Annotated in this window: 220 protein-coding genes, 1 tRNA gene and 1 other RNA gene (2 of these 222 cut by a window edge); 117 read left to right on the plus strand and 105 right to left on the minus strand. The window is 53.5% G+C overall.

The annotated features are described in order from the left end of the window. From B9Z46_RS01260 to B9Z46_RS01275, 4 genes are all read right to left on the minus strand, one after another. On the minus strand, positions 1 to 199 hold the beginning of the coding sequence (locus B9Z46_RS01260; protein ID WP_108254254.1) for an Ldh family oxidoreductase. Its footprint begins 860 nt before the window's first position; 199 of the gene's 1,059 nt are visible here — the first part of the coding sequence; the start codon lies at positions 197 to 199; its stop codon lies off the left edge, out of view. Beyond that, positions 192 to 884 carry an arylsulfatase gene (locus B9Z46_RS01265; protein ID WP_108254255.1) on the minus strand — a complete coding sequence of 231 codons (693 nt, stop codon included), beginning with the start codon at positions 882 to 884 and terminating at the stop codon, positions 192 to 194. The genes B9Z46_RS01260 and B9Z46_RS01265 overlap by 8 nt, the downstream gene beginning before the upstream one ends. Continuing rightward, a complete protein-coding gene (locus tag B9Z46_RS01270; RefSeq protein WP_108254256.1) occupies positions 884 to 1,882 on the minus strand; it encodes a tripartite tricarboxylate transporter substrate binding protein in 999 nt (332 codons plus the stop codon). Before B9Z46_RS01270 ends, B9Z46_RS01265 begins: the two co-directional genes overlap by 1 nt. An 88-nt stretch (positions 1,883 to 1,970) precedes the next feature. Next, positions 1,971 to 2,459 (minus strand): heme-binding protein, encoded by a 489-nt coding sequence (locus B9Z46_RS01275; protein ID WP_055360639.1) that lies wholly within the window; start codon positions 2,457 to 2,459, stop codon positions 1,971 to 1,973. Between the two features lie 170 nt (positions 2,460 to 2,629). On the opposite strand from B9Z46_RS01275, the gene B9Z46_RS01280 reads away from it, so the two are divergent. From B9Z46_RS01280 to B9Z46_RS01300, 5 genes are all read left to right on the plus strand, one after another. Beyond that, complete coding sequence (locus B9Z46_RS01280) at positions 2,630 to 3,703, plus strand: ABC transporter ATP-binding protein (RefSeq protein WP_055360637.1); 1,074 nt, start codon at positions 2,630 to 2,632, stop codon at positions 3,701 to 3,703. 65 nt (positions 3,704 to 3,768) lie between these two features. Beyond that, on the plus strand, positions 3,769 to 5,100 hold the full coding sequence (locus tag B9Z46_RS01285; RefSeq protein ID WP_108254257.1) for an ABC transporter substrate-binding protein: 1,332 nt from the start codon (positions 3,769 to 3,771) through the stop codon (positions 5,098 to 5,100). A gap of 35 nt (positions 5,101 to 5,135) precedes the next feature. Further along, complete coding sequence (locus tag B9Z46_RS01290; RefSeq protein WP_055361943.1) at positions 5,136 to 6,038, plus strand: carbohydrate ABC transporter permease; 903 nt, start codon at positions 5,136 to 5,138, stop codon at positions 6,036 to 6,038. A gap of 26 nt (positions 6,039 to 6,064) precedes the next feature. After that, entirely contained in the window at positions 6,065 to 6,907 is an 843-nt protein-coding gene (locus B9Z46_RS01295; RefSeq protein ID WP_369907412.1) for a carbohydrate ABC transporter permease, read from the plus strand. A gap of 58 nt (positions 6,908 to 6,965) precedes the next feature. Continuing rightward, positions 6,966 to 7,943 carry a tripartite tricarboxylate transporter substrate binding protein gene (locus B9Z46_RS01300; RefSeq protein WP_108254259.1) on the plus strand — a complete coding sequence of 326 codons (978 nt, stop codon included), beginning with the start codon at positions 6,966 to 6,968 and terminating at the stop codon, positions 7,941 to 7,943. Positions 7,944 to 7,986: 43 nt separating this feature from the next. Here B9Z46_RS01300 and B9Z46_RS01305 read toward each other — a convergent pair whose 3' ends face one another. Further along, positions 7,987 to 8,778, minus strand: a complete 792-nt coding sequence (locus B9Z46_RS01305; protein WP_108254260.1) for an SDR family NAD(P)-dependent oxidoreductase — start codon at positions 8,776 to 8,778, stop codon at positions 7,987 to 7,989. Positions 8,779 to 8,868: 90 nt separating this feature from the next. Between B9Z46_RS01305 and B9Z46_RS01310 the strand changes: the two genes are divergently transcribed. Together B9Z46_RS01310 and B9Z46_RS01315 are read left to right on the plus strand one after the other, a co-directional pair. Next, positions 8,869 to 9,297 carry a universal stress protein gene (locus B9Z46_RS01310; protein ID WP_108254261.1) on the plus strand — a complete coding sequence of 143 codons (429 nt, stop codon included), beginning with the start codon at positions 8,869 to 8,871 and terminating at the stop codon, positions 9,295 to 9,297. Between the two features lie 79 nt (positions 9,298 to 9,376). Beyond that, the gene (locus tag B9Z46_RS01315) at positions 9,377 to 9,574 is read left to right on the plus strand and encodes a hypothetical protein (RefSeq protein ID WP_055360625.1); all 198 of its coding nucleotides are present in this window, start codon (positions 9,377 to 9,379) and stop codon (positions 9,572 to 9,574) included. Here the strand turns inward: B9Z46_RS01315 and ylqF are convergent. Together ylqF and B9Z46_RS01325 are read right to left on the minus strand one after the other, a co-directional pair. Continuing rightward, positions 9,564 to 10,499: a ribosome biogenesis GTPase YlqF gene (gene ylqF / locus B9Z46_RS01320; protein ID WP_108254262.1), complete on the minus strand. Its 936-nt coding sequence runs from the start codon at positions 10,497 to 10,499 to the stop codon at positions 9,564 to 9,566. The two genes, B9Z46_RS01315 and ylqF, sit on opposite strands and share 11 nt — an antisense overlap. Before the next feature lie 66 nt (positions 10,500 to 10,565). Then, positions 10,566 to 11,384: an endonuclease gene (locus B9Z46_RS01325; RefSeq protein ID WP_199220518.1), complete on the minus strand. Its 819-nt coding sequence runs from the start codon at positions 11,382 to 11,384 to the stop codon at positions 10,566 to 10,568. Between the two features lie 218 nt (positions 11,385 to 11,602). On the opposite strand from B9Z46_RS01325, the gene B9Z46_RS01330 reads away from it, so the two are divergent. The 6 genes from B9Z46_RS01330 to B9Z46_RS01355 all read left to right on the plus strand — a co-directional run bounded on the left by B9Z46_RS01330 (position 11,603) and on the right by B9Z46_RS01355 (position 16,289). Further along, positions 11,603 to 12,376: an extracellular solute-binding protein gene (locus B9Z46_RS01330; RefSeq protein WP_108254264.1), complete on the plus strand. Its 774-nt coding sequence runs from the start codon at positions 11,603 to 11,605 to the stop codon at positions 12,374 to 12,376. Positions 12,377 to 12,443: 67 nt separating this feature from the next. Then, positions 12,444 to 13,337 carry an alpha/beta hydrolase gene (locus B9Z46_RS01335; RefSeq protein WP_158268379.1) on the plus strand — a complete coding sequence of 298 codons (894 nt, stop codon included), beginning with the start codon at positions 12,444 to 12,446 and terminating at the stop codon, positions 13,335 to 13,337. A 25-nt stretch (positions 13,338 to 13,362) separates the two neighbouring features. After that, complete coding sequence (locus tag B9Z46_RS01340; RefSeq protein ID WP_055360615.1) at positions 13,363 to 14,277, plus strand: alpha/beta hydrolase; 915 nt, start codon at positions 13,363 to 13,365, stop codon at positions 14,275 to 14,277. A gap of 3 nt (positions 14,278 to 14,280) precedes the next feature. Further along, a complete protein-coding gene (locus tag B9Z46_RS01345) occupies positions 14,281 to 15,249 on the plus strand; it encodes a tripartite tricarboxylate transporter substrate binding protein (protein ID WP_108254266.1) in 969 nt (322 codons plus the stop codon). Positions 15,250 to 15,263: 14 nt separating this feature from the next. Beyond that, on the plus strand, positions 15,264 to 15,866 hold the full coding sequence (locus tag B9Z46_RS01350) for an LON peptidase substrate-binding domain-containing protein (RefSeq protein ID WP_255416902.1): 603 nt from the start codon (positions 15,264 to 15,266) through the stop codon (positions 15,864 to 15,866). A gap of 45 nt (positions 15,867 to 15,911) precedes the next feature. Then, positions 15,912 to 16,289, plus strand: coding sequence for a hypothetical protein (locus B9Z46_RS01355; protein WP_108254268.1), 378 nt, complete (start codon positions 15,912 to 15,914; stop codon positions 16,287 to 16,289). Here the strand turns inward: B9Z46_RS01355 and B9Z46_RS01360 are convergent. Together B9Z46_RS01360 and B9Z46_RS15175 are read right to left on the minus strand one after the other, a co-directional pair. Then, entirely contained in the window at positions 16,279 to 16,674 is a 396-nt protein-coding gene (locus B9Z46_RS01360) for a DUF2076 family protein (RefSeq protein WP_108254269.1), read from the minus strand. The two genes, B9Z46_RS01355 and B9Z46_RS01360, sit on opposite strands and share 11 nt — an antisense overlap. Before the next feature lie 271 nt (positions 16,675 to 16,945). Then, a complete protein-coding gene (locus B9Z46_RS15175) occupies positions 16,946 to 17,095 on the minus strand; it encodes a hypothetical protein (protein WP_199220521.1) in 150 nt (49 codons plus the stop codon). 61 nt (positions 17,096 to 17,156) lie between these two features. Here B9Z46_RS15175 and B9Z46_RS01365 point away from each other — a divergent pair, with 61 nt between their 5' ends. From B9Z46_RS01365 to B9Z46_RS01385, 5 genes are all read left to right on the plus strand, one after another. Next, positions 17,157 to 17,567: a BLUF domain-containing protein gene (locus B9Z46_RS01365; protein ID WP_233245872.1), complete on the plus strand. Its 411-nt coding sequence runs from the start codon at positions 17,157 to 17,159 to the stop codon at positions 17,565 to 17,567. A 146-nt stretch (positions 17,568 to 17,713) separates the two neighbouring features. Next, positions 17,714 to 18,691 carry a tripartite tricarboxylate transporter substrate binding protein gene (locus tag B9Z46_RS01370; RefSeq protein WP_108254271.1) on the plus strand — a complete coding sequence of 326 codons (978 nt, stop codon included), beginning with the start codon at positions 17,714 to 17,716 and terminating at the stop codon, positions 18,689 to 18,691. A 131-nt stretch (positions 18,692 to 18,822) separates the two neighbouring features. Then, a complete protein-coding gene (locus B9Z46_RS01375; RefSeq protein ID WP_108254272.1) occupies positions 18,823 to 19,188 on the plus strand; it encodes a hypothetical protein in 366 nt (121 codons plus the stop codon). Between the two features lie 69 nt (positions 19,189 to 19,257). Next, the gene (locus tag B9Z46_RS01380; protein WP_108254273.1) at positions 19,258 to 20,250 is read left to right on the plus strand and encodes a Bug family tripartite tricarboxylate transporter substrate binding protein; all 993 of its coding nucleotides are present in this window, start codon (positions 19,258 to 19,260) and stop codon (positions 20,248 to 20,250) included. A 99-nt stretch (positions 20,251 to 20,349) separates the two neighbouring features. Further along, positions 20,350 to 20,721: a PAS domain-containing protein gene (locus B9Z46_RS01385; RefSeq protein ID WP_108254274.1), complete on the plus strand. Its 372-nt coding sequence runs from the start codon at positions 20,350 to 20,352 to the stop codon at positions 20,719 to 20,721. An 84-nt stretch (positions 20,722 to 20,805) separates the two neighbouring features. On the opposite strand, the gene B9Z46_RS01390 is transcribed toward B9Z46_RS01385, so the two are convergent. Both B9Z46_RS01390 and B9Z46_RS01395 read right to left on the minus strand, forming a co-directional pair. Further along, positions 20,806 to 22,887, minus strand: a complete 2,082-nt coding sequence (locus B9Z46_RS01390; RefSeq protein WP_199220522.1) for a S9 family peptidase — start codon at positions 22,885 to 22,887, stop codon at positions 20,806 to 20,808. Between the two features lie 107 nt (positions 22,888 to 22,994). Then, entirely contained in the window at positions 22,995 to 23,375 is a 381-nt protein-coding gene (locus tag B9Z46_RS01395) for a nuclear transport factor 2 family protein (protein WP_158268380.1), read from the minus strand. Between the two features lie 146 nt (positions 23,376 to 23,521). Between B9Z46_RS01395 and B9Z46_RS01400 the strand changes: the two genes are divergently transcribed. Next, positions 23,522 to 23,962 carry a PACE efflux transporter gene (locus B9Z46_RS01400; protein ID WP_108254276.1) on the plus strand — a complete coding sequence of 147 codons (441 nt, stop codon included), beginning with the start codon at positions 23,522 to 23,524 and terminating at the stop codon, positions 23,960 to 23,962. A gap of 101 nt (positions 23,963 to 24,063) precedes the next feature. Here the strand turns inward: B9Z46_RS01400 and B9Z46_RS01405 are convergent. The 10 genes from B9Z46_RS01405 to uvrB form a co-directional block, all read right to left on the minus strand. Further along, positions 24,064 to 24,138, minus strand: a tRNA-Val gene (locus tag B9Z46_RS01405). Positions 24,139 to 24,206: 68 nt separating this feature from the next. Then, complete coding sequence (dnaQ, locus tag B9Z46_RS01410) at positions 24,207 to 24,929, minus strand: DNA polymerase III subunit epsilon (protein ID WP_055360546.1); 723 nt, start codon at positions 24,927 to 24,929, stop codon at positions 24,207 to 24,209. A gap of 37 nt (positions 24,930 to 24,966) precedes the next feature. Then, the gene (fdx, locus tag B9Z46_RS01415) at positions 24,967 to 25,305 is read right to left on the minus strand and encodes an ISC system 2Fe-2S type ferredoxin (protein ID WP_108254277.1); all 339 of its coding nucleotides are present in this window, start codon (positions 25,303 to 25,305) and stop codon (positions 24,967 to 24,969) included. Positions 25,306 to 25,316: 11 nt separating this feature from the next. Continuing rightward, the gene (gene hscA, locus B9Z46_RS01420) at positions 25,317 to 27,203 is read right to left on the minus strand and encodes a Fe-S protein assembly chaperone HscA (RefSeq protein ID WP_108254278.1); all 1,887 of its coding nucleotides are present in this window, start codon (positions 27,201 to 27,203) and stop codon (positions 25,317 to 25,319) included. 19 nt (positions 27,204 to 27,222) lie between these two features. Further along, positions 27,223 to 27,759 (minus strand): Fe-S protein assembly co-chaperone HscB, encoded by a 537-nt coding sequence (hscB, locus tag B9Z46_RS01425; protein WP_199220547.1) that lies wholly within the window; start codon positions 27,757 to 27,759, stop codon positions 27,223 to 27,225. Next, the gene (iscA, locus tag B9Z46_RS01430) at positions 27,759 to 28,082 is read right to left on the minus strand and encodes an iron-sulfur cluster assembly protein IscA (RefSeq protein ID WP_055360539.1); all 324 of its coding nucleotides are present in this window, start codon (positions 28,080 to 28,082) and stop codon (positions 27,759 to 27,761) included. The genes hscB and iscA overlap by 1 nt, the downstream gene beginning before the upstream one ends. A gap of 23 nt (positions 28,083 to 28,105) precedes the next feature. Then, on the minus strand, positions 28,106 to 28,495 hold the full coding sequence (iscU, locus tag B9Z46_RS01435; RefSeq protein WP_055360537.1) for a Fe-S cluster assembly scaffold IscU: 390 nt from the start codon (positions 28,493 to 28,495) through the stop codon (positions 28,106 to 28,108). A gap of 39 nt (positions 28,496 to 28,534) precedes the next feature. Next, positions 28,535 to 29,755: an IscS subfamily cysteine desulfurase gene (locus tag B9Z46_RS01440; RefSeq protein WP_055360534.1), complete on the minus strand. Its 1,221-nt coding sequence runs from the start codon at positions 29,753 to 29,755 to the stop codon at positions 28,535 to 28,537. 13 nt (positions 29,756 to 29,768) lie between these two features. Next, positions 29,769 to 30,305 (minus strand): Fe-S cluster assembly transcriptional regulator IscR, encoded by a 537-nt coding sequence (gene iscR / locus B9Z46_RS01445; RefSeq protein WP_055360532.1) that lies wholly within the window; start codon positions 30,303 to 30,305, stop codon positions 29,769 to 29,771. Between the two features lie 127 nt (positions 30,306 to 30,432). Beyond that, positions 30,433 to 32,556, minus strand: coding sequence for an excinuclease ABC subunit UvrB (uvrB, locus tag B9Z46_RS01450; protein ID WP_108254280.1), 2,124 nt, complete (start codon positions 32,554 to 32,556; stop codon positions 30,433 to 30,435). Positions 32,557 to 32,688: 132 nt separating this feature from the next. Between uvrB and B9Z46_RS01455 the strand changes: the two genes are divergently transcribed. The 3 genes from B9Z46_RS01455 (at position 32,689) to rsxB (ending at position 36,091) form a co-directional block, all read left to right on the plus strand. After that, positions 32,689 to 33,885, plus strand: a complete 1,197-nt coding sequence (locus B9Z46_RS01455) for an amino acid aminotransferase (RefSeq protein ID WP_108254281.1) — start codon at positions 32,689 to 32,691, stop codon at positions 33,883 to 33,885. Between the two features lie 119 nt (positions 33,886 to 34,004). Then, positions 34,005 to 35,405 (plus strand): polyhydroxyalkanoate depolymerase, encoded by a 1,401-nt coding sequence (locus B9Z46_RS01460; protein WP_108254282.1) that lies wholly within the window; start codon positions 34,005 to 34,007, stop codon positions 35,403 to 35,405. Then, positions 35,402 to 36,091, plus strand: a complete 690-nt coding sequence (rsxB, locus tag B9Z46_RS01465; protein WP_108254283.1) for an electron transport complex subunit RsxB — start codon at positions 35,402 to 35,404, stop codon at positions 36,089 to 36,091. The genes B9Z46_RS01460 and rsxB overlap by 4 nt, the downstream gene beginning before the upstream one ends. Before the next feature lie 4 nt (positions 36,092 to 36,095). Here rsxB and B9Z46_RS01470 read toward each other — a convergent pair whose 3' ends face one another. From B9Z46_RS01470 to scpA, 5 genes are read right to left on the minus strand one after another with little or no spacing between them, the layout of a single operon-like run. After that, entirely contained in the window at positions 36,096 to 36,587 is a 492-nt protein-coding gene (locus B9Z46_RS01470) for a VOC family protein (RefSeq protein WP_108254284.1), read from the minus strand. Further along, positions 36,584 to 38,635, minus strand: a complete 2,052-nt coding sequence (locus B9Z46_RS01475; protein ID WP_108254285.1) for an acetyl/propionyl/methylcrotonyl-CoA carboxylase subunit alpha — start codon at positions 38,633 to 38,635, stop codon at positions 36,584 to 36,586. Before B9Z46_RS01475 ends, B9Z46_RS01470 begins: the two co-directional genes overlap by 4 nt. Before the next feature lie 50 nt (positions 38,636 to 38,685). Next, positions 38,686 to 40,218: an acyl-CoA carboxylase subunit beta gene (locus tag B9Z46_RS01480; RefSeq protein WP_108254286.1), complete on the minus strand. Its 1,533-nt coding sequence runs from the start codon at positions 40,216 to 40,218 to the stop codon at positions 38,686 to 38,688. 32 nt (positions 40,219 to 40,250) lie between these two features. Continuing rightward, positions 40,251 to 41,258 carry a methylmalonyl Co-A mutase-associated GTPase MeaB gene (meaB, locus tag B9Z46_RS01485; RefSeq protein ID WP_108254806.1) on the minus strand — a complete coding sequence of 336 codons (1,008 nt, stop codon included), beginning with the start codon at positions 41,256 to 41,258 and terminating at the stop codon, positions 40,251 to 40,253. A gap of 14 nt (positions 41,259 to 41,272) precedes the next feature. Further along, positions 41,273 to 43,429 carry a methylmalonyl-CoA mutase gene (gene scpA, locus B9Z46_RS01490; protein WP_108254287.1) on the minus strand — a complete coding sequence of 719 codons (2,157 nt, stop codon included), beginning with the start codon at positions 43,427 to 43,429 and terminating at the stop codon, positions 41,273 to 41,275. Positions 43,430 to 43,545: 116 nt separating this feature from the next. Here scpA and B9Z46_RS01495 point away from each other — a divergent pair, with 116 nt between their 5' ends. After that, a complete protein-coding gene (locus tag B9Z46_RS01495) occupies positions 43,546 to 44,208 on the plus strand; it encodes a GntR family transcriptional regulator (RefSeq protein ID WP_108254807.1) in 663 nt (220 codons plus the stop codon). A gap of 32 nt (positions 44,209 to 44,240) precedes the next feature. Here the strand turns inward: B9Z46_RS01495 and dusA are convergent, their stop codons facing one another. The 4 genes from dusA to B9Z46_RS01515 form a co-directional block, all read right to left on the minus strand. After that, positions 44,241 to 45,248, minus strand: coding sequence for a tRNA dihydrouridine(20/20a) synthase DusA (dusA, locus tag B9Z46_RS01500; protein ID WP_108254808.1), 1,008 nt, complete (start codon positions 45,246 to 45,248; stop codon positions 44,241 to 44,243). Positions 45,249 to 45,340: 92 nt separating this feature from the next. After that, complete coding sequence (gene phbB, locus B9Z46_RS01505) at positions 45,341 to 46,078, minus strand: acetoacetyl-CoA reductase (RefSeq protein ID WP_108254288.1); 738 nt, start codon at positions 46,076 to 46,078, stop codon at positions 45,341 to 45,343. Between the two features lie 39 nt (positions 46,079 to 46,117). Next, the gene (locus B9Z46_RS01510) at positions 46,118 to 47,296 is read right to left on the minus strand and encodes an acetyl-CoA C-acetyltransferase (protein WP_108254289.1); all 1,179 of its coding nucleotides are present in this window, start codon (positions 47,294 to 47,296) and stop codon (positions 46,118 to 46,120) included. Between the two features lie 39 nt (positions 47,297 to 47,335). Next, a complete protein-coding gene (locus B9Z46_RS01515; RefSeq protein WP_108254290.1) occupies positions 47,336 to 49,054 on the minus strand; it encodes an alpha/beta hydrolase in 1,719 nt (572 codons plus the stop codon). A 33-nt stretch (positions 49,055 to 49,087) separates the two neighbouring features. Between B9Z46_RS01515 and B9Z46_RS01520 the strand changes: the two genes are divergently transcribed. After that, on the plus strand, positions 49,088 to 49,333 hold the full coding sequence (locus B9Z46_RS01520) for a hypothetical protein (protein ID WP_199220524.1): 246 nt from the start codon (positions 49,088 to 49,090) through the stop codon (positions 49,331 to 49,333). On the opposite strand, the gene pgeF is transcribed toward B9Z46_RS01520, so the two are convergent. Both pgeF and maiA read right to left on the minus strand, forming a co-directional pair. After that, positions 49,323 to 50,054 (minus strand): peptidoglycan editing factor PgeF, encoded by a 732-nt coding sequence (pgeF, locus tag B9Z46_RS01525; protein WP_233245875.1) that lies wholly within the window; start codon positions 50,052 to 50,054, stop codon positions 49,323 to 49,325. The two genes, B9Z46_RS01520 and pgeF, sit on opposite strands and share 11 nt — an antisense overlap. Before the next feature lie 55 nt (positions 50,055 to 50,109). Further along, positions 50,110 to 50,745, minus strand: coding sequence for a maleylacetoacetate isomerase (gene maiA, locus B9Z46_RS01530; RefSeq protein WP_108254292.1), 636 nt, complete (start codon positions 50,743 to 50,745; stop codon positions 50,110 to 50,112). 23 nt (positions 50,746 to 50,768) lie between these two features. Between maiA and aat the strand changes: the two genes are divergently transcribed. The 3 genes from aat (at position 50,769) to B9Z46_RS01545 (ending at position 53,156) form a co-directional block, all read left to right on the plus strand. After that, positions 50,769 to 51,533 carry a leucyl/phenylalanyl-tRNA--protein transferase gene (gene aat, locus B9Z46_RS01535; protein ID WP_108254293.1) on the plus strand — a complete coding sequence of 255 codons (765 nt, stop codon included), beginning with the start codon at positions 50,769 to 50,771 and terminating at the stop codon, positions 51,531 to 51,533. Continuing rightward, positions 51,530 to 52,282, plus strand: a complete 753-nt coding sequence (locus tag B9Z46_RS01540) for an arginyltransferase (RefSeq protein ID WP_108254294.1) — start codon at positions 51,530 to 51,532, stop codon at positions 52,280 to 52,282. The genes aat and B9Z46_RS01540 overlap by 4 nt, the downstream gene beginning before the upstream one ends. A 97-nt stretch (positions 52,283 to 52,379) precedes the next feature. Then, a complete protein-coding gene (locus B9Z46_RS01545) occupies positions 52,380 to 53,156 on the plus strand; it encodes an IclR family transcriptional regulator (RefSeq protein ID WP_108254295.1) in 777 nt (258 codons plus the stop codon). Positions 53,157 to 53,218: 62 nt separating this feature from the next. Here the strand turns inward: B9Z46_RS01545 and pbpG are convergent, their stop codons facing one another. The 6 genes from pbpG to B9Z46_RS01575 form a co-directional block, all read right to left on the minus strand. Beyond that, complete coding sequence (gene pbpG, locus B9Z46_RS01550; protein ID WP_369907404.1) at positions 53,219 to 54,241, minus strand: D-alanyl-D-alanine endopeptidase; 1,023 nt, start codon at positions 54,239 to 54,241, stop codon at positions 53,219 to 53,221. A gap of 148 nt (positions 54,242 to 54,389) precedes the next feature. Continuing rightward, entirely contained in the window at positions 54,390 to 55,928 is a 1,539-nt protein-coding gene (locus B9Z46_RS01555; protein WP_055360507.1) for a 2-isopropylmalate synthase, read from the minus strand. Between the two features lie 187 nt (positions 55,929 to 56,115). After that, positions 56,116 to 56,931, minus strand: coding sequence for a CDP-diacylglycerol--serine O-phosphatidyltransferase (gene pssA / locus B9Z46_RS01560; RefSeq protein ID WP_108254296.1), 816 nt, complete (start codon positions 56,929 to 56,931; stop codon positions 56,116 to 56,118). Between the two features lie 33 nt (positions 56,932 to 56,964). Further along, positions 56,965 to 57,981, minus strand: coding sequence for a ketol-acid reductoisomerase (gene ilvC / locus B9Z46_RS01565; RefSeq protein ID WP_055360505.1), 1,017 nt, complete (start codon positions 57,979 to 57,981; stop codon positions 56,965 to 56,967). A gap of 63 nt (positions 57,982 to 58,044) precedes the next feature. Then, positions 58,045 to 58,536, minus strand: coding sequence for an acetolactate synthase small subunit (gene ilvN / locus B9Z46_RS01570; protein WP_055360504.1), 492 nt, complete (start codon positions 58,534 to 58,536; stop codon positions 58,045 to 58,047). Between the two features lie 99 nt (positions 58,537 to 58,635). Beyond that, positions 58,636 to 60,423 (minus strand): acetolactate synthase 3 catalytic subunit, encoded by a 1,788-nt coding sequence (locus tag B9Z46_RS01575; RefSeq protein ID WP_055360503.1) that lies wholly within the window; start codon positions 60,421 to 60,423, stop codon positions 58,636 to 58,638. A gap of 212 nt (positions 60,424 to 60,635) precedes the next feature. Here B9Z46_RS01575 and B9Z46_RS01580 point away from each other — a divergent pair, with 212 nt between their 5' ends. From B9Z46_RS01580 to B9Z46_RS01605, 6 genes are read left to right on the plus strand one after another with little or no spacing between them, the layout of a single operon-like run. Then, entirely contained in the window at positions 60,636 to 61,202 is a 567-nt protein-coding gene (locus tag B9Z46_RS01580; RefSeq protein WP_108254810.1) for an RNA polymerase sigma factor, read from the plus strand. Continuing rightward, a complete protein-coding gene (locus B9Z46_RS01585; RefSeq protein WP_108254297.1) occupies positions 61,199 to 61,642 on the plus strand; it encodes a DUF3619 family protein in 444 nt (147 codons plus the stop codon). Before B9Z46_RS01580 ends, B9Z46_RS01585 begins: the two co-directional genes overlap by 4 nt. Further along, positions 61,639 to 62,250 carry a DUF3106 domain-containing protein gene (locus B9Z46_RS01590; protein WP_233245876.1) on the plus strand — a complete coding sequence of 204 codons (612 nt, stop codon included), beginning with the start codon at positions 61,639 to 61,641 and terminating at the stop codon, positions 62,248 to 62,250. Before B9Z46_RS01585 ends, B9Z46_RS01590 begins: the two co-directional genes overlap by 4 nt. A gap of 1 nt (position 62,251) precedes the next feature. Then, positions 62,252 to 62,824 carry an RDD family protein gene (locus B9Z46_RS01595; RefSeq protein ID WP_108254298.1) on the plus strand — a complete coding sequence of 191 codons (573 nt, stop codon included), beginning with the start codon at positions 62,252 to 62,254 and terminating at the stop codon, positions 62,822 to 62,824. Further along, positions 62,821 to 63,210, plus strand: a complete 390-nt coding sequence (locus tag B9Z46_RS01600; protein WP_055360500.1) for a diacylglycerol kinase — start codon at positions 62,821 to 62,823, stop codon at positions 63,208 to 63,210. The genes B9Z46_RS01595 and B9Z46_RS01600 overlap by 4 nt, the downstream gene beginning before the upstream one ends. Beyond that, complete coding sequence (locus tag B9Z46_RS01605) at positions 63,203 to 63,790, plus strand: TIGR00730 family Rossman fold protein (RefSeq protein WP_108254299.1); 588 nt, start codon at positions 63,203 to 63,205, stop codon at positions 63,788 to 63,790. Before B9Z46_RS01600 ends, B9Z46_RS01605 begins: the two co-directional genes overlap by 8 nt. 94 nt (positions 63,791 to 63,884) lie before the next feature. On the opposite strand, the gene B9Z46_RS01610 is transcribed toward B9Z46_RS01605, so the two are convergent. Together B9Z46_RS01610 and B9Z46_RS01615 are read right to left on the minus strand one after the other, a co-directional pair. Then, positions 63,885 to 64,223, minus strand: a complete 339-nt coding sequence (locus B9Z46_RS01610) for a P-II family nitrogen regulator (protein ID WP_055360498.1) — start codon at positions 64,221 to 64,223, stop codon at positions 63,885 to 63,887. Between the two features lie 22 nt (positions 64,224 to 64,245). Then, positions 64,246 to 65,919 (minus strand): NAD+ synthase, encoded by a 1,674-nt coding sequence (locus B9Z46_RS01615; RefSeq protein WP_108254300.1) that lies wholly within the window; start codon positions 65,917 to 65,919, stop codon positions 64,246 to 64,248. A 52-nt stretch (positions 65,920 to 65,971) separates the two neighbouring features. Here B9Z46_RS01615 and B9Z46_RS01620 point away from each other — a divergent pair, with 52 nt between their 5' ends. Then, a complete protein-coding gene (locus B9Z46_RS01620) occupies positions 65,972 to 67,093 on the plus strand; it encodes a GNAT family N-acetyltransferase (RefSeq protein ID WP_108254812.1) in 1,122 nt (373 codons plus the stop codon). Positions 67,094 to 67,141: 48 nt separating this feature from the next. Here B9Z46_RS01620 and ppa read toward each other — a convergent pair whose 3' ends face one another. Then, a complete protein-coding gene (ppa, locus tag B9Z46_RS01625) occupies positions 67,142 to 67,678 on the minus strand; it encodes an inorganic diphosphatase (RefSeq protein ID WP_055360495.1) in 537 nt (178 codons plus the stop codon). A 209-nt stretch (positions 67,679 to 67,887) separates the two neighbouring features. On the opposite strand from ppa, the gene B9Z46_RS01630 reads away from it, so the two are divergent. The 6 genes from B9Z46_RS01630 (at position 67,888) to glp (ending at position 75,371) form a co-directional block, all read left to right on the plus strand. Continuing rightward, positions 67,888 to 69,954 carry a sodium-translocating pyrophosphatase gene (locus B9Z46_RS01630; protein WP_055360494.1) on the plus strand — a complete coding sequence of 689 codons (2,067 nt, stop codon included), beginning with the start codon at positions 67,888 to 67,890 and terminating at the stop codon, positions 69,952 to 69,954. A 101-nt stretch (positions 69,955 to 70,055) separates the two neighbouring features. Beyond that, the gene (locus tag B9Z46_RS01635) at positions 70,056 to 71,489 is read left to right on the plus strand and encodes an aldehyde dehydrogenase family protein (RefSeq protein ID WP_108254301.1); all 1,434 of its coding nucleotides are present in this window, start codon (positions 70,056 to 70,058) and stop codon (positions 71,487 to 71,489) included. A gap of 42 nt (positions 71,490 to 71,531) precedes the next feature. Continuing rightward, on the plus strand, positions 71,532 to 72,293 hold the full coding sequence (locus B9Z46_RS01640; protein WP_108254302.1) for an SDR family oxidoreductase: 762 nt from the start codon (positions 71,532 to 71,534) through the stop codon (positions 72,291 to 72,293). Next, positions 72,286 to 73,449: a GTP 3',8-cyclase MoaA gene (moaA, locus tag B9Z46_RS01645; protein WP_108254813.1), complete on the plus strand. Its 1,164-nt coding sequence runs from the start codon at positions 72,286 to 72,288 to the stop codon at positions 73,447 to 73,449. The genes B9Z46_RS01640 and moaA overlap by 8 nt, the downstream gene beginning before the upstream one ends. A gap of 42 nt (positions 73,450 to 73,491) precedes the next feature. Continuing rightward, complete coding sequence (gene mobA, locus B9Z46_RS01650) at positions 73,492 to 74,100, plus strand: molybdenum cofactor guanylyltransferase MobA (protein ID WP_233245877.1); 609 nt, start codon at positions 73,492 to 73,494, stop codon at positions 74,098 to 74,100. Beyond that, positions 74,097 to 75,371, plus strand: coding sequence for a gephyrin-like molybdotransferase Glp (glp, locus tag B9Z46_RS01655; RefSeq protein WP_108254304.1), 1,275 nt, complete (start codon positions 74,097 to 74,099; stop codon positions 75,369 to 75,371). The genes mobA and glp overlap by 4 nt, the downstream gene beginning before the upstream one ends. 1 nt (position 75,372) lies before the next feature. On the opposite strand, the gene B9Z46_RS01660 is transcribed toward glp, so the two are convergent. The 4 genes from B9Z46_RS01660 to B9Z46_RS01675 form a co-directional block, all read right to left on the minus strand. Further along, complete coding sequence (locus B9Z46_RS01660; RefSeq protein WP_108254305.1) at positions 75,373 to 78,462, minus strand: efflux RND transporter permease subunit; 3,090 nt, start codon at positions 78,460 to 78,462, stop codon at positions 75,373 to 75,375. Continuing rightward, positions 78,449 to 79,822, minus strand: a complete 1,374-nt coding sequence (locus tag B9Z46_RS01665) for an efflux RND transporter periplasmic adaptor subunit (RefSeq protein ID WP_108254306.1) — start codon at positions 79,820 to 79,822, stop codon at positions 78,449 to 78,451. Before B9Z46_RS01665 ends, B9Z46_RS01660 begins: the two co-directional genes overlap by 14 nt. A 154-nt stretch (positions 79,823 to 79,976) precedes the next feature. Continuing rightward, positions 79,977 to 80,423, minus strand: coding sequence for a ribonuclease HI (gene rnhA / locus B9Z46_RS01670; RefSeq protein WP_055361933.1), 447 nt, complete (start codon positions 80,421 to 80,423; stop codon positions 79,977 to 79,979). Next, entirely contained in the window at positions 80,410 to 81,210 is an 801-nt protein-coding gene (locus B9Z46_RS01675) for a class I SAM-dependent methyltransferase (protein WP_108254307.1), read from the minus strand. The genes rnhA and B9Z46_RS01675 overlap by 14 nt, the downstream gene beginning before the upstream one ends. Before the next feature lie 28 nt (positions 81,211 to 81,238). Here B9Z46_RS01675 and gloB point away from each other — a divergent pair, with 28 nt between their 5' ends. Together gloB and B9Z46_RS01685 are read left to right on the plus strand one after the other, a co-directional pair. Further along, on the plus strand, positions 81,239 to 82,012 hold the full coding sequence (gene gloB, locus B9Z46_RS01680; RefSeq protein WP_108254308.1) for a hydroxyacylglutathione hydrolase: 774 nt from the start codon (positions 81,239 to 81,241) through the stop codon (positions 82,010 to 82,012). Beyond that, the gene (locus tag B9Z46_RS01685) at positions 82,009 to 83,541 is read left to right on the plus strand and encodes a transglycosylase SLT domain-containing protein (protein WP_108254309.1); all 1,533 of its coding nucleotides are present in this window, start codon (positions 82,009 to 82,011) and stop codon (positions 83,539 to 83,541) included. Before gloB ends, B9Z46_RS01685 begins: the two co-directional genes overlap by 4 nt. A gap of 9 nt (positions 83,542 to 83,550) precedes the next feature. On the opposite strand, the gene B9Z46_RS01690 is transcribed toward B9Z46_RS01685, so the two are convergent. The 4 genes from B9Z46_RS01690 to dnaX all read right to left on the minus strand — a co-directional run bounded on the left by B9Z46_RS01690 (position 83,551) and on the right by dnaX (position 87,447). Beyond that, the gene (locus tag B9Z46_RS01690; protein ID WP_158268381.1) at positions 83,551 to 84,588 is read right to left on the minus strand and encodes an ABC transporter substrate-binding protein; all 1,038 of its coding nucleotides are present in this window, start codon (positions 84,586 to 84,588) and stop codon (positions 83,551 to 83,553) included. A 126-nt stretch (positions 84,589 to 84,714) separates the two neighbouring features. Then, entirely contained in the window at positions 84,715 to 85,311 is a 597-nt protein-coding gene (gene recR, locus B9Z46_RS01695) for a recombination mediator RecR (RefSeq protein WP_055360484.1), read from the minus strand. A gap of 36 nt (positions 85,312 to 85,347) precedes the next feature. Beyond that, positions 85,348 to 85,671 carry a YbaB/EbfC family nucleoid-associated protein gene (locus tag B9Z46_RS01700; RefSeq protein WP_055360483.1) on the minus strand — a complete coding sequence of 108 codons (324 nt, stop codon included), beginning with the start codon at positions 85,669 to 85,671 and terminating at the stop codon, positions 85,348 to 85,350. Positions 85,672 to 85,689: 18 nt separating this feature from the next. After that, complete coding sequence (dnaX, locus tag B9Z46_RS01705; RefSeq protein ID WP_108254311.1) at positions 85,690 to 87,447, minus strand: DNA polymerase III subunit gamma/tau; 1,758 nt, start codon at positions 87,445 to 87,447, stop codon at positions 85,690 to 85,692. A gap of 34 nt (positions 87,448 to 87,481) precedes the next feature. Here dnaX and ffs point away from each other — a divergent pair. Next, positions 87,482 to 87,578, plus strand: an RNA gene (gene ffs / locus B9Z46_RS01710) — signal recognition particle sRNA small type. Here ffs and B9Z46_RS01715 read toward each other — a convergent pair. Continuing rightward, positions 87,564 to 88,898, minus strand: coding sequence for a TIGR03862 family flavoprotein (locus B9Z46_RS01715; RefSeq protein WP_108254814.1), 1,335 nt, complete (start codon positions 88,896 to 88,898; stop codon positions 87,564 to 87,566). The two genes, ffs and B9Z46_RS01715, sit on opposite strands and share 15 nt — an antisense overlap. 127 nt (positions 88,899 to 89,025) lie before the next feature. Here B9Z46_RS01715 and trxA point away from each other — a divergent pair, with 127 nt between their 5' ends. From trxA to B9Z46_RS01745, 6 genes are all read left to right on the plus strand, one after another. Beyond that, positions 89,026 to 89,358, plus strand: a complete 333-nt coding sequence (gene trxA / locus B9Z46_RS01720) for a thioredoxin TrxA (RefSeq protein ID WP_055360481.1) — start codon at positions 89,026 to 89,028, stop codon at positions 89,356 to 89,358. Positions 89,359 to 89,673: 315 nt separating this feature from the next. Continuing rightward, positions 89,674 to 90,936 carry a transcription termination factor Rho gene (rho, locus tag B9Z46_RS01725; protein ID WP_055360480.1) on the plus strand — a complete coding sequence of 421 codons (1,263 nt, stop codon included), beginning with the start codon at positions 89,674 to 89,676 and terminating at the stop codon, positions 90,934 to 90,936. Positions 90,937 to 91,063: 127 nt separating this feature from the next. Further along, positions 91,064 to 91,324, plus strand: coding sequence for a type B 50S ribosomal protein L31 (locus B9Z46_RS01730; protein WP_055360479.1), 261 nt, complete (start codon positions 91,064 to 91,066; stop codon positions 91,322 to 91,324). Positions 91,325 to 91,467: 143 nt separating this feature from the next. After that, on the plus strand, positions 91,468 to 93,228 hold the full coding sequence (locus B9Z46_RS01735; protein WP_108254312.1) for a hypothetical protein: 1,761 nt from the start codon (positions 91,468 to 91,470) through the stop codon (positions 93,226 to 93,228). 14 nt (positions 93,229 to 93,242) lie between these two features. After that, positions 93,243 to 94,583: an MATE family efflux transporter gene (locus tag B9Z46_RS01740; RefSeq protein ID WP_108254313.1), complete on the plus strand. Its 1,341-nt coding sequence runs from the start codon at positions 93,243 to 93,245 to the stop codon at positions 94,581 to 94,583. A gap of 50 nt (positions 94,584 to 94,633) precedes the next feature. Further along, complete coding sequence (locus tag B9Z46_RS01745; RefSeq protein WP_055360476.1) at positions 94,634 to 94,933, plus strand: antibiotic biosynthesis monooxygenase; 300 nt, start codon at positions 94,634 to 94,636, stop codon at positions 94,931 to 94,933. Between the two features lie 50 nt (positions 94,934 to 94,983). Here the strand turns inward: B9Z46_RS01745 and B9Z46_RS01750 are convergent, their stop codons facing one another. Next, positions 94,984 to 95,430: a MarR family winged helix-turn-helix transcriptional regulator gene (locus B9Z46_RS01750; RefSeq protein ID WP_108254314.1), complete on the minus strand. Its 447-nt coding sequence runs from the start codon at positions 95,428 to 95,430 to the stop codon at positions 94,984 to 94,986. Positions 95,431 to 95,530: 100 nt separating this feature from the next. On the opposite strand from B9Z46_RS01750, the gene B9Z46_RS01755 reads away from it, so the two are divergent. From B9Z46_RS01755 to rpoD, 8 genes are all read left to right on the plus strand, one after another. Further along, complete coding sequence (locus tag B9Z46_RS01755; protein WP_108254315.1) at positions 95,531 to 96,235, plus strand: fumarylacetoacetate hydrolase family protein; 705 nt, start codon at positions 95,531 to 95,533, stop codon at positions 96,233 to 96,235. Between the two features lie 49 nt (positions 96,236 to 96,284). Next, positions 96,285 to 96,773: a TRAP transporter small permease gene (locus B9Z46_RS01760; protein ID WP_108254815.1), complete on the plus strand. Its 489-nt coding sequence runs from the start codon at positions 96,285 to 96,287 to the stop codon at positions 96,771 to 96,773. Further along, positions 96,770 to 98,089, plus strand: coding sequence for a TRAP transporter large permease (locus B9Z46_RS01765; protein WP_108254316.1), 1,320 nt, complete (start codon positions 96,770 to 96,772; stop codon positions 98,087 to 98,089). Before B9Z46_RS01760 ends, B9Z46_RS01765 begins: the two co-directional genes overlap by 4 nt. 64 nt (positions 98,090 to 98,153) lie before the next feature. Next, on the plus strand, positions 98,154 to 99,227 hold the full coding sequence (locus B9Z46_RS01770) for a TRAP transporter substrate-binding protein (protein WP_108254317.1): 1,074 nt from the start codon (positions 98,154 to 98,156) through the stop codon (positions 99,225 to 99,227). After that, complete coding sequence (locus B9Z46_RS01775; protein WP_055360471.1) at positions 99,224 to 99,775, plus strand: NUDIX hydrolase; 552 nt, start codon at positions 99,224 to 99,226, stop codon at positions 99,773 to 99,775. The genes B9Z46_RS01770 and B9Z46_RS01775 overlap by 4 nt, the downstream gene beginning before the upstream one ends. A gap of 67 nt (positions 99,776 to 99,842) precedes the next feature. Then, on the plus strand, positions 99,843 to 100,076 hold the full coding sequence (locus tag B9Z46_RS15085; RefSeq protein ID WP_158268382.1) for a hypothetical protein: 234 nt from the start codon (positions 99,843 to 99,845) through the stop codon (positions 100,074 to 100,076). Positions 100,077 to 100,159: 83 nt separating this feature from the next. Further along, on the plus strand, positions 100,160 to 102,181 hold the full coding sequence (gene dnaG / locus B9Z46_RS01780) for a DNA primase (RefSeq protein WP_108254318.1): 2,022 nt from the start codon (positions 100,160 to 100,162) through the stop codon (positions 102,179 to 102,181). Between the two features lie 269 nt (positions 102,182 to 102,450). Then, positions 102,451 to 105,099 (plus strand): RNA polymerase sigma factor RpoD, encoded by a 2,649-nt coding sequence (gene rpoD / locus B9Z46_RS01785; protein WP_233245879.1) that lies wholly within the window; start codon positions 102,451 to 102,453, stop codon positions 105,097 to 105,099. An 89-nt stretch (positions 105,100 to 105,188) separates the two neighbouring features. On the opposite strand, the gene B9Z46_RS01790 is transcribed toward rpoD, so the two are convergent. The 5 genes from B9Z46_RS01790 to B9Z46_RS01810 all read right to left on the minus strand — a co-directional run bounded on the left by B9Z46_RS01790 (position 105,189) and on the right by B9Z46_RS01810 (position 110,092). Next, positions 105,189 to 105,644: a hypothetical protein gene (locus B9Z46_RS01790; RefSeq protein ID WP_108254319.1), complete on the minus strand. Its 456-nt coding sequence runs from the start codon at positions 105,642 to 105,644 to the stop codon at positions 105,189 to 105,191. 25 nt (positions 105,645 to 105,669) lie between these two features. Then, positions 105,670 to 106,377 carry a TerC family protein gene (locus tag B9Z46_RS01795; RefSeq protein WP_055360468.1) on the minus strand — a complete coding sequence of 236 codons (708 nt, stop codon included), beginning with the start codon at positions 106,375 to 106,377 and terminating at the stop codon, positions 105,670 to 105,672. 310 nt (positions 106,378 to 106,687) lie between these two features. Beyond that, entirely contained in the window at positions 106,688 to 108,733 is a 2,046-nt protein-coding gene (gene paaZ, locus B9Z46_RS01800; protein ID WP_108254320.1) for a phenylacetic acid degradation bifunctional protein PaaZ, read from the minus strand. Between the two features lie 152 nt (positions 108,734 to 108,885). Further along, positions 108,886 to 109,731, minus strand: a complete 846-nt coding sequence (locus B9Z46_RS01805) for a class III extradiol dioxygenase family protein (protein WP_108254321.1) — start codon at positions 109,729 to 109,731, stop codon at positions 108,886 to 108,888. 25 nt (positions 109,732 to 109,756) lie between these two features. Continuing rightward, complete coding sequence (locus B9Z46_RS01810) at positions 109,757 to 110,092, minus strand: protocatechuate 4,5-dioxygenase subunit alpha (RefSeq protein ID WP_108254322.1); 336 nt, start codon at positions 110,090 to 110,092, stop codon at positions 109,757 to 109,759. A gap of 172 nt (positions 110,093 to 110,264) precedes the next feature. On the opposite strand from B9Z46_RS01810, the gene soxX reads away from it, so the two are divergent. The 4 genes from soxX to soxA are packed head-to-tail and all read left to right on the plus strand — an operon-like array spanning position 110,265 to position 112,185. Next, on the plus strand, positions 110,265 to 110,636 hold the full coding sequence (gene soxX, locus B9Z46_RS01815) for a sulfur oxidation c-type cytochrome SoxX (RefSeq protein ID WP_108254323.1): 372 nt from the start codon (positions 110,265 to 110,267) through the stop codon (positions 110,634 to 110,636). Between the two features lie 47 nt (positions 110,637 to 110,683). Continuing rightward, on the plus strand, positions 110,684 to 111,067 hold the full coding sequence (locus tag B9Z46_RS01820; RefSeq protein WP_055360463.1) for a thiosulfate oxidation carrier protein SoxY: 384 nt from the start codon (positions 110,684 to 110,686) through the stop codon (positions 111,065 to 111,067). Next, complete coding sequence (locus tag B9Z46_RS01825) at positions 111,067 to 111,396, plus strand: thiosulfate oxidation carrier complex protein SoxZ (protein ID WP_158268383.1); 330 nt, start codon at positions 111,067 to 111,069, stop codon at positions 111,394 to 111,396. The genes B9Z46_RS01820 and B9Z46_RS01825 overlap by 1 nt, the downstream gene beginning before the upstream one ends. 30 nt (positions 111,397 to 111,426) lie before the next feature. After that, positions 111,427 to 112,185: a sulfur oxidation c-type cytochrome SoxA gene (soxA, locus tag B9Z46_RS01830; RefSeq protein WP_158268384.1), complete on the plus strand. Its 759-nt coding sequence runs from the start codon at positions 111,427 to 111,429 to the stop codon at positions 112,183 to 112,185. A gap of 37 nt (positions 112,186 to 112,222) precedes the next feature. Here the strand turns inward: soxA and B9Z46_RS01835 are convergent, their stop codons facing one another. The 19 genes from B9Z46_RS01835 to B9Z46_RS01925 form a co-directional block, all read right to left on the minus strand. Continuing rightward, complete coding sequence (locus B9Z46_RS01835) at positions 112,223 to 114,427, minus strand: xanthine dehydrogenase family protein molybdopterin-binding subunit (protein WP_199220528.1); 2,205 nt, start codon at positions 114,425 to 114,427, stop codon at positions 112,223 to 112,225. Between the two features lie 10 nt (positions 114,428 to 114,437). Continuing rightward, on the minus strand, positions 114,438 to 114,944 hold the full coding sequence (locus B9Z46_RS01840; protein ID WP_108254818.1) for a (2Fe-2S)-binding protein: 507 nt from the start codon (positions 114,942 to 114,944) through the stop codon (positions 114,438 to 114,440). 164 nt (positions 114,945 to 115,108) lie between these two features. Beyond that, the gene (locus B9Z46_RS01845) at positions 115,109 to 116,110 is read right to left on the minus strand and encodes an aldo/keto reductase (RefSeq protein ID WP_108254327.1); all 1,002 of its coding nucleotides are present in this window, start codon (positions 116,108 to 116,110) and stop codon (positions 115,109 to 115,111) included. Continuing rightward, entirely contained in the window at positions 116,107 to 117,000 is an 894-nt protein-coding gene (locus tag B9Z46_RS01850) for a sugar phosphate isomerase/epimerase (RefSeq protein WP_108254328.1), read from the minus strand. The genes B9Z46_RS01845 and B9Z46_RS01850 overlap by 4 nt, the downstream gene beginning before the upstream one ends. A gap of 9 nt (positions 117,001 to 117,009) precedes the next feature. Beyond that, entirely contained in the window at positions 117,010 to 117,891 is an 882-nt protein-coding gene (locus tag B9Z46_RS01855; protein WP_108254329.1) for a 4-hydroxyphenylpyruvate dioxygenase, read from the minus strand. A gap of 19 nt (positions 117,892 to 117,910) precedes the next feature. Further along, positions 117,911 to 118,744 carry a shikimate dehydrogenase gene (locus B9Z46_RS01860; RefSeq protein ID WP_108254330.1) on the minus strand — a complete coding sequence of 278 codons (834 nt, stop codon included), beginning with the start codon at positions 118,742 to 118,744 and terminating at the stop codon, positions 117,911 to 117,913. 95 nt (positions 118,745 to 118,839) lie between these two features. Further along, positions 118,840 to 119,835 carry a TRAP transporter substrate-binding protein gene (locus B9Z46_RS01865; protein ID WP_108254331.1) on the minus strand — a complete coding sequence of 332 codons (996 nt, stop codon included), beginning with the start codon at positions 119,833 to 119,835 and terminating at the stop codon, positions 118,840 to 118,842. An 88-nt stretch (positions 119,836 to 119,923) separates the two neighbouring features. Next, a complete protein-coding gene (locus B9Z46_RS01870) occupies positions 119,924 to 121,201 on the minus strand; it encodes a TRAP transporter large permease subunit (RefSeq protein WP_108254332.1) in 1,278 nt (425 codons plus the stop codon). Positions 121,202 to 121,231: 30 nt separating this feature from the next. Continuing rightward, positions 121,232 to 121,759: a TRAP transporter small permease gene (locus B9Z46_RS01875; protein WP_108254333.1), complete on the minus strand. Its 528-nt coding sequence runs from the start codon at positions 121,757 to 121,759 to the stop codon at positions 121,232 to 121,234. A gap of 132 nt (positions 121,760 to 121,891) precedes the next feature. Further along, positions 121,892 to 122,551 carry a TetR/AcrR family transcriptional regulator gene (locus B9Z46_RS01880; protein ID WP_199220529.1) on the minus strand — a complete coding sequence of 220 codons (660 nt, stop codon included), beginning with the start codon at positions 122,549 to 122,551 and terminating at the stop codon, positions 121,892 to 121,894. Between the two features lie 102 nt (positions 122,552 to 122,653). After that, positions 122,654 to 123,610 carry a Gfo/Idh/MocA family oxidoreductase gene (locus B9Z46_RS01885; protein ID WP_108254334.1) on the minus strand — a complete coding sequence of 319 codons (957 nt, stop codon included), beginning with the start codon at positions 123,608 to 123,610 and terminating at the stop codon, positions 122,654 to 122,656. Positions 123,611 to 123,626: 16 nt separating this feature from the next. Beyond that, a complete protein-coding gene (locus B9Z46_RS01890; RefSeq protein ID WP_055360450.1) occupies positions 123,627 to 124,496 on the minus strand; it encodes a class III extradiol dioxygenase subunit beta in 870 nt (289 codons plus the stop codon). 2 nt (positions 124,497 to 124,498) lie between these two features. Beyond that, on the minus strand, positions 124,499 to 124,939 hold the full coding sequence (gene ligA / locus B9Z46_RS01895; protein ID WP_055360449.1) for a protocatechuate 4,5-dioxygenase subunit alpha: 441 nt from the start codon (positions 124,937 to 124,939) through the stop codon (positions 124,499 to 124,501). Then, on the minus strand, positions 124,939 to 125,856 hold the full coding sequence (locus tag B9Z46_RS01900; protein WP_108254335.1) for an amidohydrolase family protein: 918 nt from the start codon (positions 125,854 to 125,856) through the stop codon (positions 124,939 to 124,941). The genes ligA and B9Z46_RS01900 overlap by 1 nt, the downstream gene beginning before the upstream one ends. Before the next feature lie 24 nt (positions 125,857 to 125,880). Then, the gene (locus B9Z46_RS01905) at positions 125,881 to 126,864 is read right to left on the minus strand and encodes a tripartite tricarboxylate transporter substrate binding protein (RefSeq protein WP_108254336.1); all 984 of its coding nucleotides are present in this window, start codon (positions 126,862 to 126,864) and stop codon (positions 125,881 to 125,883) included. Between the two features lie 22 nt (positions 126,865 to 126,886). Further along, complete coding sequence (locus tag B9Z46_RS01910) at positions 126,887 to 127,741, minus strand: transporter substrate-binding domain-containing protein (RefSeq protein WP_108254337.1); 855 nt, start codon at positions 127,739 to 127,741, stop codon at positions 126,887 to 126,889. Positions 127,742 to 127,788: 47 nt separating this feature from the next. Next, positions 127,789 to 128,472 (minus strand): 4-carboxy-4-hydroxy-2-oxoadipate aldolase/oxaloacetate decarboxylase, encoded by a 684-nt coding sequence (gene ligK, locus B9Z46_RS01915; RefSeq protein ID WP_304597963.1) that lies wholly within the window; start codon positions 128,470 to 128,472, stop codon positions 127,789 to 127,791. A gap of 45 nt (positions 128,473 to 128,517) precedes the next feature. Continuing rightward, positions 128,518 to 129,546: an amidohydrolase family protein gene (locus B9Z46_RS01920; protein WP_055361927.1), complete on the minus strand. Its 1,029-nt coding sequence runs from the start codon at positions 129,544 to 129,546 to the stop codon at positions 128,518 to 128,520. Between the two features lie 51 nt (positions 129,547 to 129,597). Beyond that, positions 129,598 to 130,740, minus strand: coding sequence for a 4-oxalomesaconate tautomerase (locus tag B9Z46_RS01925; RefSeq protein ID WP_108254339.1), 1,143 nt, complete (start codon positions 130,738 to 130,740; stop codon positions 129,598 to 129,600). A 140-nt stretch (positions 130,741 to 130,880) separates the two neighbouring features. Here B9Z46_RS01925 and B9Z46_RS01930 point away from each other — a divergent pair, with 140 nt between their 5' ends. Together B9Z46_RS01930 and B9Z46_RS01935 are read left to right on the plus strand one after the other, a co-directional pair. Continuing rightward, positions 130,881 to 131,783, plus strand: a complete 903-nt coding sequence (locus tag B9Z46_RS01930) for a LysR substrate-binding domain-containing protein (protein ID WP_055360443.1) — start codon at positions 130,881 to 130,883, stop codon at positions 131,781 to 131,783. Between the two features lie 27 nt (positions 131,784 to 131,810). Further along, positions 131,811 to 132,800, plus strand: coding sequence for a tripartite tricarboxylate transporter substrate binding protein (locus tag B9Z46_RS01935; protein ID WP_108254820.1), 990 nt, complete (start codon positions 131,811 to 131,813; stop codon positions 132,798 to 132,800). On the opposite strand, the gene B9Z46_RS01940 is transcribed toward B9Z46_RS01935, so the two are convergent. The 4 genes from B9Z46_RS01940 to B9Z46_RS01955 are packed head-to-tail and all read right to left on the minus strand — an operon-like array spanning position 132,787 to position 136,710. Further along, positions 132,787 to 133,740, minus strand: a complete 954-nt coding sequence (locus B9Z46_RS01940) for an AEC family transporter (RefSeq protein ID WP_108254340.1) — start codon at positions 133,738 to 133,740, stop codon at positions 132,787 to 132,789. The two genes, B9Z46_RS01935 and B9Z46_RS01940, sit on opposite strands and share 14 nt — an antisense overlap. Then, on the minus strand, positions 133,740 to 134,654 hold the full coding sequence (locus B9Z46_RS01945; protein ID WP_108254341.1) for an NAD(P)-dependent oxidoreductase: 915 nt from the start codon (positions 134,652 to 134,654) through the stop codon (positions 133,740 to 133,742). The genes B9Z46_RS01940 and B9Z46_RS01945 overlap by 1 nt, the downstream gene beginning before the upstream one ends. A 45-nt stretch (positions 134,655 to 134,699) precedes the next feature. Further along, a complete protein-coding gene (locus B9Z46_RS01950) occupies positions 134,700 to 135,677 on the minus strand; it encodes a tripartite tricarboxylate transporter substrate binding protein (RefSeq protein ID WP_108254342.1) in 978 nt (325 codons plus the stop codon). A gap of 1 nt (position 135,678) precedes the next feature. Beyond that, the gene (locus B9Z46_RS01955) at positions 135,679 to 136,710 is read right to left on the minus strand and encodes an aromatic ring-hydroxylating dioxygenase subunit alpha (protein WP_108254343.1); all 1,032 of its coding nucleotides are present in this window, start codon (positions 136,708 to 136,710) and stop codon (positions 135,679 to 135,681) included. A 248-nt stretch (positions 136,711 to 136,958) separates the two neighbouring features. On the opposite strand from B9Z46_RS01955, the gene B9Z46_RS01960 reads away from it, so the two are divergent. After that, complete coding sequence (locus tag B9Z46_RS01960) at positions 136,959 to 137,813, plus strand: fumarylacetoacetate hydrolase family protein (protein ID WP_055360437.1); 855 nt, start codon at positions 136,959 to 136,961, stop codon at positions 137,811 to 137,813. Between the two features lie 24 nt (positions 137,814 to 137,837). On the opposite strand, the gene B9Z46_RS01965 is transcribed toward B9Z46_RS01960, so the two are convergent. Together B9Z46_RS01965 and B9Z46_RS01970 are read right to left on the minus strand one after the other, a co-directional pair. Continuing rightward, the gene (locus B9Z46_RS01965; RefSeq protein WP_197274847.1) at positions 137,838 to 138,779 is read right to left on the minus strand and encodes a nitronate monooxygenase family protein; all 942 of its coding nucleotides are present in this window, start codon (positions 138,777 to 138,779) and stop codon (positions 137,838 to 137,840) included. 36 nt (positions 138,780 to 138,815) lie between these two features. After that, positions 138,816 to 140,495: an AMP-binding protein gene (locus tag B9Z46_RS01970; RefSeq protein ID WP_108254344.1), complete on the minus strand. Its 1,680-nt coding sequence runs from the start codon at positions 140,493 to 140,495 to the stop codon at positions 138,816 to 138,818. Between the two features lie 218 nt (positions 140,496 to 140,713). On the opposite strand from B9Z46_RS01970, the gene B9Z46_RS01975 reads away from it, so the two are divergent. From B9Z46_RS01975 to B9Z46_RS01985, 3 genes are all read left to right on the plus strand, one after another. After that, positions 140,714 to 141,538, plus strand: a complete 825-nt coding sequence (locus B9Z46_RS01975; protein ID WP_108254345.1) for a metal-dependent hydrolase — start codon at positions 140,714 to 140,716, stop codon at positions 141,536 to 141,538. 14 nt (positions 141,539 to 141,552) lie between these two features. Continuing rightward, positions 141,553 to 142,170, plus strand: a complete 618-nt coding sequence (locus B9Z46_RS01980; protein WP_108254346.1) for a hypothetical protein — start codon at positions 141,553 to 141,555, stop codon at positions 142,168 to 142,170. Between the two features lie 77 nt (positions 142,171 to 142,247). Next, a complete protein-coding gene (locus B9Z46_RS01985; protein WP_108254821.1) occupies positions 142,248 to 143,963 on the plus strand; it encodes a M14 family metallopeptidase in 1,716 nt (571 codons plus the stop codon). A gap of 1 nt (position 143,964) precedes the next feature. On the opposite strand, the gene B9Z46_RS01990 is transcribed toward B9Z46_RS01985, so the two are convergent. Then, complete coding sequence (locus B9Z46_RS01990) at positions 143,965 to 144,828, minus strand: amidohydrolase family protein (protein ID WP_055360432.1); 864 nt, start codon at positions 144,826 to 144,828, stop codon at positions 143,965 to 143,967. 187 nt (positions 144,829 to 145,015) lie between these two features. Here B9Z46_RS01990 and B9Z46_RS01995 point away from each other — a divergent pair, with 187 nt between their 5' ends. From B9Z46_RS01995 to B9Z46_RS02080, 18 genes are all read left to right on the plus strand, one after another. Next, positions 145,016 to 145,762, plus strand: a complete 747-nt coding sequence (locus B9Z46_RS01995; protein ID WP_233245921.1) for a crotonase/enoyl-CoA hydratase family protein — start codon at positions 145,016 to 145,018, stop codon at positions 145,760 to 145,762. 42 nt (positions 145,763 to 145,804) lie between these two features. After that, positions 145,805 to 147,658, plus strand: coding sequence for a feruloyl-CoA synthase (locus tag B9Z46_RS02000; protein WP_108254348.1), 1,854 nt, complete (start codon positions 145,805 to 145,807; stop codon positions 147,656 to 147,658). A 31-nt stretch (positions 147,659 to 147,689) separates the two neighbouring features. Next, the gene (locus B9Z46_RS02005; RefSeq protein ID WP_108254349.1) at positions 147,690 to 148,937 is read left to right on the plus strand and encodes a thiolase family protein; all 1,248 of its coding nucleotides are present in this window, start codon (positions 147,690 to 147,692) and stop codon (positions 148,935 to 148,937) included. Positions 148,938 to 148,978: 41 nt separating this feature from the next. Next, entirely contained in the window at positions 148,979 to 149,743 is a 765-nt protein-coding gene (locus tag B9Z46_RS02010) for an SDR family NAD(P)-dependent oxidoreductase (protein WP_108254350.1), read from the plus strand. A gap of 17 nt (positions 149,744 to 149,760) precedes the next feature. After that, positions 149,761 to 150,180, plus strand: a complete 420-nt coding sequence (locus tag B9Z46_RS02015; protein WP_108254351.1) for a thioesterase family protein — start codon at positions 149,761 to 149,763, stop codon at positions 150,178 to 150,180. A gap of 66 nt (positions 150,181 to 150,246) precedes the next feature. After that, complete coding sequence (locus B9Z46_RS02020; RefSeq protein ID WP_108254352.1) at positions 150,247 to 151,380, plus strand: ABC transporter substrate-binding protein; 1,134 nt, start codon at positions 150,247 to 150,249, stop codon at positions 151,378 to 151,380. Positions 151,381 to 151,461: 81 nt separating this feature from the next. After that, positions 151,462 to 152,502: a branched-chain amino acid ABC transporter permease gene (locus tag B9Z46_RS02025; RefSeq protein WP_108254353.1), complete on the plus strand. Its 1,041-nt coding sequence runs from the start codon at positions 151,462 to 151,464 to the stop codon at positions 152,500 to 152,502. 1 nt (position 152,503) lies between these two features. After that, a complete protein-coding gene (locus B9Z46_RS02030) occupies positions 152,504 to 154,270 on the plus strand; it encodes an ATP-binding cassette domain-containing protein (RefSeq protein ID WP_108254354.1) in 1,767 nt (588 codons plus the stop codon). Position 154,271: 1 nt separating this feature from the next. After that, positions 154,272 to 155,000, plus strand: a complete 729-nt coding sequence (locus B9Z46_RS02035) for an ABC transporter ATP-binding protein (protein WP_108254355.1) — start codon at positions 154,272 to 154,274, stop codon at positions 154,998 to 155,000. 12 nt (positions 155,001 to 155,012) lie between these two features. Then, a complete protein-coding gene (locus B9Z46_RS02040; RefSeq protein ID WP_108254356.1) occupies positions 155,013 to 156,716 on the plus strand; it encodes an acyl-CoA dehydrogenase family protein in 1,704 nt (567 codons plus the stop codon). Further along, the gene (locus tag B9Z46_RS02045; RefSeq protein ID WP_055360421.1) at positions 156,701 to 157,162 is read left to right on the plus strand and encodes a MarR family winged helix-turn-helix transcriptional regulator; all 462 of its coding nucleotides are present in this window, start codon (positions 156,701 to 156,703) and stop codon (positions 157,160 to 157,162) included. The genes B9Z46_RS02040 and B9Z46_RS02045 overlap by 16 nt, the downstream gene beginning before the upstream one ends. A gap of 50 nt (positions 157,163 to 157,212) precedes the next feature. Next, complete coding sequence (locus B9Z46_RS02050) at positions 157,213 to 158,388, plus strand: fumarylacetoacetate hydrolase family protein (protein ID WP_108254822.1); 1,176 nt, start codon at positions 157,213 to 157,215, stop codon at positions 158,386 to 158,388. A gap of 94 nt (positions 158,389 to 158,482) precedes the next feature. Then, positions 158,483 to 158,833, plus strand: coding sequence for an FKBP-type peptidyl-prolyl cis-trans isomerase (locus B9Z46_RS02055; RefSeq protein WP_055360420.1), 351 nt, complete (start codon positions 158,483 to 158,485; stop codon positions 158,831 to 158,833). 97 nt (positions 158,834 to 158,930) lie between these two features. Continuing rightward, positions 158,931 to 159,536, plus strand: a complete 606-nt coding sequence (gene grpE, locus B9Z46_RS02060) for a nucleotide exchange factor GrpE (RefSeq protein WP_255416905.1) — start codon at positions 158,931 to 158,933, stop codon at positions 159,534 to 159,536. 93 nt (positions 159,537 to 159,629) lie between these two features. Then, entirely contained in the window at positions 159,630 to 161,561 is a 1,932-nt protein-coding gene (dnaK, locus tag B9Z46_RS02065; RefSeq protein ID WP_055360419.1) for a molecular chaperone DnaK, read from the plus strand. A 97-nt stretch (positions 161,562 to 161,658) separates the two neighbouring features. After that, on the plus strand, positions 161,659 to 162,795 hold the full coding sequence (dnaJ, locus tag B9Z46_RS02070; protein ID WP_108254357.1) for a molecular chaperone DnaJ: 1,137 nt from the start codon (positions 161,659 to 161,661) through the stop codon (positions 162,793 to 162,795). Between the two features lie 49 nt (positions 162,796 to 162,844). Continuing rightward, a complete protein-coding gene (locus tag B9Z46_RS02075; RefSeq protein ID WP_108254358.1) occupies positions 162,845 to 164,209 on the plus strand; it encodes an MBL fold metallo-hydrolase in 1,365 nt (454 codons plus the stop codon). A gap of 44 nt (positions 164,210 to 164,253) precedes the next feature. Then, entirely contained in the window at positions 164,254 to 165,915 is a 1,662-nt protein-coding gene (locus B9Z46_RS02080) for a phosphoethanolamine transferase (RefSeq protein WP_108254359.1), read from the plus strand. Here the strand turns inward: B9Z46_RS02080 and B9Z46_RS02085 are convergent. Continuing rightward, entirely contained in the window at positions 165,910 to 166,386 is a 477-nt protein-coding gene (locus B9Z46_RS02085; protein ID WP_335337945.1) for a DUF1854 domain-containing protein, read from the minus strand. The two genes, B9Z46_RS02080 and B9Z46_RS02085, sit on opposite strands and share 6 nt — an antisense overlap. Next, positions 166,383 to 168,710 (minus strand): ABC transporter ATP-binding protein, encoded by a 2,328-nt coding sequence (locus tag B9Z46_RS02090; protein WP_108254360.1) that lies wholly within the window; start codon positions 168,708 to 168,710, stop codon positions 166,383 to 166,385. Before B9Z46_RS02090 ends, B9Z46_RS02085 begins: the two co-directional genes overlap by 4 nt. Positions 168,711 to 168,896: 186 nt before the next feature. Here B9Z46_RS02090 and cphA (B9Z46_RS02095) point away from each other — a divergent pair, with 186 nt between their 5' ends. After that, on the plus strand, positions 168,897 to 171,074 hold the full coding sequence (gene cphA, locus B9Z46_RS02095) for a cyanophycin synthetase (RefSeq protein ID WP_108254361.1): 2,178 nt from the start codon (positions 168,897 to 168,899) through the stop codon (positions 171,072 to 171,074). A gap of 59 nt (positions 171,075 to 171,133) precedes the next feature. After that, positions 171,134 to 173,716: a cyanophycin synthetase gene (gene cphA / locus B9Z46_RS02100; protein WP_108254362.1), complete on the plus strand. Its 2,583-nt coding sequence runs from the start codon at positions 171,134 to 171,136 to the stop codon at positions 173,714 to 173,716. On the opposite strand, the gene B9Z46_RS02105 is transcribed toward cphA (B9Z46_RS02100), so the two are convergent. The 5 genes from B9Z46_RS02105 to B9Z46_RS02125 all read right to left on the minus strand — a co-directional run bounded on the left by B9Z46_RS02105 (position 173,713) and on the right by B9Z46_RS02125 (position 179,391). Then, a complete protein-coding gene (locus B9Z46_RS02105; protein WP_158268385.1) occupies positions 173,713 to 174,828 on the minus strand; it encodes an acyltransferase in 1,116 nt (371 codons plus the stop codon). The genes cphA (B9Z46_RS02100) and B9Z46_RS02105 overlap by 4 nt on opposite strands. Positions 174,829 to 174,845: 17 nt before the next feature. Further along, positions 174,846 to 175,799 (minus strand): nitronate monooxygenase family protein, encoded by a 954-nt coding sequence (locus tag B9Z46_RS02110; RefSeq protein ID WP_108254364.1) that lies wholly within the window; start codon positions 175,797 to 175,799, stop codon positions 174,846 to 174,848. Positions 175,800 to 175,840: 41 nt separating this feature from the next. Next, on the minus strand, positions 175,841 to 177,631 hold the full coding sequence (locus tag B9Z46_RS02115; protein WP_108254365.1) for an acyl-CoA dehydrogenase: 1,791 nt from the start codon (positions 177,629 to 177,631) through the stop codon (positions 175,841 to 175,843). A gap of 69 nt (positions 177,632 to 177,700) precedes the next feature. After that, positions 177,701 to 178,633 (minus strand): electron transfer flavoprotein subunit alpha/FixB family protein, encoded by a 933-nt coding sequence (locus B9Z46_RS02120; protein ID WP_108254366.1) that lies wholly within the window; start codon positions 178,631 to 178,633, stop codon positions 177,701 to 177,703. 2 nt (positions 178,634 to 178,635) lie between these two features. Continuing rightward, positions 178,636 to 179,391, minus strand: coding sequence for an electron transfer flavoprotein subunit beta/FixA family protein (locus tag B9Z46_RS02125; RefSeq protein ID WP_055360409.1), 756 nt, complete (start codon positions 179,389 to 179,391; stop codon positions 178,636 to 178,638). Positions 179,392 to 179,656: 265 nt separating this feature from the next. On the opposite strand from B9Z46_RS02125, the gene B9Z46_RS02130 reads away from it, so the two are divergent. The 4 genes from B9Z46_RS02130 (at position 179,657) to B9Z46_RS02145 (ending at position 183,501) form a co-directional block, all read left to right on the plus strand. Continuing rightward, entirely contained in the window at positions 179,657 to 180,679 is a 1,023-nt protein-coding gene (locus B9Z46_RS02130; protein WP_055360408.1) for a TRAP transporter substrate-binding protein, read from the plus strand. A gap of 151 nt (positions 180,680 to 180,830) precedes the next feature. Next, entirely contained in the window at positions 180,831 to 181,253 is a 423-nt protein-coding gene (locus B9Z46_RS02135; RefSeq protein ID WP_108254824.1) for a TRAP transporter small permease, read from the plus strand. Then, complete coding sequence (locus B9Z46_RS02140; protein WP_055360406.1) at positions 181,250 to 182,542, plus strand: TRAP transporter large permease; 1,293 nt, start codon at positions 181,250 to 181,252, stop codon at positions 182,540 to 182,542. Before B9Z46_RS02135 ends, B9Z46_RS02140 begins: the two co-directional genes overlap by 4 nt. Before the next feature lie 2 nt (positions 182,543 to 182,544). Continuing rightward, complete coding sequence (locus B9Z46_RS02145) at positions 182,545 to 183,501, plus strand: alpha/beta hydrolase (protein ID WP_108254367.1); 957 nt, start codon at positions 182,545 to 182,547, stop codon at positions 183,499 to 183,501. A gap of 34 nt (positions 183,502 to 183,535) precedes the next feature. Here B9Z46_RS02145 and B9Z46_RS02150 read toward each other — a convergent pair whose 3' ends face one another. Together B9Z46_RS02150 and B9Z46_RS02155 are read right to left on the minus strand one after the other, a co-directional pair. Next, the gene (locus tag B9Z46_RS02150; protein WP_108254825.1) at positions 183,536 to 184,786 is read right to left on the minus strand and encodes a mechanosensitive ion channel family protein; all 1,251 of its coding nucleotides are present in this window, start codon (positions 184,784 to 184,786) and stop codon (positions 183,536 to 183,538) included. 36 nt (positions 184,787 to 184,822) lie between these two features. Then, on the minus strand, positions 184,823 to 185,776 hold the full coding sequence (locus B9Z46_RS02155) for a histone deacetylase family protein (protein WP_108254368.1): 954 nt from the start codon (positions 185,774 to 185,776) through the stop codon (positions 184,823 to 184,825). A gap of 88 nt (positions 185,777 to 185,864) precedes the next feature. Here B9Z46_RS02155 and mltB point away from each other — a divergent pair, with 88 nt between their 5' ends. Both mltB and B9Z46_RS02165 read left to right on the plus strand, forming a co-directional pair. Beyond that, positions 185,865 to 186,956, plus strand: a complete 1,092-nt coding sequence (gene mltB / locus B9Z46_RS02160) for a lytic murein transglycosylase B (protein WP_055360403.1) — start codon at positions 185,865 to 185,867, stop codon at positions 186,954 to 186,956. An 11-nt stretch (positions 186,957 to 186,967) separates the two neighbouring features. Further along, complete coding sequence (locus tag B9Z46_RS02165) at positions 186,968 to 187,189, plus strand: TIGR02450 family Trp-rich protein (protein WP_108254369.1); 222 nt, start codon at positions 186,968 to 186,970, stop codon at positions 187,187 to 187,189. A gap of 22 nt (positions 187,190 to 187,211) precedes the next feature. Here the strand turns inward: B9Z46_RS02165 and B9Z46_RS02170 are convergent, their stop codons facing one another. The 4 genes from B9Z46_RS02170 to B9Z46_RS02185 form a co-directional block, all read right to left on the minus strand. Continuing rightward, on the minus strand, positions 187,212 to 187,754 hold the full coding sequence (locus tag B9Z46_RS02170) for a hypothetical protein (protein ID WP_233245881.1): 543 nt from the start codon (positions 187,752 to 187,754) through the stop codon (positions 187,212 to 187,214). 50 nt (positions 187,755 to 187,804) lie between these two features. Then, on the minus strand, positions 187,805 to 188,836 hold the full coding sequence (locus B9Z46_RS02175) for an alpha-E domain-containing protein (protein ID WP_055361919.1): 1,032 nt from the start codon (positions 188,834 to 188,836) through the stop codon (positions 187,805 to 187,807). Between the two features lie 50 nt (positions 188,837 to 188,886). Beyond that, entirely contained in the window at positions 188,887 to 190,338 is a 1,452-nt protein-coding gene (locus tag B9Z46_RS02180; RefSeq protein WP_108254370.1) for a circularly permuted type 2 ATP-grasp protein, read from the minus strand. 64 nt (positions 190,339 to 190,402) lie between these two features. Further along, the gene (locus B9Z46_RS02185; protein WP_108254371.1) at positions 190,403 to 192,946 is read right to left on the minus strand and encodes a DNA internalization-related competence protein ComEC/Rec2; all 2,544 of its coding nucleotides are present in this window, start codon (positions 192,944 to 192,946) and stop codon (positions 190,403 to 190,405) included. Between the two features lie 101 nt (positions 192,947 to 193,047). Here B9Z46_RS02185 and B9Z46_RS02190 point away from each other — a divergent pair, with 101 nt between their 5' ends. The 5 genes from B9Z46_RS02190 (at position 193,048) to B9Z46_RS02210 (ending at position 201,481) form a co-directional block, all read left to right on the plus strand. Continuing rightward, entirely contained in the window at positions 193,048 to 196,476 is a 3,429-nt protein-coding gene (locus B9Z46_RS02190) for a DUF2126 domain-containing protein (RefSeq protein WP_108254827.1), read from the plus strand. An 18-nt stretch (positions 196,477 to 196,494) separates the two neighbouring features. Continuing rightward, positions 196,495 to 199,137: a circularly permuted type 2 ATP-grasp protein gene (locus B9Z46_RS02195; protein ID WP_233245882.1), complete on the plus strand. Its 2,643-nt coding sequence runs from the start codon at positions 196,495 to 196,497 to the stop codon at positions 199,135 to 199,137. A 10-nt stretch (positions 199,138 to 199,147) separates the two neighbouring features. Next, entirely contained in the window at positions 199,148 to 200,071 is a 924-nt protein-coding gene (locus B9Z46_RS02200) for a transglutaminase family protein (RefSeq protein ID WP_108254829.1), read from the plus strand. A 21-nt stretch (positions 200,072 to 200,092) separates the two neighbouring features. Further along, a complete protein-coding gene (locus tag B9Z46_RS02205) occupies positions 200,093 to 200,548 on the plus strand; it encodes a RidA family protein (protein ID WP_108254372.1) in 456 nt (151 codons plus the stop codon). Between the two features lie 243 nt (positions 200,549 to 200,791). Continuing rightward, positions 200,792 to 201,481, plus strand: a complete 690-nt coding sequence (locus B9Z46_RS02210) for a response regulator transcription factor (protein ID WP_108254373.1) — start codon at positions 200,792 to 200,794, stop codon at positions 201,479 to 201,481. 68 nt (positions 201,482 to 201,549) lie between these two features. Here the strand turns inward: B9Z46_RS02210 and parC are convergent, their stop codons facing one another. Together parC and B9Z46_RS02220 are read right to left on the minus strand one after the other, a co-directional pair. Then, positions 201,550 to 203,919 (minus strand): DNA topoisomerase IV subunit A, encoded by a 2,370-nt coding sequence (gene parC / locus B9Z46_RS02215; protein ID WP_108254374.1) that lies wholly within the window; start codon positions 203,917 to 203,919, stop codon positions 201,550 to 201,552. A gap of 2 nt (positions 203,920 to 203,921) precedes the next feature. Then, positions 203,922 to 205,904 (minus strand): DNA topoisomerase IV subunit B, encoded by a 1,983-nt coding sequence (locus tag B9Z46_RS02220; protein ID WP_108254830.1) that lies wholly within the window; start codon positions 205,902 to 205,904, stop codon positions 203,922 to 203,924. A gap of 130 nt (positions 205,905 to 206,034) precedes the next feature. Between B9Z46_RS02220 and B9Z46_RS02225 the strand changes: the two genes are divergently transcribed. From B9Z46_RS02225 to bamC, 3 genes are read left to right on the plus strand one after another with little or no spacing between them, the layout of a single operon-like run. Beyond that, the gene (locus B9Z46_RS02225) at positions 206,035 to 206,577 is read left to right on the plus strand and encodes a bifunctional 2-polyprenyl-6-hydroxyphenol methylase/3-demethylubiquinol 3-O-methyltransferase UbiG (protein ID WP_055360394.1); all 543 of its coding nucleotides are present in this window, start codon (positions 206,035 to 206,037) and stop codon (positions 206,575 to 206,577) included. Positions 206,578 to 206,607: 30 nt separating this feature from the next. Further along, entirely contained in the window at positions 206,608 to 207,504 is an 897-nt protein-coding gene (gene dapA / locus B9Z46_RS02230) for a 4-hydroxy-tetrahydrodipicolinate synthase (RefSeq protein ID WP_055360393.1), read from the plus strand. Positions 207,505 to 207,531: 27 nt separating this feature from the next. Continuing rightward, a complete protein-coding gene (gene bamC, locus B9Z46_RS02235; protein ID WP_055360392.1) occupies positions 207,532 to 208,647 on the plus strand; it encodes an outer membrane protein assembly factor BamC in 1,116 nt (371 codons plus the stop codon). Positions 208,648 to 208,706: 59 nt separating this feature from the next. Here the strand turns inward: bamC and B9Z46_RS02240 are convergent, their stop codons facing one another. Then, positions 208,707 to 208,919 carry a hypothetical protein gene (locus tag B9Z46_RS02240; RefSeq protein ID WP_055360391.1) on the minus strand — a complete coding sequence of 71 codons (213 nt, stop codon included), beginning with the start codon at positions 208,917 to 208,919 and terminating at the stop codon, positions 208,707 to 208,709. A 130-nt stretch (positions 208,920 to 209,049) separates the two neighbouring features. Beyond that, positions 209,050 to 210,213: a cupin domain-containing protein gene (locus B9Z46_RS02245; protein ID WP_108254375.1), complete on the minus strand. Its 1,164-nt coding sequence runs from the start codon at positions 210,211 to 210,213 to the stop codon at positions 209,050 to 209,052. Positions 210,214 to 210,257: 44 nt separating this feature from the next. Between B9Z46_RS02245 and B9Z46_RS02250 the strand changes: the two genes are divergently transcribed. Further along, positions 210,258 to 210,788, plus strand: a complete 531-nt coding sequence (locus B9Z46_RS02250) for a peptidylprolyl isomerase (protein ID WP_108254376.1) — start codon at positions 210,258 to 210,260, stop codon at positions 210,786 to 210,788. A gap of 50 nt (positions 210,789 to 210,838) precedes the next feature. Here B9Z46_RS02250 and dut read toward each other — a convergent pair whose 3' ends face one another. Further along, on the minus strand, positions 210,839 to 211,288 hold the full coding sequence (gene dut, locus B9Z46_RS02255; RefSeq protein ID WP_055361916.1) for a dUTP diphosphatase: 450 nt from the start codon (positions 211,286 to 211,288) through the stop codon (positions 210,839 to 210,841). Positions 211,289 to 211,330: 42 nt separating this feature from the next. After that, complete coding sequence (gene coaBC, locus B9Z46_RS02260; RefSeq protein ID WP_108254377.1) at positions 211,331 to 212,548, minus strand: bifunctional phosphopantothenoylcysteine decarboxylase/phosphopantothenate--cysteine ligase CoaBC; 1,218 nt, start codon at positions 212,546 to 212,548, stop codon at positions 211,331 to 211,333. Between the two features lie 78 nt (positions 212,549 to 212,626). Here coaBC and B9Z46_RS02265 point away from each other — a divergent pair, with 78 nt between their 5' ends. From B9Z46_RS02265 to B9Z46_RS02290, 6 genes are all read left to right on the plus strand, one after another. Then, the gene (locus tag B9Z46_RS02265) at positions 212,627 to 214,294 is read left to right on the plus strand and encodes a CTP synthase (RefSeq protein WP_108254378.1); all 1,668 of its coding nucleotides are present in this window, start codon (positions 212,627 to 212,629) and stop codon (positions 214,292 to 214,294) included. A gap of 21 nt (positions 214,295 to 214,315) precedes the next feature. After that, a complete protein-coding gene (gene kdsA / locus B9Z46_RS02270) occupies positions 214,316 to 215,170 on the plus strand; it encodes a 3-deoxy-8-phosphooctulonate synthase (RefSeq protein ID WP_108254379.1) in 855 nt (284 codons plus the stop codon). Positions 215,171 to 215,237: 67 nt separating this feature from the next. Beyond that, on the plus strand, positions 215,238 to 216,521 hold the full coding sequence (gene eno, locus B9Z46_RS02275) for a phosphopyruvate hydratase (RefSeq protein WP_108254380.1): 1,284 nt from the start codon (positions 215,238 to 215,240) through the stop codon (positions 216,519 to 216,521). A 38-nt stretch (positions 216,522 to 216,559) separates the two neighbouring features. Further along, positions 216,560 to 216,835, plus strand: coding sequence for a cell division protein FtsB (gene ftsB / locus B9Z46_RS02280; protein WP_108254381.1), 276 nt, complete (start codon positions 216,560 to 216,562; stop codon positions 216,833 to 216,835). Further along, a complete protein-coding gene (gene pnuC / locus B9Z46_RS02285) occupies positions 216,835 to 217,413 on the plus strand; it encodes a nicotinamide riboside transporter PnuC (protein WP_233245883.1) in 579 nt (192 codons plus the stop codon). The genes ftsB and pnuC overlap by 1 nt, the downstream gene beginning before the upstream one ends. After that, the gene (locus B9Z46_RS02290) at positions 217,403 to 218,107 is read left to right on the plus strand and encodes an AAA family ATPase (RefSeq protein WP_108254383.1); all 705 of its coding nucleotides are present in this window, start codon (positions 217,403 to 217,405) and stop codon (positions 218,105 to 218,107) included. The genes pnuC and B9Z46_RS02290 overlap by 11 nt, the downstream gene beginning before the upstream one ends. Here the strand turns inward: B9Z46_RS02290 and B9Z46_RS02295 are convergent. Together B9Z46_RS02295 and B9Z46_RS02300 are read right to left on the minus strand one after the other, a co-directional pair. Further along, on the minus strand, positions 218,104 to 219,093 hold the full coding sequence (locus B9Z46_RS02295; protein ID WP_108254384.1) for an Hsp33 family molecular chaperone HslO: 990 nt from the start codon (positions 219,091 to 219,093) through the stop codon (positions 218,104 to 218,106). The genes B9Z46_RS02290 and B9Z46_RS02295 overlap by 4 nt on opposite strands. Continuing rightward, a complete protein-coding gene (locus B9Z46_RS02300; RefSeq protein WP_108254385.1) occupies positions 219,086 to 219,610 on the minus strand; it encodes a gamma carbonic anhydrase family protein in 525 nt (174 codons plus the stop codon). Before B9Z46_RS02300 ends, B9Z46_RS02295 begins: the two co-directional genes overlap by 8 nt. A gap of 58 nt (positions 219,611 to 219,668) precedes the next feature. Here B9Z46_RS02300 and B9Z46_RS02305 point away from each other — a divergent pair, with 58 nt between their 5' ends. After that, entirely contained in the window at positions 219,669 to 220,484 is an 816-nt protein-coding gene (locus B9Z46_RS02305) for a ferritin-like domain-containing protein (protein WP_108254386.1), read from the plus strand. Here B9Z46_RS02305 and B9Z46_RS02310 read toward each other — a convergent pair. Beyond that, positions 220,460 to 220,855, minus strand: a complete 396-nt coding sequence (locus tag B9Z46_RS02310) for a RidA family protein (protein ID WP_108254387.1) — start codon at positions 220,853 to 220,855, stop codon at positions 220,460 to 220,462. The genes B9Z46_RS02305 and B9Z46_RS02310 overlap by 25 nt on opposite strands. A 196-nt stretch (positions 220,856 to 221,051) precedes the next feature. Between B9Z46_RS02310 and B9Z46_RS02315 the strand changes: the two genes are divergently transcribed. Genes B9Z46_RS02315 through B9Z46_RS02345 form a run of 8 tightly spaced genes read left to right on the plus strand, consistent with a single transcriptional unit; the run spans position 221,052 to position 230,042 of the window. Further along, the gene (locus B9Z46_RS02315; RefSeq protein ID WP_108254388.1) at positions 221,052 to 222,587 is read left to right on the plus strand and encodes an ABC transporter substrate-binding protein; all 1,536 of its coding nucleotides are present in this window, start codon (positions 221,052 to 221,054) and stop codon (positions 222,585 to 222,587) included. Between the two features lie 10 nt (positions 222,588 to 222,597). Then, entirely contained in the window at positions 222,598 to 223,557 is a 960-nt protein-coding gene (locus B9Z46_RS02320; protein WP_108254389.1) for an ABC transporter permease, read from the plus strand. Further along, complete coding sequence (locus B9Z46_RS02325; RefSeq protein WP_108254390.1) at positions 223,550 to 224,392, plus strand: ABC transporter permease; 843 nt, start codon at positions 223,550 to 223,552, stop codon at positions 224,390 to 224,392. The genes B9Z46_RS02320 and B9Z46_RS02325 overlap by 8 nt, the downstream gene beginning before the upstream one ends. Further along, entirely contained in the window at positions 224,389 to 225,426 is a 1,038-nt protein-coding gene (locus B9Z46_RS02330; protein WP_233245884.1) for an ABC transporter ATP-binding protein, read from the plus strand. Before B9Z46_RS02325 ends, B9Z46_RS02330 begins: the two co-directional genes overlap by 4 nt. Continuing rightward, entirely contained in the window at positions 225,423 to 226,388 is a 966-nt protein-coding gene (locus tag B9Z46_RS15180; RefSeq protein ID WP_199220530.1) for an ABC transporter ATP-binding protein, read from the plus strand. The genes B9Z46_RS02330 and B9Z46_RS15180 overlap by 4 nt, the downstream gene beginning before the upstream one ends. A gap of 6 nt (positions 226,389 to 226,394) precedes the next feature. Further along, entirely contained in the window at positions 226,395 to 227,666 is a 1,272-nt protein-coding gene (locus B9Z46_RS15185) for an amino acid deaminase (protein WP_199220531.1), read from the plus strand. A 4-nt stretch (positions 227,667 to 227,670) separates the two neighbouring features. Next, entirely contained in the window at positions 227,671 to 228,582 is a 912-nt protein-coding gene (locus tag B9Z46_RS02340) for a MurR/RpiR family transcriptional regulator (RefSeq protein ID WP_108254391.1), read from the plus strand. Next, positions 228,582 to 230,042 carry an amidohydrolase family protein gene (locus B9Z46_RS02345; protein ID WP_108254392.1) on the plus strand — a complete coding sequence of 487 codons (1,461 nt, stop codon included), beginning with the start codon at positions 228,582 to 228,584 and terminating at the stop codon, positions 230,040 to 230,042. The genes B9Z46_RS02340 and B9Z46_RS02345 overlap by 1 nt, the downstream gene beginning before the upstream one ends. A gap of 1 nt (position 230,043) precedes the next feature. Here B9Z46_RS02345 and B9Z46_RS02350 read toward each other — a convergent pair whose 3' ends face one another. Continuing rightward, on the minus strand, positions 230,044 to 230,686 hold the end of the coding sequence (locus B9Z46_RS02350; RefSeq protein WP_158268386.1) for a metallophosphoesterase family protein. The gene runs 833 nt beyond the window's last position; 643 of the gene's 1,476 nt are visible here — the last part of the coding sequence; its start codon lies off the right edge, out of view — the gene reads right to left on this strand; its stop codon occupies positions 230,044 to 230,046.

Genomic DNA, 230,686 nt, shown 5'->3' on the forward strand with positions numbered 1-230,686 from the left:
TTAAATTCATGCCGCCCGCCAAGATGCGTTTGGCATAGGGCACCAAGCGAATCACACCGTGGCCGTCTGAGCCTTGCATGTCGGCTTCGGCCATCAAATGGCCCACCGTTTGCGCATCTTCTGGGGGCAAGCCCAATGACACCATGGCTTGCGTGATGAACGATTCAAGCTGCGAGGAACTGACTCTGAATTCAGACATTTTTCATCCGTTGTTGGAGTGCGATCACAGCACAGTCTGGACTGGTCAACACTGGGGCACTGACTTTGGTTTGCGCAAGGGTTTGCGCAGCGGCCATTGAAAATTGAGCCAGCATGAAGACATCACACTTGGGCATGTTTTCAATGCCCACGGCAATGCGTTGATCGTGCTCTTGCGCTTGGCCTTTGGCCAAAGCTTCCATGGCCAGCGGCACATGCACACCATGCAAATTCACAACACGGTTCAAGTGCGCGGTCATGGCCGTGAACTCTTCGCGCATGGAATCAATCGATGCTGCAAACGTGGCCACCAAGCCGATGTTCAAGGCATCTTCTGAATGGGGTTTGGCTTTTTGAGCAACTTGCAAAGCTTCCTCAAACATGGCCTCATTGGGCTTCAGCGTAGGAATGCCGGTGGCAGCGGCGGCGGCTTCAATGGCTTCACCAAACGCAGAGCAAGTGAACAATATGCCCTGGCAGCCAACACGCTTGGCGTATTGCGCCAGGTCGATGAAACGCTCAACCATGTCTGCCGTGAGGTGCCCAACTGCCGCAAGGTCCCGCGACAAACTGTCGTCCAAAATATTTTGCAGCTTGGCTTCAGGCCAAAGCTTTTGGAAAGAGGTGTTGACCGGTTGAATGGCCAAGGGTGTGGCATGAATGAGTGCGATGCGAGGCGCACTCATTATTCAATCCGCAAGCCTGTTTTTTCAATGACAGGCTTCCAGCGCATCATCTCTTCTTTGATGTACTCCGTGGCCGATTCGGGTGTGGAGTCGGTGGGCTCCATGGCCAACTGTTTCAATTGCTCTACCAAGCCTGGATCTTTCAGAACCTTGGCGGTGGCGGTGGCTAAAATGTCGATCACGGCTTTGGGTGTGCCAGCAGGCGCAGCAATGCCGTTCCACAACACCGCCTCAAAACCTTTGATGCCCAAGGCTTCGTTCACGGTGGGCACATCAGGTGCCAAGCTAGAACGTTTGTTGGCGGCAATGGCCAAAATTTTGGCTTGTCCGCCTTGATGCAAGGGCAAGGCTGAACCCAGAGCGTCCACCATGGTTTCGGTTTGTCCGCCCAGCAACGCAGGCTTGGCCTGCCCGCTGCCCTTGTAGGGAATGTGCTCAATTTTGGCGCCCGATTCCAATAAGAAACGCTCCATCGACAGGTGCAGGTAAGTGCCCTGCCCTGGCGAGCCGTATCTGAACTTGGTGGGATTGGCTTTGGCTTGATCAATCAAGGCCTTGAGTGTTTGAGGTGACTCTTTGTTCGACATGATCACCACGGCAGAACCACCGACCACAGCCACTGTGGTGAAGTCTTTCAAATAATCGTATTGGGGCTTCAAGGCCATCAAGTTGTAAAGCGCTAAGTTAGAAGCCGTTCCAAACAGCAAGGTGTGGCCGTCGGGTTGGCTGCGTTTCACTTCCAATGAACCAATGGCACCGCTGGCGCCGGCCTTGTTGTCCACAATGACGCTTTGGTTCAGCACCCGCGACAAACCAATCGCATATTGGCGAGCAAAGATGTCGGTCGGTCCGCCCGCAGGGAATGGCACGATCAACCGAATGGTTTTGGTCGGAAAGTTGGTTTGCGCCAAAGCGCTGAAGGGGGCTGCGGCTGCAAAGCCCAAGTATGCGACGGCGGCAAACAATGCGCGACGTTTGACGTGAAGAAAATGAACCACTTTGTCTCCCTTGAATCAGGCTTGTTGCAGGTCAGCACCTGTGCGCCAACCCTCTTGTGAGAGCATCATAAGTGCATCTCCTCTGCGCTTACAAGCCAGCGTTCCGCCATTCGGACTGGTATGACGTAGGCTCACACCCAAGCCCTACAAAATGAATGGCCTCGATGGCGCAGTACTCATCGCGATCAGATGCATCGCCACTGACACCCACCGCGCCAATCACGGCCGATTGGGCATTCAAGATGAGGACACCCCCTGGCACGGGAATAAAACGGCCGTCGGACGCGGCGGCCAATGCACCTTGAAACGCAGGCCGATTGGCCAAGCGGTCGCGGATTAAACGCGTGGACATGCCCATGCCCAAGGCCGCCCAAGCTTTACCGAATGCAATGTCATACCTGAGAATGCCGCAGCCATCCTCTCTTTGAAACGCCACCAGCTGCCCGCCGGCATCCAACACCGCCACCGACAAGGGCAACAAGTTTTCGCGCTGCCGAATGGCCAAGCATTCGTTGACGATGGCATTGGCCAGACTCAGGCTCAGGCTTGTAAGGAGGGGTTTCAGTTGCTCGCTCATGGGGTAAGTACCTGTCTGTTTTGTGATTTGGTTTCAGCGGCCATTTGGTCAGACCAATTAGGGTTAGCTTGGATAAGAAATTACCACCAAGAGTGTGATACTGCAAATCAGTTTGAGTGAATCGAATTTGCTCAGTCGTTTGCCTGCATGCTTTATCTAGGGATTTTCTAATGGCCAGTGTATCGATCCGATCCGTCAAAAAGAATTTTGGCGAAGTTCCCATCCTTCACGGCGTCGACATTGAAATCAAGGACGGCTCGTTCACTGTGCTGGTGGGCCCCTCCGGTTGCGGCAAGTCCACATTGCTTCGCATGATAGCGGGCTTGGAAGAAGTCAGTGGCGGCGAAATCCTCATTGGCAACAACCGCGTTAACGACCTGCCCCCCAAAGCGCGTGACATCGCCATGGTGTTCCAAAACTATGCGCTTTACCCGCACATGACCGTTGGCGAGAACATGGCCTTCTCGCTCACTTTGGCCAAACGCCCCCAAGCCGAAATCGACCAAAAGGTTGCAAGGGCTGCCGACATTCTGGCCCTTGGCGCTTTGCTCGATCGCTACCCCCGTCAACTCTCAGGTGGTCAACGCCAACGCGTGGCCATGGGCCGCGCCATTGTTCGCGACCCCCAAGTGTTTTTGTTTGACGAGCCCTTGTCCAATCTGGATGCCAAACTGCGCGTTGCCATGCGCAGCGAAATCAAAGAATTGCACCAGCGCTTGCAAACCACGTCCATCTACGTCACACACGATCAAATTGAAGCCATGACCATGGGCGATCAAATTGTGGTGATGCGCGACGGCCGCATTGAACAAACTGGCTCACCCCTCGAGCTTTACGACTTCCCTGCCAACCAATTTGTTGCGGGCTTCATCGGCTCACCTGCCATGAACTTCTTGCCTGGCAAATTGCTGGTCAATGGCGGCCAATGCCAAGTTGAACTGCATGACGGCCTCAAACTCAATTTGCCTCACCCTGTGAAGGGTCAGAACGGCCAGCCCGTTGTTTTTGGTACGCGCCCCGAACACCTGACCTTGGTCGACAGTGGCGGCATTACAGCGCACGTGGCCGTGATGGAGCCCACCGGCATGGACACCTTTGTGGCCTGCCGCCACGAGGGCGTGGAGTTTTCAGCGGTGTTCCGCGAGCGCCACGAATTCCAATTGGGCAGCACCATCAATTTACAGCCCGACATGGACCGCGCCCACGTATTTGATGCCTCAACCGGCATGCGTTTGGTTGCTTAAACAAACCATCAGCATTTAATTTCGTTTCTTTCTCGTCGCTAACCCACTCAAACAGGAGACATTTCATGACAAAACTGAATCGACGCGACTTTCTGGAAAGCTCAGCCGGCGTAGCGGCAGCTTCCACCACACTGGGCATGGGCGCTATGGCGGTCAGCCCAGCGGTCCAAGCGCAAAACCTCAGCTTCAAGCCAGAAAAAGGTGCCAAGCTGCGCGTCTTGCGTTGGAGCCGTTTTGTGCAAGGCGACATTGACGCCTACATGGCCAATGTGAAGAAGTTCACAGAACTCACAGGCGTTGAAGTTCGTGTTGACAACGAAGGTTGGGAAGACGTTCGCCCCAAGGCTGCTGTGGCTGCCAACACCGGCGCAGGTCCCGACATCATTTTGTCCACCAACGACGACGCCAACCTGTACCCAGAAAAATTGCTGGACGTTACAGACTTGTGTGAATACTTGGGTAAGAAATACGGCGGCTTCTTCCCAGCTTGCCACGCTTACCTGAAGCCCGATGGCAAAAAATGGATTGGTGTGCCCCTGGGTGCTGCAGGCGCCATGTTGGTTTATCGCCAAAGCCAAGTCAAAGCAGCTGGCTTTGACACCTTCCCCAAAAACACAGACGATTTCTTGAAGCTGCTCAAAGCACTGAAAGAAAAAGGCACACCTGCTGGTTTCGCACTGGGCAATGCCACAGGTGACGGCCTCTGGTGCAACTGGCTCTTGTGGGCCTTCGGCGGCAAATTGGTCGATGCCAATAACAAAGTGGTCATTGACAGCCCCGAAACCATCAAGGCTTTGGAATACGCCAAAGAAATGTACGCAACGTTCATTCCAGGCACGCTGTCATGGCTTGACCCCAACAACAACAAAGCGTTCTTGGACGGCCAAATCAGCTTGACCAACAACGGCATCTCTATTTACTACGCCACCAAAACATCGCCCGATGAAAAAGTGCGCGCATTGAATGCAGACGTGCAGCACGCACCCTACCCTGTTGGCCCTGTGGGCACACCCACAGAATCGCACTTGTTCTTCAATCAGATGATCATGAAGTACACCAAGTACCCCAATGCAGCCAAAGAGTTCTTGCGCTTCATGATGGAAAAAGAGCAGTTCGATCCATGGCAAACAGCGGCTGGCGGCTACATTGCGCCACCTCTGGACGCCTACACCAAAGGTGCCATCTGGACGTCCGATCCCAAGCACACCGCCTACCGCGACCCTGTCAAAAACATGCGTCCCGCAGGTTATGCAGGCAAGTTAGGCTACGCCTCTGCCGGTGCAGGCGCCGACTTCATTGTGGTCAACATGGTGGCTGAAGCTGCTAGCGGTGCCAAAACACCGAAAGAAGCTGCAGAACGTGCACAGAAACGTGCCGAGCGTTACTACAAAGTTTGATCATCTCTCTTAACTGAAAAGTACCCATGACACCCTTGCTCGAGAGAATTCAGAACAGCCGCAATGTGCTCGGCTTCATCTTCATGTTGCCGGCAACGCTTTTGTTGCTGCTGTTTCTGACCTACCCTCTCGGCTTGGGTGTTTGGCTTGGTTTTACCGATACCAAAATTGGCCGTGGCGGCGAATGGATTGGCTTAGAAAATTACATTTTCTTGTTGGGTGACAGCGTCACACAATTGGCCCTTTTCAACACCATGTTCTACACCACAGTGGCCAGTGTCCTGAAGTTCTTCTTGGGTCTGTGGCTGGCTTTGTTGCTGAACAAAAACATTCGTTTTAAGTCTTTTTTCCGTGCAGTGATTTTGCTGCCTTACATCGTGCCCACAGCACTTTCCGCTATTGCGTTTTGGTGGATTTTTGATTCCCAGTTTTCCATCATCAGCTGGGTGCTGATGAAAATGGGCTGGATTGATTCCTACATTGATTTCTTGGGTACACCCTGGAATGCCCGTTTGGCCACTCTCACGGCCAACGTATGGCGTGGCGTACCCTTTGTGGCCATTACTTTGTTGGCGGGTTTGCAAACCATCTCGCCCTCCTATTACGAAGCGTCGGCCATTGACGGTGCCACACCTTGGCAGCAGTTTTGGCATGTCACTCTGCCTTTGCTAACCCCCATCATTGCAGTCACCATGACCTTCTCGGTGCTGTTCACCTTCACCGACTTCCAACTCATCTACGTGATCACACGGGGTGGACCGCTCAATGCCACACACCTGATGGCCACCCTGTCATTCCAGCGCGCTATTCCGGGCGGCGCATTGGGTGAAGGTGCAGCCATTGCCATCGCCATGGTGCCCTTCCTGTTGGCAGCCATTCTCTTCAGTTACTTCGGACTTCAACGCCGTGCATGGCAACAAGGCGGCAGCGACAAATGAGCAAAGACAATCAAGACAACGGCGGCATGTCCTATTTGGACACCACCTCCACCAAACTTCTCAAGACCTATTTGCCACTGGGCTTGTTCTTGTTCGTGTTGCTCTTTCCGTTTTATTGGATGGGCATTACCACCTTCAAACCCGACAATGAGCTGCTATCGCGCGATGGCAATCCGTTTTGGATCATCTCGCCCACCATGGCGCACATTGAAAAGTTGTTGTTCAGAACCGAGTACCCCCAGTGGATGTGGAACACGGTGGTGGTGTCTGTCACCTCTACTTTCTTCTCTTTGTTTGCCTCCGTGTTGGCGGCCTACGCCATTGAGCGTTTGCGCTTCAAAGGTGCCAAGCAAACCGGTTTGGCCATTTTCTTAGCCTATTTGGTACCGCCTTCCATCTTGTTCATTCCTTTGGCTTCGGTCATTTTCCAGTTGGGTTTGTTTGACACGCGCTTGGCGCTTATCCTCACCTATCCCACGTTCCTCATTCCCTTTTGCACATGGCTGCTGATGGGTTACTTCCGCTCCATTCCTTTTGAGTTGGAAGAATGCGCCATGATTGACGGCGCCAACCGCTGGGAAATTTTGGTCAAAATCATTTTGCCTTTGTCTGTACCCGGACTCATTTCTGCAGGCATCTTTGCCTTCACCTTGTCGTGGAACGAGTTCATCTACGCTCTCACCTTCATCTCCTCCAGTGAAGTGAAAACGGTGCCAGTGGGTGTGGTCACAGAACTTGTTGAGGGCGATGTGTACCACTGGGGTGCCCTCATGGCAGGCGCCCTGTTTGGCTCCTTGCCCGTGGCCTTCATTTATTCCTTCTTTGTTGAGTACTACGTGTCGGGCATGACCGGCTCTGTCAAAGAATAAGCATCCAGGCCCACTGCTGCAATCCTGCAGTGGGCGTTCCTATTGGTTTGGAGGCGTGATGACAACTTTGAAATGGTTTCCTAGGCTGATCTGCGCAAGCATGATGGCCATCAGTTTGAGTGCAACGGCCCAAAACTGGCCCACCAAACCCATCAAACTCATCACCTCTGCCGCACCAGGTGGCGTGGTCGACATTTACGCCAGACGTCATCAGCCTCACTTACAAAATGAGTTGGGTCAGGCCGTCATGGTTGAAAACAAACCGGGAGCTTCAGGGGCCATTGCCGGTGATGCTGCAGCCAAAGCAGATCCAGACGGCCACACCCTCTTCATGGGTAGCCAAAATGAATTGGGGCTCATTGGTCAGTTGGGCGTCCCCGTTCGATATGATCCCGTGAAGGATTTTTCCACAGTGGGCCTCACCATTGCCGGCTACCCCATCCTCATGGTCAACGCGCAATTGGGTGTTAAAAACGTGGCCGAGTTGGTGGCTTACATCAAAGCCAAAAACACCACCCTCGATTGCGGCGGCAGTGGCACGGCCACCATTGGTCACTTTGTGTGTGCCGCTTTTGCAGTTCGCACTGGCTCCAAAATTCAATATGTGCCCTACAAAGCCAACGTGCCAGCAATGACCGATGCCGCGTCCGGACAAGTGCAATTGGTCTCCGCGTTTTACAGCGAAGTGGCACCCTTCATCGCCTCTGGCAAATTAATTCCCTTGGGTGTGTTTGGCGCCAATCGTTTGCCGTTGCTGCCCAATGTCCCCACCATGGAAGAACAGGGCTTGAAAGATTTGGAACTTCAAAGCTACACGGTTTATGTGGTGCCCACAGGCACACCGGTTGCCGTACAGCGCAGACTCAACGCTGCCATTGTGAAAGCCGCCAATCACCCTGATGTGATGGACAAAGTGAAAGCCGCTGGCGGTGTTTACTTCGACATGAACTTAGAAGAAACGCAAGCTTGGCAAAAACGCATTCAGTCTCGCTGGAACAACATCGTTCAAGAGACTGGCATCAAACTCGACAAGTAATGCTGCGCACCTGCGCAGCATGTCACCGGTCGTTCACCGCGTTTCACTGACCCGCATTTTTGGCGGGCACCGTCACGGCCTTGCCCAAATGCAAACCCGAGTCTAGAAGGATGGTTTCGCCCGTCACCGTGCGGGCACCGTCCACCAACCAAATGATGGACTCGGCCACGTCTTCTGCGGTGCAAGCACGTGCCAAGGGCGTTGTTTGCTCGTATTGCGCCTTCAGCTTCTCAAAGTTTTCCTGACCCACACCGTCCACAAACCAACGCGTGGTGATCATGCCGGGACACACCGCATTCACCCGCACCTCTGGTGCCAGTGTGCGCGCCAAATGCAGCGTCATTGAATTCATGGCACCCTTTGAAGCGATGTACGGAATGCTCGAGCCAATGCCCAAGGCACCAGCGACAGAAGACACATTGACGATGCAACCTTGCGCAGCCTTCAAATGCGGCACACAGGCACGTACCATTTGAAAAGTGCCCAACACATTCACTTCAAAAATGCGCTGGAAAATCTCTGCATCCAAAGCATCCCAATTGGAACCAGCAAACGCGGTGATGCCCGCGTTGTTGACCAAGGCATCCAAGCGTTGCCATTTGGCCAGTGTGGCTGCCACCATTGCTTTGCAGGCCGCATCGTCCGACACATCACCTTGCACCAACAAAGTCTCTGCGCCTGCCGCCTGGCAGGCCGCCTCAGAGGCTTTGGCCTCTGTTTCACTTTTGGAATAGTTAATGACCACGTTGTAACCACGTTGCGCCAAGCCCAATGCGGTTGCGGCACCCACACCGGTTGCCGAACCTGTGACCAATGCCACTTTTTTGTTTGTCATCTTGTTTTCCTTGTCCGCCAAAATCTTGATCTACATCAAGCCTGAATGTAATCAGTTCCCTATCATTTCACAACACTTTGAAAGTTCACTATGAAATTATTGGTCGCAACCGACGGTTCAAAAGCTTCAGAAGGCGCCGTGAAATATGCAGCCCGACTCTTCAAGAGTTTCAGCGCAAACAGTCACATCACAGTGATCACTGTGCAAGATGACAGCAGCTTGAGGCTTTTTAAAAAACATACCCCCAAGGGCGCTGTCGAAGATTACCTTCGCGAAGGTGCTGACAAAAATTTGGCTTGGGCGGTCAAATACCTGAACAAAATCAAATTGCCGCATGACATGGCCATTCGCTACGGTCATCCCAGCGAGCAAATCATCAAAGAGGCCAAGGCAGGCAAGTTTGACATGATCATCATGGGCACCAAAGGTCGTTCCTCTTGGGCCGACACTGCCATTGGCTCAGTGGCCCAGCGCGTGGTGGGCACCTCAAAGACCCCCGTCTTGTTGGTCAAAGACTGAAACAAACTAAGGCCTGCTGGCAGGCCCCATTGCCTGCTCATTTTTTGAATTATCCTTAGCGATTGTTTAAGGATTTTTCATGAAAATTTCGAGGTTGTTTCAACCCAAAAATCCTATTTTCTGGATTTTGGTAGCGCTCAACTTGCTCTCGCTAGCACTGTCGCACATTGCCCAAAATTACCCACTCAACACCTTGGGCACATGGGTCATTGCGGTGTGCGCCTTGCTCAATGCCCTTGTCAGTGCTTTGTTGGCCTGGCGACTGGTCAATTCTTAGTCTTGCGCAAAGATTTTTTCTCTTTTTGAAGCGCTGCTTTTTTCTCAGCACGTTCAGCGTCCGCTTTCAGACCCGATGCCAACCATTGCGCAAACTCAGTAGGCGTTTCGAGGGTCAATCGGCCCAATGCTGCCGACCGAAAATCATGAATCACAATTTCGGCAGCCTTGGTGGTGTTCACCCGGCCCCCACTTTGAATGGCGCCGCGATAGCGTGCAATGGCCTCTAACAAGGTTTCATCGGTGTGTTCCGACACGTTTTGAACTTTGTAGCGCGCGGTAATGGCCGTGGGGTAATTGGCTATCAAATAATGCAACAACTCTAGGGCCACTTCTTCATCGTCAAAGGCATTGACGCCAATCGCACCACTGGCGGCCAAGTTGTAGCCGCTCTTTTCAACAATGATGCGCGGCCACAGTACACCGGGCGTGTCGTACAAATAAAAGTCATCGGCCAAGGTGATGCGCTGCTCTAATTTGGTCACACCTGCTTCGTCACCCGTTTTGGCAGCTCGCTTGCCCTTCAAGGTATTGATGAGGGTGGACTTGCCCACATTGGGAATGCCGCAAATGAGCACCCGCATGGGCTTGGCCATGCCGCCTCGGTTGGGCGCCAACTGATGGCAGGCGTCAATCAATGCTTTGGCCGGCGACACCATGCTGGTGTCCAAACCAATGGCCCGCACATTGGGCATTGCGTTGTAATGGTCCAACCACAACTGCGTGCGCTCAGCGTCCGCCAAGTCTTGCTTGCTGAGCACCTTCAAACCTGGCTTGCCCTGAATCAACTGCGCCAACATCGGATTGGCACTGGACCCCGGCAACCTGGCGTCCAGCATTTCAATGACCACGTCAATGTCTTTGATGCGCTCCTCAATCGCCTTGCGCGTGAGGTGCATGTGCCCCGGAAACCATTGAATAGCCATAAACTGAAATGCGAACCAAAAACCCCATTGTCCAACACTTCCCCCTTAATTGGGGTCAGATCAACATTAATTAACGCTTTCCAGACGCGCCGTGCCCAACATGATGGGCTTGACCAATATTTTGTAAGTGTCTAAATCAAAGCTTTGCTGCAATGTCACGGGCAACTGCGCCGACTTGGAACACCAAGTTCCCAAGTAGCGCCAGTTTTCTAGTCGATGACGCTGTACCCAGCCTTGGCTTTCCTCCACCAAATCAATGGCCCCCGCAAACGGCCACGCATGCACTTTCATGTCCTCCAAAGCGGATAGCAGGCGTTGGTCATGCGCCAAGCGCTCTTCTTTACCAACGCAAGCGCCCAAACAAGTTTTAACTTGCAATCCAAAGCAGCCACGGGCGCTGAGCTTTTCCAGGCCCAGCAAACCTTGGCACAAATTGTGATGATCAGCCAACTCGCGCAATTTGGCTTGCGCCGCATGCCTAGAACTGAACAGCCCATACAAGCCCTCAACCTGGCCCAGGCCCAAGTCTTTGCCGGTCACAATTTCGGGCACCCAGGCACCGGCTTGGTCGTGCAGTTGAATGCTGCACAAGTTGCGAAGCCTGCGTAGCCTGATGTTGTAAAGCGGGTTGAGCGTTTTGATCAGGTGCGACTCTAAAAGCAAAGCGCCAATCTCCCCCGCCGTCTCGATGAAATCCACGCGCCTTGATTGCGACATCATCTCGGCTTCATCTTCGGCTCGCAAATGCGCCAACACCCGGCTGCGAATGTCGACACTCTTGCCGATGTAAATGGGCAACTTGCCGTCACCCCTGAAGATGTAAACGCCTGGTCCGCGTGGCAAGGCCGCCAGCGAAGCAGCATCCAAAAAAGAGGGTTCCTTCACGCGGTCAATTCAAGTCGTTGCGAGCAAGTGCGCGGAGGGTGGGAAATTCGGCCGTTTTTTCGAGTTTTGACGCTAAAACGGCATGGCTGGGCAGAGGATCAATCAGAATTTTTTTCACAAGGGCCTCCTGCAGGTGTTGTAAGCTTAATTCTAGCCAATGCCAATTGCGGATACATTGAAACAAAGCTAAGCAGCCTCCACGACATGAAAGGGTCACCATGACAACATGCTTCACACGCGCACTTGCCGCCACGGGTTTTGCATTCCTCAGCCAGGTCCTTTTCATCAGCAGTGCCTCGGCCGAAACCCTGAAAGTTCTGACCACTGGCGCTTTCAAACAAGTGGTGGTGGCCGTTGCCGCCGACTACGAAAAGCGCACCGGCCACAAAATCGACATTCAAAATGACACCGCGGGCGCGGTTACCAAACGGGTTACAGCGGGCGAGGCCTTTGACGTCTTGGTCCTCACACCAGCCGGTCTGAAAACTCTAGGAAGCAGCGGCCACATCGATGCCAGTAGCATCTTGCCACTGGCCAAAGTGGCCATTGGCGTGGCCGTCAAACAAGGTGACCCTTTGCCAGCCCTCAAAACCGTTGAGGACTTCCAAGCCGCAGTTCGCAATGCACGCAAAGTGGCCATCATCAACCCTGCCTCTGGGGGCTCAAGCGGCATTTACCTCGAAGGCTTGTTTCAGCGCATGGGCATGGCCGATGAAGTCAAAGCCAAAGCGGTGTTGGTCAACGGTGGTCTGGTGGCCGAAAAAATCGTGACCGGTGAAGCCGACTTGGCCATCCATCAAATCAGCGAAATTCTGCCTGTGGCCGGCGTCACCTTGGTTGGACCTTTGCCTGAAGCTATACAAAACTACACCGCGTATGCCGGTGCGGTGAATGCCAACACATCCAAGAAGGAACTGGCCAACGCCTTCCTTCAATTGTTTGTGTCAAACCAAGGCAAATCCATCATCCGTGAAAAGGGCATGATGGAGTAAAAAACACCCATCAGTTTGACTCGGGTATCGTCATTTTTTTTTAACCTTCTCAACAAGGCGCATTATCGTGATCTGGTCTCAAGAATATTCTGTCAACCGCGAAGACGTTCGTTTGTATGTATACCGCAAACGTGCCACAGCACCCGTCGCTGGCGAAGCCGCCAAGCCCGTTTTGTTGCTGGTACATGGCTCCACAGTTTCCGGCCGCAACACCTACGACTTGCAAGTTCCCGGTGGCAAAGACTATTCCGTCATGGACTATTTTGCAGAACGCGGCTACGACTGCTGGACAGTCGATCACGAGGGCTACGGCCGCTCTAGCTGGTCGGGCCGTGGCAACAGCGATGTGCGCACAGGCGCCAAAGACTTGGCCGCTGTGGTGCCCTTCATTTTGCAAGAAACTGGCGTTCAAAAAATCAACATCTTTGGCTCTTCTTCAGGTGCTTTGCGTGCGTGCGTCTACACCGAAGCCCATCCCGACACCGTGGCCCGTTTGGGCCTGTCTGCCTTGGTGTACACCGGCGCCGGCGCGCCCACCTTAGAGCAACGCCGCAAAAAGCTGCCTGAGTACAGTGCAAGCCCCCGCCGCAAGGTTGACTTGGCTTTCTACGAAGGCATGTTCAACCGCGACAAGCCAGGCTCTAGCGAAGACAGCGTGCCCAAGGCCATTGCCGCCGCCGAACTGCCTTTGGTCAGCGAAGTACCGACAGGCACCTACGTCGACATGTGCGCCAATTTGCCCTTGGTCGAACCCGAAAAAATTCCCTGCCCCACCTTGGTCATACGCGGTGAATACGATGGCATTGCGGCAGAACCTGACCTGCTTGATTTCTTCACACGCTTGCCTACCAAAGACAAGCAGTTTGTGGTGCTCTCAGGCATTGCACACAACCCCATGATGGGCGTGGTGCGCAACAAGTTCCACCACGCGCTTGAGAATTTCCTCAAAGCGCCTTTGTAAAACAAACCTCAAGGAACACCCTCGCATGACTAGCGTTCAATGGACAGGTGGCACAGAACACTGGACTCACAAAGGCGACATCCGTCTGTTTTTGTGGAACAAACCAGCCCACGCGCATGTGCCCAAAGTCGGGACCATTTTGTTTGTGCACGGCTCCTCGATGGCCTCACAGCCCACCTTCGATCTCAGCGTGCCCGGCAGGCCACATTCATCCGTGATGGATTGGTTTGCCGAGCGCGGCTTTGACACTTGGTGCATGGACAACGAAGGCTATGGCCGCTCTGATAAAAGCCGCCCCATCAACTTTGACATTGCCAACGGCGCCGAAGACTTGGCAGCTGGCAGCGAGTACATCCTCAAAACCACAGGCGCTCAAAAGTTGATGGTGTATGGCATTTCGTCGGGTGCGTTGAAGGCGGCTCTGTTTGCGCAGCACCACCCCGAGCGCATTGCCAAATTGGCTTTGGATGCCTTTGTCTGGACCGGCGAAGGCAGCCCCACTTTGGCTGATCGCAAAAAGAAACTGCCTGAGTTTTTAGCCAAAAATACGCGCCCCATTGACCGCGCATTTGTCCACAGCATTTTCAACCGCGACCATGGTGCCTGTGCCGACGAAGCCACCAAAGATGCCTTTGCCGATGCCATCCTCACCTTGGACTCGGCCATGCCCACCGGCACTTATGTCGACATGTGCTCCAAGCTGCCCCTGATCGACCCCGCCAAAGTCACCTCGCCCACGCTCATCATGCGCGGTGAGTACGATGGCATTGCCAGCCTCGATGACTTGTTGAACTTCTACAAATTGCTGCCCAGCCGTAGCAAACAGTTCAGCATCATGGAAGGCATTTCACACGCCAGTTTCCAGCAGAAAAACTACCTCATGGTGTATCAAATTCTGCACAGCTTTTTTTCCCAACCCGAACCCACTTTCCGAGGTTAAATCATGAAGAAGCTTTTGAGCATTGTGTGCGCAGCCACTTGCCTGACATTGTCTGCAGGCCAAGCCGTGGCCCAGGCCTACCCCACCAAGCCCATCAAAATCATCGTGCCGTTTGGCCCCGGTGGTTTTACCGATGTGGTGGCGCGCATCTTGGGCGTCAAGTTGGGCGAAAGCCTGGGGCAATCGGTGGTGATTGAAAACAAACCCGGCGCGGGCTCCATGATTGGTACTGATCAAGTGGCCAAATCGGCACCCGATGGACACACCTTATTGATCGTGTCGTCCACGCACGTCATCAGCCCTTGGATCTACAAAAGTGTTCCCTACGATCCCATCAAAAGTTTCGCCCCCGTCACCAAGCTGGTCGACTCGCCTTATGTGTTGCTGACCAACCCCAAGGTGCCTGCCAAAAACGTGCAAGAGTTCATTGCACTGGCCAAAGCCAACCCCGACAAAATTCACTTTGCATCTTCTGGCAACGGCAGCGCGCAGCACTTGATTGGCGGCATGTTTGCCTCCATGACCAAAACGCAACTGAAGCACGTGCCCTATCGCAGCAGCAATTTGGCCACCACAGACGTTGTGGCGGGTGTGGTTGAGAGCAGCTTTGCTGGTGTGCCCAATGCCTTGTCGCAAGTGCCCAATGGCCGTCTGAACGCCTTGGCTGTGACCAGCGCCAAACGCATTCCTCAATTGCCCAACGTGCCCACCATGCAAGAAGCGGGTGTGCCCGGCTACGATGCCACCATCTGGCTGGCCTTGTTGGCACCTGCTGGCACGCCTGCCCACATCGTGAACAAGCTCAACGCTGAGGTTGCCAAAATCATGAACACGGCAGAAACCAACAAAGCCATGTTTGAGGCCGGCGTTGAAGTGAGCTTGTCCACGCCCGAGGCCTTGACCCAACTCATGACCTCTGAAATGAGCAAGTGGGGCAAGGTGGTCAAAGACGCTGGCATCAAGTTGGAATAAACCGCCCAGGCCTTGTGATCGACACCCTGCCCCTTTTTCCCCTGTCACAGGGCCTCATGCCTGATGGCATGCTGCACCTTCAAATTTTTGAAGTTCGCTACCTCGACCTCATCAAACGCTGCCATCAACAGCAACTGCCCTTTGGCGTGGCCTGGCTTCAAAAAGGCAGTGAAGTGCAAGTGCCTGGCGAAGTACCCTCGCTGCATGCCTACGGTTGTGTGGCCCGCATTCGCGAAATGGACATGGTGCAGCCCAATTTTTATCGGGTGGTTTGCCAAGGCGGTTTGCGATTTCAACTGAACGAAGTGCGACCTGGCCCTTTGGGTGTGTGGCAAGGCCAAGTCAGCTATTTGCCACAAGACCCTGAAGTGGCCATTCCCGAGCACCTTCAGCCCTTGGCAGACCGCTTGGGCAAAGTGATTGCCTCTGCGCAGCAACAAGGTGTGATGGACCGATTGCCCATCTTTGCGCCATACCAACTTGACCAGTGCGGCTGGGTGGCCAACCGCTATGCCGAAGCCATGTCTCTGAGCGATGCCGACAAGCTGGCCTTGCTGGCACAACTTGATCCCTTAGAGCGGCTTGAGTCAGTCTCGCGCCATATGCTGGCTTCTTGATCTGATCGGTAGGTTGGCGCAGGTTCTTGTGGCTAGAATGAACCCATGACCTCACCTCTTCTCCAAAAGATTTTCACCCGCTTGGGCTTTGCTGTTCTAAGCGTGCTATTGGCCTTTGCCCTTTACATCTGGGCCGTGCTGTCGTGGAGTTACTCCGAAGGCGAACGCGCAGGCTTTCTGCAAAAAGTTTCTTACAAAGGCTGGATTTGCAAAACTTGGGAGGGCGAGTTGTCTTTGGTGGCCATTCCAGGCGCCGCCCCCGAAAAGTTTTTGTTCACCGTGCGCGATGAAGCGGTGGCCCAACAACTCAATGAAGTGGCTGGCAAGCGCGTGACCTTGAAATACGAACAACACCGCGGCCTGCCCACCTCCTGCTTTGGCGACACCGACTATTTTGTGGTGGGCGTGGCGGTTATCGAGTAAGCAGCACCACTGCAAAGGCCAGAAAAATCACGGCCCAAATGGCCTTGGAATTGCGGCCAATGAACTTCAAGCCTTTCTCTTCCATCGAGATCACTCTAGGGCCTGTTGGCTTAGGTGGCTCTAGAAGCTGAACCTCGGCAACGGCTTCGCCCCATGCGGTGGCATCTGGGTTTAGAAATTCCGTGAAGGTGCCGCTGGCAGCTTGGCCAGGGTTTTGTGCCGCTTGCAACAGCATCACTCTTTGCGTCAGCAAATAGGCCGCATAGGGCTGAGTTCTAAAGGCATCGGCAATCAGTTTGGCAGCCGTTTCGTCGTAAATACGGGGCTTGGTTTGGATCATTTCGCGTAAAAACTGCATCAATGCATCGCGTTCACTTCCCGTCATGTGGGTTCCTTGGCTGCTGAAGATGTTTGCAAGGGTGCGCCCATTTGGCTAAAATTTTTACTAGGTCTAACCCCAAGGCCCAACTGATGGCAACCGGCCTTCAGACAACATATGCAAGGAGACTCTCATGCCACACGTCATGGTCGTTATTGACCTGTTTATTTTGGTTGCCATTGTTTGGGCTTTTTCAGAGAACAATCGCCAGCTTAAATTGCTGAAAAAAGCCAAAGAAGCCAAGCACCACTGATTGGCGCATACCTACTGCAATGGCTCACCCTTCTGGTGAGCCATTGTTGTTTTTGGCGGCCTCCTCGGCTTGCTTGCGTTCGCGTTTGAGCTTTTCTTGCTTCAAATCGTGAAACTGGTGAATGGCAAAAACAAACACCAACGCAAAAACGCCCATTTCAATCCACATGCCCATTTGCGACTCCTGAGGTTTGAGTAATGCGGTCAATGTTACGATGAGTGAACGGAGACAAGCAATGCTCATTCGACTTTTGTACATCAGCCGGGCCGCAGGCGCCATCACTTCCACTGTGACGGGTTCGATTTTGGAATCGGCCAGGGTGCACAACCGCGTGGCTGGTATCACGGGCATTTTGTGCCAAGGGCAAGGCTTGTACATCCAAATACTGGAAGGCAAACGGGCCAGCGTCAATCGGCTGTATGCCACGCTGATCAAAGACAAGCGGCACCAAGATGTGGAGTTGGTATCCATTGAAGAAATTCAAACGCGAAAGTTTCCAGAGTGGTCGATGGCGCATGTGATCATTTCCGAAAGCGATCCCATCGTGCAACTCAAGCACCCCGAGTTCGATCCCTTCACGGCATCAAGCGCGCAGTTGATGTCCTTGATCGATGACCTGCTGAAACACGCTACGCCCATCTACTGATTTACTGGGTTCAATTAAAGGCCTCAACTCCCTCACCATTTCAACTTTTCAAACTTGTAGCCTCTAGCATGTCAAGTTAAACTGAGTACAAGCTCACAGCTGGCCATGCAAGCTGTGACTAATTAAACCCTGTTGTCGGTACACCCATGAACAAACGCCACTTACTCAGCGCCATCGCCTTGGTCACTTCTACCTTGCTATTGCCTAGCTTGGCCAGTGCGCAAGATTTTCCGCCAAAGCGCCCAGTCACTTTGTATGTTGGTTTTGCTCCCGGTGGCGCAGCCGATGCCGCAGCCCGATTAATTGCCAAAAAGCTCACAGAAAACATCGGTCAAAACGTCGTGGTGGAAAACAAAGCGGGTGCTGGCGGCAACATCGTTCACCAGCAAGTGGCCAACGGTGTGTCAGATGGCTCCGTCATTTTGCTAGGCTCCATTGGCCCCATGGCCATTGCGCCTCACATGATGAAAGTCGGCTATGAACCCTTCAAGGATCTAGCGGCCATCTCTGGCGGCGTGAACTTCCCCAACATGTTGGTGGTCAACAAAGAGTCTGGCATTAAAAATTTGGCTGACTTTGTGGCCCTCGCCAAAAAAGCGCCAGACACCGTGTCCTTCGCCTCTACTGGCGCTGGATCTGCCTCTCACCTCACAGGTGAGTTGTTTGCCATTCGCACCAACACAGACATGCTGCATGTCCCCTACAAGGGCGGCGCACCGGCCATGCAAGATCTTTTGGCCAATCGTTTCACAGGTTATTTTTCGGCACCGCCCACCTCCATTCCCCACGTTGAGTCTGGCAAGTTAATCGCCATTGCAACCACGGGCCTCACACGTCCAAGCTATCTGTCTAATGTGCCCACCGTGGCCGAGTCTGGCTACCCTGGCTTTGAAGCCCTGAACTGGTATGCCTTCTTGGCTTCTGCCAAAGTGCCCTCACCCATACTGGACAAATGGAATGCTGAAATCGTCAAAGTGCTCAACGATCAAAGCACCAAGGACGCACTGACCAAACTAGGACTCTCTGGTGCGCCATCTACAAGGGCTGAACTGACCAGCTTCATGCAGAAGGAATCAGAGAAATGGGGCAAGCTGGTGCGTGAGAAAAAAATTACAGCTGAATAAGCCGAGACTATTGATAATGGATTTAGGCCATGGTAGCGATTAAATCCAAACACCAACAAATATGCCAAAACTCGATCGGGGCTAATTGCACAACCTGCCTTGACGATTAAGTAATTGGGGTCAGATCACAATTGTTTTTACTCGACTCTATCGCTCACATCAGCATTGCACATGCCCACGCTGTAGTTATCTCTGGGTCTCATGGCGGAAAATCAGCCGCTGAATTTGTCATTGCACTCAGCCAAAAACCAAGCTGCGTTTTCTTCAACGATGCGGGTGGTGGCAAAGACAACGCAGGAAATGTTGCGCTAGAGATACTGCAAGCTCACAACGTTCCATGCGCTTGCTATTCCCATTTGTCTGCGCGCATTGGTGATGCACAAGATGGATATGACAATGGCGTCGTATCTGCTATGAATGAATTAGCGCAGCTAAAAGGCGTCGAACTGAACATGCCAGTCAAGGTGGCCATGCAAATTGATTGGGCATCACATTAGGGAATGCCTGATCTGGACAGCCCAGTTTGATGCCACCAAAATGGTCTCTCCATTCACTCAGGAGAGACCATGTCCATTTCGCGTCGTGATGTTTTACAAGTGGCCGGTGTGGCCAGTTTGCTCAGCGCTGTTGGCCAGCAGGCTTGGGCGCAAGCCCAACTCGAGAGTTTGAAAATTGTCACTGGCTTCCCACCCGGTGGCACATCCGATGCCATCTGCCGACGCGTCTCCGAAAAGATCGCGCCCTCTGCCTATACCAAAGCCGCTTTCGTTGAAAACAAAACAGGTGCTGGCGGTCAAATTGCCGTGCAGTTTGTGCGCAACGCACCCGCCGACGGCGCCACGGTATTGCAAACACCCATGTCCATGCTGGGCATCTATCCGCACATCTACAAAAAGCTGCCCTACGATCCAGTAGGCGATTTAGCGCCTGTCTCTTTGGGGGCTGTGTTCGACTTCGGTTTTGCAGTGGGCCCTATGGTGCCAAACAGCGTCAGAAACGTTCCAGAGTTTTTAGCTTGGTGCAAAGCCAATCCCATGCTGGCCAACTTTGGTTCACCCGCTGCGGGCTCTACTCCTCACTTCATTGGATCCCTGCTTGGCCGAGAGGCCAACGTCGATCTGAAACACATTGCGTTCCGCGGTACTCAGCCTGCCATTCTGGACATGATCGGCGGCCAAATTGCTGCGGTGTCTGGCCCCATTGGCGAATTCACTCAGCACGTGGCGGCCGGCAAATGCAGACTGCTGGCTGCTACTGGCGCCAAGCGCAGCCAATTTGCGCCCAACACACCCACGTTGGTTGAGCAAGGTTTAAAAGGCTTTGTTTACGACGAATGGTTTGGCTTTTATGTGCCCGCCAAAACACCCACCGAGATCATCAACCGGCTCAACGCCGCCATGCGCGTGGCCTTGGCCGCCCCCGAGACAGTCAACGGCATGGCCATGATGGGCTTGGTGGCACAGTCTTCCAGTCCTGCCGAATTGGCAGCCAGACTCAAATCCGACACCGAACTCTGGGGCCCCTTGGTTAAAGCCATTGGCTTCTCAGCAGACGCTTGATGCGAAAAAAAAGCACCTGGCGCTTCCGCTAGGTGCTTTATCTAATTGGGGTCAGATCAACATTAATTTGGCAACTTTGCCAAGGACAGGAAATCAACAATGAAAGCATCTACTTCACAAACAAGTGAGTCCTTGATTGCAAATTTGTCTTACGTCGTCATCGCAGTCGGTAACGATGGCATCATCAACTTATGGAATAGAGCGGCAGAATTGGTGCTTGGCTTTGATGCAAGCGAGGCAGTAGGTCAGCATGCCAATTTGGTCATTCCAGCCAACATGCAACAAGCTCATGGCAACTGCTTCACCAAGTCGCTAGACGTCGTTAAAGAATTTGCAATTCGCAAGGACTCGGTCTTACCTTTCATGCACAAGTCAGGCATTCCCATTAAATTAAGAGGACACTTGGTCATCCTCAGAGGACCAGATGGCTTACCTCAAGGGTCGGCTGTCATTGGGTCGGTTGCTGAATAAAAAAAGCACCTGGCGTTTCCGCTAGGTGCTTTCTAGAGTAAAGTGTAAAAGTTGTTTAGCGTCAGTTAGACACTTCTGAACAGCTCACTTTTTGACCATCGCCTCAACCAAGCCAGGCACGTGCTCAGCGCCACTTTTAACTTGGCCAGTTGACTTACCCAGCGTATCGCCAATGGATTCAACTCGACCGCCTAAACAGCTGCCCAAGAATGCCTCGGAGATTGCATTGAAACCAATGTTATTGCTAGGCTTTGCAAAGCCATGTCCCTCATCGGGATACAACACGTATGTAACTGGAATTTTCTTGGCCTGCATAGCTGACACAATTTGATCGCTCTCCGCTTGCTTCACACGTGGATCATTGGCGCCCTGACCAATGAGTAAAGGACGAACAATCTGATCGGCCTTGTAAAGGGGCGACGCATTGCGCAGGATCTGCTTGCCCTCTGCGGTGTTGGGGTCACCCATGCGGCTGTACATCTGCTTTCTGCCCGACTCCCAATAAGGCGGAATGGTTGCAAGCAAAGTTTCCAAATTTGAAGGGCCCACAATGTCGACTCCACATGCAAAGACTTTGGGGGTAAAGGCAAGACCTGCCAAGGCTGCATAGCCACCATAACTTCCCCCCATGATGGCAACCTTGTCGGCAGTCGTCACCCCCTGCTTGACGGCCCAGTCAACGGCATCAAGCAAGTCGTTGTGCATTGCCAATCCCCATTGCAAGTTGCCAGCATTCAAGAATTTTTTGCCAAAGCCACTCGATGCACGGAAATTAACAGACAACACTGCGTAACCTCTATTGGCCAACCACTGGTGATAGCCGTTGTAACCGTAAGTGTCACGCGCCCAAGGCCCGCCGTGAACCAGAAGTACCAACGGGACTGCCTTGTCGGCCTTCCCGTCACCATTGGTATCCGCACCCTTTGGCAATGTCAGATAACTCGGCAAGGTCAGGCCATCGCGCGCCTTAATTTCCGCTGGCAGCATTGGCACCAAAGGTGCACCCTGAAGTTCAGGGCGTGCCACATAAAGCATCGTCAGTTTCTTTTCTTGTCGGTCATAGAGATACGTTCCAGCAACCTTGGATACGGGATCGATGCCCACAATCCATTTGTCATCGGCCTTGGTTCGGCTTGCCACCAATACAGCACCTTCTCCCAACTGCTGCTTTAGCCAATCAAAATCTGCTTTTAATTCTGCATCAATGAATTTCCATTCGTTTTGAAGGTAGTTCACCGAATAGGCTTGAACTGCACCTGTAATTGGATGGCGCATCGTATTGCCGAGATCTGCCCGCGAATCCTCACCAATCAATTGACGTTGGCCTGTGCTTGTATCTTCTGCAAATAATGCAGTCGTGTCTCGTCCTCGTGAGTCCATCCAATAAAGCGTTTTGCCATCAGCAGTAAAACTCAACGGCCCTGTATTACTGTCTTCCAAGCTTGTGCTTAAAAACGTTTTCTCAGCAACCACATTGTCTTTAACGTGAAAGTAATCAACGCCCCCAGCAGCATTGGGACGCGCCGCAAGTCGAACTTGGAGTTGCTCATCCGCATCAAAACCAGCATAGCCGTCGCCCCTCAAGAGCAGCTTTCGCTCGCCAGTTTTGATATTGAGTAAATACATATCGTGCCAGCGCGGGTCACGGTCATTGATACCCACCAACATCTCATTGGGTCGCTGCGTAGAGTCACCAATGAGAATGACGCGGATTTTGCCAAAGGGTGTGAGATCTTGCTGCTTTCCCGTGGCGATGTCTACGCCGTAAAGATGAAAATTCTCATCCCCGGCATTGTCTTTGATGAACAAGACTTGATCACTGGCCTTCGACCAAAAGTACCTTGAAATTGGCCGATCGGTAGATGCAGTGATGGCCTTGGCACCATCTGCTTGATGAGCGGGCGCAACCCACACATTCATTAACCCATTGACCGGCGCCAACCACGACAGCCATTTCCCATTCGGGCTGATCTGAGCACCAGCCTTCACAGGATTACCAAAAAGCGCTGCTCGAGGAATGAGAGGCGTATTCGCAACAGTAACAGCTGAGTTGCCTGCGGGCATCTGCTGCGCATAGGCATTGGTCAATGTGAGAGAAACAAGCGCAAGCGAAGCAAACAAGCTCTTGACATGCGGCAGTGATTTGGCAGATTTGCAATTAAGCATACGAAACCTAAAATTTCAAAAACTTAAGCATACAACAAGCTCTGAAGCCATCAGCCAATGCGGTTAGCCCAACTACTTCTTAGGCATTAACGCCGCTCAAGTTAAGATCAAGAGTCTGCAAACGGCATCGTGTGAATTAACACGAATTTCCAAACACCCTTCTCTTGACGTAGCACACAACTTGTCGGCGCAACAATGGCAACTTGTTGGCCTTCGAAAACATAGCTTTGGTCCAACATGAATGTCACGATGGCGATGTCATTGCTTGTTTGCACGTGCACATCGGATATGGATGACTTGATGGACTTAACCAGGTCAAACATCGGCCGAACTACCGCTGCAACCTCAGCCTTACCTCTAGACCACTTTTTGGAAATTTCGTCAATTTGGGTAATGTCATCGGCCATCATGTCCAGCAAGGCTTCGGCATCAGCGTTGTCGACAGCTTTGAATGCCGCCAAGATGACGGATTTAGGATCTAAGCTCATTTCATCTCCTGTTGCTTGTGTCAAAAAATTATTGACTTTCATTAACATGCAATAAAGAGGGTTCACCCTAGCTTGTGCGTGAAATCGGGTAGAACTTTAGTCCAGTCTTCTCCTGTACAGTTCAGCGTTAACGAATCCAATTCAACATGAATTTACAAGGCACCCAACGTAAGATCACTTACGTTGCCATCTACGAGGCCATCGCTTTCTTGTGTGGCACGCTTGGCTTTTTCAGCTTCAGCGACAGCAGCCTTGAGCGCGCAGGTGCGCTGGCTGTCTTTGCATCACTCTTTGCGGTGGGTTGGAATTTTTCCTACAACGCCATGTTCGAGCGCTGGGAATCCAAAAGGCTAACGCGCGGCCGTGGCTTTGGGCGTCGCGTACTGCACGCCGTGGGCTTTGAGATGGGCTTTCTGGTGGTGCTGATGCCGGCGGCAGCATGGTGGCTCGACATCAGTTATCTGCGCTCATTCACAGTCAACCTGGGTTTGAACGTTTTCTTTTTTGTTTACACCTTTGCTTTTACTTGGTGTTTTGATCGGGTGTTTGGACTGCCGGTATCAGCAGCAACATCCGACATTTCTTGAAGTTCGCTCAGATAGCCGATGAACAGTTAATCCAATTAATGTTGATCTGACCCCAATAAAAAAAAGCGCTTACGAATGTTCGTAAGCGCTTTTTGAGTTTTTGGTGGGCAGTACAAGTTTCGAACTTGTGACCCCTGCAGTGTGAATGCAGTGCTCTACCCCTGAGCTAACCGCCCTATCGCTTTTCAGCGTAGCCCTAAATTATGCCACGGTTTTTTGGGCATTTTCAAGGTTTTTAAAAGTTTCAGGCTGCCGCGCTTTGTTCACTGCTGAGCTGTCGCCAGAGGGTTTTGCCGCCGCTGGCCTTGTCCAATTGGGCCAACTGCTCTTGGTGGGCCGCTTGCTCTTGGGCATTGGCTTGTATGACCGGTAATACAAAGCCTGACAGGTCGACAGACTCTTCAGAGCCGGCCTTCCCTTCATCACCACCGGCGTCGATCAGTAAAGCCTCTTGGCCGCGGGTGAGGTTAATGTAGACATCGGCCAGCAGCTCGGCATCGAGCAAGGCGCCGTGCAAGGTACGGCCAGAATTGTCGACGCCCAAACGGTCGCAAAGTGCATCAAGGCTATTGCGCTTGCCGGGGTACATTTGCTTGGCCATGACCAAGGTATCGACCACACCATTCACATAGGTGGTGAATGGCTTTTTGCCAGCCAACTCGAGTTCTTTGTTCAAGAACCCAACGTCGAAGGCGGCGTTGTGAATGATGATTTCTGCGCCGTCCACGTAGTCCAAAATTTCTTGTACGACGTCTTTGAACTTGGGCTTATCGCGCAGAAATTCGTTGCTGATGCCGTGCACCTTGAGAGCATCTTCGTGACTGTCGCGGCCAGGGTTGAAGTAGAAATGCAGGTTGTTGCCCGTGAGCTTGCGGTTGACAAGCTCAACGCAGCCCAACTCAATGACGCGGTCGCCGCCTTCAGCGGAAAGACCGGTGGTTTCGGTGTCTAGAAATAATTGGCGCATGACCTAACTGTAATCCCAATTTCAAGCGCAAAAACTGTCAATGGTTTTCTTTGGCGTGGTTGATGGTGTACTTGGGAATCTCAATCACCACGTCTTGCTTGCCCAGAAACGCTTGGCAGCTCAAACGTGAATTGGGTTCTAAGCCCCATGCACGGTCGAGCAAGTCTTCTTCTGTTTCTTCGGCTTCGTTCAAGCTGTTCAAGCCCTCGCGCACAATGACGTGGCAAGTGGTGCAGGCACAGCTCATATCGCAAGCGTGCTCGATGTTAATTTTGTGATCGAGCAAGGCTTCGCAAATGCTGGTGCCTGCAGGCGCAGAAATTTGAGTGCCTTCGGGGCAATATTCAGCGTGTGGCAATATTTTGATAACGGGCATGGTGTTCTTTGTTAAAGGCTTTGAATGTTCTGACCCGACAAGGCTTTTTGAATGCTGTGGTTCATGCGCTTCGCGGCAAAGGCTTCTGTGGCTTTGGCCAAGGCTTCGGTGGCATCTTCCACGGCTTGGGCATCGGTGGCAGTGTCAACCACTTGCCTCAAGGTCACCATCATTTTTTCAATGTGCGTGCGATCTTCTGCACTGAGCAAGTGACCATCGGCATTGAGTGCACTCTGTGTGGCCAACAACATGCGATCGCCATCCACGCGCGCTTCCACCAAGGCACGAGCCTTCATGTCCACTTCTGCGGTTGTAAAACTGTCTTGCAGCATTTTGGCAATTTGATCGTCGCTCAAACCATAAGAAGGTTTGACATCGATCTTGGCCTCCACGCCACTGATCTGCTCTTTGGCAGCCACACTCAGCAAGCCGTCGGCATCAACTGTGAAGGTGACGCGAATGCGCGCTGCACCAGCAGCCATCGGCGGAATGCCGCGCAGTTCAAAGCGCGCCAAGCTACGGCAATCGACCACCAAATCGCGCTCGCCCTGCAACACGTGCAATGCCAAAGCGGTTTGACCATCTTGGTAGGTGGTGAAGTCTTGGGCCATGGCCGTGGGAATGATTTGGTTGCGCGGAATGATGCGCTCAACCAGGCCGCCCATGGTTTCAATGCCTAAGGACAATGGAATGACGTCCAGGAGCAACAAGTCGCCCGCAGCGTCGTTGCCAGCCAATTGATTGGCTTGAATGGCCGCGCCCAGCGCCACCACTTCGTCGGGGTTCAAATTGTTGAGAGGTGCTTTGCCGAAGAAAGCCGCCACGGCTGCTTGAACTTGCGGCATGCGGGTAGAACCGCCCACCATCACCACACCTTGAATGTCTTCGGCTTTGACCTTGGCATCGCGCAAGGCTTTTTTAACAGCCGACATACAGCGCGCTGTGAGTGCGGCAGTGGCAGCTTCAAATTGCGCACGGGTGATGTTCACTGCATGCAACTGATCTGCATGGGTCCATGTCAGGTTCGCTTCAGAGGCTGAAGTCAAAGCTTCTTTGGCCGCACGCGCAGCCGCTTTCAAACGTGTTTTGTCTTCTGCGCTCAAGCCCGCTTGCACCTCTTGCAGGCCCATTGATGCCAAGGCTGCATCGGCCAAAGCATGATCGTAATCATCGCCACCCAGGGCAGAGTCACCACCGGTGGCCATGACTTCGAACACACCGCGCGTGAGACGCAAAACGGAAATGTCAAAGGTACCGCCACCCAAATCGAACACGGCGTAAATGCCTTCGCTGGCATTGTCCAAGCCGTAGGCAATGGCCGCCGCAGTAGGCTCGTTGATCAAACGCAGCACGTTGATGCCGGCCATTTGGGCCGCATCTTTGGTGGCTTGCCTTTGCGCATCGTCGAAGTACGCAGGCACGGTGATCACAGCGCCGTGAAGGTCATCATTGAACGTGTCTTCTGCGCGGAAGCGCAGTGTGGCCAAAATCTCGGCACTCACTTCGACGGGTGACTTCTCACCTTGCACCGTTTGAATCGACAGCATGCCCTTTGCAGAGGCGCCATCGGGCTTCACAAATTTGTAAGGCAACTTTTCTGGATGGGCAATGTCAGACAAACTGCGGCCCATGAAGCGTTTCACAGAAGCCAAGGTGTTCTCTGGATCTTGCGCGGCGTTGGCCACGGCTTCATGGCCAATTTGACGACCCTGACCTGGCAAGTAACGAACCACCGAGGGCAAGATCACTTGGCCTTTGTCATCGGGCAAGCACTCCGCCACGCCGTTGCGCACCGATGCAACCAAAGAATGGGTGGTGCCCAGGTCAATGCCGACGGCAATGCGTCGTTGGTGCGGATTCGGTGCCTGACCGGGTTCTGAAATTTGCAAAAGTGCCATGACTTATTGTTTGAATGTGTTAGCTGCAAGCGTCTAACTGGTGTTGCACTTCTTGTGAAAACTTGTCGATGAACATCAACGCCCTGACCTGCCCTACAGCTGCTGCAAAGTTGTGGTCCACATCGATCAATGCAGCCATCTGCTTCAAGACTTGGGCCTGCGAGGCGTCAACTTCGTCCAACAGTTTTTCCAATGCCTCTATTTTAGAAGCAGGCGCTTTGATGGCTTTGCAATCGTCCAAGGCTTCACGCCATTCCATTTGCTGCATCAAAAAGGCAGGCGGCATGCTGGTGTTGTTTTCGGCATTGACGGCAGCGCCGTTCAATTCACACAGGTAGGCTGCGCGCTTGAGTGGATCTTTGAGACGGTTGTAGGCTTCGTTGATGCGCACAGACCACTGCATGGCAATGCGCTGCGCAGAGGCGCCTTCAGAGGCAAACCGGTCGGGGTGCGCCTCGCGTTGCAAAGACTTCCATTGCAAATCGAGTTGCGCGCGGTCCAATGCAAAAGTCGGCTGCAAGCCGAACAGCTCGAAGTCTGACGCCTGCAGTGAAATCACACGCGGAACGATTCGCCACAGCCGCAGCGATCGCGCTCATTGGGGTTGTTAAAACGGAACCCCTCGTTCAAACCTTCACGCACAAAATCAAGCTGGGTGCCATCGATGTAGGCCAAGCTTTTGGGGTCGATCAACACCTTCACGCCGTGGTCTTCAAAGACCACGTCTTCGGGCGCGACTTCGTCCACGTATTCCAGTTTGTACGCCAAGCCAGAGCAACCGGTGGTTTTAACGCCCAAGCGCACACCCACGCCCTTGCCGCGTTTGGTGATGTAGCGCGACACGTGACGCGCTGCAGCTTCTGTCAATGAAATGGCCATGATGTACTTCCAGCAACCACCGCTTAGGCGGTTGCGTGTTTTTTCTTGTAGTCTTCGACGGCTGCTTTGATGGCGTCTTCGGCCAAGATGGAGCAGTGAATTTTGACGGGTGGCAAAGCCAACTCTTCGGCAATTTCGCTGTTCTTCAAGGCAGCGGCTTGGTCCAGTGTTTTGCCCTTCACCCACTCGGTGACCAGAGAGCTAGACGCAATGGCAGAGCCACAACCGTAGGTTTTAAAACGTGCATCTTCGATCACGCCCGTTTGGGGGTTGACCTTGATCTGCAACTTCATCACGTCGCCGCAGGCAGGTGCGCCCACCATGCCGGTGCCCACATCTTCGTCGCCCTTTTCAAAGGAGCCCACGTTGCGGGGGTTTTCGTAGTGATCAACAACTTTTTCGCTGTAAGCCATGGTGTTACTTCCTTAATCTGTTCTTGAACGCTAAAACGCTTAGTGTGCAGCCCACTGAATGGTACTGAGGTCGACGCCGTCTTTGTACATTTCCCACAAGGGGCTGAGTTCGCGCAACTTGGCCACGTTGGCTTTGATGGTCTCAATGGCAAAGTCAATTTCGGCTTCGGTGGTCCAACGGCCCACGGTCATGCGCAAACTGCTGTGGGCCAATTCGTCGCTGCGGCCCAAGGCGCGCAATACGTAGCTGGGCTCCAAGCTGGCAGAGGTACAGGCAGAACCTGATGACACCGCCAAACCTTTGATACCCATGATGAGCGATTCGCCTTCAACATAGTTGAAGCTCATGTTGATGTTGTGGGGCACACGCTTGGTGGGGTGACCGTTCAAGAACACTTGCTCAACGTCTTTCAAGCCATTGATCAGGCGCTCTTGCAAAGCTTTGGCCTTGGCAATGTCTTGGTCCATTTCTAAGCGCGCAATGCGGAAGGCTTCGCCCATGCCCACGCACTGGTGTGTCGGCAAAGTGCCAGAACGCATGCCGCGCTCGTGACCGCCACCGTGCATTTGCGCTTCGAGGCGCACGCGGGGTTTGCGGCGGACATACAAAGCACCAATGCCTTTAGGACCGTAGGTTTTGTGCGAGGCCAAGCTCATCAAATCGACGGGCAAGGTGTTGAGGTCGATGGGCAATTTACCGGTGGCTTGCGCAGCATCCACATGGAAGATGATGCCCTTCTCACGGCAGATGGTACCAATGGCGGGAATGTCTTGAATCACGCCAATTTCGTTGTTCACAAACATGACGCTGACCAAGATGGTGTCGGGGCGCAAAGCAGCCTTGAACACATCGAGGTTGACCAAGCCGTCTTCTTGCACGTCAAGGTAAGTGACTTCAAAGCCTTGACGCTCTAGTTCACGCATGGTGTCGAGAACAGCTTTGTGCTCGGTCTTGACCGTAATCAGGTGCTTGCCGCGAGATTTGTAAAACTGCGCTGCGCCCTTCAAGGCCAAGTTGTTGGACTCGGTGGCACCACTGGTCCACACAATTTCGCGAGGGTCGGCACCGATGAGGTCGGCCACGTCTTTGCGGGCTTTCTCGACGGCTTCTTCTGCTTCCCAACCCCAAGCGTGGCTGCGTGAAGCTGGATTGCCAAAGTGCTCGCGCAACCAAGGAATCATGGCATCGACCACGCGCGGATCACAAGGATTGGTGGCGCTGTAGTCGAGGTAAATGGGGAAATGAGGTGTGCTGTTCATGCTTGAAAACTTCTCAAGATTTCATCAATGTGTTGCCCAAGGCAAACACGGAATTGGGGGCGTTCACGCGCACAGGCTGAACCACTGGCATGGCCGAAATGGCGCGCTTGATGGCGGGCTTGTCTTCAATGGTGTGACCTGCGGCCAATTGGTCATCGACCAATTTTTGCAAGTTGACTGAGTCCAAAAACTCAACCATGCGGGAGTTGAGGGAGGCCCACAAATCGTGGGTCATGCAACGGCCAGTGCTACCGTGGCAGTTTTCTTTGCCGCCGCAATGCGTGGCATCGATGGGCTCGTCCACCGACAAAATGATGTCGGCCACGGTAATGTCGGAAGCTTTTTTGGCGAGGGTATAGCCGCCGCCAGGACCGCGGGTGGACTCGACCAATTGATGGCGACGCAACTTACCGAACAACTGCTCTAGGTAAGACAAAGAGATTTCTTGACGCTGGCTGATGGCAGCCAAAGTGACCGGGCCTGAATGCTGTCGCAGGGCCAAATCGATCATGGCGGTGACCGCAAATCGACCTTTGGTGGTGAGGCGCATGGCTAGATCCTAGGTTGTTGACTAATTCGCTCGACTATAGCAGAACTTGAGCGGAATAGTAGGAATACGATTTGAAGGTCTTTATGGCCATGGGGAAAACCGCCCCACGCCCGTTTCGGGCTTTGCTTCAGGCTTTCAGCACCACCACGTTGTCGGTTCCTGGTGCACCAAAAGCTTGCGCCTTGAGCATCTGCAGCTGGTCTCGCACCTGGGCCGCCTTCTCGAAATCGAGGTTTTTGGCGTGTTCCATCATCTGCTTCTCGAGTTGCTTGATGGCTTTGGAGATGTCCTTCTCGCTCATCTCCTCCACTTTGGCCCGCTGAACGGCGGCCAACTCTAAGCGTTCGGCTTCTTTGCCCGCCTTCTCGCTGTACACACCATCAATCAGGTCGCGAACTTGCTTCACGATGCTGCGCGGCGTGATGCCCATGGCTTCGTTGTGGGCCAGTTGCTTGGCCCGCCGGCGCTCGGTTTCGCCGATGGCGCGGTTCATGGAATCGGTCATGCGATCGGCATAGAGAATGGCGCGGCCATGAAGGTTTCGCGCTGCACGGCCAATGGTTTGGATCAAGCTGCGTTCTGAGCGCAAGAAGCCTTCTTTGTCGGCGTCCAAAATGGCAACCAAAGACACCTCGGGAATGTCCAAACCTTCGCGCAACAAATTGATGCCCACCAACACATCGAAGGTGCCAAGGCGCAGGTCGCGCAAAATTTCAACACGCTCCACAGTGTCGACATCGGAGTGCAAGTAACGAACCTTCACGCCGTTGTCAGACAAATAGTCGGTCAATTGCTCGGCCATGCGTTTGGTCAGTGTGGTGATGAGTACGCGCTCGTGCTTTTCAACGCGGATGCGAATTTCTTGCAGCACATCGTCCACTTGGTGAATGGCGGGTCGCACTTCCACTTGGGGGTCGACCAAACCTGTGGGCCTGACCACCTGCTCCACCACTTTGCCTGAATGCGTTTTTTCGTAATCGGCTGGTGTGGCCGACACAAAAATGCATTGGCGCATTTTGGTTTCAAACTCTTCAAATTTAAGCGGCCGATTGTCCAGCGCGCTGGGCAACCTGAAGCCATATTCCACCAGCGTGGTTTTGCGTGCGCGGTCGCCGTTGTACATGGCGTTGAGCTGACCAATCATTTGGTGGCTCTCGTCCAAGAACATGATGGAATCTAAGGGCATGTAGTCGGTCAGGGTACTGGGTGCGGCACCAGGTTCTGCGCCCGACAAATGACGGGTGTAGTTTTCAATGCCTTTGCAGTGCCCCACTTCACTGAGCATTTCCAAATCAAAACGCGTGCGTTGCTCTAGCCGCTGTGCTTCCACCAATTTGCCCATGCCCACCAGTTGTTGAAGGCGCTCGGCCAGTTCAACTTTGATGGTCTCCACCGCAGCCAATACTTTGTCGCGCGGAGTGACGTAGTGGCTGGAAGGATAAACGGTGAAGCGGGGAATTTTTTGACGGATTCGACCTGTTAGGGGATCAAACAATTGCAGGCTTTCAACTTCGTCGTCAAACAATTCAATGCGCACCGCCAACTCAGAATGCTCGGCGGGAAACACATCGATGGTGTCGCCTCGCACACGAAACTTGCCGCGGCTAAAGTCTTGGTCATTGCGCATGTATTGCATGCGAATGAGTTGAGAGATCACATCGCGCTGCCCAACTTTGTCGCCGGTGCGCAATGTCATGATCATGCGGTGATAACTCTCGGGCTCACCAATGCCGTAAATGGCCGACACGGTGGCCACAATGACCACGTCGCGACGTTCCATCAAACTCTTGGTGCATGACAAACGCATCTGCTCAATGTGCTCGTTGATGGCGGAGTCTTTTTCAATGAACAAATCTCGCTGAGGCACATAGGCTTCAGGCTGGTAGTAGTCGTAATAGCTGACGAAATACTCAACGGCGTTTTTAGGAAAGAACTCTCTAAATTCTGAGTACAGCTGTGCGGCCAAGGTTTTGTTGGGCGCAAACACAATGGCGGGCTTGCCCATTTGGGCAATCACGTTGGCCATGGTGAAAGTCTTGCCAGAGCCCGTCACGCCCAGCAAGGTTTGAAACACTTCGCCGTCATTCAGCCCCTCCACCAAACCTTCGATGGCGGTGGGTTGATCGCCCGCTGGCGGATAGGGTTGGTACAACTCAAAGGGCGAGCCCTCGTAATGCACAAATTTGCCTTCAGGTGCCACATGCGGCACGGCTTCGAGGACGGGTTCAAAAGAATCGGGTGAGACGGCCATGGAACTTCTTGAGATGGGTCAATTTGGGGCGAAAAATGGAAGAAAGAGCCGTTAAAATTAGGGGCAACCCTAAAGCCTAACCTAGGTTTGGGATTTCTGCCATCCGCAACCTCCTTATCAAGGACTTTTTTCATGTCTCTGTTTACCGCCGTCGAAATGGCCCCCCGCGACCCCATCTTGGGTTTGAACGAACAATTTGCAGCCGACACCAACCCCAACAAAGTGAACTTGGGTGTGGGCGTTTATTTCGACGACAACGGCAAACTCCCATTGCTCGAGTGCGTGCAAGCTGCTGAAAAAGCCATGATGGACAAACCCAGCGCCCGTGGCTACCTGCCCATCGACGGCATTGCCGCCTACGACGCCGCTGTGAAAAGCCTGGTGTTTGGTGCCGACAGCGAACCTGTCAAGTCCGGTCGCGTGGCCACCGTGCAAGGCATTGGCGGTACCGGCGGCCTCAAAATTGGCGCCGACTTCCTGAAAAAAGTCAGCCCCAACGCCAAGGTTTTGATTTCTGACCCCAGCTGGGAAAACCACCGCGCGCTGTTTGCCAACGCGGGCTTCCAAGTTGATACCTACGCCTACTACGACGCCGATAAACGCGGCGTCAACTTTGACGGCATGTTGGCCAGCCTCAACGCAGCTGCGGCTGGCACCATCGTGGTACTGCATGCTTGCTGCCACAACCCCACCGGTTATGACATCACAGCCGCCCAATGGGACCAGGTGATTGCAGCGGTCAAAGCCAAAAACCTGACAGCCTTCTTGGACATGGCTTACCAAGGCTTTGGACACGGCATTGCCGAAGACGGCGCTGTCATTGGCAAGTTTGTGGCCGCCGGCCTCAACTTCTTTGTGTCGACCTCTTTCTCTAAGAGCTTCAGCTTGTACGGCGAGCGCGTCGGAGCTTTGTCTGTGGTCTGCGCAGACAAAGAAGAATGTGGCCGTGTTCTCAGCCAATTGAAAATTGTGATTCGCACCAACTACTCCAACCCTCCCATCCACGGTGGCGCGGTGGTGGCGGCTGTGTTGGCCAACCCCGAGTGGCGCGCCACTTGGGAAAAAGAGCTGGCTGAAATGCGCGTTCGCATCAAAGCCATGCGCCAAAAATTGGTCGACGGCCTGAAAGCCGCTGGCGTGAAGCAAGACATGAGCTTCATCACCACCCAAATTGGCATGTTCAGCTACTCTGGCCTGACCAAAGACCAAATGGTTCGCTTGCGCTCTGAATTTGGCGTTTACGGCACCGACACAGGCCGCATGTGCGTGGCCGCGTTGAACAGCAAAAACATCGACTACGTTTGCCAGGCCATTGCCAAGGTGATCTAAAGGTCCTAGTTTGTGAACCTGAATGTCGCGCATTCAATTCAATTTAGATGCGCGACTCCATTTTCCATGCATCACAACTGCTATATTGCTGCAGTGCAACAATTTAAGGTGATTTAGTCATGCTCTACCAACTCTACGAAACTCAGCGTTCCATCATGGAGCCTTTTGCAGACTTGGCTCAGGCTGCCGCCAAGATGTACAGCAACCCGCTGAACCCCATGGGCAATTCGCCTTTGGCACAGCGCGTGTCTGCCAGTTACGAATTGATGCACCGTTTGGGCAAGGACTATGTCAAGCCCGAGTTTGGCATTCGCACGGTCCAAGTTGGCAAAGTCGATGTCGCCATTCATGAACGCGTCGAAATCAACAAGCCATTTTGTGAGTTGCGACGCTTCAAGCGCTTTTCAGACGATGCGCCAACCCTCAGCACCCTCAAAAAACAACCCGCTGTTTTGATCGTTGCGCCTTTGTCTGGCCACTACGCCACCCTGCTGCGCGACACCGTCAAAACCATGCTCAAAGACCACAAGGTCTACATCACCGATTGGAAAAATGCCCGCTTGGTGCCTTTGGCTGATGGCGAATTCCATTTGGACGACTATGTGAACTATGTGCAAGAGTTCATTCGCCATGTGCAAGGCGTGTATGGCAACTGCCACGTGGTCAGCGTGTGTCAGCCCACGGTGCCTGTTTTGGCAGCCGTATCCTTGATGGCCTCGCGTGGCGAGAAAACACCTTTGTCCATGACCATGATGGGCGGCCCCATTGATGCGCGCAAGTCGCCCACTGCGGTCAACAACTTGGCCATGAACAAGAGCTTTGAGTGGTTTGAAAACAATGTGATTTACAAAGTGCCCAGCAACTTCCCTGGTGCTGGCCGCCGCGTTTATCCTGGCTTCTTGCAGCACACAGGCTTTGTGGCCATGAACCCCGATCGCCACGCCACCAGCCACTACGATTATTTCAAAGACTTGATCAAAGGTGACGACGCCAGCACTGAAGCGCACCGCAAGTTTTATGACGAGTACAACGCGGTGCTCGACATGGATGCCGACTACTATTTGGAAACCATCAAAACGGTTTTCCAAGATTACAACTTGGTGCACGGTACTTGGAACGTCAAGAACCCTCAAGGCAAAGCCGAACTGGTGCGCCCTCAAGACATCAGCACCACCGCATTGCTCACCGTTGAAGGTGAGTTGGACGATATTTCGGGTTCTGGCCAAACGGCTGCGGCACATGGTTTGTGCAGCAACATCAAGCCCAACAATCGCAAGCACTTGGAAGTACCAGGCGCCGGTCACTACGGCATTTTCAGCGGCCGCCGTTGGCGCGATGTGGTGTACCCCGAAGTGGTCAAATTCATTTTGGCGCACAACGATGTCAGCGGAAAAAAGAAGCCTGCAAGCAAAGCCGCCGCAAAACCAACAGTGAAAGCTGCCGCCAAAACCACAGCCAAAGCTGCAGTGAAGCGCACCGCCAAATCTGTGACTTCTAAAGCCGTCGCTCGCAAAAAGTGAGTTCGCTGGCTGACCGCATCAACGATGCGCTGCCGCAAACGCAGTGCACACGATGCGGCTATCCCGATTGCAAGGCCTATGCGCAGGCCATTGCGAATGACAACGCACCCATCAATCAGTGTCCACCCGGTGGCGCGGCAGGCATTGCCGTCTTAGCTCAGCTAACCCATCAAGCGCCCTTGCCTCTTAACCCTGAGCACGGGGTAGAAGCCCCCTTGACCGTGGCCGTGATCGATGAGGCTTGGTGCATAGGCTGCACGTTGTGCATCAAGGCCTGCCCTACCGATGCCATCTTGGGCAGCAACAAGGTGATGCACACCGTCATAGAAGCTGTTTGCACTGGCTGCGATCTTTGCCTGCCTGTTTGCCCCGTTGACTGCATTGAGATGGTGCCCATCTCTGGCGACAAAACAGCATGGGCTGCCTGGTCACCCGAATTGGCTGCACAAGCCAGACAACGCTATGAAGCACGTCAGCACCGACTGGTCATTGAAGAACGTGAACAAGCAGCAAGACTAGAAGCCAAAGCCGCCATGAAGCTGGCGGACTTGGAAGCCCACACACGTCCGATGGAAACGCCATCGGGAACGACTTCCGATCAAGATGCGGCGGACAAAGAAATGGCCCGCAAGCGGGCCATCATCGAAGCGGCCATGGCCAAAGCCAAAGCACGCCAAAAGACTTGAAGCTTTAAGCGTATTGCGCGGCCAATGCGCCAAAGGCTTTGACCACTTCTTCGGGTGCTTGTACCAACTCTATCAACACACCCTCGCCGCCAATGGGCAACTCTTCATTGCCCTTAGGGTGAATGAAGCAGATGTCAAAGCCGGCTGCACCTTTGCGAATGCCACCCGGCGCAAAGCGCACACCTTGCGAAGTGAGCCACTCAACGGCCACTGGCAAGTTGTCAATCCACAAACCCACATGATTCAAGGGTGTGGTGTGAACGGCTGGTTTTTTCTCGGGGTCCATGGGCTGCATCAAGTCCACTTCCACTTTGAAGGGGCCCACGCCCATGGCGCAAATGTCTTCGTCCACATTTTCGCGGTCGCTTTTGTAGGTGCCCGTCACTTCTAGGCCAAACATGTCGACCCAGAGTTTTTGCAGTTTGACTTTGTCAGGTCCACCGATGGCGATTTGCTGAATGCCCAAGACCTTGAAGGGACGGTTGATCACACTCATGCTTCAAACTCCACAATCACTTGGTCTACCGAGAGAGATTCGCCTTGAGCAGCCAAGACCTTTTTCACCACGCCATCGTGCGCCGCAAACAAGATGTTTTCCATCTTCATGGCTTCAATCACCGCCACGCGCTCGCCGGCTTGAACTTTCTGACCAGGCGTGACGGCCACATTGACCAACAGGCCAGGCATGGGCGACAGAACAAAACGGCTCATGTCGGGTGGTGTTTTGAACGGCATCATTTGGTGCAACTCAGCCATGCGGGGCGACACCACCAAGGCTTCAATGCGCGTACCGTTGTGTTGGATTTGCAATGCCAAAGGATTTTTGGGTGTGCCGCGTTCCACCTGTGATGTGAAAGGTTTACCGTTGACCGTACCGCTAATGCGCACATCGTTCAAACGTGAATGGCTTTCAATGATGTAGTGGTTCTCACCCACCTTGATGATGGCTTTGCCGCTCTGACCGCGGAACTCGTCCACATGAACATTGATATAGCGATTATTGCCTTTAGCGCCGAGAACAATGACGCTGTAGTCGTGACCAATTTGCACGTCATAGCCTGGCAATTGACCGCTGATGTTGGCGGCACGCTCGCGTGATTTACGGCGAACAAACGCAGCCAAGGCCACCAAGAAATCAGGATCTTCGTGCGGCACATCTTCAGCGCGGAAACCATGGGCGTAGTTTTCAGCAATGAAACCTGTGTTGAAATCGCCGGCCACAAATTTGGGGTGTGCCAACAAAGCGGCTTGGAATGGAATATTGGAGCTAATGCCGCGAATAACAAAACCATTCAAGGCTTCGCGCATTTTGGCAATGGCGTCGTTGCGATCTGTGCCGTGCACGATCAACTTGGCGATCATGGAGTCGTAGAACATGGGGATCTCGCCACCATCTTGCACGCCTGTATCCACACGCACACCCAAGAGGTCTTGCGTGTTGGACTGGAACATGGTTTGCACAGGCGTTTGGAATCGCACCAAGCGGCCTGTCGAAGGCAAGAAATTGCGGAAGGGATCTTCAGCATTGATACGGCACTCAATGGCCCAGCCGTTGCGCTTCACATCGGCTTGTGTGATGGGCAACTTCTCGCCGTTGGCCACACGAATCATCATCTCCACCAAGTCAACGCCCGTGATGGCTTCGGTGACGGGGTGCTCCACTTGCAAGCGCGTGTTCATCTCTAGGAAGTAGAAGCTTTGGTCTTTGCCGACCACAAACTCAACCGTGCCTGCAGATTGGTACTTCACAGCTTTGGCCAAGGCCACCGCTTGCTCACCCATGGCTTTGCGTGTGGCATCGCTGATGAAAGGTGACGGCGCTTCCTCAATCACTTTTTGGTGACGACGTTGAATAGAGCACTCGCGCTCGTTCAAGTAAATCACATTGCCATGGCTGTCGCCCAAGACTTGAATTTCAATGTGACGGGGCTCTTCTACAAACTTCTCAATGAAGACGCGGTCATCGCCAAAGGAGTTGCGTGCTTCGTTGCGGCAAGACGTGAAACCTTCAAAGGCTTCTTTGTCATTGAAGGCGACGCGCAGACCTTTGCCACCGCCGCCAGCAGAGGCTTTGATCATGACGGGGTAGCCAATGCCCTTGGCAATTTCCACAGCCTGCTCGGCTGTGTCAATGGCATCGTTGTAACCAGGAATGGTGTTGACCTTGGCTTCGTTGGCCAATTTCTTCGAGGCAATTTTGTCGCCCATGGCGGCAATCGAGAAGTGGCGTGGGCCAATGAAGGCAATGCCCTCGTCTTCACAGCGCTTGGCAAAGGCTTCGTTTTCAGACAAGAAACCGTAGCCAGGGTGAATGGCTTGTGCGCCTGTCGATTTGGCAGCAGCAATGATTTTGTCGGCCACCAAATAGGACTCGCGCGATGGCGCGGGGCCCAACAACACGGCCTCATCGGCCAGCATCACGTGGCGTGCTTCTTTGTCGGCTTCGGAATAAACGGCAACCGTGGCAATGCCCATTTTCTTGGCGGTTGCAATGACACGGCAGGCAATTTCACCGCGGTTGGCAATCAAAATTTTGGTAAACATATTTTTTCTCCTAATGGCGTATTCAGTTCAAGCTTTGTCGGTCATGCCACTTAGAGTGGAATGTTGCCGTGCTTGCGCCATGGGTTTTCTACTTTTTTGTCTTTCAACATCACCAATGAACGGCAAATGCGTTTGCGTGTTTCATGCGGTTGAATCACGTCGTCAATGAAGCCGCGTGCACCAGCCACGAAGGGGTTGGCAAAGCGGTCTTTGTACTCAGCTTCGCGTGCTGCCAACTTCACGGGATCGTTTTTGTCTTCGCGGAAAATAATTTCCACGGCGCCCTTCGCACCCATCACCGCAATCTCAGCGTTGGGCCAGGCAAAGTTAACGTCGCCGCGCAAGTGCTTGGACGCCATCACGTCGTAGGCACCGCCATAAGCCTTGCGTGTAATGACCGTGATTTTTGGCACTGTGCACTCTGCATAAGCGTAGAGCAATTTAGCACCGTGCTTGATGATGCCGCCGTATTCTTGTGAGGTACCCGGCATGAAGCCAGGCACGTCCACAAATGTCACCACAGGAATACTGAAGGCATCGCAGAAGCGCACAAAGCGTGCCGCTTTGATGGAGCTCTTGATGTCCAAGCAACCGGCCAAGACCAAAGGCTGGTTGGCCACGATGCCCACAGTTTGGCCGGCCATGCGGGCAAAACCGATCAGGATATTTTTGGCGTAGTCGGGCTGGAGTTCAAAGAAGTCACCATCGTCCACCGTCTTGGTGATGAGTTCTTTCATGTCGTACGCTTGATTGGCGTTCATCGGCACCAAGGTGTCCAAGCTCATGTCTTGACGGTCGGTCGGGTCACCACTTGCGCGAACAGGGGCTTTTTCGCGGTTGTTCAGTGGCAAGTAGTTGTACAGACGGCGCAGCATCAGCAAAGCTTCCACGTCGTTTTCAAACGCCATGTCGGCCACACCGCTCTTGGTGGTGTGCGTTAAAGCGCCGCCCAATTCTTCGGCCGTCACTTCTTCGTGCGTCACGGTCTTGACCACTTCAGGGCCCGTCACAAACATGTACGAGCTGTCTTTGACCATAAAGATGAAATCGGTCATGGCGGGTGAATACACGGCACCACCGGCTGAAGGGCCCATGATCATGCTGATTTGGGGAATCACACCGCTGGCCATGGCATTGCGTTGGAACACTTCGGCATAACCGCCCAAAGAAGCCACGCCCTCTTGAATGCGCGCACCGCCCGAATCGTTCAAGCCAATGACCGGAGCACCGACCTTCATGGCTTGGTCCATGATTTTGCAAATCTTCTCGGCATGCGATTCAGACAAGGCACCACCAAACACGGTGAAGTCTTGGCTGTAAACAAAAACCAAACGGCCATTGATCATGCCGTAGCCTGTGACCACACCATCACCAGGAATTTTGTTGTCTTGCATGCCAAAGTCTGTGCAGCGGTGCTCCACAAACATGTCCCACTCTTCGAAGGTGCCTTCGTCTAGCAACACTTCCAGGCGTTCACGCGCCGTGAGCTTGCCTTTGGCATGTTGTGAGTCAATGCGTTTTTGTCCGCCGCCCATGCGAGCCGCAGCGCGTTTAGTTTCGAGTTGTTGAATGATGTCTTGCATGATTTACTTTCTTCACTCCAATACGGGAAATTTCAATTTGTAGGAAAACCAGTTGCTTGATAAGCAGCCAGCAGTTGTCTTGCAGCAGTGGACGCAGGCATTTGGCCTGAAATCACTTTTTGCGAAAGCTCAGGCAACAGTGCTTGCACGCTTGCCTGACCTCGGAAGTTTTGTTTCAAGCCCGCATCAATGCGTTCCCACATCCAGGCTTGAGCTTGCTGTTGTCTGCGATGTTCAAATTTGTGGTTTGCTTGTTGCAGGCGCTTGAACTTTTGTACGCGATGCCAAAAACTGTCAACGCCTTGATTGAGCAGTGCACTGATTTGCAACACTTCAGGATGCCAAATGTCTTCGTTGTAGTGCGCATGATCGTGGTTGCCGTGCAAGCCCAACAAACGCAATGCGCTGGTAATTTGCGCTTCGGCGCGCGTCGCAGCTGAAGTGTCAATGTCGGCTTTGTTGATCACCACCAAATCGGCCAATTCCATCACGCCTTTTTTAATGGCCTGCAAATCGTCACCGGCGTTTGGCAACTGCATCAGCACAAACATGTCAGTCATGTTGGCCACAGCGGTTTCGCTCTGGCCTACCCCAACGGTTTCCACAATCACCACGTCGTAGCCTGCTGCTTCGCACACCAACATGGCTTCACGCGTTTTCTCAGCCACGCCGCCCAAGGTGCCACTCGAAGGGCTGGGGCGAATGTAGGCTTTCTCGTGAACGCTCAGGTGCTCCATGCGCGTTTTGTCGCCCAAGATTGAGCCGCCAGAAACGGTGGACGAAGGGTCGATGGCCAGCACAGCCACACGATGACCTTGTGCAATTAAGAACAAGCCCAACGCTTCAATGAAAGTGGATTTACCGACGCCCGGCACGCCACTAATGCCTAAGCGAAAGGACTTGCCTGAATGGGGCAACAATCCCGTGAGCAGTTCATCCGCTTGCACACGGTGTGCAGGCAGAGTGGACTCGAGCAAGGTGATGGACTTGGCCATGGCACGGCGTTGAACCGCCGGCTGTCCCTGCAACACACCTTGCATGAGGTCTTGAGGGCTCAACCTAAAGCCTTTTTAATTTGCTCCAAAACATCTTTGGCGCTGGCTGGAATAGGGGTGCCGGGGCCGTAGATGCCCTTCACGCCGGCTTCGTATAGGAAGTCGTAGTCTTGACGCGGAATGACACCGCCCACAAACACGATGATGTCATCGGCGCCCTGCTTCTTCAATTCGGCAATGATGGCTGGCACCAAAGTTTTGTGACCTGCAGCCAAAGTTGAAACGCCTACCGCGTGTACATCGTTTTCAATGGCTTGACGCGCGCACTCTTCCGGTGTTTGGAACAAGGGGCCCATGTCCACGTCAAAGCCCAAATCGGCAAAGGCCGTAGCCACCACTTTGGCGCCACGGTCGTGACCGTCTTGACCCAACTTGCTGATCATCACGCGAGGACGACGACCCTTGGCGTCGGCAAATTCGTTGATTTCTTTTTTCAGTTGATCCCAACCTTCGGCTGAGTCGTAAGCAGCAGCGTACACACCGGTCACCTTTTGTGTATCGGCGCGGTGGCGCCCAAAAACTTTTTCCAATGCATCAGACACTTCGCCCACCGTGGCGCGCAAGCGAATGGCTTGAATGCTGAGGTCGAGCAAGTTGCCTTGGCCGCTTTCGGCCGAGGCTGTGAGTGCGTCCAACGTGGCTTGCACTTTGGCGTTATCGCGCGTGGCGCGGATTTTCTTCAAGCGTTCAATTTGGCCGTCGCGTACTTTGACGTTGTCGATGGCCAGAATGTCAATTGGATCTTCTTTGGCCAACTTGTATTTGTTCACACCCACAATGACGTCTTTGCCAGAGTCAATGCGAGCTTGCTTCTCGGCCGCGGCTGCTTCAATTTTGAGCTTGGCCCAACCGCTGTCCACCGCCTTGGTCATGCCGCCCATGGCTTCCACTTCTTCAATGATGGCCCAGGCTTTGTCGGCCATCTCTTGCGTCAGCGATTCCATCATGTAGCTGCCAGCCCAAGGGTCAATCACGTTGGTGATGTGCGTTTCTTCTTGAATGATCAGCTGGGTGTTGCGAGCAATGCGCGAGCTGAACTCGGTAGGCAAGGCAATGGCTTCATCAAAGCTGTTGGTGTGCAAAGACTGCGTGCCACCAAACACCGCCGCCATGGCTTCAATGGTGGTGCGCACCACATTGTTGTAGGGGTCTTGCTCGGTGAGTGACCAGCCAGAGGTTTGGCTGTGCGTGCGCAACATGAGGCTCTTGGGGTTCTTAGCATCGAAGCCCTTCATGATGCGGCACCACAGCAAACGCGCGGCCCGCATCTTGGCAATTTCCAAATAGAAATTCATTCCCACCGCCCAGAAGAAGGACAAGCGGCCTGCAAAATCATCGACGTCCATGCCTTTGGCGATGGCGGTTTTGACATACTCTTTGCCGTCGGCCAAGGTGAAGGCCATCTCGAGGGCCTGATTGGCACCGGCCTCTTGCATGTGATAACCCGAAATGGAAATTGAGTTGAACTTCGGCATGTTCTTGGCCGTGTACTCAATGATGTCGCCAATGATTTTCATCGACGGCTCTGGCGGATAGATGTAGGTGTTGCGCACCATGAACTCTTTCAGAATGTCGTTCTGAATGGTTCCCGACAATTTATCTTGGCTCACGCCCTGCTCTTCAGCGGCCACCACGTAACCTGCCAGCACGGGCAACACCGCGCCGTTCATGGTCATTGACACAGACACCTTGTCGAGGGGAATCTGGTCAAACAAAATCTTCATGTCTTCGACAGAGTCGATGGCTACACCGGCTTTGCCCACATCGCCCGTAACGCGAGGATGGTCGGAGTCGTAACCGCGGTGTGTTGCCAAGTCGAAGGCTACTGACACGCCTTGACCGCCGGCTGCCAAAGCCTTGCGGTAGAAAGCATTGGATTCTTCTGCCGTAGAAAAACCTGCGTACTGACGAATGGTCCAAGGACGTACGGAATACATGGTGGCTTGAGGGCCACGCAAGAACGGCTCGAAGCCAGGCAAGGTGTTGGCGTACGGCAATGTCGCTGTGTCTTCGGCCGTGTACAAAGGCTTGACGGAGATGCCGTCAGGCGTTTTCCAATTGAGGGCTTCGACATTGCCGCCGGGCGCAGACTTCTGCGCTGCACGCATCCAATCTTCGAGTTGTGCGTTCTTGAATTCGTTCTTGGGCTGGGTCATGTCACGGGGTCCTCAATATGATTCATAATTATTGATGCAAAATATTGTACTTGCCTTACAATCCGCCAAACGGCCCACTTTAGGCCAATTTTCACGATTTAGCCACCATGCCTGCCCTGTCTGCCGTCCCGTCTTTGGCGCCACGTGCGCTCTATGAAGAAGTTGCCGAACTGATCCGGCAGCGCATCTTCAGCCGCGAGCTTGAGCCTGGCAGCTGGATTGACGAGCTTCAAATTGCCAAGGCTTATGGCATCAGCCGCACCCCCCTCCGGGAGGCCTTGAAAGTATTGGCCGCTGAAGGCCTGGTCACCATGAAAGTGCGCCGCGGTGCCTATGTCACCGAGGTTTCAGAAAAAGATCTGCGGGATGTGTATCACCTGCTCAGCCTTTTAGAAAGCGATGCGGCTGCGGTGGTGGCCCAAACCGCCTCCCCTGCAGACTTGAAGAAACTGCAATCACTCCATGCCGAGCTAGAAGCAGCTGGCAAACCTGGCAAAGAAAAACACGACAAGTTTTTTGAAGTGAACGAAGCGTTTCACATGTGCTTGTTGGAGCTGGCTCAAAACAAATGGCGTGACCAAATGGTGGCCGACTTGCGCAAAGTGATGAAACTCAACCGTCACAACTCGCTCTTTAAGACCGGCCGCATTACCGAGTCGTTGGCTGAGCATCAGGCCATCATGGCAGCTCTCAATGCCAAAGACCCTGTGGCAACTGCCGCAAGAATGCAAGCGCATTTCGCCAATGGCCTGATGGCGGCTAGCGCTAGCCCTACCTGAATCCAATCTCACCCAACATTGGGAGGCTTGAATTAAGCAGGCACCTCTGCACCCTTGGCCAGGGCCACTCTTGCAACGGCCATCACTTCGCGAGGCTGCATCGGCTTGAGTTTGTGATTGCTCCAAACTTGACGCCACAAACGCCCACCTCGTTGGCCATGGTAAAGCCCTAACATGTGCCTTGCGATGGCATACCAAGGACAGCCGTCTTCTTTAAACGCACGCTCCATGTAGGTCACCATGGCTTCTTCAACCGCTTCGCGCGTGATACTTGATTCAGCTGAATTGAAAAACTGCGCATCCCAAGTGGTTAAGAGCCAAGGGTTGTAATAAGCCTCACGGCCAATCATGACGCCGTCGACCTCATTTAAGTGTTCTGCTATTTGGTCATTGCGCGTGATACCGCCATTGATGGCAATGGTGAGCGACGGAAAATCTTTCTTAAGCTGGTAAGCCAACTCATAACGCAACGGTGGAATTTCGCGATTCTCTTTGGGCGACAAACCTTGCAACCACGCATTGCGCGCATGAACGATGAAAACACTGCAGCCTGCGTCTTTAACTGTGCCCACAAAATCGCGAACAAAGTCGTAGCTTTCAATTTGGTCGATGCCAATGCGGTGCTTAACGGTCACGGGAACAGACACCACATCGACCATGGCCTTGACGCCATCGGCCACCAACGGAGGCTCGTTCATGAGGCATGCACCGAAAGCGCCGCGCTGCACACGATCGCTGGGGCAACCGCAGTTCAAGTTGATTTCGTTGTAGCCCCATTGCTCTCCTAGCTTGGCGGCGAAGGCCAGGTCGGCGGCATCGCTGCCGCCGAGTTGCAAAGCCACGGGATGTTCTTCTGCGTTGAAGCGCAAATGACGCTCAACACTGCCGTGTCGCAAAGCGCCCGTAGTGACCATCTCGGTGTAAAGCAAGGTGTGTTGCGTTAGCAAACGATGGAAATACCGGCAATGCCGATCGGTCCAGTCCATCATGGGCGCAACTGACAGGCGCCAAGGACTTATTGAGGGTATAGAAGAATCAATCACAGCCCAATCATAATTAATAAATGCAAGCTATAAAAAAACCCCGCCGAAGCGGGGTTCTGTCACAAGGCATCAAGTGCCAAGTGCTGGGATCAACCCATGTGCAAACCGCCGTTGACGGAGAAGTCTGCGCCAGTGGCGTAGCCACCTTCTTCAGACGCCAACCAGGCAATGATGGATGCAATTTCGCTGGGCTCGCCCAAACGCTTCACAGGCACTGTGGCCACAATTTTCTCAAGCACATCAGGACGGATGGCCTTGACCATGTCGGTACCAATGTAGCCTGGGCTGACTGTGTTGACTGTGACGCCTTTGGTGGCCAACTCTTGCGCCAAGGCCATTGAGAAACCGTGCATACCCGCTTTGGCAGCGGAGTAGTTGGTTTGACCTGCTTGACCCTTTTCGCCGTTCACCGATGAAATGTTGACAATGCGGCCCCAGCCCTTTTCAACCATGTCAGCCACCACTTGCTTGGTCACGTTGAACATGGAGTTGAGGTTGGTCTCAATCACAGCATCCCAATCTTCACGGGACATTTTCAAGAACATGCGGTCTTTGGTGATGCCTGCGTTGTTCACCAGCACATCAATGGTGCCGTGCTCTGCTTTGGCTTTGGTGAAGGCTTCAACCGTTGAATTCCAATCACCCACATTACCCACTGACGCATAGAACGTAAAGCCCAAAGCTTTTTGTTCATCAAGCCATTTGGTGAAATCACGCGTGGGGCCACAACCCGCGATCACTTTGAAACCCTCTTTGTGAAGGCGCTGGCAAATGGCGGTTCCGATGCCACCCATACCACCTGTGACGTAAGCTACTTTTTGACTCATGGTTTGTCTCCTTAAAAATGAGTTTTAGTTTTTGAAAATTTATCGCTCGAGTGTCAATGACACACCCATACCACCACCAATACACAACGCAGCCAAGCCTTTCTTGGCATTTTGGCGCTGCATTTCGTGCAGCAAGGTGACCAAAATACGGCAACCAGACGCACCAATGGGGTGTCCGATGGCAATGGCACCACCGTTCACATTGACGCGTGCAGGATCAATGTCCAAAGCTTTGTTAACTGCGCAAGCTTGTGCAGCAAAGGCTTCGTTCAATTCAAACAAATCGATGTCGCTGGCTTTCCAACCCGCGCGTTGCAAAGCTTTTTGCGATGCAGGTACTGGGCCCATGCCCATGGTGGCGGGGTCTAAACCACTGGTACCAAAAGAAGCAATGCGTGCCAATGGCGTCAAACCTAAAGCAGCGGCTTTCTTAGCAGACATGACCACAACTGCTGCGGCACCGTCATTGATACCCGAGGCATTACCTGCCGTCACTGAACCGGCTTTGTCAAAGGCCGGACGCAAACCCGCCAGAGCTTCAGCGTTGGTTTTTTTGTTGATGAATTCGTCTGTGTTGAAGACCAAAGGATCGCCCTTGCGCTGTGGAATGAGCACATCCACAATTTCATCTTTGAACTTGCCGGCATCTTGTGCAGCACTGGCTTTTTGCTGGCTACCCAGCGCCAATGCATCTTGCATGTCGCGCGTAATGCCATTGGCCTTGGCCACATTTTCTGCCGTGATGCCCATGTGGTATTGGTTGTAGACGTCCCACAGACCGTCAACGATCATGGAGTCGACCATGTTCCAGTTGCCCATGCGCTGTCCGTCGCGTGAACCCGTCAACACGTGAGGAGAAGCGCTCATGTTTTCTTGGCCACCGGCCACCACGATGTCGCTGTCGCCCCAAGCCACGGCTTGAGCCGCCAACATGACGGCTTTCAGACCAGAACCGCACACAGCATTGATGGTCAGTGCCGGTGTTTCTTTGGCAACGCCTGCTTTCATCATGGCTTGACGCGCAGGGTTTTGGCCTGCACCCGCGGCCAACACTTGGCCCATGATGACTTCGCCAATTTGATCCATGCCAAGACCTGCACGTGCGATGGCTTCGCGGATGGCAATGCTGCCCAATTCTGGTGCTGAAACCTTGGCCAGCGAGCCCCCAAATTTTCCCACAGCGGTGCGGGCAGCTGAAACAATAACGATGTCTTCCATGTTGTCTTCCTTTTTTGAATAAGTGAAAATGAATTTGTTTCAAGCACGTGCTTTGACGTACCGTCCTGGTGCAGGTTCAATGGTTTTGGACTTGGCGTCCTTGCCATAGTGCTTGGGCGCAGCAATTTGCTTGCCAGCGTGTGTTTTGAGCCAATCGGACCAGTCGGTCCACCAGCTACCAGGCAATTCTGTTGCGCCTGCAATCCACTCTTGGGCCGTTGCAGGAAACTTGCCATCGTTGCGCAACCAGTGGCTGCGTTTGTTGGCAGCAGGCGGATTGATCACACCCGCAATGTGTCCCGAAGCACCCATGACAAAACGCTTCTTGCCTGGCAGGTGCTGTGTGGATGCGTAAGCACCACCAATGGGCACGATGTGATCTTCGCGTGAGCCATAGATGTAAACCGGCATGTTCACTTTGCCGAGGTCAATTCTTTCACCACAAACAGTGACAGCGCCGGGTGTGACAAATTTGTTTTCAAGGTACGTATTGCGCAGGTACCAAGCATAGAACGGACCTGGCAAATTGGTGGAATCGCTGTTCCAATAAAGCAAGTCGAATGGCGGTGGCGACTCACCTTTGAGGTAATTGCCGACCACATAATTCCAAACCAAATCGTTGGGACGCAAGAAGCTAAAGGTTGACGCCAAGTCTTGGCCTTTGAGCAAGCCGCCCTGCCCCATTTGCATTTCACGGAACTTCACAAAGTTCTCGTCAATGAACACATCCAAGACGCCCGTGTCGGTGAAGTCAATGAGGGTGGTTAGGAATGTGGCACTGGCCACTGGCTTCTCGCCACGCGCAGCCAACACGGCCAGCGCATTGCTCAGAATGGTGCCACCCACGCAGAAGCCCAGCGCATTGATTTGCTTTGCACCGGTGATGTCTTGAACTTGTGCAATGGCTTTGATCGCAGCGTTTTCAATGTAGTCGTCCCATGTTTTTTTCGACATGGATTCATCGGGATTGCGCCAACTGACCACAAAAGTTCGATGCCCTTGACTCACGGCGTAGCGAATGAATGAGTTGTTGGGCTGCAAATCCAAGATGTAAAACTTGTTGATGCAAGGCGGAATCAGCAAGAACGGCTTTTCGTAGACCTTGGCGGTGAGCGGCTTGTACTCAATCAATTGAAAATATTCATTTTCAAAAACCACGGCACCTTCGGTAGTGGCAACGTTTTCGCCGACAACAAACTTGCTTTCGTCGGTCATGGACACATGGCCTTGCTGCATGTCATGCAACAAATTCTGAATACCTTTTGCCAAGCTTTCGCCTTTGGTCTCGATGGCCTTTTGTTGCGCTTCTGCATTGAAGGCTAAAAAGTTACTGGGCGCAGATGCGGCAACCCACTGCTCCACCGCAAACTTGATTTTGTTTTGTGTGTGCTCATCGGCTTCTACGGCTTCGGCCAAACCCATCATGGTTTTGGCATTGAGCAAATAGGCGCCTGCGGTAAATGCCGCCATGGGATTGCCCGTCCAAGCATCACTTGAAAAACGACGGTCTTTGATGTCATGCTTAGCTTCCAGCCCGTGATTCCACAATGCAGTGGCCTCTTCAAGATAAGCCGTTTGGATAGCCTTGAGTTTTTCTTGAGAAAAGCTCAAGGGTGTTGCAGCTTTTTCAGCACCGGGCAAAATACCGCCCAAGTCCATGGTTTGAAAAGTTTGCATGGCTTGGCCCCAGCTCTTGGCAAGGTTCTGCTGAAACTCTTCTCCGGCGCGAGACCAAAATTCATGGTTTGAATTTGTCATGTGCACTTCTCCTGTCTTTGAGCATTTTTAATCATGTACATCGTCCCAATCGCCTGGCTCTACGTCGCACTCATGATGAGCGTGGCAGAAGCAACCAACACCAATGGAACTGTCCTTGGAGGCATTCTGACCTTCATTCTTTACGGAATCCTTCCAACTTCAATCATCGTTTACGTGATGTGGGCCCCAAATCGTAAAAAAGCCAGATTAGCAGCGGAACAGGCCCAGAATGAGGCCGCGCAGTTACAAAACGACGACAAAACCAGTCCTAAGCCGTAATCCAGATGTAAGCCGCCATGCGGCCCGAGCCACCTTTGGCCACTGCATCGCGCCTGTGAGAGTGATAAAGCGCTTCTTGTCGATAGGTGCACCAAGGCAAACTGCTGTCATTGCCATGGACCGTCCCAAATCCTGCCAATTTCAAACGCTCCCGCGCTAAACCCGCCAAATTGGCCATGTATTTGGTCGGTGACGTCTTAACAAACAAATTGGCGGGCTTGTCAGTTTTTTCTAACAAACTGCCAAAGGCGGCGAAGACGTCTTCACCCACTTCAAAAGCGGTGGGCCCAATACAGGGACCTAACCAAACCATACAGTCTTGAGGCGCTAAACCATGCGCTTTGGCTGAGTGCGCCAAAGTTTCCACTACACCATGGCCCTCTTGCCCTGCCAAACCACGCCAACCCGCATGCGCACCCGCTACCCACTTGACCGTGGGGTGGCACACCAAAATGGGCAAGCAATCGGCCGCCATGATGGCAAATGCCACACCCGCTTGGGTGGTCCAGGCCACATCCGCTTCGGTGTTGGGCGGCGTCGATGGCGTGACAGCCACACCGTGCGTGCCATGAACTTGCCGCATGTAAACCGCTGGGACACCTAGCGCTTGGTCAACCAAGGCGCGGTTCTGCTGCACGTCTGAGACCTTATCGCCCGACAAAAGGCCTAAATTAAGTTCATTCCAAGGCGCTTTGGAAACTCCCCCTTGTCGGGTGGTCATGAGGGCCCGCACAAAAGGCGGTGCAGGCCAATCAGGCTCAAAACCAATCAATGGCTTACTCTGCATCGGGACAGGCAGAGGGCTGTGCTTTTTGAAATGCTTCCAACTTCATGCAGGCATCAAAGGCACCCATGGTGAGGGGCAAGCCATCAAAGTTCACATCAAAGCGTTTGCCATTGAAAATTTGGGGTACCAAGCAACAATCGGCCATGGTGGGTGTGTTGCCAAAACAATAGGTCGATTTGGGACCCTGTGCCAACTGACGCTCAAAAGCTTCAAGGCCTTCGCGAACCCAGTGGCGGTACCACGTGTTTTTTTGGTCTTCGCTGAGGCCTAATGTCCCCGACAAATATTTCAACACACGCAAGTTGTTGATGGGATGAATTTCACAAGCAATGGACTGCGCCAAAGCCCTCACGCGAGCGCGGCCCAAAGCATCTTGGGGCAACAAGGCTGGCGTGGGATGCGTTTCATCCAAATACTCCATGATGGCCAATGACTGACTTAAATGCTCGCCATCGACCACCAAATTGGGCACCAAATTGTCTGCAGCCACTGCGCTGTAACCAGGCAACTTGTGCTCGCCCTTGGCAATGTGAACCGCGATATATTCATAGGGCAAGCCCTTCAACTGAAGTGCAATGCGAACGCGAAATGAAGCAGAAGATCGGAAGTAGTTGTAAAGTTTCATAAGCATTAGCATAAACTGGAAACATGTCCGCCGACACCCCTCAACCCCACTTGCCTTGGATTGAAAGCCAAGATCCTTTACCCCCGGTCGAAACCGCTTGGGGTAAGGACTCTGAGGCACCTGGTTTATTGGCAGCGGGCGCAGACCTTGGCGTTAACAGGTTGCTAGAGGCTTATGGTCAAGGTGTGTTTCCTTGGTTTAACCCCGATCAGCCTGTGTTGTGGTGGAGTCCAGACCCGCGCATGGTTCTTCAAATTAAAGATTTCAAATTGCACCGGTCACTGCGCAAAACGCTGGCTCGTTACGCGGCGCATCCCCAGTTTGAATTGTGTTTTGACCGATCATTTGACCAAGTGATTGAGGCTTGTTCGCAGAGTCCCCGCGAAGGACAAAATGGCACCTGGATCGTACCGGCCATGGTCGATGCCTACAAAGCATTGCACCAAGCAGGTCATGCCCACAGCGTTGAAACATGGTTGGACGGCAAGTTGGTAGCCGGTCTGTATTTTGTTTGCATTGGACGTGCTGTTTTTGGTGAGTCCATGTTCAGCACCATCAGCGATGGCTCCAAAATGGCCTTGGCCGCCCTGGTTCAAGTGTGCGAGCATCAAGGTGTTGTGGCAATCGATTGCCAACAAAACACCGCCCACCTGGCCTCCATGGGCGCCCAAGAAATGTCACGCGCTGAATTTTTAGCATTGACGCACACAGCCAAGCATGCACCCAGCCCCGACTGGCAAAATGCCACCATCGATTGGGACCACTGGCGAAGCGGCAAAGCAGCATGACACACCTGAAAGATTTGCCCTTTAGCACGCTGCAGTTTTATGCCACTGCGGCCTACCCTTGCAGTTACTTGGATGCGCGAGAAGCGCGATCGCAAGTTGCCACGCCCAGCCACCTGATTCAAAACGAGGTTTACTCTGATTTGGTGGCCAGAGGTTTTCGGCGCAGTGGTTTGTTCACTTACAGGCCTTATTGCGATGGGTGCCAAGCCTGCGTGCCCTTGCGCGTGCTGTGTGACGAATTCAAACCTGACCGCAGTCAAAAGCGTGCCTTGAAAAAACATCAAGATCTGGTGGCCAAGGTGTCACGACTGGGCTTTGAGTCAGAACACTACGACTTGTATTTGCGCTACCAAAACAGCCGGCACGAAGGTGGCGGCATGGACCAAGACAGCGTGGAGCAGTACAAGCAATTTTTATTGCAAAGCCGCGTTAACTCGCGCCTGGTTGAGTTTCGTGAACCCACGATCGATGGCGGCTTGGGTGAACTCAAAATGGTCAGCATTGTGGATGTTTTGAACGACGGCTTGTCGGCCGTTTACACGTTCTTTGACCCCGATAAAGAAGCGAGCTTTGGCACTTACGGTGTGCTGTGGCAAATCAAGCAAGCCCAATCTTTGGGGCTCCCCTATGTTTACCTAGGCTATTGGATTGGGGCCAGCCCCAAAATGCAATACAAAGAACGCTTTAGCCCCCATGAGCGCTTGATGAACGGCCAATGGCGCCGTCATTTCAAATCACCTCACGATTAGGCTACCCAAAGCCAATTTCATCTTGTAAAATCAAATTTCGCAATGTCTTCACATCGTGAAGGCCCCTTCGCTTTCAAAAAGACCGAGGTTAAGTCCCATGAGAAAAGCTGAAGCACCCACACCGGCTGTCCCCACCATTCAAGTCATTGAGCGACTGTTTTCACTCATGGATGTTTTGGCATCCAGGGAAGACGCCATCTCACTGAAAGAAATCAGCGAAAAAACGGGCCTGCACCCGTCCACAGCGCATCGCATTTTGAATGACCTCACCATTGGCCGTTTTGTAGACCGCCCCGAGCCAGGCAGCTATCGACTGGGTATGCGTTTGCTTGAACTGGGCAACATGGTCAAAGCACGACTGAACGTGCGCGATGCGGCGCTTGCACCCATGCGCGACTTGCACAAACTGATTCAGCAACCCGTCAACCTCAGCATGCGCCAAGGTGATGAAATTGTGTACATCGAGCGCGCTTACAGCGAGCGTTCTGGCATGCAAGTGGTGCGTGCCATTGGCGGTCGTGCGCCTCTGCACCTCACCTCGGTTGGCAAGTTGTTCTTGTCGGTGGATGAGCCGATGAAAGTGCGCAGCTACGCAACACGAACAGGCCTCAGTGGTCACACCAAAAACAGCATCACCCAATTGCCAGTGCTAGAGCGAGAGCTTTCCAAAGTTCGCCAATACGGCATTGCACGTGACAACGAAGAACTCGAATTGGGTGTTCGCTGTATTGCCGCAGGTATTTACGATGACCAAGGCAAATTGCTTGCGGGGTTGTCAATCTCGGCGCCTGCAGATCGACTGGATGAAGCCTGGCTACCCAAGCTGCAAGCTACGGCTGAAGGCATTTCACACGCCTTAGGCTACAAAGCTTAAAGGAAAAGCCCGTCAATGACGGGCTTTTTGTTGGGCAACGTGATTAGCATTGGCGTGCAGACTCAGCCTGCTGAATTGACGGATGCCACGACGTGACGTGCTTGGTTTGTTTCAACCCAACGGCGCACACGCTCTGCGTCGGCGATGCGACTGAGTTTGCCCGCTGAATCCAAGAACACCATGATCAATTTACGACCCGACACCTTGGTTTGCATGACCAAGCACTGGCCAGCTTCAGAGATATAACCTGTCTTTTGCAAACCGATGTCCCAATTGGGGCTCTTCACCAAACGGTTGGTTGTGTTGTATTGCAAAGTGCGGCGGCCCACGGCCACTTCGCGACCTGGCGATGTCGACAATTCACGCAGCAAAGGAACGTTGTAGGCAGCACCTACCAGCACAGCCAAATCGGTGGCACTGGATTGGTTGCGGCTAGACAAGCCGGTAGGCTCAACGTAGTGCGTTGAGCTCATGCCCAAACCACTTGCGCGATCGTTCATGGCTTTGACAAAGGCTGACAAACCACCTGGATAAGTACGACCCAGCGCATGGGCTGCTCGGTTCTCGCTGGACATCAAGGCCAAATGCAACAAGTCACCACGGCTGAGAACAGATCCAACTGCCAATCGAGATGAACTGCCCTTTTCGGTGTCCACATCCTCTTGCGTAATGGTGATCATGTCGCTGTGTGGCAAATTCGCATCGCTGATGACCAAGCCCGTCATGAGTTTGGTCAAAGAGGCAATGGGCAAAACGGCTTGATCGTTTTTACGCAGCAAAACTTCGTGTGTGTCTTGGTCAATCACCAGCGCCACACTGGAGCGCAGGTCGAGGGCATCACCACTTTGATGCAGACCTGCAACACGGCCATAGGAAGGTCGCGTGTCAACCGGTTTGGCTTTGGCAACTTTGCGCGCTTTAGGCGCAGGTTTGGCGGCCTGTTGGGAGGCTTTGCTGGAATTAGCAGGCTTTCGAGCCTTTTCGCCGTCAGCCGCGAAAGATGAGATAGACATCAGGGCCATGATGCACACAGGCACGCAAAGGCTAATGAAACGGCGGGTGACCAAGCGATTTAGTGGAGTCAAAGCGGTACTTTCAATGCCCAAAATCAATCAGAATTTGGCGAGTGTAATAGAAACTTCCGACAGTGTACATAAATAAAAAAAATCGCGCAAGATCAATACCTTGCGCGATCTTCTTGAAGACGTTTTTCAGTCTACTGGCTTCTAGGCTTTAACCTTGTGCCGCAACCCGGTCGGCCTTGCTTTGAAGCTTGTTCAAGGCGCTCAAGTAGGCTTTGGCAGAGGCGACGATGATGTCGGGGTCTGAACCTACGCCGTTCACCACGCGACCACTGTTTTGCAGGCGAACCGTGACTTCCCCTTGGCTTTCGGTCGATCCGCTGATGGCGTTGACGGAGTAAAGCACCATTTCTGCCCCACTTTCAACGATGGATTCAATGGCTTTGAGAGAAGCATCGACGGGGCCGTTGCCATCGGACTTGCCATGGACTTCTTTGCCTCCCATGGTGAACACGATGGTCGCTTGTGGTTTTTCGCCAGTTTCACTGTGTTGCGCCAAAGACACAAAAGCGTACTGTTCTTTGTCCTGAGTAACGCTCTCTTCGCTGACCAAAGCCAAGATGTCCTCGTCAAAAATTTCACTCTTGCGATCGGCCAATTCTTTGAATCGGGTGAAAGCAGCATTCAACTCGGATTCACTTTCAAGCACCACACCCAACTCTTGCAAGCGTTGTTTGAAAGCATTACGGCCACTCAACTTACCCAACACAATTTTGTTGGCCGACCAGCCCACATCTTCTGCGCGCATGATCTCGTAAGTGTCACGGGCTTTCAAGACGCCATCTTGGTGAATACCTGACGCGTGTGCAAATGCATTGGCACCCACCACGGCCTTGTTGGGTTGAACCACAAAACCAGTGGTTTGACTGACCATGCGGCTGGCAGCAACGATATGAACCGGATCAATGTTCATCTCAAGGCCGAAATAGTCTTTGCGCGTCTTAACCGCCATGACAATTTCTTCCAAAGAGCAATTACCCGCACGCTCGCCCAATCCATTGATGGTGCACTCGACCTGTCGAGCGCCGCCCAACTTCACGCCCGCCAAACTGTTGGCCACCGCCATGCCCAAGTCATTGTGGCAATGCACGGACCAAATGGCTTTGTCTGAGTTGGGAATGCGCTCACGCAATGTCTTGATGAACTGGCCGTACAACTCAGGCACGGCATAACCGACTGTGTCGGGCACATTGATGGTGGTGGCACCTTCAGCAATCACAGCCTCAAGCACTTGGCACAAGAAGTCCATGTCGCTGCGGTAGCCGTCCTCAGGGCTGAACTCCACATCGGCCACCAAGTTGCGTGCAAAGCGCACGGATTGCTTGGCCTGCTCCAACACTTGCTCGGGTGTCATGCGCAGTTTCTTTTCCATGTGCAATGGGGAGGTGGCAATGAAGGTGTGAATGCGACCACTGTTGGCGCCCTTCAAAGCCTCTGCCGCTCTGGAAATGTCGCGGTCGTTGGCACGCGACAGAGAGCAGATGGTGGAGTCTTTGATGGCATTGGCAATGGCTTGAACCGCTTCAAAGTCACCGTTGGAGCTGGCTGCGAAACCTGCCTCGATCACGTCCACGCGCAATCGTTCCAATTGACGCGCAATGCGCAGTTTTTCGTCACGGGTCATGGAGGCACCGGGAGACTGCTCACCGTCGCGCAATGTCGTGTCAAAAATAATCAATTTATCGGCCATGTTTCACTCCTGGTTTGAAAACTTCAAAAAAGCAAATTCAAAATAAAAAAAGCCCGCTGCGGTTGGCAAACGGGCTTGATGGGAAATAGAACAGCGTGCGCTACATATCCCGCCCGAGGGGCGTCAGCAGTAGAGCTAGCAAGTTCAATTTCATGATGCGACTGTATCACAAGTTTTTGAAAACTGCTTACTGGTGTAAACCCCGTTCATCGGGATCTTCTGTGGAAGTGCTGATCACACTGGTTTGTTGCCCTTTAAAGCGGCGCCAGCCGTAGAGGGCGTAACCACTTAAGCCATACAAAACAAACAAGCCAAAGAGCACCATGGGCGGATGAATGTTGACGGCAGCAATGCCCAGGGCAATGAGAACGATCACCACAAAGGGCACGCTCTGCTTCATGCTGACATCTTTGAAACTGTAAAAAGGCACGTTGGTGACCATGGTCAGGCCAGCAAACATGGCCACAACAAACATGGGCCAGGCCATGCTGGCTGCAGAAACTTCGGCATCGGTCATGATGGAAATGAAACCCATGACCAGTGCTGCGGCTGCCGGCGAAGGCAAGCCTTGAAAAAACCGTTTGTCAACGACGGCGGTGTTGACGTTAAAACGTGCCAAGCGCAATGCCGCGCAAGCACAGTAAACAAAGGCAGCAATCCAACCCCAACGGCCGAGCCCCTTCAAAGACCACTCATAGGCAATGAGTGCAGGCGCAGCGCCAAAGGAGACCATGTCGGACAAGGAGTCCATCTGCTCTCCAAAGGCACTTTGCGTATTGGTCATGCGGGCCACACGGCCATCCAGGCTGTCAAGCACCATGGCGCAAAAAACTCCCACGGCCGCCATGTCAAAGCGGCCATTCATGGCCATCACGATGGCATAAAAGCCACCGAACAGGGCTGCCAACGTGAACAAGTTGGGCAGGACGTAAATGCCCTTGCGTGGCTTACGCACTTGTCCAGCTGTATCGGCGTCGTCAGGAGTTTCTATGCCATCGTGCATGCGACAGTTCTTTCTAGTGTGTGGTTCACAAAATCAGTTGCGTGATTTGTCGACCAATTTGTTTTTAGCAATCCAAGGCATCATAGAGCGCAATTGTGCGCCAACAACTTCAATGGAGTGCTCGGAGGTCAAGCGACGACGGGCTGTCATGCTTGGGTAGTTGGTACGGCCTTCCAAAATGAACATCTTGGCGTATTCACCGGTTTGGATGCGCTTCAAAGCATTGCGCATGGCAACACGAGATTGCTCATTGATCACTTCGGGGCCTGTCACGTACTCACCATACTCTGCGTTGTTAGAGATGGAGTAGTTCATGTTGCCAATGCCGCCTTCATAGATCAGGTCAACAATGAGTTTCAACTCGTGCAAGCACTCGAAGTAAGCCATTTCAGGAGCGTAGCCAGCTTCAACCAAAGTCTCGTAACCCATCTTGATGAGTTCGACGGCGCCGCCGCACAAAACAGCTTGTTCGCCGAACAAGTCGGTTTCTGTTTCTTCTTTGAAGTTGGTTTCAATGATGCCGGCCTTGCCGCCACCGTTGGCCATGGCGTAGCTCAGTGCCAATGCACTGGCTTTGCCGCTCTTGTCTTGGTGCACTGCCACGAGGTGGGGCACGCCGCCGCCTTGTGTGTAAGTGTTGCGAACGGTGTGGCCTGGGGCCTTAGGGGCAACCATCCAAACGTCGAGGTCTTCACGGGGCACCACTTGGTTGTAGTGAACGTTGAAACCGTGTGCAAATGCCAAAGAAGCACCTTTTTTGATGTTGGGTTCAACATCGTTGCGGTACACGTCGGCGATTTGTTCGTCGGGCAACAAAATCATGACCACGTCAGCAGCTTTCACTGCATCAGCAACTTCCATGACTGTGAGGCCAGCTTTTTCAACTTTGGGCCAGCTTGCGCCGTTTTTGCGCAAACCCACCACCACTTTCACGCCACTGTCGTTCAAGTTTTGGGCGTGTGCGTGGCCTTGTGAGCCGTAGCCAATGATGGCCACTGTTTTGCCTTTGATGACGCTGAGGTCACAGTCTTTGTCGTAAAACACTTTCATGGGTTCTCTCCTTCAAAAATCGTTCATAAAGTAAATGGGTCAAACGCGAACTGACGCGCTAAGTTAGACGCGCAAAATGCGCTCACCCCGTCCAATGCCACAGGCACCGGTGCGGACTGTTTCAAGAATGGCGCTGCGGTCGATGGCTTCCAAAAACGCATCGTTTTTGGATTGATCGCCCGTCAGTTCCACGGTGTAGCTTTTGTCGGTGACATCGATCACACGACCCCGGAAGATATCGGCCATGCGCTTCATCTCTTCACGTTCTTTGCCCACAGCGCGAACTTTGACCAGCATGAGTTCGCGTTCGGTGTAGGCACCTTCTGTTAAGTCAACCACTTTGACCACTTCAATGAGGCGGTTCAGGTGCTTGGTGATTTGTTCAATGACGTCATCCGAACCCGCGGTTTGAATGGTCATGCGTGACAAGCTGGGATCTTCGGTGGGCGCCACACTGAGAGACTCAATGTTGTAGCCACGTGCGGAGAACAAGCCGACGACCCGCGACAAGGCGCCGGGTTCGTTTTCTAGCAAAACTGCGATGATGTGTTTCATGTGCGATTCCTCTTTTCGCCGCCCTCCCCTGCACACGGTAATGTGCAGGCTTGGCGGTCAATAGATTCTTCTAAAGTTAATTCAAATGATGGCCGTGGTTCAAAGGTCTTCAGGGCTGAGCAACATTTCTGTAATGCCCTTGCCAGCTTGAACCATGGGGAACACGTTTTCGGTGGGGTCTGTTCGGAAGTCCATGAACACCGTGCGGTCCTTCAATTTACGAGCTTCGCGCAAGGCTGGCTCAACATCTTCAGGACGCTCAATGAGCATGCCCACATGGCCATAGGCTTCGGCCAACTTCACAAAGTTGGGCAAGGCGTCCATGTAGCTGTGGCTGTAACGGCCCGAATATTCAATTTGTTGCCACTGACGAACCATGCCCAAGTAGCGGTTGTTCAATGACAAAATTTTGATGGGCGTGTTGTACTGCAAGCAGGTAGAGAGTTCTTGAATGCACATCTGCACAGAACCTTCGCCCGTGACGCAGAACACTTCTGAATCAGGCTTGGCCAATTTGATGCCCATGGCGTAGGGAATGCCCACGCCCATGGTGCCCAAACCACCCGAGTTGATCCAGCGACGGGGCTCGTCAAACTTGTAGTACTGGGCAGCCCACATTTGGTGCTGACCTACGTCAGACGTGATGTAGGCATCGGCATCTTTGGTCATGCCATACAAAGTTTCAATGACTTTTTGGGGCTTGATGACTTCAGTGTTGTTGCTGTCGTACTTCATGCAATCGCGCTTGCGCCAGCCGTCGATGGTGGACCACCAGGCGCCCAATGAATTGTTGTCGGGCTTGAGGCCAGACTCTTTGATCATGGCGATGAGTTCGGTCAACACATCTTTGACGTCGCCCACAATGGGCACGTCCACCTTCACGCGCTTAGAAATGCTAGAGGGGTCGATGTCGATGTGAATGATCTTGCGTTCGTTTTGCGCAAAGTGTTTGGGGTTGCCAATGACGCGGTCATCAAAACGTGCGCCCACCGCCAACAACACGTCGCAATGTTGCATGGCGTTGTTGGCTTCCCAAGTGCCGTGCATGCCCAGCATGCCAAGGAACTTGGGATCGGTGGCGGGATAAGCGCCCAAACCCATCAAGGTGTTGGTGACGGGGTAACCCAACATGTCCACCAAGTGGCGCAACTCGGCTGAGGCGTTGCTCAGCAACACACCGCCACCGGTGTAAATGTAAGGACGCTTGGCGGCCATCAACAACTGAAGGGCTTTGCGAATTTGTCCGCTGTGGCCTTTGCGCACAGGGTTGTAAGAACGCATTTCAACGGTTTCGGGGTAGCCGGTGTAAGGCACCTTGTTGAAAGAAACGTCTTTTGGAATGTCGACCACAACAGGGCCAGGACGACCGCTGCGCGCAATGTGAAACGCCTTCTTCATGACCTCAGCCATGTCGCGAGCGTCTTTCACTAAGAAGTTGTGTTTGACGATGGGGCGTGTGATGCCCACGGTGTCGCACTCTTGGAATGCATCGAGGCCAATGGCGGCAGTGGGCACCTGGCCACTGATGATCACCATGGGAATGCTGTCCATGTAGGCGGTGGCAATACCGGTCACCGCATTGGTCAGGCCTGGGCCTGAAGTGACCAACGCAACACCGACGTCGCCAGTGGCACGCGCATAGCCATCGGCCGCATGAACTGCGGCTTGTTCGTGGCGAACCAGCACGTGCTGAATGGTGTCTTGTTTGAAGAAAGCGTCATAGATGTGCAAGACAGCACCACCTGGGTAGCCCCAGATGTATTTGACGTTTTCGGCTTGGAGCGCTTTAACGAGGATTTCGCCGCCGCGCAATTCTGCGGGGGACGATGAAGCTGCCGCGGCAGCTACGTTGGCCGCATTGGCCATTTCTGTTTTGGAGATTTCCATATTCAACCTTTGTGAATTTCTCTAACGAAAAACCTTGGGTGCTCTTTTGCGGGACTCTTGTGAAGTCGCATCAGAACTTAAGACCACCAACATGAGCCTGCCCGTGTAAGAACCTTGGCCGGATGGTGATCCGTTTGCGTTTTTTCAATTGCAACCCAGCATTATAGGGCCCAGAATGCCATAATCCGACTCGCACAAAATGGGTGCAAGCTGTGGCCACCGAACAAGAACTTTCAGATTTCCTCAAAAACACGGAGAAGCGCGCCTTCAAACGCACGCTGTACCACGTGCGCAACGAGGAGTCGGCCTTGGACATCGTGCAAGACAGCATGATCAAGCTGGCCACCCACTACGGGGACAAACCAGCCGCCGAACTGCCCATGTTGTTCCAGCGGATTTTGTCAAATACCACCCTCGATTGGTTCCGCCGGCAAAAAACCCGAAACGCTTTGTTCTCCAACATGAGCGACTTTGGGAATGACGCAGATGGCGAAGATTTTGACTTTTTAGAGAATTTGGGCGGTTTGGGCGAGCCAGGATTGGGCGAAAGCACCGAGGACCAAACCCATCGGAAACAGGTTTTTCACCAAATTGAGGCAGAAATTCAAGAATTGCCCCCACGTCAACGGGAAGCCTTCCTGCTGCGTTACTGGGAAGAGATGAACCTTTCCGAAACCGCAGCGGCCATGGGCTGCACGGAAGGCAGTGTCAAAACTCACTGTTCTCGGGCTGTTCAGGCGCTGAGCAAAGCACTTCGCGCCAAAGGATTTAACACATGAAAACGCAAGCCAATCTCGACATGACACGAGTTGACCGGTTAGGTCAGGCGCTAGCGCGCCGTTTAAACGATCACGCCACAGAATTACCCCACGACATCACAGAGCGTTTGCGCGCCGCGCGCATGCAAGCCTTGGCACAACGCAAACGCGAGCCCGTCCTCAACACTGTTCCACAGCTGGTTGTGGCAGGCGCAAATGGCAACCACCCTCTCGACGAAGGCTTGAACTTGTGGAGTCGTTTGGCATCCGCCTTGCCCTTGATGGCCCTGCTGTTTGGCTTGGCCAGCATTCATGTGTTTCAAAATGAACACCGAACCAACGAAATCGCATCGCTCGACGCCGAACTCCTCACCGATGACCTGCCGCCCGATGCCTACACCGACCCTGGCTTTTTGATTTTCTTGAAGTCCAATCCATCGCCCGCAAAGGTGTCGGATTGAAAATACAAGGCTTTCTCGCCATCGCTTTCAGCCTCATCCTCATGGGGTTGGGCAGTGTGTCTGCGCAAAATGCAAACACCCCTAGCGGCAAGCCGGCAGCTTCGCAAGCGCCACAAGATACGGGTTGGCAAGCCTTAAAACCTCAACAAAAGAAAGCCTTGGCACCCTTGGCCCCCCACTGGTCGCAAATCAGCGTGGCGCAAAAAAACAAGTGGTTGGCCATGTCCAACAATTTCGACAACTTGTCCCCCAAAGAACAAGCCACCCTGCATGAACGCATGGCCGATTGGGCCGCTTTAAGCCCTCAGCAACGGGCGCAAGCTCGCTTGATCTTCAACGAAACCAAAAGCCTGGCCGCTGATGAGAAGAAAACTCAATGGGAGGCTTATCAAGCTTTAAGCCCTGAAGAAAAGAAGAAACTTGCTGCCAAGCAAACCACGGGCATACAAGGGGCCGCTACGGCATCCCAAGCCGCACCACCCAACAAAGTGATTCGCATGCCCAACAAGTCAACGCCTGCAGAAACCCCAGGCAAGTCGACACCGAGCATCGTGATCGATAAAAAAACCCTCCTCCCCACCCCCGTCGTGATTCCAGAAGGCACCTGAGTTGAGCGATTCGCCAAATACAGTTGCGACAGCTGAGCAGACAGCCGCTTCACAAGAACCCTCCCCCTTCGTCACGCCCTCCTTGGGCCGAAGAATGGCTTGTTGGTTGTACGAAGGCATGCTGCTCTTTGGCGTTGTGTTCATCTCAGGCTATTTGTTTGGCACCCTTAGCCAAACCAAACACGCCTTGCACAATCGCCACGGGCTTCAAGCATTTCTATTTTTAGTGTTTGCCATTTACTTCACTTGGCTGTGGTCCAAGGGGCAAACATTGGCCATGAAGACTTGGCATATTCGGGTGTTAGACACATCCGGCCGGCCTTTAACGCAAGCACGCGCATTCTGGCGTTATCTTCTCAGTTGGGTTTGGATTTTGCCCCCTATGTTGATCACAGCCCCCTTCCAATTGCCTGCCACTGAAGTTGCTGTATTGGTTTTGGGTTGGGTCATGGTGTGGGCCGTTTTAAGTCGCTTTCAGTCACGTGGACAATATTGGCATGATGTCTGGGCGGGTACACAATTGGTAGACGTCCAAAAACTGCCAGCACCTTCAACTTCGGCTTCCAACTCATGACCGACTTCAACGTCAATCCTCAAAAAGCACGCAAAGGCTTGTCGCGTATTTTTCATGCGGGCGGCTATTCCCTTGCAGGACTTAAAGCAGGATGGGGCGAAACCGCTTTCAGGCAAGAAGCCATTTTGGCTTGCGTCTTATTGCCACTGGCTTTTTGGCTCGGACAAACGTGGGTCGAAGTGGCTTTGCTGTGTGGCTCTGTCATCTTTGTGATGGTGGTTGAGTTGTTGAACACCGGCATTGAAACGGCCATTGATCGGATTGGCACCGAATGGCACGCTTTGTCCAAACGCGCCAAGGACATGGGCAGTGCTGCTGTGCTGCTCAGCCTGCTGCTGTGTCTGGGCATCTGGGCTGCGGCCATCTGGAAATTCATACATGGCTGAGCCCGCATTCTCCTTGTGCGTTTACTGTGGCTCTAAGGAAGGCGATCAGCCTGAATTTGCGGCGTCAGCCGTCCAAGTGGGTCAATGGATTGGTCAGCATGGCGGTCAATTGGTGTACGGAGGCGGCCGAAACGGCCTGATGGGCATTGTGGCCAATGCCACCTTGGCAGCAGGCGGCAGGGTTGTCGGCGTCATTCCCCGTGCCCTGGTTGAAAAGGAATGGGCACACACCGAATGCACAGAGTTGCACATCGTTGAAACCATGCACGAGCGCAAACAATTGATGGCCGAACGTGCCGATGCTTTTCTGGCCTTGCCAGGCGGCATCGGAACTTTTGAAGAGTTTTACGAAGTTTGGACATGGCGCCAGCTGGGCTATCACAACAAGCCCATTGGCCTGCTGAATTTGAATGGCTATTACGACACCATGCTGAGTTTTCTCAATTCAGTGGTGACACACGAATTCATGGGCTCTTGGCAAATGGACTTGATCCAAACCCATTCAGATGCCAAACAACTGCTGCCCAATTTAGTCCAGGCTGCAGCCCTGCCCACGCCCTTTCAAAGCGAGTCCATTTAACCCCGCCCTTCCAGTTGTGCAAAAAAAAACGCCGCAGACTGCAGCGTTTTTGGGGGCAGGATCAACAGCTCACTTGACCCATTGGCCTTGATGTTTAAACTGCATCGTCGTCCAGTTCACCCGTGCGAATGCGAATGACGCGCTCAACGGAAGTGATGAAGATTTTGCCGTCGCCAATTTTGCCGGTACGGGCCGCTTTCACGATGGCATCCACGCAACGCTCAACGTCGTCGTCTTTCACAGCCACTTCCACTTTGACCTTGGGCAAGAAATCAACGACGTACTCGGCACCGCGGTACAACTCTGTGTGTCCTTTTTGACGGCCAAAGCCTTTCACTTCTGTCACGGTCAAGCCAGTGACGCCGCATTCGGCCAGGCCTTCGCGAACTTCTTCCAATTTGAAAGGCTTGATGATGGCTGTGATTTGTTTCATGAAATAGTCCAGACTGAAAAAATTAAGCTCGGAATCGATTGGTTATAGGATAACGCCAATCTTTGCCAAAACTGCGGTGCGTGACACGAATTCCAACCGGCGACTGGCGTCGCTTGTATTCGTTCAGTTTAATCAAGCGGGTCACTTTCTCCACATCGGCGCGTTCAAACCCATCGGCCTCGAGGGCATGAATGCCCTCGTCGTTTTCCATGTAACGCCGCACAATGGCATCGAGCACTTCGTAAGGTGGCAAGCTGTCCTGGTCTTTCTGATCCGCGCGAAGCTCGGCACTGGGCGGCCGGGTGATGATGCGCTCTGGGATGGGGTTGGCACCCGTGCCATAGGGATCGTGCTTGTTACGCCACTCGGCCAAGTGAAAAACTTGTGTCTTGACCACATCCTTGATGACGGCAAAACCACCCGCCATGTCGCCATACAAAGTGCAATAACCCGTGGCCATTTCGCTCTTGTTGCCGGTGGTCAGTACGATGGCGCCCGTCTTGTTGGACAAAGCCATCAGCAAAGTTCCGCGAACCCGAGCTTGAATGTTCTCCTCAGTGGTGTCCTCGGCCAAGCCCTTGAACTGGTCAGACAATGCCGATTTAAAGCCTTCAAACAATGGCGCTATGGCGATTTCGTCGTAACGCACGTTCAGGCGTTTGACCATGTCGCGGGCATCCAACCAGCTGATGTCTGCCGTGTAAGGCGACGGCATCATGACGGCGTGGATTTTGTCAGCACCAATGGCATCGACGGCCAGCGCCAAAACCAACGCGGAATCGATGCCACCGGACAGGCCCAGAATGGCCCCCGGAAAACCGTTCTTGCCCAAATAGTCTCGAATGCCCAAGACCAAGGCGTGCCAAAGATCTTCTTCCCAGGTGCTCTCGGGCACGATTTCGCGGCCAGACAAGCGGAGCCCCTGCGTTGCGCCATCCGCTTTCAGATCGATGTATTGCAAACACTCTTGGAAAGCAGGCGCCCTGGCGACCACTTTCGCATTGGCATCGATGGCAAATGAACGGCCCTCAAAAATCACCTCATCTTGTCCGCCAACTAGATGTGCATAAACAAGGGGTAGCTGACAATCTTTCACGCGCTGGCTCATTTGAACTTCGCGCTCTAGCCCTTTGCCGACATGAAATGGAGAGGCATTGAGCACGAGCAAGGCTTGTGCGCCAGCTTCACGCGCTTTTTGGGCGGGCGCCTCAAACCAAGCGTCCTCGCAAATCAGCAATCCCAACTTAAGGCCAGCCACCTCAAAAACACATGGCTGTTGGCCAGGTGTGAAATAGCGACGCTCATCGAACACTTGGTAGTTGGGCAACTCTTGCTTGGCATAGCTGGCCACAACCTGCCCTTCGCACAACACAGAAGCCCGGTTGAAGCGCTGCGTGATGGCCACACTTTTGCTTTGAATGCCGCCGCCCTGAGGGTGGCCCAGCACCACATGCATGCCCTTTAACCCAGCCAGCTCACGGGCCACTGTTTTCAGGGCATCATCGCAGGCATCGATGAAGGCGGGTCGTAACAGCAAGTCTTCAGCGGCATAGCCACAAATGGCCAACTCGGGCGTGACCAAGACGCGTGCACCCTGAGCATAGGCTTGGTGAGCCGCGTCGATGATTTTGCGGGCATTGCCCGTCATGTCACCCACCACAAAGTTGAGTTGGGCAATACAAAGTTGAAGGGTCATACAGGTGCAGGAATTCAGTTCCAACAATTATGTCATCGCGGTGCAGGATTCCATGCGAAATATCACTGCGTCTGCATGGGATTCTTTGTTGGCTTCTCAATCTGAACCCACACCCTTCATGCGGCACGCCTATCTGTGCGCCATGGAAGAAAGTGCCTCGGCTTGCCCAGAAACAGGCTGGACACCTCAAGTTATCTGCCTATACCGCCCTAACGCAAGCCCAGAAACTGGTTTGGCCGCAGCAGCCGTGCTCTATGTCAAACCCCATTCCTATGGTGAATACGTGTTTGACTGGGCTTGGGCCGATGCCTATCACCGCCACGGCTTGGATTACTACCCCAAGGCTGTGGGTGCCGTGCCCTTCACGCCCGTTCCTGGCTCTCGCCTTTTGGCCGATAGCAAAGAGAGCAAGGCCACCTTGATTCAAGCCATGGTGCAAATGGCCCAAGACGCCAAGTGGTCATCTGTGCATGTTTTGTTTTTGTCAGGCGACGACCTGCAAGCCACTGAGGAGGCGGGCTGGCTCGAGCGGCATACCGTTCAATTTCATTGGCACAACGCTCAATACGAAGACTTTGATCATTTCTTGGCCAGCTTGAATCAAGAAAAGCGCAAGAAGATTCGGCAAGAACGGCGAAAAGTGCTTGAAGCTGGCGTGACCTTCAAAACCCTGCGTGGCCAAGAGATTCAAACTCAAGACTGGGACTTTTTCTACAAGTGCTACGCGCAAACCTATTTTGAACACGGTAACGCACCTTATTTGAGCCGTGATTTTTTTCAACGCATGCAAGACACGATGCCCGAGAACTGGGTGCTGTTCATTGCCGACAAAGATGGCCAGCGAATGGCCTGCAGCCTGATCGCCATTCAAGGTGATGTCGCCTATGGCCGCTATTGGGGCGCTTTGGAGCGTGTTGACTGTCTGCACTTTGAGGCTTGCTACTACCAGCCGATTGCCTGGTGCATCGCCAATGGCTTTGTCCGCTTTGAAGGCGGCGCGCAAGGTGAGCACAAAATGGCCCGCGCTTTGCTGCCCGTCAAAGCCAGCAGCGCGCACTGGTTGGCGCATCCCAGTTTTGCGGATGCGGTAGAGCGCTATTTGGAAAAAGAAGGCCGCGGTGTTGCGGCCTATTTGGAAAACTTAGAAGCCAGATCACCCTTGAAAAAGGGCTGAGCTGGCACCCTGAACCCATGGCGAGTTCAAGGTACAGCTTGCGCCTGATTAGGCGTTGGCTTTTTGGTAGTTGGCGATGCCGTCCAAGATTTCTTTCTTAGCAGACTCTGGGCCTTCCCAACCCAAAATCTTGACCCATTTGCCCTCTTCCAAATCTTTGTAGTGCTCAAAGAAGTGGGCAATGGTTTTCAAACGCAAGGGGTTCAAATCTTCAGGCTTTTGCCATTGTGTGTAGATCGACAAAATTTTGTCGGTTGGCACAGCCAAGACCTTGCCGTCTTCACCGGCTTCGTCTTGCATTTTCAAAATACCAATGGGACGGCAAGGCACCACCACACCGGGAATCAAGGGCACGGGTGTGATCACCAACACATCGACAGGGTCGCCGTCGCCGCTGATGGTTTTGGGCACATAGCCATAGTTGGTGGGGTAATGCATGGCCGTGCTCATGAAGCGGTCGACAAAAATAGCGCCAGTGGCTTTGTCCACTTCGTATTTCACGGGGTCGGCATTCATCGGGATTTCGATGATGACGTTGAATTGCTCGGGAACTTTGCTGCCTGGGGTAACGTTGTCTAGGGACATTTTTCTGAAAATTAAAAGAGTTGATTTAAATCTAAGAAGCTTAGGATTAACCCCGATTTTACTTTCACAGGGCTTGCGATTTCGGATCATTGCCCTTTTAATGACTTTGTTGGCCAATCGTCTCCTTCTGGGAGCGAGGAAGCAACGCCGGGAGGTGTTTCTCGAGCGTTGCACCTCCTTTCAGCGGTAACAACTAAGGAGATTGATTTATGACAGGCAATTCAGCGTTGATTTTGGCGCTCGTTTGCGGACTGATCGCCGTAATTTATGGCGTTTGGGCTCGTGGATGGATTCTGGCCCAAGACCCCGGTAATGACCGAATGCAAGAAATTGCAGCCGCGATTCAAGCCGGTGCAGCCGCCTACCTAGCAAGACAGTACAAAACCATTGCCGTGGTGGGCGTGGTGTTGGCCATCTTGATGGGCGTTTTCCTTGACATGACCACAGCCATTGGCTTTGTCATCGGTGCGGTGCTTTCGGGCGCTTGTGGCTTTATTGGCATGAACGTTTCGGTGCGTGCCAATGTGCGTACTGCACAAGCTGCCACCAAAGGCATTGGCCCGGCCCTGGACGTTGCGTTCCGAGGCGGCGCCATCACGGGCATGCTGGTGGTGGGCTTGGGCCTATTGGGTGTCACAGGTTTCTACTGGTTCTTGGCAGGTAACGGCAACCTCACGCCCGATGTGAAGCTGTCTGTCATCCTCAATCCCCTCATTGGCTTTGCCTTTGGCTCTTCCCTCATTTCGATCTTTGCCCGTTTGGGCGGCGGCATCTTCACCAAAGGTGCTGACGTGGGCGCCGATTTGGTCGGCAAGGTGGAAGCTGGCATTCCAGAAGACGACCCCCGCAATCCAGCGGTGATTGCCGACAACGTGGGTGACAACGTGGGCGACTGCGCAGGCATGGCCGCCGACTTGTTTGAAACCTACGCAGTGACCTTGATTGCCACCATGGTGTTGGGCTCACTCTTGGTTGCAGGCGCACCTGGCAATGCTGTGATGTACCCGCTTGCCTTGGGTGCGGTGTCCATCGTGGCCTCCATCATTGGCTGCTTCTTTGTCAAAGCTTCACCCGGTATGACCAACGTCATGCCTGCGCTTTACAAAGGTTTGGCCATTGCCGGTGTTTTGTCCTTGATCGCGTTCTACTTCGTCACTATGTGGATCATGCCGGACAACGCCATCGCAGCCAGCGGTAGCCAAATGAAATTGTTTGGCGCGTGTGCTGTGGGCCTAGTATTGACCGCCGCTTTGGTATGGATCACTGAGTTCTATACCGGAACACAGTACAGCCCTGTGCAACACATTGCGCAAGCCTCTACAACGGGTCATGGCACCAACATCATCGCGGGCTTGGGCGTCTCCATGCGCTCGACAGCTTGGCCAGTGATTTTTGTGTGCATTGCCATTGTGGTGTCTTATGGCTTGGCCGGTTTGTATGGCATTGCCGTGGCCGCCATGTCCATGTTGTCGATGGCCGGCATCGTGGTGGCCTTGGACGCCTATGGCCCTATCACTGACAACGCTGGCGGCATTGCCGAAATGGCCGAACTGCCCAGCAGCGTGCGTGACATCACAGACCCCCTGGATGCTGTGGGCAACACCACCAAAGCTGTGACCAAGGGCTATGCCATTGGCTCAGCCGGTTTGGCCTCCTTGGTTTTGTTTGCAGACTACACCCACAAACTGGAAACCTACGGCAAAGCCATCACCTTTGACCTGTCCGACCCCTTGGTCATTGTGGGCTTGTTCATTGGTGGCCTGATCCCCTACTTGTTTGGTGCCATGGCCATGGAAGCCGTGGGCCGCGCAGCAGGCGCTGTGGTGGTGGAAGTTCGACGCCAATTCAGCGAAATCAAGGGCATCATGGAAGGCACTGCCAAGCCAGAATACGGCCGCGCTGTTGACATGTTGACCACGGCAGCCATCAAAGAAATGGTGATTCCAAGTTTGTTGCCCGTCGTGGTTCCCATCGTGATTGGTTTGTTGCTGGGCCCCAAAGCCTTGGGCGGCTTGCTGATGGGCACCATCGTCACCGGGTTGTTTGTGGCCATTTCCATGTGTACCGGCGGCGGTGCTTGGGACAATGCCAAGAAATACATCGAAGACGGACACCACGGCGGCAAGGGTTCTGAAGCCCACAAGGCTGCTGTGACTGGCGACACCGTGGGCGACCCCTACAAGGACACGGCTGGCCCTGCCATCAATCCGCTGATCAAAATCATCAACATTGTGGCTTTGCTCATTGTGCCGCTGGTGATGAAGTTCCACAGCTGATCCGTCCAATTGAACGTGGCGCGCCTTTGGCCCGCCACGCAAGTGACACAAAGCCCGCGCATGGCCTTCATCGCGGGCTTTTTTACGCGCAAAATAGCACCATGCAACTCAATTTCATCCACAACCAATCGGTGGCCAGCCAAAGCGGGCAAACATGGCCTGTGATCGACCCCTCTGACGGCCAAACCTTTGACCACATTCAACGCAGCAATGCGCATGACATTGACATGGCCGTCAAGTCGTCGCGCGAATGTTTCGAAGGACCGTGGTCCCAATTGAACGCATCAGAACGCGGTCGATTGCTAATGGCACTGTCGCGCAAAGTAGCTGAACATGCCGAAGAGTTGATGCGACTGGAACAACGTGACTGCGGCAAACCCACACAACAAGCCATGGCCGATGCCAAAGCATTGGCGCGTTACTTTGAGTTTTATGCGGGCGCCTGTGACAAGTTTCATGGTGAAACCATTCCTTATCAAAACGGCTACAGCGTTTTGACCTGGCGTGAACCGCATGGCGTCACTGGCCATGTGGTGCCGTGGAATTACCCCATGCAAATTTTTGGCAGATGTGTCGGCGGCGCATTGGCAGCCGGCAACGTCTGTGTGGTCAAGCCCGCAGAAGATGCTTGCTTGAGCTTGATCCGTGTTGCGCAATTGGCGGCTGAGGTGGGGTTTCCGCCAGGCGCCATCAACATCGTGACGGGCTTAGGACATGAAGTCGGTGATGCGCTGGCCAAGCACCCTGGCATTGACCACATCAGCTTTACGGGCAGCCCCACAGTCGGCACGCTCATTCAACAAGCCGCCGCTGCAAGGCATTGCCCTGTTACGTTGGAGCTGGGTGGCAAAAGTCCGCAAATCATTTTTGCCGATGCTGACTTGGATGCTGCCATCCCCGTCATCATCAACGCCATTGTTCAAAACTCAGGGCAAACTTGCAGTGCAGGTTCACGCGTACTCATTGAGAAAAGCATTTACGAGCCTCTGCTTGCACGTCTGGGAGAAGCCTTCAGCAAATTACGCGTGGGCCCTGCAAGCGCCGATTTGAATTTAGGACCGCTCATCAGAGCCACGCAAAAAATGCGCGTACAAGGCTTTTTGGAAGAAGCCAAGGCCGCCGGCATTCGCACGGTGGCGCAAGGCAGCGTGGTATCCGAAGCCCCTGAAACTGGTTTTTATCAAGCGCCTGTTTTGCTGCGCGATGTACCCGTCGATCACCGTGTGGCTCAAGAAGAAGTTTTTGGCCCGGTGCTATCGGCCATGTGCTTCGAAGGAGAAGATCAGGCCATTGAAATGGCCAACGCCACAGCCTTTGGTTTGGTGGCAGGCGTTTGGACGCGCGACGGCGGCCGTCAATTCAGAATGGCCAAGCGCCTGCGAAGTGGCCAAGTCTTCATCAACAATTACGGCGCGGGTGGCGGCGTTGAATTACCCTTTGGCGGCGTGAAGTCTTCCGGCCATGGCCGTGAAAAAGGTTTTGAAGCACTGTATGGTTTCACAACTTTGAAAACCGTCGCTATTCAACACGGCTAAGCACGCAGCCTAGGCCTCATTCAAAGAACATCAGGATTTTTCATGAACATCAATCAAAAAGTGGTCATCGTCACAGGCTCAGGTGGTGGCATTGGCGAAGGCATCGCCAAACATTTTGCGGCACATGGTGCCAAAGTCTTGGTCAATGACATCAACAGCGCAGCCGGCCAAAAAGTGGTGAAAGACATTCAAGCCGCTGGCGGTACCGCGGCATTCTTTGCAGCTGACGTGACGCGCTCAGACGATGTCAAAGCCATGGTGCAAGAAGCGGTCAAGCTTTGGGGGCATTTGGATGTGATGATCAACAACGCAGGATGGACACACCGCAATCGCCCTGCACTTGAAGTCAGTGAAGACGAATTCGACAAATGCTACGCCGTCAACATGAAGAGCATTTACTTGGCCACGGTACACGCTGTGCCCGAGTTCCGCAAAAACGGTGGCGGCTCGTTCATCAACATTGCCTCAACTGCTGGCATTCGCCCTCGCCCTGGCCTCACTTGGTACAACGGCTCTAAGGGTGCTGTGATTACCACCAGCAAATCTTTGGCAGCCGAATTGGGACCCGACAATATTCGTGTGAATTGCATCAACCCGGTGTTCAATCCCGACACAGGCTTGTCGGCTGAATTTGCAGGCGGGCCTGTTGACGAAGCCAAGCGCGCCAAGTTCATGGCCACCATTCCCTTGGGTCGTTTTTCGACTTCTCTGGACGTGGCCAATGCGGCCCTCTATTTGGCCAGTGATGAAGGCTCGTTCATCAGTGGTGTGTGCATTGAAGTTGACGGCGCACGCTGTGTCTGAACGCGTCATTCCCATCATCACCCAGCCCCTGGGAAATTTGCCTCTCCCTACGCTTGTGGAGGGTACGCACGCTTTGTCAGGTGACAGCTTGAAGGATCGCTTGCATCGACCTTTAAGAGACTTGCGCATCAGCGTCACGGACCGTTGCAATTTCAGATGCAGCTACTGCATGCCGAAAGAAATTTTCAACAGCGACTACACCTATTTGCCGCACAGTGCACTTTTGAGTTTCGAAGAGATCACGCGCACTGCCCAAAGCTTCATTGCGCTGGGTGTTGAAAAAATCAGGCTAACCGGTGGTGAACCCTTGCTTCGAAAAAACCTGGAAATCTTGGTTGAACAACTGGCCGCATTGCGCACAGCCTCTGGCAAACCTCTAGACATCACACTGACCACCAACGGCTCGCTGCTGGCGCGCAAAGCCCAAAGCTTGAAAGATGCCGGCTTAAAACGCGTCACCATCAGTTTGGATGGCTTAGACGATGCCATTTTCAAAAGCATGAACGATGTGGACTTTCCTGTCAGCGATGTTTTGGAAGGCATTGCGGCAGCGCAAGCTGCGGGCCTGGGTCCCATCAAAGTGAACATGGTGGTGAAGCGCGGCACCAATGAGCAAGAAATCTTGCCCATGGCTCGCTACTTCAAAGGCACAGGCATTGCACTGCGATTCATTGAGTACATGGACGTCGGCGCAACCAATGGCTGGCGCATGAACGAAGTGATGCCCAGTGCAGACGTTTTGAAAATGCTACAGACCGAGTTCTCCCTCACGCCCTTGGCTCCTTCGCAAATTGGCGAAACAGCCGAGCGCTGGGGCTACCTCAATGCGCAAGGTGAACACGATCCGCTTTTGGGTGAAGTGGGTTTCATCAGCAGTGTGACCCAAGCTTTTTGCAGCGATTGCAACCGCGCACGACTCACCACAGAAGGTCAACTTTATTTGTGTCTGTTTGCCACGCAAGGCTATGACCTGAAATCTTTGGTCCGAGACAACCCAGATCCCAACGCAATGACGCATGCCATTGCGGCCATCTGGTCACAACGCGGCGACAGATACTCTGAGTTGCGTCGAGCAGAAAAAGATTCACCCAACGCTCCAAGCGATCAAGCCAACGCGACACGTCGCAAAGTCGAGATGAGTTACATCGGGGGTTAATCCCCTGCTTTCAGATTGCCCCATCCCATGAACGATCACAGCATGACCGGTTTAATTTTGGCAGGCGGAAGAGGCGCGCGCATGGGCGGCCTCGACAAGGGCCTGCAAAATTTCAACGGTACACCCCTCGCCTTGCATGCCCTCATGCGATTGCAAATGCAGCACGGTTCGCCACTGTCCGACATCATGATTGTGGCCAATCGAAACCTGTCTGCTTATGAGTCATTAGGCGTGCAAGTTTGGCCCGACAGCACCGATGGTTTTGCGGGTCCTTTGGCTGGATTTCTCACAGGACTTGAGCGTTGCGAAACAGAACTCTTGCTCACCGTCCCCTGCGACAGCCCCTTGTTTCCCTTGGAATTGGCTCACAAATTACACGAAGCCCTGCTCCAGCAAAATGCCGACATTGCGATCGCTGCGGCCAAGGAAGAAGACGGCACTGTGCGTCCCCAGCCTGTTTTTTGCTTGATGCGTGTCAGCCTCTTGGAAAGCTTGGTGAAGTTCATGCAAGCCGGCGGCAGAAAGATCGATGCCTGGACAGCACAACACACCTGCGCAGTGGTGCCGTTTGACACCCCCGACATCGATCCTCGCGCTTTTTTCAATGCCAACACGCTAGAAGAATTGCACCGCCTCGAAAAAACACCATGACCCAAAGCAAGTCACTGGCCGACATCGCCGCCAATCTTCAGGGCTATGACCCGCAAGCTTTGCCTGCGCATGAAGTTCTGAATTTTTTAAATCAACTGGTGACGCCCATCTCAGAGGTGGAAGACGTTCCTATTTTTGAAGCCTTGAATCGCGTCATCGCCAAAGATGTCATCAGTCCGATCGATGTGCCGCCTCATGACAATTCAGCGATGGATGGTTTTGCATTCAAAGGGGATGCGCTGCAAGCCAATCAAGCACTGAACTTGAAAGTCGTTGGGACTGCCTTGGCAGGCAAGGCTTGGCAAGGGACAGTGCAAGCGGGTGAATGCGTCAAGATCATGACCGGCGCCATCATGCCCGAAGGCCTCGACACTGTCGTGCCACAAGAATTGTGCAGCGTGGCCACTGACAGCATCAGCATTCCGGCAGGCATTGTGCGGGCCGGAGACAATCGCCGCTTGTGTGGCGAGGATCTGAAAAAGAACTCACCGGCTTTGACCAAAGGCACAAGGGTCACACCGGCCGCTGTGGGCCTGCTGGCCAGCTTGGGGCAGCCCATGGCACCCGTGGTTCGTCGCTTGAAGGTGGCCTATTTCTCTACGGGCGACGAGATCCTGAGCCTAGGCGATGCGCCACGCGAAGGCGCGGTGTACGACAGCAACCGCTACACCGTTTTTGGCATGCTGCAGGACTTGGGCTGCGAGATGATCGACTTGGGCGTTGTGCGCGACGACCCCGTGCGCTTGGAACAAGCTTTCACTCAAGCAGCACAGTCGGCCGATGCCGTGATCACCAGCGGCGGCGTCAGCGTTGGAGAAGCCGATTTCACCAAAGCCATGATGAAGAAATTAGGCGACGTTGTCTTTTGGAAAATTGCCATGCGCCCCGGCCGGCCCATGGCTGTGGGGCGTTTGACGCAAGGCGATCGCTCGGCCGTGTTGTTCGGATTGCCAGGGAACCCCGTTGCCGTGATGGTGACCTTCTTGGCTTTTGTGAAACCTGCGCTGTTGCAAATGATGGGCGTGACCTCTGCACCCCCACCTTTGGTTCGCGCTAAAACACAAGAGGTTTTAAGAAAAAAACCAGGACGCACAGAATATCAACGGGGAATCGCAACACGCAATGCCCAAGGTGATTTAGAAGTTGTCACTACTGGCAACCAAGGCTCTGGTGTATTGAGCTCAATGGTACAAGCCAACTGCTTGATTGTGTTGTCACATGCCCAGTCCACCGCGCAAATTGGGGACTGGGTTGATGTGTTGATGCTTTGAATTAAGGATGTGCGTGGCCAGCCTCGGAGGGCGAATCCACCACATCTTTTTTGTTAGGACCCGGCACTGATTTGCGGGCAAACAAGCTGTACATGGTGGGCACCACAAACACCGTCAGCAAGGTGCCGAAGGTCATACCGCCCACAATCACCCAACCGATTTGAATGCGGCTTTCAGCGCCAGCACCTTTGGCCAGCGCCAAGGGCAACGCACCCAAGACCATGGCGCCCGTTGTCATCAAAATAGGACGCAAGCGTTGACCTGCGGCCTTCACAATGGCATCAAATGTGTCGACACCCTGCTCGCGCAATTGATTGGTAAATTCCACAATCAAGATACCGTGCTTGGTAATCAAGCCGACCAAGGTGATCAAGCCAATCTGAGAATACACATTGAGAGTGCCACCCGTCATTTTGAGCGTGATGAGCGCGCCGAACATCGAGAGCGGCACCGACAACATGATCACGAACGGGTCGATGAAACTTTCAAACTGCGCCGCCAGCACCAAGAAAATAAAGAACAGCGCCAGCACAAACACAATCACCAACGCACCTTGGGAGTTGCGGAATTCACGTGAGGTGCCATTCAACTCTGTGGTGTAGCCAGTCTTCAATATACCCGCAGCTGTGGCGTCCAAAAACTTCAAGGCATCTCCCAAGGCATAGTCAGGCGCTAAATTGGAGGTGATGGATACAGAACGGCGTTGACCAAAGTGGTTTAGCTCGCGCGGCGATACGCTTTCTCGCACTTTCACCAAGGCAGACAAGGGAATGACGGCATCATTGCGTCCGCGGACATAAATGTTGTCGATGTCATCTGGCGCATTGCGGCCACTGGCTTGGGTTTGCACAATCACATCGTATTGCTCTGCATCACGCTTGTAACGCGTCACAGTACGACCGCCTAACATGGTTTCAATGGCACGCGCCACCACATCCACACTGACACCCAATTCTGTGGCTTTGACACGGTCGACATCAATGCGAAGCTCTGGTTTGTTCAAACGTAAATCCACGTCAGGGGCAATGAAGCCTGGATTTTTGGCAATCGCATCCAACATTTGGCGAGTAACGGCGTTCAGATTTTGATAACTGTCTGACGTTTGAATCACAAAGTTGACAGGACGCTCGCGGAAGCCCTGCCCCAAAGAAGGCGGCGTGATGGGGAAGGCGTTGATGCCTGCAATGCCATTGAACTTGCCTTGCATTTCACGGGCAATTTCCAGTGTGGTGCGTTTGCGTTGATCCCAATCGACAGCGCGGTAAATGACACTGCCCTGAGCCACCGTTGGATTGCCCAAGTTGGCAAAAATACGATCAAACTCTGGATAGGCGCTGCCAATTTTCTCGAGCGACTTTGCATATTTGTCTGTGTAATCCAGCGTCGAGCCATCGGGTGCTGTGACCGTGGCCAAAATGGTGCCGCGATCTTCCAAAGGTGACAGTTCTTGCTTCATGGTGGGGTACACCAACACAATGCCAACACCGCACGATGCCATCACCAAGACCACCAACCAACGTGCTTTTTTCAACACCAAAGTGAGCAATTTTTCGTAGCCGTTTGACAAACCTGTCAGGATTTTTTCCATGAACACGTCAAAGCGATTGGGGTTGGGGTTGTGGCGCAAGAGCAAAGAGCTCATCATGGGCGACAAGGTTAGCGCCACAAAGCCGGAGACCAACACAGCGCCCGCCAAGGCCAAGGCAAATTCACTGAACAACTTACCTGTGCGGCCTGGTGTGAACGCCAAGGGGGCAAACACCGCAGCCAAGGTCAGTGACATGGCCACAATGGCGAAGCCAATTTCTTTGGCACCTTTGATCGCTGCCGAGAAGGGGTCCAAACCTTCTTCAATGTGCCGGAAAATATTCTCCAACATCACAATGGCATCGTCCACCACCAGGCCAATGGCCAGCACTAAGGCCAACAAGGTCAGGGTGTTGATGGTGAAGCCTGCCAAAGCCATCATGGCAAAGGTACCAATCAAACTGACTGGGATGGTGATGATCGGGATGATGGACGCACGGAATGTTCGCAGAAATACAAAGATCACCAGGGCCACCAAAATAACCGCTTCCAAAATGGTTTGGAACACGCTCTTGATCGACTTGTCGATGAACACCGAGTTGTCATTGGCCACATCGATGGTCACATCGCCTGGCAAATCTTGTTGCAAGCGCGGCATCATGTCGCGCACACCTTTGGACAACTCTAAAGGATTGGCCGTTGCCTGACGAATCACGCCGGCTGAAATAGAGGCCTTGCCATTCAAACGCACACGGCTGCGATCGTCTGCCGCGCCCTCTTCCACTTTGGCCACATCGCGAATTTTGATTGGAAAGCCATTGATGTTGCGAATGGTAATGTCACCAAATTGACCGGCCTTGATCAAATCGGTTTGTGACGTGACACTGAACTCACGCTGCTGAGATTCAATCCGTCCAGCAGGTAACTCCAAATTGCTTCGGCGAATAGCGTCTTCCACATCTTGCGGTGTTAAGCGATAGGCCGCCAAGCGTTCGGCGTCCAGCCAAACACGCATGGCGTATTTGCGTTCACCATAAATGCGAACGTCGGCCACACCTGTGACCGTTTGCAATCGCGGCTTGACCACTCGGTTGATCAAGTCATTGATTTGCAGGGGTGACAGGGTGTCACTAGAAAACGCCAACCAAATGACCGGGAAAGCATCCGCCTCCACTTTGGCAATGACAGGCTCTTCAATGGCTTGAGGCAAACGGCCACGAATGCGCGACGTGCGATCGCGCACTTCCGCTGCTGCCGTGTCAGCGTCTTTCTCTAAACGAAAGCGAACCGTGATTTGCGATTGGTCTGCACGGCTGATGGACGTGATCACATCAACCGCATCGATGCCCGCAATGGAGTCTTCCAATGGCTTGGTCACTTGCGATTCAATCACCTCGGCTGAAGCACCAGGGTACTTCACACTGACGGTGACAGTGGGCTCGTCAATTTTTGGATATTCACGCAGAGACAGACGATTGAAACTGACCGCGCCAATCAACAGAATCAGCAGCGACAAAACGGTCGCAAAGACCGGTCTGCGAATAGAGGTTTCAGCGAGTTGCATTCAGACCTCTTAAGCATGGGTTTTCACCGGTCACGGGAGGCATCTTGCCTTTGCCGGCTTCTTTGGCTGGCGCTGCATCAGGCGACTTGCCACCCCCTGCGGCAGGACCTGCAGATGCAGCACCGCCTGCACCTGGCGCGCCATTGGCACCCGCTGCACCACCCGCTGCACCACCCGCTGCACCACCCGCTGCACCACCCGCTGCACCACCCGCTTGTCCTTTGGACATGTCGACAACTCGGACCAATGTGCCGTCTTTTTGCAAACGCTGCTGGCCGGCAACCACAACGGTGTCACCCAATGCCAAGCCTTCCAGAATTTCCACTTTGCCAGGTTGGCGCAAGCCAATCTTGACCGTGACACGCTCTGAAATCAGCTCATCTTTATTGGCGCCAGGTACGACCTTCACCACCGTGGCACGACCACCTTGAGGCACGATGGCCTCTTCTGGCAAGACCAAAGCTTCTGCACGTTCGCCGAACACCGCATTGACGCGCGCAAACATACCAGGACGCAACTGCATCTGGCGGTTGTCAATGCAACCGCGAATGCCCACTGAACGTCCATTCGCATCGATCAAAGGATCAATGGCTTGAATGATGGCGGTGAATTTACGGCCAGGCAAAGCATCAAAGCTGACTTGGGCTTTTTGACCCGGTTTGACTTTGGTTTGAAAGCGTTCAGCCAAACGGAAGTCGAGCAACACCGCATCGATGTCTTCCACGTTGACCATGTCAGCGCCATCTTTCAAATAGTCGCCCACGTTGATTTGACGCAAGCCTGCCACGCCATCAAACGGAGCGAGGATTTTCAAACGCTGAAGCGTGGCTTGAGCCAAGGCCAATTTGGCTTGGGCCACTTGCAATGCGGCTTCGCTTTCGTCCAAGGAACGCTTGCTGATGAAATTCTGCGACACCAACTCTTTGTTGCGCGTGTGATTGGCCTGTGCAATGGACAATTCGGCCTTGGCCTGCATCACTTGTGCTGCAGGCAATTGGTCATCAAACTGCACCAAGACTTGGCCCTTTTTGACACGCTGACCATCTTTGAACAAAACTTGGCTGACGCGTCCACCCACTTCAGGGCGCAAAACAACGCCTTGGTTCGAACGCAGACTGCCCACAGATTGAGTCTCATCCACAATTTTGGCTTGCTCGACTTTGGCAACTTCCACGGCTGTGGGTTTTGCGGGTCCCCCCGGTGCACCGCCACCGGCAGCATTGGGCGCTGAAGGATTGGCAGCAACTGCGGCTGTTTCAGCAGCAGGGGCGTTCGGTTTATTTTGCAGCCACCAGGCAGCACCAGAAGCGGCTGCGACGCCGACCAAAGCAATCGCGAGATATGGTTTTTTGAAAGACATCAAAGTTTCCGAACAAGACCCAAAACAGTTCTGAAATGTAACAGTTGTTGGGGGGTCTTGGCATCGGAAAAAACCTCCAGTGCACCTTGGCCAAACTGTCCTTGACGCCGGCTTTACATGAAGGCAGATGCTTGGAAGCCTTGAAGGTCCTAGCTCAACGACCTAAGGCTTGCTCAACGCCCAGGTTGGCCAGTGCATCGGCGCGCTCATTACCGGGGTCACCTGCGTGACCCTTGACCCAGCGCCATTCAATTTGATGTCCCGAATTGATCACTAAAGCGTCCAATTTCTGCCATAGATCGGCATTTTTAACAGGCTGCTTGGCGGCGGTCCGCCAACCTTTGGCCTTCCAACCGTGAATCCATTCGGTGATGCCTTTGCGCACGTACTCGCTGTCCAAATAAAGGGTGACCTTGCAAGGTCGCTTCAAGGCCATAAAGGCCTCAATGACAGCCGTCAGCTCCATGCGGTTGTTGGTGGTGTCCAGCTCTCCCCCAAAAATTTCCCGGACATTCTCACCCGAGCGCATCAGAGCGCCCCACCCGCCAGGCCCAGGGTTGCCCTTGCAAGCACCATCCGTGTGTATTTCAACGTGATTCACATTCATTCTTTCTTTGAAGGCCGTTCTGCTCGTTGGGCATCTTCTGTCTTTGGGCGATGCCAACGGCCGCTTTGGCTTGGGGGCGACGTTTTTTCCAGGTGGCGCCCACGATGCGACCACCGTGAACTTTTTTCACGGCAACCAGCAAATAAGCCCCACCCAATATGGGCCACCACTGCGCACCCAAACGGTCCATCCAAGACCATCTTTGCAGCCATTTGGCCTTGTCCATGGCGGGACGCCAACAACCGAAGCGGCTCAGTTTCACTTCAAAGCCCAACAAACGCAGCCAGTCTTTGAGTCGCCAATAAGCAATCATTTCGTCGCAAGGGGGTGCACTGAGGCCTCGATACCCCCACTTCTGATACCACTGCGATCGTTTGTGACGCCAGCCCCAAAGGCTGGTGGGATTCAAGCCGGTAATGACCAAATGGCCCTCTGGCATCAAAACACGATGCGCTTCTCGCAGGCTGGCATGTGCATCCAGACTGAGCTCCAAACTGTGCGGCATGACCAACAAATCCAAACTGTCTGCTTGAAATGGCAAGGCCACACTGTGCGCTGCAAAATTCAAGGTTTGGCTGGGCAACACTGAATCGGGCTCTGGTGAAGCCAGCCACTGGTGTGGCATGCGATTGGTGCGCAAGCCCTCCAACTCGGGCATGCCCAATTGCAGTGCATGGTAGCCAAAGATGTCGGCCACCACCTCATCGATTTGGGCTTGCTCCCAATCGAGTAAGTAGGCACCTGCGGGCGAACTCAACCAATCACGCCAAGCTTGCGTCATTGAGCTGCTTTCTATAATAGGATGAGTCATGAACCTGATTCCACTGCCCGCATTCTCTGATAACTACATTTGGTTGATCCAGCACCAAGGCCGCGCTTTGGTGGTTGATCCTGGCCAGGCCGAGCCTGTGACACGCTGGCTCGCTGAGAACCAACACCAACTTGATTGCATTTTAGTCACGCATCACCATGGCGATCACACCGGCGGCGTCGCCAGCTTGCAACAGCAATGGGGCGCCAAGGTTTACGGCCCCGCATCCGAATCTTTGCCTTTTGAATATCAGCCTTTGAAACAAGGCGATGCTGTCAATTGGGGTGGCTTGGTTTTTCAAACCCTGGATGTACCAGGTCACACGGCAGGTCACATCGCCTATTGGTCACAGCCCAGCGCACAAGAACCCATTTTGTTCTGCGGCGACACTTTGTTTTCGGGTGGTTGCGGCCGAATTTTTGAAGGCACGCCCGCACAAATGCTCAAGGCCATGGACACATTGGCCACCCTGCCTGGCAACACCCGCGTTTGCTGTGCCCACGAATACACCCTGAGCAATTTGAAATTTGCGATGGCCGTCGAGCCTGACAATCTGGCGCTCCAAGCCTATGTGCAACAGTGTCAGAAGTTGCGGTCAGAGAACTTGCCAACCCTTCCTGCACAACTGGCCACTGAGCTGCAGATCAATCCCTTTTTGCGAAGTCGCCAAAGCACTGTCATTCAAGCAGTCAAGGCTTTTGCTCCTCAAACAGCCCACCAAGACGTCGAAATTTTCGCCAACTTGCGTTCTTGGAAAAACGATTTCAAATGACAACTCACTTTTTGCGTGCTTTGATTCAAAGCTTGGCATTTGCATGCTTCAGTTTGATCCTGGTCGGTTGTGCGAACTTAGATAAAGCATCCGATGTCAAGGCGGCTGCCACCGAAACTAGCCCTGAAACATCGCAGCCTGTACAACCCACTTCAGCTGCAAAGCCTGTCAAGGCCAAACAAAAAATAGAAGTCAGCTCGGAACCCCCAGCCGACATTTGGGTGCGCATTCGCCAAGGCTTCGCCATACCAGATCTGGAAAATGATTTGGTCAAAGACCGTGAAGAATGGTACGCCGCAAGACCCGATTACATGGTGCGCATGACAGAGCGCTCACGCAAATACCTGTTTCACATTGTTGAAGAATTAGAGCGGCGCAACATGCCGACTGAATTGGCCTTGCTGCCTTTCATTGAGTCTGCGTTCAACCCTGAAGCCGTGTCGTCCGCCAAAGCGGCAGGCATGTGGCAATTCATGCCCGCCACAGGCAAATACTTTGACTTGAAACAGAACATCTTCCGTGATGAACGCCGCGGTGTGGTCGAGTCCACCCGGGCTGCCTTGGACTACTTGCAAAAGTTGTACGGCATGTTTGGCGATTGGCATTTGGCACTGGCCGCCTACAACTGGGGTGAAGGTAGCGTTAGCCGTGCATTGGCCAAAAACAAAGCCGCCGGCTTGGGTCTGACCTATTCTGACTTGAACATGCCCACCGAGACACGTTATTACGTGCCCAAGTTGCAAGCCGTCAAGAACATCATCGCGCAACCTCAAAGTTTCAACGCCCGCTTGCCCCTGATTCAAAATCACCCCTACTTTCGATCTGTCAGCATCACGCGTGACATTGATGTGAAACTGGCGGCCAATTTTGCAGGCATCAGTTTAGATGACTTCAAAGCGCTCAATCCGTCGATGAGCAGACCCGTGATCTTGGCTGCAGGCACACCCGAAATCTTGTTGCCTTGGGACAATGCCGACAAATTTCTACGTCGCCTTGAAGAGCATGCTAACAAGCCCCTTGCCAGTTGGACAGCCTGGTCGGTCCCCAAGACCATGAAGATTGCGGAAGTCGGTAAGTTGGTCAACATGTCCGAATCAGAGTTGAGAAGCATCAACCCCATTCCCAATGGCATGCAAGTCAAGCAAGGTTCCACCTTGCTGGTGGCACGACAAGGCAACTTGGACAATGACGTCACAGAGCATTTGGCAGACAACGCGCAAATTTCATTTGCACCCGAAGTGGTCTTGCGCCGCATCATGGTGACCGCATTGAAAGGCGACACCTTGGCCACCTTGGCTGCACGGCACGATGTGACACCCGCCAACATTGCGGCATGGAATAAATTGAAGATGCCTGTCGCACTGAAGCCAGGTCAATCGATTGCCATTTTGGTGCCCACCACGGCCAGTTCTAAAGGCAGCAAAACAGCCAGTAAAAAATCCAGCATCAACACCGGCGTGAAGTCTGCGCCAAATCAGAGCAAGGGCTCGAAGGCCAAGTCCAAAGCGCCCGTCAAGGCCAAAAAATAAGCAGCCGAATCAATTGCCAATTTTGCGCTTGGCCACTTGCGCAAATTGATTGGTAAAGCTTCGCTCTAGTGCCGACAGTGGACCTGCTTCTTGCGCCATGCGCAAGGCTCGCATGCGCCATGCAGTTTGAACAGCGTCTGTGCCAAACAGTCCGTCCAAGCTGTAGCTTTCGCGCAGTTTTTCAAGGGCACCTAAATACAGCGCACGATCCCCCATCCAATGGTGGGAAGGCACTGTTTTCAAAATATCTGTAGGGCCTGCTGTTTTAAGCCATTTCAAGGCCCTCACCACGCCAAGCGACAAAGCTTGCGCGAGATCTGCGCGCTTTTGGAGAAACTCAACTTTTCCAAATAAACATGCGGAGGCCAAAGGTCCCCCAAACATTCGCTGCGAGCTGGACAATGTGCGTGTATCAGCCATCAATCGCAACTCGTTTTTTTGTTCCAAATAATGAAGAACAGGATCGACATGGCACAAAGCATCAACGGTGCCTGCGCGCATGGCTTCCATCACATTGCCTGTGCCAGCGCCCAGTGCCACAAACTGCACGGCGTCAGTCGACAGTCCCACCTGCTTGATCCAATGCTGCGCCACCCAATGCGTTGCCGAGCCCAAAGAAGAGATGCCCAGTTTCAATGATTTGAGTTCATTCACATGCTTCATGCCAATTGCACGCCGACTGGTCAAACCGACACTGATTTGGGGCGCCCTGGATTGCAAGACAAACGCACGCCACGACAAGCCTGATGTTTGCAAGTCGAGGACGTGTTCAAAGGCACCCGCAACCACATCTGCTTGCCCCGCCAAGGCCGCTTGAACCGCTTCAATGCCAGACTCACATTCGAGCCAATCAATTTGCAGGCCTTCGTGTTTCAAATAGCCCAATTGTTCGGCCAAGACCAGTGGCAAATGGTAAAGGCTGTTGTGGGCCGCCAAGGCGATGCTGACTCGCTGCGGCGAAGTTGCGGCACGCAGAACGCCATGCGAACTGAGCAACGTGGCCGCAGCCAATGCTGAAAAGTTGCGACGCCCTTGCCTGACAAACACCACAATACCTCTTGATAAGTTCCCATGAAAGATGGGTTCAGCATACAAAGGTATCGGTGTTTGCGCATTGGGAGACTTCCCAAGCGGGTAAGTACGTAATGAAGAACGCTAACTGCCGACGCAGTCCTACCGGCGGTCGACCAACGCATGGGCAATGGTGCCCAGGTCAACGTATTCCAGCTCGCTGCCAGCAGGCACGCCTCTGGCCAAACGCGTGACGCGCAGGCCACGTTTTTTGAGCATTTCGGCAATGACATGGGCTGTGGCTTCACCTTCGCCTGTGAAGTTGGTGGCCAAGATCACCTCCTGCACCAAACCATCGCTGCAGCGCTCTGACAATTTGGCAAAGCCCAGATCGTTGGGGCCGACACCGTCGAGTGGACTGAGTTTGCCCATCAACACAAAATACAAACCTCTGAAGGTGGAAGTTCTCTCAATGGCAGCTTGATCGGCTGGTGTTTCAACCACGCACAATTGTGAGCGGTCGCGATCAGGATCACTGCACATCGCGCAAATTTCAGACTCTGTGAGGGTATGGCACGTGGCGCAATGCCGCACATGGTCACAGGCATGCGTCAGTGCCTTGGCCAACAACAATGCACCACCCCGCTCGTGCTGCATCAAATGAAAAGCCATGCGTGAAGCCGACTTGGCACCCACGCCTGGCAAGACGCGCAATGCTTGAATCAGCGCGTCCAACGCATGAGCTGTGGGTTTCTGCATGAGGATGAAAGGGGGTGAAACTTGATTGCGCTTGATTTAGAAAGGCAACTTCATGCCGGGAGGCAAACCGGCCGTTAACTTGCCCATCTTTTGTTGCGAAACTTCTTCGGCTTGGCGCACGGCATCATTGAACGCTGCGGCGACCAAATCTTCCAGCATGTCTTTGTCATCGGCCAGCAAGCTGGGATCGATGGTGATGCGCTTCACAGCATGCTTGCAAGTCATCAAAACTTTCACCAAACCACTGCCGGCTGAGCCTTCAACTTCAACGAATGCCAGTTCGTCTTGTGCTTTTTTGAGGTTGTCCTGCATGGCTTGTGCCTGCTTCATCAAACCTGCAAGTTGTCCTTTGTTGAACATGTTTTTCCTTCAATGAATTTAAGAAATCAGCTTGATGCTGCCCGGCACAATTTTGGCGCCAAAATCTTGCACCATGGCCTGCACCAAGGGGTCGGCGTGAATCAAATCTTCTGCCGCTTTTTGTTTCTCAGCCAATGCCGCCGCATTTCTTTGCGCCGGCGAATCGGATACTTTACCAATTTCGACCACCAACTTGACCGAATGCCCTGCAGCGTGCAGTGCCGCTTGCAAACGCTCACGCGCCACGCCTTGGTTCAGTGATTCGCTTTCAATGCGCAAATGCCACTGATCGGTGTCACGCGCAATCAATTGTGATTGCAAGGCCAGCTCGCGCACCAAGGCCGTGATGGCCTCAGCACTGATGAGATGGCGCACAGTTTCCGTCCAAAAATGACCTTCTTCTGTCAGCACCAAAGGTTTGGGCGCTAATTTTTCCGTGGGTTCAGAGGCTTGGCGCACAGGCAAGTTTTGAACGCGAAGCGGTACTGTGGGTGGAGCTTGCACAGGTTCAGCGAATTCATCTGAGGCTTCATGAACAACTGTTGGTTCAGTTTTTGGCGGCGCAGCGACGGCTTGCTGCAAGGGCGGGCTTTGAACTGCTTCAGTGCGCGTGATTGGGGCTGTTGTTAGAGTTTTTTTTTGAGCCGTTGGCGCGCTGCCTGAAGAATCGCTTGGCTTGGGCTTAAAGGCCAACAAGCGCAGCAACACCATGGTCAAAGCCGCATACTCATCGGGCGCCAAGCCAAGTTCTGCACGGCCGTGCAAGCACAAGCTGTAAAGCAATTGAGTTTCATCCGCAGGCATGGCCTGTGACAAGCGCACCAGTTCTAGATGGTCCGGCTCATTGGACGCCGATGCAGCTTGCGGCACAGCCTGCAAGACCGCCATGCGCTGCAAAGCCACTGACATGTCTTCGAGCGCAGAGGCAGCCGACAAACCATTGAGTCGCAATGTTTCAGAGATGCGAACCACTTCGGCGCCATCCCCGCGGGCCAACGCGTCAATCAGTCCCATCACGTGGCTTTGATCAACACTGCCCAACATCAATCGAACAGTGGCCTCTTGCAATTGACCGCTGCCAAAGGCAATGGCTTGGTCGGTCAAGCTCAGCGCGTCGCGCATCGAACCGCGCGCTGCTCGTGCCAGCAGTTTCAGCGCCATGGGATCGGCAGGTAATTTTTCTTGATCTAAGACGCGCGTCAGGTGCTCAAAAACTGTTTCAGGCGCCATGGGGCGCAAGTTGAACTGAAGGCAACGCGAGAGCACCGTGACAGGCACTTTTTGGGGATCGGTGGTGGCCAATACAAACTTCAAATACTCGGGCGGCTCTTCCAAGGTTTTCAACATGGCATTGAAGGCCGTGTTGGTCAACATGTGAACCTCGTCAATCATGAAGACTTTGAAGCGCCCTTGAACGGGTTTGTAAACGGCTTGCTCCAGCAAACTTTGAACCTCGTCAACACCGCGGTTGGAGGCTGCATCAAGTTCGGTGTAATCGACAAATCGACCCGAATCAATGTCCTGACAAGCTTGGCAGACACCGCAAGGCTCTGCCGTGATCCCGCCTTGTCCGTCTGCGCCTTGGCAGTTCAGTGACTTGGCCAAGATGCGTGAAACAGTGGTCTTGCCCACACCCCGTGTCCCTGTGAACAAATAGGCATGGTGCAACCTTTGTTGCACCAAAGCATTTGTGAGGGCCTGCACCACGTGCTCTTGCCCCACCATTTCGGTGAAGTTGCGAGGACGGTATTTTCGTGCCAGAACAAGATAAGACATGTGCTGATTCTATCGGTGTCTTACAATAGACCCCGACGGGCCTTCCCGCATGGTTAAGCGGCCAACCGAGTCAGGTGGGGAACCAAGCAGCTCTAACTGCGGCGCCAGTGCCGGGGTCAAGGCTCGTCACCTTTCATTTTTTGGTGCAGTGCCTTCGCGGCCCATACCCCAGTGGCCATACTGGCTGTGAGCAAATACCCCCCCGTTGGTGCCTCCCAATCGAGCATCTCCCCTGCACAAAACACACCTGGCAAGGCTTTGACCTCCAAGCTTGGCAGCAAGCCTTCCCAGGTCACGCCCCCTGCCGTGCTGATGGCTTCGTCCATGGGCCGAGTGGCCGTCAATTGAATGGAAAGACCCTTGATCGCTTGCGCCAATCGAATTGGATCGTGAAGGTCTTCGGGTGAAAGCAATTCGTTCAACAAACCCATTTTGACGCCCTCAATGCCCAGACGGCTTTTAAGGTGCGACGACAAACTTCGTGTGCCGCGGGGGTGCATGACCTCCTTTTGCACCTGGTCCAAAGTACGGTCAGGCAACATGTCCAATTGAGCCTCCGCCACACCCTTTTGATTGATTTGCTCACGCAAATCTGCCGACGCGGTATAGACCAAGCTGCCCTCGACGCCATAGGCTGTGGCCACAAACTCTCCTTGTCGCTTGAGCACTTGACCTTGTGGCGTTTGCCACGAAAGGATGACCGATTTCAAGGGATGTCCTGCAAAACGCTGTTCAAAAAATGTCGTCCAACCTGAGCCTGATCTGCCCCTGACATGAAAACCACAATTGGAAGGCTGTAGAGGCTTGACAGGCACGCCCATGGCTTGGAGCCAGGGCACCCAAACGCCGTCAGAGCCCAAGCGTGCCCAGCTGCCACCACCTAAAGCCAAGATGACCGATTTGGCATGAACCTCTTTGGTTTGCGCGACTTCACTCGACAGATTTTGAACTTGAAACGTCAACTGGACTTGCGCGTGGCCTGAGACATTCAGTGATTGAATGCGTTGGAGACGATGACGCATGTGAAATTCAACGGGCAAGCCCGTGGCTGGATGACGCAAACGATGCAGCCACGACCTCAGCAAAGGGGCTGCTTTCATTTCTGTTGGAAAGACCCGCCCCGATGTGCCCACAAAGGTGTCGATGCCCAAGCTTTGAGCCCAATTGCGAAGTTCTGGTGCTCCCCAGGCTTGGATCAAGGGCGTCAACTGCTGTTGGTGTTGGCCGTACCGGGTCAAGAATTGCGAAGCGGGTTCAGCATGCGTCAAGTTCAGACCGCCCCGCCCCGCCAGCAAGAATTTGCGGCCAACGGAAGGCATGGCATCAAAGAGGTGAACCGCATGCCCCCAACTTGAGAGCAACTCAGCCGCCATCAAGCCCGCAGGCCCGCCGCCGACGATCACCACGTCGGCGTTTTGGGAAGGCTGTGCATCAGCTTGGATGGAGTTCATGGGAAAACGATGATCAAACAATGGAAAAGATGGCCCCATGCCTTAGCGGCTTATGGGTTTCTGTCAAAATACAAGCAGTTTACAAAGGCACGTTCGTTGCATTTCACATTCAAACAAGGAAAAGGCCATGGCCAGCGATTTGATCAAACACACTTCTGATGCCACATTTGACGCTGACGTTATCAAGTCAGCTACACCTGTGGTGGTTGATTTCTGGGCTGAATGGTGCGGCCCTTGCAAAATGATTGCGCCCATTTTGGACGATGTGGCAGGTGCCTATCAGGGCAAATTGCAAATCACCAAAATGAATGTGGATGAAAACCGTGACATTCCTGCCAAGTATGGTATTCGCGGCATCCCTACCCTCATGATCTTCAAAGACGGTCAACTGGCGGCAACCAAGGTGGGCGCCATGAGCAAAGCCCAATTGACAGCTTTCATTGACCAACAATTGGCCTGAAACTTTGAACAGGGCGAGTGCGCCAGCTCGCCCCACTTCAGGCAAAAGCCTTAATTTCTTGAGACCAGCGCTCATGCGCTTCTCAGGCACGGCTTGCGAAGCCAGCGAAATTCCTGTCATAATCCGCAACGTTGATCCCCAAAAGGGTTTCAACACAGTTTCAAGATAGAAACTTCGTAAAGCCCCAAGCGCCTGCTTATCCTACTGGCGCACCTTTCATGGCTTTGGTTTCTAGACGCTTGAAATTCTGGTTTTCCAACTCCCCCTGATTTTTTTGACATCAACCCACCAGGGTTGTTTTACGCAGGTAAATCCATGCACTTAAACGAACTCAAGGCACTGCACGTGTCTGAAGTCCTCAAGCAAGCCGAAGCACTTGAGATTGAAAACACGGGCCGCATGCGCAAGCAAGAGCTGATGTTTGCCATTATCAAAAAGCGCGCCCGCGCTGGTGAACAAGTGTTTGCCGATGGCGTTTTGGAAATCTTGCCTGACGGCTTTGGTTTCTTGCGCAGCCCCGACACCAGCTACACCGCCAGCACCGACGACATCTACATCAGCCCCAGTCAAGTGCGCCGATTCAATCTGCACACGGGTGACATGATCGAAGGTGAAGTGCGCATCCCCAAAGACGGCGAGCGCTACTTTGCCCTCACCAAGCTGGACAAGGTCAATGGCGATTTGCCAGAGAACAACAAGCACAAGATCATGTTTGAGAACTTGACGCCCTTGTTCCCCAACATTCAAATGCGCTTGGAGCGTGACATCAAGGCCGATGAGAACATCACCAGCCGTGTGATTGACATCATTGCCCCCATTGGTAAAGGCCAACGTGCCTTGATCGTGGCGCAGCCCAAGTCGGGTAAGACCGTGATGATGCAGCACATTGCGCATGCCATCACCGCCAACAACCCCGACGTCCACCTGATGGTTTTGCTCGTTGACGAGCGCCCTGAAGAAGTGACAGAGATGCAGCGCACCGTGCGCGGCGAAGTCATAGCCTCCACATTTGACGAACCTGCAGCGCGCCACGTGCACGTGGCCGAAATGGTCATCGAGCGCGCCAAGCGTTTGGTCGAACTCAAAAAAGACGTCGTCATCTTGCTCGACTCGATCACCCGTTTGGCCCGCGCGTACAACAATGTGGTACCCAGTTCAGGCAAGGTTCTGACCGGCGGTGTCGATGCCAACGCCCTGCAACGCCCCAAGCGTTTCTTTGGCGCAGCGCGCAATGTGGAAGAAGGCGGCAGCTTGACCATCATCGCAACTGCTTTGGTGGACACCGGTAGCCGCATGGACGAGGTGATCTTTGAAGAATTCAAGGGCACAGGCAATTGCGAAATTCATTTGGAACGCCGCTTGTACGAAAAGCGCGTGTTCCCCGCGATCAACTTGAACCGCAGCGGAACGCGTCGCGAAGAGATGTTGTTGCAACCCGAAGTGCTGCAAAAAACCCGAATCTTGCGCCAGTTCATGTACAACATGGACGAAATTGAAGCCATGGAAATGGTGCTCAAGAGCATGAAAGCCACGAAGAGCAATGTCGAATTCTTCGACATGATGCGACGCGGCGGCTAAAAAGTAGCTGTCTCAGCTCTAATTTGGCATGCAAGTCATTGATTTCATGCCATAATCTCGTTTTTCGCGAAAAGTACCCTGGAATGGTCCATGGGCGGCTGTCGCAACTGAACTCAAGGAAAAGACCATGAAAGAAGGCATTCACCCCAACTACCGAGAAGTTTGCTTCTTGGATCTGTCTAACGGCTTCAAGTTCGTCACACGTTCTTGTGTCAACGCCAAAGAAATGGTGAAAATGGACGACGGCCGCGAGTTGCCTTTGTTCAAGTTGGATACTTCCAGCGAATCACACCCCTTCTACACTGGTACACAAAAATCTGTGGACAACATGGGTGGTCGCGTTGAGAAATTCCGCAATCGCTTTGGCAAGACAAGCGTCACCAAATAATTCCCCAAACGCATCACTGCGTGATCAAACAGGGCAGCCCGGGCAACCGGCCTGCCCTTGTTTTTTGCACCGGCTAAATTGCGCATGTTTTTTTACCTTGGGGTCGCTTTGATCAAAGGTGCTTCTCTGCTATCTTCTAAGTTGTGACTTTCAACTCTTCTGATTCATCTTCCAATCCAGCCATCGTGGCCCAAAGCGCTGTCAGGCGCTTGCCGCGTTGGGTGCTGTTGATGTTCTGCTTGGCCTATGTGCTGCCAGGTTTTGTCGGCAGAACGCCTTGGAAGGCAGACGACATGGAAGCTTTTGGTTTCATGCTGCACTTGGCTCAGACCTTCGGGCCTGAAACAGTCTCGTGGCTAAAACCAACCCTGCTAGGGCAAGTCGATCCCCATGCGGCCTTGCTGCCCTATTGGTTAGGTGCATGGAGCATCCAAATCTTGCCCGCAGCCATTCCCATCGATTTGGCAGCGCGCGTTCCCTTCATGGGCTTGCTGGCCCTCACACTGGCCGCCACCTGGTATGGTGTTTATGCCTTGGCAAGAACCCCCGCCGCACAGCCTGTGACCTTTGCCTTTGGCGGCGAAGCGCGTCCGGCTGATTACGCCAGGGCCATTGCCGACGGGGGTTTGTTGGCCTTGTTGGCTTGTTTGGGTTTGGCAAGGCTTTCACACGAAGCTACACCCGCGCTTGCGCAGTTGAGCTTTTCCACATTGCTCTTTTTTGCATTGGCCAACCTGCCTCGCAAACGCACAGGGGCCTGGGTCAGCTCGGCCATCGCCATTGTGGGCATGGCACTCTCAGGCGCTCCGGCCTTGGCCATGATCTTGGGTGTCGGCGGTGCCATTGTCATGGCACTGGACACAGGCAAGCCCAGCGCATTGCGTGCGCGCAGTGTGGATGTGGCCTGGGTGTTGCTCATTTGTCTGGCCACTGCAGCCTTGGTCAGTGCCCTGGGGCTGTGGCGTTGGCGTGTGGCCTACTCGCACATTTTTGAAATCAAATCGATGACGCGCTTGTTGCTTTGGTTCACATGGCCCGCTTGGCCATTGGCCATTTGGACCCTCTGGCGCTGGCGCTTCCAACTGCAACACCTGACAGCCAATCCACATTTGTCACTGCCGCTTTGGTTTGTTGCCGTCGCCATCTGCACAACCTGGTTTTCGGGTCTCAGCGATCGCGCTTTGCTTCTGAGTTTGCCAGCCATGGCAACCCTGGCAGCATTTGCGCTGCCAACGCTCCGCCGCAGTGTCAGTGCATTTGTGGACTGGTTCACTTTGGTGTTTTTCAGTGTGGGGGCATTGATCATTTGGGTTGTATGGACCTCTTTGCAAACCGGCATTCCGGCACAACCCGCTATCAACGTTGCACGACTCGCACCCGGATTTACGCACGTCTTTTCTGGCGCCGCTCTTGTCTTTGCTTTGATGGCCTCGCTGGTATGGGCCAGCTTGGTCAAATGGCGGGCGGGCCGTCACCGCGCCGCCATTTGGAAAAGCATGGCACTGCCCGCGGGTGGCGCCATTTTGTGTTGGCTTTTGGTCATGACGTTGTGGTTGCCTCTCTTGAATTTTGCGCGCAGCTACGAGCCTTTGGTGCTCAAAGTTCGCGACATGCTTGGCACGCCAGAATGCGTTCACTACCATGGCCTCACGCGCGCGCAAGGCGCTGCATTTGAGTTTCACGGCAAGGTCAAGTTGATTCCCACCAGCAAAGACTCAACGGATGGCAACCCGCAGGTTGCGCAATGCGAATGGTTGATTGTTGATACGCAAGCATTGAGCACCTTGAAAAAAGATGTCGACATGCAAACTTGGCAATACCAAGCCACTGTTCGTCGCCCCTCCGACAACAATGAAGACATTGTTTTGTACAAACGCACAGCACCCCACGTTGCCAAACCCTGAACGCGTGTTGCTGAATGTTTGAAGCGCGCATCATCCTTCGCCATGCTGGCACGGTCCTGATCGGCCAGTTGGCAGTGATGTCTTTTGGCATTGCCGACACGCTGATTGCGGGGCGCTACGATGCTTCTGCTTTGGCCGCTCTTTCAGTCGGCTCAGCCATCTACATCAGCATCTACGTGGCGTTGAATGGCCTGATGCAAGCCATGCTGCCTGTTTGGTCCGAACTGCGAGGCGCAGGCCAGCATGTGGCCTTGGGCAAATCTGTTCGTCAAGCCTTGTACCTTTGCTTGAGCGTCAGTTTGCTCGGCATGCTCGCGCTCTTGTGGCCCGGTATATGGCTAGAGGCAACCCAAGTTCCAGAAGCTTTGCAAGGGGATGTCCGCGCTTATTTACAAGTTTTGGCGGTGGCGGTTGGACCCTCCTTGCTGTTTCGCATGTATGCCACCTTGAATCAAAGTCTGGGCATGCCCTTGAGGGTCACCGCTCTTCAAATTGCAGCCTTGGGCATCAAGATTCCGCTGTCCATTTGGTTCACATTGGGTGGCTGGGGTTTGGCGGCTCACGGCGTTGTGGGATGTGCTTGGGCCACCTTGGTCGTGAACACTTGGTTGTTGCTCATGGGCATTTACCACTTACGCCATCATCCTGTTTATGTCCCCTACCGAATTTGGCAGCCAATGGAAGCCGTGCATTGGCCAACACAGCGTCAATTTTTACGCTTGGGCGTTCCGTCTGGTTTATCACTCATGGTGGAAGTGACCGCCTTCACGATGATGGCCTTGTTCATCTCCCGGCAAGGCGTGGTAGCCGCAGCCAGTCATCAAATCGCCGCCAGTTTGGCCAGCCTGATGTACATGGTGCCCTTGGCATTGGGCATTGCCAGTAGTGCCCGTGTCGGATTTTGGTTGGGCGCCAGTCAAGCCCACCATGCCGAACAAGCAGCGCACACAGGGCTGAAAATTTGCTTGGCATTGGCCCTGCTTAGCAGCGGTGGCTTGGCATTGAACCGCGAGGGTTTGGCGCAGCTTTTTTCTGCCAATGCAGAAGTTGCCATCACCGCTGCCAGCGTGTTGGTATGGGTGGCGTTGTACCACTTGGTGGATGCCTTGCAAGCGGTTTGCGCCTTCATTTTGCGTTGCTACCGAATCACCCTGATCCCCCTGGCCATCTATTGTGTGATGCTATGGGGCGTGGGTCTGGGAGGCGCCTATCTGTGGGCCTATGAAGGCTTAGGCCCATGGTCTGCACGTCCAGAAGTTAGCACTTTTTGGGCGACCAGCAGCTTTGCTTTGGTCATCGTGACCCTGTGCTTTGTGTCGCTCGTTTTGTGGACAGCCAAGCAACGTCGACTTTAATTTGTCAAAATAAGCCCGTTGACATTCACAACTCACACTTGAGGTTTTACATGATTCTCGAACTTGCAGACATTCGCATCACGCCTGGCCAACAGAAGGCTTTTGAAGAGGCCATTGCTCGCGGCCTGGCAACCGTTATTTCGCGCGCCAAAGGCTTTCAAGGCGCCAAAGTCAATCGAGGCATTGAGAGTCCAGATCGCTTTGTGTTGCAAATTTTTTGGGACACCCTAGAAGACCACACCGTTGGCTTTAGAGAGTCACCCTTGTTTGCAGAGTGGCGCGCTATTGTGGGCCCCTTCTTTGCGGCGCCACCCGTGGTCGAACATTTTGAATTGACTTACAAAAGTTAACTCAGGCACGCGCTGTTGCACAACGCTGCACAGCACTAGCAAAAATGAATTCAATCGGTCGAAGCTCGCTCGTGGCCTGCGACCAACTTGGCCAACAACACCCGCAGAGCTTGCGCCTCCTCTGGCGTTAGAGGGCTCGTGATTTTTTCTTGAACTTGCTCCACCGTACGCTTCATTTGAAGGGTGGCATCTTGGCCGGCAGGCGTCAACCATAAAAGCTTGCGCCGACGGTCCACTTGATCGGGCTCGCGTCGAATCCAGCCTTTGGTTTCTAGTCGGCCGATCACCGAACCTGAAGTGGCTGCATCAAATGCCACGCGATTGGCCAAGGTCACTTGATCGACACCTGGCGTGTCCATCACCGCATTCAAAATGGCAAATTGAACAGGCGTGACATCTTCTGCCGACAGCTCGCTCATGAACAAGGCAACAGCAATTTGATGCGCACGGCGGACCAAATGACCCGGCGCTTGGGCGAAATCGAAACTGTTGTTCATAGCACTATCATTGGATGGTTTGGAAAGATGCGTATTTTCGTAAGTATACTTACGAAAAGCGCTTTATTTCCGCAGAAATCTCCTGATCTGAAAGGTTCCCATGAGCTTCGTTTTTGCCCCTTCTGAAATTCCCTCTGTCCCGGTATTGGGACAACCAGAGCGTTTTCCTGTTCACCGCATTTACTGCGTGGGCCGCAATTATGAAGAGCATGCCAAAGAGATGGGTTTCACAGGTCGTGAACCACCCTTTTTCTTTCTCAAACCAAGTGACTCCTTGGTGGTTGTCAATGCAGGTGAAACAGGTCACATGCCCTACCCCAGCATCACCCAAAACTTGCACCACGAAATTGAACTGGTTGTGGCGATTGGTATTGGCGGCAAGAACATCAAAGCCGCAGACGCAGAGAAACACATTTATGGCTACGCGGTTGGCCTTGACATGACACGCCGCGATTTGCAAAACGACATGAAGAAATTGGGTCGTCCTTGGTGCATCGGCAAAGCCTTTGATCACTCTGCGCCCATTGGCCCCATCACCCCTAAAGCCAAGGCCGGCGATATCAACAATGCCCCGCTTGATCTGTTGGTGAACGGCCAAGTTCGTCAAACCAGCAGCGTTGCCAAGCTGATTTGGAATGTAGCAGAGACCATTGAACACTTGTCAGCCGCTTGGGAATTGCAACCTGGCGACCTGATTTACACGGGCACCCCTGAAGGCGTTGCTGCCGTTGTTGCGGGCGATACTTTGGTGGGCCAAGTGGCTGGCCTAGGCTCTCTGACAGTCAAGATCGATCCTGCCAAATAATCATTGAATGAAAACCACGAGGCTGATGTCCTCGTGCGCCGGAACTCCCATGAAAATACTCGAACTATTGGCCAAGTTGTGCAGTGTGCTGTCTGGCATCTTGCTGACTTTCATCACCCTCATGACCTGCTACAGCCTGATTGGCAGAAACACCACCGGCGACACCATTGTGGGAGACTTTGAATTAACAGGCGTTGCCACAGGCGCTGCCATTGCGTTGTTCATGCCCTTGTGCCAACTGAAGAAGGCCAACATCATTGTGGACTTCTTTACCGCCAAAGCCAGTGAAGCCACCATCGTGCAACTTGACAGGTTAGGCGCATTGTTCATGGCCATGGCCTTTGGACTTCTGGCTTGGCGCACCTACTTTGGCGGCATGAATGCTTGGATTTCGCAGTCGGGCTCCATGATGTTGGGCTTTCCAGAATGGATTGTTTATGCCGCCATGACACCCCCCTTGGTCTTAAGCGGCGTGATTGCTTTGGCACAAGCCATCATGGGTGAAAAATTTGTGGTCAGTGATGGAGCTGCAGCATGAGCGCACTCACACTTTGCTCGATCATCTTCGGTGCCATGTTGGTGCTCATGGCCATTCGCGTCCCCATTTCGGTGGCCATGTTTACAGCAGGCACGCTGGGCTATTTGGTACAAACCGGATGGGGCCCCTATTCCAGCTTCCTCAACAATTTGGCTTTTGCGCGTTTTGCCAGCTATGACCTGTCCGTCATTCCCTTGTTCATCTTGATGGGTCACTTTGCAACCCAAGGCGGCATCAGCAAAGCCTTGTTTCAGTTTGCAGCCAGCGTGATGGGACGCTTCAAAGGCGGCTTGGCCATGGCGGCCGTGCTGGCCAGCGCAGCCTTTGGCTCGATCTGCGGCTCATCGGTGGCGACGGCCGCCACCATCACAGGTGTGGCATTGCCTGAGATGAAGCGACATGGTTATTCCGGTCGACTCTCAACCGGCACCTTGGCTGCGGGTGGCACCTTGGGCATTTTGATTCCGCCCTCTGTGCCCTTGGTCATCTATGCCATTTTGACGGAACAAAACATTGCCAAGCTGTTTGCTGCGGCCATGATCCCCGGCATCATAGCCATGATGGGCTACATGATTGCCATTGCCATTTATGTGCGCGTGGTGCCTGGCCAAGCGCCAGAAGTCGATGACAACATCGAGCGCTTCTCGCTCGCTGCATTGGGTGGCATCGCGCCCATTGCCGCCGTTTTCATCATTGTGTTTGGCGGCATTTACGGCGGCTTTTTCACCCCCACTGAAGGTGCTGGCGTGGGTGCGGCGTCCACCTTTGTGGCCGCACTGCTCAAGCGCGAAATCAACTGGGCTAAATTCAAAACCTGTTTTTATGCCACCGCCGAAAGCTCGGCCATGATTTTCATGATTTTCATCGGTGCGGATGTCATGAACTCGTCTTTGGCGCTGACGCAAGTGCCTAACCAACTGGCAGAAGTCGTTGGCGGCTGGGGTCTGTCACCTTTGATGGTGGTCACGGCCATCTTGCTGTTTTACGTGGTCTTGGGTGCAGTCATGGACGAGCTCAGCATGATTTTGCTGACCATTCCCATTTTCTTCCCCATGATCATGGGCCTTGACTTTGGCATGGCCAAAGAACCCACCGCCATTTGGTTTGGCATCATGGTCTTGATGACCGTTGGCTTTGGCATGCTGGCGCCGCCAGTCGGCCTGAATGTCTATGTGGTCAACAGCATGGCCAAGGATGTGCCCATCTCTGAAAGTTACAAGGGTGTCATGCCCTTCCTCATCAGCGACACCATCCGTACCACTTTGTTGCTTTTCTTCCCCGGGATTTCCCTGTGGTTGATTCAGTACGTCGCTTGATTTGAATTCGGTTTTTAGGGCCTTGATCCGTTAACATTCAGTCCATCAATACTTGGAGACACACATGATTCAACGTCGCTCACTTTTGAAATCTGGCGCCGCCGCTGCGCTGGCTGCCCCAGCAATCACAGGTTTTGCTCAGCAAACCGTCACCCTGAAATTTCACACCTTCATGGCACCTCAGTCCAACGTGTGGCTCAACATGCACAAAGCATGGATGAACAAGGTTGAAAAAGAGTCTGGTGGCCGCATCAAATTTGAAGCTTACCCCGCCATGCAATTGGGTGGTACACCTGTGCAGTTGTACGACCAAGCACGCGATGGCGTGGTCGACATTATCTGGACCTTGCCAGGCAACACAGCAGGTCGCTTCCCACGCGTTGAAGTTTTTGAACTTCCGTTCATGATGACCAATGCCGAAGCCACCTCCAAAGCCTATTGGGAATATGTGCAAACCATGGCACCCGATGAGTTCAAAGAAACGCAAGTCATTGCTTTGCAAGTGCATGGCCCTGGTGTCATTCACACGGCCGACAAGCCCGTCAAAAATGTGGCAGACATGAAGGGTTTGAAAATGCGCGCGCCAACGCGCCAAGTGACCAAGCTGATGGGCACTTTGGGCGCCATTCCTGTGGGCATGCCTTTGCCTGGCATCCCCGACGCATTGTCCAAGGGCACCATCAATGGCGCGGTCATTCCTTGGGAGGTGGTGCCCTCAGTCAAGGTACACGAGTTGACCAAAAATCACGCAGAGTTTGATCCTGCTGGCGGTAGCCTCTACACCACCACATTTGTGATGGCCATGAACAAAGCCAAATACAACTCACTGCCGCCTGATTTGAAGAAAATCATCGACAACAACAGCGGCATGGAAACTTCAGGCTGGCTTGGCAAAGTTCAGCAAGAGGGTGATGTGGCTGGACGCAAAGCCGCCAGCGACCGTGGCAATGCCATCTTCACCGTCAGCCCTGAAGAGGCCCAAGAATTCCGTCGCAAGTCACGAACTTTGGAAGTGGAATGGGTTGAAGACATGAACAAGCGGGGCTACGACGGCCGTAAATTACTGGACACTGCCCGCGCACTGATTGAGAAGCACAGCAAGGCGCCCGCTGCCAAAGCACCAGCGAAAAAAGCTTGAGCTTCCAACGCCAATTGATCAAACACTGCCGAGCCTGTGGTTCGGCAGTTTTGTATCGACTCCCCGATGATGGCGACACCAAAGAGCGTGCTGTTTGTACAGCATGCAACTTGGTGCACTATGAAAATCCACTCAATGTTGTCGGCACAGTGCCTTATTTAGGCAATCGCGTCCTTCTTTGCAAACGCAACATTGAGCCACGCAAAGGCAAATGGACTTTGCCGGCAGGCTTTATGGAACTTGGTGAAAGCACGTCTGAGGGCGCCGCAAGGGAAACCACTGAAGAGGCAGGTGCCAATTTCACCATGGGCCCCTTGATCACGGTCATGAGTGTGCCGCGCGTCGGTCAGGTCCATCTTTACTATCTGGCCGAATTGCTCAACGAAGAATTCAACCCTGGTTTTGAAACGCAAGAGACACGCATGTTTCTAGAGTCTGAAATCCCTTGGGATGACTTGGCCTTTCGCACAGTCCAGGAAACTTTGAAGCATTATTTTGCGGATCAAAAAACGGGCCAATATCAGGTTCATGCCTTCAATATTGACTGAGGTCATCCTGAACCCCCCTGTGATTCGTTGTATCCTCATCTTGTTTTGTTTTATTGAAGGAAGTCCCATGTACAAACTCATCATTGCAGGTGTCTTGAGCACCATGGCCTTGGCCTCTGTGGCACAAACTGCTGCACCTACAGCACCCGTCGTTCCTGCAGCGCCTGCTGCAGCGCCAGCGCCTGCTCCCGCAGCAGCCCCTGCTGCCGCACCAGCAGCCAAGCCCGCCGCAGAAGCGCCTAAAGCCGCCAAAAAGGCTGCCAAAAAGAAAAAGTCCAAAAGCAAAAAGAAAGCAGCCTGATTTTTCTGGCGCTTCAAAACAAGCCCTGCTGAGCAGGGCTTTTTTGTGCCCAAGGACCCCCCTTCTTGGGTGAAAATAGACCCGTGGCCATTCCTCAATCATTTATTCAAGAACTGCTTTCACGCGTGGACGTCGTGGAGGTGGTCGGCCGCTATGTCCAGCTCAAAAAGGGTGGCGCCAACTTCATGGGCTTGTGCCCATTTCATGGCGAGAAATCACCCAGTTTCACGGTCAGTCCGACCAAGCAATTTTTTCATTGCTTTGGATGTGGCAAAAACGGCAATGCCCTTGGCTTTCTCATGGACCACGCGGGCATGACCTTCATTGAAGCCGTCAAAGACTTGGCGCAGCAAACCGGCATGACGGTGCCAGAAGATGATCTGTCACCCCAAGACCGCGCCAAAGCCGCTGAGCAAAAGCAAAAACAAAACTCGCTTACCGACATGCTTGAAAAAGCGGGTGAATCGTATCGCCAGCATTTGAAGACCGCACCCAAGGCCGTCGCTTACCTCAAAGGGCGCGGCTTGTCTGGGCAAATTGCCAAACGCTTTGGCTTGGGCTATGCGCCAGAAGGTTGGCGCAGTTTGGCCAGTGTGTTCCCCAATTACGACGACCCTTTGTTGGTTGAAAGCGGTCTGGTGATTTTGAACGAGGACGACGACAAGCGATACGACCGTTTTAGAGATCGGGTGATGTTCCCCATTCGAAACATCAAAGGTGAATGCATTGGCTTTGGTGGACGGGTCATGGGCGATGGCACCCCCAAATACCTGAACTCGCCAGAGACGCCCGTTTTCCACAAAGGTCGTGAACTGTATGGCCTGTTTGAAGCCAGAGAAAGTATCCACAGTGCTGGCTATGTGCTGGTGACCGAAGGTTACATGGACGTTGTGGCGCTTGCGCAGTGGGGCTTTCCAAATGCTGTGGCCACCTTAGGCACTGCATGCACGCCAGACCATGTGCAAAAACTTTTCCGATTCACCGATTCAGTGGTGTTCAGTTTTGATGGCGACAACGCAGGTCGCCGCGCCGCCAGAAAAGCACTGGACGGTGCCTTGGGTTATGCCACCGATGTGCGCAGCATCAAATTTTTATTTCTGCCCCAAGAGCACGATCCCGACAGCTACATTCGAGAAAAAGGCTCCGAAGCTTTCTCCCAATGTGTTGCACAAGCCACGCCACTGTCCAAATTTTTGATTGAAGTGGCTTCTGACGGGTGTGACTTGCAATCCGCAGAAGGTCGAGCCCATCTCTCGAGCAATGCCAGTCCCTTGTGGCGCGCCTTGCCAGATGGCGCCTTGAAGCGCCAATTACTCACCGAGTTAGCCCAATTGATTCAGCTCGATCCCGCTGAGTTGGCGGGACTGTGGTTGCAGCAAGCTGAAGCTGCAGCAGCCCGAAGCCAGCCCCGTGGCAGCGTTCAAAGTTCTGCCAACCAAAGCTCGGGGCGTGATACACAGGCTTATGCGGCTGACGCGGCCTACGACCCTGAAGGACAGGCCTCACCGTTTGAATCCACCCGAAGTGCCATGTTCCAGAAATCAGGTTCGCGTTCGCGCCCAGATGGGAAAACTTGGCAAAAAGATGCCAACGGCAAGTGGCGCCTGGTTGGCGGCAGCGAGCAGCCTATCCAATTGGGTCCCAGAACGCCACTGGCCAGTCGCGCAGACCATGCTGTCAGACTTGTTTTGACCAACATGGCCTTGTGGGACACCCTCTCGGCCGAGGACCATGCCCTTCTCTGCGATTTACCAGGCGAACACGGTGAATTGATGCGCTGGATTGAGAGTCAATTCCATGACCATGGTCCTTTGGCTTGGGGCACCCTGCAATCGGAACTTCGAAATCAAGTCTTTGCACCCTTGGCTGCCAAATTGATGGGGGGGCATTTGCCTGTTGAGCCTGGAGCTGGAGCCGAGCTTGAACCCGGTGAGGCCCACAAAGAAGTGCGGATGTTGCTCAACTTGATGCTGATTGACCAACTCAAAGTCCAAGAAACGGCGGCCCTCAAAGAGGCTGAAAGTGGCCAAGACCCCGCAGCCTATCAGCGTTGGCGTGAACTCCATCAAAGGCGAAAAAGCCTGATCAGCGCTCAAATTCCTTGATGCCGCGAAGCCTATTTAGGTATAATCCAAAATTCAGGCAAGAGCGACAGCAGCACCTCCGGACCCGGCCAACGCCACAGCGCACCTCCCTCCTCGGGACGGCCAACCTACCGCAAGGACTGCACTCCAAATGTTCGCCCAAACATCTTGCCCCAAAACCTTGCCAATGATTGCACCTGCATGCAGGTCAGCGTTGGCATTTCCTCTCGCGTCAGAAGTTTGTGACGCAGCGTTTGTTTCCAAGTTCGTTTGCAGTCCTGAGGTCCATCATGCCCGCTCCAAAGCCGAAGAAGCCCGTTAAAGCACAAGTCAAGTCTGGCGCAGCCAAATCAGTTAAACCCATTGCAAAAGTTGCTGTCAAACCAGCCGCCAAGTCCAATGCCAAGCCTGTGGCCAAGTCGGCCCCAGCCAAAGCAGCGAAACCAGCGGTCAAAGCAGCTCCTAAAGCAAGCCCGGTCAAAGCCAAAGCAAGCGCCAAACCAACACCCAAAGTCACCGCCAAGCCTGTCGTGAAAACGCCTGTCAAAGCAGTGACCAAGCCTGTTGCCAAGCCCGCTGCCAAAGCTGCCGCACCGGCCAAGAAAGTCAGCGCAGTGCCCGTTTCCAAAAAAGAAGCTCCCGCCAAGGCGGTTGCAAAAGCAAGCAACAAAATTGCTAAAGCCGAACCCCAAAAAGTAAGTGCCAAGGAAGTCGCCAAAGAAAGCACCAAGGCATCCGCCAAAGTCAGCGCAAAAACCGTCAGCAAAGAAGTTGCCAAACCGGAAGCCAAAGTTGCAGAGGCCAAGGCCACCAAAGCTGCAGCCAGCAAGCCTGCCAAAACAACAGCACCCGAAGCCGATCTGAAACCGACTGGCGCTAAGCGCGGCCGTAAACCCAAAGCAGGCGCAGCAGCACCTGTCGATGAAGATTTGAGTGACATCGAAGATGACCTGGCGGGCGAACCCGTTGCAGAGTCAACCGAAAAAGCAAAACCCCTGCGCATGAAAATCAGCAAGGCCAAAGAGCGTGCCTTGATGAAAGAGTTTGGTTTGGATGAAACGGTCTTGTCTGAAGAAGACATGGCCAAGCGCCGTCAACGCTTGAAAGCCCTGATCAAGTTGGGTAAGACTCGCGGTTACCTCACGCACGGCGAGATTTCCGACCACTTGCCCGACAAGCTGGTTGACGCAGAAACTTTGGAAGTGGTGATCGCCACCCTGAATGATTTGGGTGTTGCCGTTTATGAGCAAACACCCGATGCCGAAACGCTGATCATTACCGACAACGCACCCACGGGTTCCACCGAAGAAGAAGCCGAAGAAGCTGCTGAAGCCGCTTTGTCGACAGTGGACAGTGAGTTTGGTCGCACCACTGACCCCGTTCGCATGTACATGCGCGAAATGGGCACTGTTGAGTTGCTGACACGCGAAGGTGAAATTGAAATTGCCAAGCGCATTGAAGGCGGCTTGATGGACATGATGACGGCCATCAGCGCCTCACCTGCCACCATCGCCGAAATTTTGCGACTTGCGGGTGAAATCCGCGAAGGCAAAGTTGTGATCTCCACCGTGGTGGACGGCTTCTCCAACATCAACGAAGCCGATGACTACGTGGCTGAAGAAGACTTCGACGAATTTGACGAGTCGGACGACGATGATGGCAAAGGTGGCTCCAAGGCTCTGACCAAGAAATTGGAAGAGTTGAAGAATCAAGCCCTCGAACGCTTTGACCGCATCACAGAGCTGTTCGAAAAAGTCCACAAAATTTCTGCCAAAGAAGGCTGGGGTACACCGGCTTACCAGAAGGCACAAAAAGAATTGTCTGAAGAGTTGATGACCATTCGCTTTACCGCGAAAACCATCGAAAAGCTGTGTGACATGGTGCGCGGCCATGTGGATGACGTTCGCAAAAAAGAACGTGAATTGCGCCGCATCATCGTGGACAAATGTGGCTACCCACAGGACCAGTTCATTGCTGACTTCAGCGGCCGCGACAAAAACAACCAGCGCATTGCCTCTCACTTGCTCGATTTGAAATGGATCGAAAAACAAGCTGCCGCAGGCAAGCCTTGGAGTGCTGTGATGGGCCGCAACATCCCGCCCGTTCAAGACATTCAGCAAAAACTGACCGACTTGCAAACTCGTGTGGTGGTGCCTTTGGACGAACTCAAGGACATCAACAAGCGCATGAACGCGGGTGAACGCGCCTCACGTCACGCCAAGAAAGAAATGATCGAAGCCAACTTGCGTTTGGTCATTTCGATTGCTAAAAAATACACCAACCGCGGTTTGCAGTTCCTCGATTTGATTCAAGAAGGCAACATCGGTTTGATGAAGGCCGTGGACAAATTCGAATACCGTCGTGGTTACAAGTTCTCCACTTACGCCACATGGTGGATTCGTCAGGCCATCACCCGCTCTATTGCGGACCAAGCTCGCACCATCCGTATTCCAGTTCACATGATCGAGACGATCAACAAAATGAACCGCATCTCGCGCCAGCACTTGCAGGAATTTGGCTTCGAGCCCGATGCCAGCATCTTGGCCGAGAAAATGGAAATTCCGGAAGACAAGATTCGCAAGATCATGAAGATTGCCAAAGAGCCAATCTCCATGGAAACGCCAATCGGTGACGACGACGACAGCCACTTGGGCGATTTCATCGAGGACAGCGCCAACACTGCGCCAATCGATGCCGCCATGCAAGCGGGCTTGCGCGATGTGGTCAAAGACATCTTGGACAGCCTCACACCGCGTGAAGCCAAGGTGCTGCGCATGCGCTTTGGTATTGAAATGTCCACCGACCACACCTTGGAAGAAGTGGGCAAGCAGTTTGATGTCACGCGCGAGCGTATTCGTCAGATTGAAGCCAAAGCACTTCGCAAGTTGAAGCACCCCAGCCGCAGTGACAAACTGCGCAGCTTCATCGACACGATGTAACGTCACATGGCTGCACTTCAACAGCCTTGAAAACATGAAAAAACCCCTCCAGCCTAGGCTAGAGGGGTTTTTTTATTGGATGAAACGAATTACTCGCTGGCCATCACAATGGCAGCACTCATCGCCAAGACCCCACTGGGAACAGCCCAAGTCGACTTTTCTTGAGGCTGCTCAGACGTCACAGGATCCAAATTAACGGCCATCTTGGGTCTGCGTGCGTCAATCACACGCGCAGGCCCCACTTCGCCCCTGATCTGCTTGGTCAACTCAGACAAAGCGCCGTGTGCCACACGAACGTTGACTGTGTTACCACCACTTTGAAGCAGTTGTGACAACTCAGAGGTCGTTTCCTGAGTCCATTCTTGGCGCCATTTTTTTTGTGCAGCGTGCGTGAGCCAACGACCGGTGTGGCGGTTGAGCCGAGGGGGACATCCAATCAAAACCCAATTGGCGGCTTGCGGTCTCTGTCCATTCGCAGGCAGCATGGGGATAACTTGTTGGAGTGCATATTGCTTGTCGTCTATGTAAACAATGAATGTTTCCATTTTTTTCTCCTGGTTAAAAAATTGATTAGATGGCTTGTGTCTCTGACTCTTCTTGCACCTGTTTTCGAGTTGCCCACCAACCCATCACCAACACACCGGCTATTGCAACGATGTATGTTGCAGCACGGGCCAAGTTGTTGATGGTTTCGCCGCCATCAAAGATGGGGTCTAATAATTTTTCATTGATGATCATTTGCGCAGCGGTGAAAGCCAAAACAGCCGCACCCAAGTGAATGATCACGGGCCATTTTTCGACCAAGCGCAAGACCAACTTACTGCCCAACACCACAATAGGGATGCTGATCAGCAAACCAATGACCACCAAATCGAAAGATCCGTTGGCAGCGCCTGCCACACCCAACACATTGTCAACGCCCATCAAGGCATCGGCCACGATGATGGTTTTCATGGCACCCCAGAAGGTGGTGGCGCCAACACCTTGGTGTTCGTCTTCAGATGTGTCTGAAATGAGCTTGTAGGCAATCCACAAGAGGCCCAAGCCACCAACCAACATGAGGCCAGGGATTTTGAGAAGCCACACCACGCCAACCGTCATGGCAGAGCGAACCACAATGGCACCGACGGTTCCCCAGACGATGGCTTTATTTTGATGTTCAGGTGGGAGATTACGCGCTGCAAGCGCGATCACGATGGCGTTGTCGCCAGCTAAAACTAAGTCGATGAGAATGATTGCCAGCAACGCTGACCACCATGGCACTGAAAACAATTCCATGAAAGACCTTCAATAACGATCCGAACAAGTCACAAAGGTCTTAATGACGCCTGTAACACGAGAGATCGAAGGTCTTGCTTTGCTTGTTATGAATCAGTTATATGCCCAACAAACCGAGAGTTAAAAAACTCCGTAATGACGATTTGTTGATTCCTTCGTGCTGTCTGAACGTGAATTCGGACTTGAAACTGAACACAAAGGAATTGAGCTACTCCCCAACGATTGACAGATTAGAAAGGAAATGGCCTGGATTTGCCAAGCCACGCCCTCATTAAGCCCAGAACTTGTAGGGATTTTGAAAGAACTGAAATCAGCCCTTTTTAGCCACCAAGGTCAAGATGTCGTAACTGGCGACCAACTCTTTGTCCTGGTTGGTCACTTCAACATCCCAAGCCACCACGCCCTGCCCTTGGCCATTGGCGTCCTTTTTGTTGCGGTCAATTTTGCGCTTGCAAGTCAAGCGCACTTGAATGCTGTCACCCAAGCCCACAGGTTTCACAAAGCGCAGTGTGTCCAAGCCGTAATTGGCCAAGACAGGGCCGGGCTCGGCCACCACGAACAATCCAGCCGCATCCGACAAGACCAAGTAACCGTGCGCAATGCGTTTGCCGAAGGCAGAAGCTTTGGCGGCTTCGTCATCAAAGTGCATGTAGAACATGTCACCGGTGAGCTCACCAAATGCTTTGACATCGGCTTCACCGATCACTTTGGAAGGCGTCAACAAAGATTCGCCAATTTGCAATTCTTCAAAGTAACGCTTGAAGGGATGCGTGTCAGTTTCAATGACTTTGGCACCCCGCGCATATTCGCGTGTGATGGCCGTCAACATGCTGGGGGAACCCTGCACAGCAGCGCGTTGCATCATGTGCGTCACAGCGCGAATACCGCCCAACTCCTCGCCGCCGCCCGCACGGCCAGGGCCACCGTGTTTCAAGGATGGCAAGGGGGAACCGTGTCCTGTTGATTCGCCCGCAGATTCACGATCGAGCACGTGCAAACGGCCATGGTTGGCCGCCAGACGCGGCACCACTTGCGCGGCAACAGCAGGCGTCTTGGTGATCAAAGAACCCACCAAGCTGCCTTTGCCGCGCTTGGCCAAGGCCATGGCTTCTTCCATGTTGTCATAAGGCATGAGCGTGCTGACAGGACCGAATGCTTCGATGTCGTGCACGCTGTCGGTGTTCAGGGGTTGTTGGCACAACAGCAAAGTGGGCTGGAAGAAAGCGCCCTGGGCCACACCCTCACCCACCAAACTGAAATGGGCGTCGCCGCCACAAACCAGCTCTGCACTTTGGCGCAGCATGGCCACGCGCTCAGCGACGTCCGATTGTTGTGATTTGGAAGCCAAGGCGCCCATCTTCACGCCTTCCACAGAAGGATCGCCCACCACCACTTTGGCGAGGCGTGCTTTGATTTTTTCAGCCACGGCATCCAAATGTTTGCGAGGCACGATGGCACGGCGAATGGCGGTGCATTTTTGGCCCGCTTTGACCGTCATTTCGCGCACCACTTCTTTGACGAACAAATCGAATTCTTCGTCATCAGGCGACACGTCGTCAGCCAAGATGGCGCAGTTCAATGAGTCCGCTTCTGCGTTGAAAGGAATGCTGTTGCGCACGATGTTGGCATTGACGCGCAACTTGGCCGCCGTGTCCGCAGAGCCGGTGAAGGTCACCACATCTGCCACGTCCAAGCGATCGAGCAAATCACCCGTGCTGCCAATGACCAACTGCAAAGCGCCCTTGGGCAAGATGCCGGATTGGTCAATCATGCGAACCAAGGCTTCTGTGAGGTAGCTGGTGGCGGTGGCAGGCTTGCCGATGCAGGGCATACCTGCCAAAAAGGTGGGTGCGAATTTTTCCAACAAACCCCACACAGGAAAATTGAAAGCATTGATGTGAACAGCAACGCCGCCACGGGGCACCAAGATATGGGTGCCAGCAAAAGTGTTCTTCTTACCCAAAGATGCGACGGGGCCTTCGTGAATCAAATTGCCACTGGGCAATTCACTGGCGGCCATGCCGGCATAGGCAAACAAAGTGCCGGTACCGCCCTCGATGTCGACCCAAGAGTCAATGCGGGTTGCACCTGTGTGAGCAGAAATGGCATACAGCTCTTCTTTGCGCTCGCCCAAATATTTGGCCAATGCGCGCAGTGCAGCGGCGCGTTGCTGGAAGTCCATGGCCAACATGCCTTGCAGGCCTGTGGTACGACCATAGTGCAGAGCCTCTGCAAAATCCAGGCGCTCGGCGTGGGCGAAGGCCACTTCTTGGCCATTGATGGCGCTGTGCAAGGCTTGCGCAGCTTGTTGACCGACCCAGCGGCCGGCGACAAAACTCTGGAGAACGGTGGTCATAAGCGGTGCGCCTAAAGGCGGTGGGTAAACAGAGAGGAAACATGCAGTAGGAAACCAGTCAGATAATTAACCAACCGCACGGACTGGAAATATTATGCATGTTTCCATGTTTTTAGGCGACACTCAAAAATACGGGTTAACCCGTATTTTCCTCAATCCACAGAAAACGCCATCAGACCTGTGGCCGTATTGGAGATGGGGATGTGGTAGTTGCGATGCACTTCACGAACCCGGCCCGAAGCGCTGCTTAACGCGGCGCGCATGGCCAACCACATCAAGAGTTCCACGCCCTGAGTACCCGTTTTCTCGACCAGTTCCAAGGTATTGAACTGCGTGGCCCATTCGGGATTGCTGACCAAGCTGTCCATGAACTCCAAATCAAAGGCCTTATTGATGAAGCCTGCACGCTCGCCGTCCAGTTGATGGCTTAAACCGCCAGAGGCCACCACCGCCACCTTGTGATCAGAGGGCCATTGCGCAATGGCTTCACCGACAGCTTTGCCCAACGCATACACCCGCTTGGCCGATGGCAAAGGAAACTGAACCGTGTTGATGCAAATGGGCACCACTTGAACAGGGCAAGGACCTTCAGGCCAGAACAACTTCAGGGGCAATGTGCACGCATGGTCTACCAGCATTTCTTGGCAGGTGGTGACATCAAAGTCAAGGGCCACCAAGTGATTGATCAAATGCCATGACAGGGCCATGTTGCCTTGAAACGGTGGCAAGGTTGGAATGCCCCAGCCTTCATCTGCATTGTTGTACTGCGCGGCGGCACCGACTGCAAACGTCGGCATTTTGTCCAGGAAAAAATTCAAGCCGTGGTCGTTGTAGAACACCACAACCACGTCCGGCTTTGCATTTTTTAGCCAGTTTTGCACCGGTGGATAGCCGTCAAAAAAGGGCTTCCAATAAGGTTCTTGCTGAATGCCTTCGTGGATTGCGCCACCAATGGCGGGAATGTGAGATGTGGCCAAGCCACCCATGAGTTTTGCCATGCTGTTACTCCGAATGGATCTGCTTTTAGTTGTTTGCAGCTGCGCGCAATTTGGCTTGAAACGCCTCTTTGGTCAGGCCCGTTTGTTGCGCACCAATGTCTTGCATGTCCAGACCAAAGATGCCCGCAAACTTGGCCAGGTAATACGCATTGCCACCTGCCGCAATAAGTCTCAAAACTTGTTTGGAACGAATGGCCTCGGCCTGTTCCGCATTCAGCGCGTAGTTGCGCATGTAGGCTTCAGGGTCTTCTACAAAGGCTTTTCTGTTGTCGGCCGAATTGAAAGAAAAGCACATTTTGTTCAGCGCATAACCCTTTTGGGCTTGTTCTCCGTCAAAGGGGGTGGTTCCTGGGATGGCCATTGTTCAATCCTTTCTGCTGGCACAAGTTCAGGCACTGATGCGGCCCTTCCGCTTCATGTTGACATGCTTTTTGTTTGTACCAGTTCACCTTCTGACAAAAACTGATCTATGTCATGCATCCCTTTGATTGCCACTTTTAAAAACCTACCAATGACCATGACACAATGCCCTGATGAAATGCTTTCTACTTTGCATGTCGGTGAGCCTCAGCCCAGCCATGGCCTTGGCGGAGGTCTCGCCAGCCAGGTCTGCTGGCTTTGAGATCATGACCTCGCGACAAACAGGCAATTGCATCGCTTGCCATGAGTTACCAGGGGTAGAGGGCTTGGTCAGCAACTTCGGCCCTTCTCTCCAAGGTGTGGCACGCAAGTGGAACCGTGCTCAACTGACGCAATGGGTGAAAGATGCCCGGCAGATGAACCCGCAAACCCTCATGCCACCGTTTGGCGCCACGGAGGGCCTGACAAAAGCTAACCCACCCCGTGCCATCTTGTCCGATGCGCAAATTTCCGAGGTGGTGGATACTTTGCAATCATGGCAATAAACACACCCTCCCTTTACGGGACTGTTAATTCGCAACGTCGAACCGGCATGCTGTGGGCCGCCGGCGCATGGCTGCTGACGACGCAGCAGCGGGCATCGGCTGCACCCATGACAGAACTGCCAAGCGAAGGCATTGAATTGGTATTTCCGCGGCTGGCCGATACCGGCAATGCCGTGCCACTGCAAGCCAACATCCGCGCACCCGAAGGTACTTTCTTGAAATCACTGCGTGTGATCTTGCCGGAGAACCCCAACCCTCTGGCCTTGCATCTGAAACTGCACGGTGAACCGCAAAGCTACCTGCTCAACACGCGGCTGCGTCTTGCCGCCAGCCAATCGGTATGGGTCTTGGCGACCTTCAGCAACGGGCTCGAGCGCGCCAACAGCGCACCCACCGTGATTACGTCGACCGCTTGCTTGGACGACTCCTGATGAGCAACCCCATTCTGACCCGATTGGCCTTTGCAGGTCCTCTGAAAGCAGGCGCCACCCTAGAGGCACGCTGGTCTGCCGCACACCCCATGGACTCTGGTTTTCGGGTGGACGACTCAGGCCGCAAAATTCAGCGCAACATCATTCACACCGTCAAAGTGTTGCTCAACGACCAGTTGATCTTGGAAGCAGAGTTGGGCACCGCCATGACCTCGCCTGTGTACTTGGCATTTCCTGTACAAGTTCCTGCGGGTGGTGGTCTGGTGCGCGTGCTGTGGCTCGATGACGCAGGCCAAGCCGGTGAAACCGTCCAGCGCTTGGTGGTCTGAAGCATGGTGAGGTGTCGCTTGAGCTTGCGAATGGCCTTTGCGTTTCTTGCCATGGTGCCACTCGTTCTGAATGCACAAACGCTGCCGCCTGCACAGCGCAGTGGCAATGCCTTCTTAAGCCCTGAGTTGCGGGCGATGCAAAACGATGCAACGCGTAACCCGGTTCAATTGTGGTTAGAACAAGGCCGCACCTTATGGGGCGCAGTCGACCAGCCCAACTCGTGTTTTCAATGCCATGGCGATGTTCAAAACATGAAGGCAGTGGCAACGCGCTTTCCAAAATGGTCGACCTCCAAACAACAGTTGATCAATTTGGAAGATCAAATATTGGATTGTGCGCAGCGCAGTGGCAAACCCATGAAGGGTCTAGAGAATCCAGATGTTTTGGCCTTGAGTGCCATCGTGCACGAAAGCAGCCAAGGCATGCCCTACCAAATCACATCAACGCCAGTTGATGCATCGCAATGGCAAGACGCACTGAACCAAGGCGCCGCGCAATTCACCGCGCGCATGGGGCGCATGAATCTGGCCTGCACGCATTGTCATGATTTGAGCATTGGCAAACAAATGCGCGCCGACGTGATTTCACCCGGACACCCCACTGGCTTTCCCATTTTCAAAATGAGCTGGCAAAGCATGGGCTCGATTGACCGTCGCCTGCGCGCCTGCTTCTCTGGCGTGCAAGCCGACGTGCCCGCGCCAGGCAGCCAAGCGCTGCGTCAACTGGAGTTGTTTCTCAAAATGCGCGCGCAAGGCATCCCCATTGATGGGCCGTCCTTGCGGCGCTGATCAAGGCTAGCAAGCAGCCTGATCAGGGGCACTGAACTTAGACAAATTTCAGGCCGGCATTTTTCAAAGGCAAATCGCGAATGGGTTTGCCTGTGGCCGCATAAATGGCATTCATGACAGCAGGAGCCACCACGCAAATGGTGGGCTCGCCCACGCCACCCCAGAAGTCGTAAGTGGGCACCAAGACCGTTTCGACCTTGGGCATTTGGCCCATGCGCAGCAAGGGGTAAGTGTCAAAATTGGTTTGCTGAATACGGCCATTTTCTACCGTGCATTCACCAAAGAATGTGGCACTGAGACCCATCGCCACACCGCCCTCAACTTGTGCAGCCACTTGGTGTGGATTGACAAAGTGGCCCGCATTGGTGGCGAGCACCATGCGCAGAACTTTGACTTCACCGCGAGGACTGACTGTGACCTCGGCCACCGCAGCGGAATAAGCACCATAGCCCATGAACTGGGCAATGCCGCGGAATACGCCTTTTGGCAAAGGTTTGCCCCAATCGCCTTTTTCTGCAGCGGCATTCAGGACCTGCAAATGCTTGGGGTGATTTTTCATCAGTGACTGACGGAAAGCCAGTGAATCTTTGCCTGCCGCTTTGGCCACTTCTTCTATGAAGCACTCCATGTACACACCATTTTGATTGGTGTTCACACCGCGCCAAGGGCCCACAGGAACGTGGGTGTTGCGAATGGCGTATTCAGTGAGCAAGTTGGGAATGGTGTAACCCAGTTGCGCTTCGCCCGGTTCTTTCCAGAAGCCCTGCAATTGGCGTTCGTCTTTGCCATCTTTGATGGCGGAAGGATTGACCCATGCGTTGATGGATTGACCCGAAGAACGCAAGGTCAGGCCCACCAAATTGCCTTTGTCATCCAAGCCAGCGGTCATGTGACACTGCGACAAGGGACGGTAGAAGTCATGTGCTTGATCTTCCTCACGGCTCCAAATCATTTTGATGGGCGTGCCTGGAAATTGTTTGGCAATGTTGACCGCTTGCGACACGTAATCTTGTTGACCACCCTTGCGACCAAATGCGCCACCCAAATCGGTGACGTAGACATCGCACTTCTCCAAAGGCAAACCCGATGTCTCTGCCAACACGGCCAAAGAGGCTTCTGCATTTTGGGTAGGTGCCCATACTTCTGCGCGATCCGCTGTGACGCGCGCTGTGCAGTTCATCGGCTCCATCGGTGCATGCGCTAAGAATGGCGTGCTGTACGTGGCCTCTACTTTTTTGACGGCATTGGCCACCGCCGCAATGGCATCGCCTTCTTTGCGGCCTGCATAGTTACCTGGTGCTGTCAGGCCCTCTTTCAAATGCGCGGCAATCGATGCGCTGTTGACTTTGGCATGCGGACCTTCGTCCCACACAATGGGCAACTGGGCGAGCGCATTTTTGGCGCGCCACCATGTATCGGCCACCACTGCCACCGTGGTGGCATCCACGCGCACCACGGATTTAACGCCGCGCAAAGTTTTGACTTTGCTGTCATCAAAGCTGACCAACTTGCCACCAAAAACCGGACAGTCCATGACGGCAGCGCACAGCATACCGTCGAGCTTGACGTCAATGCCGTAGATTTTTTTGCCATTGAGTTTGTCGCTGGTGTCCAAACGGCGAATGGACTTGCCTGCAATTTTCCAAGTTCGAGGATCTTTCAACACCATCGACTTGGCATCAGGCACGGGCAACTTGGCCGCCGCTGCCGCCACTTTGCCGTAAGTGGTTTTTCGACCCGAAGCAGCGTGCGTGATGACGCTGTTGGCAACTGTCAATTCTGAGACAGCCACAGACCATTCATTGGCAGCGGCTTGCATCAACATGGTTCGTGCCACAGCACCACCGCGGCGCACGTAGTCATGCGACATGCGAATGCCGCGACTGCCACCAGTGCTCATGTCACCCCATGCGCGCTTGCGTTTCAAGTTTTGTCCAGGCGTGGGGGACTCCGTGGTCACTTTGCGCCAATCGCACTCAAGCTCTTCGGCGACCAACTGGGCCAAACCCGTGCGTGTGCCCTGCCCCATTTCGGAGCGAACAATGCGAATGACGCAGGTGTCGTCGGGTTTGACCAAGACCCAAATGCCGACTTCAGGTGAAGCGTCAGTGGCTTGCGCCATGGCCTCCTGGTTTGCAAAAATATTCATACCCAGGGCCAGTCCACCGCCTGCCATGGCGGAAGTTCCCAGCATGAAACGGCGGCGCGACAATGGCGCCATTGAATTTGAAATTGAATTCATGGTGCTCGCCTTAAACTTTGATTTGCTGAACTAAGGCACTGACTTCATCAGCATCCATTTTGGGTAATTTGCGGGTGCCGGCGGCCACATGAATGGCCTCGCGGATGCGTTGGTAGGTGCCGCAGCGACAGATGTTGGTCATGACCTCATCGATGTCTTTGTCGGTGGGTTTTGGTTTGCGTTTCAACAATGACGAAGCCGCCATGATTTGCCCAGATTGGCAATAGCCGCACTGCGGCACATCCACTTGGGCCCAAGCCTTTTGCACAGGGTGACTGCTGTTGGCAGACAAGCCTTCAATGGTGGTGATTTTTCGGCCCGTCATGGCAGAGCCTGGAATTGAGCAAGAACGAATGGCTTGGCCATCGACGTGGACCGTACAAGCACCACACTGGGCAATGCCGCAGCCAAATTTGGTGCCTGTGAGGCCGAGGACTTCTCGAATGACCCACAACAAGGGCATCTCTGGCTCCGCGTCCACTTTTTGGACTTTGCCGTTCACATTAAGGGAATACATGCGCATCTCCTGAAATTGGATGGTGATATGACCATTCTTGCATTCTGCAGTTTTGGCTTTGACCTGCTCTCTGATGGGGCTGAGTTTTTTTCACAAAAAAAAGAGGCCGAAGCCTCTTTGCGGGTATGTACCCATTTTCATAACTCAAGACTCATGAAAGTTTCTTAAAACACCTCGGTGTCCACCTCTGAATTGGCTTGGGCGTTGTAACGACTGCCATGGACAGTTTTCTCATTGATGAGCGCCTCGAGTTTGGCCATCATGTCCGAACCCAATTGAATGTTCACTGCACCCAAATCGTCCAGTAAATGCTGCTCACTGGTGGTGCCTGGAATCGGAATGATGTGCGGCGCTTTGTGCAGCAACCAAGCCAATGCCAGTTGCGCTGGTGAGCAACCGGCCTCATTCGCCAACTGTTGGTAAGGCGCAAAGAGCTTGAAATTGGCCGCGTAATTTTCTGCGGTGAAACGGGGCATGGACTTGCGAATGTCTTTGGCATCCAAGCCTTGAATGTCAAGCGGTCCACATAAGAAACCCCTGGCCACAGGACTGAAGGCAACAAAGGCTGTACCCAACTCTTCGCAAGCTTTGAGTACCGCAATTTCCGGGTTGCGTGTCCACAGGGAATACTCTGTTTGTACCGCTGCAATGGGATGCACGGCATGGGCTTTGCGCAGCGTGTTGGCCGATACTTCTGACAAGCCAATGCTCTGAATTTTTCCTTGCCGAACCAAATCGCTGAGGGCACCTACGCTGTCCTCAATGGGTACTTTTTTGTCCCAACGGTGCAGGTAATACAAATCAACCACATCGGTTTGAAGTCGCTTGAGTGCCTCTTCACAGGTCTTGCGAATGGTTTCGGGACGGCCATCAATGACACGCACCAATTTGCCATCACCGTTGACATCGACCCCGGTCATGCCACATTTGCTAGCCAGAGTGAATTTCTGACGGTGCGATTTCAGCACCTTGCCCACCAAATTTTCATTGGCACCAAAGCCATACAAAGCAGCCGTATCAAACAAGGTGACGCCAGAATCCAAGGCCGTCAGCAAAACCTTTTCTGCTTGTGCTTCCGAGACTGGCGCGCCATAGGCATGGCTCAGGTTCATACAACCCAAGCCAATTTCACTGACTTGGAAGGGACCGAGTTTTCTGTTTTTCATACGCTGACCTTTTGTGAAGATAGAGACCATGCGGGCAAGGGTGCTGAGCGGTGCAAGACATCTTGGTGCAACCAAGTGGCACTTTTGCGCGCACGCTCGGCCACGATGTCCAATGGCAATTGTTGGTAGTCGTCGTTGAAGACCTCGAAGCTGTAGTCGCCGCGATAGCCAATGCGCTCAAGTCGCAAAACCAAATCGGCCAACTGATCACTGTGCACGCCCTCCCCCGGAAACACACGGAAGGTGCGTGCTGTGGTCATGCGCTCTTCAAACGAAGGCGTTTCATTCCACATGAAATCGGACAGCTGCGCAAGATAAATGCGATCAGGGTCTATGTCTTCAATGGCATCAAGTGAAGTCTTGGCTGCAAAGATGTGAAATGAGTCAATGCCAATGCCCAAGTTGGGGCAGTCTGCACGGCAGACCACATCCCAACTGGTGGTGAATTCGTTGACGGTGCGACCCCAAGACAAACCTTCGTAGGCCACCTTGATGCCCAAGGGAATGGCCATCATGGCGAGCTTTTTCAAATCCTTGGCAATGAGGTCCAAATCGTCTGTGGCGTGGCGTGATGTTGATGAGCAAGCCAGCAACACTTTGCTGCCCGTTGCGGCGCACATTTCCAACATGGATTTGGCAATGTCAACTTTGTAGCTGTGCAAATGGCCAGACAGACCTTCAAAGTCTCGCAGCACTTGAAACCCGGTGGGGCGCAAGCCACTGTCTTGAACAGCTTTGACTGCGGCTTTCACACCCCCTGGATGACCCACCAAATCTCGCGCCATCAGCATGACCTGAGAGAAACCCACACTTTTCATGGCTTCTAATTTGGCCTCGAGTGGGCCAGCCATCGTGATGGTGTCCATGCCATAACCGTCCAGCATATTCATGGCAACTCCTCAAGTCGATTGATGAACCAGCTCAAAGGAGACCGAGCCCAAGGCACTGCGCGTGAGGGCGCCCCGATCTTCAGGATGCAACTCTTTGGACTCAACAAATTCAACACCGTTGGCTTTGAGCGTTTTGACAGCCTGTGCCACGTCTTTCACGCCAAAGCCAATGCGCTTGAGAGACTCAGGCGAATCATCAACTTCCATCCAGGGATCGGGTTCAATGAGCTGCCAGAGAAACTGGCCGCAAGGGCTCTTCATCAATTTGCCTTTAGGCAAGATGCCAAAGCGCTCTTCATCGGGAATGACACTGAAGTCAAACATGTGTTCATAGTAGGCCAGCCAGTCTTCACTGCGTGATGCGCCAATGTACTGCACCACACCAAAGTAGCTCATGTCAGCCACAGCCGTAGGATGCTGATCGACCGTGGGAATGGGTTTGAAATCGATGTCGTAAATGGAAAATTCTTGCCAACGATCAACAAAGTAATAGCGCGTGCCGCCAGGACCATGAATGGCTGGAATGTGCAGTTCCATGGCCTGCGCATGGCTGGCCACTGACCAAGCACCCAAATCAATGCAACGGGTGTGCGCCTTCAGCGCATCTTGCACTCGAAATGCCACCGCAGAAATTTCGGCTTGACCATCGGCTGTGGCACTGACGCGCGCATCATCAGGGTTGGCGTTGACCACCAAGTTCATGCCGCCTTGGCGATACAAAGTGACCTCACGTGAACGGTGACGGGCAATGGGCCGGAAGCCCATCGACTCCAACACCTGACCTAAAGCTTGAGGACGATTTGTGGCGTACTCAATGAACTCAATGCCTTGAATGCCCAAACGGTTGGGCATTTCTGGAACGGCTTCGCGGTCAGCTGTGCGTAAATTCATGGCTCACTCCCCTTTTCTTTCAGCCCAAACGGGCCACACTGCGCAAGACGTTGGCGGTGCTTGTCTTGAACCCGAAGTATTCCAGATAAGCAGGAATTTGTTCAAACAACATGTCTGAACCCACTTGAACCCGGCAGCCTCTTTGTTGTGCCGCCAGCAAGAACGCCGTCATCTCTGTGCGCATAACCACTTCACCCACAAATGTCTCAGGCGCAATTCGCGAAACGTCCATTGGCAAAGGGTCGCCCTCGTTCATGCCCATGGGGGTTGCATTCACAACCAAGTCATGGCCATCAGGGTCATTGGAACCTGTCTTGACTTGGATGTGTGGATATTCGTTCACAAGCCGCTGTGCCAAGCCCTCACATGCGGATGTATTGACATCAAACAAACTGATGGCAGCAATTTTTTCAGCAGCCAGTGATGCGGCAATGGCTGAGCCAACACCGCCCGTGCCGACCACCAAGACGCTTTTGCCAATCAGCTTAAATCCTTTCCGTTGAATGCCGCGAACAAAGCCCGCGCCATCAAACATGTCACCGACCAAGCGCCCTTGCGCATCGCGTTTAACGGCATTGCATGCCCCGGCCACTTTGACGGTAGGCGTCACTTCGTCCAGAAGGTCTAAGGTACTCACCTTGTGCGGCATGGTGATCAATGCACCTCGGATGTTGGTCAACTCGAACACCGACTTTAAAAATGCAGGGTAATGCGCAGCCTGGCAACCCATGGGCACCACCAATGCGTTGATGCCCTCTTTCTCAAAGTAAGGGTTGTAAATCAGGGGTGATTTGAAGCTGTGGGTTGGATAGCCAATGTGGGCGATCAACTCTGTGTTGCCGTCAATGTTCATGATCTAGAAGTAAAAATGCGAAGCCTCAAGACACGCTAAGAGGCTTCGCATGGGGACTGCCAATAAGGTCTTAGAAGGACCTGAACTGCTAAAAATTATTTGCGCAGCTTGGCCAATTCAGCTTGCAATTCAGCAACCGTGCCGGCAATCGCATCACCGTGCTTGGCAATGACAGGCTTCATCTTGTCGCGCAAGATGGCCATTTCAGAAGCAGGCAGCGTTGTGATTTGCATGCCATTTTTACGCAGGTTGTCTGTGATGCTGGCAGACAAGTTACGCGACTGTGTGCGCTGGTGCTTGGTCGCCTCGACCATGGCATCTTCCATGATTTTCTTTTCTGCCGCTGTCAGACCATCCCAGAATTTTTTGCTCATCAGCACAGACTGTGGGTTGTATTGGTGGTTGCTCAAGACCATGTGCTTTTGCACTTCGTACAACTTGGCAGAGTTGATCGTGGCCACTGGGTTTTCTTGACCGTCCACAGCGCCCTGCTCCAAGGCGGCGTACAACTCAGGAAATGGCAGTGGCGTTGGATTAGCGCCTAAAGCTTTCACCCAGTCAACGTTGATGGCGTTGGGAATCACGCGCAGTTTCAAGCCTTCGATGTCAGAGACTTTGTTGATGGCGCGCTTGCCATTGGTCAGGTTCCGGAAACCCAATTCAAAATAGCCCAGGGCGATGATGCCTTTGTCGGCCAATTTGGCGTGCATTTTTTTACCAAAGGGACCGTCTACCACTGCATCGGCTTCAGCCGCGTTGGCAAACATGAAGGGGAAGTCAAACACTTCAAAGTCTTTCACTTGGCTGGCCAAAATGCCAGAGTTCAAAGACACCATTTCAAGTGCGCCGCCTTGAATGGCCGACACGTTGGCCTGGTCACTGCCCAAGGTGCCACCTGGGAACAAATTGACTTTGATCTTGCCGCCAGATTTGCTCTCCACAACTTCTTTGAATTTTTCCATGCCCAAAACAACGGGGTGACCCGCAGCATTTTGGTTGGCAAACTTGATGGTTTTCTCTTGTGCAGAGGCTACGCCCATGGCTGCCAAGGCCACCGCGGCCAATACAGTCTTGATCAAAACACGTTTCATGTCAGTGTCTCCTGATGAATTTAATGGTCGTACGCCGAACAAGGATTCCAAAGTCTGGCGTACCCGAACAGACTGTGGAAAGAAAAAATCAATAAAACCAGCGCGCTGGCACCATCACCAAAGCAGGCCAAGCCACCATGGCAAACATGATGGCAAATTGCGCCACCATGAAAGGCATCACACCGCGTGTTACTTCGTCCATGCTGACCTTGCCAACGCCCGCAACGGCATTCAGCACAGTCCCCACAGGAGGTGTGATCAAACCAATGGCGTTGTTGATGATGAACAACACACCAAAATAAACAGGGTCGATACCTGCTGCTTTGACAACAGGCATCAGCACAGGTGTCAACAACAGAATGGTTGGCGTCATGTCAAGTGCCGTGCCCACTACCATGGTGATAACCATGATGGTGAACATCAGCAGACGGGGGCTGTCCAGCAAAGGTTGCAACAATGCAATCAATTCAGCGGGCAGATTGGCCACCGTGATCAACCAAGCCGACACCATGGCAGCGGCCACCAAGAACATCACAATGGCACTGGTTTTGGCAGCGGACACAAACAGCGGCACCATGGTTTTGAAATTCAGTTCTTTGTAAATGAAGACTGAAATCAACAAGGCGTACATGGCCGCGACCACAGCGGCTTCAGTGGGCGTGAAAACACCAAACTTCAAGCCAAAGACCACGATCAAGGGCAGGACCAAGGCCCATGTTGCTTGACGCATGGCTACACCGATTTCAGCCATGGATTTGCGGGGTGGCACTTGCACCACTTCTTTGCGCGCCAACCACCACCAAGTGACCCACAAAGATGCACCCAGCAAGACGCCCGGGACAATACCGGCCATGAACAATTTGGAAATTGACACATTGCCTGCCACGCCAAAAATGACAAAGCCAATGCTTGGCGGAATGACAGGCGCAATGATGCCGGCAGAAGCAATCAAACCCGCAGATCGCGCACGGTCATGACCCGCAGCCACCATCATGGGCAAAAGCAATGAAGCCAGCGCAGCCGCATCGGCCACGGCAGAACCAGACAAGGCAGCCATGATGACAGCGGCCATGATGGTGACGTACCCCAAGCCACCTTTGATGTGACCTACGCAGGCCATGGCAAAGTTCACGATGCGGCGAGACAAACCACCCGCATTCATGATTTCACCTGCCAACATGAAGAAAGGCACTGCTAGCAGCGGAAAGCTGTTGGAGCCTTCGATCAAGTTTTGAGCCAATATTTGTGCATCAAACATGTTGAGGTGGACCATCAGGGCCACACCGCAAATGAGCAAAGAAAAAGCAATGGGCACGCCGAGAGCCATCGCGCCCAGCAAGGAAAGGACAAATACAGCAATGGTCATTTGAATGTTTCTCTGTCTTTTGGGGCTGGTTCAGCGGGTTTCACCATGTGGCGCATCTTCAGACTCTTGGAACATCATCAACTCTTCTTCCTTCATCTGGCCCGTGATCAATTTGATGAAATCAAGCGCAATCAAAAGGCTGCCCAACACCGCAAAAATGATGCCTGGGAAGTAAACCCAGCTCATCGAGACTTCCATCACAGCACTGGTACTGGTCCAGTTGATGATGGCTTGTTCAGATGCGCCTTTGAACAACAGCCAGCAGCACATCAACATGAGCAATTGCGACAAGCCCATGCAGATTTTTTTTCCGAATGGGCCAAGGCGCCCCACCAGCATGTCAGTTCCTAAGTGCTCATGCGTTCGCAGCGCCACCACTGCGCCCAAGAAAGTCATCCACACAAACAACCAACGCGACAACTCTTCTGACAAGGTAATGCCAGAGTTAAATCCATAGCGAAGCAACACATTGCCAAAGACCAATACCACCATGGCGGCCATGAATGCCGCAATCAAATACTCAATGGCCTTGCATGTGATGTCCAAAAAACGAGTCATCTGCGAATTCCTAAAATGGGCTCAGCCCATAATGTACGAACTAGTTAGTTTTTATTGATAAGTAGTTACCCTTAGTTCATGAAAAACTTGGGCTTGCCTGTTGCGATCAAAGAACTTGAGCAAGCGCTCTGTTTATGCGCAAACGTAACTGACCATCATGTCGACCACTTGCGCTTTTTTCAAAGTCTGGGCCTTACCTTGCGGCGATTTGCTTTTAAAGATCAAACCAAAGGTGTGCTGATTCGACACATTGAAAAATGTCAAAGCAGAAATGGCAGAGTGAATTTCAAGCGGCGTCAGGTTTTTCTTAAAGACGCCCTTCTTCACACCACGGTTGTACAAGTCCTGAATGGTTTGGAGTGCTGAGCCATTGAGCTTTTGAATTTCTTTGCTTTGTGCAAGGTATTCACCACGGTGCACGTTCTCACTCATCACAAGACGAATGAATTCTTCGTTGCTTTGGTGGTGATCGTAGGTGAACTCCACCAAGCGCCGAAGCGCAGCTTCTGGTGACAAATCATTCAGATGCAGATTGGCTTCAATTTGTCGCATGCGCCCATAAGCAGCCTCTAAGACCGCCACATACAAGCCTTCTTTGCTACCGAAGTAGTAGTAGATCATGCGCTTGCTGGTACTGGTGGCCGCCGCTATTTCATCAATTCGCGCGCCTGCAAGGCCTTTGTCGGCAAATTCGGTGGTGGCGACGCGCAAGATTTCGGCCATGGTCCTTTCGGGATCATTGGTTCTTGGCGTGCTGGTTTTGCGTGAGGCTGAAGTGGTTGAAGTCGTCATTTGATCAATGTACCGTTTGGTTAATTATCAAATGAACAGTGGCCAAAGGTCAACAGGCCATACCCTGCTCCAAGGGATGGCCTGCATGCTGTGATGCGTTGATCAAGCGTTCAATTGCAATTCCAAGTTGTGCAAGACCTTGTAGCAAGGCAGGACTTGCGCCACGCTGGAATTGGGCTCTCTGCCCTCTTTGATGGCAGCAAAGAACTCGCGGTCCTGTAGCTCAATGCCGTTCATGGAAACGTCCACTTTCGACACATCAATTTGCTCTTCTTTGCCTGTGTACAAATCATCGTAACGGGCCAAGTACGTGCCTGTATCACCGATGTAGCGGAAATAAGTGCCCAAAGGGCCATCATTGTTGAAAGACAAGCTCAATGTGCAGATGGCACCATTGGCCGCTTGCAACTGAATGCTCATGTCCATGGCAATGCCCAAGGTGGGATGAATGGGGCCTTGAACCGCATTGGCTTTAACGATGGAGCTGCCCGCTTGGTAAGCAAACAAATCAACCGTGTGGGCAGCGTGGTGCCAGAGCAAGTGATCGGTCCAGCTGCGCGCTTGGCCCAAAGCATTCATGTTGGTGCGTCGGAAGAAGTACGTTTGTACATCCATCTGCTGGATATTGAACTCACCGGCCTTGATCTTTTTGTTGACCCATTGGTGGCTGGGGTTGAAGCGACGTGTGTGACCGCACATGGCCACCTTGCCTGCCTCCTTGGCCAAACGCACCACTTCTTCAGCATCTTTCCAGCTGTCAGCCAATGGAATTTCGACCTGAACGTGTTTGCCCGCCTTCAAACAAGCAATGGACTGCGACGCGTGCATTTGCGTCGGCGTGCACAAAATCACAGCATCCACTTCAGGCAAAGCCAAACTGTCAGCCAAATCGGTGGTGACATGGCCGATGCCATATTTGTCAGCCACCTCTTTGGTTTTGGCGAATTCACGGCCAATCAATGACACCACTTCAACGCCATCGATGTTCTTGATGCCATCCAAGTGCTTGATACCAAACGCACCCACTCCGGCCAGTGCAACTTTGATTGTTTTAGACATGTTTAATTTCCTCAGTTCAAAATTTGTTCTCTAAGATCACATGACCCACCGCCGTGTTGGAAGCGGGAACATGGTAAAAGCGTTGTTTCAGTTCAGGGGCTTTGCCACCTGTCACATCGTTCATGGCGCCGCGAGCAATCAGCCACATCACCAACTCGATGCCTTCGCTACCCGCTTCACGCACATAGTCGATGTGGGGAATATTGGCTGCGGCTTGAGGGTCACTGATCAGCTTGTCTAAGAATGCATTGTCAAAGTCTTTGTTGATCAAGCCTGCGCGCGCGCCTTGAAGTTGATGACTCATGCCACCCGTGCCCCAAATGTGCACGTTGATGTCTTGGTCGTAGCTTTCAATGGCTTTGCGAATGGCTTTGCCTAAATTGAAGCAACGCTGACCACTGGGCACAGGGTACTGCACCACATTGACGGCAAACGGAATGACGGGGCATGGCCATTCAAAATGTTCGGCGGGCGGTTGGCCACACATCAAAGACAAAGGCACAGTCAGGCCATGGTCCACGTCCATCTTGTTGACGATGGTGAGGTCAAAGTCTTGTTGAATGACCGATTGCGCAATGTGCGAGGCCAATTCAGGATGCCCTTGGACAACAGGCACTGGGCGAGGACCCCAGCCTTCATCCGCAGGCTGAAACTGTGCCGCCGTGCCAATGGCAAACGTCGGAATGAAGTCGAGACTGAAAGCAGTGGCATGGTCGTTGTAGACCAAGAAAATCACATCGGGCTTGTTGTCCTTCATCCATTGTTTGCCGTACTCGTAACCCTTGAAAACAGGTTGCCAATAAGGCTCTTGGGTTTTGCCCAAATCAAGGGCGGCACCAATGGCTGGAACGTGTGATGTGAAAACGGAGGCTGTAATTTTGGCCATGGTCAATTTACTTTCTTACCAGCGGAGCCTTGAGGTTGGTTGTGCGCTTGGGCATCACCGTTCTCACCTACAAAACGGTTGCCTTCAACGGAGCGGCCACCGCTGATCATCATGTTGCGGTACTCCTCCTCCGTCATGCCAGTCATAGAGCCCGCCATTTGCTGGAAGCTCTTCCCATCGGTGGCACCAATTTTGGCTAAGAAATAAATGTTGCCGCCCGTGCGCATGCACCAGTTCAAGTCGCGTGCCATGACCGCTTGCTTTTGTTCTTCGGTCATCTGCCACTCGTCCAAATAAGCACGTTCATTGGCTTTGAACCGTTCCCGGTTTTCGGCCTTCATGAGGGACATGCAAAATTGGTTGATCCAATAGCCTTTGCGGCTTTGCTCGGCATCAAAAATGATGGTGCCAGGCACATCCAAATAAGGTTTCTCGAGCGCCATCAAACGTTCTCCTCAGGCCAGTACAAACGCATTGGGTTATTGACCAACAATTTTTTCTGTAACTCTGGCGTGGTGGCAATGTGCGGAATGAAGTCCACCAACAAGCCATCGTCTGGCATGTGCTTTTTCAAATTGGGGTGAGGCCAATCGGTTCCCCACAACACGCGGTCGGGAAATTCATCAACGATGGCTTTGGCAAAAGGCACCACATCTTGGTAGGCGTTTTGCTCGCCATTCAAAGCAGGCGCACCCGTCACCGACAATCGCTCTGGGCAAGTGACCTTGCACCAAACATTGCTGTGCTCACGCATGAATTTCAAGAACAATTGAAATTGAGGCCCCTCAACTGGCAACTTCACATCGGGTGTGCCCATGTGATCCACGACCACTACAGTAGGCAAACCTGTGAAAAAGTCCCACAACTCCGGCAAGTCCACAGCTTCAAAATAAATCACCACATGCCAGCCCAGCTTGGCAATGCGGCCGGCAATTTCCATCAACTCATCTTTGGGTGTGAAATCCACCAACCTTTTGACAAAGTTAAAGCGAACGCCGCGCACACCTGCTTCGTGCATGGCTTGCAATTCTTCATCCGTGACGCTGCGTTTGACCGTGGCCACGCCTCGCGCCTTGCCATTCGAGTGAAGCAAGGCATCGACCGTTGCACGATTGTCGGAGCCGTGACAGCTGGCACCCACCACAATGTTGCGAGAAAAACCCAAATGATCACGCAATGCAAACAACTGCTGCTTAGAGGCATCGCAGGGTGTGTACTTGCGCTCTGGTGCATAAGGAAATTCAGCACCTGGGCCAAAGACGTGGCAATGCGCATCCACCGCACCTTCAGGCAATTTGAATTTAGGTTTGCTGGGGCCTGAATACCAATCCAGCCAGCCGGGGGTCTTTTGAAATTCCATTTAGATACTCACTCAGTTCAATGATTAATCGGGTTTGATGTTGGCTTCACGCACCAATTTTTCGTAGCGTTGACGTTCACTTCGAATCAAGTTGGCAAACATTTCTGAAGAACCGGGAATGACTTCGCCACCCACAGCATTCATGCGTTCTTTCACTTCTTTGGTTTGCAATGCTTTTTGAATTTCAGCATGCAACTTTTGCACCACAGGCTTGGGCGTCGCAGCAGGCGCCACCACACCGTACCAAACGGATGCTTCGAATCCAGGGAAGCCAGACTCTGTAATGGTGGGTACATCAGGATAAATGGCGCTGCGTGTGGGACTCAACACAGCCAAAACTTTGAGCTTGCCACTTTTTGCATGCGGCAACACTTCCAAGGCATTCACGGCCACCAAGGGCAACTGTCCGCCAATTGCATCGGTAATGGCAGGTGAACCACCCTTGTAGGGAATGTGTTGCAAATCAATGCCTGCCGCTTTGGCAAAAAATTCAATGGCCATGTGAGGGGTTGAGCCGTTGCCTGGACTTGCAAATGCAATTTGGCCTGGCTTGGCTTTGGCTGCTGCGATCAGTTGGGCCACCGTTGTGTAGGGCACATTGGGGTTGGCCGCAATGACAACCGGAACACGGCCCACCAAAGACACGGCTGTTAATTCTTTTTCGGCATCAAATGGCATGGGCTGATACAAAGCCATGTTGGCCGCCAACGCATTGGCTGCCATCATCAAAGTGTAGCCATCGGGCTCGGCTGTGATGACCGACTTCACGGCAATGTTGGTACCGGCACCGGGTTTGTTTTCAACGATGAAACTTTGACCCAATTGCGCGGCCAAGCTCTGGCCCAAAGTGCGCGCCACCACATCCACCGCGCCGCCAGGCGCATAACCCACCACCATCTTCACGGGTTTGTTGGGATAGTTGGTCGTTGTTTGCGCCAACACGAGGCTGCTAGAGAAAGCAGCCAAGACCACGCAAAGTGTTTGTGTCAATGAACGAATCGGTTTCATAGGATCTTTCAAGCTTAAGTTTTCAATCGCGGGCTGTGCCGCGCAAACCTGAACGCTGCAAGGCTTTGTCCAACTCACCGCTGCGCGAGACTTCTTTGGCAAAATTTTCAACAAAGGATCGACCTGCTTCGCGTCCTTTGGGGATGGCAATGGCCAAATTTTCAAGCCCCCATCGTCCCGTCAAGACACGACTGCCTGGCAAGGCATCGGACATCTCAAACAAAATACCTTTGTTAGTGGCAAATGCATCAATTTGTTTTGAGTTCAACAGGATTTGGGCTTGTGCCAGTGATTCTGCAGGGACGACTTTGGCCAATTTAAAGCGTTGAGTGAGCACGCCTTGAGAAGAACTTCCTTGGCTCACTCCGACGCGCATACCGGCTTGATCAATGTCGTTCAGCGACGTGAGTGGGCTTGCGCCGATCACCAAATAACCCAGCTCCAAACGAACCAGTGGTTCTGTGAAATCCATGTCCTTGGCTCGCACGGCTGTAGCGTTGGTGAATGTCATGTCGACCTTGCCGTCTTTCAACGCATCCAACACTTGCGCCACTCGGTCAAATTCAACGACCTGCACCGGCACATTCAAGCGCTTGGCCATGCCTTTGCCCAAATCCAATGCAATGCCGACACTCTCCCCTGTCTTGGGGTCTTTCACCCAAGATGTGGGGCTGCCAGGATAGACTCCCACACGAAAAACACCAGTGGGCGCCAAGGCTTGACGCACTTCAGTAGAAACCGATTCCGCTTTGGCGCGTGCATTGTTTTCGGTTGTTTGATGAACAACCGTCAAGTTGAAACAAGCGCTGAGCGACAAGCTCAACAAGGCCACACTCAAGCCTCGCCATGCGAGCTGGAAATGAGGGTTTGAAATCATGCGAGTTCCTGTTTATAGTGAATGTGATTCAAGCAAAGCTTGATTCATCAGTCGATGTATTTCAGGCCAGCCTTGGCCAAAGGTTCACGCATGTTGTACATGTCCAAACCTAAAACACCAGCGGCCAATTTGGCGCGTTTCTCGCCTTCGTTGGCTTCGCGCGCTTCAGCGGCATCGGCCACTTTTTGCGCCCAAGCAGCGGGTACCACCACCACGCCATCGTCGTCGGCAACCACTGCATCGCCGGGGTTCACATTGACACCGGCACACACCACCGGAATGTTGACGGATCCCAATGTGGACTTGATGGTGCCTTTGGCGCTGATGCCTTTGCTCCAAACAGGAAAGCCCATGGCAGTGAGTTCGCGCACGTCACGCACACCGGCATCGATGACCAAGGCTTTGGCACCGCGGGCCATGAAGGAAGTGGCCAGCAAGTCACCAAAGAAACCATCACAGTTGTCGGCACTGATGGCCGCAACCACGATGTCGCCCGGTTGAATTTGTTCTGCCACCACGTGCATCATCCAATTGTCACCAGGGTGCAGCAATACTGTGACGGCTGTGCCTGATACAGGCACACCGCTGTAGATAGGACGCATGTACTTTTGCATCAAACCCACGCGGCCCATGGCTTCGTGCACCGTGGCCACGCCAAAACGGCCCAGTTTGTCGACGGCTACTTTGTCTGCGCGCGTGATGTTGCGCTTCACAATTCCAAGTTCTGTCATGTCAATTCCAATGGTTAATTTGCAATGATTTAAATGTGCTGCGGCTTAAAGACCTTTGGCCTTCAGGTGCGCATCTAAACGGGGGAACACACGGCGTGTGTTGCCTTCGTAAATTTTGTAACGTTGCTCATCGTTCAAGATGTTGGACGATTGAATGTAACGCTTGGTATCGTCAAAGTAGTGGCCTGTTTCGGGATCGATACCGCGCACAGCACCAATCATTTCAGAGGCAAACAAAATGTTGTCAACAGGAATCACTTTGGTCAACAAATCAATGCCTGGCTGGTGGTACACACAAGTGTCGAAGAAGATGTTGTTGAGCAAATGGTCTTGTAGCAAAGGCTTTTTCAATTCTTGGGCCAAGCCGCGGAAACGACCCCAGTGGTAAGGCACCGCACCGCCCCCATGCGGAATGAGGAACTTCAAGGTCGGAAAGTCTTTGAACAAATCGGAGGTGAGGCACTGCATGAAGGCCGTGGTGTCAGCATTCAAATAGTGCGCGCCGGTGGTGTGGAAGCAGCTGTTGCAGCTGGTGCTCACGTGAATCATGGCTGGAATGTCGTACTCCACCATTTTTTCGTAGATGGGGTACCAGTGCTTGTCGCTCAAAGGCGGTGAAGTCCAGTGGCCGCCTGAGGGATCGGGATTCAAGTTGATGCCCACATTGCCGTACTCTTTCACGCAGCGCTCCAACTCGGGAATGCAAGTTGCAGGGTCAACGCCAGGTGACTGGGGCAACATGGCCACAGGCACAAAATTGTCTGGGAACAATTGGCTGACCCGATAGCACAACTCATTGCAAATGGCCGCCCACGTGGACGACACGTTGAAGTCGCCAATGTGATGGGCCATGAAACTGGCGCGAGGGCTGAACAAGGTCAAGTCAGAGCCGCGCTCTTTCATCAAACGCAGTTGGTTGGTCTCAATGGACTCACGCAACTCATCGTCGCTGATTTTGAGATCCGCCACTTTGGGACCCAGCTCGGGTGTGTTCAAGTTGGCAATTTGCGCATTGCGCCAATTTTCCAAAGCTTTGGGCGCCGTGGTGTAGTGACCGTGGCAGTCGATGATCAAAGGTTGTTTGTGACTCATGAAGCGATCCAATCGAAAAAATGAAAAAAGAAATTAAGCAGAATGACCCGACCACAAGGACCTTGGCACCATGGCCTCGCCTCGCATCAGCAGTCTGGCCGTTCTGAGCAATGCGGCCTGTGTGACGTTTTGGCCACCTGGTAAATGGGGTGCAGGTTCGGTTTGCAAAGCCACGCTGAACTCGCCTGTCGGATGTTCAACCGACACATTTTTGGCAGCACCAGTGGGCATGACAGCGATGCCATCACACACAGAACCCTCCAACACGCAAGCCGTACCCACAGTGACGGCTGCCAACACACCGATGGCATCGTGGCACACATGCGGAATGAAACTGCGTGTGCTCAAAGCACCACCCTTTTGGGGTGGTGCAATGAGGGTCATCTTGGGGTAATTTTTTTGGCTTACATCACCCAAACCCATCAACAAAGACACTTGCAAACGCAGCGCCTCAATTTTGGTTTTGAGTTCGGTGTCGGCATTCATGTCCGCCACGGATTCGTACCCTGTGCGGCCCACGTCAGTTGCTTTGAACATCACCAAGGGCATGCCGTTGTCGATGCAAGTGACGTCGATGGTGAATGGCTCAAAGCCAGCACCACTCACGGTCAAGGTGTCTTTCACGCGGCCTGTGGGCAACAAGCCAGAACAGACAGAGCCCGCCGTGTCTAGGAAGTTGATGGTCACGGGTGCAGAAGTGCCAGGTGATCCATCGATGCGAGCTGTTCCCTCGTACTGAACCATGCCGCCGCGCGTGTCCACGGTGATGTCACATTGCATGTCGGTGTTCAATGTCAATACACGGAAAGTGCTTTGATCACCCTGCACGTCCACCATGCCTGTTTCGATGGCGAATGGCACCACAGCGGCCAACATGTTGCCGCAATTGGGCGTGGTGTCGACAGTCTCTTTATCGGGTTGCAGTTGGGCAAACAAAAAGTCCAATGCCACGCCAGGAACGGAACTCTTGCGAACAATGCCCACCTTGCTCGTTAAGGGATGTGCGCCGCCCAAACCATCGATCTGACGTTTGTCTGGGGAGCCCAAGGCGGCCAACAAGACTTTGTCACGCAATGAGATGTCAGCGGGCAAATCGGCCTCATTGAAAAACGGCCCTTTAGAGGTGCCGCCTCGCATCATCAGGCAAGGGATCGCGGTTTGTGCGGAAGGTTTCATGGTCCTAGCTCGATAGCCCAACAGGGGCCAAATTGAAGACTGAATTCTCCAACTTGAGAGCGTCAATGCCTAGGCTTCTAAGGCACTATCAGCTAGAACAAACCGACATAACCAGCCACCGGTTATGGCAAAATAGCCTCATGGACCTCAAGCAACTGGAATACTTCGTCAGAGTGGCAGAACTGGGCAGCTTTACCCGCGCAGCCCTGGCCTTGAACGTGGCCCAGCCTGCTTTGAGCCGGCAAATTCGCTTGCTGGAGGTTGAGTTGAGGCAAAACCTTTTGAAGCGCAATGGCCGAGGTGCAAGTCCCACGGAGGCTGGTCAGTTGTTGCTGGAACATGGCCGCGGGATTTTGCATCAGGTTGAAAGAGCGCGAGAGGAATTGGCCCGGGCCCGCAGCGGCCTCACAGGACGTGTTGCCTTGGGACTTCCGCCCAGCGTTGCGCGCGTCCTGACGGTGCCCCTCACCCGCGCCTTTCGCGAAAAAATGCCAGATGCCCATTTGTCGATCAGCGAGGGCTTGTCGGCAGGCATGCAAGAAAGCCTGCTGTCGGGACGATTGGACATTGCCCTGCTCTACAACGCTACCAGCACCACAGGCTTAGAGTTGTCGGCGTTGGTGCAAGAAGAACTCTGGCTGATTCAACCCAGACCGCCAGGACTTCAAGAGGACCCACCACCGCCCGCCATCCCACTCAAAGAAGTTTCTCGTTTGCCTTTGGTCATTCCCAGCCGGCCCAACGCCATTCGCATGCACGTCGAAGCTGAAATGGCCAACATCGGTTGTCGCCCAGAAGTTGCACTCGAAATTGACGGCGTGACTGCCATCTTAGAATTGGTGGCCGACGGCGCTGGCAACGCTATCTTGTCGCGCAATGCTGTCACGCGCTCCATCAAACCATCCGCCTTTGTGACAAGGCCTATTTCAGAGCCACGCATGAGCATTCAACTGAGCAGTGCCGTCAGCTCACAAAGACCCAGCACATTGACACAGCAGGCTACACTGAATCTAATTCGCGACACCGCACAACAATTGCTTTAAAACTTTGAAATTGTGAAATCATTGATCATGAAAAAATTGACTTGGACTGCCCATGCCCTTTTGGCACTCACCGCTTCACTCACTGCATCACTCAGCACGGCGCAAACGGCTGCGCAGAACTATCCGCAAAAGCCAATTCGCATGATTGTCCCTTTTACACCGGGCGGTAGCACTGACATCTTGGCGCGCTCTATCGGTCAAGAATTAAGCAAAGCCTGGGGCCAAAGCGTGATCATTGAGAACATCGCCGGTGCCGGTGGCAGCATTGGCGCCGACAAGGCAGCCAAATCTCCCGCAGATGGCTACACCCTGCTGATGGGACACATTGGCACTTTGGCCGTCAACCCCAGCCTGTACCCCAAACTGCCTTACAACCCAATCAAAGACTTTGCACCTGTGGCATGGGTTGCGCGAGTGCCCAATGTGCTGGTGGTGAATCCCAATGTGCCTGCTAAAAGCGTTCAAGAATTGGTTGCTTTGGCCAAATCCAAACCGGGCCAATTGAGTTACGGCTCGGGTGGCAACGGCAGTGCGGCCAACTTGGCCACCGAGTATTTCAAGATGCAAACGGAAACGGCAATTTTGCACATCCCTTATCGCGGCACGGCACCCGCTGTGACCGATTTGATGGGCGGTCAAATTCAAATGCTGTTCACAGGCGCGCCCGCCGTGATGGGCCAAGTGAAGAACGGTCAATTGCGCGCATTGGCCGTGTCCAGTCCCAAACGACTCGATGCCCTGCCCGACTTGCCCACTGTGGCCGAAGCCGGCTATAAAAATTTCGAAGCCGATCAGTGGTACGGCGTGGTGGCACCTGCGGGCACGCCGCGTGACATTGTGTTGAAACTCAATCAACAGATCAATGTGGCACTGAACTCAGCAGAGTTGAAAAAACGTTTGAACACAGAAGGCGCAGTGGCCACACCCGAAACGCCAGAAGCTTTTGGCAAATTGATTGCCCAAGAAATTGAACGCTGGCGTCCTGTGATCACGTCAGGACGCGTTAAAGCAGATTGAGATTTTTCAACTGCCAAAGCAGCGCATTCAATGTGAAAAATGAGGCCATGGTGGTGACCAGCAGTGCTGCTGCACTCAAGCCATCGTGGCCGTGCTTTTGCGTCAAGATGGGATAAATGCCAAACATGGGCATGGCACAGGTGAGTAACGCAGCGACGCGCAACACCGGATCTTGAATCGGCAGCAAGAACGTCATCACCACGAGCATCATCAAGGGGTGCAACACCAACTTGCCTGCAGCAATTTGCGCCACGCGCGGCCCCATGCCTTGCACTGGCAAGCTCACCAAACTGCCACCGATGACAAACAGCGACAAAGCGCCGCTGGCTTGTGCAAACAAACTGACGGTTCGGCCAAGACTGGAAGGCAATTGCCATTCAAACCAAGAGAATAAAAAGCCCAGCACAATACCCCAAATCATGGGGTTGTAGAACATGCCTTTCAGGGTTTGCCAAATGATGCCTTGCCAACGGCTTTTGCTCTGACCTGTTTCGGCCCAGGCCAACAACAAAGGAATGATGATCAGGTTCTCGACCATCATGTTGAGCGCAAGTGCAACACCGGCCACCGAGGCCAAAGGCCCCAAACTCAAGAGCATGACAGGATAGCCCACAAACCCACTGTTAGGGCAACTCATGCCCATGGCCAAGCAACTGCTCAAGCTCCGACTGACTTTGCTCACGCGCAGCGCCCAAGCAATGCTGAGGCTCAATGTGAACAAGGACGCCAAGGCATAGGCCGTCACATACTCAGCATTCAAAATGTCACTGACTTTGCGCTGCGACAAAGCATTGAACAACAATGCCGGCATGGCCACCTTCACCACAAACGTGCCAAAGGCTCGCATGTCGGTTTTCTGAAAGAAGCCCCATCGGGTGAGGCCATACCCCAGCGCAATGGCAATGTAGATAGGGGCCGTGATGGCCAGAATGTCAAACATCAAACACCTTGTTGACGCGCCGCAAGCAAACAGTCGGCATAGTCTTGCCACGTTGCGTCTTTGGGCAAGTGTTGGAACACACCCTGCGCGGCTTGATCGGCCACCCATTGCTGCTTGTCGGCCGTGGCCAAGGCCATGAAGGGCTCAAAGCCTACTTCTTTGACCGTATTGGCGGCTTCGCGCATTTCTTCAGCTCTGCGTTTGCCATGCTGCACCACGCGGCTGAAAAAATACGCCCCCTGCAAGGACCAATCAATTTGCGGAAATGTTTCTTGCAAGGTGGGCAAGACGTGCGCTTCCACACCATAGGCACGCGCCGTGGCGTAACTTTCGATGACCAAGGCTTCCAAGCCCTTGATCATGACGCTGCGACTCATTTTGATGGCGCTGGCCACGCCCAATTTGTCACTCACTGATTTGGCATCCAGGCCCCAGGCCTGCAGCGATGCCGCCAAGCTTTGAGATTGCGCGCCGCCCAACAGCATCGGCACCTTGATGCCGTAAGGTGGAACAGACGTCATCACGCCGGCTTCAACATAGATGCCGCCAGCGGCATCGATGAGTGCCGCGCAGGCTTGCTTGGTGCCAGGCGAGGCAGAATTCAAATCCAGATATACCGTGCCTGGCCGAATACTTTGCGAAGCTTGCTGGGCCACCGACAAAGTATTGGAAGCGGTCACCGCAGAGATGATGAATTGGCTTTGCGCGCAAAGCTCTGCCATGGCGCCGACGGTCTGAATGCTGTGCTGCGCAGCATGGGCTTGCTCGGCGGCTTGTAGGCTTAGAGGTGTTGGCGCAGCAAACTTCAAATCCCACGCTGACACCGATGTCACTCCAGGCTTTTCTTTGAGACCCAAGGCAAATGTTTTGCCCACTTCACCGTAACCAATCAAACCAATTTGTGTGAACTGCATGTCGATGTTTTCTGTGAGAGATGAAGTGTATGGATTGAATCAGGTTTATTGTTTGGCGATACCAGCGCGTTGAATCACATCGCCCCAACGTCTGGTTTCACTGCTGAGCAGATCGGCCGCCTGTTGCAAGGTGCCAGGCTGAGGATCGACATTCATGTCGATTAATTTTTTTCGAACGTCGGGGTTGTTCAGGGCAGATTGAATTTCTTGGTTCAAACGCTGAACGATGTCGCGGGGTGTTTTGGCAGGTGCGGCCAACGCATTCCAGGATGCAGCGTACAAAGTTTTAACACCCGCTTCTTTGGCCGTGGGTACTTGTGGCAATGCAGCCGCACGTTTGTCGCCTGTCACGGCCAAGGCGCGCAATGCTTGGCCTTTGATTTGCGGCAACACAGGTGCCAGAATTTCGACGCCCACATCAATTTGGCCACCGCGCAAAGCCGTTAAGACTGCGGGGGTGCCATTGAAAGGCACCACTTGTGCATCAATGCCTGCAGTTGATTTGAACAGTTCTGCTGCCAAATGCTGCGTGCTGCCCACGTTGATGCTGCCAATGTTGAGCTTGCCGGGGTTGGCCTTGGCAAAAGCAAGCAAATCGGCCAAGCTGGCAAACTTAGACTCTTGGGGCACCACAATCGCAATGTCAAAGGTGCCTAAGACTGACAAAGGGATGAGGTCTTTTTCAGCGTCATAGGGCAAGCTTTTGAACAAGCCAGCACTGACCGCAGTGGCATTGGACATCAAGAGCAAGGTGTAGCCATCGGGCGCTGATTTGGCTACAGCATCGGTGGCCACCACACCGCCAGCGCCTGGCTTGTTTTCGATCACGATGCTTTGACCCATGTTCTCACCCATCTTTTGCGCGACGGTGCGGGCAGTTAAATCGGCGACACCGCCAGCGCCGAAAGGCACCACAATTTTGAGCGCTTTACTGGGGTAGGCTTGCTGACCAGAGGCCCAAGTGCAGCAAGCGAGGCAAAGTGCCCATATAACAGTTTTGAATGGGGTGGTTGTGCGAAACATATCAAGCGGCCTTTTCAATGGCTAACAGTCGGTCAATCACACGGCGCGACATCACACCACCCGCATCGATCGACAATATTTTGAGTTTGCGTTCTGGAAATGCCAGCAAGTTTTTTTGCTGACGCTCAAGCATGTCCAAATCTTCACTGAAAATTTTGCCCTGCCCTTCGCGAATTTGCGCTGTCAGTGTTGCGTCTTCAGGTTTGAATTGACGCACCATGCCCCAGAAGTAGTGAATCGATGTTTCGGTTTCAGGCGTGATGAAATCAACCACCACGCTGTAGGCTTTGTCTTTAGGGTCGGCGTGGTACCCCCCTTTGCCAGCCAACGCCACACCCACTTCAATCAGCACATGACTGGGGGGCGTGAATTTGCAAATTTGCCACCGGTCTACAGTGGCTTCATCGTCGAGGTCATTGGCACGCATGGCCATCTTCCAAAAAGGTGGCGCCTTGATGCCTTCCATGAATCGGCTGGTGGTAACACAGTCGCCTTCTGTCACTGTGCGGCTGGGCGTTTCATCAATTTCTTGTTGACCAATGCTGGTGCTGTGAACATAAGTTTCGTGCGTGAGGTCCATCAAGTTGTCGATCATCAAACGGTAATCGCACGCAATGTGATACAGCCCACCGCCATAGGCCCACTTGGGATTCTCAAACCATTCGAACACTGGCATTTGCGCAGGATCGACTTTGGTTTGATCGCCTGGCCAGACCCACACAAAACCATAACGCTCAATGACGGCATAGGCCTTGACGGGCTCAAAGTTGCGGACCTGATGTCCGGGCATGTTGACGGTGTGTCCGTCACAGCCCATCACCAAACCGTGGTAGCCACAGACCAACTGTCCGTTGCAAACTCGGCCCAAAGACAAAGGCGCGCCGCGGTGCGGACAGAAGTCTTGAACAGCCGAGACTTTGCCTTCAGCATTTTTGTAAAACACCATGGCCTCGTTGCAAATTTTGCGGCCTAAGGGTTTGTCTGTGATCTCATGGGCCTGACAGGCCACATACCAAGTATTTTTCAAGAACATGTCAAATCCTCATCTTGCAGTGCCACGTACTTCCAATGAATTCATGGGAAGTTGACATTTCATTTTATACGGCATCACCCAAAACACTTGCGCCATCTGCAGGTGTGAGTGACTCTCAGACCGTCGTGACTGAAACTACCGCTGATGTCGGCATGTGAAATGACTAGGGTAATTACTCTTGGGTTGATAATTCAACTCAACATGATGCAAGGTGTGCAGCGCCTCCATGATTAACATAGAAAGACCCCATGCGACTTATCAGCTTTTTACTCAATCACACGCCCAGTTATGGCGCGGTTCATGGCAACAAAGTCTTGAATCTCACCCCGATTTTGGGCGCCGAGGCACCTGACCTCAAAACTTTGATTGCCAAAAAAATGTACGCGCAAGCTGAAGCCGCTTTAGCTAAGCATGCGCCCGATCTGGTTTTTGAAGATCTGCAACTTTTGCCTGTCATCCCCAACCCAGAAAAAATCATGTGTGTGGGTTTGAATTATCACGATCACGTGAAAGAAACTGGCCGCGACCTGACTGAAAAACCAGCCATCTTTTCACGCGTGAGTGCATCACAAGTAGGGCATGGCCAAGACATCATGCGTCCAGCCGAATCACACCGTCTTGACTATGAAGGCGAAATTGCCATCATCATTGGTGAGGGTGGCCGCCGCATTTCAGAGGCAGACGCTTGGCAACACATTGCGGGCTATTCTTGCTACAACGATGGCTCTGTGCGAGATTGGCAAAACTTCACAACGCAATGGACAGCTGGCAAGAATTTCTGGCGTACCGGCGGATTTGGACCCTGGATGGTGACCGCAGACGAAATCAAGCCGGGGCAAACACTCACCTTGAGCACTCGCTTAAATGGTGTGGAGTTGCAGCGCGCAACAACCGACATGATGATTCACAGCATCCCTCGCCAAATCGCCTACATTTCTACCTTTGTGCCGCTCGAACCGGGTGATGTGATTGTGACAGGAACTCCGGGCGGCGTAGGGAACAAGCGCACACCCCAGGTGTTCATGCAGCCGGGTGATGTCGTGGAAATTGAAGTCGATGCAGTGGGTATCCTGCGAAACACCATCAAAGACGATGTTGCTTAAGTCACTCTCCAAGTGACTCTGTGATCAGGCCGCATCAAAGCTTTGACGCTTTGCCATGGCACCCATGCGTTCACTGATTTCAAAAAACTGCGCCACCGTGCTGTCAATGATGTCTTTGGCGGTCTTGACTGAATCGATCAAGCCTGCCGACTGACCTGCCAGCGCCGGTGCTGCTTCCATGTCCCCTTGGAAGTAAACATTCAAGATGCCTTTCATGTCATCAAAGGACATGACGCCCTGTTCGTGAATGGCCGCCGTTCTGTCGGATTTCAAAGCTCGAATACACGGTGTTGATTTGGTGTTGAGCATCCAAGTGCCCGTTTCCTTGGAATTGACAATGGCGTTCTTGAAATTCTCATGAACTGGACTTTCGGCGCAACTGACAAAGCGGGTGCCCATTTGAATGCCCTCCGCACCCAAAGCAAAAGCTGCCGCCATTCCGCGGCCGTCTGAAATACCCCCCGCGGCAATGAGGGGCACATCGACTTTGGCGCGAATGGCTTGCAACAACACCAGGGTTGAAACATCTTCAGGATTTTTAAAGCCACCGCCTTCAGAGCCCTCCACCACCAAACCATCGATGCCAGCATCGACACACTTCATGGCAGCGTCCACTGTGGGCACGGCGTGATAGACCGTGATGCCTGCATCTTTCAGGGGCTGTATGAATTTGGCAGGGCTGCCTGCCGAGGTGGTGACAAACTTGACGCCCGATGCACAGACAAACTTCAGCATGGCATCGTCTTTCAAAAACCGAATGGGCAAATTGACGCCAAAGGGCAAATTCAATTCACGCATTTTGGTAATTTCGGCTTGGCAATTGGCCGTTTCGCCAGAGGACGTCTCAATGATGCCCAAGCCCCCTGCACGCGAGACCGCAGAGGCCAATTGTGTTCTGGCAATCCAGCCCATGGGGGCTTGCAAGATGGGGTACTTTGCACCCGTGTGAGCCAATACGCGATTCATCAAACTTCCTTAAGGCTTTCGCCCACATTAATGGCATCAAGCCCAGAACACACTACCTGATTTTTCGTACCAAGAAGCCACCTGACTTTCGACCGAGGCTTCAATGCGGCTGCGTTTGATTTTCATGGTGGGTGTCAGGAAACCGTTTTCAATGGACCATGCTTCATTGGCAATGACCAACATGCGCAGTTTTTCATAATCTGCCAATTCTGAATTAACCTGCGCCAGCAAGGTGGTCAGTTCACTTTCTACTTGCGCCTTCACTTCGGGCTCATGCATCTTGGGTCGAATGTCTTCAGACAAGACCACCATGGCATAGGCAGAAGGCTGAGACACGCCCGACACAATGCTCATCTCGATCATGGGGTGCACGTTGAGTTTGTTTTCAATGGGTGCAGGTGCAACATACTTGCCTTTGGAAGTTTTGAACAACTCCTTCACACGGCCTGTGATCTTGAGCAAACCATCGGCTCGCTGTTGACCTTGGTCACCCGTTTTGAAGAAGCCATCGGCCGTGAATGCTTCTGCGTCCAAGTCAGGGCGTTTGTAATAGCCCACCATTTGACCTGGCGACTTCACCAAAATTTCGCCCTCTTCGCTGATGCGTGCCTGAACACCTTCAAGCGGCACGCCCACACAACCAGGCGCATTGATGGCCTCGGTCGAGTTGTGAGAATATGCAAAGTCTTCCGTCATGGCGTAGCCTTCTAGAAGATTAAGGCCCAGCTTGCGGTACCACACAATCAGTTCAGCAGGAATTGGCGCGGAGCCACTGCCCGCCACAATGACTTGGTCCAGGCCCAAGCCCTTCAAAATTTTCTTGCGCACCAAACCACCGATGATGGGCAGACTGAGCAAGAGGTTGAGTTTGGCAGGCGGCATTTTGCTGAACACGCCTTGCTGAAACTTCAGCCACAAGCGCGGCACGGAAATGAACATGGTGGGTTTGGCACGGTTCAAATCTTGAATAAAGCTGTCCAAGGACTCCGCAAAAAACACATGCGTTTTGCCATGCACCAGTGAACTGGCACCCACCCAAGCCCGTTCAAAAACGTGAGCCAAAGGCAAGTAAGACAAGATGCGGTTGTCCTCGCGATCGCCCAAAGTTTCCTTCAGCGTTTTGACAATGCCTTCGGTTGCCGCAGAAATGCGTTCAAAGTTGTGCATGACGCCTTTGGGCTGCCCCGTCGAGCCAGAGGTGTACATGATCATGGCCAAATCGGTGGGGGCTCTTGCAATATCGCCCTCCAGAGAAGGCGTTTGGCGAACGACATCGTCCCACTTTGTGTAGTGGTTTTCCGGCGCCAATGGAAACGCAATGCACGGGATGCTGTTGGGCACAAAGGGGGCTTGCAAGGGCCATGTGTCTAATTTGCCCACAAACAAGAAACTGGCTTCGCTGTGGTCCAGTACATAGCGAATGGTCTCTCCAGACTCCGTCGGGAAAATGGCCACGGTGGTGCCACCTGCCATCCAAATGGCCAACTCGGCCATGATGAAGTGCGCACAGTTTTTGGACAAGATGGCCACCCTGGCGCCAGGCGCCAAGTTTTGAGTTTTCAAATACGCCGCCATCGAGCGGGCTTGGCGAAGTGTTTCGCGCCAGGTGTAATCGATCACCTGTCCCTGTCCAATAGGCTGTGTCATGTACACAAGTTCGGGCCTGGTTTTCTCATGTCCATAGACGTGATCCAAAATCAAAGAAGAATGGCTCATGGCTTGCTTTCAATTCAAAAAACTGGCGAAGTTCTGCAGGGATGTGCAGTGTCTTGCGGGGATCCAAGTGGATGGGGGGATTGTGCTGAGAAATGGCGCCAGAACCAGTCATTCAAGGATCTATTTGGCTAGGTATTTCCCTGATAAGACTTGGGTGAACCCATTTATGTTCAAATGCAGCCATTGCTCAAAGTTTGAGCACCGTTTCAGGGAAAACCATGTCGCAATTGTTAGTCCGCAAACTGTTGATTGATCTCAGCGCGCCCTTCCCCGCCAATTGGTGTGGTGGCGACGCCTTCAAGTCTGCTTTTTTCAATGCGCTCTCCATGAGCTTTCCTGTGGGCGAGCAATTTTTCATTGACTCTGTTCGCACAGGTTTCAAATCATTGCCCGAAAGCGAACAAGCCAAGTTCAAAACCGAAGTGCAAGGTTTTGTGGGACAAGAAGCCACGCATCGCCGTATTCATGCCTTGTTCAATGACCACTTGGAAACCATGGGGTTCCCCAATGTCATCGCCAAAAGGTCTGCTGCACGGGTCGTTAAAAATGCCAATCTGAACATCCGCATGCACGTCGGTGCAACGGCCGCAACCGAACACTTCACCGCCATCTTCGCCGAATGGATCTTGCGCCATCCCGAAGTGTTTGATGGCACTGAAGAACGACTCAAAACCATGTGGCTCTGGCACAGTGCTGAAGAATCAGAGCATCGCAGCACGGCCTTTGACATCTACAAAGCGCTGGGTGGCAACGAAGAATGGCGCATCCGACTGTTCCACATCATCACCGTGCAATTTTTGTCAGATGTGATGTGGCAAACGGTTCGCAACCTTTGGCATGATCGCCAATTGTTCAAGCTCAGCACGTGGAAAAGTGCCTATCAGTTGCTGCTATCGAAAGATGGCTTGTTCCGAGGCAATGTGGCTCACTGGCGTGAGTACAAATCACCCGAGTTCCATCCCAACCAGCAAGACGACCGTCTTTCAAGGGACTGGTTGCAACACAACCAAGAGCGTTTCACGGTGGTCGGTCAGAGCGTCTAAGTTTTGATACTGTCATGAGCCAACACTTGCTGGCCATTGCTCTGCCACTGGTACTCTTGTACGTGGCTTTTTGGCTTTGGTATGGCGGCAATGGTCAGCGCATGTCGCCCGAAGAGATTGAAGAGGCCTTGAATCAACTTCGCAGCTCAGACCTCGGTCACGACAACGCCGCTGAAGTAGAGGAAGTTCGCCAGCTCTTGGCGTCTGACGACGGCAAAGAATTTGTGATGCAAAACCTCGTGCGCTACCGCGCCAAGGCCCTCTACCCCGAAGGTACAAACTACAGCGACGACCCTCGAGAAGCCGACAAGCGCTATGGCAAATCCATCATCGGCGATTTGTTGCGCTATGGCAATGTGGTCATTTTCATCGCGCGAAAATCAGGTGATTTTGTCAGGCCCGAAGGTGCTGATGCTTGGCATTACGTGGCCATGGTTCGCTACCGCAGCCGCCGGGACTTTGTGCGCTTTGCCATTCGCGCCAACCAAGCCGACAAGTTCATGCACAAATGGGCGGCCATCGAAAAAACGCATGTCTTTCCAGTGAAACCCCTGATCAGTTTGTTCGCTGTGAGAACTTTGGTTGCATTGTCGCTGTTCACCATCGGCGTGATTCTCACCCGCTTGCTGTAAAGAAGCACAAACCTGTTCAAAAGCAGCGCAAGCCTTGGTATGCTGAGGCCTTGTTCAACGCTTTTCTGAACGTCAACATGTCACAAGCTGCTCACAGCAACGCGCCACTTCCCACACCCGAATTCGATCGCTTCTACAAGCACCCCGAACTCACCCAATTGCTGAAAGATTTTGCCAAGGCCAGGCCCGACTTGGTCGAGTTGCGCGAACTGGGACGCAGCCATGAAAACCGTCCCATCTGGGTTTTGGTGATCACGCGTAAAAGCACAGGCGCTGACATCGATAAGCCTGCCTTCTGGGTGGATGGCAACATCCACGCCGCCGAGTTAACCGCCAGTACCGCTTGTTTGTATTGGCTGCACCAATTGCTCAGCAAAGACGGAGAAGATGCGCAAGTGACTGAGTTGCTCAGCACACGCGCCGTCTATTTGGTGCCCCGCCTCAACCCTGACGGCGCCGAATTGGCGATGGCAGACAAACCTCGCCACATCCGCTCTTCTACACGCCCCTACCCTTGGGATGAACCGCACGTCGAAGGTTTGACGATAGAGGACATGGACGGTGATGGTCGCATTTTGATGATGCGTATTCCGGACCCACACGGCGGCTGGAAAGTAAATCCAGAAGAACCGCGTCTGCTTACGCCTCGCCTGCCTGGCGAGTTTGGCGGTCAGTATTACCGCGTCATGCCCGAAGGCAGTTTGCAGCATTACGACGGTGTCAACATCAAGCCCAACCGCGACATTGAAGGTTTGGATTTGAACCGCAACTTTCCAGCCTTCTGGCGCCAAGAACATGAGCAAGTGGGCGCTGGCCCTTATCCCACCAGCGAACCCGAAGTGCGTGCCATGGTGGACTTTATTGCCAAGCACCCCAACATTGGTGCAGCGGTCAGCTTCCACACCCACTCCGGTGTCATTTTGCGTCCCATGGGCACTCAAAGCGACAGCGACATGACGCCTGAAGACTTGTGGATGATCAAACGCATCTCCGACATTGGCAGCAAGCTCACCGGCTATCCAGCGGTCAGTATTTTTCATGACTTCAAATACCACCCCAAAGAAGTCATCACGGGCACACAAGACTGGGTGTACGAGCACTTAGGCGCTTTGTTTTGGACCGTTGAAATTTGGGCGCCCAACAAAGAAGCAGGCATTACCGAGTACGACTGGATTCATTGGTACCGTGACCATCCGCCCGAAGACGACATCAAGTTGCTCAAGTGGAGCGATGAGGTCTGCGGCGGCAATGCGCACGTCGATTGGTATCCCTACCAGCACCCCGACTTAGGCGCCGTGGAATTGGGGGGATGGGACCGAATGAACTATTGGCGCAATCCACCCGCGCATTTGCGTGAGCGAGAGGCCGCTCGATTCCCTGCTTGGTTGAATCAGATTGCACTGACTTTGCCCAAACTCGAATTGCTGCATGCCAAAGCTGAAGGCTTAGGCAATGACCAATGGCGCATTCAAATGGCAGTAGGCAACGCAGGCTACTTGCCCAGTTATGTCACCAAGCGGGCGCTGGAACGCAAAACAGCGCGTCCTTGCATGTTTGAAATTGAACTGCCAGATGGCGCGCATTTGCGCATGGGCAAACCGCGCATGGAAGGCCCTCAGTTAGAAGGCCATGCTGCCAGCAATTCCCTTCAAGCGTTCTTGCCCAACAAAACCATCACTGGAGATCGCGCTTTGAACGAGTGGATTGTGGAAGCACCTGCAGGCACTGTGCTGAACCTGACAGCGCATGCCGCAAGGGCCGGCACTGTCAGAGCGTCTGTGACTTTGAAATAACTTATTTCAAGCCCAGCAAACGCACAGCGTTGTCTTTCAAAATCCCGGGCATCACCTCGGGCTTGAAACCAGCCACTTCAAAATCCTTCATCCACCGTTCCGGTGTGATGAGGGGGTAGTCGCTGCCAAACAAAATGCGGTCTTTCAGCAAGGTGTTGGCGTACTGAATCAATTGCTTGGGAAAGTACTTGGGACTCCAGCCCGACAAGTCAATCCAGACATTGGGCTTGTGCGTGGCCACGCTCAGCGCTTCATCTTGCCAAGGAAAGCTAGGGTGTGCCATGACAATTTGCATGTCGGGAAAATCAATGGCCACGTCGTCTAAGTGCATGGGGTTGCTGTAGGCCAAACGCAAGCCACCGCCGCATCGCATGCCAGAGCCAATGCCGCTGTGACCCGTGTGAAAAATGGCGGGCATTTTGTGTTCGTTGATCACCTCGTAAATGGGCCAAGCCATTTTGTCGTAAGGGTGGTAGCCCTGGACCGTGGGGTGAAACTTGAAGCCTTTGATGCCCTCTTCCTTGATCAGTCGCTCGGCTTCGCGTGCGCCCATCTTGCCTTTGTGTGGGTCGATGCTGGCAAAAGCAATCATCATGTCGCTGTTGTCGCGCGCAGCTTTGGCGATTTCTTCATTGGGAATGCGGCGTCGGCCCAACTGTGATTCGCTGTCGACCGTGAACATCACCAAACCAATTTTCCGCTCACGGTAATAAGCCACGGTTTCATCAATGGTGGGACGGCGGTCACTGCCAAAAAACTTGTCTGCAGCGCGGTCGTATTCTTCACCGTAATTGTCGAACGGGTTCCAACAACTCACCTCTGCATGGGTGTGAATGTCGATGGCGATCAAGTCTTGGTGTTTCATAAAAACTTTCAGAAATGCGGGAAAACCCTGTGTTTTTTGCCATCACATGGCAAGACAATATAGTTATTGATAATAACCTTTTTAGCAACCCCTTGCTTTTCAGCAAGGTCGATTTGGACCCTCCATCATGACTCAAAATCTTCATCCTTTGTTGCAACGCGCTCAGAACCACGGCATTCACTTTGAGATGAACGGCGCTGTTGCCATGGTGCGTTTAAGCCGCCCGACCAAGCGCAATGCACTGAACGATGGCTTGATCGAAGCTTTGCGAGATGTCTTCCAAAATCTGCCCGAAGAAGCCAAAGCCGCCGTGGTGTATGGCGAAGGCGACCATTTCTGTGCCGGCTTGGATTTGTCTGAACTCAAGGAACGCGATGCCGGCCAAGGTGTGCATCACTCACGCAGTTGGCACGTTGCTTTGGATGCCGTCCAACTGGGCCGTGTGCCGGTCGTCGCAGCGCTGCATGGCGCAGTGGTGGGCGGTGGCTTGGAATTGGCCAGCGCGTGTCACATTCGCGTGGCAGACGACAGCACCTTTTTCGCACTGCCAGAAGGCACACGCGGTATTTTTGTGGGCGGCGGGGGCTCGGTTCGCATTCCCAAGCTCATTGGCGTGGCACGCATGACCGACATGATGTTGACGGGCCGCGTTTACAACGCCTTAGATGGCGAGCGCATTGGTTTGGCGCAATATCACGTCCCCACAGGAACTTCTTTGGACAAAGCTTTGGACTTGGCACAACGCATTGCCACCAATGCCCCGCTCACCAATTACGCCTTGATGCACGCCCTGCCCCGAATCGCTGAGCAACCCGCAGATCACGGCTACCTCACCGAAGCCTTGATTGCGTCTATTGCCCAAGCCGCGCCCGAAGCCAAGGCTCGCGTTAAAGCTTTCTTGGAAGGCAAGGCCGCCAAAGTTCAAAAGAACTAAGTACCCGGCCCTACACATCCTTGAAAAGAGTTGGAGACCAGCATGAGCTCACCTAAATTTAGACCCCTGCGTTTTGGCGTGACGCGTGTCACTTTGAAAGATGGCGCACCAGGCACACATTACCTGAAAGCAGACCAAGAATTACAAGCCTACCCCGAACGCTTGACGGACCGTTTGCAGCACTGGGCGAAACACAAACCCACACAAACGCTGTTTGCCCGTCGCATCAAATTGGCAGATGGCAGTTTGGGTGAATGGCGTCATGTCACCTATGCTGAAGCTTGGAACACTGCGCGCAACATTGCACAAGGCCTGATCAACCGTGGCTTGAATGCCGAGCGTCCCGTGGTGATCTTGAGCGAAAACAGCCTGGAGCATGCATTGTTGGCTTTGGGTTGCATGGTGGCCGGTGTGCCATTTGTGCCCACTTCCCCCCCCTACTCTTTAATCAGCCAAGACTACGACAAGCTCAAACACGTGTTGCGCACCGTCACGCCAGGTTTGGTGTTTGCCAGCGATGCGCGCTATGCAAAGGCCATCGCTGCTACCGTTTCCAGTGACATGGAAATTGTGATGAACGAAGGTGGCGTGGAGGGCAAACAAGTCACCACTTTTGAAAGCTTGTGCAGTACACCTGCCACTGCGCAAGTCGATGCCGCCATTGCAGCCACAGGCCCCGACACGATTGTCAAATTCTTGTTCACCAGTGGCTCTACCAAGTTGCCCAAAGCGGTGATCAACACGCAGCGTTTGTGGTGCGCCAACCAACAACAAATGGCCCAGTCCATGCCCATCTTGGCCGAAGCGCCTTTGGTCTTGGTGGACTGGTTGCCCTGGAACCATACCTTTGGCGGCAACCACAACTTTGGCATGGTGGTCTTTCATGGCGGCACAATGTACATCGACGATGGCAAGCCCACGCCTGCGCTGATGCACGAGACCTTGCGCAACTTGCGTGAAATTGCACCGACCGTTTATTTCAACGTGCCCACAGGTTTTGAGGCCATTGCCAATGCCATGAAGACCGACGATTTGCTGCGCAAGACTTTGTTGTCTCGCGTTCAAATGTTCTTCTATGCAGGCGCAGCGCTGGCACAACCCATTTGGGACAGCTTGTATGAATCGCAAGAGCGCGAAATCGGCGAGCGCATTGTGATGGGCACAGGTCTTGGCATGACCGAGTCTGGCCCCTTCGGTATTTTTGTCACCAACCCTTACGTCAACGCTGGCGACTTGGGCGTGCCCACCCCAGGGTTGGAATTGAAACTGGTCGACATGGGTGGCAAAACCGAAGTGCGTTACCGCGGCCCCAACATCACACCAGGCTACTGGCGCAACGACGAAGAAACCAAAGGCGCCTTTGACGATGAAGGCTTTTTTTGTACAGGCGATGCCGTCAAATGGATTGATGAAACCGATGTGCACTTGGGTTTGAAGTTCGACGGCCGAATTGCCGAAGACTTTAAATTGGCCACTGGCACCTTTGTGAGTGTGGGTCCTTTGCGCGGCAAGATCATTGCGGCCGGCGCACCCTACATTCAAGATGTGGTGCTCACAGGCATCAACTTGAAAGAAGTTGGCGCCATGGTATTCCCAACACCCGCTGTGCGTGCACTCAGCGGCATGCCGGCCGACGCGCCCTTGGCCGATGTGTTGGGCAGTGCACCTGTGTTGGCACACTTCCAAAACGTCATCAACGAATTGGCCAAAACTGCCACGGGCAGTGCCAATCGCATTGCGCGCATGTGCTTGCTGTCCGAGCCGCCCACCATCGACAAGGGCGAGATCACCGACAAAGGCTCCATTAATCAACGCGCTGTGCTGACTCACCGCGCCGACACCGTTGCAGCTTTGCATGAAGAGCGCTTGCACTTTATCTTGAAGCCCACAATCTGATTTGAAATTCTGAAAATTTGAAAGAAGCACCATGAGCCAAGCTGGATTTTTCAACGCCTTTGACGACGTGTGGATGCACGAAGGCGTGCGCACTCCGATGGTGGATTACTGTGGCGCATTGGGCCATATCTCCCCAACCGACATGGGCATCAAAGCCGCACGCGAAGCGCTCAAGCGCGCCGACATTCCCGCCACAGACATTGGTTCCGTACTGACGGGCAACATGGCCCCTGGCGACTTTGATCAGTTCTTCTTGCCTCGCCACATTGGCTTGTATGCAGGCGTCCCTGTTGAAGTGCCCGCACTGATGGCGCAGCGCATTTGCGGTACAGGTTTTGAATTGTTCCGCCAAGCTGGTGAGCACATCCAATCAGGCGCTGCAGAAGCCGCCTTGGTGGTGGGCACTGAAAGCATGACACGCAATCCCATTGCTGCTTTCGATCACCGCACCGGTTTCAAGCTCGGCTCTCCTGTGGGTTTCAAAGACTACATGTGGGAAGCGCTGAAAGATCCAGCGGCTGGCATCAACATGATTCAAACGGCCGAAAACTTGGCCAAGAAATACAACATCACGCGCGAAGAAGTCGATGCGTTTGCGTCTGAGTCTTTTGCCAAAGCCGTGGCGGCACAGCAGTCTGGTTTCTTGGCAGGCGAAATCGTGCCCGTCATCACCGAGAAATTTGAACTCGACGGTTACAAGCCTCGCGGCATCAAGCTGCAAGGCAAGGTCACTGAAGTGACTCAAGACACACACCCCCGCATTTCACCTGCTGAAGTGTTGGGCAAGTTGCGTCCCGTCTATGAAGGTGGCGTTCAAACCGGTGGCAACAGTTCGGCCTTGGTCGATGCAGCAGCGGCTTGCGTGGTCACCTCTGGCACCTATGCCAAAGCTCATGGCAAAAAACCAATCGCTCGTGTCGTCGCTGCGGCTGTGGCCGGTGTGCCCCCCGAGATCATGGGCATTGGCCCAGCGCCCGCCATTCGTTTGTTGCTGGCCCGCACCGGTTTGAAACTGTCCGATATCGGCCGCTTTGAAATCAATGAAGCCCAAGGTGCTCAAACCCTGGCGGTCGGCCGCGAGTTGGGACTCGACCTTAGCTTATTGAACGTTAACGGCGGTGCCATTGCACTGGGTCACCCCCTGGCAGCCACGGGTGTTCGCCTCACGATCACCTTGGCACGCGAATTGGTTCGCAGTGGCAAACGCTATGGCATCTCCAGTGCTTGTGTCGGTGGCGGTCAAGGCATTGCATTGCTGATCGAAAACCCCAACGCCTGAAGTCACGCTATTCAGTCAACATCATTCATCAAGAGGACAACATGAACATTCAAGGCATGAGCGCATTGGTCACCGGTGGTGGCTCTGGTTTGGGCGAAGCAACCGCCCGTGAATTGGCCCGTTTGGGTGCCAAGGTCGCCGTACTCGACTTGAACCTCGAGAACGCTCAAAAGGTGGCCGCAGACATTGGTGGCATTGCTGTTCAATGTGACGTGACCAACGCCGCCAGCATGGAAAACGCCGTGGCCGAAGCAGCCAAAGCCCACGGCGGCGCACGCATCTTGATGCAGATAGCCGGCATCGGTACCGCCAAACGCATTGTGGGCAAAGATGGCAATCCAGCACCCTTGGAAGACTTCGCCAAAGTGGTCAACGTCAATTTGATTGGCACCTACAACGCTGCACGCGTCTTTGCTGCGGCCTGCGCCAAGCTCGACCCAATGGAAGACGGTGAGCGCGGCGCCATGGTCTTCACAGCCTCTGTAGCAGCCTTTGATGGCCAAGTGGGTCAACAAGCCTACAGTGCCTCCAAAGCGGGTGTGGCAGGCATGACACTGCCCATGGCACGCGATTTAGCGCAACACGGCATTCGCGTGTGCACCATTGCCCCAGGCATCTTTGCAACACCGTTGCTCAAAACACTGCCTGAACCTGTGCAAGCCTCGTTGGCTGCCAGCATCCCCTTCCCTTCACGCCTTGGCAAACCCGAAGAGTTTGCACAATTGGCCGCACACATTGTGAGCAATGGCCACTTGAACGGCGAAGTGATTCGCTTGGATGGTGCACTGCGCATGGCCCCCCGTTAATCGGCAGAAAGCTAGCGATGAGCAAAACAGTTGTTTATGAAGTGCAAGTGATGTTCGGTGACTGCGACCCCGCAGGCATCGTGTTCTTTCCCAATTTTTCCAAATGGATGGACGCCTCATCGCTGAACTTTTTTGTAAAGTGCGGCGTGCAACCTTGGCGTGAATTGGTAAAAACCACCGGCATCATTGGCACCCCTCTTTTGGAAATCAACACCAAGTTCGGCCGACCTGCCACCTATGGTGAGACGCTGCAAATCCACACCAGCGTGCAAGAGTGGCGCGACAAAACCTTCATCCACAAACACGTGGTCATGCGCGGCGACACTGTCTTGTGCGAAGGCACCGAAGTGCGCGCCTTCTGCATCAAGCATCCAGAAAACCCAGATCGCATCAAAGCCATTCCCGTTCCCGCGGACATCAAAGCGCTTTGCAGTTAATGCCTAGACTTTGATTTCCATTTTTTCACTCAACGTTTTTCCAACACAACCTCTTAGGAGACAAAAATGAAAATGAAGAAAACACTGCTGGCTTTGGCCATCACTGCCGTCACCAGCACCGCTGCGCTGGCCGACATCAAAATTGGCGTGAGCTTGTCACTCACAGGTCCAGGCTCTGGCTTGGGCACCCCCATGCAAAAACAATTGCAACTGTTCCCCAAAACCATTGGTGGCGAAAAAGTCACCGTGATTTTGTTGGACGATGCCTCTGATCCAGGTAAGGGCTCTGCCAACGCACGCCGCTTTGTCACAGAAGACAAAGTTGACATCATTTTTGGCTCATGCCTCACACCCGTTGCTGCGGCCATGACAGACATCGCATCTGAGGCAGGCACTGTGCAAATCGCAGGCTCACCTGTGGGCGTGCCTCCAGGCAAAGACAAATGGTTGTTCCGCTTGCCCCAGTCCAATAATGTGATGGGCCATGCTGTGATCGAGCACATGAAAAAGCAAGGCATCAAAACGGTTGGCTTCTTGGGCTACGCAGACGTTTATGGTCAGCAATGGCTGGAAGCCGTTCAACCTGAACTCGAAAAAGCAGGCATCAAAATGGTCGGCGTTGAGCGCTTTGCTCGTACCGACACCAGCGTCACACCTCAAGCTTTGAAGTTGACTTCTGCCAACCCAGACGCCATCTTGGTCGTGGCTTCAGGTTCTGGCGCCGCCATGCCCCAGATGGGCTTGGTTGAGCGCGGCTACAAAGGCAAGGTCTACCAAACGCACGCAGCAGCCACACCCGACTTGTCACGCATTGGCGGCAAAGCTGTTGAAGGCACCTTCGTTGTGTCTGGCCCTGCCTTGTTGGGCGACCAATTGCCCGACAGCCATCCTTCCAAAAAATTGGCTTTGGACTTCGTTCAGAAGTTTGAAAAAGAACATGGCCCCAACACACGCAACCAGTTTGCAGGTCACTCTTATGACTTCCAAGTGGCCATGGAAAAAGCCATTCCTTTGGCACTGAAAAAAGCCAAGCCTGGCACACCTGAGTTCCGCGCAGCCATTCGCGACACATTGGAAACCATGGGTCGTACTGTGTTTTCACACGGCGTGATGAACTGGACGCCTGCTGACCACTGGGGTTACACACTGGAAACAGGCGTGATGACCAAAGTGGTCGACGGTAAGTTCAAGGTCGAATAAGACCTCTGACTTGCTTGCACAGGTGTGCACGCCTTCAAGGCGTCCCCCTGTGCACCTTGTGTTTTTTGTATCGGAAATCTCATGGACTTCTCCATCGCCAGCATCCTTTTGCTAGACGGTGTCACCAATGGCGCGGTGTATGCCCTTTTAGGCTTGGCCACCGTGCTGGTGTTCACGGTCACGCGTGTGATCTTTATTCCTCAAGGCGAATTTGTGGCTTATGGTGCGCTGACCTTGGCCATGCTACAAACAGGCAAAACACCCGGCACCGTTTGGCTGTTGTTGATACTTGCTGGCGTTGCTGCATTGATGGAATTGATTGAACGGTGGCGTCATCATGGCAACGTGTCACGCGCCTTGTTCGCTGCTTTGAAGACCTTGGTCTTTCCGATGTTGGTGTCTCTCATCGCCATGTGGGCTGCACCGCAAAAGTTTCCACTCTGGAGTCAAGCCGTTTTAAGTGTGGCCATCGTGACTGCCTTTGGTCCGCTGGTTTACCGCGTGGCATACCAATCGCTTGAGTCGGCCACACCGCTGGTCTTGTTGATCGTCTCTGTAGGCGTGCACTTTGCAATGACGGGCTTGGGCTTGTTGTTTTTCGGTGCGGAAGGTTTCCGCAACCCGACGTTCTGGGATGAACGCTTTACCCTCGGACCTGTCGCATTGACAGGTCAGACTGTGATTATTTTCGTCACTTCATTGGCACTGATTGTCATGATGTGGCTTTATTTCGAACGCTCACTGCGTGGCAAAGCCCTGCGTGCCACTGCGGTGAATCGCACGGGTGCACGCTTGATGGGCATCTCCAGCCATACCTCAGGTCAGCTAACCTTTCTCATGGCAGCCCTGATCGGCGCATTGTCTGGTCTGCTCATTGGTCCCACCACCACCGTGTTCTACGACTCGGGCTTTTTGATTGGCCTCAAAGGTTTCGTGGCCGCTGTGATGGGCGGACTGGCCAGCTACCCTGGTGCATTGTTGGGTGCACTGTTCGTCGGTATCGTTGAATCTTTTGGTGCCTTCTGGGCCAGCGCTTTCAAAGAAGTCATCGTCTTCACTTTGGTCTTGCCCATTCTCCTCGTGCGCTCTTTGCGCAGTGGCCATTCAGACGAGGATCACTGACATGAACAAGCAAAAACTTTTCATCTGGCTGCTGGCAGCGGCTGTTCCCGTCGTGGCCTTGTTGCCCTTGCCAGACTTCTGGATTGCGCAACTCAACTACATAGGTCTTTATGCATTGGTGTGCCTGGGATTGGTACTGCTGACGGGCGTTGGAGGCTTAACCTCCTTTGGCCAAGCAGCATTTGTAGGTGTTGGCGCCTACACCACGGCCTATCTGACTTTGAACATGGGCATGTCGCCATGGCTAACCTTGTTTGTTGGCTTGGGCATCACGGCCATCAGCGCATTGGTGGTGGGCGCCATCACCCTTCGCATGTCTGGTCACTACTTGCCATTGGCCACCATTGCATGGGGCTTGTCTTTGTATTACCTCATGGGCAATTTGGATGCCTTGGGCAAGTACGACGGCTTGTTGGGTCTCAAGAGTTTGTCGATCGGCAGTCTTGACATTGGCCAAGGCCGTTTGTTCTTCATCCTCACATGGGCCATCCTGATTGCAGGTGCCATTGCATTGTTGAACTTGCTGGACTCACGTCCTGGCCGTGCCATTCGTTCGCTCAAAGGCGGTTCCCAAATGGCCGAGGCCATGGGCATCAGCACCTTCCGTTACAAAGTCACGATCTTTTTGATTGCGGCTTTGTTTGCATCCATTGCAGGATGGCTGCTTGCGCATTTTCAACGTACCGTCAATCCGTCCGCCTTTGGCTTGAAGATGGGCATCGAATACCTGTTCATGGCCGTGATTGGCGGCGTGGGCTATGTGTGGGGCGCCATCGTAGGTGCCGCCTTGATCAAATTGCTCGACGACTATTTGCAAGTCGCCTTGCCTGCCTTGATTGGCACCAGCGGCAGTTATGAAGTGATTGTGTTTGGTGTCGCCATGGTTCTGGTGCTCAAGTACATGCCCGATGGCATCTGGTCTTTGGTCGCTCGCAAACTGCCGCGTCCTCCCCGCAAAATGGACTGGCAGGATGCAGCGCCATTGAATGCCCGCAGCAAACCTGCGATGGGCGATTTGGTTCTTAAGGTCGACAAAATTCGCAAACAATTTGGCGGCCTCACTGCTGTGAACGACATCAGTTTTGACATTCACGCTGGGCGGATTGTGGGTTTGATTGGCCCTAACGGCGCTGGCAAATCAACCACCTTCAACTTGATCACTGGCGTGCTGTCCAAAACTTCGGGCAAGGTGACATACCGCGGACATGACATCTCCGCTTTGCCATCGCGCGAAATTTCTCGCCAAGGCATGGCCCGCACTTTCCAACATGTGAAGATGATTCCGAACATGACGGTTTTAGAAAACGTGGCTTTGGGCGCTTACACCCGCGGTGAATCTGGTGTCATTTCCTCCATGCTAGGCACCAATAAAGCTGAAGAGCAACGCTTCATGAAAGAAGCACAGCACCAGCTTGAACGGATTGGCATGGGCAATTACTTGCACGAATTGGCAGGCAACTTGGCCATGGGACCCCAGCGTCTGATGGAAATCGCCCGTGCGCTGTGCTGCGATCCTGCACTCTTGTTGCTTGACGAGCCTGCAGCCGGTTTGCGCCATAAAGAAAAACAAGACTTGATCAAAGTGCTTCGTCAATTGCAAAGCGAAGGCATGAGCATCTTGTTGGTGGAGCACGACATGGACTTGGTCATGGACGTTTGCGATCATTTGGTGGTGATGGAGTTTGGCACCCTGCTAACGCAAGGCACGCCTGCAGAAATTCAAGCCAGTCCTGCCGTGCGTGCGGCTTACTTGGGCACGGAGCACTGACATGACAACACCCATTCTCAAAGTTCAGCAATTGCATGCGGGTTACGGCAAAGCTGAAGTACTGCACGGCATCAGTTTGGAAGCTGCCAAAGGCAGTGTGATCACAGTGATTGGTCCCAACGGCGCTGGCAAATCAACTTTTTTGAACAGCCTGATGGGCATCTTGCCAGCGCAAGGCCTGATTGAATTCAATGGCCAATCGATCAACGAGTTGACCTTGGAAGAACGCGTCATGCAAGGCATCTCTCTGGTCCCTGAAAAGCGTGAACTCTTCAATACCATGACGGTCGAAGACAACTTGGTGTTGGGCGGCTATCGCCAAATGCGTTTAGGCAATGCCGATTGGCGCAATCGACTTGACGACGTCTTCGACTTGTTCCCCCGACTCAAAGAACGTCGCTTGCAAGAAGCCGGCACCTTGTCTGGTGGTGAACGCCAAATGTTGGCGGTGGGCAGAGCCCTCATGTCACGCCCTTCTCTCTTGATGTTGGACGAACCCAGTTTGGGTTTGGCACCGCTCATTGTGAAAGAGATTTTCAACATCATCGAAACACTTCGTCAAACGGGTGTGTCCATCGTGTTGGTGGAACAAAATGCACGCGCTGCATTGGCTGTGGCCGATCATGGCTACGTTTTGGAAATGGGCGAAGTGAGCCTTCAAGGCAAAGCTTCCGATTTGGCCGAAGACCCCCGCGTGATCGACACCTACTTGGGTGCTGCCAAAAAATAAAGAACAAACAACATGAGCGACTACCAACCCCGTATCCAAGACATGCAATTTGTCTTGTCCAATGTTTTAGGTGCACCCGATCAGCTGAAAGCATTGCCAGCGTTTGATGAAGTCGATGCGGATCTGATGCAGCAAGTGTTGGAAGAAGCTGGCAAGTTTGTCGGTGAAGTGGTCGCCCCACTCAACCGGGATGGCGATGAAATTGGCGCGAAGTGGCAAGACGGCAAAGTGACGATGCCACCCGGTTTTCAATCGGCCTACCAAATGTTTTGGCAAGCGGGTTGGCCTGCGCTTTCTGCAGCACCAGAAGATGGCGGACAAGGCCTGCCCTCTGTCTTGGAAATCATGCTTTATGAAATGCTGTCAGCCGCCAACCATGGCTGGACCATGGCACCTGGTTTGTTGCATGGCGCATATGAATGCATCAAGCACTATGCAAGCCCCTCACTCCAAGAAACTTACCTCAGCAAAGTTGGTACTGGTGAATGGTTGGCCACCATGTGCCTGACTGAACCGCACGCAGGCAGTGACTTGGGCTTGTCGCGCACCAAAGCCACGCCGCAAGCCGATGGCCGCTACGCCTTGAATGGCACCAAGATTTTCATATCAGGTGGCGAGCACGACCTCACTGACAACATCGTTCATTTGGTCTTGGCACGTTTGCCCGATGCACCGCCCGGCCCTAAAGGTCTGTCACTCTTTTTGGTGCCCAAGTTTTACCCCAATGGCGAACGTAGCGCTGTGCATTGCGACCGCATCGAAGAAAAGATGGGCCTTCACGGCAGTCCCACATGTGTGATGCGCTTTGATGACGCCCTGGCTGAGATCATCGGCGAACCCGGCAAAGGTCTGAACGCCATGTTCGTCATGATGAACGCTGCGCGATTGCACGTGGCCATGCAAGGCATTGGCCTACTGGATGCGGCTTGGCAAAAAGCCGACGCTTACGCCCGAGAGCGCCGTCAGATGCGCGCGCCAGCAGGTCAAGAAGTGAAACCCAAGTCTGCTGCCGAAGCCGATTTCATCATTGAGCATCCTGCCATCCAACGCATCTTGAACACACAACGCGCTTGGGTGGATGGCGGCCGCGTGTTGGCTTATCAAACTGCAGTGGAATTAGACCGCATCAAACACGCAGACAAAGACACCGCAGCCCAATCGCAACGCTGGTGCGCTTTGGTGACGCCTGTGATGAAAGCCGCCTTCACCCATCAAGCTTTTCATGGCGGTAGCGATTGCCTCCAAGTCTTGGGAGGCCACGGTTATGTGCGTGAATGGGGCATTGAGCAAATCGTGCGCGATGCGCGCGTCGCCATGATTTACGAGGGCACCAACGAAATTCAAGCCATCGATTTGGTGGTTCGCAAAATCATGGCCGATGGAGGCCAGAGCTTGAACCAATTGCTGGACGACATGAAGGCGCAATCGCAGACGGAAACAGCAGAAGCCACTCAGCTTCGCAAATTGACACAAAGCATTGTGAGCGCGGCACCCCAAGACCCCAGCTTGGGCCACCGGGTGGCCGACGACTATTTGCGTGCCATGGCCTTGGTCATGTTGCAATGGGCTTGGCAGCGCATCGATGCCGCGCTCGATGCACAAACACCCGAATTAAAGTCCCGTTGGCAAGCGCCCTCCAAAGCCTTCCGCCAATGGGTGCTTCCTGAATTCGCCATGCGCAGTCACATCATTGAGACGCAATGCCAAGCAGCGTGAAAAATCCAATCGCGGCCGTCGACAAAGTCGACACCAGCTACCTTGAAACCTTGATTGGTTACAACGCACGCCGTGCCGCCCTGGCCGTGATCAGCCAATTCTTAGAACGCATGGCGGTCTACGACTTGAAGCCTGTCGATTTTTCAGTGATGTCGGTGGTGGTTCACAACCCCGGCGTCACTTCGCGTCAACTTTGCGCCGCGCTGAACATCTTGCCGCCCAACTTAGTGGGCTTGGTGCAGTCATTGGAATCTCGTGGCCTGCTAGAGCGCCTGCCCCACCCCCATGATGGCCGCGCCATGGGACTGCACCCAACGGACAAGGGTTTAGAACTCATGGAAAAAGCTGAAGCCACAGCGTCCGAGCTAGAAATGAACATTGGCTCTAAACTCACGCCTAACCAAGTTCAAACCTTGGTCACGTTACTGCAAAAAATCTACCTCTAAGGGCACCGACTTTCAGGGCCCAAGAGATCACCAAATTGGGAGACTCGGCCTTGTCACATTCCAGCTTTCCTTCATTGGCAAAGACGCTGCCCGATGATGCCGCCAACGCCATATTGATTGGCCGCATTTGGGTTCCCGACGAGGGACCCTATCTTGTCAAAGTAGGCGCCAGCGAAACCACCGACTTGTCTGGCTTGGCACTCACCAGCAGCGACTTGATGGAAATCGACAACGTCGCCGCATGTGTCAAAAACCACCACGGCAAAACTTGGTCTACAGAAGCTTTGTGGGCCAATACCGATCCCCAACAACGCAACGAAAATGAAGCCTGGTTCCTCGCCCCCACGGACTTGCAGGCCATCAAAGCGGCCGGCGTGACCTTTGTCGCCAGCATGTTGGAGCGGGTCATCGAAGAACAAGCTCGAGGCGATGCCGCCAAAGCTGAAAGCGTGCGCAAAGCCGTGATCGATGTGATGGGGGACAACCTTCGCAATGTCAAACCTGGCTCTGCACAAGCCATGAAACTGAAAGAAGTGCTGGTAGCGCAAGGCGTTTGGTCTCAGTACCTTGAAGTGGGCATCGGTCCTGACGCAGAAATTTTCACCAAGTCGCAAGCCATGAGTGCTGTGGGTTCTGGTTTTGATGTGGGCTTGCATCCCGGCAGTTCATGGAACAACCCCGAGCCGGAAATTGTGTTGGTCATCAATTCCAAAGGCCATGTGGTGGGCGCCGCCATGGGCAACGATGTCAACTTGCGAGATTTTGAGGGCCGCAGCGCCCTGCTCTTGGGCAAAGCCAAAGACAACAATGCCAGCTGCGCCATCGGCCCCTTCATCCGCTTGTTTGATGGCCAGTACACCATCGACAACGTACGAACCACAGACCTCAGCATGGCGGTCCATGGCCCCGAAGGCTTTGTGATGCAAGGCAGCAGTTCTCTTAGCCAAATCAGTCGAGATCCCTTGGACTTAGCGGCGCAAGCCATTGGCCCCTTCCACCAGTACCCCGACGGTCTGGTGCTGTTTCTCGGCACCATGTTTGCCCCTACCCAAGACCGGCATGGCCCCGGGCAAGGCTTCACCCATGTGGTGGGCGATACGGTGGCCATCACCACCCCGCAATTGGGCACCCTCTTCAACCGAGTGACCACCTCAGACCAGGCACCGCCTTGGACCTATGGCATCCGCGCCCTGATGCAAGACTTGGCCAAGCGATCAAAGCACTGAATACAAGACCTTCCCGATGCCCCATCAACTGGCATAATTCAGCCATTGGCCGGTCTTGCACCGGCCTTTCTATGACCCATTTCTAGGACACCCCATGATCACCACAGCCACAGGCCTGCAATACGAAGACACCGTGGTCGGCGACGGCGCCGAAGCCACCAAAGGCCAAACGGTCACTGTGCATTACACAGGCTGGCTGTACAAAGACGGCGAGCAAGGCGCCAAGTTTGACTCCAGCAAAGACCGCCGAGACCCTTTCCAATTCATCTTGGGCGCCGGCATGGTCATTCGCGGTTGGGACGAAGGCGTGGCCGGCATGAAAATCGGTGGCGCGCGCACCCTGATCATTCCATCTGACTTAGGCTACGGCCCCCGTGGTGCTGGCGGCGTCATCCCCCCCAACGCCACCCTCAAGTTCGACGTCGAACTGCTCGAACTGTCTTGATTTAATTCAGGTCCCGTTGGCCTAACGCCAACAGGCCTTGAAATCTCTCAAAACGCCCCCAAGTTTGGGGCGTTGTCATTTATTGCGGATGCATTTCATGTCTGATTCCAGCTCACAAAACCCTACAAATCAAAACCCCGGCACACCCAACGTCATGCCAACCGCTGAAGCCTTGGCCGCCGCCGCTGCGGCCATGGGCACAGACACCCAGGCTCAGCAAGCGCCCGTTTCACAAGATCCTTTGGCCGATGCCCAAGCCGAGCTGGTCAACGTCAAAGCCCAAAATGCCACCCTGGCCGACCAATATTTGCGCGCTCAGGCTGATGTCCAAAACGCCCGTCGCCGCGCTGACGAAGAAATTTCCAAAGCCCGCAAATTTGCGGTGGAAGGCTTTGCCGACAGTTTGCTGCCCGTTTTGGACAGCTTGGAAGCAGGCTTGGCCATTCAATCGGCCACACCTGAACAAATTCGTGAGGGAGCAGAAGCTACGCTTCGTCAGCTCAAAAGCGCCCTTGAACGCAACAAAGTGGTTGAGATCAACCCCTCGGCAGGTACCAAGTTTGACCCGCACCACCACCAAGCCATCAGTGTGGTGCCTGCCCAGCAGGAAGCCAATACCGTGGTGACCGTGCTGCAAAAGGGCTATCTGATTGCTGACCGCGTGTTGAGACCCGCGTTGGTGACAGTCACGGCCCCCAAATAAAACCCTTTCGGAAGTAGAAACAGGCCTTGAAATTGCCTAAACCGCCCCTACTTCTGATTCATTCAAGCATTTTTTAGATTACCGGAGAAGAACATGGGAAGAATCATTGGCATTGACTTGGGCACCACCAACTCGTGTGTGGCCATCATGGAAGGCAACACCACCAAGGTGATTGAGAACGCCGAAGGCGCGCGCACCACGCCTTCCATCATTGCGTACCAAGAAGACGGCGAAATTTTGGTCGGCGCATCCGCCAAGCGTCAAGCCGTTACAAATCCTCGCAACACGTTGTATGCCGTGAAGCGTTTGATTGGTCGCAAGTTCTCTGAAAAAGAAGTTCAAAAAGACATCGACCTGATGCCTTACACCATTGCCAAAGCCGACAACGGCGACGCTTGGGTGGAAGTGCGTGGCAACAAATTGGCGCCCCCACAGATCAGCGCTGAAGTCTTGCGCAAAATGAAGAAAACCGCCGAAGACTACCTCGGCGAAGAAGTGACAGAAGCCGTCATCACGGTACCTGCTTACTTCAATGACGCACAACGTCAAGCCACCAAAGATGCAGGCCGCATTGCTGGTTTGGACGTCAAGCGCATCATCAACGAACCCACAGCGGCTGCTTTGGCCTTCGGTTTGGACAAGACCGAAAAAGGCGATCGCAAGATTGCCGTGTATGACTTGGGCGGCGGTACCTTTGACGTGTCCATCATTGAGATTGCCGACGTCGATGGCGAAAAACAATTCGAAGTGTTGTCCACCAACGGCGACACCTTCTTGGGTGGTGAAGACTTCGACCAACGCATCATTGATTTCATCATTGCCGAGTTCAAGAAAGAAAGCGGCGTTGATTTGTCCAAAGACGTGTTGGCCCTGCAGCGCTTGAAAGAAGCCGCTGAAAAAGCCAAGATCGAATTGTCCAGCTCTGCTGGCACCGACATCAACCTACCCTACATCACAGCCGATGCCACAGGTCCAAAACACCTGAACATCAAGCTCAGCCGCGCCAAGTTGGAAAGCCTGGTCGACGAGTTGATCGAGCGCACCATTGCACCTTGCCGCACCGCCATCAAAGATGCTGGCGTGAGTGTGTCAGACATCGACGACATCATCTTGGTGGGCGGCATGACACGCATGCCCAAAGTGCAAGACAAGGTGAAAGAATTCTTTGGCAAAGAGCCACGCAAAGACGTAAACCCTGATGAAGCCGTGGCCGTTGGCGCTGCCATTCAAGGTCAAGTTTTGTCGGGCGACCGCAAAGACGTGTTGCTGTTGGACGTCACACCTTTGTCCTTGGGCATTGAAACCCTGGGCGGCGTGATGACCAAAATGATCACCAAGAACACCACCATCCCCACCAAGTTTGCACAGACCTTCTCTACGGCCGATGACAATCAACCTGCGGTGACCATCAAGGTTTACCAAGGCGAGCGCGAGATGGCTACGGGCAACAAGTTGCTGGGTGAGTTCAACCTCGAAGGCATTCCACCTGCAGCACGCGGTACGCCTCAAATTGAAGTGTCCTTTGACATCGACGCCAATGGCATCTTGCACGTGGGCGCCAAAGACAAAGGCACTGGCAAAGAAAACAAGATCACCATCAAGGCCAACTCTGGTTTGTCTGAAGAAGAAATTCAACAGATGGTGAAAGACGCTGAGTTGAACGCTGCAGACGACAAGAAGAAACTTGAAATCGTTCAAGCCAAAAACTCAGGCGAAGCCACTGTGCACAGCGTGAAGAAGAGCCTGACCGAGTATGGCGACAAGATTGAAGGCGACGAAAAAACCAAAATCGAAGCTGCCGTGAAGGAATTGGAAGAAGCTTTGAAAGGCGAAGACAAAGACGCCATCGAAGCCAAAACCGAAGCCCTGATGACCGTCAGCCAAAAGCTGGGCGAAAAAATGTACGCCGACATGCAAGCCAAAGAAGCGGCTGCCGGTGGTGCAGCGGGCGGCCCAGGTGCCGACGCCAAACCTGCAGACGACAACGTGGTTGACGCTGAAGTCAAGGAAGTTAAAAAAGGCTAAGCCTTTCATTCAAGGGCTTTAGCCCAAGCCGCCGCGTCAGCGTATCCTGAAGGAAATCGCTTACGCGGCGTTCTTGTTCAAACAGTAGCAAAACACGATGGCCAAAAGAGACTTTTACGAAGTATTGGGTGTAGCCAAGAACGCCTCTGAAGAAGAGATCAAAAAGGCGTATCGCAAATTGGCGATGAAGTACCACCCTGACCGTCATCAGGGAGACGACGCCAAAGACGCCGAAGCCAAATTCAAAGAGGTCAAAGAGGCCTACGAGATGTTGTCTGATGCGCAAAAACGTGCGGCCTACGACCAGTACGGTCATGCCGGCGTCGACCCCAACATGCGCGGTGGCGCAGGCGGTGCGGAAGGCTTTGGTGGATTTGGCGAAGCCTTCGGTGATATTTTTGGCGACATTTTTGGTCAACAACGCGGTGGCCGCGGCGGCCGTCAAGTGTTCCGTGGCGGCGACTTGAGCTATGCCATGGAAGTGACCCTAGAGGAAGCGGCTGCTGGCAAAGACGCCCAAATTCGCATCCCCGGTTGGGAAGAGTGCGAACCTTGCGATGGCTCCGGCGCTAAGAAAGGCACTAGCGCAAAAACCTGCGGCACTTGCCAAGGTTCAGGAACCGTGCAAATGCGCCAAGGCTTTTTCAGCGTGCAGCAAACCTGCCCGCACTGCCGCGGCTCTGGGAAAATCATTTCCGATCCCTGCCCTTCTTGCAGCGGTCAAGGCAAGCTCAAAAAGCAAAAAACACTCGAAGTCAAAATCCCAGCGGGCATTGACGACGGCATGCGCATTCGCAGCACCGGCAACGGTGAACCGGGAACCAATGGCGGCCCGCCCGGCGATTTGTACATTGAAATTCGCCTCAAGAAACACGACATCTTCGAGCGCGATGGCGACGACCTGCATTGCTCTGTGCCCATCAGTTTTTCAAAAGCCGCATTGGGCGGCGAGATCGATGTGCCCACACTCAATGGCAAAGCCGCCATCGACATTCCTGAAGGCACGCAAACAGGCAAGCAATTCCGTTTGCGCGGCAAAGGCATCAAGGGCGTGCGTGCCAGCTACCCGGGTGACCTGTACTGTCACATCACGGTCGAGACACCCGTGAAACTCACCGAGCATCAGCGCAAGCTGCTCAAAGAGTTTGACGAGTCTTTGCAAAAAGGCGGTGCCAAACACATGCCCACAGGCAACAGCTGGACCGACAAACTCAAAGGCTTGTTCGGCGCCTAAGCTTGATATAAGTCAATTCCATGTTGGGCCAAGCGCCTAACATGGCCACATGACACTCAACATTCGCTTCTTAGGCGGTGCCAACACCGTCACCGGTTCCAAGTACTGCGTCGAGCACGGCGGTCGCAAGCTGTTGGTCGATTGCGGTTTGTTTCAAGGCTACAAACAATTGCGACTGCGCAATTGGGATGCGTGCCCCATTCCGCCGAAAGATGTCGATGCCGTCATCTTGACGCATGCACATTTAGATCACAGTGGCTATTTGCCCTTGTTGGCTCGCAGCGGCTTTGAAGGCAAAGTTCACAGCACCTCAGGCACACGCGACTTGTGCGCTATCTTGCTGCCCGACAGCGGCCACATCCAAGAAGAAGATGCCTACTTTGCAAACCGGCATGGCTTCTCCAAACACGCACCGGCATTACCGCTCTACACGCAGCAAGATGCCAAATATTGCATGCAGCAGTTCCATGTTGAAAAACTCAACACATGGTTCCAACCCATCCCGGGGTGGAACGCCAAGTTCAGCACAGCAGGCCACATCTTGGGTGCGTCCAGTTTGCTACTGGAAGTGGCAGGCCGTCGCATTTTGTTCTCTGGCGATTTGGGCCGACCCGACGACAGCCTCATGAACCCTCCCGACAACCCGCCGCAAGCCGACACCGTGTTGATCGAATCCACCTACGGTAACCGTGTGCACCCCGAAGAAAATGTCAACGCCGAGCTGGGCGAGGCATTGAAAAAGGTGTCAGCGCGTGGCGGTATTGCCGTCGTTCCTGTGTTTGCCGTAGGCCGTGCGCAGGCCATTTTGCACAGCATTTCGCAGCTCAAAGCGCAAGGCGTCATTCCGCATGGCTTGCCTATTTTTCTAGACAGCCCGATGGCGATTCACACCACGGCGCTGTTCAAACGGCACATGGGTGAACACCGCCTCACCGCTGACGAGGTGCAAGCCATGGACCATGTGGCCACCATGATCGAGACACCCGAGCAGTCCAAAGCCTTGATCAAGCGCCATGGCCCCATGGTGATCTTGGCAGCCAGTGGCATGGCCACAGGAGGGCGTGTCTTGCATCACTTGGCCAACTATGTCGGCAATCACCGCAACATGGTCATCCTCACAGGTTTTCAATCGCCAGGAACGCGAGGCTCCACCTTGGCCAGCGGTGCATTCACCATTCGCTTGCATGGCAAAGACTTGCCAGTCGCCGCAGAAATTGTTCAACTCACCTCTGCATCCGCGCATGCTGATGGCAATCAGTTGTTGGCTTGGCTACAACAAATGCCAAAGCCGCCAGCACAGGTTTACGTGGTTCATGGTGAACTTGAAGCCTCCGACGCGTTGCGACAACGCATCGAAAGGGAGCTCAAAATGCGTGCCGTGGTGCCCGAGCATGCTTCGATTTGGCCTGCATAGGGGATTAAGGCAATCTCAAGGCATGAGGCATTAAACTTGGCCCCATGACTTCGAAACACGCCCCCACATCAGAAACGCATGTCCCAGCTTGGCACCCAGTTTGGGTTGCTTTGCTCGGCAGCTTGTGGCTTGCCAGTGTTGGCAACTACGCACTTTGGCAGCAAGTGCACCAATTACCAGAAGTGACCGGCTTGAGGGGCCTGGCGTTTGCATTGGGCTTTGGCGTGATCATCACTTCTGCGCTCACCGCTGTTTTGAGTTTTCTGAACTGGCGTGGCTGGCTCAAACCTGTCCTCACGGTTTTCTTTTTGAGCGCGGCCAGTGGCGCTTACTTCATGGTCAGTTACGGCATTGTGATCGACAGCACCATGATCACCAATGTGGTTCAGACAGACACCAAAGAAGCCTTGGATTTGCTGAATTGGCGCATGCTGATCAGTCTCTTGGTGCTGGGCATTCTGCCGTGTTGGGTGCTTTGGAAAACACGGCTTCAAGTGCTTCGCTTGCGCCAACAAATTTGGAGCAACACCCTGACGGCCGTGGTGTCGATCGTGGTCATCGTTGCAGCCTTATTGGCCATCTTTCAAGACTTCTCCTCCATCATGCGCAACCACACACAACTGCGCTACCTGGTCAACCCCCTGAACAGTTACTACGCCATTGGCATGGTGGCGGCCAAGCCATTTCAGCGAGACAACAAAACTTTGTTGCCCATTGGCAAAGATGCCCAAATGGCCACACCAAAGCCCAATGAAAAACCACCCCTGCTGTTGCTGGTGCTGGGAGAAACAGCGCGCATGGGCAACTTTGGTGTCAATGGCTACGAGCGGCAAACGACGCCCGCATTGGCCCAAGAAAACATCATCAGCCTCAAGGGCGTGATGTCCTGCGGCACCAGCACAGCCACGTCAGTGCCCTGCATGTTTTCACACCTGGGCAAAGAAGATTTTGAAGCACGCAAAAATAATTACGAAAGTCTGATCGATGTCTTGCACCATGCGGGCCTGGCAGTTTTATGGATCGACAACCAATCGGGTTGCAAAGGTGTTTGTGAGCGAGTGCCCCAAGCGCTGACCAAAGAACTCAAGCACCCCACTTTGTGCAAAGACGGCGAATGCTTTGACGAAATCATGCTGCACCAACTAGATGAACGAATCCAAGCCTTGCCTGCTGAGCGCCGCGCCAAAGGTGTGGTGGTGGTGATGCACCAAATGGGCAGCCATGGTCCCGCCTATTACAAACGTGTGCCAGATGCATTCAAAAAGTTTCAACCCGAATGCAAAAGCAACGCCCTGCAAGAGTGCACGCGCGAGCAGGTGGTCAATTCATTTGACAATACGATTCTCTACACCGACCACTTTTTAGGGCAAGCCATTCAATGGCTCAAAAAATCAGAAGCCACTGCAGCATCTGCCATGCTGTACGTGTCTGACCACGGCGAGTCCTTGGGTGAAAACAATTTGTACCTGCATGGTCTGCCCTACCGCGTGGCGCCCGACGTCCAAAAGCGCGTGCCTTGGATCACATGGTGGTCACCACAATTTGAAAAGCAGTTGGGCTTGTCGCGCACCTGCTTACAAAACAAGGTGCAAATGCCGCTGACACATGACAATTACTTCCACTCAGTTTTGGGACTGGTCAATGTCAGCACCGAGGTTTACCAGGCTAAGTTGGATGTGCACGCGGACTGCCGCAGCAGATCATAAGAATCGGTCAAGCAGTTTGCGAGAAAACCGGTCCATCTGGGCCAAGTCTCGAATTAAAAACTGTACGCCATGACCATCGGTGACAAGCAATACGCTGGCTGACAGTCGGCGAATGTCTTCCTCACCCTTCAACAACAAAGTGGTGGGGCCGCGATCAGTTTCAATGTCCCACGTGCTGGGTGTCACAAAACTGCTCACACCATGCAATTTCAAAATTCGCGGCATGAACTCGCGTTGCGTCATGGCCATCAACACCTTGGCACGCACACCTTCTGACAATTGATTCAGGTGCGGTATCCACAGCAATTCTTTGCCATCCACATCCACCAAAGCAACCCCCTCTTCAGGTGCCGCCACAGGGAAAGAACGCACCGCCATCACATGGTCGTGCTTTACGCCTTCGGCGCTGACATAGAACCAACGACCTGAAGGGCCTTGGTCAAATTGAATGTTCTTCAGCATGTCGCTCATGGTGTAACCGTCTCTCTCAACACAGCGCCTTCCGATTCGGCCTGTCGTTGCTGGGCTTCGTACAAGCGCCAGTAAGCGCCTTTGCTTTCGATCAGCACATCGTGTGTGCCTTCTTCCACAATGAGTCCTTTGTCCATGACCACCAAGCGATCTGCTTTTCGCAAGGTGGACAAACGGTGGGCGATGGCAATGGTGGTGCGACCGCGAACCAAATTGTCCAGCGCATTTTGAATTTCTTTTTCGGTCTCAGTGTCCACGGCCGAAGTGGCTTCGTCCAAAATCAAAATACGCGGATTGATCAGCAAAGCTCGGGCAATCGAAATGCGTTGACGCTCACCGCCCGATAAACCTTGGCCTCGCTCACCCACCAAGGAGTCGTAACCCTGCGGCATGCGCAAGATAAATTCATGGGCATGCGCTGCCCGCGCCGCAGCCACGATGTCCTCACGTGTGGCGTCGGGCAGACCATAAGCAATGTTGTCGGCTATGGTGCCAAAGAACAAGAAAGGCTCTTGCAACACCAAGCCAATGTGCCTGCGGTAATCGGCCACTTTCAGCTGCTTGATGTCCACACCATCGAGGGCGATGCTGCCCTCAGACAAATCGTAAAAGCGGCACATCAAATTGACCAAGGTGCTTTTGCCGGAACCACTGTGCCCCACCAAGCCAATCATTTCGCCAGGTTGAATGTCTAAATTCAATTGTTTGATCACAGCACGATTGCCATAGCGGAAGCTCGCATCCGTGAGGGTGATGCGCCCTTCGACTTTGGGCAAGGCAACTGGATTGACAGGCTCTGGCACACTGGACACGTGATCCAAAATTTCAAAAATGCGTTTGGCACCTGATGCGGCTTTTTGCGTGGTCGACACAATCCGACTCATGGAATCCAAGCGGGTGTAAAAGCGCCCGATGTAAGCCAAAAATGCTGTGAGCACACCCACCGTGATCTGGTCTTTGGACACCAACCAAATGCCAAAGCCCCAGACCACCAGCAAACCAATTTCGGTCATCAGCGTGACCGTGGGAGAGAACACCGACCACACGCGGTTCAGACGATCGTTGACTGCCAAGTTGTGTTTGTTGGCGTCGATGAAACGCTGAGCTTCGCGGTCCTCTTGTGCAAAGGCTTTGACCACGCGAATGCCAGGAATGGTGTCAGCCAATACGTTGGTGACTTCAGACCACACGCGGTCGATTTTCTCAAAGCCGGTGCGAAGTTTTTCGCGCACCACATGAATCAGCCAACCAATGAAGGGTAAGGGCAGCAAAGTTACCAGCGCCAAGGTGGGGTTGATGGAAAACAAGATGATGGCCGTCATCATGATCATCAACACATCGGTGGCAAAGTCCAACAAGTGCAATGACAAAAACACATTGATCCGGTCGGTTTCGCTGCCGATGCGGGCAATCAAATCGCCCGTGCGACGACCGCCAAAATATTCAAGGGACAGCTTCAACAAATGCTGGTAGGTGGTCGTGCGCAAATCCGCGCCAATGCGCTCAGACACGAGCGCCAAAATGTAGGTTTTGATCCAACCCAAACCCCACGCAACCAAGGCTGAGCCCATCAAGCCCAACAAGTACCAAGACACCGTCACAGGATCGATGGGCTTGCCGTTTTGATACGGAATGAGCACATCGTCCATCAAGGGCATGGTGAGGTAAGGAGGCACCAAGGTGGCGGCTGTCGACGCCAAGGTCAGCACAAAGCCCATCAGCAGCTGCCACTGATAAGGTCGGGCAAATCGCCAAAGTTTGAAAAGCGTCCAAGTGGATGGCGGTGCCTGCTCTTTTTCAAGGCACACCGGACATTCTTCATCGGCCTCGTCCACCACGTTCTGGCATATGGGACACAAAACATGGCGCATGGCACCAACGCCAGGTTCAAGATGGCCCGTATCGTCTGTACCTTGAAGCAACTTGCCTAAAAAACTGGCACTTTGGACACTTTGTTGTTGATTTTCAAAGCGCAACTTCCAACGCAGCACGGCAGCCTCAAGGCCGAGCGTGAAGCGCCAAGCAGCCAAACGACGGGCGCCTTGCTGCAGAGCCAAGGTGCCAACCCCAGCGTGGTCCATCACCCGCAAGCTCAAATCGGGACTCAGCGGGTAGAAATTCCAACTTTTTTGGGCATCGTCAGTCGAGATGACCCTTTGATCGGTCAAAATAACTAGGTTTTTTTTGAACCTTAATTCATCATTCAGGTCAACCTCTAGCCAGGCTAGGACGTTTTCACCAAGGTGAACTTGAGACAACACGCCCTCCTGCCAGAAAAAAGGCAATCCCAGCAAATCAGCGGGAGGATGGGTTTTGGAGTTCATAAGAGTTCAAACAGCAAGAGTCAACATGTGTTGGCAGCAAACAAAAACAGCAAAAGAAGCGGCCAGGACACAGCCCATGCACCTTGTTTATCAGACGATCACTGCCAGTGTTGCAACTGGCCGGTCATTGTATCCCCGGACACGAATCGCTCCGTGCCTTCGCTCAGAATCGTCAGGCCCACGGAAATGAGTTCTAAAGAAATCAAATTTTTACGGATGACCCATCTCAAGGGTCCCAACATTTGGACTTACCGCCCCGTCATTGAAGCATGGATTGACATTGGCGACCTTGAAGATTGCCCTTCCAACACACTGCCTGGCTTCAACCAGCGACTTCAAGAGATGTTGCCTGGCCTGGTTGAGCACCGTTGCAGCGTTGGCGAAAGAGGTGGATTCCTTCAACGCTTGGCCGAAGGCACATGGCCCGGTCACATCATGGAACACGTGGCCCTTGAGCTGCAAAACCGTGCGGGTATGCAAACCGGTTTTGGTAAAGCCCGTGAGGCGGGTCCTCGCGGGATCTACAAAGTGGTCATTCGCACGCGCAACGAAACCGTCAGCCGTGCAGCCCTCCAAGCGGCCCGCGACCTGGTCATGGCCGCCATCGAAAATCGCCCCTTCCCTGTCAAACAAGTCATCGCCGACCTCACCCAAATGGTCGATCGCTTGTGCATTGGCCCCAGCACCGCCTGCATTGTGGATGCAGCCGCCGAACGCAACATTCCAGCCATTCGCCTGAACGATGGCAACCTCGTTCAATTGGGCTACGGCGCCAACCAAAGACGCATTTGGACGGCCGAAACCGACCAGACCAGCGCCATTGCCGAGGGCGTCTCCAAAGACAAAGACCTCACCAAAAGCCTGTTGGCCAATTGCGGCGTGCCCGTCCCCGAAGGCCGAAATGTGTCCTCCCCCGCTGAGGCATGGGAAGCCGCCCAAGACATTGGCTTGCCCGTTTGCGTCAAACCCGTTGACGGCAATCATGCCCGCGGCGTTTCACTCGAGCTGCGGACACAAGCTGAAGTTGAAGCCGCCTATCACTTGGCCGAAGCCGAAGGCAGTGACGTGCTGGTCGAGCGACACATCTTGGGCGACGAGCATCGTTTGCTGGTCGTCGGCGGCAAGGTGGTTGCAGCCAACAAAGGCGAAGTTGCCAGTGTGGTGGGCGATGGTGTTCACACCGTCGAGCAACTCATCGAAATCCAAATCAACTCCGACCCACGTCGCGGTGAAGAAGAAGATTTCCCCCTCGACACCATTCGACTCAAAGACCACACCACCGCGGTGTTGGAACTCCAACGCCAAGGTCTGACCGGCGACAGCGTGCCCGAAATGGGACGCAATGTGTTGGTCATGCGCACCGGCAACATGGCGATGGACGTCACCGACTTGGTTCACCCGGATGTGGCTGAATTGGCTGCATTGGCTGCGCGAATCGTGGGACTTGACATTGCAGGCGTCGACTTGGTGGCCCAAGACATTTCCAAACCGATGAAAGCGCAAGGCGCCGCCATTGTGGAAGTCAACGCTGGCCCGGGCTTGTTAATGCACTTAAAACCTGCATCAGGTTCTGCTCGACCCGTGGGTCAGGCCATCGCCGCACATCTGTTTGCCGCCGACTCCGAGCCGCGCATTCCGGTGGTGGGCGTCATAGGCCAAGACAACACCACAGGCACCAGTCACCTCATTGCTTGGCTCTTGCACTTGCAAGGCATGCAAACCGGCTTGGCTTCTGCCAAAGGACTTTTCTTGGGTCAACGCAACCTGCAAAGCCAAAGCGGCATGGCCTGGGACTCAGCGCAGCGCCTGCTGATCAATCGCTCCGTGCAAGCTGCCGTCTTCGAGACTTCAGCCCGTCATCTCTTGTCAGAAGGCCTGCCCTACGACCGGTGCCAAGTGGGTGTCATTACCTCCATGCCCAAAGCCGAAGGCCTGCAAGATTTGTACATCCAAAGCGATGAACAAATGCCCAACGTGGTTCGCACACAAATGGACGTTGTCCTGCCCCATGGCATGGCCGTCTTGAATGCGGACGATCGCGAAGTGGCCAACTTGGCTGAATATTGCGACGGCGAAATCACCTACTTTGCCAGCAGTGAAGACAATCCGCTCATCGTCCAACATCGCAGCGAAAACGGCCGCGTGGTGTTTTGGCGCAAGAACCATTTGGTTCTGGCGCAAGGCGATCAGGAAATCGAAGCGCTCAACCGCCAGCTGCCGGCCATCGACAAATTGTTCAAGAACCAGCACCTTCAGTGTATTGAAGTCTTAGCGGCATCTGCTGCGGCTTGGGCCCTTGGCATCAATACGGACTTGATCCGCGCTGGCATCAAGAGTTTCGGTCAAAGCCCCGGCGCTCACTGACCCAGGTTGGTCAGCCCCACCCCTACAAGACGACGCGCCTCAACCAGGATATTTGTTTCATGGAAGTTTCAAGAATTCGAGCTTTGCGGGGACCCAATTTATGGAGTCGTCAAACCAGCATTGAAGCCATCGTTCGCTGTGCCCCAGAAGAACGTGAAATGTTGCCTGGCAACGATTTCGAAAAAAAATTACGTCGCATTTTTCCAGCGGTTGGGCCCCTCGAAGGTACCCGCCCAGGGCATCCCGCCAGCATGGCCCATGCCCTTGAAAAAATCACCCTCAGCTTGCAAAACCAAGCAGGTTGCCCCGTCACTTTCAGCCGAACCACGGCCACCGAAGAAGATGGCGTCTTCCAAGTGGTGGTCCAGTACACCGAAGAAGCGGTAGGCCGACTGGCCCTCGACTGGGCCGAAAAACTGTGCCAAGCCGTGGAGTCGCAATCTGCTTTTGACCTGAACCAAGCGCTCGCTGAACTGCGTGATTTAGACGAAGACGTTCGATTAGGCCCCTCAACAGGCTCCATCGTTGACGCCGCAGTGCTCAAGGGCATTCCCTATCGCCGCCTCACTGAAGGCAGTATGGTGCAATTTGGTTGGGGCTCCAAGCAGCGCCGTATCCAAGCCGCTGAAACCGACACCACCAGCGCCATTGCAGAATCAATTGCCCAAGACAAAGACCTGACCAAGTCATTGTTGTTGGCCGCTGGCGTGCCAGTTCCCATCGGTCGTCCTGCCAAAGATTTAGAAGACGCCTGGTCCATTGCACAAAGCATCGGCTTGCCCGTGGTGGTCAAACCCCAAGATGGCAACCAGGGCAAAGGCGTCACAGTCAACATCACTGAGCGCGAGCTCTTCGATCAAGCCTACGAAACAGCTGCACGTTACGGTGAAGTTTTGGTTGAAAAATTTCTGCCAGGCAGCGACTATCGTTTGCTGGTGGTTGGCAACAAACTGGTGGCTGCCGCTCGCCGTGAACCGCCTCTGGTTGTGGGCGATGGTGTTCTTACAGTGCGCGAGTTGGTTGACAAAGTCAATGCAGATCCACGCCGCGGTGATGGCCACTCCACGTCGCTCACCAAAATCAAATTTGACGACATCGCCATTGGCCGTTTGAAGTTGCAAGACCTCGAACCCAACTCCGTTCCCGAAAAAGGTCGACGCGTCATCCTTCGCAACAACGCTAATTTGTCTACAGGTGGCACTGCCACCGACGTGACCGATGATGTGCATGCAGAAGTTGCAGCTCGCGTGGTAGCCGCTGCGCAAATGGTGGGTGTGGACATTTGCGGTGTCGATGTGGTCTGCGAATCTGTCTTGAAACCTCTTGAAGAGCAAAACGGCGGCATCGTTGAAGTCAACGCAGCACCTGGTTTGCGCATGCACATCAGCCCATCTTTTGGCAAAGGCCGCAATGTGGGCAAGGCGGTCATTGACCACATGTTCCCCAATGGCGACAACGGCCGTATTCCGGTCATAGCCGTCACTGGCACCAACGGCAAAACCACCACAGTTCGCCTCACCGCTCATCTGCTCAAGGCCCATCAATGGCGCGTGGGCATGACCAACACCGATGGTGTCTACGTCAACGGTCGTCAAATTGACGATGGCGATTGCAGCGGCCCTCGCAGTGCCCGAAATGTCTTGATGCACCCCGATGTGGATGCTGCTGTATTTGAAACAGCCCGGGGCGGCTTGTTGCGTGAAGGACTTGCCTTTGACCGTTGCCAAGTGGCCATCGTCACCAACATGGGTTCTGGCGATCACTTGGGGTTGAATTACATCACCACCCTCGAAGACCTGTCGGTGTTGAAGCGCGTCATTGTGCTCAACGTAGCCCCCGATGGCATGGCCGTGCTGAACGCCGCCGACCCCCATGTCGCCATGATGGCCAATATGTGCCCTGGCAATGTCACATTCTTTGCACTCGACCCACACAACGCAGTCATCGCAACGCATCGTGCCCAGGGTAAGCGAGTGGTCTACACAGAAAACGGTCACATTGTTGCCCAACAAGGCAAGAAGTCTTTCCGCATTCCCTTGGCAGAGGTACCACTCACGCGCCAAGGTCAAATTGGCTTTCAAACTGAAAATGTCATGGCCGCTGTTGCAGCAGCTTGGGCTGTGGATGTGCCTTGGGAAACCATTGCATTGGGCTTGTCAACGTTCATCAGCGACATTCAAGGCGTCCCTGGCCGTTTCAATGTGTTTGATTACAAGGGTGCCACCTTGATTGCCGACTATGGTCACAACCCCGATGCCATTCAGGCCTTGGTTCAGGCTGTCGATAACATGCCTGCCAACAAGCGTGTGGTGGTCATCAGTGGTGCCGGTGATCGTCGCGATCAAGACATCCGCGACCAAACTCAAATCTTGGGCACAGCGTTTGATGAAGTCATTTTGTACCAAGATGCCTGCCAACGTGGGCGCAGCGACGGTGAAGTGATTCAACTTTTGCGCGAAGGCTTGAATGGCGCCACGCGTACCACGCACGTCCAAGACATTCAAGGTGAATTCAACGCCATCGACACAGCGTTAGCCCGTTTGTCTGCTGGCGATTTGTGCCTCATCCTCATTGACCAAGTAGAAGCTGCCCTCGCCTACATCCAAGGCAAGGTCAACGAAAGTCAAGAAGCTGCCGCCTAAGCCAGCAGCATCACAGCAGTGCAGGTGGCTACAAAGGTGAAAGACCACCGGAGCCATCTTTGCCAACTGGGTGATTGCTTTTCCACAAGTTGATGCAAGCACGTTCCCAAAAGCAAAGACAATGCAAATGAAGTGAGCATGCCCAGGGCATTGGCCGGCACACTTTCAGACCAGTGGGTAAACACCACGGCGCTGACCACCAAGCTCACGCCAAAGTGAATGAGAAATACTGCGTAAGACGCATTCGATAAAGCTTGAATCCATCCTGCTTTGATGCGCGGCAGCGGCCGGCAATCGGCGGCCTCATAAAGCGCCAGCAAGATGGCAACTGCCACTGCGACAGCCAGTCTAATTCTGGGTTCATAGACCCACGCCACGCCACCCAGCAACAAAATCAACAAAGCCAAAATGCGGTGATTGATTTTGAACCCAGACAAACGCCAGCTGCCCACGCACAAACCCATTCCGTAAGCGAAAAAGAAATACGTGCCCCACACCTCGCCCAAGGGGTTCAAATTCCAAACAAACAAAGAGCCCAAGGTCAAAACCATCCACATGCCAAGCGCTTTGCGAATGACCGAGCCCTGCTGAGTCAAGGTTTGCCAACGATGTGCCAATGCGGCACAAAGCAAAGCCATCACGAACAACTGAAAGTCGATGGCCACATACCAAACTCCTGCAGAAAAGGCTTCGACATACATCACATCTTGCAACAGGAAAATATGCGCCATCATCTTCAAGGGGGTTGGCGCATCTGACAAGGAGGGATGGTCAAAATAAGGGCGCACCAAGGCTGTCACTGCTACCGTGAAACTCAATGCTGCCAACAAGGGAATGACCAAGCGCTGATAGCGCATGCCTATGCGGGAAATGAGATCAAACTCTGCTTGGCTCAATGCACGAATCCAGGACTTTGCGTTCAAATAGCCGCCCATCACCAAGAACACTTGAACCGCCAACAAACCGTGGTCAAACAGCAACCCGATGAAGTCAGGGGCTGATTCATAGACCACATCGGACATCGGCCCATAAAGAGCCAGGTGGTGCCACACGATTAACACGCACGCAAAGGCCTTGAAGAGGTCAATGACCTCCGAACGCTGAGACTTCACGAAAACCTTGCTGAAATTCAGAGTGACAAGCGTGCACGCGCAGCGGCGTACTCTTGCTTTAACTTGGCCACGCGTTCAGCCGTGCTGACAACGGCATTGATGGCACCAATGCCTTGGCCACAACCCCAAATGTCTTTCCAAGCCTTCTTGGCATCCCCACCAAAGTTCATGGCGGAAGAATCTGACACAGGCAAATTGGCAGGGTCCAAGCCAGCTGCTTTGATGGATGGCGCTAAGTAGTTACCATGCACACCCGTAAACAGGTTGCTGTAAACAATGTCATCTGAGTTGCAATCGACAATGGCTTGTTTGTAGCCTTCTGCAGCACGTGCTTCGTGCGTTGCAATGAACGCAGAGCCAATGTACGCAAAGTCAGCACCCATGGCTTGCGCCGACAAAACAGCATCTCCCGTTGCAATGGAGCCCGACAATGCAACAGGGCCGTCAAACCATTGGCGAATCTCCTGTATCAAGGCAAATGGGCTTTTCTCACCAGCGTGGCCACCCGCACCGGCCGCAACAGCGATCAAACCATCGGCGCCTTTTTCAATGGCTTTGTGCGCAAACTTGTTGTTGATGATGTCGTGCAATACCACGCCACCATAACTGTGTGCAGCTTGGTTGATGTCTTCGCGCGCACCCAATGAGGTGATGATGATTGGCACTTTGTATTTCACACACAAAGCCATGTCGTGTTCCAAGCGGTCGTTGCTCTTGTGAACAATTTGATTGATGGCAAAGGGTGCTGCAGGCTGATCGGGGTTGGCTTTGTTATAAGCGGCCAGCGTTTCGGTGATTTCAATCAACCACTCTTCCAATTGCGCTGCAGGCCTTGCATTCAAAGCCGGCATTGAGCCCACCACACCCGCCTTGCACTGCTCAATGACCAGCTTGGGGTTGCTGATGATGAACAAAGGTGACGCAATCACCGGAAAAGGGAGATTGGCCAATACAGCGGGTAATTTAGACATGAAGTCTCCAGTCGATGAATGTTTCGATGAAAAGCCGAATTTTAGAAAGCTTCTAAGGAAAGCTCTGTCACGCACTTTGCACCTTCCACGATGCTGTCGCGCACGCCTGGGGCACGGCTAAGCAAGTGGTCGGCATAGAAGCGTGCTGTCGTGACTTTGGCGTCCATGAAGGCTTTATCTTGGCCCTGTGAGCTTTGCGACAAGGCCACCAAAAGGGCACGGCCCATTTGCCAGCCCGCCATCAAGTTACCTGTCAGCATGAGGTAGGGCACGCTGCCAGCATACACATCATTGGGTTGGGCTTTGGCGTTGCCGGCCACAAAATTGACCACATCCAAAAACGCCAAGCGAGCCGCCTTCAAACGGCGACCCACTGCTTGTGCGTCGGCATTGGCATTCGACAAGAGTTCATTTTCTGTTTGCTCAACTTGGCCGGCCAAGGCCTTGGCTGTTTGTCCGCCATCGCGCGCCGTTTTACGACCCACCAAATCATTCGCTTGAATGGCTGTGGTGCCTTCATAGATGGTCAAAATTTTGGCGTCGCGATAGTACTGAGCAGCACCTGTTTCTTCAATGAAGCCCATACCGCCATGGACCTGCACGCCCAGCGATGTCACTTCCAAGCTCATCTCGGTGCTGTAGCCTTTGACCAAAGGCACCATGAACTCATAGAACAAGGCATTTTGTTTGCGCACTTCAGCATCGGGGTGGTGATGGGCCGCGTCGTAAGCGGCAGCAGCCACGGTGGCCAAAGCACGGCATCCCTCGGTGCTTGCACGCATGGTCATGAGCATGCGCTTGACATCGGGGTGATGAATGATGGGCGCAGAAGTGTTCATGCTGCCATCGACAGGACGACTTTGCACGCGGTCTTTGGCGTACTGCACAGCTTTTTGATAGGCTCGCTCGGCAATGGCAATGCCCTGAACACCCACAGCATAGCGCGCCGCATTCATCATGATGAACATGTACTCGAGGCCACGGTTTTCTTCGCCAACCAGGTAGCCAATCGCGCCACCGTTGTCGCCGTATTGAAGCACTGCGGTAGGGCTGGCCTTGATGCCCATCTTGTGTTCAATGCTGACGCAATGGACGTCGTTGCGATCACCCAAGCTACCATCAGGCTTGACCATGAACTTAGGGACCACAAACAAGCTGATGCCCTTCACACCTTCGGGTGCACCTTGCACACGGGCCAACACCAAGTGCACGATGTTCTCGGCCATGTCATGTTCACCATAGGTGATGTAGATTTTGGTGCCAAACACTTTGAAGGTGCCGTCGGGCAATGGCTCTGCACGTGTGCGAACCAAGGCCAAGTCAGAACCGGCTTGCGGTTCTGTCAGATTCATAGTGCCTGTCCATTCGCCCGAAATCAATTTTTCAAGGTAGATGTTTTTCAATTCATCAGAGCCAGCCGTCAACAAAGCTTCAATGGCACCGTCAGTAAGCAAGGGGCACAACGCAAAGCTCATATTGGCCGAGTTGAGCATTTCACCGCATGCAGCACCAATGGTTTTAGGCAAACCCTGACCACCAAAATCTGTGGGGTGCTGCAAACCTTGCCAACCGCCTTCACCGTACTGCTTGAAGGCGTCTTTGAAACCTGGCGTGGTTTTCACTTCACCGTTGGCGAATGCGGATGGGTTTTTGTCACCTTCCCAATTCAGGGGGGCCAGTACTTCTTGGTTTAACTTGGCGCACTCTTCCAATACAGCTTGTGCGGTTTCCAAACCAGCGTCTTCAAAACCAGGCATTTGAGACACTTGGTCAATTCGGGCCAAGTGTTCAATGTTGAAAAGCATGTCTTTCAGGGGGGCAACGTAACTCATCTCATTCTCCGTACAAAAGAAAGGCACCACAAAGGATGCCTTTCAAAATCAAAAGTCAAATCATTCGCTTCACAGCGCGTTGGTCAGTTCAGGCACTGCCGCAAACAGATCAGCTTCTAAGCCATAGTCCGCAACGCTGAAGATAGGCGCTTCGGGATCTTTGTTGATGGCCACAATGACCTTGCTGTCTTTCATGCCTGCCAAGTGCTGAATGGCACCCGAGATGCCGCAAGCCACATACAACTGAGGGGCCACAATCTTGCCGGTTTGGCCCACTTGCCAATCGTTAGGCGCATAACCTGCATCGACGGCTGCGCGGCTGGCGCCCATGGCGGCACCCAACTTGTCGGCCAAAGGCGTCATCACTTCGGCAAACTTTTCTGCGCTGCCCAATGCACGGCCACCCGACACAATGATCTTGGCAGCTGTGAGTTCAGGGCGATCGTTCTTGGCAATCTCGCTGCCCTTGAACGCGCTCTTGCCGCTGTCGGTTGTAGCTGCTGCAGATTCAACAGAAGCAGAACCACCCGTGGCTGCTGCCGCATCAAAACCTGTTGTGCGAACGGTCAACACTTTGACGCTGTCTTTACTTTGCACGGTAGCGATGGCGTTACCAGCATAAATAGGACGCTCGAAGGTGTCAGCAGACACCACCAAAGTCACGTCGCTCAATTGCGCCACATCCAACTTGGCTGCCACGCGGGGCGCCACGTTTTTGCCGCTGGCAGTCGCAGGGAACAAGATGTGTGAGTAGTTGCCCGCAATGGCCAACACTTGAGCGGCCACGTTCTCGGCCAAGCCATGGGCCAGACCTTCGGCATCAGCGTGAATCACTTTGGAAACGCCTGCAATTTGGGCAGCAGCTTGCGCGGCTGCACCGGCGTTGTGACCGGCCACCAAAACGTGCACATCACCACCACAAGCCACAGCGGCTGTGATGGTGTTCAAAGTTGCACCCTTGATGGATGCGTTGTCGTGTTCTGCAATAACCAATGAAGCCATGATTAAATTACCTTCGCTGTGTTCTTCAACTTATCAACCAATGTCGCGACATCGGGCACTTTGATACCGGCAGAGCGCTTAGGTGGCTCAGATACTTTGAGAGTTGTGATGCGTGGTGCGACATCTACGCCCAAGTCTTCAGGCTTGAACGTGTCGAGTTGTTTTTTCTTCGCCTTCATGATGTTGGGCAACGTCACATAACGTGGCTCGTTCAAACGCAAGTCGGTGGTGATCACTGCAGGCATGGACAAAGACAAAACTTCCAAGCCGCCATCCACTTCGCGTGTCACTTGCGCTTTGCCGTCCACCACTTCCACCTTGGAGGCGAAGGTGGCTTGTGGCAAGTCGGCCAATGCAGCCAACATTTGACCTGTTTGGTTGCAATCATCGTCAATGGCTTGTTTGCCCAAGATGATCAAACCAGGTTGTTCTTTATCGACCAAGGCTTTGAGCAACTTGGCAACCGCCAAGGGTTGCAATTCGAGTTCGGCGGGTGTTTCCACCAAGATGCCGCGATCGGCGCCAATGGCCATGGCCGTGCGCAAGGTTTCTTGGCACTGAGTCACGCCGCAAGACACTGCGATCACTTCTGTAGCAATGCCCTTTTCTTTCAAGCGCACAGCTTCTTCCACTGCGATCTCGTCAAACGGGTTCATGCTCATTTTGACGTTGGCGATGTCTACGCCAGTACCGTCAGATTTGACGCGCACTTTCACGTTGTAGTCGACAACCCTTTTGACGGGAACAAGAATTTTCATTGCCAAATCTCCAAGATAAAAACAGGCTCGCTAACGCAATTTGCTTGATTGACGTTAACGTAAACGTCAATTGTGCCCGAATCTTGGATTTTCTCAAGACCCCAGCCCAAAAAAGCACGATCGTTCGAATTTTATATCAGGGATGCAATCGCCGAAGCCCCTAAAACCTCGGGAATTCACCGACCAATCGGTAGGCTAATCAGGATTAATATCATCCTTCTTAAACAATCGGCTTTGCGATTGAATTTTTTATTGGAGATCTCGGATGAAAAAAACTTTGATGGCCATGACAGCGGCGACACTCGTCGGCTTCAGCGGCTTGGCACAGGCACAAACAGTTTTGACCGTTTCCAGCTGGGTCCCACCCACTCACGGTCTTTCGGTCTCCCAAAAAGAATGGTGTGATGACCTGGCAAGCAAAACCTCCAATCGGGTTCGTTGCAACATCCTTCCCCGTGCCGTCACCCCAGCACCCGGCACGTTCGATGCTGTCAAAAACGGCTTGGTCGATGTTTCATTCACCGTGCACGGTTACACACCGGGTCGTTTTGTGCTCTCACAAATGGCCGAATTCCCCTTCCTCGGTGACCGTGCAGAGCCCCTGTCTGTGGCTTTCAACCGAGTCGCTAGCAAGTACCCAGAGTTTGCCGCAGAACACCAAGGCGTGAAGGTCTTGGGCTACTTCACACATGGCCCAGGCATCGTGTTCAACACCAAAAAACCCATCACGCGCGTTGAAGACCTCCCCGGCCTCAAATTCCGTGTGGGTGGTGGCATGGTCAACGAGATTTCCAAAACGCTCGACATGAACGTCACGCTCAAACCTGCGCCTGATTCATATGAGCTGTTGTCCAGCGGCGTGATGGACGGCACTTTGTTCCCAGCAGAGTCAACAGACTCCTTCAAAATTGACAAGATCATCAAGTTTGCCACTCAATTTCCTGGCGGTCTGTACAACACCAGCTTCGTTTTCATGATGAACCCGGCCAAGTACAACGCCCTTTCTGCTGAAGACAAGAAAGTGGTTGATGAGTTGTCGGGTGAGGCCGTCGCAAGTCGCTTTGGTAAGGCTTGGGATCGTGTGGACGATCTAGCTTTAGCGAACATGCAAAAAAATGGCGTTAAAGTCATCAAGGCAGACAACTTCTTTGTTCGAGATGTCAATGCACGCACCATCAAGCTGGAACGTGATTGGGCTCAAGCGGCCAAAGCCAAGGGTTTGAAAGATCCTTCAGGTACATTGTCTGAGTTCCGCGCTGAAATCGCAAAGCTGCAAAAGCAAAAGTGATTTGAGCTTTCCTAGGGCGAAAGCCCCAGGAAATGAAAGTATCAGCGGTATTTGCTCTCTCAGCAAATACCGCTTTTTTGATGGGTCGACTTTGAAAAAACTACTTGAACTTTTGTGTGGCACGATCGCTGGTGCCGCTTTGTTCGGCATTATGTTGCTGACATTTTTTGATGTCTCTGGTCGGAAATTTCTATCGCATTCGATCACTGGCTCTTTGGAGTTGACCGAGTTACTCATGGTTGTTGTTATTTTTGCAGCACTTCCTTTGGTTTCTCTCAAAGGTGAACACGTGGTGTTCGATTCCTTGGATGCATTTTTACCTGCATGGGTTCGAAAGATTCAACAAGCGCTGATTCACATTGTCGCTGCAGCTTTGCTCATTGGCTTGGCTTATTTGATGTGGAAAACCGGCGGTGAATTTGCCATCACGGGTGAAACCACTGCCCAACTCAAAATCACCAAAGCCCCCTTCATTCAGGGCATGGGCTTGTTGTGTGGTCTAACGGGTTTGGTGCATCTGGTCAAAGCTTTTTTACCCATCGATGAAAACGCCTCAGAAGGAGGCACCGTATGACAGCCGCCTTGCTTGGTTTCTTGGCCATCTTCGTTTTGGCCCTCATGCGCATGCCCTTGGCATTTTCGATGGGGCTGGTCGGCATTGTGGGCATCGGTTTAACTCGCGGCTGGATGCCGGCCTTGGCAAGCACAGCACAGGTGGTTCACGAGACTGGATTTGCCTATACCTTGTCGGTCATTCCACTGTTCATCTTGATGGGCAATTTTGTGGCGCGGGCAGGCTTAGCACATGAGCTGTTTCATGCGGCTTACACCTTCATTGGTCATCGCCGAGGCGGTCTGGCCCATGCCACCATTGCCGCATGTGCAGGCTTTGGCGCCATCTGCGGCTCCTCCATCGCAACAGCCGCCACCATGGGCAAAGTGGCTTACCCCTCCATGAAAAAATTGGGGTACAGCGATGCGATGTCGACTGGCGTGATTGCCGCAGGCGGCACCTTGGGCATCATGATTCCGCCCTCCACCATTTTGGTGATCTACGGCATCATCACAGAAACCCACATTGGCAAGTTGTTTGCCGCAGGTGTTTTGCCTGGGATTTTGACGGCGATCCTCATGATGATGGCGGTCGTTTTGATGACTTGGCACAACCCTGAACACGCGCCTGCAGGCGAAAAATTCAGCTGGACAGAACGCTTACAAGCCGTCCGCGGTATTTGGGGTGTCTTGGTTTTGGTGATCCTGGTGCTGGGTGGTATTTACGGCGGCTTCTTTACCGCTACCGAAGGTGCTGGCATGGGTGCCACGGGCGCATTCCTTTTTGCGCTGGCCCGCAGAGCACTCAGCTGGAAAGCACTGATGGAGGTTTTGGTCGAATCAGCTCGCACCACGGCCATGCTCTTCACATTGCTGATTTCGGCCACAATTTTTGCAAATTTCGTCAACTACACCAGCTTGCCGTTTGAGCTCAAAGAGTGGATCACGCACTTAGGCTTGTCGCCCATCATGGTGGTGGCAGCCATGATGTTCATCTATGTTGTTCTTGGAACGGTGATGGAAGAGCTGACCATGGTCTTGTTGACCATTCCACTGTTTTTCCCCATCGTGGTGCAATTGGGTTTTGACCCTGTTTGGTTTGGTGTGCTGATTGTGATGGTGATTCAAATTGGTTTGATTTCCCCACCCGTTGGCATGAACCTGTTTGTGCTTAACGCCTTGTTGCCCAAAGTTGGCTTGAATGCCATCTTCCGCGGCGTTTGGCCGATGGTGCTGGTCTTGGTGATCACGCTGGGCATTTTGCTGGCCTTTCCAAGCATCAGCTTGTGGTTACCTTCAATGATGGATTGATCATGCTAGACCCTCAAGCACAAGCTCTCATGCAACTCATGGTTGAAAAAGGTGTTCCACCGGTGAACACCATGACGCCGGCCGAAGCACGAGCGTCTTACCGATCTCGCCGCACCTTCACACAGCCTGATGCACCAGAAGTTTTCAAAGTTGAAGACCGCGTGGTCTCTGCCAATGGCGTGAATGTGCCTGTGCGGGTTTACCACCCGCATGCCGCCCAAACAGAGCATGCCCTGCCCGGCTTGGTCTACATCCACGGTGGTGGCTGGACCATCGGTGATCTCGACACGCACGATGTGTTGTGCCGCAGTTTGTGCCTTCAAGCCAAGGTGGTGGTGGTATCGGTTGACTATCGCATGGGGCCCGAACACAAATTCCCTGCGGCCTACGACGACACAGTGGCCGCTTTCAACTGGACTGTGGCGCATGCCAAAGAGTTGGGCATCGACCCAGCACGCATTGCCATCGGTGGCGACAGCGCTGGCGGCAACTTGTCTGCCGCTGCCTGTATCGGACTTCGCGATCAAAAGGGTTTGTCAGTTCAACCCGTATTTCAATTGTTGATCTATCCCGCCACCATCATGTGGCCAGACACCGCGTCCTATCACGCCAATGGCAAGGGGTACATGCTGACCAAAGAGTCCATTGCGTACTACACCGAAAATTATTTGCGCAATCGTGAAGATGCCAAAGACTGGCGCGCCTCTCCTCAATTGGCCAGCAGCCATGCAGGCCTGCCACCCGCCTTTGTCATGACGGCTGGTTTTGATCCATTGCGCGATGAAGGTTTGATGTATGCCGATGCGCTGTCTCAAGCTGGCGTGCCTGCGCAGTACATTTGCTTTGAACGTCAAATTCACGGCTTCATTACCATGGGCCGCGTGATGCAAGAGGCCAACACGGCTGTGGCTTTGTGCGCCCAAGTACTCCAAGCGCAATTGCACAACAGCCCGCGCTAAGACTTCAAGCAACTCGCTTCAAGGACCATTCCCTTTAGCCTGCACGCGTGTGCACAACGCGTTGCGGGTAAGGAATTTCAATGCCATGGGCATTGAGAAGTTTCAAGATGCTGAGGTTGATTTCAGACTTCAATGTGAGCAAACCTGATTGTTGCTCGTCAACCCAATAGTGCGCACCAAATTCCAGCCCATCGGCCGCAAATGACGTCAAGGTCACAAAGGGCGCAGGCTCTTTCAGAACGCGCATTTGCAATTCACAGGCTTGCGTGAGCAATCGCATCACCAAGTCAACATCGCTGCCATAAGCCACCAACACCGAGGTGCTTTGAAGCACCCGAGAATCGGCCAAGGACAAGTTCTCAACGCGGCTGTTGATGAGCATTTCATTGGGCACAATCGATTCGCGCCCCGTGGGCGCACGGATGACGGTATAGCGTGCTTTGATGTCGGTCACGCGACCTTCAAACCCATCCAACTTGACGCTGTCGCCAATACGCATGCTGCGCTCGGCCAAAATCACAAAGCCACTGACGTAGTTGGCAGCCAACTTTTGCAAACCAAAGCCAATGCCCACGCCCACTGCGCCGCCTAAAACAGACAAAGCTGTCAGGTCGATGCCCACAGCGGACAAGGACACCATCAGACCCACGAACATCAACAGTGACGTCACCGCATTGCTGACGGCTTTGCGCAATGACAATTCACTGCCCGTTGAAGTTCGCAACAAACGCGACTCGATGGCCGAGGACACCCACAGCGTGAGCAACATGACCAATCCTGCTGTCAAACCGCCTTCAATGAGGGTGCGCACAGACAAATGCGAGGATCCTACCTTCCATTGGATGAGATCGAGTTCTTCAAGCACCATGGGCAACAAACCTGTCAACCACAGCACCACAGCACCCCAGGCTAACCAAGACAGGCTTCGCTCGACTGGTCTAACCCAGGCTGCATCTTTGAAAGCCGACTGCAAAACTTTGACGCCCAAGCGAATGGCCGCCAAGGACACACAAACAGGCAGCAAAAAATCAAACAACCACAAAGGATGTGACTTGGCCCATATTGAACGGGAGGCGAACACCAAACCTAAGAGCAAACTGGGAAACAAAACGCCGTCGACCAATTGGCGTCCCAACAGGACCCTCAATTCCCACTGGAGGGTGGCACGGCGCAACGCCCAAACCAGGGACAGCGCCACGCCAACACAGGCAGCAAACAGCAACAACTCTTGCAAGGCTTCAAACGAGTTCAATCGGCCCCACCACAACTGTGGGTCGTTCATCATCAAAGGGACTTGGGACACAGGCTGGTCTTTCTAGATTTAAACATCGGCCAACACACGAATGTGCGCTTCGACACTGCGCGCCAAAGCGCTGAGGCTATAGCCACCCTCTAAACAACTGACAATGCGGCCTTTGGCGTGCTTGATCGCCACATCTTTGATGCGCTGTGTGATCCACACATAATCTTGTTCGACCAAACCCAACTGTCCCATGTCGTCTTCGCGGTGGGCATCAAATCCAGCGCTGATGAAAATCAACTCTGGTTTGTGTTCTTCTAGGCGTGGCATCCAAATCATGTCGATCAACTCACGAATGTCCATGCCTTTGGTGTAGGCGGGTACCGGCAAGTTGACCAAGTTGGCGTCGCTCTTGCGGGCGCCACCTTCAGGATAAAAAGGATGCTGGTAAAAACTCACCATCAGGATGCGATCGTCGCCAGCCACGATGTCTTCGGTGCCATTGCCATGGTGCACATCAAAGTCAACAATGGCCACGCGGCTTAAACCATGGCGCTCCAGTGCATATTTGGCAGCAATGGCCACATTGTTGAAAAAACAAAAGCCCATGGCCTTGTCATGGCATGCGTGGTGCCCTGGTGGCCGCGTGGCGCAAAAAGCATTTTCAAGTTCACCCGCCATCACGGCATCGGTGGCTTCCAATGCGGCGCCAGCAGACCGAAGTGCCGCTTTCCAAGTATGACTGTTGATAGAGGTATCAGGGTCTAAGGCACTGTGAGTAGGACCACCAGCAGCCATGTCTTCAATCAAAGCATCGCTTAAACCCCGCAATGAGGCCACGTACATCCGGCCATGGGCCAACTCAATGTCCGTTAAAGATGCCGGTGCAGGCTCTCTTCGGGTTAGGGCGTGGTCCAAGCCCGTGATGAGCAATCTGTCTTCAATCGCGTCCAAGCGCTGTGGACATTCAGGATGGCCCTCACCCATTTCGTGAAGTCGACAATCTGCGTGTGTGAAATAACCTGTAGCGCCCATGGGTAACTTTGCAAAATGCGGAATCATTTTCCTAAGGATTCCAGCTTATCACGACACCCCGTGCGCCTACAAAGGCTAAACTCAAGAGATGCGCATTTTGTCAACCCTTTTAGCTCTGCTGCTCTTGAGTTGTTCTTTGGCTGTGCAAGCCTCAGACACCAAGAAAAAACCCAAATCCAAATCGCCCAAAGCCACCGCGACCAGCCCTGCGGCCGGCCCCACCTACACCAAACGTCAAGATGTGAATGAGTGGGCCGAGCAAATGGCGAAATCTAGCCAACTCGATGTCAAATGGGTGAAAGCTCAATTGGCCCAAGCGCGTTTCATTCCCAGCATCCCCAAGTTGATTTTGCCGCCCACCCAAATCAGCAAGAAAAACTGGAATGCCTATCAAGCTCGCTTCATTGAACCCAAACGAATTCAGGCAGGTGTGCAGTTTTGGAAAGAAAACCAGAGCACCTTAGATCGCGCAGAACAGACCTTTGGGGTTCCACCTTGGTTGGTGGTGGGCATCATCGGTGTTGAAACTTTCTATGGCCAACACACAGGCAATTTTCGAACACTGGATGCCCTGAGCACATTGACCTTTGACTTTCCCAAAGAGCACCCACGTGCCACAGAACGTCAGGCATTTTTCTCCAAAGAACTGGCGCAGTTTTTATTGCTTGCGCACAAAGAAAAGGTCAAACCCAGCAGCATCAAGGGCAGTTATGCCGGTGCTTTGGGCTTGCCTCAATTCATGCCTTCCAGCTGGGCTAAGTTTGCTGTTGATTTTGATGGCGACCAACACATCGATTTGTTCGCCAACAAGGTGGATGTCATTGGCTCAGTGGCCAACTACTTCAAAGCATTCCAATGGCAAAGTGGCATGCCAACCCACTACCCCGTAACTTTCAATCGAGAATTGTTAGACATGGACGCACTGATGGCGCCCGACATTTTGCCAAGCTTCAGCATCGCCAACTTTGTGGCCAAAGGCGCTGTCATTGACGGCGAAGCGCTTGCACACAAAGGCCCGCTGGCATTGATTGAATTGCTGAATGGGGATGACCCGCCCAGTTATGTGGCTGGCACCGAAAATTTCTACGCCATCACGCGCTACAACTGGAGCAGTTATTACGCGATGGCTGTGATTGAGTTGGGGCAAGCAGTGGAAAACAAGATCAAAGCCAAACCTTGAGAGGGTGTGCTATGAATCCTCTTAAACCCAAAAAATTAAATCTGACAAAGTGGACAGCCGTCAAACCTGTCGCCAAACAAAAACACTTTTTGGTTAGCAAAGTCATTCAACCTGAGTTGCCCAACGCGCCCATTGAATTTGTAGAAATAGAGTCTGTTTTCTCTAAGGCCACTCAGATCATTCCATGGCGGGAATTACAAAACGATGAGGTATGGCGGCAAGGTTGGGTCTGACCCAAAGGATACGGCAAGCAGGTTAGACATGATCCAATGAAATGTGGTTGGACCATTGCAATCTGGTGTCAGCTTCATAATCCGCTATTAACCAAGCCCTAGACTTGTTATCAGCCATGTCGTTCAAAAATTCGCACAACACGTTGATGGATGCCTGATCCAAAGCCGCAAACGGCTGATCAAGACAAGTGATCATTGAACCGCTGGCCAACAATGCCAGCAAACCAACCTTGCGACGGCTACCAGCTGAAAGCATGTCTAAGCGCTTGGCCACATGCACCCTCATGCCTAGCGCCTCGCACAAATCAAGGCACAAAGCTTCATTCCAATGGGGACATTGATGACGCCAATGGGCCCATACATCTAAGGGTGTCTGTGAGTTGCAGCCGGGTAATTTAAGGTCAAGCCAAAAGGCATCCGAATGGGACTCGGACAACAGACTCAGCAAACGGGTTTTTCCGCTTCCTTCATCGCCAGTTACTGCATTCAAGCCCGCGGTAATGCACAGTCCCTCGAACTCGGCAACAACATGGGCTGATGTTTTCAGTAATTTTTGAACGGGCATGTTCCCATGTTACCAAGCCTGCAGAATGGAGCTCGTATTCTGAAAGATTTTCAGCCCACCTGTGGCATCAAAAACTCGCGACTGATTCTGCCGCCCAACACATTGACGCGCTCCAAGAACTGCGTGAGATAAGCATGCAGACCCGTGGCCAAAATTTCATCAATTCGGCCATAGGCCAAATCTGCACGCAATTTGCCGGCATGGCGCAAAGTTTCGCTTTGCATGTTGTCGGTCACTGCTTCTAAATTGTTCACCACCTCGTTCAAGCTGGCGTGCAAAGAACGCGGCATGTCGGGTCGCAAAATAAGCAGTTCCGCAACACGGTCAGGGCGAATCACATCGCGGTAGACCTTGCGATAAATTTCAAAGCCACTGACACTGCGCAAGATGGCGCTCCAGTGATAGAAGTCAAACTCTTGCGAGCCATCCAAGCCCGCTTCGGGTGCAAGCGTTTGTGATTGGGTTGAATTGGAGGTGATGGGCGTAAGCATGGACGCAACTGGCAATGCACCAAATCGATCGTTTTGTCCCGCATGAAACTTCACATCCACCAAACGCGCCGTGTTGTCGGCACGCTCTAAGAAGGTCCCCAAGCGCATAAAGTGCAAGGACTCGTCCATCAGCATGGTGCCCACGGTGACGCCACGCGACAAATGAGATCTGAACTTCACCCATTCGAAAAATTTACCTGGATCAGCATCAAATTCGCCAGAGCGAATCATGCGGTTCACTTCCAGCCAGGTTTGGTTTTGCGTCTCCCACACTTCGGTGGTCAGTGCACCTCGAACAGCCCTGGCGTTTTCACGTGCTGCGCGCAAGCATGAAATGATTGACGACGGGTTGTTGGGGTCCATCACCATGAACTGCATCACATGGTGCGGTGTGACCTCACCATGCAGCTGGGTATAGGCAGGCAACAATTCACTGATCGACAACAAACCTTCCCAACCGGCTTGCACCGTGGCACTGGACTGTGGCAACAAGGAAGTTTCATAGCTCACATTCAACATGCGAGCGGTGTTTTCGGCGCGCTCGGTGTAGCGCGACATCCAAAACAAGTGATCTGCAGTACGGCTTAGCATGGTGCTTCTTTCAAATTCTTGATGGGTGCGCAATGGCAGTCAATTGCAGCTCAAGCTTGCAAAATCCAAGTGTCTTTGGTGCCACCGCCCTGCGATGAATTGACCACCAAAGAGCCTTCTTTCAAAGCCACACGGGTTAAGCCGCCTGGCACCATTTGAACGGTGCGACCACTGAGCACAAAAGGTCGCAAATCAATGTGACGAGGTGCCACACCGCTTTCAACATAGGTGGGGCAACTCGACAAACTCAAGGTCGGTTGCGCAATGTAGCCAGATGGATTGGCGATCAACGCGGCCCGAAAATCTTCTATTTCTGCATCGGTAGATGCGGGCCCTACCAGCATGCCATACCCCCCTGCACCGTGCACCTCTTTGACCACCAAGTCTTTCAAGTTGGCCAAGGTATAGGCCAAGTCATCTGGCTTGCGGCACATGAAAGTGGGCACGTTGTTCAGAATTGGCTTCTCACCCAAATAAAACTCAATCATTTGCGGCACATACGGGTAGATGGATTTGTCATCGGCCACGCCTGTGCCCACGGCATTGCAGATGGCCACATTGCCTGCGCGGTAGGCGTCCATCAAACCGGCGCAACCCAAAGTTGAAGTGGGCCTGAACACTTTGGGATCGAGGAAGTCATCGTCGACACGTCGGTAAATGACATCGACACGCTTGGGTCCCCGGGTGGTTCGCATGTACACAAACTGGTCTTTGACAAACAAGTCTTGACCCTCAACCAACTCCACACCCATTTGCTGCGCCAAGAAAGCGTGCTCAAAATAGGCGCTGTTGTACATGCCTGGCGTTAACACCACCACGGTAGGTTCTGCAGAGGAGGCAGGGCTTGAGGCACGCAAGGTTTCTAGCAACAAATCGGGGTAATGGGCCACAGGTGCCACGCGGTGGCGGCTGAACAATTCGGGAAACAAACGCATCATCATCTTGCGGTCTTCCAGCATGTAACTCACACCGCTGGGCACGCGCAGGTTGTCTTCCAAAACGTAATACTCGCCCTCCCCTTGTGCATTGGGTGCACGCACTATGTCAATGCCGCTGATATGGGAGTAAATTTGGTGCGGCACATCCACGCCCATCATCTCGGGACGGAATTGCGCGTTGTTCAAGATTTGATCGGCTGGAATGATGCCCGCTTTGATGATTTCTTGGTCGTGATAGACATCGTGAATGAAGCGATTGAGGGCCGTGACGCGTTGCACCAAGCCCTTTTCCATGCTTTGCCACTCATGGGCGGGAATGATGCGCGGAATCAGGTCAAAGGGAATGAGTCGCTCAGTGCCAGAGCCACTTTCGTCTTTGTCACCATAGACGGCAAAGGTGATGCCCACCCGGCGAAAAATCATTTCGGCCTCTTCGCGCCGCGCCAGCATCGTGCTGCTGCTCTGCCCCGACAACCAATCGGCATAAGCCTTGTAATGGGCCCTGACAGGACTGCCCGGCTGCGTGGCCGTGGCCTGACTGTACATCTCATCAAATCGCTGCATCTGACTTCACTCCTGTTTTCTGAAAAGCAAGATGCATACCCGCACCCTCTCCCCAAACGGCCGCTTAAGGCGCCTTGAAGTGCCAATAGCGACGTTTGAGGTTTCGCTCACAGTCTAGCGCTTGTGGCGTTTGGCTTTGCCAATGGGCAGCACCGCAAACTGGTGACATGGCCAAAGGCACCCCCAACTGGGCATACCGCGCGACCACTTGAGGCGACGGATGGCCACAGCGGTTGCGATAGCCCGCCTGCACCTCGGCCCATTTCGGCATGAGTTGCTGCACAAAATCAAAGCCTGAGGAAGTTAGGCTGCCGTGGTGTGGCACCAGCAAAAAATCCACCGCTTGAAGGGCATGCGCCTGTAACAAAGCCTGCTCTTGTGGCGCCTCGATGTCGCCTACCAACAATGCACTGGCGGTCCGTGCATCATGCCCATTTTGCGAAAGGTCACCTTGACTTGCATCAATCCTCAACACACAACTGAGGCCGTTGGAGGTTTTGTTCAAGGCGTAGTCGGCCAGTGCAGGATGCAAGACCTCAAATCGAACCCCATCCCATGTCCACTTTTGTCCCGCATGGCACCGATTCACATCACGCAATTGAGACAAAGGGTGGCCCGCCTCCAATGAAGTCCACAAATCAGCATGGGGATGATTTGCCAACACAGCAGACGCTCCGCCTGTGTGATCACTGTCGCGGTGGCTCAGCATCAAACGGTCTAAGTCAACCCCCATTCGTGACATGAATGGCACCAACACACGCTGTCCCGCATCCGCATCAGCTCCCCAAGTGGGCCCAGTGTCGTAAAGCAAAGCATGGTGCGCCGTTCTGAGCAACACTGCATTGCCTTGACCAATGTCCAGCGCCCACAAATCAAACTGACCCCAAACGGGCTTGGGTACTTGCCACAAGCCAATGGGCAAAAGCCACAAAACGCCCCAACACCGCAAGGCCCAGGGCCATTGTTGAAAACAGATCAAGGCACCCAAGATGGCCAACAGCGTCAGTCCCATCGGTGCTTGTGCAAAGTGCCATACACCAGAGGGCCATTGCGACAACCATGTCAAACCCCACATCAAGGGCTCAAATGCCCCGGCCGCCACATGCCACAAAGGATGCCAGACCCATCCTGCCAAAGCCAGAGGCGTCACGCACAAAGTCACCCAAGGAATGGCCATCAAATTGGCCAGCATTCCCGACACCGACAACTGACCAAAAAACAAAATCGACAAGGGTGCCAATGCAACGGTCACCACCCACTGCTCGCGAACAAGCGACTTGAAGTAAGTGAACAGGCCAATACCCAACATGAGGCGAAATTCTTTAAATGGCCCATGCTGCACCATTTTGGCGTCCTGAGTCTCCAAATTGGTGCGCTGCGAAGCTGCACCGGGGTCAGCCAGGATCAAGGCGCCCACCGCCACAAAACTCAACCAAAAACTCGCTTTCAACAAGGCCCAGGGATCCCAAACGCTCACCACCCACAAGGCCAAAGCCCAGCTGCCATACCAAGGCCAACGCACACCTTGCCAACGCAGAACGGACAAGACGAACAGCATCAAAATGGTCCTTTGTGCGGGCAAGCCCCAACCACAAAAAATGGCATAACTCAAAGCCACAAGCAAGCCGCCCACCGATGCGGCAAGAGGTGCCGGTAAACGCAGACACAGCACACTTCCCCGTCGCGCAGAAGATCGCCAACCCCAGGCCAACAAGACAGACGCAAGCCAAGCCAGCATGGTGATGTGCAAGCCAGAAATGCTCATCAAATGCGCCACACCCGTCGCTCTGAAAATCTGCCAATCGCTTGACGCAATTTCGGCTTGATCGCCCATCACCAAGGCGGCAATCACGCCTGCTGAGGACTTGGCGCCAAGCTCGCTGGCCTGCAGCGTTGAATGAATTTGCGCACGCACTTGTTGACGCCATCGGTCCACCGGATAACGCCAAGAACTGCTGAGCTTGTTGGGTGGCCTTTGACCCTTGCCCGCATGAACACTGCCTGTCGCCATGATCCCCAACTCCCACAAACGCAACTCTTCGTCAAAACCACCCGGATTGAGACTGCCATGGGGCAACTTCAGCCGAACCTGAAACTGCCATTGATCACCTGCTTGTAGGCTCTGCCACAGCGGCAAGTCCATGCTGCTGGGCGCTTCCCAATCGGACCAATTGAACTCAATGAAAGTTGGGACCTTGACCGCATCACCTGATGAGGCCAGGCTTGCGCGCAGCACCCGCCCGCGAAACAGAACACCCTTCTCACCCATCCGCGGCAATGACGCCACTTCCACCAAGGCATGCAAGTCTTGCCCCTCTAAGCGCGGGTTCAATGCCTCTTGCATTTGCAACGCACAACGTGCATTGACCAGGGCGCAGGCCAGCAAGGCAATGGCACCCAAAACAGCCAAGCGGTGAGTCGCCCAAGGCATGAATTTTTGAAATAGATGCGCTTGACAGCGTTCAAGCCAATAGGCACCCGCAAGCACCACCAAAGCGCTTGCACTGCCTGTCAAAGTCCATGCAACAGGCCACGCACTCTCTTGCTGCAGTTGAAGCCTTGTACCCAAGAGCCAAGCCCCAACCCAACCCGGCATCCATCGCCACATGTTTGAACCTTTCCGCTAGGCCCAGGATGGCGCGGCTTTTGCTAGTTTAGACAGCCCGAGCTGCTATTTCGATGCAGCCGCTGTTGCGCTTACTTGCATTTATGTCCATTCACGTCGCACTGCACCACGTCACACACTACCGTTACGACCGGCCCGTTCAGTTGGGCCCTCAAGTCATACGCCTGCGACCCGCGCCTCACAGCCGAAGCCACATCTTGTCTTACAGCCTCAAGGTCGAACCTGAAGCGCACTTCATCAATTGGCAGCAAGACCCCTTCTCCAATTACCAAGCCCGCTTGGTCTTTCCCCAAAAAACCACCGAATTCAAAGTAACCGTCGACTTGGTCACGGAAATGGCGGTCTTCAACCCGTTTGACTTTTTCTTAGAACCTAGCGCTGAGCATGTGCCCTTGACCTATTCACCCGCTTTGAAGGAAGAGCTCACAAGTTATTTGGAAAAACTGCCAAGCACACAGCTGTTCAAGAATTACCTTGGAAACATCGACAAGAAACGGCAAAAAACGATCGATTTTTTGGTGCAAATCAACCAGCAGGTCTACCAGGACATCAATTACCTGATCCGAATGGAACCAGGGGTTCAGACACCCGAAGAAACTTTGAAACTGAAGAGTGGCTCTTGCCGTGACTCCGCTTGGTTGCTGGTTCAGTTGTTACGCCACATGGGTCTGGCTGCTCGCTTTGTGTCGGGCTATTTGATTCAACTCACGCCGGATGTGAAATCACTGGACGGTCCCAGCGGTACGGAAGTTGATTTCACCGATTTGCATGCTTGGTGCGAGGTGTACTTGCCCGGTGCAGGTTGGATTGGTTTGGACCCCACATCAGGCTTGCTTGCAGGTGAAGGTCACATTCCATTGGCATGTACACCTCAACCTTCTAGTGCAGCGCCCATCGAGGGTTTGATGGACGAAGCAGAAGTTGAGTTCAGCCACGAGATGAAGATCACGCGGATTTACGAATCCCCTCGCGTGACCAAACCTTATACCGAAGAACAATGGGCAGATGTGCTGGCCCTGGGCGAACAAGTCGATCAAAAATTATTGACCGGTGATGTGCGACTGACCATGGGCGGCGAGCCCACCTTCGTGGCCACAGAAAACCGCGACGCAGCTGAATGGAACACTGACGCGCTTGGCCCAACCAAGCGGGGTTTGGCCACAGAGTTGGTTCACAAATTGAGGCAGCAATACGGACAAGGTGGTTTTCTGCACTTTGGTCAAGGCAAGTGGTATCCCGGCGAGCAACTGCCGCGCTGGGCGCTCAGCATCTATTGGCGCGCAGATGGTCAGCCTTGTTGGCAAGACCCTTCTTTGTTTGCAGATGAACGCGTTGCACATCACTACACCACACAAGATGCTCAAAGCTTCATTGCTGCTTTGGCCAACGAGCTAGGTGTTTCTAATGACCACATCACACCTGGGTATGAAGACACCTGGTACTACCTCTGGCGCGAGCGTCGACTGCCAGTCAACGTCGACCCTTTCGATTCTCGGTTGGACGATGAGCTGGAACGCGCTAGACTGCACCGCGTTTTTTCGCAAGGACTCGACCGCGAAGTGGGCTACCTTTTGCCTTTACAAGCACGAGACCCCAGCGCCGATTCTGAATCGACCACTGCGTGGCAAAGCGGCCCTTGGTTTGTGCGTGACGAGCGCCTCTACCTGATGCCAGGTGACTCAGCCATGGGCTGGCGGCTGCCCCTGGATTCCTTGCCTTGGTCGGCGCCCACAGACCGGACCGTATTGATCGACCAAGATCCCTATGCACCGCGTGGTCCTTTGGCGCATGGACAAGTCGTCAACCGTGCAAATGCCAAGCCAACGCACGCACCCATCCTCCAGCAACAACATCACTCGACATCGCGCGCAGCTTCAATCGCAGACAAGGCGCCTGCACGTTTCACTTCAGACAAGCAAAGCGTGCGAACAGCTTTGTGTGTGGAGATTCGCGATCCACGCCGCGCAAACGGTCCTGTGGCATTGAAAGATGCCAAAACGGATGCCGATGCTCAAGGGGTCATGTATGTTTTCATGCCGCCCCTTGCGCGACTTGAAGATTATTTGAACCTGCTCAGTGCCATCGAAAAAACCGCACAGCAACTTCAAATGAAGATTGTGTTGGAAGGCTACCCTGCGCCGCGTGATTCGCGTTTGAAGTTGTTGCAAGTGACGCCCGACCCTGGCGTGATCGAGGTCAACATCCACCCTGCAAGCAGCTGGAAAGAAGTGGTAGAACACACCGAGTTCCTTTACCAAGCGGCTTTTGAAACACGCCTGAGTGCTGAGAAATTCATGACGGATGGCAGGCACACCGGCACGGGGGGTGGCAATCACGTGGTGATGGGTGGCGCCACACCGCAAGACAGCCCCTTTTTGCGTCGCCCTGAAGTGCTGGCCAGCCTGCTGCTGTATTGGCACAACCACCCTAGCCTCAGCTACTTGTTCAGCGGCATGTTCATTGGCCCCACCAGCCAAGCACCCCGCGTGGACGAAGCGCGCAACGATCAAGTTTATGAACTTGAGATTGCCTTGCGAGAAATTGCACGCAACCGCCAAATTCACGGTCAAAGCATGCCGCCATGGTTGGTTGACCGCAGCCTGCGCAACATCTTGGTCGACATGACAGGCAATACCCACCGCAGTGAGTTTTGCATCGACAAGATGTACTCACCCGACTCGGCCACTGGCCGTTTGGGCTTGCTTGAATTGCGTGCCTTTGAAATGCCACCGCACGCACGCATGAGCGTGGTTCAGCAATTGTTGCTGCGCGCTTTGGTCGCTCGATTTTGGGACCACTCCTACACAGCACCCGTCACGCGCTGGGGCACCACCCTGCACGACCGCTTCATGTTGCCGACCTTCGTCAAAATGGATTTTGATGACGTGCTCACAGAACTAGGAGATGCCGGTTTTCATTTCGATCCCGCCTGGTTTGCACCGCACTTTGAATTTAGATTTCCAAGAGTGGGCGAGTTTTGCATCGATGCCATTCAAGTCACGCTGCGCAACGCGCTGGAACCCTGGCACGTCATGGGCGAGGAAAGCACTTCGAGCGGTACCGCTCGGTATGTCGACTCATCATTAGAGCGATTGGAAGTGCATGTCACTGGCCTCAACCCCAGCCGATACACCGTCACGGTCAATGGCCAAGCCTTGCCTTTACAAGCCACCGGAACGGCGGGCGAATTTGTGGCCAGTGTGCGCTACAAAGCCTGGAACCCACCCTCCTCGCTGCATCCCAGCATTGGCGTGCATGCACCGCTCACGTTGGATGTGCTGGACACTTGGATGAAGCGCTCGATCGGTGGCGCGCAATACCACGTGGCACATCCAGGCGGTCGCAATTACGACACGCTGCCTGTCAATGCCTACGAGGCTGAAAGCCGCCGATTGGCCCGATTTTTCAGAATGGGCCACACACCAGGTCGCATGGCCATGCCGCCCGCCAACATTGAATTGGCGGCCAGTCCAGAATTTCCGTTCACATTGGACCTGCGCCGGGTCAGATGAGGTGACAATTGACGCATTGTGGAATTTAACAACAACCCTTTTTCCGCCAACACCCAAGGCGCGCAAGCCACTGTCGATTCAGCGGCCATGGTGCAAGCCATCGTCAGAGACATCGATGTAGCCCCCACGGGTCATTGGGATGAGATGCGTGGTGGCGTCAGCAAAGTGTCCGACGTTCCTAAGCATTTGTCTGCGGCCAAGCAAACCGCCAATACGGCATGGACAGAATTTTTATCGCACCTAGGTTCTGAAGGCATTCAAAGTTTGCCTGCGCGCCACGACGCCATGATGCGGCAAGTTCGCGACAACGGCATGACTTACAACGTCTATGCCAATGCTGACCAACCTCAGCGGCCTTGGTCTCTAGATTTGCTGCCGCTACTTTTGACGGCGCAAGATTGGTCTCAAATTGAAACGGGTGTGGTCCAGCGCATGCGCCTGCTTGAGGGCATCATGTCCGATGTTTATGGCATGCAGCATCTCTTGAAACAAGGTGCCATTCCCTATGCGCTGGTCCAAGGCCATGCGGGCTATTTGCATGCCATGCAAGGCAGCTCACCTGTTGGCGGACGGCATTTGAATTTGGCAGCCTTCGATCTTGTCAAAGGGCCTGATGGTTGCTGGTGGTTGTTGTCCCAAAGAACGCAAGCGCCCTCTGGTTTGGGCTATTTGCTGGAAAACCGCCAAATCATTTCCAACCAGTTTTCGCGCGCCTTCGAAGCCATGCCTGTGCGTGCATTGGCAGAGTCCTATCGGTCCTTTGTCAATGCGCTGAAGCTGCGAACCAGTGCTGGCATGCAGGCTCACATTGCTTTACTGACACCGGGCCCTTACAACGAAACTTATTTTGAGCAAGCCTATTTGGCACGTTACTTGGGCCTCTCCTTGGTGCAAGGCAACGACCTGCTCGTGCGTGACGAAAAGCTGTATTTGAAAACACTCGAGGGGCTTCAACCCGTGCATGGCTTGCTCAAGCGTGTCGACGATGACTGGCTCGACCCCTTGGAACTTCGCGCAGAGTCCACATTGGGTGTGCCAGGCTTGTTGCAAGCCGTTCGGGCGGGCAATGTCTTGGTGGCCAACACGCCAGGCTCTGGCTTCTTAGAGTCCAATGCACTGCTGGGTTTTCTGCCCAAGCTCTCGCAAATGCTCTTGCAAGAAGAGTTGCTGTTGCCCGCCATTCCCAGTTGGTGGTGCGGCGAACAAGCTGCCATGCAAGATGTCTTGCCGCGACTTCAAGAATGCGTCATCAAACCGACTTACCCCTACACCCCAGGTCGCACCAGTTTTGAGCCTGTGATGGGCCATCGCCTTGATTGGCGAGCTTTAGAAGCATGGCAAGCGCGCATTCAAGAGAATCCCGAAGCGCACACTGTGCAAAGTTTCATTCCGCTGTCGCACACCCCCACCTTTGCCAACTTGCGCTCGATGCCGTCACGTCCGGTCATCTTGCGCGTTTTTGTGTTGGCCAATGAAGAAGGTGGTTGGCAAGTCTTGCCAGGCGGCTTGGCGCGATTGGGCACTCAAAATGGCATTGCTTCAATGCAGCAAGGTGGTAGCAGCGCCGACGTTTGGGTCTTGGCCCCAGATGCTTCGACGAAGGCCTCATCCCCCGCTGAAAAAACCAAGCCCTCTGCCCAGGAAGCTGTGTTTATTGCCAGTTCGCAGCGCCATCGTTTGGTGACCAGTCGTGCTGCAGAAAATTTATTTTGGATGGGACGCTACTCTGAGCGAACTGAGAACACCTTGCGCTTGTCCAAACTGGCCCTCAACACCTTGAACAGCGAAGCACAGCACAGTCCTCAATTGTTAGATTGGCTCACTCAGCTTTGCGTCGTACATGGATTGGTGAACCCTGGCGTTGTGCAAGCTCAGCAGTCGAAGCGTGTGTTTGAACGTGCACTGATTGCAGGTTTTTGGGACACCCAAAACACCACGGGTGTGGGCTACAACTTGCGCGCTATCAAACTGGCAGCCGCCGCAGTGCGAGAGCGTTTGTCGCCTGAGCATTGGACCTTGATTGAACAAACTGAAAATGCATTTTTTCAATCACAAGAAAACGATGCGCCTGTGGCGACCAGCGTCTGGGCACAACAACTCTTAGCACGCACCAGCCAATTGATGGCTGCGCTCACGGGCGCACAAACCGATCGCATGTCACGCGACGATGGTTGGCGCCTGCTGTCAATTGGCCGTCACATTGAGCGCTTAGATTTTTTGGCGCATGCCCTCGCCACAGCCATTGAGACAGGTTGCCTGCAAAGCCAAGCAGGCTTTGATGCGGTGTTGACTTTGTTTGACAGCACCATCAGCTTTCATGCGCAATACCAGCAAAGTCGAACCTTGGGTGCCATGCTCGAGCTGTTGCTGACGCACACTGACAATCCACGAGCCTTGGATTGGGTGGCGCAAACATTGCGCGGTCGATTGGCCAAAATGGGTCACCTTGCCAACGGCGCCACCGAAGAGATGTCGCACAAAATCCCTGTGTTATCGAAAGTCGATTTCTCATCACTTTCAGCAGATGGCCTGCATCCCAGCCCGGAACTTCTGGTGCTGCTCAGCCATTGCCGGCAAACAGCGCGAAGTGTTTCGGATCAGCTGAACAGTTTATTTTTCTCACACAGTGATGAAGCACAACGAAGCGTTGGCGCAAGTTAAGACATTGCTTATGAAACTTCGCATCACGCACGAAACACACTACAGCTACAGCCCCATGGTGGTCACGGCGCAGCATGTGGCGCATCTCGAGCCAGTCAACACGCCTTGCCAAACTTGCATCACGCATTCTTTCAGCACCTTGCCCGTCTCGCCAAAGCTCAGGCGTCAACCCGATGCATTTGGTAACCACCGCTGCTATTTGTCACTGCCCGTCGCTCACAACACTTTGCAGGTTCATGCGCAATCCACGCTGGAAACCTATCCCTTGCCCCTTTCACAAGCAAAAGCTTTACAAGACCATGCTGAAACGCTCACTTGGGAGCAAGCCCAAGGGGTCTACCCATACAGAGCGGGTCAAGCCAGCGACGACGCCACCCCCTTTGCTTATGCATCTCACCATGCCCCCATTGATCAGGCATTCAAAGGCTACGCGCTCAGTAGCTTTACCCCTCGTCGACCCTTGATTGAAGCTGTCCGTGATCTGATGCAACGCATCCACACCGAATTCAAGTACGAATCCTTGAGCACCGACATCAGCACCCCTGCATTGACGGTGCTGGCCAACAAACGAGGCGTATGCCAAGACTTTGCACACGTCATGCTGGCTTGTTTGCGCAGCATGGGCTTGGCGGCACGGTATGTCAGCGGCTATTTATTGACAGAACCACCACCCGGACAAGCTCGGCTGATTGGCAGCGATGCGTCGCACGCATGGGTATCCTTGCGTGTGCCCCAGATGGATGCATCGACGGGTTCAGAATCTTGGTACGATTTCGATCCCACCAACAATCGAGAAGGCTGGTGCAGTCCGGGCGAAGACTATGTGCGTCTGGCTGTTGGCCGAGATTTTGCCGACGTCTCGCCCTTGCGTGGCGTCTTACAAGGTGGCACGAACCACACATTGCAAGTCAGTGTCACTGTGGAGCCTATTTAATTTTTTGAAACTGAGATCAACATGTCCGTCTACAAACGCCTTGAAGCACTTCACATCACCTTGCCCCCCGTTGCAACGCCTGCAGCGGCCTACGTGCCCTTTGTCAAAACGGGCAATTTGGTGTTCCTCAGTGGCCACATTTCCAAAAAAGAGGGCCAAGTATGGGCCGGACAGCTTGGCAAGAACGTTCAAACTGAAGAAGGCAAACTGGCTGCGCGCGCAGTGGCCATTGATTTGATGGGCACGTTGCTGGCCGCTGTAGGCGATCTCAATCAGGTCAAACGCATTGTCAAAGTGATGAGCCTGGTCAATTCCACGGCCGACTTCACCGAGCAACATCTGGTTACCAATGGTTGCAGTGAATTGCTGGGCCAGGTTTTTGGCGATGCTGGCATCCATGCGCGCAGTGCCTTTGGTGTGGCGCAATTGCCCATGGGCGCCTGTGTCGAAATTGAATTGATTGCCGAAATCGCTTAAATCATGTGGTTTGGAGTGCGAATCGTCACTTCAAACCACATATTCAACAAATTCACCACATTGTCTATCTATGCAAGTTGCTGGAAAGGCAATGTAAAAATTGAAGCTTTGAGAGGAGAAATGTCGATTTTCTGTAAATAATAGTGTCTTTTGTTTAAATTATTACTTACAAGGTGCTCATTTATGTATACAAAAAGAATTAGGATGAGTTCTTAAGTAAACATTTAAACAAGGAAATCTGTCATGAAACCACTCTGCGTCAGCTTCGTTGAACAAGATCACCACTTGGCCGAACAGGTGCTGGCGCACCTGAGCAGCACGGGCATGCAGGGCATTCACTGCAAGCATCCCGACGAGCTGAATCAACAAAATGTTCAAGGCATGTGCGATGTGGTGATCTTGGATGCGGTTACCTTGGGCGAACAAAGTTTGACCCTGGCGTCGCAATTGGCCAAACACCCAGAGCTTCGCGTCATCATGGTGGCGCCAGCCTCTCAGCCTGAAGAAAGAATTGCGGCCATTGCGGCAGGCGCCGATGTTTGCATCAGCAAACCCTTCAACACCATTGAGTTGATCGCCATCGTGCAACGTTTGGCCGCCCGACTCCCTCGAACCATCAAAACAGGTTGGACCATTGACCCCGTCAGAGCGTTGTTAACGGGCCCTGCCAACAATGCCATTGACCTGACCGCTATGGAAACGGTGCTACTCACCCAATTGGCCATGGCACCCGAACAAGCATTGCGCAGCGATGCCCTTGAAAAGGCCATCTGGGGCCTTTCAGACTTTTACAACAACAAGCGATTGCAAGTGTGTGTGTCGCGCTTGCGTAAAAAATTAACGCATCGCCACGGACCCGAAGAGCTTCTGGCCACCTGCTGGCGTTCAACCTACCAATTTGTACCGCGCATGCATTTCGCGCCTAAGCATTGATGCACAGTCTTCCAAAAAACAAGGCACCTCAGAAGGTGCCTTGCAGAGACCACGCGGTAGACGGATGCTTATTCCACGCGTGAGATTTGTGTGGGCTTAAAACCCAGATCAGCAGCTTTGCCTTTGCGCGCACGGGCTGCACGCGCATTGTTCAAGCTGCGAATTTCCAAAGTCTCTTCGCGGTCTTTGCCACCGCGGCCAATGCCCGTCAGCTTCACACTGCGGGTGTAAGCCGCTGCACCGGCCAAGGTGTCTTTGGCTTCAAGGTCCAACAACATCAAACCGCGTCCGCCCTTCTCCATCAACTTGAGTTCGCTGATTTCAAATGTGAGAATGCGGCCGCCTGTTGAAGCACAAGCAACATGTGTGGCTGCCGGCATCGGCGACGCACCTACAGCCGGCGTGGCACTGGAGCCCGAAACATGTGAAGGCGCGCACACCAATTCGCCCTCTCCGACTGTGATGAATGATTTGCCGCCTTTTTGGCGCGAGATCATGTTTTCCACGGTGGCCATGAAGCCATACCCACCCGAACTGGACAGCAACAAAGTGGCGTTGGCAGGACCTGCAAAGAAATGCGCCACTTGCGTACCCGCCTCCAGTTCAATCAGGGTGGTGATGGGCTGACCATCGCCCCGCGCGCCTGGCAATGACGCCACGGGCACAGAGTAAACGCGACCACTGCCTTTTTGGGCGGTCCCAAATGCCAGCAAGGTATCGACCGTGCGACATTCAAAGGTGCCATACAAACCGTCGCCTGACTTGAATGCAAAACTGCTTGCGTCGTGACCATGGCCTTGGCGTGCACGCACCCAGCCTTTTTGTGACACCACCACTGTGACAGGTTCGTCCACCACTTTGACTTCGGCCACAGCCTTCTTTTCTTCTTGAATAAGGGTGCGTCGCGGATCGGCGAATGTCTTGGCGTCTTGTTCAATTTCCTTGACCATCAAGCGTTTGAGCGTTGCTGGATTGGCCAATATTTCTTCAAGTTGAGTTTGCTCTGTGCGCAATTCCTTGAGCTCTTGCTCAATCTTGATGCCTTCCAAACGGGCCAATTGGCGCAGTCGAATTTCAAGAATGTCTTCGGCTTGGCGTTCGCTCAGTTTGAAGCGGTCCATCAAGGCTTGCTTGGGCTCATCGCTTTGGCGAATGATGGCAATCACCTCGTCGATGTTGAGCAACACCAACTGACGGCCTTCCAAAATGTGAATGCGGTCCATCACCTTGCCCAAGCGATGCTCAGAGCGGCGCACAATGGTTTGCTGACGGAATGTGATCCATTCCGAAATCATTTGACGCAATGACTTTTGCACGGGCTTGCCATCAATGCCAACCGAAGTCATGTTGATGGGTGACGAGGTCTCCAAGCTGGTGTGCGCCAGCAAAGCTGTGATCAATTCTTGCTGTTCAATGCGGCTGGTCTTGGGCTCAAACACCAAGCGCACTGCAGCATCTTTGCTGGACTCATCGCGCACCACATCGAGCACTGACAAGATGCTGGCCTTGAGTTGCATTTGGTCTGCACTCAGGGCTTTCTTGCCAGCCTTCACTTTGGGGTTGGTGAGCTCTTCAATTTCTTCCAGCACTTTTTGCGAGCTGACACCAATGGGCAACTCAGTGACCACCAATTGCCATTGGCCGCGCGCCATGTCTTCAATCTTCCAACGCGCGCGCACCTTGAGAGAACCACGACCGGTGCGATACGCATCCGCAATGTCAGAGGCTGGGCTGATGATTTGACCGCCGCCTGGAAAGTCGGGACCAGGAATCAGTGCGAACAATTCCTCGTCCGTCAATTTGGGCGACTTGATGAGGGCCACGCAAGCATCTGCAACCTCGCGCAAGTTGTGGCTTGGGATTTCGGTGGCCAAACCCACGGCAATGCCGCTGGCACCGTTCATCAATACAAACGGCAAACGCGCTGGCAGTTGACGCGGCTCTTCAGTCGAGCCATCGTAATTGGGAATGAAATCGACCGTACCTTGGTCAATTTCATCCAACAGCAAAGTGGTGATTTTGGAAAGACGCGCTTCTGTGTAACGCATGGCCGCTGCACCATCACCGTCGCGGCTACCGAAGTTGCCTTGACCATCAATGAGCGGATAACGCTGACTGAAATCTTGTGCCATGCGCACCAGTGCATCGTAGGCTGCTTGGTCACCGTGCGGGTGAAAACGACCCAGCACATCGCCCACCACACGTGCGCTTTTAACGGGCTTGGCACCTGTCGCACCAGAGAAGCCCAAACCCATGCGGGACATGGAATAGAGAATGCGTCGCTGTACTGGTTTTTGGCCATCGCACACATCGGGCAATGCGCGGCCTTTGACCACGCTCAATGCATATTCAAGGTAGGCGCGTTGTGCGTAAGTGGCCAAATTCAGCGAGTCATCGGACTCGCTGTTTTGAAGGTCTAAAGTGGGTTGATCGTTCATGATTAAATGTCCACCTCAATGGCATCGCCATGCAATTCCATGAGTTCACGACGAGCGGCGGCCTCGCCTTTGCCCATCAGTTGCGTGATCAAACTTTCTGTTTGTGCAAAATCCAAATTACCCAGTTGCACGGGCAACAAACGGCGTGTGTCGGGGTTGAGCGTGGTTTCCCACAACTGCTCGGCACTCATCTCGCCCAAGCCCTTGAATCGGCTGATGCTCCATGCGCCTTCGCGCACGCCATCTTTGCGCAATTTATCGAGCATGCTTTGCAACTCAGCTTCATCCAATGCGTACATTTTGGCAGCTGGTTTCTTGCCGCGTGCTGGTGCATCCACACGGAACAGTGGCGGACGCGCGACAAACACATTGCCGGTTTCGATCAACTTGGGGAAATGACGGAAGAACAAGGTCAGCAACAAGACTTGGATGTGAGAACCATCCACATCGGCATCACTCAAGATGCAAATCTTGCCGTAGCGCAAACCCGACAAATCGGGTGAGTCGTTAGGGCCATGCGGATCAACGCCAATGGCCACCGAAATGTCGTGAATTTCGTTGTTGGCAAACAGGCGATCGCGATCAACTTCCCACGTGTTGAGCACTTTGCCGCGCAGCGGCAAAATGGCTTGGCATTCTTTGTCGCGACCCATCTTGGCGCTGCCACCTGCAGAGTCGCCCTCGACCAAGAACACTTCGTTGTGCGCAATGTCTTTGCTTTCGCAATCGGTCAGTTTGCCTGGCAACACTGCCACGCCAGAGCTCTTGCGCTTCTCAACTTTTTGACCTGCCTTCTGGCGATGCTGCGCCGCCTTGATGGCCAGCTCGGCCAATTTTTTGCCGTACTCTACGTGCTCATTGAGCCACAGCTCCATGGTGGGTCTCACGAAACTGGACACCAATCGCACGGCATCGCGCGAGTTCAAACGCTCTTTGATTTGTCCTTGGAATTGGGGATCGAGCACTTTGGCCGACAGCACAAAACTGGCACGTGCAAACACGTCTTCGGGCATGAGTTTCACGCCCTTGGGCAACAAGCTGTGCAGTTCAATGAAGCTCTTCACCGCCGTGAACAAGCCATCACGCAGGCCACTGTCGTGCGTGCCACCGGCACTGGTGGGAATCAGGTTGACATAACTCTCACGCACAGGTTGACCGTCTTCGGTGAAGGCCACCGCCCAACTGGCACCCTCGCCTTCAGCAAAGCTGTCGTTGTTGCCATCGGCAAAACCTTCACCTTCGAACAAAGGAATGACCGGGTCTCCGGTGAGTGTTTGCATGAGGTAATCACGCAGGCCCGCTTTGTATTGCCAAGTTTGGGTGTCCTTGGTTTTTTCGTTCAGCAACGTGACCGTGACGCCAGGCATGAGCACCGCTTTGCTGCGCAGCAAATGCGTGAGCTCGGCCATGGGCAAGGCACTGGATTCGAAATACTTGGCGTCGGGCCACACGCGCACCGTGGTGCCCTGTTTGCGATCGCCCTCGCCCGCTTTGCGAGTCACCAATGCTTCGACCACATCGCCGCCAGAAAACGCCAGCGTGGCCACTTGGCCTTCGCGGTAGCTGGTGGCTTCCAGGCGTTTGGCCAAGGCGTTGGTAACACTCACACCCACGCCATGCAAACCACCCGAAAAGCTGTAGGCGCCGCCCTTGCCTTTGTCAAACTTGCCGCCTGCATGCAAGCGCGTGAACACCAACTCAATGACGGGGGCTTTTTCTTCAGGGTGCAAACCAAATGGAATGCCACGACCGTCGTCTTCGATGCTGACCGAGCCGTCGGTGTGCAACACCACTTTGATCTTTTTTCCGTGACCCGCCAGCGCCTCGTCGGCCGCGTTGTCGAGCACTTCTTGAACGATGTGCAAGGGGTTGTCGGTGCGGGTGTACATGCCCGGACGTTGTTTGACAGGCTCTAAGCCTTTCAAGACTCGAATGGAGCCTTCGCCGTATTCGGGAGATGAATTGGAAGAGGTAGTAGTAGCCATGGGCGCAGATTGTAGTGTGAAATCAAACAAAATACTGGATAAATTCACAGTCCCTGCCAACCCCAGGACATACAGGAACATTCAGGCATCATGGCGGCAGTTGATAGAAACGCATTGGAAAGCAACACACATGCACGGAACCGAAGATCCTTCAGCCTGGGTCACCCGCTGGACTCATCTCCTGCCCCCTCAAAGCCAAGTGCTCGACTTGGCTTGTGGTGCTGGCCGGCACATGCGCTGGTTGGCGGGACATGGCCATCAATGCACTGGCGTTGACCGCTCAGCCGAAGCTTTGGCGACAGCCCAAGCCTATGGTCAAGTGTTGGAAGCAGACATCGAGGGCGGCCCTTGGCCTTTGGAGGGGCAGCTTTTTGACGCCGTGATCGTGACCCATTACCTGTGGCGACCTTTGATGCCGCGCATTTTGGAAAGCCTCAAGCCACACGGCTTCTTGATTTACGAGACATTTGCCCTAGGCCATGAAAAAATTGGCAAACCGTCCAGGCCTGACTTTTTGCTCAAACCTGGCGAATTGCTGCAGACTTGTGCAAAGATGCACGTCATCGCCTACGAAGACGGCTTCTCCGAACAACCCCCTAAATTTGTACAGCGCATTGTGGCCACCCCACAAGTCCCGGCATCTGGTCAACAGATTGGCCTTGGCTGTCGTTAGAATGCTTATTTGTCGCTTTATTCATTCGCCATGACGAAAACTTTCCAACCCATTACTGGCAGTATCCCCGCCCTCATCACCCCCATGCTGGAGGACGGTTCGGTGGACTACGCCAGCCTGCGAAAATTGATCGACTGGCACATTGCCGAAGGCACAGACTGCATTGGCGTGGTGGGCACCACGGGTGAGTCTCCCACCGTGAATGTTGAAGAGCACCGCGAGATCATCCGCGTGTCTGTCGAACAAGCCAAAGGCCGCGTGCCCATCATGGCGGGCTGTGGCGCCAACTCCACAGCGGAAGCCATCGAATTGGCCAAGTTTGCCAAAAGCGTCGGCGCCGACTGCCAATTGCAAGTGGTGCCCTATTACAACAAGCCCACCCAAGAAGGCATGTACCAGCACTTCAAAGCCATCGCCGAAGCAGTGCCTAACTTGCCCATCATTTTGTACAACGTGCCCGGCCGTTCCGTGGCCGACATGCAGCACGACACTGTGTTGCGTTTGGCCCAAGTCCCTGGCATCGTCGGTATCAAAGAAGCCACAGGCAACATCGAACGCGCTCAGTGGCTCATTCGCGATTTGCCCAAAGAATTTGCGGTGTATTCGGGTGATGATCCTACAGCGGTTGCATTGATGCTGTGCGGTGGCAAAGGCAATGTCAGTGTCACTGCCAACGTGGCGCCGCGTTTGATGCATGAATTGTGCGTTGCGGCCATGGCAGGCAATGTTCAAAAAGCCATGGAAATTCAATTCAAATTGATGCCTGTGCACAAAAATTTATTTGTCGAAGCCAACCCTATCCCAGTGAAATGGGCCATGAAACGCATGGGACTTTGCGGCGGCACATTGCGCTTGCCTATGACCGAACTGTCAACACCTCAGCAACCTGTGGTGGAAGCCGCGTTGCGTGCAAGCGGACTCATTTAAGGAATCCTCGTGAATCGATTTGTAACTATGCCTCGTCAATTGACCACATTGGCCAGCGCTGCGGCCCTCACCTGTTTGCTTGCAGGTTGCTCTACTTTGGAAGAAAGCAAAATCGATTACAAAAGCGCCAGCCAGGCGCCTACGCTTGAGATTCCGCCAGACCTCACACAATTGAAGCGCGACTCGCGTTACCAAGTGGCAGGCTCTGCCAGCGCATTGGCCAGTGCAGCAGCACCGGCAGCCCGTACCGCCAACGATGCAGGCACCGCCACCAACCAAGCGGGCGATGTCCGAATTGTGCGCAATGGCACGCAGCGTTATTTGGTCGTCCAACGCAGCGCCGATTCGGTTTGGGAACCGCTGCGCGAATTCTGGAAAGACAATGGCTTTGTGCTCACCACCGATCAGCCTGAATTGGGCATCATGGAAACTGACTGGGCCGAGAATCGCGCCAAGTTGCCCCAAGACTTTCTCAGAAAAGCTGTCGGCAAAATGTTTGACTCACTCTACTCCACGGGTGAACGCGATCGCTTTAGAACGCGCATTGAGCGTACCGACAAAGGTCTGGAAATTACGGTCACGCACCGCGGCATGAAAGAGATTTATACCAGTACCTTGAAGGATCAAACGGTTTGGACACCGCGTGAAGCCGATGTGGAATTGGAAGTTGAATTCTTGCGTCGCATGATGCTGCGTCTTGGCGGACAAAACTTGTCCTCCGCTTCGACGGCTGTCGCTGCTGCCGCGCCAGCCGCCCGCGCCACAACTGGCATGGCGTCTGACGTCAAGCTTACCAAGCTCAATCAATTGCCCGCCATTGAGATTCAGGATGGATTTGACCGCGCATGGCGCAGAGTAGGTGTGGCCATTGACCGCACAGGCTTTACCGTCGAAGACCGCGATCGCGCGCAAGGTGTGTTCTTTGTTCGCTACGCGCCCCCTGGCACCTCAGACAAAGAACCTGGCTTTTTTGCCAAATTGTTCTCGAGCGAAAAAACCACGCCAGCCTTGGCCAAATACCGCATTGCTGTCACCAGCAAGGGCGATGTTTCAACGGTTCAAGTACAAGGCGCCGATGGCATACCAGAAAGTTCGGCCAATGCCGACAAGATCATCAAGCTGCTGGCAGACGAGATCAAATAAATCAAAAATCAAGACGAAAAAAAACCCCGCACTGCGGGGTTTTTTTTGACTGCCAAGAATTACTTCTTAGGAGCTTCTGCAGGAGCAGCAGCGGCAGGTGCAGCCGCAGCGTCAGCAGGCTTGGCATCAGCAGCAGGTGCAGCTGGTGTTTCAGCAGCAGGTGCTGGTGCAGCAGCAGCGGGGGCTGGTGCAGGAGCAGCTTCTTCTTTTTTACCGCAAGCAGCCAAAGCAGCAGCAGCGATCACGGCAGCCAAAACGAGAGACTTGTTCATGATTATTTTCCTTAAAGTTAGTGAAAAAACAATTTCCGGGAAATTGCCATCAAGATTAGAATAAACCCTGTTGACAGAACAGTAAGCACTCGAGCTCTCACTGTCCAGCCTCGAATTATAGCTTTATATATCAAGCGCTTGGTGCACTGCTGGCCTCACAGTGCCACCAACCCTCTTCCCACCAGGCCTGCATCAATTCGGCCGCGTTATCACTGAGCTGAGCGGCCAAGGCCTTGGACAAGGTCTTTTCATTGGCCAACTTGCGCAATAACTTGGCATCTTTGCCTGCGGCCCTGAAGCTCTCCCCATTGATGAAAATGTGTTTGGCATCAAACAACATCTTGGTCCGGCGATCTAAACGTATCGGAGCTGGCCACTCAAAACTTGGGAGATCATCAAAATCCGGCGCATCAAACCAGACATTGGGTTTGGGCTCGGTGAGCGATTCGCCCAGCAAGCAATTCAGAATTTGGGGGTCTTTCAGGGCTTTGGCCACAGACTGGGCTGCAAATTCCTGCAAAGCTTTTGGAACGCTGGCATCTTGAATTGCAGCGGTTTGGTGCGGATCTTGGTAGAGTAAATCGCTGGCGGTGCCCTGGTCTTCCGTCACTTCTTCGGACAAGCCCATCAACAACTCGCTGGCCAATTCAGCACTGCGCGGCACCCTGAAACCGATCGAATAGGTCATGCACTCACCGACCGCGACACCGTCGTGTGCATAGCCAGGCGGCAAATAGAGCATGTCACCTGGATTCAAGACAAACTCGGCTTCCGGCTTGAAATCTTTCAAAATCTTGAGAGGCACACCCTCCTGCAATTCATACTTCTTTTGCCGTCCGATGCGCCATTTGCGTTGCCCATGAGCCTGTAACAAAAACACGTCGTAGCTGTCAAAGTGGGGCCCCACACCGCCACCCTCAGACGCAAAACTGATCATCAAATCGTCCAGACGTGCATCGGGCACAAAGCGAAACTGTTGCAACAAGCTGTGAACCGCGTCATTGTGCAAATCGACGCCTTGGATCAACACCGTCCAATCGGGTGTCTTCAGGGAGGGCAAGCTCTTGCGCCCCATCGGCCCTTTTTTCAAGGTCCATTTGGCGCCTTTGCGCACAATGAGACGAGACTCAACTTCTTCACTTTCAACCATCTCTAACAATTGGCTGCGCTCGATGAGCGGCTTCATGTCAGGTAGGGCTTGGCGAATCAACAAAGGCTTTTTCTGCCAGTGGCGTTTCATAAACTGTTCGGGCGTTAAGCCACCCAACAATGCTAAAGCTGTGTTTTTTTGCATAGGAACTTGATTCAAATCGATTTCAAAACTGCGACAATTCTGGGATGGATATTACTTCTCAATGTGTGGTCGAACTGACCTGGACGCTCAAAGATACTTTGGGCGAAGTTTTGGACGAACTCGACGAGCCCGTGGCTTTCTATGTGGGCGGTCATGATTTGCTGCCCAAAATTCAAGAAGCGCTACAAGGGCACAGCGTAGGTGCCAAAGTCGACCTGCACCTTGAACCCGAAGATGCTTTTGGCGATTTCGATGAAAACTTGCTTTTCTTAGAGCCGCGCGCCCTATTCCCCAAAGACATCCAAGAAGGCCTCACCATTGAAGGCACCGCTTTGCCAGCGGCCTGCAACCCCGATGCGCCGCGCAATGTGCTGTACACCATCACAGAGATCTACCCCGAGCATGTGGTGCTAGATGGCAATCACCCTTTGTCTGGCATTGCCCTTCGTCTCAGTTTGAAGGTCAACCATGTGCGCATTGCCACAGAGCAAGAGCAAGAAGCTGGCACCTGCGGCACAGGCTTTTTCAAGATTGAAATTGGTGATGCGCCCGATACAGGCGGCTTGTTGCACTGAAGTTAAAGATGAACGAGCAGCCGCAATTGCATGCGGATGTTCCACACAACTCAACGTTTGCCAGTTGAGCCGTAGCCACCTTCACCGCGCTCACTAGGCGCATCAAATTCGGTCACCACATTGAAGCGTGCCTGCACCACAGGCACGATGACCATTTGAGCAATGCGCTCCATGGGCTGGATCGTGAAGGCTTCTTGACTGCGATTCCAGCAACTCACCATGAGGGGACCTTGGTAATCGCTGTCGATCAATCCAACCAAGTTGCCGAGCACAATGCCGTGCTTGTGCCCCAAACCTGATCGCGGCAACAACATGGCGGCATAGCCGGGATCTTTGAGGTACACCGACAGGCCTGTTGAAATCAATTGCCAAGCATTGGGCTGCAGGGTGATGGGCGCATCCAAGCAGGCGCGCAAATCGAGACCGGCACTGCCCGGTGTGGCGTAGGCAGGCAATTGATCGGCCATGCGAGGGTCTAAGATTTTGACGTCAACGTTCATCATGATGGGTAAGCGCTCAGAATTTGCTTGAAGTGAAAGCGTTCAGGGTGTGCGAAGGCGGCTGGCAATGTCTTGAATCAAATCATGAGCCAACTTGGTTTTGGTATCGCGCGGAAGTTCTTTGGCACCTTGTGCATCCACCAACAACAAGGCATTGTCATCTTGACCAAAGGTGCTGGGGCCAATGTTGCCCACCAACAAAGGCACACCTTTGCGCGCGCGTTTGGCGGTGGCATGCGCCAGCAGGTCGTGGCTTTCGGCTGCAAAGCCGACGCAATACAACTCGCCACTTTGTGCACGGGGTGACTTGGCGACGGTGGCCAAAATATCAGGGTTCTCAACAAAGCTGAGCTCAGGCGTTTCTCCCGAGCCGTCTTTCTTGATTTTTTGATCAGCGGCCGAGGCTGGTCGCCAATCGGCCACCGCAGCGGCCGCAATGAAGACGCTGGCATGCGGTGCAGCGTGGTTAACAGCATCGTGCATTTGCAATGCAGATCGTACATCCACACGCAACACCCCACGAGGCGTAGGCAAACTCACGGGCCCAGCGACCAAGGTGACCTTGGCGCCAGCGTGTTGCGCTGCACGCGCAATGGCAAAACCCATTTTGCCGCTCGACAAATTGGTAATGCCGCGCACGGGGTCAATGGCTTCGTAGGTGGGACCTGCGGTAATCAACACCTGTCGGCCCGCCAAAACTTTGGGAGTCCAAAAAGCGCGCAGCTCTTCAACAATTTCCTCGGCCTCCAGCATGCGGCCGTCACCGGTTTCGCCGCAAGCCTGATCACCCTGTCCTACATCTAGGACATGTGAACCATCGGCCTTCAATTGCGCCACATTGCGCTGGGTGGCTGGATGCGCCCACATTTCACGGTTCATGGCGGGCGCCAAAATCAAGGGAACCTTTTGCAGGGGTCTGGCCAGGCACATCAGGCTGAGCAACTCATCGGCCTTGCCATGAATCAGTTTGGCCATGAAATCGGCACTGGCCGGTGCAATCAAGATGGCATCAGCTTCGCGGCTCAAATTGATGTGCGCCATGTTGTTGCCCTCACGGGCATCCCATTGCGAGGTGTAGACAGCTTGGCCAGACAAGGCTTGCATGGTGACGGGGGTGATGAATTGGGCTGCAGCCTCGGTCATCACCACTTGCACTTGTGCACCCGCCTTGACCAGCGAACGACAAAGCTCCGCCGCTTTGAAGCAAGCGATGCCGCCGGTGAGTCCTAAAACAATGCGTTTTCCGTGCAAATCGTTCATGTTCGGCAATGTAGCAGATCAGGAGACCTTTATAATCTCGTTTTCCATCTCCCGGGTGCTCAGCATCCCGTCCTGGACATGACCAAATTCGTCTTCGTCACCGGTGGTGTGGTGTCTTCCCTGGGTAAGGGAATTGCCTCCGCCTCTCTCGCCGCGATCCTCGAATCGCGCGGCCTCTCAGTCACCCTCATCAAGCTGGACCCGTATATCAACGTCGACCCAGGCACCATGTCACCGTTTCAACACGGTGAAGTGTTTGTCACCGACGATGGCGCCGAAACCGACCTGGATTTGGGCCACTACGAGCGCTTCATCAACACCCGCATGAAGAAGGCCAACAACTTCACCACGGGGCAAATCTACAAAAGCGTGCTTGAAAAAGAACGCCGGGGTGACTACTTGGGCAAAACCGTTCAAGTCATTCCCCACATCACCAACGAAATTCAAGACTACATCAAACGCGGTGCTGGCTTTGGCACCCCTGAAGCGGTCGATGTGGCCATCGTTGAAATTGGCGGCACTGTGGGCGACATCGAGTCCCTGCCCTTCCTCGAAGCCGTTCGCCAACTGAGCTTGCGCCTCGGCCCCAACAACGCAGCCTTCGTCCACCTCACTTATGTGCCATGGATTGCCGCTGCAGGCGAACTGAAAACCAAGCCCACACAGCACACTGTGCAAAAACTGCGCGAAATCGGCATTCAGCCCGACGCGCTACTGTGCCGTGCTGATCGCATGATTCCTGAAGACGAAAAAGAAAAGATTTCGCTCTTCACCAATGTTCAGAGCTGGGGCGTGATCTCCATGCCTGACGTTGACACCATTTACAAAGTGCCACGCGTCTTGCACGAGCAAGGTTTGGATGGCCTCATCTGCGACCGTTTGCACATCAACACCCCACCCGCCAACCTCAAGCGTTGGGACGATTTGGTTTACGAAACCGAACACCCTCAAGGCGAAGTAACCATTGCCATGGTGGGTAAATACGTTGAACTTTCCGATAGCTACAAATCGGTCAACGAGGCTTTGCGCCATGCCGGCATGCGCAACCATGTGCGCGTCAAAATTGAGCACATCGATTCCGAAACCATTTCGCCAGAAACCGTGGCGCAATTGGCCAAGTTCGATGGCGTGTTGGTGCCAGGCGGTTTTGGCAAGCGCGGCGTTGAAGGCAAAATCCAAACGGCGCGTTTTTCACGCGAAAGCAAAGTGCCTTACCTTGGCATTTGCTTGGGCATGCAAGTGGCCACCATTGAATATGCGCGTCACGTTGCAGGCTTGACCAACGCCAACAGCACCGAGTTTGAACCCGACACACCCTTCCCCGTCATTGCCTTGATCAATGAATGGAAAGATGCCGATGGCACCATCCAAGTTCGCGATGCGCAATCTGATTTGGGTGGCACCATGCGTTTGGGCGCACAAAGCTCTGACGTGTCTGAAGGTACTTTGGCACGTGACATCTATGGCCCCGTGGTCACAGAACGTCACCGTCACCGCTACGAAGCTAACGTGAATTACCTCGACACGCTGCGCAAAGCAGGCTTGGTCATTTCCGCACTGACGCAGCGCGAACAATTGACTGAAATTGTGGAACTGCCCACTAACGTTCACCCTTGGTTTGTGGGTGTGCAATTTCACCCTGAATTCAAATCCACCCCTTGGGATGGACATCCTTTGTTCAATGCGTTCATCAAAGCGTCGATTGACCATCAAAAGGGTGCCAAGCACCTGAAAGCCGTTGCTTAAATCAAGCCAACAAGGAACACCATGAAACTGTGCGGATTTAATGTTGGCTTAGACCAGCGCTTCTTCTTGATTGCCGGCCCTTGCGTCATTGAATCTGAGCAATTGCAAATGGACACGGCCGGCACCTTGAAAGAGATCACGTCGGCTTTGGGCATCCCTTTCATCTTCAAGAGCAGTTACGACAAAGCCAACCGTTCTTCTGGCAGTACCTTCCGGGGTCCTGGCATGGAAAAAGGTTTGGAAATCTTGGCCAAAGTAAAGCGTGAACTTCACGTCCCCATCCTCACCGATGTGCACACCGAAGCCGACATCCCTACGGTGGCCGCCATCGTGGACGTGTTGCAAACCCCCGCTTTCTTGTGCCGTCAAACCGACTTCATTCGCGCAGTGGCGCAATCGGGCAAACCGGTCAACATCAAGAAGGGTCAGTTCTTGGCCCCTCACGACATGAAGAACGTGATTGACAAAGCCCGTGCGGCAGCCCGCGATGCTGGCTTGCCCGAAGACAACTTCATGGCCTGCGAGCGCGGCGCCAGCTTTGGCTACAACAACTTGGTGTCCGACATGCGCAGCTTGGCCATCATGCGAGAAACAGGCGCACCCGTGGTGTATGACGCCACCCACTCCGTTCAATTGCCTGGCGGCCAAGGCACCAGCTCTGGCGGCATGCGCGAAATGGTGCCGGTCTTGTCACGTGCAGCCGTTGCGGTGGGCGTGGCAGGTCTGTTCATGGAAACACACCCCAACCCTGCACAAGCCATGTCGGACGGCCCCAATGCCGTGCCTTTGCAGCACATGAAGGCCTTGCTGGAAACCTTATTGGAACTTGACGCAGTAACCAAAAAGAACCCTTTCCTCGAAAACAATTTCCAGTGATTGATTGCATGATCCGACTTGGGTTTTGGGATTGAACGATTTTTAATTTAGACAGAGAGAAGTAAACATGAGTGCGATTGTTGACATTGTGGGACGCGAAATTTTGGACAGCCGCGGCAACCCCACCGTTGAATGCGATGTGTTGTTAGAGTCAGGTGTGATGGGCCGTGCCGCAGTGCCTTCTGGCGCTTCTACCGGCAGTCGTGAAGCCATCGAATTGCGTGATGGCGACAAGAACCGTTACCTTGGCAAAGGTGTATTGAAAGCGGTTGAACACATCAACACCGAAATCTCAGAAGCGGTGTTGGGCCTCGATGCCTCCGAGCAATCCTTCCTCGACAAAACCTTAATCGACCTGGACGGCACCGACAACAAGAGCCGCTTGGGCGCCAATGCCATGTTGGCTGTGTCGATGGCCGTGGCACGTGCTGCAGCTGAAGAATCTGGCCTGCCCTTGTACCGTTACTTTGGCGGCATGAACGGTTGCCAATTGCCCGTGCCCATGATGAACGTCATCAATGGCGGCGCACACGCCAACAACAACCTCGACTTGCAAGAGTTGATGATCATCCCCGTGGGCGCGCCAAGCTTCCGCGAAGCCGTGCGTTACGGTGCTGAAGTGTTTCACGCTTTGAAGAAAATCATTCACGACAAAGGCATGAGCATTGCCGTGGGAGACGAAGGCGGCTTTGCGCCCAACGTGCCCAACCACGAAGCAGCCATCCAAATGATTTTGGACGCCATCAGCGCAGCCGGTTACACCGCTGGCGAGCAAATTGCAATTGGCCTCGATTGCGCTGCCAGCGAGTTCTACAAAGACGGCAAATACGAACTCGAAGGCGAAGGCTTGTCCTTGACTGGCGAGCAGTGGATTGACATGTTGGCCACTTGGGTCGACAAGTACCCCATCATCAGCATTGAAGACGGCATGGCCGAAGGCGACTGGGATGGCTGGAAATTGCTCACCGAGCGTTTGGGCAAAAAGGTTCAAATCGTGGGCGACGACTTGTTCGTGACAAATACCAAGATTTTGAAAGAAGGCATCGACAAAGGCATTGCCAATTCGATCCTGATCAAGATCAACCAAATTGGCACCTTGACCGAAACTTTTGCGGCCATCGAGATGGCCAAGCGCGCGGGTTACACCGCCGTTATCAGCCACCGCTCTGGTGAAACTGAAGACGCCACCATAGCCGACATTGCCGTGGGCTTGAACGCCGGTCAAATCAAAACGGGCTCCATGAGCCGCAGCGATCGCATGGCCAAGTACAACCAACTGTTGCGCATTGAAGAAGACTTGGGCGACGTGGCCGAGTACCCAGGTCGTTCAGCGTTTTACAATTTGCGCTAATCTGCCGTCATACGCACCCACAGACCTTTTCAATGCTCATGGAAAACCGCTTTTTGCCAGCTGTCCTGATCGCCTTGCTGCTGATCTTGCAAGGACAGATTTGGCTTGGCAAAGGCGGCGTTCCCACTGTCATCGAGCTTGAAAGTAAAATCAAAGAGCAAAACGAGTTGAATGCCAAAGCCAAGCGCATCAATGGCCAACTCAGCTCCGAGGTGAACGACCTGAAAGAAGGTTTGAACGCCGTCGAAGAGCGCGCTCGCCATGAACTGGGCATGGTCAAGTCCAACGAAATTTTCGTGCAGATCGAAAAATGATGGACCCGGTCGAGTTGGCCGGTTTCGTGTTGTCCTTGGCCATGGTGTATTGCAACATCAAAGAAATACATTGGGGCTGGCCCTTGGCCATTCTCAGCTCAGTCCTTTACGGCTTGGTGTTCTGGAACAGCCAACTCTACGGCGAAGCCTCCTTGCAAGTGATGTTCATTTTGACTGCGTTATGGGGCTGGCATCAATGGCGCAAAGGCACGCAGTCGGTCAACCCCGACGTGCAGACAGTTTCCCCGCTGAAGATAAGTCAACTGAACTCTATCGAACTCAAACAAGCTGCGGCCGTCACCCTGTTGGCATGGCCTGTCATGGCGTATTTTTTAAACCGCTACACCGACAGTGATGTGGCCATTTGGGATGCCTTGGTCACGACCCTCAGTTTGCTAGGGCAATATTTACTCGCCAAAAAGAAAATCGAAAATTGGTGGGTATGGCTGGTGGTCAACATCATCACAGTGGGTTTGATGTTGGTGAAGTCACTTTGGCTAACCGCCCTGCTGTATGTGTTGTTTGCCATCCTCAGCTACATCGGCCTTAAAGCATGGCGGACTCAACATGGGCGCTGAAGCAGTTCGCATTGCCCTCTTGGGCGCCGAAAGCACCGGCAAAACCAGCTTGAGTTTGGGCATTGCCCAAACCCTTCAATCTCTAGGATTGAGTGCCACGGTGGTTCCCGAAGTTTTGCGCGAATGGTGCGACTTACGGGGCAGAACGCCACTTCAACACGAACAAGCCGACATTGCGCAAGAACAAGCTCATCGCATCTTCGGCCTTGCCTCAGGCTGGATCATCGCCGACACCAGTCCATTGATGACCGCCATTTACAGCGATTTCATTTTTCAAGACAAAAGCCTCTATGCCGACGCATTGGCCCATCAGGCTCAATTTGATTTGACCTTGGTCATGGGCTTGGACATTGCGTGGGTGCCCGATGGTTTGCAACGCGATGGGGCCCACGTGCGCGAGCCCATTGATGCCATGCTTCGACAAGCACTCAGCAGTGCCAGCATCCCTTTCAAGGTGATCTATGGCCAACATGAAGCACGCTTGAATGCGGCCCTCATGGCGATTCAGCAAGGCATCGATCCACTTCATGCAGACATTGGCAAGCAGCTGGCCTCTTTCAAGTCAGCGCAAACACAACGCAAGGGGGCGCAGTTTGGCTTGAACCAAGGCAGGACAGCCTGGCGCTGTGATTTATGCAGCGACGCAGACTGTGAACATCGCCTGTTCAGTGACCTGCTTCAAGCCAAGGGCTAGTGAACTGAAGGACCCGTTGGCGGCGTGACGTCGGGTTGCGTGAAGAGGCTGGCCGCATCAACGGGGTCAAAGTGGTATTGCTTGCCGCAAAACTCACAACCCACTTCAATGTTTTCGCGTTCGGACAAAATACTTTCAACCTCTTCCACGCCCAAGCCTTTGATCATGCGGCCCACACGCTCGCGACTGCAACTGCAATGAAACTTGGGTCCGGCCTCGCCCACCAAAGGTTCAAAGCGAAGCAAAGGCTCTTCCCAGAAAAGACGGTGCAACACGGTCTCAACGTCCAATCCCAACAACTCTTCGGCTTTCAAGCTTTTGGCCAAAATAGAAATGCGGTTGTAGTCTTCGCTTTGACCCAAGGCTGCTTCGCGCTCGACCGCGTCGTACTTGCCAGCCAAATTGCCAACGCCTTCCAACGGCAAGCGTTGGATCAAAATGCCTGCAGCCACCTCCATGTTGGCCGCCAAGACCAAGGTGGTATCGAGTTGCTCTGATTGCAGCATGTAGTGCTCCAGCACTTCGCTCAATTTTTCAAGCTTCTCTTTCTGGTCACCAAACAAGGGCACCACACCTTGGTAAGGCTGCTGTCCGGGCAAACGATCGAGCGGGTCCAGGGTGATGGCACAACGGCCTTCGTTGTTTTGGTTCACCATCTGACTTAGGCTAGCATCTGCGGCCACTTCGCCTTGTAGGGTGGTGGTTGCACGCACCCCAAAGTCGGGTTGCACTTCCACCACCGCTAACTTGACAGGACCATCACCAAAAACCTGTAAGACCAAGGCACCATTGAATTTGATGTTGGCTTGCATCAAAACAGCAGCCGCAGACATCTCACCCAAAAGCGCAGTCACAGGCGCTGGATAGGCACCGGTTTCGTTGTTGGCGGCACGGCGCTTGAGAATCTCTTGCCAAGCATCGGTCAAGCGAACCACAGCGCCCCGAACGGGCAAGCCCTCGAAAAGAAATTTATGAAGTTCAGACAATTTTTTTCAAACCTGATTTGAATCGATGTGCGTTGGCGATGTAGCGTTGAGCCGACATGCGCAGGCCCTGCATTTGTTCGGGTGTGAGCTCACGAACCACTTTGGCGGGAGATCCCATGATCATGGAACCATCGGGAAACTCTTTGCCCTCGGTGACCAAAGAACCCGCACCCACCAAACAATTCTTGCCAATCTTGGCGCCATTCAGAACCACTGCGCCGATGCCAATGAGAGATTCATCGCCAATGGTGCAACCGTGCAGCATCACTTGGTGGCCTACTGTGACGTTTTTCCCAATGGTCAAAGGCTTGTTCATGTCGGTGTGCAGCACGCTGCAGTCCTGAATGTTGGAGCCTTCGCCAATGCTGATCAGTTCGGTATCACCACGCACCACGGTGCCAAACCAAACGCTGGCATTGGCGGCCAATTCGACGGCACCGATGACCTGTGCACTGTCTGCCACCCAGGCACTTTCAGCCACCACGGGCGCTTTGCCATCCAATGAATAAATTGCCATTTCAGACCTCTTTAGCCTTGACTCAAAACCTCCATTGTAGGCACCCCTAAAATAGGGCATGCCCCGCGCTGAAACGCCCCCCATTCAGACCGACCTCCGACAGGCCGTCCTGACGCCCTTGCGCGAGCAAAATGCCGTTCGCAAGGCCGAGCTGACTTTGGCGCTGTCCGAGACATTGGAGGTGGCCACCCAAGCCAGCATCGCCGATCCTGGCGACATTCCGGGTCGCCCAGCCCAGCCGGTCTTGGTGTCTCACACCAGTCTCAAAGCCAAACCCCTGAACACAGCCGAGGGCCGCGCCCTGTTGCTGCATGCCATTGCCCACATCGAACTCAACGCCATTGATTTGGCCCTCGATGTGGTGTGGCGCTTCAAGGGCATGCCAGAAGACTTTTACCGAGACTGGGTGCGCATTGCCAAAGAGGAAGCCAAACACTTTTTGCTGCTTCAAAAACATTTGGTGGGCATGGGCTTTGACTATGGCCCCTTCCCTGCGCACAACTCGTTATGGGACATGGCCGAGCGCACCAAGGGCGACATCTTGGCGCGCATAGGTCTGGTGCCCCGAACCATGGAAGCTCGGGGACTAGATGCATCCCCCGGCGTGAAGAACAAATTGATCAGCGCTGGCGACTTGGCAGCTGGCCGCATTTTGGACATCATCTTGGAAGATGAAATTGGCCATGTGGCCGCGGGCAATCATTGGTACCGACATGTCTGCCAAGCACGCGGCCTCGATCCCATTGCCACCTACCGCGAATTGATCGTGCAATACGATGCGCCCAAACTTAAATCGCCCTACAACCTCGAAGCACGGCGCTTGGCTGGCTTTGACGATGAAGAACTGAATTACTTGGCTGCCAACGGCTTGTAAGCCGTTACGTCAATTTCAACTTTGGCATCGATCATCAATCGCGCTTCAGTGGTGGAACGTGCGGGGCGATGGTTGCCAAAGCACTCCATGTAAACACGATTGAAACTGCCAAAATCGCGCGCATCATTCAGCCACACGGTGGCTTTGCACACATCGTCCAAAGTGCAACCTGCCAAAGCCAAGGCTTGTTTTAAGCGCTCAAAGACTTGGCGTGTTTGCGCCTCAATACCACCGACCACCACTTCACCTTGGTCGTTGGTGGGGACTTGACCTGATACAAAGACAAAGTCGCCTGCGCGAGTTGCGGGCGACAAGGGTCTTGTCAAACGGTCTGAGGCAATCGGAGAAGTTCCCAACATTTCTACAGGCATATTGATCTTTCTTGGTGGTCAAAGCTTGGTGTACACGCCCACAAACACAGCGAGCGTCACAATGAATCTACATAGCTTACAAGTCAAATCTATCTTTTATTTACAGGAAAACCCTGTTTGCACCTTATTTTGAAATGACATAGAGTCAAAAATGTAAAAAACTTACATTTTGTGTCTTAAACCTAAGGAGATCCTCATGCTGCGTTTGCCCCGTCGACATTTGCTTGCATTGCTCATGGCCACTTTGCCATTCGCCACCTTGGCAGCACCTCCCAAGGGCGGCGCCGCCAACTTGGCCATGATTGGTGAACCTCAAAGCTTGGATCCCATGGCGTCTACAGCCGACTTGGTTGGAACGATCATGCAACACGTCTACGAAACCCTGTACACATTTGACGGCAAGTGGAATGCAGTCCCCATGCTGGCTGATGGGATGCCCAAAGTATCTGCCGATGGACTCACCTACACCATCAACATTCGCAAGGGCGTGAAATTGCACAGCGGCCGCGACTTGGATGCGCAAGATGTGGTGGCCTCACTCAAGCGCTGGATGGACATGGCCCCTCGAGGCAAATCGGTCGGCAAAGATACTGTGAGTTTGGATGCCAAAGGTGCGCTCACGATCGAGTGGAAATTTTCTGCGCCCAGTGCTTCCCTGTTAGCGCAATTGGCATTGCCCTCAGGCATGGCCATCATCATGGCCAAAGAATCGATTGCCAATCCATTGGTGAGCTTTATTGGCACGGGCCCCTACAAATTCAAAGAGCGCAAGCCTGATCAGTTTGTGGTGCTGACACGTTTTGATGCCTACAGCGCACGCACAGAAGCGCCCTCGGGCTATGCAGGCAAGCGCGAGGCCTTGCTAGATGAGTTGCGATTCACGCCCGTTCCCAATGCCAATACACGTGTTGAAGGCGCCTTGTCTGGACAGTTTCATTTTGCAGATCAACTCAATGTTGACGCTTTGCCTCGCGTTGAAAAAGGTGGCCCAAGTGTGGTGCCCATCATCACGCCCTCCTTTGGTTTCCCCTACATGGTCTTCAACACCAAAGAAGGTGTCTTGGCCAACCAAGGGATTCGTCAAGCGATTCAAATTGCCATTGGTGAAGGCGAGATGTTGACGGCCGCTTATGGCGACAAACGCTTCTTTACCGTTGAAGGAAATCACTTTCCACAAGGTACGCCTTATTTCTCAACAGCAGGTAACGATCAATACAACAAGCAAGATGCCAAACGCGCCAAAGAGATGGCGGACAAAGCAGGCTACAAAGGCGAAACCATTCGTCTCTTGACCAGCCGCCAATACGAGTTCCATCACACCATGGTGCAAGTGATGGCCGAGCAATTGCGCGCAGCTGGTTTCAAAACTGAAATGCAAGTGGTGGATTGGGCCACCTTGGTTCAACGTCGTGGCGACTCCAAAGTGTGGGACATTTACATGACGCACTCTGGCCAATTCCCAGAGCCCATGCTGTCACCGCCTCAATTGGGAGAAGGTGCACCCGGCTGGTGGAGCTCACCTGCCAAGGCCAAAGCCTTAGGTGATTTCAACCACACCACAGACCCTGCCAAACGCGCTCAGTTGTGGTCTGCTGTACAGCAAGTGGTCTACACCGAAGTGCCGTACATCAACGTCGGTAAGTTCAGCAGCTTGTCTGCTCGATCTTCGAGACTGGAAGGTTACACCCCCGCCACTTGGCCATTCTTCTGGAACACAGGCTTGGCCAAGTAAGGCTAACTCAATGAAGTTTCAACACCTTGGACGCTCGCTGATGAGCCGCTTTGGCGGCATGTTGGCGGTGCTGTCTTTGGTGTCGGTGTTGGTATTTATTTTGACGCGGCTGGCAGCGGGCGACCCGATTGCTTTGCTGCTGGGTGATCAAGCCAGCCTTCAAGACATCGCCTTGGCCAGACAACGCTATGGTTTAGACCAACCCTTGCTGACGCAATTTATATATTGGGCTACAGAAATATTGCAAGGCAATTTGGGGCAATCCATTTTTCTGCAGATGCCCGTCACACAAGTGTTGTTGGACCGTGTTGAACCCACTCTGACCCTAGCAGTATTGGCAGTCAGCATGGCGATGCTGATTGGCGTTCCATGTGGCATTGCAGCCGCCGTGTGGCGAGGCCAATGGATCGACCAATGCGTCAGCACATTGGCCATGCTGGGGGCCAGCATGCCAAGCTTTTGGATGGGTTTGGTGTTGATTCAGTTGTTGGCTGTAGGTGCAGGATGGTTTCCTGTTTCTGGCTATGGTGATCCAGGCGCCACCTGGGCCACAAGACTGCATCACCTGCTGTTACCTGCTTTCGTCTTGGGCACTCTGAACTCAGCCCTCATCATTCGCTTTACCCGTGCTTCGATGCTTGACATCTTGAATGAAGATTACATTCGCACCGCGCGCTCCAAGGGTTTATCTGAAATATCAGTGGTGCTGAACCATGGTTTGCGCAATGCCTTGGTCCCTATCCTCACCGTCTTGGGTTTGACACTTGCCCTCATGATTGGAGGTGCAGTGGTAACGGAAACTGTTTTCAATTTGCCCGGCCTTGGCAACTTGGTCGTACGCGCTGTGTTGCGCAGGGACTATCCCATCATTCAAGGTGCCTTACTGGCCATTGCAGGGGTCTATGTCATCATCAATTTTTTCATCGATGTTTTGTACATGGTGGCTGACCCAAGGGTAAGACATGCTTGAGTGGCGCGAAACATTGAGAATTTTGTTTGCACGTCGCGTGGTGCTCATTGCTGCCTTGCTTCTGTTGGTCATGGTGCTCATGGCCATTTTGTGCACTTGGGTTTTGCCTTATGAACCGATGGCCATGAAAGTCAGTCAACGGCTGAAAGCACCCAACTGGAACCACTGGTCTGGTACTGATGAACTGGGCCGCGACATCACAAGTCGGATTTTTTATGGTGCGCGTTACTCGCTGGCCATTGGTGCAGGTACCGCTGTGTTGGCCGCATTCTTCGGCACCTTAATGGGCTTGTTGGCGGGTTTTTTCAAAAGCCTAGATGCCATTTTGATGCGCTTGGTGGATGCCATGATGGCCTTTCCGGATATTTTGTTGGGCATTGCGCTGGTTTCTATTTTGGGCGCCAGTCCTGTGAATGTGGTTCTGGCCCTCACCTTGGTTTACACCCCGCGCGTCGCCCGTGTGGTTCGCGCGTCCACTTTGGTCATTCGTGAGTTGCCCTACATCGAGGCCGCGCATGCCGTGGGCCTGAGCACACCGCGCTTGTTGTTCAATCACATACTGCCCAACTTGATGTCGCCCATCTTGGTGCAACTGAGTTTCATTTTTGCCTATGCCTTATTGGCTGAAGCTGGCCTGTCTTTTTTAGGGGTGGGTGTGGGCGCAGAAATTCCCACCTGGGGCACCATGGTGGCCTCCAGCACACAGTACGCAGATCGTGCACTATGGACCTTGGTCTTTCCTGGACTGGCCATTGTGTTGACAGCTTTGTCATTGCAAGTACTGGGCGACGGGGTGCGCGATTTGTTGGACCCTCGGCTTAAAGGCAGTGTATGAACCAAGACACTGTAGCGGCAATGCACCCTTCACTTCCAACTTTACGCGTTCGAAATTTGCAAACCACACTGGTTCAAAAAAACGCGCGAATGAAATTGGTCCGTGGTATTGATTTTGAGGTGATGCCCGGCGAAACGCTGGCCTTGGTTGGTGAGTCGGGCAGCGGCAAGTCACTGACAGCTTTGAGCATCATGCGATTGCTTGCCCGCAACGCGCAATGGAATTATCAAGGCGAAGTGGTGTTTCAAAATGGCACAGAACCTGCACAAGACCTACTAAGCCTTTCTGAGCAAGCCATGCGCAAACTGCGCGGCCATCAAGTGGCCATGATTTTTCAAGAACCAATGACTTGCTTAAACCCTGTCATGACGGTGGGGCAGCAAATTGCAGAATCGGTGCGTTTGCATTTGGATCTCGACCAAGCCGCGGCCAACGCCCGCGCACTGCGCGCATTGGAACAAGTTGAAATTCCGGCAGCACATCAACGCTTTTACGAGTACCCGCATCAACTGTCTGGCGGCATGCGCCAGCGCGTCATGATCGCCATGTCGATGGTGTGCGAACCTCGCCTGTTGATTGCTGACGAACCCACCACCGCTTTGGATGTGACCATTCAAGCGCAAATTCTGAACTTAATGAGTCGCCTTCAAAAGGACACCGGCATGGCCATGTTGTTCATCACGCACAACTTGGGTGTGGTGGCGCACCATGCAGAACGCGTGGCCGTGATGTATGCAGGTCAAATTGTGGAGCACGGCAAAGTAGATGAAGTTTTTGCCAAACCGCAGCACCCCTACACGCAGGGATTGCTGGCTTGTTTACCAGGTAGAGCGCGACAACTTTCCAAGCAAACCGGTCAAACTGTCGCATTGCAAGACATTCCCGGGCAAGCACCCTCGATGGCCGAAACACCGCAAGGCTGTAGCTTCGCACCACGATGCAGCGCTTGCCAAACTTCCTGCAAAGAAATTCCCCCTGCATGGCTTGGGTCTGCAGAACACAAGGCTTTGTGCCACTTCGAGCTTGCCGCATGACCGCCACAAACGCGCTACCCCCTGTCATGCTTCAGCTGGAAAACTTGAGCGTGGAATTTGGCAAAGGCGCACAACGCGTGCGCGCTGTTGCCAACGTGAGTTTGCAAATTCGCGCGGGTCAAACCCTGGGATTGGTGGGTGAATCGGGCTCTGGCAAAAGCACACTTGGCCGTGCCATCTTGAAACTGGTGCCCATCACCGAAGGCAAGATCAATTTTGATGGCCAAGCCATCCAAGACCTCTCTACATCCGCCATGCGACCCATGCGCCGCCAAATGCAGATGGTATTTCAAGACCCCAGCTTGAACCCCCGCCAACGCGCTGGCGACATGCTCAATGAAGTGCTAGACGTCCATCAACTGCACAAGGGTGAACAACGCCAAGCGCGCATTCATGAATTGTTGACACTGGTCGGTCTGAAGGCAGAGCACGTCACACGTTTTCCTCACGAATTTTCCGGCGGTCAAAAACAACGCCTAGGGATTGCACGCGCATTGGCCACAGAATCTAAATTCATTGTGGCGGATGAACCGCTGTCCGCTTTGGACATGTCCATCCAAGCCCAAATTGTGAACCTGTTGATTCGCTTGAAATCACAATTGGGTCTGACCCTGCTCTTTATCTCGCACGATCTCGATGTGGTCGAGTATTTGTGTGACCACGTGGTGGTCATGTATTTGGGGCGGGTGATGGAAGCAGCCCCCGCGGCAGAATTGTTTGCGAAGCCACGCCATCCCTATACCCAAGCGCTGCTAGCGGCCGCACCCATTCCAGACCCTAGCCAACCTGCGCCTGTGGTGGTTTTACATGGCGAACCGCCCAGCCCTCTTAGCCCACCGTCTGGTTGCGTGTTTAGAACACGCTGTCCACATGCCGTTGCGCAATGTGCTGAACACATGCCAGAACTAAAACACTTGAGCCCTGAACATGCTGCCGCATGCATACGCCTTGATGAGATCTAAGAACCCATGACACTCCAACTTAACGCCACCTTCAAAGGTTTTCCAGGCCACTTGGCGCCCATCGATCTGAGAGATGCTGGAGCTCAGCAATGGCAAGTCCTGAAGGGTGACCTGCCCTTTCCCCTGGCCATCATTCGCCAATCTGCCCTCCTGCACAACCTGCATTGGATGCAAAATTTTTGCAAAGAACGCGGCCTGGACATTGCCCCACACGGCAAAACAACCATGTCACCAGAGTTGTACCAACTGCAATTGGACGCTGGCGCATGGGGCATCAGTTTTGCCACGGTGTTTCAAGCCAGCTTAGGAGCACGCAACGGGGTGAAGCGCATCATCATTGCCAACCAGGTTTACCAAGCGCCCGACCTTGATGCTTTGGCCTCACTCCTGGAGGCCTTCCCAGAATTGCGTGTTTACTTCCTGGTCGACTCGATGGCGCAAATGGAAGCCATCGCACAATGGCGGGCTAGCAGAGATTCGCACGCCAACTTCACGGTTTTGATTGAGTTAGGCATTGACGGTAAACGCACCGGTTGTCGCGACCACACGCAAGCGCTTGAATTGGCCAGATGCATCAAGGCGACACCCCATATTCAACTGTGTGGTGTTGAAACCTACGAAGGTGCATTGGCCACTTGCAATCATGCGCACGATCAAACGCATGTCGCAACCCTGATGGCACGCCTACAGCAACTGGCCATCGCTTGCGAAGCGGAGCATTTATTTGAGCACGATGAAGTCTTACTGACCGCTGGCGGATCAGCCATCTTTGACTTGGTGGCCAAGGATCTCAAGCCGCATTTGAAACGACCTGCACGCGGCATTTTGCGTTCAGGCTGTTACCTCACCCACGACCATGTTCAATACCGAAAAATGTTGCAGTGTGTGGGAGAACGACTGAACTTACGCGAGACCCTCAAGCCAGCCTTGGAAGTCATCAGCAGCGTGCAATCTTGCCCAGAGCCAGGCTTGGCCCTCCTCACCATGGGCAAACGCGACGTATCCTACGACTTGGACTTACCGGTTGCCATTTGGCGTGCCAACTTAGGAGATACAAGTACCCAGGGTGTGCCTGCGCATTGGCAAATAGAAGCTCTGAACGACCAACACGCCTATCTGCGCTTCGACGCTTCAGCACCTGTCAATGAACAGCCACAACTAGGACAGTTAGTAGGCTGTGGTATTTCACATCCTTGTACGACTTTTGACAAATGGCGCTGGATGCCAATGATCGACGAGCAATTCAACGTGGTCGATGCAATTTCTGTAAATTTCTAAAATCATGAACGCTGTAGCTTCCTCGCTGCTCAAACGACTGAAAACCAAGGCCAATGCTTTGCCACGTGCGCAGCAACAGGTCATTGCCTTGATTTTGAAAGATCCTGAACAGGCACTGACAATGAGCGTCGATGCTTTGGCCGCACAAGCGCATGTCTCCATGCCCACCATCATGCGAACCGCAAGGCAGTTTGGCTTTGAAGGTGTCCGTGAATTTAAATTGGCACTGGCGCAAGATTTGGGACGAACGTCCTCAGTGCATCGAGCCGTCAGCCTTGAAGATGATTGCGCAGTCGTCATCCAAAAGATTTTGGGCAGCACAGCAGCCTCCCTCACTGCATTGCAACATCAACTCAACCCCAACACACTCAACGAAGCGGCTGATCTCATTGCACAAGCCACACGCATTGATTGCTATTCAGTTGGCACCACATCGGCGTTCATGGCAGACGATTTGCAAGGACGACTTTTTCGTCTGGGCAAATCGGCTCACGCAATACATGATGCGCACAAGCAACTGATTTCTGCGGCCTCCTTGGGCATCCATGGCGTTGCTGTGGCCATTTCGCACGTGGGCCGCATGCCCTTCCTTTTAGAGTCGGTGACGTTTGCGCGTCAACAAGGTGCCAAAGTGATTGCCATCACGCAGCCTCACACACCTTTGGCTGACATAGCGGATGTGGTGATTGATGTCATGGTGCCCCCCGACGCCGTGATGCGCGTGGGAACCGAAGCCTACATTGCACACCTTTTGGTGATTGAACTCTTGATGATCTTGGTCTTGCAAAAGTTGGGGCCCAAGGCCATTGAACTACAGACTCAATACCGTGAGGTCTTGCAGCAACATGGTCAAGACGTTGATCAACATCCTTGGATTCATTGGACTTGGCCCCATGCAGAGAAAGAACCCACTTGATGCAACACGCAAACGCAAGCAATCCAGTGCACACACGTTTACTGCAAAATGCCAGCCTGATCGATGGCACTGGGTCGCCTGCACAGGTTTGTGACGTTTTGATTCGTGACGATCGCATTGCTCAAATTGCATCTCACATTGATCCAAAGACCAGCGGCGCGAATGACATCGTCAATTGCCAAGGCCTTACCCTAGCGCCAGGCTTCATCGATGTGCACACCCATGACGATGCGCAGGTTCTGCGCGACCCTCAGATGCTGGCCAAAGTGTCGCAAGGTGTCACCACTGTCATTACCGGCAATTGCGGCTTGTCTTTGGTTCCTTGGGTCACGCAGAATCCCATTTCACCCCTGGACCTGTTGCACACCACCGAATTCAAATACCCCAGCCTCAGCTCTTACGCCAAGGCCGTTGAAGCTGCCAAACCGTCCGTCAATGTAGCGTCTCTGGTGGGTCATACCACCTTGCGTGCAGCCAACATGACAAACTTGAATCGACCCGCTACTGAATCCGAAGTTTCAGCCATGTCAGCACACTTGGCGCAAGCCATGCAAGAGGGTGCGTTGGGTCTGTCCTCCGGTTTGTTTTATCAACCCGCAGGTGCTGCTGACGCAGAAGAAATGAAAGCCCTCACACGCGTGGTCGGGCAGTACGGTGGTGTGTATGTCACACACATGCGCTCGGAAATGGACAGCATCATTGATGCCATGCATGAAGCAGCAGATACTGCCAAGGCTGGACGTACACCTTGGATCCTGTCACATCACAAATGCGCAGGCCCCAAAAACTGGGGACGCACCATTGAAACCTTGGCCTTGATAGACCGAATGGCCAAGACACAAGAAATTGGGCTCGATGCGTACCCCTACAACGCAGGTTCTACCCTGTTGCGGACCGACCTGGTAGATGGTGTGATTCAAATTTTGATCACACGCAGTGATCCACATCCCGAAATGGTGGGACGTTATTTGTCGGACATTGCCACTCAATGGGATTTGAGCCAACAAGAGGCTTGCCTGAAATTGATGCCCGGCGGGGCTTGCTATTTTCAGATGGACGAAGCCGATGTGCGGCGTGTGTTGCAGCACCCTTTCACCATGATTGGATCCGATGGTCTACCACATGATGAACGCCCTCACCCACGGCTGTGGGGTGCATTTGCTCGCGTACTAGGTCACTACGCCCGAGATGAAAAGCTTTTCAATTTGCCAGAAGCGATACATAAAATGACCGGGCTTTCAGCCAAACGTTTTGGACTCAAAGACAGAGGCGTCATTCAAGTCGGTTCGTTTGCAGATTTGGTTTTATTGGACCCTGAAATCATTTCTGATAAAGCCACCTTTGATCAACCCGTGGAAATGTGTGTTGGCATTCAAAAGGTCATGGTCAATGGCGTATGGTCATTTGAAAATAGAAGCACGGTCACTCATGGGCCTGGCAAGTTCATATCGCGAACTTAAATCACCAAGAAGCATCAACTTGACGGTTTTTGCGTGTTGATGTTTCTTGCGACGGCAACCACGAACGCACATATTCAGCCGACACTTGAGTGGGCGACACTTTGATCCGCAAGTGTCCCGAACTGCTTTGGATGTCGCCAGAGTTGTAGTGATAATCTTTGGCAATGCTTGCGCCACTGCTGAAGTTTTTGGCACTGGGTTGCGGTACGGCTTGGTAAACAATGCCGTCTAAATCTTGCTTGGCATACAAGTGATCATGACCGTGAAAAACAGCTTTCACTTTGTGTTTGACCAACAATGCATGAATGGGCAGCTCCCAGCCCGGTCGTCGGGAAGCAAAACCAGCACTGCCATCTAAATTCTTACCGCCCCATTCAAAAAACGGCGCAGCCTCTATGCCGCCGCGCATCTGCCCATCCAAGCCACCCACCAGGTTGTGGATGAAAACCATTTTGTGCTTGGCTTGGCTGTCTGCCAATGTTTTGCTGAGCCACTGGTATTGACGGTCGCCCAGGGTGAGATTCCAGCCATCTTTGTTTGACTGGGCAGGACTGCTCCAATATGGATCTAGCACCACAAACAAGGCATCGCCCCACTGCCACGCGTACCACGAAGCTCGGTCACCCGTTAGCGCATCTTTCAAT

Origin of the sequence: Limnohabitans sp. Hippo4 (assembly GCF_003063605.1) — a bacterium.
GTDB lineage: Bacteria > Pseudomonadota > Gammaproteobacteria > Burkholderiales > Burkholderiaceae_C > Limnohabitans_A.

Coding starts and splice junctions, on each gene's coding strand:
- parC (WP_108254374.1), bottom strand. CDS start 203,919: ATGAACGATCAACCCACTTTAGACCTTCAAAACAGCGAGTCCGATGAC.
- cphA (WP_108254361.1), top strand. CDS start 168,897: ATGAGTTCTAAAGAAATCAAATTTTTACGGATGACCCATCTCAAGGGT.
- rho (WP_055360480.1), top strand. CDS start 89,674: ATGCACTTAAACGAACTCAAGGCACTGCACGTGTCTGAAGTCCTCAAG.
- mobA (WP_233245877.1), top strand. CDS start 73,492: ATGACCGGTTTAATTTTGGCAGGCGGAAGAGGCGCGCGCATGGGCGGC.
- coaBC (WP_108254377.1), bottom strand. CDS start 212,548: ATGAACGATTTGCACGGAAAACGCATTGTTTTAGGACTCACCGGCGGC.
- B9Z46_RS02150 (WP_108254825.1), bottom strand. CDS start 184,786: ATGATGAACGACCCACAGTTGTGGTGGGGCCGATTGAACTCGTTTGAA.
- B9Z46_RS02035 (WP_108254355.1), top strand. CDS start 154,272: ATGACAACACCCATTCTCAAAGTTCAGCAATTGCATGCGGGTTACGGC.
- B9Z46_RS02305 (WP_108254386.1), top strand. CDS start 219,669: ATGCCCCGCGCTGAAACGCCCCCCATTCAGACCGACCTCCGACAGGCC.
- B9Z46_RS02190 (WP_108254827.1), top strand. CDS start 193,048: ATGTCCATTCACGTCGCACTGCACCACGTCACACACTACCGTTACGAC.
- B9Z46_RS01905 (WP_108254336.1), bottom strand. CDS start 126,864: ATGAAACCGATTCGTTCATTGACACAAACACTTTGCGTGGTCTTGGCT.
- B9Z46_RS01555 (WP_055360507.1), bottom strand. CDS start 55,928: ATGGCCGATAAATTGATTATTTTTGACACGACATTGCGCGACGGTGAG.
- B9Z46_RS02225 (WP_055360394.1), top strand. CDS start 206,035: ATGCACGGAACCGAAGATCCTTCAGCCTGGGTCACCCGCTGGACTCAT.
- B9Z46_RS02075 (WP_108254358.1), top strand. CDS start 162,845: ATGACACTCAACATTCGCTTCTTAGGCGGTGCCAACACCGTCACCGGT.
- maiA (WP_108254292.1), bottom strand. CDS start 50,745: ATGAAACTTTACAACTACTTCCGATCTTCTGCTTCATTTCGCGTTCGC.
- B9Z46_RS01750 (WP_108254314.1), bottom strand. CDS start 95,430: ATGAACAACAGTTTCGATTTCGCCCAAGCGCCGGGTCATTTGGTCCGC.
- B9Z46_RS01820 (WP_055360463.1), top strand. CDS start 110,684: ATGCTGTGGGCCGCCGGCGCATGGCTGCTGACGACGCAGCAGCGGGCA.
- B9Z46_RS01370 (WP_108254271.1), top strand. CDS start 17,714: ATGAACAAACGCCACTTACTCAGCGCCATCGCCTTGGTCACTTCTACC.
- B9Z46_RS01390 (WP_199220522.1), bottom strand. CDS start 22,887: ATGCTTAATTGCAAATCTGCCAAATCACTGCCGCATGTCAAGAGCTTG.
- recR (WP_055360484.1), bottom strand. CDS start 85,311: ATGCAGAAACCCACAGCTCATGCGTTGGACGCGCTGATTCAAGCATTG.
- B9Z46_RS01865 (WP_108254331.1), bottom strand. CDS start 119,835: ATGAAACGTGTTTTGATCAAGACTGTATTGGCCGCGGTGGCCTTGGCA.
- B9Z46_RS02140 (WP_055360406.1), top strand. CDS start 181,250: ATGACAGCCGCCTTGCTTGGTTTCTTGGCCATCTTCGTTTTGGCCCTC.
- B9Z46_RS01990 (WP_055360432.1), bottom strand. CDS start 144,828: ATGAAACACCAAGACTTGATCGCCATCGACATTCACACCCATGCAGAG.
- glp (WP_108254304.1), top strand. CDS start 74,097: ATGACCCAAAGCAAGTCACTGGCCGACATCGCCGCCAATCTTCAGGGC.
- B9Z46_RS01300 (WP_108254259.1), top strand. CDS start 6,966: ATGACAACTTTGAAATGGTTTCCTAGGCTGATCTGCGCAAGCATGATG.
- pgeF (WP_233245875.1), bottom strand. CDS start 50,054: ATGACCACCCGACAAGGGGGAGTTTCCAAAGCGCCTTGGAATGAACTT.
- dnaK (WP_055360419.1), top strand. CDS start 159,630: ATGGGAAGAATCATTGGCATTGACTTGGGCACCACCAACTCGTGTGTG.
- B9Z46_RS01640 (WP_108254302.1), top strand. CDS start 71,532: ATGAACATCAATCAAAAAGTGGTCATCGTCACAGGCTCAGGTGGTGGC.
- B9Z46_RS01900 (WP_108254335.1), bottom strand. CDS start 125,856: ATGGAATTTCAAAAGACCCCCGGCTGGCTGGATTGGTATTCAGGCCCC.
- dapA (WP_055360393.1), top strand. CDS start 206,608: ATGACGAAAACTTTCCAACCCATTACTGGCAGTATCCCCGCCCTCATC.
- mltB (WP_055360403.1), top strand. CDS start 185,865: ATGCGCATTTTGTCAACCCTTTTAGCTCTGCTGCTCTTGAGTTGTTCT.
- ftsB (WP_108254381.1), top strand. CDS start 216,560: ATGGAAAACCGCTTTTTGCCAGCTGTCCTGATCGCCTTGCTGCTGATC.
- B9Z46_RS01605 (WP_108254299.1), top strand. CDS start 63,203: ATGGCTGAGCCCGCATTCTCCTTGTGCGTTTACTGTGGCTCTAAGGAA.
- B9Z46_RS02020 (WP_108254352.1), top strand. CDS start 150,247: ATGAAAATGAAGAAAACACTGCTGGCTTTGGCCATCACTGCCGTCACC.
- B9Z46_RS01855 (WP_108254329.1), bottom strand. CDS start 117,891: ATGAATTTACGCACAGCTGACCGCGAAGCCGTTCCAGAAATGCCCAAC.
- cphA (WP_108254362.1), top strand. CDS start 171,134: ATGGAAGTTTCAAGAATTCGAGCTTTGCGGGGACCCAATTTATGGAGT.
- B9Z46_RS01930 (WP_055360443.1), top strand. CDS start 130,881: ATGGACCTCAAGCAACTGGAATACTTCGTCAGAGTGGCAGAACTGGGC.
- grpE (WP_255416905.1), top strand. CDS start 158,931: ATGTCTGATTCCAGCTCACAAAACCCTACAAATCAAAACCCCGGCACA.
- B9Z46_RS01935 (WP_108254820.1), top strand. CDS start 131,811: ATGAAAAAATTGACTTGGACTGCCCATGCCCTTTTGGCACTCACCGCT.
- B9Z46_RS02240 (WP_055360391.1), bottom strand. CDS start 208,919: ATGAACAAGTCTCTCGTTTTGGCTGCCGTGATCGCTGCTGCTGCTTTG.
- B9Z46_RS01360 (WP_108254269.1), bottom strand. CDS start 16,674: ATGACGGGAAGTGAACGCGATGCATTGATGCAGTTTTTACGCGAAATG.
- B9Z46_RS01760 (WP_108254815.1), top strand. CDS start 96,285: ATGAAAATACTCGAACTATTGGCCAAGTTGTGCAGTGTGCTGTCTGGC.
- iscR (WP_055360532.1), bottom strand. CDS start 30,305: ATGCGCCTCACCACCAAAGGTCGATTTGCGGTCACCGCCATGATCGAT.
- B9Z46_RS01440 (WP_055360534.1), bottom strand. CDS start 29,755: ATGAACAGCACACCTCATTTCCCCATTTACCTCGACTACAGCGCCACC.
- B9Z46_RS01675 (WP_108254307.1), bottom strand. CDS start 81,210: ATGACGCAAGCTTGGCGTGATTGGTTGAGTTCGCCCGCAGGTGCCTAC.
- B9Z46_RS02000 (WP_108254348.1), top strand. CDS start 145,805: ATGAGCTCACCTAAATTTAGACCCCTGCGTTTTGGCGTGACGCGTGTC.
- B9Z46_RS02320 (WP_108254389.1), top strand. CDS start 222,598: ATGAAGTTTCAACACCTTGGACGCTCGCTGATGAGCCGCTTTGGCGGC.
- uvrB (WP_108254280.1), bottom strand. CDS start 32,556: ATGGCCGTCTCACCCGATTCTTTTGAACCCGTCCTCGAAGCCGTGCCG.
- B9Z46_RS01860 (WP_108254330.1), bottom strand. CDS start 118,744: ATGAACATTGACGGCAACACAGAGTTGATCGCCCACATTGGCTATCCA.
- ilvN (WP_055360504.1), bottom strand. CDS start 58,536: ATGAAACACATCATCGCAGTTTTGCTAGAAAACGAACCCGGCGCCTTG.
- B9Z46_RS01340 (WP_055360615.1), top strand. CDS start 13,363: ATGACTAGCGTTCAATGGACAGGTGGCACAGAACACTGGACTCACAAA.
- B9Z46_RS01985 (WP_108254821.1), top strand. CDS start 142,248: ATGTCACAAGCTGCTCACAGCAACGCGCCACTTCCCACACCCGAATTC.
- fdx (WP_108254277.1), bottom strand. CDS start 25,305: ATGCCCGTTATCAAAATATTGCCACACGCTGAATATTGCCCCGAAGGC.
- B9Z46_RS01770 (WP_108254317.1), top strand. CDS start 98,154: ATGATTCAACGTCGCTCACTTTTGAAATCTGGCGCCGCCGCTGCGCTG.
- aat (WP_108254293.1), top strand. CDS start 50,769: ATGTCCGCCGACACCCCTCAACCCCACTTGCCTTGGATTGAAAGCCAA.
- B9Z46_RS01600 (WP_055360500.1), top strand. CDS start 62,821: ATGACCGACTTCAACGTCAATCCTCAAAAAGCACGCAAAGGCTTGTCG.
- B9Z46_RS01685 (WP_108254309.1), top strand. CDS start 82,009: ATGACAACTCACTTTTTGCGTGCTTTGATTCAAAGCTTGGCATTTGCA.
- B9Z46_RS02245 (WP_108254375.1), bottom strand. CDS start 210,213: ATGCAAAAAAACACAGCTTTAGCATTGTTGGGTGGCTTAACGCCCGAA.
- B9Z46_RS02040 (WP_108254356.1), top strand. CDS start 155,013: ATGAGCGACTACCAACCCCGTATCCAAGACATGCAATTTGTCTTGTCC.
- pssA (WP_108254296.1), bottom strand. CDS start 56,931: ATGCACGATGGCATAGAAACTCCTGACGACGCCGATACAGCTGGACAA.
- B9Z46_RS01355 (WP_108254268.1), top strand. CDS start 15,912: ATGACCTCACCTCTTCTCCAAAAGATTTTCACCCGCTTGGGCTTTGCT.
- B9Z46_RS02155 (WP_108254368.1), bottom strand. CDS start 185,776: ATGGGCGCTACAGGTTATTTCACACACGCAGATTGTCGACTTCACGAA.
- B9Z46_RS01400 (WP_108254276.1), top strand. CDS start 23,522: ATGAATTTACAAGGCACCCAACGTAAGATCACTTACGTTGCCATCTAC.
- soxA (WP_158268384.1), top strand. CDS start 111,427: ATGGCCTTTGCGTTTCTTGCCATGGTGCCACTCGTTCTGAATGCACAA.
- ligA (WP_055360449.1), bottom strand. CDS start 124,939: ATGGCGCTCGAGAAACCTTATTTGGATGTGCCTGGCACCATCATTTTT.
- B9Z46_RS02345 (WP_108254392.1), top strand. CDS start 228,582: ATGCAACACGCAAACGCAAGCAATCCAGTGCACACACGTTTACTGCAA.
- B9Z46_RS15180 (WP_199220530.1), top strand. CDS start 225,423: ATGACCGCCACAAACGCGCTACCCCCTGTCATGCTTCAGCTGGAAAAC.
- B9Z46_RS15185 (WP_199220531.1), top strand. CDS start 226,395: ATGACACTCCAACTTAACGCCACCTTCAAAGGTTTTCCAGGCCACTTG.
- B9Z46_RS01805 (WP_108254321.1), bottom strand. CDS start 109,731: ATGGCAAAACTCATGGGTGGCTTGGCCACATCTCACATTCCCGCCATT.
- B9Z46_RS01470 (WP_108254284.1), bottom strand. CDS start 36,587: ATGAGTGTGATCAACCGTCCCTTCAAGGTCTTGGGCATTCAGCAAATC.
- eno (WP_108254380.1), top strand. CDS start 215,238: ATGAGTGCGATTGTTGACATTGTGGGACGCGAAATTTTGGACAGCCGC.
- B9Z46_RS01475 (WP_108254285.1), bottom strand. CDS start 38,635: ATGTTTACCAAAATTTTGATTGCCAACCGCGGTGAAATTGCCTGCCGT.
- iscA (WP_055360539.1), bottom strand. CDS start 28,082: ATGGCCATTTCATTGACAGAAGCTGCAGCGCGTCACGTGTCGCGCTAC.
- B9Z46_RS02185 (WP_108254371.1), bottom strand. CDS start 192,946: ATGTGGCGATGGATGCCGGGTTGGGTTGGGGCTTGGCTCTTGGGTACA.
- B9Z46_RS01960 (WP_055360437.1), top strand. CDS start 136,959: ATGCGACTTATCAGCTTTTTACTCAATCACACGCCCAGTTATGGCGCG.
- B9Z46_RS02300 (WP_108254385.1), bottom strand. CDS start 219,610: ATGGCAATTTATTCATTGGATGGCAAAGCGCCCGTGGTGGCTGAAAGT.
- B9Z46_RS01880 (WP_199220529.1), bottom strand. CDS start 122,551: ATGACGACTTCAACCACTTCAGCCTCACGCAAAACCAGCACGCCAAGA.
- B9Z46_RS01630 (WP_055360494.1), top strand. CDS start 67,888: ATGACAGGCAATTCAGCGTTGATTTTGGCGCTCGTTTGCGGACTGATC.
- B9Z46_RS01345 (WP_108254266.1), top strand. CDS start 14,281: ATGAAGAAGCTTTTGAGCATTGTGTGCGCAGCCACTTGCCTGACATTG.
- B9Z46_RS01520 (WP_199220524.1), top strand. CDS start 49,088: ATGTACATCGTCCCAATCGCCTGGCTCTACGTCGCACTCATGATGAGC.
- B9Z46_RS02200 (WP_108254829.1), top strand. CDS start 199,148: ATGAAACTTCGCATCACGCACGAAACACACTACAGCTACAGCCCCATG.
- B9Z46_RS02145 (WP_108254367.1), top strand. CDS start 182,545: ATGCTAGACCCTCAAGCACAAGCTCTCATGCAACTCATGGTTGAAAAA.
- B9Z46_RS02010 (WP_108254350.1), top strand. CDS start 148,979: ATGAACATTCAAGGCATGAGCGCATTGGTCACCGGTGGTGGCTCTGGT.
- dnaQ (WP_055360546.1), bottom strand. CDS start 24,929: ATGCGCCAATTATTTCTAGACACCGAAACCACCGGTCTTTCCGCTGAA.
- B9Z46_RS01950 (WP_108254342.1), bottom strand. CDS start 135,677: ATGTTTCGCACAACCACCCCATTCAAAACTGTTATATGGGCACTTTGC.
- B9Z46_RS01825 (WP_158268383.1), top strand. CDS start 111,067: ATGAGCAACCCCATTCTGACCCGATTGGCCTTTGCAGGTCCTCTGAAA.
- B9Z46_RS02085 (WP_335337945.1), bottom strand. CDS start 166,386: ATGAGCGACATGCTGAAGAACATTCAATTTGACCAAGGCCCTTCAGGT.
- B9Z46_RS01925 (WP_108254339.1), bottom strand. CDS start 130,740: ATGAAACCTTCCGCACAAACCGCGATCCCTTGCCTGATGATGCGAGGC.
- B9Z46_RS01660 (WP_108254305.1), bottom strand. CDS start 78,462: ATGCAACTCGCTGAAACCTCTATTCGCAGACCGGTCTTTGCGACCGTT.
- B9Z46_RS02165 (WP_108254369.1), top strand. CDS start 186,968: ATGAATCCTCTTAAACCCAAAAAATTAAATCTGACAAAGTGGACAGCC.
- B9Z46_RS01615 (WP_108254300.1), bottom strand. CDS start 65,919: ATGACCCTTCAACTTTGTATTGCCCAACTCAACTTTGTGGTGGGTGAC.
- B9Z46_RS02315 (WP_108254388.1), top strand. CDS start 221,052: ATGCTGCGTTTGCCCCGTCGACATTTGCTTGCATTGCTCATGGCCACT.
- B9Z46_RS15085 (WP_158268382.1), top strand. CDS start 99,843: ATGTACAAACTCATCATTGCAGGTGTCTTGAGCACCATGGCCTTGGCC.
- B9Z46_RS02030 (WP_108254354.1), top strand. CDS start 152,504: ATGAACAAGCAAAAACTTTTCATCTGGCTGCTGGCAGCGGCTGTTCCC.
- B9Z46_RS01795 (WP_055360468.1), bottom strand. CDS start 106,377: ATGGAATTGTTTTCAGTGCCATGGTGGTCAGCGTTGCTGGCAATCATT.
- B9Z46_RS01665 (WP_108254306.1), bottom strand. CDS start 79,822: ATGTCTTTCAAAAAACCATATCTCGCGATTGCTTTGGTCGGCGTCGCA.
- ppa (WP_055360495.1), bottom strand. CDS start 67,678: ATGTCCCTAGACAACGTTACCCCAGGCAGCAAAGTTCCCGAGCAATTC.
- ilvC (WP_055360505.1), bottom strand. CDS start 57,981: ATGAAAGTGTTTTACGACAAAGACTGTGACCTCAGCGTCATCAAAGGC.
- B9Z46_RS01265 (WP_108254255.1), bottom strand. CDS start 884: ATGAGTGCGCCTCGCATCGCACTCATTCATGCCACACCCTTGGCCATT.
- B9Z46_RS02180 (WP_108254370.1), bottom strand. CDS start 190,338: ATGCAGCGATTTGATGAGATGTACAGTCAGGCCACGGCCACGCAGCCG.
- B9Z46_RS02330 (WP_233245884.1), top strand. CDS start 224,389: ATGAACCAAGACACTGTAGCGGCAATGCACCCTTCACTTCCAACTTTA.
- B9Z46_RS01765 (WP_108254316.1), top strand. CDS start 96,770: ATGAGCGCACTCACACTTTGCTCGATCATCTTCGGTGCCATGTTGGTG.
- B9Z46_RS01635 (WP_108254301.1), top strand. CDS start 70,056: ATGCAACTCAATTTCATCCACAACCAATCGGTGGCCAGCCAAAGCGGG.
- B9Z46_RS01890 (WP_055360450.1), bottom strand. CDS start 124,496: ATGGCCAAAATTACAGCCTCCGTTTTCACATCACACGTTCCAGCCATT.
- ligK (WP_304597963.1), bottom strand. CDS start 128,472: ATGACAGAACTTGGAATTGTGAAGCGCAACATCACGCGCGCAGACAAA.
- B9Z46_RS01610 (WP_055360498.1), bottom strand. CDS start 64,223: ATGAAACAAATCACAGCCATCATCAAGCCTTTCAAATTGGAAGAAGTT.
- B9Z46_RS01875 (WP_108254333.1), bottom strand. CDS start 121,759: ATGACTCGTTTTTTGGACATCACATGCAAGGCCATTGAGTATTTGATT.
- B9Z46_RS01305 (WP_108254260.1), bottom strand. CDS start 8,778: ATGACAAACAAAAAAGTGGCATTGGTCACAGGTTCGGCAACCGGTGTG.
- B9Z46_RS02130 (WP_055360408.1), top strand. CDS start 179,657: ATGAAAAAAACTTTGATGGCCATGACAGCGGCGACACTCGTCGGCTTC.
- meaB (WP_108254806.1), bottom strand. CDS start 41,258: ATGCAAGGTGTGTTGCAGGGACAGCCGGCGGTTCAACGCCGTGCCATG.
- B9Z46_RS01700 (WP_055360483.1), bottom strand. CDS start 85,671: ATGTTCAACAAAGGACAACTTGCAGGTTTGATGAAGCAGGCACAAGCC.
- B9Z46_RS02025 (WP_108254353.1), top strand. CDS start 151,462: ATGGACTTCTCCATCGCCAGCATCCTTTTGCTAGACGGTGTCACCAAT.
- rpoD (WP_233245879.1), top strand. CDS start 102,451: ATGCCCGCTCCAAAGCCGAAGAAGCCCGTTAAAGCACAAGTCAAGTCT.
- B9Z46_RS02220 (WP_108254830.1), bottom strand. CDS start 205,904: ATGGCTACTACTACCTCTTCCAATTCATCTCCCGAATACGGCGAAGGC.
- B9Z46_RS02265 (WP_108254378.1), top strand. CDS start 212,627: ATGACCAAATTCGTCTTCGTCACCGGTGGTGTGGTGTCTTCCCTGGGT.
- kdsA (WP_108254379.1), top strand. CDS start 214,316: ATGAAACTGTGCGGATTTAATGTTGGCTTAGACCAGCGCTTCTTCTTG.
- B9Z46_RS02250 (WP_108254376.1), top strand. CDS start 210,258: ATGGATATTACTTCTCAATGTGTGGTCGAACTGACCTGGACGCTCAAA.
- B9Z46_RS01955 (WP_108254343.1), bottom strand. CDS start 136,710: ATGTTCTTGAAAAATACTTGGTATGTGGCCTGTCAGGCCCATGAGATC.
- hscA (WP_108254278.1), bottom strand. CDS start 27,203: ATGGCACTTTTGCAAATTTCAGAACCCGGTCAGGCACCGAATCCGCAC.
- B9Z46_RS01330 (WP_108254264.1), top strand. CDS start 11,603: ATGACAACATGCTTCACACGCGCACTTGCCGCCACGGGTTTTGCATTC.
- B9Z46_RS01575 (WP_055360503.1), bottom strand. CDS start 60,423: ATGGAAATCTCCAAAACAGAAATGGCCAATGCGGCCAACGTAGCTGCC.
- B9Z46_RS01845 (WP_108254327.1), bottom strand. CDS start 116,110: ATGAAAAACAGAAAACTCGGTCCCTTCCAAGTCAGTGAAATTGGCTTG.
- B9Z46_RS02120 (WP_108254366.1), bottom strand. CDS start 178,633: ATGGCTTCATTGGTTATTGCAGAACACGACAACGCATCCATCAAGGGT.
- B9Z46_RS01385 (WP_108254274.1), top strand. CDS start 20,350: ATGAAAGCATCTACTTCACAAACAAGTGAGTCCTTGATTGCAAATTTG.
- B9Z46_RS01315 (WP_055360625.1), top strand. CDS start 9,377: ATGAAAATTTCGAGGTTGTTTCAACCCAAAAATCCTATTTTCTGGATT.
- B9Z46_RS02125 (WP_055360409.1), bottom strand. CDS start 179,391: ATGAAAATTCTTGTTCCCGTCAAAAGGGTTGTCGACTACAACGTGAAA.
- B9Z46_RS01620 (WP_108254812.1), top strand. CDS start 65,972: ATGCGAAATATCACTGCGTCTGCATGGGATTCTTTGTTGGCTTCTCAA.
- B9Z46_RS01740 (WP_108254313.1), top strand. CDS start 93,243: ATGTTTGAAGCGCGCATCATCCTTCGCCATGCTGGCACGGTCCTGATC.
- B9Z46_RS01840 (WP_108254818.1), bottom strand. CDS start 114,944: ATGTATTCCCTTAATGTGAACGGCAAAGTCCAAAAAGTGGACGCGGAG.
- B9Z46_RS01975 (WP_108254345.1), top strand. CDS start 140,714: ATGTCGCAATTGTTAGTCCGCAAACTGTTGATTGATCTCAGCGCGCCC.
- B9Z46_RS01755 (WP_108254315.1), top strand. CDS start 95,531: ATGAGCTTCGTTTTTGCCCCTTCTGAAATTCCCTCTGTCCCGGTATTG.
- dut (WP_055361916.1), bottom strand. CDS start 211,288: ATGAACGTTGACGTCAAAATCTTAGACCCTCGCATGGCCGATCAATTG.
- ylqF (WP_108254262.1), bottom strand. CDS start 10,499: ATGGCTATTCAATGGTTTCCGGGGCACATGCACCTCACGCGCAAGGCG.
- B9Z46_RS01380 (WP_108254273.1), top strand. CDS start 19,258: ATGTCCATTTCGCGTCGTGATGTTTTACAAGTGGCCGGTGTGGCCAGT.
- B9Z46_RS01540 (WP_108254294.1), top strand. CDS start 51,530: ATGACACACCTGAAAGATTTGCCCTTTAGCACGCTGCAGTTTTATGCC.
- B9Z46_RS01510 (WP_108254289.1), bottom strand. CDS start 47,296: ATGGAAGACATCGTTATTGTTTCAGCTGCCCGCACCGCTGTGGGAAAA.
- B9Z46_RS02325 (WP_108254390.1), top strand. CDS start 223,550: ATGCTTGAGTGGCGCGAAACATTGAGAATTTTGTTTGCACGTCGCGTG.
- B9Z46_RS01850 (WP_108254328.1), bottom strand. CDS start 117,000: ATGAATATGCTGGACGGTTATGGCATGGACACCATCACGATGGCTGGC.
- B9Z46_RS02290 (WP_108254383.1), top strand. CDS start 217,403: ATGGGCGCTGAAGCAGTTCGCATTGCCCTCTTGGGCGCCGAAAGCACC.
- B9Z46_RS02175 (WP_055361919.1), bottom strand. CDS start 188,836: ATGCTAAGCCGTACTGCAGATCACTTGTTTTGGATGTCGCGCTACACC.
- B9Z46_RS02080 (WP_108254359.1), top strand. CDS start 164,254: ATGACTTCGAAACACGCCCCCACATCAGAAACGCATGTCCCAGCTTGG.
- iscU (WP_055360537.1), bottom strand. CDS start 28,495: ATGGCTTACAGCGAAAAAGTTGTTGATCACTACGAAAACCCCCGCAAC.
- B9Z46_RS02310 (WP_108254387.1), bottom strand. CDS start 220,855: ATGCCTGTAGAAATGTTGGGAACTTCTCCGATTGCCTCAGACCGTTTG.
- B9Z46_RS01910 (WP_108254337.1), bottom strand. CDS start 127,741: ATGATTTCAAACCCTCATTTCCAGCTCGCATGGCGAGGCTTGAGTGTG.
- B9Z46_RS01310 (WP_108254261.1), top strand. CDS start 8,869: ATGAAATTATTGGTCGCAACCGACGGTTCAAAAGCTTCAGAAGGCGCC.
- B9Z46_RS02005 (WP_108254349.1), top strand. CDS start 147,690: ATGAGCCAAGCTGGATTTTTCAACGCCTTTGACGACGTGTGGATGCAC.
- bamC (WP_055360392.1), top strand. CDS start 207,532: ATGCCTCGTCAATTGACCACATTGGCCAGCGCTGCGGCCCTCACCTGT.
- B9Z46_RS01980 (WP_108254346.1), top strand. CDS start 141,553: ATGAGCCAACACTTGCTGGCCATTGCTCTGCCACTGGTACTCTTGTAC.
- B9Z46_RS02110 (WP_108254364.1), bottom strand. CDS start 175,799: ATGTCTAAATTACCCGCTGTATTGGCCAATCTCCCTTTTCCGGTGATT.
- B9Z46_RS01285 (WP_108254257.1), top strand. CDS start 3,769: ATGACAAAACTGAATCGACGCGACTTTCTGGAAAGCTCAGCCGGCGTA.
- B9Z46_RS01480 (WP_108254286.1), bottom strand. CDS start 40,218: ATGCAAGACATCATTCAACAACTCGAAACTAAACGCGCTGCGGCTCGC.
- phbB (WP_108254288.1), bottom strand. CDS start 46,078: ATGAGTCAAAAAGTAGCTTACGTCACAGGTGGTATGGGTGGCATCGGA.
- B9Z46_RS01995 (WP_233245921.1), top strand. CDS start 145,016: ATGAACGGCGCTGTTGCCATGGTGCGTTTAAGCCGCCCGACCAAGCGC.
- B9Z46_RS02135 (WP_108254824.1), top strand. CDS start 180,831: ATGTTGCTGACATTTTTTGATGTCTCTGGTCGGAAATTTCTATCGCAT.
- B9Z46_RS01885 (WP_108254334.1), bottom strand. CDS start 123,610: ATGTCTAAAACAATCAAAGTTGCACTGGCCGGAGTGGGTGCGTTTGGT.
- soxX (WP_108254323.1), top strand. CDS start 110,265: ATGAAATGCTTTCTACTTTGCATGTCGGTGAGCCTCAGCCCAGCCATG.
- B9Z46_RS02205 (WP_108254372.1), top strand. CDS start 200,093: ATGTCCGTCTACAAACGCCTTGAAGCACTTCACATCACCTTGCCCCCC.
- B9Z46_RS01810 (WP_108254322.1), bottom strand. CDS start 110,092: ATGGCCATCCCAGGAACCACCCCCTTTGACGGAGAACAAGCCCAAAAG.
- B9Z46_RS01515 (WP_108254290.1), bottom strand. CDS start 49,054: ATGACAAATTCAAACCATGAATTTTGGTCTCGCGCCGGAGAAGAGTTT.
- B9Z46_RS01395 (WP_158268380.1), bottom strand. CDS start 23,375: ATGAGCTTAGATCCTAAATCCGTCATCTTGGCGGCATTCAAAGCTGTC.
- B9Z46_RS01730 (WP_055360479.1), top strand. CDS start 91,064: ATGAAAGAAGGCATTCACCCCAACTACCGAGAAGTTTGCTTCTTGGAT.
- B9Z46_RS02115 (WP_108254365.1), bottom strand. CDS start 177,631: ATGAGTTACGTTGCCCCCCTGAAAGACATGCTTTTCAACATTGAACAC.
- B9Z46_RS01275 (WP_055360639.1), bottom strand. CDS start 2,459: ATGAGCGAGCAACTGAAACCCCTCCTTACAAGCCTGAGCCTGAGTCTG.
- B9Z46_RS02090 (WP_108254360.1), bottom strand. CDS start 168,710: ATGAACTCCAAAACCCATCCTCCCGCTGATTTGCTGGGATTGCCTTTT.
- dnaJ (WP_108254357.1), top strand. CDS start 161,659: ATGGCCAAAAGAGACTTTTACGAAGTATTGGGTGTAGCCAAGAACGCC.
- B9Z46_RS01870 (WP_108254332.1), bottom strand. CDS start 121,201: ATGACCATTGCTGTATTTGTCCTTTCCTTGCTGGGCGCGATGGCTCTC.
- B9Z46_RS01940 (WP_108254340.1), bottom strand. CDS start 133,740: ATGTTTGACATTCTGGCCATCACGGCCCCTATCTACATTGCCATTGCG.
- B9Z46_RS01280 (WP_055360637.1), top strand. CDS start 2,630: ATGGCCAGTGTATCGATCCGATCCGTCAAAAAGAATTTTGGCGAAGTT.
- B9Z46_RS01365 (WP_233245872.1), top strand. CDS start 17,157: ATGCTCATTCGACTTTTGTACATCAGCCGGGCCGCAGGCGCCATCACT.
- B9Z46_RS01295 (WP_369907412.1), top strand. CDS start 6,065: ATGTCCTATTTGGACACCACCTCCACCAAACTTCTCAAGACCTATTTG.
- B9Z46_RS01945 (WP_108254341.1), bottom strand. CDS start 134,654: ATGCAGTTCACACAAATTGGTTTGATTGGTTACGGTGAAGTGGGCAAA.
- dnaX (WP_108254311.1), bottom strand. CDS start 87,447: ATGTCTTATCTTGTTCTGGCACGAAAATACCGTCCTCGCAACTTCACC.
- B9Z46_RS01835 (WP_199220528.1), bottom strand. CDS start 114,427: ATGAATTCAATTTCAAATTCAATGGCGCCATTGTCGCGCCGCCGTTTC.
- B9Z46_RS01970 (WP_108254344.1), bottom strand. CDS start 140,495: ATGAGCCATTCTTCTTTGATTTTGGATCACGTCTATGGACATGAGAAA.
- B9Z46_RS01455 (WP_108254281.1), top strand. CDS start 32,689: ATGTCTCTGTTTACCGCCGTCGAAATGGCCCCCCGCGACCCCATCTTG.
- trxA (WP_055360481.1), top strand. CDS start 89,026: ATGGCCAGCGATTTGATCAAACACACTTCTGATGCCACATTTGACGCT.
- B9Z46_RS01790 (WP_108254319.1), bottom strand. CDS start 105,644: ATGGAAACATTCATTGTTTACATAGACGACAAGCAATATGCACTCCAA.
- paaZ (WP_108254320.1), bottom strand. CDS start 108,733: ATGACCACCGTTCTCCAGAGTTTTGTCGCCGGCCGCTGGGTCGGTCAA.
- B9Z46_RS01965 (WP_197274847.1), bottom strand. CDS start 138,779: ATGAATCGCGTATTGGCTCACACGGGTGCAAAGTACCCCATCTTGCAA.
- B9Z46_RS02045 (WP_055360421.1), top strand. CDS start 156,701: ATGCCAAGCAGCGTGAAAAATCCAATCGCGGCCGTCGACAAAGTCGAC.
- B9Z46_RS01460 (WP_108254282.1), top strand. CDS start 34,005: ATGCTCTACCAACTCTACGAAACTCAGCGTTCCATCATGGAGCCTTTT.
- B9Z46_RS02170 (WP_233245881.1), bottom strand. CDS start 187,754: ATGCCCGTTCAAAAATTACTGAAAACATCAGCCCATGTTGTTGCCGAG.
- B9Z46_RS02340 (WP_108254391.1), top strand. CDS start 227,671: ATGAACGCTGTAGCTTCCTCGCTGCTCAAACGACTGAAAACCAAGGCC.
- B9Z46_RS01545 (WP_108254295.1), top strand. CDS start 52,380: ATGAGAAAAGCTGAAGCACCCACACCGGCTGTCCCCACCATTCAAGTC.
- B9Z46_RS01745 (WP_055360476.1), top strand. CDS start 94,634: ATGATTCTCGAACTTGCAGACATTCGCATCACGCCTGGCCAACAGAAG.
- B9Z46_RS15175 (WP_199220521.1), bottom strand. CDS start 17,095: ATGGGCATGTGGATTGAAATGGGCGTTTTTGCGTTGGTGTTTGTTTTT.
- scpA (WP_108254287.1), bottom strand. CDS start 43,429: ATGACCCAGCCCAAGAACGAATTCAAGAACGCACAACTCGAAGATTGG.
- pnuC (WP_233245883.1), top strand. CDS start 216,835: ATGGACCCGGTCGAGTTGGCCGGTTTCGTGTTGTCCTTGGCCATGGTG.
- gloB (WP_108254308.1), top strand. CDS start 81,239: ATGAACCTGATTCCACTGCCCGCATTCTCTGATAACTACATTTGGTTG.
- B9Z46_RS02055 (WP_055360420.1), top strand. CDS start 158,483: ATGATCACCACAGCCACAGGCCTGCAATACGAAGACACCGTGGTCGGC.
- B9Z46_RS01715 (WP_108254814.1), bottom strand. CDS start 88,898: ATGAACTCCATCCAAGCTGATGCACAGCCTTCCCAAAACGCCGACGTG.
- B9Z46_RS02015 (WP_108254351.1), top strand. CDS start 149,761: ATGAGCAAAACAGTTGTTTATGAAGTGCAAGTGATGTTCGGTGACTGC.
- B9Z46_RS02210 (WP_108254373.1), top strand. CDS start 200,792: ATGAAACCACTCTGCGTCAGCTTCGTTGAACAAGATCACCACTTGGCC.
- B9Z46_RS01585 (WP_108254297.1), top strand. CDS start 61,199: ATGAAAACGCAAGCCAATCTCGACATGACACGAGTTGACCGGTTAGGT.